Genomic DNA, 230,686 nt, shown 5'->3' on the forward strand with positions numbered 1-230,686 from the left:
GGTAACCCCGGGCTTGCCGACGGCTTCACTCCCGGCGACCATGCCAGGCGGTCAGCAATGATGGCCTGGCAAAGTGTTTGTCCTGAAGATGTGCTCATGTCCATTAAAGCGGCGCATCCTTCGTGGCGTCCGGTGATAGAGGCTGGATTGCAACAGGTGTATGCAGCACAGCCAAATTATTTGCCAGGCTTGAAGAACTCAGTCTACCTGCCAAATCAGGCAAGGTTGTTTGCTGCCTTTTCCATGCCCATGGATGATGTGCGTTACATCCTGATGGGAGAGGGGCCATATCCGCGCTCTGACAGTGCGACTGGTTATTGCTTCATGGATGGTGCAGTTAAAAGCTTGTGGTCGGATGATGCAGATGGTGGCCTGTCCAAAAAAGTGAATCGCGCTACTTCTTTGCGCAATTTCATGAAGATGCTATTGGTGGCATCAGGGCACTTGCATCAAGAGGCAACTGCCGGGCAAGCCATGGCGGATGTGGCAAGCCAGGCGCGTCAGCCTGATAGTGCGTTTATACAAACTCTGGATGATTTGCAAGGCAATCTCATCGCGCAAGGATTTTTGCTCTTGAATGCCAGCCTGATTTTTCGTGAAGATACTGCGCCAGTAAAAGACGCGAAAGCCTGGCAACCATTTTTGCAAACTGTCTTGTCCGCTTTGCATCAATATCAACAAGAGCGCAGTCTGCCCGCCACAGTGCTGGTTTTGTGGGGGAAAATAGCGGAGCAATTGCGTGCGATGTCAGAAGCTGTGGCATATCAACAAATTTGCGCCGAGCATCCATATAATTTGAGTTTCATTGCCAATCAAGGCATGCAGGATTTTTTTCGTCCCATGAATTTGTTGAAAAAATTGCCCGAAGGAAAAACTTTGTAAGATACTGTTTTTAACTCTGGCTTGCTGAGCAGCTTTGTAGAATAATCGGTGTGCCGACCTTTAAAATCAGGTCGCCTTATTCATAACCACTTTCTGCCTATGTTGAAGAAAATTGAAATCACTCAGCTGAGGGTTGGTATGTATGTGCAGGAACTGTGCAGTTCCTGGATAGACACACCTTTCTGGCAAAAGTCTTTCATGTTGTCAGAAGCGGAAGAGTTAAAAAAGATACAAGCAACCCGTATTCGCCACGCCTGGATTGATGTCAGCAAGGGCCTGGATGTATTGCGTGAAGTTGAAGTCAAACCCCAGGCCGAACCAGAGCCTGAACCTGAGCCAGTCTCCGAGGCTGTCCCCGAACCGGCGCCAGCACCTGCACCACGTCAAATTGCGGCTGTTTCCATGGATGATGAGCTGGGGCGCGCCTCTGCCATTGTCAGCAAATCCAAGCAAGCCGTGTTTTCCATGTTTAACGAAGCGCGCATGGGCAAGGCAGTTGACGTCGGCAATGCACAAACCATGGTGGAAGAAATTGCTGACTCCGTCATGCGCAACCCCGGGGCATTGATCGGCCTTGCCAGACTCAAAACCAAGGATGACTACACTTACATGCACTCGGTTGCTGTTTGTGCCTTGATGGTGGCGCTGGCAAAACAGCTTGGCTTGACTGAAGAAGAAACCAGGGAAGCTGGTCTGGCAGGCTTGTTGCATGACATAGGCAAGATGATGGTAGATGCTGACATCTTGAATAAGCCGGGCAAACTGACCGATGCTGAATTTGTTTCAGTGAAAGAGCATCCCGTAGCTGGTTATAAAATGCTTAAAGAAGCCAAAGGCGTCAGCGCTGCGGCCCTGGATGTTTGTCTGCATCATCATGAGAAAATAGATGGATCTGGTTATCCCAGACGTTTAAAGGGCGATGAAATCAGTCTGTTCGCTCGCATGGGGGCGGTGTGTGATGTCTATGATGCGATTACTTCTGACCGTCCCTACAAGCAGGGCTGGTGTCCAGCTGAGTCTTTGCGCAAGATGGCAGAGTGGAGTAGTGGCCATTTCGACGAAAAAGTATTCCAGGCCTTTGTGAAAAGCATAGGCATTTTCCCTGTTGGTACCCTGGTCAAACTGGAATCTGGTCGACTGGCTGTCGTGGTTGAGCAACAAGTTGGCAAGTCCCTGTTGCTGCCCAAGGTAAGGGTGTTCTTTTCTGTCAAGGCGATGGCTTATATTGCGCCTGAGTTGATAGACTTATCCAGGCCAGGCATGAATGACAAGATAGCTTCGCGTGAAGATGCGGCCAAATGGGGTATCAAGGACGTCAACCGGTATTGGCTGGGTGAAGCAGCCAACAATCGCTAACCGCGCTGGCATCCTTTTCAATAAAACCGGAGGGGCCTCAAAATGACGAGGCCCTTTTTGTTATTCGATTATCTTTCTGGCTGTATCACGATTTTACCTGTGACCTTGCGTGCTGCCAGGTCATTCAATGCTGCCGGTGTTTCACTGAGCGCGTAACGCCCTGAGATATGTGGCTTGATTTTCCCTTCATGCAGCCAGCCCATCAATTCGCGCATGGCAGCCAGATTGGCTTTCGGTTCGCGTTTGGCGAACTCGCCCCAGAACACGCCCACCAGCGAAGCACCTTTGAGTAAAGTCAGATTGAGTGGCAGCTTTGGTATTTCGCCATTGGCAAAACCAACTACCAGATAGCGCCCACGCCAGCCTATGGAGCGAAAGGCTGGTTCAGCATAAATCCCGCCTACCGGATCATAGATAACATCCGGGCCTTTGCCATCAGTTGCTGCCTTGATGGCTTCGCGCAAATCTTGATTGCTGTAATTGATGGTGGCATCGGCACCGTGCTGTTTGCAAATCTCCAGCTTTTCATCGGTAGACGCTGCTGCAATCACACGCGCACCCAGGGCTTTGCCAATTTCTATGGCTGCCAGGCCTACGCCACCCGCGGCACCCAGCACCAGCAAGGTTTCTCCAGCTTTTAATTGAGCACGGTCAACAACGGCGTGATGGGATGTGCCATAGGTCAGTGTGATCGCTGCGGCTGTATCAAAGTCCATGCCTGGCGGCATGGGCATGACAGCATTGGCTGGAGCGACAACCTGTTGCGCAAATGCACCATGGCCAATAAAGGCAATTACCTGGTCGCCGGCTTTGACATGGCTGACGCCTTCACCGACGGCATAGACTATTCCCGACAATTCACTGCCGGGCGTAAATGGCAATTCAGGTTTGAACTGGTACTTGTTTTGTATGATCAATACGTCGGGGAAGTTGACGCCAGCTGCCTTGACATTGATGGCAACCTGGCCTGGTGCTGGCACCAGATCTGGCAAGTCCACTATCGCCAAAGTGTCTGGCAATCCCCATTCCTTGCAAACAACAGCTTTCATTTTGATGTCTCCGTAAAATAGTACGACCGTTTGATTTTGTGATTATGCCGTAAAAATCTGTTCTCTGTAGAAATTTATATTTCAGCATCAGGTAGAATACAAAGCATGAAAATTCTGATCAGTAATGATGATGGTTATCTGGCTCCTGGCATCGTGGTGCTGGCTGAGGCCATGGCGTCGATTGCGGAGGTGACGGTGGTGGCGCCCGATAGCAATCGCTCGGGTGCATCCAATGCTTTGACGCTGGACCGGCCATTGAGCGTGCAACGTGCCAGTAATGGTTTTTACTTCGTCAATGGTACACCTTCTGACTGCGTACATATTGCCTTGACGGCTATCATGAAAGACCGGCCTGACCTGATTGTCTCTGGCATTAACCAGGGTCAGAATATGGGTGACGATACCCTGTATTCAGGTACTGTAGCGGCTGCCACTGAAGGTTTTCTGTTTGGCGTACCAGCGATTGCATTTTCACAAACAGAAAAAGGCTGGGCGCATCTTGATGCAGCTGCCCGTATTGCGCTGGAAATGGTGCAGCGTGGCTTTGCCGGACTTGCCAGCCCATTTTTGTTGAACGTGAATATCCCGAATTTACCCTTTGAAGAAATCCAGGGTGTACGCAAGGCTCGTCTAGGCAAGCGTCATACTTCTGAGCCTGTTATCCATATGATAGACCCGCATGGCAGGGATATCTACTGGATAGGCCCACCAGGCGCTGCCAGTGATGCCAGTGCAGGAACAGATTTTGATACGACGAACAGGCGTTTTGTTTCAGTGACTCCCTTGCAGATAGATTTGACTAACACCCGACAGTTGGCTGATCTGGATATGGATTTTGCATGACGGCCAAAGACAAGCGCTTTCCCTTATCATTGTCTTCTGTCGTCAATCAAAAAGACAAAGCAAGCAGTGGAACCAACAGGCATACAGCCATGCCGCAAACAGCCATGCGCAATGCTGCGCATCACATGAGTGGTGTCGCTGCGGCGAAGCTGGCAAAATCACAGGAAATGCATTTGCCACAGGGTGCGGTGTCAGGCAGTCTGTCGCCATCCCTGTTGTCTGGCCCGCTGGTGTCAGACGGCGTAAGGCGGGCAATGGTGGCGCGTGTGGCGCAACAGGGTGTCAAGGATGCTACAGTGCTGGCTGCCTTGCAGGCTGTGCCTCGCCACCTTTTTCTGGAGTCTGGCATGGCCAGCCAGGCCTATGTAGATGCGTCCCTGCCTATCGGGCATCATCAGACCATTTCGCAGCCATATATTGTTGCCCGCATGATAGAAATTATGTGTAATGGTAGCAAGCTTGAGCGCGTACTTGAAATCGGCACAGGTTGCGGTTATCAGGCGGCTGTACTCTCAGTCATGGTCAAAGAGGTGTATTCCATAGAGCGTATCAAGGCCTTGCATGAGCTGGCAAAAAGCAATTTGCGCCCCATGCGCATCGCCAATATCAGGCTGCATTACGGTGATGGCATGCTTGGTTTGCCTGCTCAGGCACCGTTTGACGGTATCATACTGGCTGCAGCAGGAATAGAAGTACCGCAAACCTTGCTGAAACAATTACGGGTGGGTGGCAGGCTGGTTGCGCCAGTTGGTGGGCGTAATCAGGTTTTGCAACTGATTGAGCGGGTGTCGACCTATGAATGGAATAGTTCGGTACTGGAGCCTTGCCATTTTGTTCCTTTGCATTCTGGCGTAATTTAAGTTTATTCTCGATGACAATGAGCTTAATGGATTAAAAAGAGAAATGAAGAAAATGCAGCATATATTAAAAACAGGTTTTGCACTAACTGTACTGGCAGGCCTGACAGCATGTACTACTACAAATTTGCAGAACAAGGCACCTGTCGTAGAGCGCGGGATTGAGTCTCGTCCTGCTGAAATTCCGGCACCTGAAATCGTTAAACCTGTTGTCAAGGCGCCAGATAATACGCGTGGCACTTATGTCGTCAAGCGTGGTGACGGCTTGTACAGGATTGCGCTTGACCATGGTCAGAGCTACAGCGACCTTGTGGCCTGGAATGATTTGAAAAACCCGAATGACATCAAGGTCGGTCAGATTTTGCGTGTCGCACCGCCAGAAGGTAGTTCGGCCACGCCAGGTTCGGGCATCGTATCCAGTCCAGGGGTGGAAGTACGGCCATTGCCAGTTAATCCGGCAAACAATAAAACGATGCCACGTGGTGACAAGCGTCCTTATTCTGAAGCTAATCTGGCTGAGTTGCAAAAAGGCGATACTGTAGTGGCAGCGGTCGTACCAGTGACCAAGGCAGAAGTCATCACGCCAGTTAAAGTAGCGGAGTCGGCACCTGCAGAGTCCGATAATGTGGAGTGGATGTGGCCAGTCGACGGTAAAGTCCTGGCGACATTTGATGATGTCAAGAATAAAGGCTTCGACATTGGTGGTAAGCTGGGGCAGGATGTACTGGCAGCCGGCTCGGGTAAGGTCATGTATGCGGGTAGCGGTATCCGTGGTTATGGTAATCTGGTGATTATCAAGCACACCAGCAATTTGTTGTCAGCTTATGCACACAATAAATCCATTCTGGTCAAGGAAGGGCAGGCGATCAGCAAGGGGCAGAAAATTGCAGAAATGGGTAATTCGGATAGTGATACTGTGAAATTGCATTTTGAAATCCGGGTCCAAGGTAAGCCAGTTGACCCTGCAAGATATTTGCCGGCACGTTAATTCGCCTGATGAAGTTGTCGTTGTAATGTGGAATCCGGCGTGTATTGTTGTGCTGGTGCTTTAGAGGTAAAAGTGGTATTGGTGAATTGATATTGACGTTTTCAAAAACAATTTGTTCAGCTTGCAATAAATACTGGACTCGTGAATTAAGCTCAGATCATGCACAACAATTTAAGCACCTATAAGCTGGAAAACTCTGCCACCAACGATGAGTCGGACATGCCTGCCGATGCATCAGATGAGGATGTGCGTTCGACTCCTGAGCTTGGGGATGCGGTTGACTCGGCTGATGATGTCGGTGACCTGGCTCAGGAGGGACAGGATGAGCAAGGTGAAGATCCGGCGGCTCTGATTGTCGCACCTATAGATGAGTTGAAAAATGTATTGGCGGCCGAACTATCGACCGATACCACGCAGTATTACCTGAACCAGATAGGTACACGCCCTTTGTTTGCCTCTGCTGAGGAATTGCATTACGCCACTTTGGCCAAGCAAGGTAACTTTGAGGCCCGGCAAAAAATGATAGAGCACAACCTGCGTCTGGTTGTCTCTATTGCCAAACACTATATCAATCGTGGAGTTGCCTTGCTCGATATGATAGAAGAGGGCAATCTGGGCTTGATGCATGCCATAGACAAATTCGAACCTGAGCGCGGCTTTCGCTTCTCGACGTATGCCACCTGGTGGATACGTCAAAGCATAGAGCGCGCCATTATGAACCAGGCCAGGACCATACGGCTGCCAGTGCATATGGTGCGCGAGCTGAATCAGATCTTGCGGGCCAAGTACCATCTGGAATCGCAAAGGCGTGATGGCCGGGATGCTGCACTTGAGGATATCGCCTTGCTGGTCGACCGGCCGGTGGATGAGGTTCAGGATATTCTGACTTTATCCGAGCATGCAACCTCACTGGATACGCCACTGGACAATGATCCTCAGTCCAGTCTCATGGATATGTTGCCTGGCGATAGTGACGATGCACCAGATATTCGCGCTGAACAGCATGAAATGACGATACTGGTCAGGGATTGGCTATCAAAGTTGCCAGATAAGCAACGTATTGTTATCGTGCGGCGCTTTGGTCTGGATAATGACGATCCTGCAACACTGGAAACTCTCGCTGATGAAATGGGTATCACCCGTGAGCGTGTGCGTCAGATACAGCAAGAAGCCTTGATCAAGTTAAAACGCTCTTTTGCCTCGCGTGGCGTAGGGCGTGATTCCGTACTTTAATTCACATTCGCTGAGCAATTTGCATATTTCTTGAGGTGCGCGTCCGCGCATCTCTTATAATTCCGTCTTTTAAATCTCACTTCCTTCCGGCGTGGCATGTATCGCGCCGCCAATTTCCATGAATACAATAGAAATCCGCTCTTTAGATATGGACGCGCGTGGCGTCGGCAACTTGCAAAATGAAGATGGCACCACAGGCAAGGTGGTCTTTGTTGATGGTGCGCTGCCGGGTGAATTGGTGGAGTTCAGCACTTACAAGAAAAAAGCCAGTTGGGAAGCGGCGACCATGATGAGTATGGTACGCGAGTCCTCCCAGCGCGTTGACCCTAAATGTGAATTTTTTGGCACTTGCGGCGGTTGTTCCATGCAGCATCTGGATGCCAATGCGCAAGTGGCAATCAAGCAGCGTGTGCTGGAAGATAATCTCTGGCATATCAGTAAGATTAAATCCGATATCATGCTGCGCCCCATAATTGGTCCAACCTGGGGTTATCGCTATCGTGCACGTCTGTCAGTGCGTCATGTGATAAAAAAAGGCACGGTACTGGTCGGTTTTCATGAAAAAAAATCACGCTATGTCGCCAATATGGAAACCTGCGAGATTCTCCCGGCGCATGTCTCTGCCATGCTCATGCCTTTGCGTGGTCTGGTGGCTTCGCTCTCTATTGTTGAGGCATTGCCGCAAATCGAGCTGGCGATAGGTGAGGGTGTTACCGCCATGGTATTGCGCATCATGGCACCTTTAACCAAGGATGATGAAGTAAAGTTAAAGGCATTTGCTGATCAATATCAGGTGCAGTGGTGGTTGCAAACCAAGGGACCGGAAACTGCAGAGCCTTACTATCCTGCAAGCAGTGAATTGCATTATTTGCTGCCAGAATTTGGTGTGAAAATGCCTTTCAAGCCTACCGACTTTACTCAGGTTAATCATCAAATCAACCGTGTTCTGGTGGCGCGCGCCTTGCGCATGCTGGATGTGCAAAAAGATGAGCGCATTGCCGATTTGTTTTGTGGTCTTGGTAATTTCACCTTGCCTATCGCTACTCTGGCGAAAGAGGTGGTGGGTATCGAGGGTAGTGATGCCTTGACTGAACGTGCTTTGGAAAATGCCAGGCACAATGGGCTGGAAGGTAAAACATCGTTCAGTACACGCAACCTGTTTGAGATAACAGCGCAAGATTTCGTGAAGCTGGGCAAGTTTGATCGCTTTTTGATTGATCCCCCACGTGACGGTGCTATGGCTGTCTGTCAGGCTTTGATTGATTTGGGTGAGATTGCTCCTGAATTAAAGCCCAGGCGCCTCGTCTATGTTTCTTGCAGCCCATCAACCCTTGCCAGGGACGCTGGCATGCTGGTGAATCAGGCTGGCTATCGTCTGAGTAGCGCGGGCGTCGTCAATATGTTCCCGCATACCTCTCATGTGGAATCCATGGCAGTTTTTGATCTGATCTAGATTTTGCAAGAACAAATCCCCTGTCATTGTTGGTGATGGGCTGAGGATTTGCCTTAATGCAATGAAATTCTTATTTCAGATAATAAAAGCATAATTGATAAAGTCTGCAATCAATTGTATTTCTTGAAAGACATATCTGGGATGATGGTTTCATGGTAAAATCTAAGGTTAGATGAATTCTTGAAATTTTTCTTAACCCTTTCTTTTTATTGGAGTTTTTAGATGGCTATCGAACGTACATTGTCTATTATTAAGCCTGATGCAGTTGCAAAAAACGTCATCGGTCAAATTTACAGCCGCTTTGAAGGCGCTGGCCTGAAAGTAGTTGCTGCTCGTATGGCGCAATTGTCCCGTGCTGAAGCTGAAGGTTTCTACGCTGTTCACAGCGCACGTCCTTTCTTCAAGGATCTGGTTGATTTCATGATCTCCGGTCCAGTGATGATCCAGGTTCTGGAAGGCGAAGGCGCAATTTTGAAAAACCGTGACCTGATGGGCGCGACAGATCCTAAGAAAGCAGACGCAGGCACAATCCGCGCTGATTTCGCTGATTCTATCGATGCAAACGCTGTTCACGGTTCTGATGCTCCAGAAACAGCTGCTGTGGAAATCGCTTACTACTTCCCAGCGTTGAACGTTTATTCCCGTTAATTCAGACTTTGTCTGCATGTAACAGAATAAAGAATTAAGATATACGCCTCATACGGTCTGGTGCTGTATGAGGTGTGAAAGAGAAGATCATGACGGTACTCACAAATTTATTGGATCTGGATCCAGCGCAGCTCGTCGCATATTGCGGTGACTTGGGTGAGAAGCCGTTTCGTGCCAAGCAATTGCAACGCTGGATACACCAGTTTGGTGCCAGTTCGTTTGATGAAATGACAGATCTCGCGAAATCCCTGCGCGAGAAGCTCGCTACGCGAGCGATGATTGCCGCTCCCGCCGTAATCAGTGACCATACTTCCACAGATGGCACCAGAAAATGGCTGGTCGATGTCGGCCAGGGTAATGCTGTAGAAACCGTATTTATCCCTGAAGAAAATCGCGGCACCCTGTGTATTTCTACCCAGGCAGGCTGTGCTGTGAATTGCCGTTTTTGTTCTACTGGCAAGCAGGGGTTTAACCGCAACCTGAGCGTAGGCGAAATCATAGGCCAGCTCTGGATGGCAGAATTTGAATTGCGCAAGACCAAAGGTATTGCTCCCGGCCCCAAGGGCGAGCGTCAGATCACCAATGTGGTCATGATGGGTATGGGCGAGCCTTTGTTGAATTTTGAACCAACTGTGACTGCTTTGCGTCTCATGCTCGATGATAATGCTTATGGTTTGTCGCGTCGTCGTGTGACGCTGTCTACCAGCGGTGTTGTGCCTATGATAGACAAGTTGTCGCAAGAATGTCCGGTTGCACTGGCTGTGTCACTGCATGCGTCGAACGATGCTTTGCGCGACAGCCTGATACCGCTGAACAAAAAGCATCCTTTAAAAGAATTGATGGCAGCCTGCAAGCGCTACCTGGAGTTTGCGCCGCGCGACTTTGTGACATTTGAATATTGCATGCTCGATGGTGTCAATGACACTGATGCGCATGCGAGGGAGTTGATAGAGCTGGTGCGTGATGTGCCGTGCAAGTTTAATTTGATTCCTTTTAATCCTTTTCCGGAGTCTGGACTGAAGCGATCGGCCAATCCGCGCATTAAGGCCTTTGCACAGATTTTGCTGGATGCGGGCTTGGTAACAACGACGCGTAAAACCCGTGGCGATGATATTGATGCCGCTTGTGGACAGTTGGCTGGTGAAGTGCAAGACAGGACGCGTGTGCAAGAGCGCATGCAAAAGATGGCGGAATATCAAAAGAAGTTTGGCGAAAATTTTGGCAAGATCGTGGAGATCACTCAGTGAAAATTTCTCAAATGCGTCAATACTGTTTGCAGGGTGTGGTGCTAGCATTGGCCCTGGGCCTTACTGCTTGTGCAAACAAGCGCCTGGAAGGCGAGAGGCAAGAGGAAAATATTTCGGTAGAAAAGCAGGAAGCTCAAAAGCGTGCGGGTATACGCATGCAACTGGCGATAGGTTATTACCAGCAAGGTCAGCCCAAAGTCGCGCTGGAAGAAATTCGCCAGGCTTTGCTGATTTCCTCAAATCTGGTTGATGCATATAGTCTGCGCGCACTGATTTTCATGGATATGGGAGAGAAGCAACTGGCAGAAGATAATTTCCTGCATGCCTTGAAACTTTCGCCAGGCAATAATGATATTGGAAATAATTACGGCTGGTTCCTGTGTTTGAATGGACGTGAAAGCCAGGGTCTGGCTTATCTTGAGAAGGCGATCAAGGATCCGAATTATGCTGCGCCAGGTAAGGCCTTGAATAATGCAGGTCTGTGTAGTTTGCGCATGAAGGATGCAGTTGGTGCTGAGCGGTATTTTATGCAGGGTCTGCGGGAAGAGCCTGCCAATCCTGCTATTAATGCCAATCTCGCAAAGATACTCTATGATCGTGGTGAATATAAGCAAGCGCGGTTTTATATAGGTCGCGTGCTGAAGTTTGATGTGTTGGCTGCTGACGTTCTGTGGCTTGCTATAAAAATTGACAAAAAATTGGGTGACGATGCCTCTGTGAGTAACCTGGGTACTCAATTGCGCCGCCGTCATCCTAATTCCAAAGAATTGTCTCAGTATCAACGTGGAGTTTTTGATGAGTGAAGCGGGAGCGAATTTGCCTGTTGACCCTTTGTCTCAGGAAATGTCCGAGCACAAGACGGTATTATCTGTAGTGCAGACTGCAGGTTCACAATTATCTGCTGCCCGTATTCAGTTGGGCTTAAGCTTGCAGCAAGTTGCTGATCAGCTCAAGTTATCTCAACGTCAGATAGTCTCACTGGAGAATAATCAGTTTGATGATTTGCCCAAGATGGTAATCGTGCGTGGTTTTGTGCGTTCTTACGCAAAACTTCTCAAGCTTGACCCTGCGCCAATTATCGCTTGCTTGCCTGTAGAAGCGGGCGTGACAGGCTTGGTGACGGATTTGCGTCCAACGCTGGCTACACCGTTTATGGAATCACGTACGCCATTTCTTGGCCGGCAAGATAGTAATAATCGAAAATACCTGATTGGCGCTGGCTTGCTGGCGGCATGCGCCCTGATTTTCCTTGGCGTGCAAAAGCTTGAAAAAAGCGATTATTTTAAGAGCCTGATTTCTTCTGAGTCTACTAAAAAGCCTGTGGAAGTGGTGCCGGAAAAAGTGGCTGAGAGTATTGAGCCTGCGCCAGTTGTAACGCAAGTGATACCAAAACCTGCTACTCCTGCTGTGCCTACTGTGCTTGCAACAGTTAATGAGAATAAACCTGAATCTCAGGATCAGGTTGCCAGTCAGGCACAAGTTGTGCCGGATGAGCGACCAGCATCGAATGCCGCTGTTACTCCTCCTCAGACTGTAGTGCCTCTGGTCCCTGCAGTAACGTCGGCTGTGGATTCTGGTAATAATCAGCTTAAATTAAAGTTCAGGCAAGATTCGTGGATACAGGTCAAGCGTGAAAATGGCACAATCGTGACATCTCATCTGGCCAAAGCGGGTACTGAAGAGGTGTTTGACATGAAAGAAGCCTTGCAACTCAGGATAGGCAACGCTGCTGGTGTAGATGGCTGGTTGCGTGGCAAATCTATGGGAATTGCACCGGGCAAGGATAGTAATGTCATTAATATGAGTGTGAAGTAAAGATGACGGATTTTTTATCAGAAATCGGTTCCGGTCCCAAGCTTAGACGCGCATCCCGTTCTGCCAAGGTGGTATATGGCACCCGTGAAGTTCTTGTGGGTGGCGGTGCCCCTGTAGTCGTGCAGTCCATGACGAATACTGACACGGCAGATGCAATCGGTACGGCGATTCAAATCAAGGAATTGGCGAGAGCCGGTTCTGAGCTGGTGCGTATCACAGTCAATAATGCAGAAGCTGCCGCCGCAGTGCCAGCCATACGCGAGCAGCTGGACAGGATGGGCATAGATGTGCCACTGGTAGGTGATTTTCACTACAACGGCCATACGCTGCTGAATGATTTTCCCGATTGCGCCAAAGCTTTATCCAAATACAGGATTAATCCTGGCAATGTGGGGAAAGGCGCCAAACGCGATACCCAGTTTGCCCAGATGATAGAAATGGCTTGCCGCTACGATAAGCCAGTACGCATAGGCGTTAACTGGGGTAGCCTGGATCAGGCTTTGCTGGCCCGCATCATGGATGATAATGCCAAGCGTCCTGAGCCATGGAGTGTGCAGGCTGTCATGTATCAGGCACTGATCACCTCTGCCATTGAAAGTGCGCAAAAAGCTGAAGAGCTGGGCCTGGCTGGTGACAAGATTATCTTGTCCTGCAAAGTATCTGGTGTACAGGATTTGATCGCGGTTTATCGTGAGTTAGCTGCGCGCTGCGATTATCCCTTGCATCTTGGCCTGACAGAGGCGGGTATGGGTAGCAAAGGCATCGTTGCATCTACCGCTGCGTTGTCAGTGTTGATGCAGGAAGGTATAGGCGACACCATACGCATATCCCTGACGCCGGAGCCAGGTGGTGACCGCTGCAAGGAAGTCATTGTCGGCCAGGAAATTTTGCAAACCATGGGCTTGCGAAAATTTACTCCCATGGTCATCGCTTGCCCTGGTTGTGGCAGAACTACCTCAACGGTGTTTCAGGAACTGGCTGACGATATCCAGAGTTTCCTACGGAATCAGATGCCGGTCTGGAAAAGCCAGTATCCAGGTGTAGAGAATATGAATGTCGCCGTCATGGGTTGCATCGTTAATGGCCCGGGTGAATCCAAGCATGCCAATATTGGTATCAGTTTGCCAGGTACGGGCGAATCACCCGCTGCCCCTGTCTTTATCGATGGTGCCAAGGCGCTCACCTTGCGTGGCGACCGTATCGCAGAAGAGTTCCAGGAAATTGTGCTGGACTATGTCAAGAGTCACTATGCCCCGGTGCATGGCGTAACAAATAATTAAATCAGGTAGCAAGCATGTCGGAAATAAAAAAAGCAGAAAAAATCGCTGGTGTGAAAGGGATGAATGACCTTTTGCCGGATGACTCTCCATTGTGGGAGTTATTTGAAAATACCGTGCAATCCGTATTGAAGAGTTATGGCTTCCAGCAAGTCCGTACCCCTATCGTTGAGCCCACCAATTTGTTCGCACGTGGTTTGGGTGAGGTTACTGACGTCGTTGAAAAGGAAATGTATTCCTTTGAAGATTCCATGAACGGTGACAAGCTGACTTTGCGCCCGGAAGGCACTGCTGGTGTGGTGCGTTCTGCGATTGAACATAATCTCATTTATGATGGTCCAAGGCGCTTGTGGTACACCGGCCCTATGTTCCGTCATGAGAAACCGCAACGTGGCCGTTATCGCCAGTTCCATCAGGTGGGGGCGGAAGCGCTGGGCTTCACTGGTCCGGATATTGACGCCGAACTGATCATGATGTGCCAGCGTTTCTGGGATGATCTGGGCCTGGACAATGTGCGCCTGGAATTGAATTCCATCGGTGATGCAGAAGAGAGAAACCAGCACAAGGCTGCGCTCATTGCTTATTTTGAGCAGCATCAGGATATTCTTGATGCAGAAGCGAAACGACGCCTGCTGACAAATCCTTTGCGTATTCTGGACACAAAAAATCCGGCCATGCAAGAAATGGTCAATGCAGCGCCTAAATTGCTGGACTATCTGGGTGCTGAGTCTCTGGCGCACTTTGAAGGTGTGCAAAAGATTTTGCGTCACAATAGTATCCCGTTCACTATTAATACCCGTCTGGTGCGCGGTCTCGATTATTACAATCGTACCGTGTTTGAATGGGTTACTGATGATCTGGGTTCTCAGGGGACGGTATGTGCTGGTGGTCGCTATGATGCTCTGTTTGGTATTTTTGGCGGCAAGCCAACGCCAGCCTGTGGTTTTGCCATGGGTATAGAGCGCTTGCTGGAATTGATGAAAGCCAAGGGTGACGTGCATCAGCCTGCAATGTGCGATGTATATCTTGTGCATCAGGGGGCTGAAGCGCAAATGCAGGCCATGGTATTAAGTGAGCGTTTGCGAGATGCGGGTCTGGATGTTGTGTTACATTGCGCAACTGCCAATGGTGTGGGTAGCTTCAAGTCGCAGATGAAGAAGGCTGACGGCAGTGGGGCTGCTTATGCAGTCATCATCGGTGAAGATGAGGCAAATAATAATACGGTGAGCGTCAAAGAGTTGCGTGCAGGCGACGCTGAAAATAATCAGGTTAATGTGCCCTTTGATACAGCGGTGGATTACCTGGTTGATCAAATCGCCGGTAGTGCAGACGGGGATTGTTGTGATGACCCAAATCATCACCATGTGCATCATTGATCTGCACGGGTCACATTAATAGTATCGATAACATTAATAACATAGATAAGCGAAGACGCTATGGCATACGATTTAGAAGAGCAAGAGCAGTTAGATAATCTCAAGGCACTCTGGAAAAAATACGGCAATCTGGCAACCTGGGGTTTGATCATCATCCTGGCAGGCTATGCAGGCTGGACTGCATGGACAGCGCGCCAGGCCGGGCAAACCTTACATGCATCGCAGTTGTATGAAGAAATGCAAAAGTTTGTTGTTGCAAAAGACAATGCCAAAGTGCAAGCTGTAGCAGATGATTTGAAGAGCAAGTTTTCAGGTACATCTTATGCGCATATGGCTGCCCTGGTCGCTGCCAAAAGTGCTTTCGATGCGAATGACCTCAAGTTGGCCAAGACACAGCTGCAATGGGTAGCTGATAACTCCAAGCTGGAAGAATATAAGGCGCTGGCAAAAATTCGCCTCGCAGGTATCGCACTCGATGAAAAAGCTTACGATGATGGACTGAAACACCTGGCCGGTACATTTCCAGCGCAATTCGATGCGGATGTGCTCGATGCCAAGGGTGACATTTATGTAGCCCAGAATAAAATCGAAGATGCGCGTACCGCTTACAAGGCAGCTTTGGAGAAAATGTCGGAAAAAAGTCCAGGTCGTCAGGCTTTGCAAATGAAGCTGGATGTCATTGGCGGCGCGACAGATACTAAAGTTGTTAGTAAATAAGGGGAATCATACATGCAATTTTCTGCCAAGCTGCTCGTCGTATCGTCTGCATTTCTGGCTTTGACCGGTTGTTCTACGCTGTCGTCATTAAATCCTTTTTCTTCTAAAGCTGACGCAAAAAATCAACCCTCAGTCCTGAGTGAAATCAAGGCGACAATGGCGATCAAGCCTAGCTGGACTGTCCCAATCGGTACTGCAGGCAATTATGTGTTTTCGCCTGCTGCCTATGGTCCGAATGTCTATGTGGCTGCGGCTGATGGTGCACTGGCGCGGATAGAAGTGGCGACAGGCCGTACTGTATGGCGTATTAATGCAGGCATGCGTCTGACGGCTGGCGTTGGGGTAGATGCGACATCTGTGGTCGTTGCAGGAGAAAAAGGCCAGGTTCTAGCCTTTGATCTGGACGGAAAATTGCGTTGGAAAGCACAGAGCACGAATGAAATTCTGTCTGCGCCTGCAGTCGGCCAGGGTTTGGTTGTCGTTCGCAGCATAGACAACAAGGTCAGTGCTTATGATTTGAAAAATGGCGAGCGTAAATGGTCGATAGAGCGTCCATTGCCACCTTTGACTTTGCGTCTGGCACCAGGCATCGTCATGAATGGTCAGCAGGCGATCGTAGCTTTGCCTGGTGGTCGTATGTCTGCCCTGGCTTTGAATAATGGCGGTTTGCGCTGGGAAGCAACAGTTGGTGAGCCTAAGGGCGCAACTGAGCTGGAGCGCGTTGCCGACGTTTCAGGCGCGCCTGTCATCATGGGTAGCGACATATGTGCAAGCTCTTATCAGGGCAGGGTTGCCTGTTTTGATGTGGGTACGGGAGCTTTGCGCTGGGGTAAGGCGCTGTCCAGTGAGGTTGGCGTCAGTGTTGATGAGCGCTTTGTCTTTGCTGCAGATGTGGCCGGTGCTGTTAATGCATATGCCCGCAATGGCGGTGCAAGTGCCTGGCGCAATGATAAACTCAGCTATCGTCGCCTTTCCGCACCAATTTCATATGATCGTGCAGTAGCGGTCGGTGATTTCGCAGGTTATGTCCACTTCCTCTCCAGGGAAGATGGTTCTTTTATCGGACGTATTGCTACCGATGGTAGTCAGATTTTAGCAGCGCCTTTGGTGGTCGATGCTAAACTGATCGTTCAAACAAAATCAGGATCAGTGGTTGCTCTTGCAACCGAGTAATAATAATGAAGCCGGTTATCGCACTTATAGGCCGACCTAATGTCGGCAAATCCACGCTGTTCAATCGGCTCACTCGTTCACGCGATGCTTTGGTCGCAGATTTACCTGGCTTGACCAGGGACAGGCACTACGGCGAAGGTCGTGTGGGTGAACGTCCTTTTCTGGTGATTGATACAGGCGGTTTCGAGCCTGTTGCCAAAGAAGGCATCATGCATGAAATGGCCAAACAGACCAAACAGGCTGTGGCTGAGGCAGATGTTGTTGTATTTATCGTTGATGGCCGTCAGGGCCTGACACCGCATGACAAAACCATCACAGACTTCCTGCGCAAATCAGGCCGCTCCGTGATGCTGGTGGTTAACAAGGCTGAGGGTATGAAGTACACCTCGGTCACCGCAGACTTTTACGAACTGGGCATGGGTGATCCTTATGTGATCTCCGCAGCCCATGGTGATGGCGTAGCGGATCTGGTCGAAGAAATGGTTGATATTGCCTTCGCTCAACGTCCAGCTGAAGTGGAAGAGCCAGAATCCAATGTCAGAGGCATCAAGATTGCCATCGTTGGTCGCCCGAACGTCGGCAAGTCGACTTTGGTGAATACCTTGCTGGGTGAAGAAAGGGTGATCGCCTTTGATATGCCTGGCACTACCCGTGACTCCATAGAAATACCCTTCGAGCGCGATGGTGTGCATTACTCATTGATTGATACTGCTGGTATCCGTCGTCGTGGCAAGGTGTTTGAGGCAATAGAAAAGTTTTCTGTTGTTAAAACCCTGCAGTCAGTTTCCGAAGCCAATGTTGTATTGTTGCTGCTGGATGCTCAGCAAGATATTTCTGAGCAAGATGCACACATCGCCGGGTTTATTCTGGAATCTGGCCGTGCTCTGGTAGTCGGCGTCAATAAATGGGATGGTTTGCAAAGCGACAGGCGCGATGAGATCAAGCTGGATATCGAGCGCAAACTGAATTTCCTGACTTTTGCCAAATTCCATTTCATTTCGGCGCTGAAGTCGACTGGTATAGCCCCTTTGATGAAGTCTATCGACGCCGCTTATGCAGCAGCGATGGTGAACTTGTCGACGCCAAAACTGACGCGTGCACTGATTGAAGCGGTTGAACATCAGCAACCCAAACGCAAGGGCTCAATCCGTCCCAAGCTGCGTTATGCCCATCAGGGTGGGCAAAATCCACCTATCATTGTTATCCATGGCAACGCACTGGAAGCCGTGGGCGACGTTTACAAGCGTTATCTGGAAAAACATTTCCGTGAGACTTTCTCGCTGACAGGCACTCCACTCAGAATTGAGATGCGTTCAGGCAAGAATCCGTTTGACAAGACCTCCAAGTAAATTTGCAGGCAAGCATCAAAATGTAAAAAAACAGCTTGGTGCATATTCTTTTGCGGTGAAATTTAAGCAGGAATATGCACTTAAAGTAAAAATAGATTACATTACTTTGTAATCAACTTCTGGGAATACTTGTATTTTGATAAGTAGTCCCCAACTCCTAATCACAACAACACAATGGAGCTGTTATGAGCAATAAAGGGCAATTATTACAAGACCCATTTCTGAACGCACTGCGTAAAGAACATATTCCTGTATCGATTTATCTGGTTAATGGCATCAAGTTACAAGGACATATTGAATCTTTTGATCAATATGTGGTTTTGCTGCGCAATACCGTGACGCAAATGGTATATAAGCATGCAATTTCCACTGTCGTTCCAGCACGTGCAGTTAGCATCAACACTGAGACTGAGGCTGAGTAATTTTTGAGTACTGAATCAAAGAAGTCGTCTATGCGCGCCGCTCTGGTCGGTGTTGATTTCGGCAAGGACGACTTTGCCGCCAGTCTGGAAGAATTATCTTTGCTCTCGCAATCTGCGGGAGCTGAGCCTGTTACAACCATCACCTGTAAGCGATCCAGTCCTGATGCCGCTTTTTTTGTCGGTAGTGGCAAGGCGGACGAGATTGCTAATGCTGTAGCAGATAATGCGCTGGAAATTGTCATATTTAACCATGCACTTTCTCCGGCGCAACAAAGAAATCTTGAGCGTCATCTGAAGGTCAGGGTAGTTGACCGTACCAGTCTGATCTTGGATATTTTTGCACAACGCGCTCATAGTCACGAGGGTAAGGTGCAAGTTGAGCTTGCTCAATTGCAACATCTGGCGACGCGCCTGATACGCGGCTGGACGCATCTGGAAAGACAAAAAGGCGGTATTGGCTTGCGTGGTCCTGGTGAGACGCAACTGGAGACCGATCGTCGTTTATTGGGCGAGCGGGTAAAAATGCTCAAACAAAAGCTGGAGAAATTGCATAAGCAGCGTGAAACTCAACGACGTTCACGTGGCCGTAGCAATACCTTGTCTGTTTCTCTGGTTGGCTACACCAATGCTGGCAAGTCCAGTTTGTTCAATGCCATGACCAAAGCCGGGGCTTATGCCGCCGACCAGTTATTTGCAACATTGGATACGACGTCACGCCGCTTGTATCTTGGCGATGCTGGAAATGTAGTGATTTCTGATACAGTTGGTTTTATTCGTGAATTGCCACATCAACTGGTTGCGGCTTTCAGGGCAACTCTGGAAGAAACCATCCATGCAGACTTGTTATTGCACGTTGTGGACGCAAGTAGTCCAGTGCGGTTTGATCAGATTCAACAAGTCAACCATGTATTGAAAGAAATTGGTGCAGACCATATTCCACAGATACTGGTGTGGAATAAGATCGATTTGGCTGGCCTGGAACCATCGGTCGAGCTCGACGAGTATGATAAAATCCAAAGGGTTTTTTTGAGTGCTCGCACCGGAGCAGGTATAAGTTTATTACGCGAATCCATAGCAGAATTCGCTTTGGCAAAGATGTCTGGTATAGCGCCTGCAATACCAGAAGTGATTGATGCCCGCTTTGATCTTCAGTAGTCCAACCCACTATTCATTGGATAGCGACAGAATGCTTGTTTCACTTCTCAAAAGAATTGGTTTGACCATGTCCATGAACGACCCGCAATGGGGGCGTGGCTCGCAGAATAATAACCAAAACAACAATAACAAACCTGATAATAATAAAAAACCTCCTGAAGGCCCACCTGATCTTGATCAGTTGTGGAAGGATTTCACTCAAAAATTGTCACGCATGTTTGGTCAGCAGGGCGGCGGTGACAGTGGTGGTAATTTCTCTCCTGACTCTTCTGGCGCAAAAATTGGTGCATCCCTGATTATTGCGGTAATCACCCTGATCTGGCTGTCCAGTGGCTTCTTCATAGTACAAGAGGGTCAAACCGCCGTTATCACCACTTTTGGTAAATTCAGCCATCAGACTACTGCTGGCTTTAACTGGCGCTGGCCTTACCCTATACAAGGGCATGAGATCGTCAATCTGTCTCAAGTCAGGACAGTAGAAATCGGATATAAAAAAGGTAGCAGAGAGCGCGAATCCCTGATGTTGACCGACGATGAAAATATCGTCGATATCCAATTCGCAGTTCAATATAAATTGAATAATGCTGCTGACTGGTTGTACAACAATCGCGATCAGGAAGAAACGATACGCCAGGTAGCTGAAGCTGTCGTGCGTGAGATCGTTGGTAAAAGTACCATGGACTTTGTCTTGTATGAAGGTCGTGAAAAGATAGCTCTTGATGTCAACGCTGGCATGCAAAAGATTTTGGATGCTTATGGTTCAGGTGTGCAAGTGGCGCAAGTAACCATGCAAAATGTGCAGGCGCCTGAGCAAGTCCAGGCTGTATTTGAAGATGCGCAAAAAGCCAAGCAAGACAAGGAACGCCTGAAGAATGAAGGTATTGCCTATGCTAACGATGTGATTCCAAAGGCACGTGGTGAGGCTTCACGTTTGATACAGGAAGCAGAAGGTTATAAGGCCAGTATTGTTGCCACTGCCCAGGGTAATGCATCACGCTTCCAGCAAGTGTTGGCGGAATATCAAAAAGCGCCAGCGATCACCAGGGACCGCATCTATCTGGAAACCATGCAGCAAATATTTGCCAATACCAGCAAATTGATGATGGATACCAAGGCAGGCAATAACATGATTTATTTGCCCCTGGATAAAATGATTAATCAAGCTGATCAATCTGCAGCAAAGCCTGCTGCTCCGGCGGCAGCGGCGATACCTGCAGCAGAACAGATTCCTACAGTGGAAATGCGTTATGGTAAAGATGGCAGATCAAAAGATAATCGGGACACGCGTGAGAGGGAGGGCAGATAATGAATAAATTAGCCACTTTCATCATTGCGCTGTGCGCCGCAATCCTGGTTGCTTACTCGACTATTTTTGTTGTTGATCAACGTTCCCACGCCATTGTATTCGCCTTGGGTGAAGTCAAGTCCGTGATCAGCGAGCCAGGTTTGCATTTCAAGTTGCCGCCACCATTCCAGAACGTCTTGTTCCTGGATAAGCGCATCTTGACCATAGACACCAATTCAGCAGATCGCTTCGTGACTTCTGAAAAGAAAAATATCCTGGTTGATTCTTTTGTAAAATGGCGCATCAAGGATCCACGCCTGTACTTTGTCAGCTTCAATGGCGAAGAGCGCAGGGCGCAAGACAGGATGTCGCAAATCATCAAGGCGGCCTTGAATGACGAGATTACCAAGCGTAAAGTGGGTGAAGTAATTTCTACTCAGCGTGGCAAGGTGATGGATGCCATCAAGAAAAAAGTTTCTGACGAAACCAAGCACATAGGTGTGGAAATTGTTGACGTACGTCTCAAGCGCGTTGATTATGTCGAGCAGATCAATAATTCGGTTTATGATCGTATGAAGGCAGAGCGTACCCGCGAGGCAAATGGCTTGCGTTCTACTGGTGCGGCCGAGTCTGAAGAGATTCGTGCAGATGCTGACAAGCAAAGACTGGTCATCAAGGCTGAAGCCAACCGTGATGCACAAAAGATCCGTGGTGCGGGTGATGCTGAGGCGTCTCAGATTTATGCCCAGGCCTTTAGTCAGAGTCCAGAGTTCTACAAGTTCTATCGTAGTATGGAAGCGTATTCTGCCTCATTCAAGAGTAAGAATGACATTTTGGTTGTAGACCCAAATTCTGAATTCTTTAAGTATTTCAAGAGCCCGTCTTCAATAGGTGGTAATGCTCCTGCGGTAAAGACCAAGTAATAATATTAATTCTCCACTACATGTAGTGATTGTAGTGACCGACAGCGATCTGCACAAATTTTGTGCAGATCGCTGTTTCTCGGATAGACTAAACCAAATTCTTGTTTTTTTGATTGTTCTTCATGCCTAATTGGCTTTTACCTGAAAATATTGCTGATATCTTGCCCTCGGAAGCACGCAAGATAGAAGAGCTGCGCCGCGTCTTGCTGGACAATTTCAGATTGTATGGCTACGAGCTGGTCATGCCACCCATGCTGGAATACATAGAATCCTTGTTGACCGGTGCCGGTCAGGACATGGATTTGCGTACCTTCAAGCTGGTGGATCAAATCTCTGGCCGTACCATGGGCTTGCGTGCTGATATGACCACGCAAGTTGCCCGTATTGATGCGCATTTGTTGAATCGCCACACGGTTACCCGCCTGTGCTATGCGGGTAGTGTCTTGCATACCAAGCCATCTGGCTTGCATGCAACGCGCGAGCCCTTGCAAATCGGCGCTGAAATTTATGGCCATGCAGGCCTGGAGGCAGATGCAGAGATCCAGGAGCTGGTACTGGCTTGCCTGGCTTTGGCACATGTCAAAGATGTAAGGCTGGATATGTGCCATGTGGGCGTGTTGCGCGCCTTGCTGGCAGCAGACCCTCTGGCAAAAGCGCAGGAAAATACCTTGTATGCCTTGCTGGAAGCGAAAGACTTGCCTAGCATAGACAAGTTGAGCCAGAATTTTTCGCCCGAAGTGCGTGCAGCATTGATGGCTTTGCCTGGTCTGTATGGTGATATCTCGGTTATTCAAAAGGCGCGCGCTGTATTGCCAGCATTTGCAGGCATACAAACCGCACTGGATGAGCTTGAGCATTTGGTGCGCCTGACAGGTACAGCTCATGTCACGATAGATCTCGCTGATTTGCGTGGCTACCACTATCATAGTGGTGTGATGTTCAATGTGTTTGTTCCTGGCTTGCCAAATGCAGTGGCACGTGGCGGGCGCTATGACCACGTAGGTGAGGCTTTTGGCCGTTCGCGTCCGGCAACTGGTTTTTCTCTGGATTTGCGTGAACTGGCCCGTCTTTTACCGATTGCAGAGAGAAAAGGCGCAATTCGCGCGCCGTGGGGAAGTGACCCGGCTTTGCGTGAAAAAATTGTGGCCTTGCGTGGTGAAGGCGAGATCGTGATCCAAAGCCTGCCAGGACACGAGGACGAACAAGACGAATTTGATTGCAATCGCGCACTCATTTTCGATGCAGGTAAATGGATTCTTCAAAATGTAGGTTGAGTGATGACACAAACTAAAATTGCAAAAAACGTAGTCGTAATCGGTACCCAGTGGGGCGATGAAGGCAAAGGAAAAATCGTTGACTGGTTGACGGACCACGCCCAGGGTGTAGTGCGTTTTCAGGGTGGACATAATGCTGGCCATACACTGGTAATCGGCGGCCAGAAAACTGCCTTGCAACTGATACCTTCAGGCATCATGCGCGCAGGCACGGCTTGCTATATCGGTAATGGCGTCGTGTTGTCTGTACCTGACCTCTTGCGCGAAATCGACAAGCTGCAGGCGAACGGTGTGGAAGTCGCTTCTCGCCTGAAGATTTCCGAAGCTTGCCCGGTTATCTTGCCGTATCACACAGCACTCGATGCTGCCCGTGAAATTGCCCGTGGTGCTGCCAAGATCGGTACTACTGGTAAAGGCATAGGCCCGGCTTATGAAGACAAGGTTGCTCGTCGTGCGATACGTGTAGCAGATTTGCTCAATGAAGAGCGTTTTGCTGAAAAACTGCGCGAAAATCTGGATTACCACAATTTTGTGCTGACCAATTACCTCAAAGCGCCTGCAGTCGAGTTCCAGAAAACTCTGGATGACACACTGGCCAATGTGCCACGCATCCGTCCTATGGTGGCTGACGTTTCCAGTGCCTTGTATGCAGCGCATAAAGCGGGTGCCAGCCTCTTGTTTGAAGGCGCGCAGGGTAGTTTGCTGGACGTCGACCATGGTACTTATCCATTTGTTACCTCCAGCAATTGCGTGGCCGGTAATGCGGCGGCGGGTTCTGGCGTTGGCCCGAACATGTTGCATTACATCCTGGGTATCACCAAGGCGTACACGACACGTGTAGGCTCCGGTCCGTTCCCATCTGAATTGCCAACCGATGCAGGTGTGGGCAAGCATCTGGCCAGCGTTGGTCACGAGTTTGGTACAGTCACTGGCCGCGCCCGCCGTTGTGGCTGGTTTGATGCCGCCTTGTTGAAACGTTCCGTGCAAATCAATGGCGTGTCTGGCATGTGCCTGACCAAGCTTGATGTACTGGATGGCCTGGAAACACTGAAGCTGTGCACAGGTTACAAGATTGATGGCAAAGTCGTTGATATTTTCCCGGTGGGCGCTGAAGAAGCTGCACGTTGTGAAGCTATTTATGAAGAAATGCCAGGCTGGTCTGAAACGACAGTTGGCGCGCAAAGCATGGATGCTCTGCCAGTCAATGCCCGCAATTACATCATGCGTATTCAGGAACTGGTTGGTGTTCCTGTCGATATGGTCTCTACCGGACCAGATCGCGAAGAAACCATCGTGTTAAGGCACCCGTTTATTTAAGAAGGAAAAATAAAAATATGAATATGCCTGCATCTACAGACAAGGACTTGTGGGTCTCCTGGGAGGCTTATCATCGTTCCATCGAGCAGCTTGCACTGAAAGTGCATGAGTCTGGCTGGAAGTTTGATCAAGTTTTGTGTCTCGCCCGTGGTGGCTTGCGCCCTGGCGATATTTTCTCCAGAATTTTTGATGTGCCTCTGGCGATTTTGTCGACCAGTTCATATCGCGAAGAGTCAGGCACAGTGCAGGGTACTCTGGACATAGGAAAGTATATTTCCATGACCAAGGGCGCACTGCAAGGTAAGGTGCTGGTGGTGGACGATCTGGTTGATTCTGGCGTTACTCTCGAAAAAGTGCTCGTGCATTTGCGCGAGAATTTTCCGGCCGTGACTGAAGTAAAATCAGCTGTGATCTGGTACAAGGCATGTTCATCAGTGGCTCCGGATTATTATCTGGACTATCTGGCGAACAATCCCTGGATCCATCAGCCTTTTGAAGAGTATGACAGTATCAGGCCGCATCAGTTGAATGCCTGGTTGAAAAAGGGCGCAGCTTAATTGGTAGTCATGGAAACGGAAGCAATTTGCTTCCGTTTTTTTATGTCGACGCTATGCAATTATCCAGTGCATTATTGCGATGCATTTCTCGCGTTTCACTGAGGGGGCTTATTGGTTTCTGTCAGACTTTGCCTGATTTAGATGATACGGATAGAGGGGGCGAATATGATGCAGTTTGCGCAAATGGGAAAAGCAAATCTGGAATTGAAAAAGCCCGCTGATTTTCATCAGCGGGCTCTCAAAACTGTGGTGCCCACGGAGGGACTCGAACCCCCACATCCGAAGACACATGGACCTGAACCATGCGCGTCTACCAATTCCGCCACGTGGGCAACGGAAGGCATTATTATAGAGCATTTGCCTGGTTTTGGGGAAATATTTTTCGTGGATAATGTGACTGGCAATTTGCGCGCTAATATTGGCATGTTGACGAGCAATTAAACTGGCATCTGTACAGACTCTTGTTATGTATGAGCAGATAATGATATGACAGTCTGGAGTGGGATAGGACTAACTTGCAGGGTGGGCGAGATTGTTTGAGCGTCAGGTTGATGTGGCAAGGGGATTGAAAGCAGAAGGCATAATTGAAAAAGCCCGCTGATTTTCATCAGCGGGCTCTCAAATTGTGGTGCCCACGGAGGGACTCGAACCCCCACACCCGAAGGCACATGGACCTGAACCATGCGCGTCTACCAATTCCGCCACGTGGGCAGCGAAGACAAACATTATAAATTGTTTGAGGCATTTGTCAAGATGAGCTAGTCCGGCAATACAAGTATTGTTAGGCGAAAGAGGTTTGCTACAGTAAACTATGGCCTGATAAGATTTTGGCGTAAGCCAAATTAACTTTTTTACGAAAAAATACAAAATTTGAACAAGCATTCATACCCCATCCCCAGTCGCGAAGAGATACTGGGTGTTCTACGTACTAACACGGCCAAAATGACAGCTACTGCAATTGCAGTAGCGCTGTCAGTAAAACCTGAGGAGTTAGATGGCATGACACGACGTTTAAGCGCGATGGAAAGAGATGGGCAAGTCAAAGTAGATAAAGGTGGAAATTATTCCATCGCCAATCACGATAATTTCATCAGCGGTAAAGTCAGCAGTCATCGCGAAGGATATGGTTTCCTGATCCCCGATGACGGCAGCGAAGACCTGTTTCTGCCTGAGCGCGAAATGCAAAAGGTCTTGCATGGCGACCGTGTCATGGCGCGTGTCGTTGGCACAGACAGACGTGGCCGGCTGGAAGGCGGCATACTCGAGATACTGGACAGGGCCAATACCCATGTCATTGGACGGCTGTTAAATGAAAACGGCGTCTGGATAGTCGCGCCTGAAGACAAACGTTTCAGCCAGGATATTTTACTGAGCGGCGCACCAGGCAAAGCCAAGGCTGGCCAGGTTGTCAGCGTTGAGTTGACCGAGCAGCCGACCCGTTATGCGCAGCCAGTCGGCAAGATAGTCGAAATACTGGGTGATGTCGATGATCCGGGCATGGAAATCGAAATCGCTGTCCGTAAATTTGGTGTTCCTCATGAGTTTTCTGAGGCGGTTAAAAAAGCGGCTGCCAAATTGCCTTCAGAAGTCAGGGACAGTGATCTCACAGACCGTGTTGATCTGCGCGATATTCCGCTGGTAACGATAGATGGCGAAGACGCTCGCGATTTTGATGATGCCGTGTACTGTGAACCAGTCAAGATAGGCCGCAGCAAAGCTCACCGCTTGATTGTCGCTATTGCCGACGTCAGTCACTATGTCCAGCCTAATGATGTGCTGGATGAAGAAGCTTTGTTGCGCAGTACCTCGGTATACTTCCCGCGTCGCGTGATCCCCATGTTGCCGGAGCGCCTGTCAAATGGCCTGTGCTCGCTTAACCCGGATGTTGATCGCCTGACGCTGGTGTGCGATATGGTGATTACCCAGGATGGTGAGGTCACGGCTTACCAGTTTTACCCTGCGGTTATCCATTCTGCTGCACGCTTCACTTATACCGAAGTGGCGGCCATACTTGGTAATACCAAAGGGCCGGAAGCAGCCAAGCGTCTGACCCTGGTGCCGCATCTTTTGCATTTGTATGAAGTCTTCCAGTCTCTATTGAAAGCCCGCCAAGCGCGCGGCGCCATCGATTTTGAAACGACGGAAACCTATATCGTCTGCAATCCTTCAGGCAAGATAGAAAAGATACTGCCACGCACACGCAATGATGCTCACAAGCTGATTGAAGAATGCATGCTGGCAGCCAATGTCTGTGCTGCGAACTTGCTGGAAACCTATAAACACCCAGGTACTTATCGTATCCATGCAGGCCCGACCAAAGAGAAGCTGACCCAGGTCAGGAATTTCCTGAAGCAGGTAGGTCTGTTCCTCAATGGTGGCGATAAGCCGTCGGCGTCGGATTATGCCGAGTTGATGAACAAGATCAAAGGGCGGCCAGATGCGCCACTTTTGCAAACCATGTTGCTGCGGTCCATGCAGCAAGCCGTATATAGCCCGGATAATATCGGCCACTTTGGTTTGTCTTATGACGCCTACGCGCATTTCACCAGCCCGATACGCCGCTATCCTGACTTGTTGACGCACAGGGCCATCAAGGCGATTTTGCTGGGGCGCAAGTATGAACCCAAAGGCATAGACCTGACGCTGTTGAATACCACGGTATCAAATGCCACCAGAAAACAGCAAATCGCTGACAAGGCTGCTGGCAAGAAGAAGGAAGAAAAAGAGCAGACTATCTGGGATGCACTTGGCGTCCATTGCTCGGCCAACGAGCGTCGTGCTGACGAGGCTTCGCGTGATGTCGAAGCTTGGCTCAAGTGCTACTTCATCCGTAACAAGATAGGTGAAGAATTCACCGGCATGATCACGGGCGTGACTCAGTTTGGTATCTTTGTCCAGCTTGATGAGATTTTCATCGAAGGTCTGGTACATGTGACTGAATTGGGTGCAGATTACTTCCAGTTCGACGAAGCGCGCCACGAGTTGCGCGGCGAACGCACTGGCAAGCGTTATCAGTTGACCGACAAAGTCACGGTACAAGTTAGCCGCGTTGATCTGGACGCGCGCAAGATAGACCTGAGCATAGTCCAGGCTGTTTCGCCGCGCTCGGCAGGTTTGATAGACCCGCGCGGTGCTGCTGCGAATGAAAAAAATCGCAAGGGAGCAGCACCCAAGAAAGCCTTGCTTGCACCTGAAGAAAAAATCGCTGCAAATTATGGCAGAGCTGGTAAAGCTGCTCCCGCCAAGAAAGTAAAAGAAGAAAGTTTTTCTGGTGGACGTCGCCAGAAATCCTCGCCTGCTGCAGCCAGCGCCAAGAAAAAAGCACCTGTCGCTGGCAAATCAGCAAAGAAAAGACGTTAGTACCTTAAAGAAATGCATGTAAAGAAAAGAATGAAATGAAAAGTAAAATGATTTTTGGTTTCCATGCGGTGACCTCCCGGATCCGTCATGAAGCTTCTTCCGTTGAAGAAATCTATGTGGATTCTTCCCGCGTTGATGGCCGCATGAAAGACCTGTTGCAAACGGCAAAAGCTGCTGGTGTTCGCATCATCCCGGCGGATGATCAGCGCCTCAGCAATATCGTCGGTACGCGCCGCCACCAGGGTGTAGTGGCCAAGGCCAGTGAATTGTCACTGGCACGCAATCTCGATGAATTGCTCGATGCGATCGATGGCCCGCCATTACTTCTGGTGCTGGATGGCATCACCGACCCACATAACCTGGGTGCCTGCCTGCGTGTGGCTGACGGCGCGGGTGCGCATGCAGTTATCGCTCCCAAGGACAGGGCAGTGGGCTTGAATGCCACTGCAGCCAAGGTCGCCAGTGGTGCTGCTGAAACAGTACCTTACATCACCGTCACCAATCTGGCGCGCACCCTGCGTGACCTGAAAGACCGTGATATCTGGCTGGTTGGTACCTCAGATGAAGTCGAAAAAAATATCTACGATGTGGATTTCAAAGTCGGTAGCGCCATCGTCATGGGCTCTGAAGGTGAGGGCATGCGCCGTCTGACACGCGAAACCTGCGATATGCTGGTCAGTGTCCCCATGTTTGGTTCTGTAGAAAGCCTGAATGTCTCCGTGGCTTCAGGCGTTTGTCTGTACGAAGCCCGCCGCCAGCGTCTGTAAGAATATCTCGCCTGGCATCCTGGATTTTGGGTGCCGGGCGCAGCTTTTGCAGAAATACGCTACTATCTTATTCCCTTCCGTCATATCCATAGAAATTTCATGTTTAACAGCTTGAGAGAAGATATTGCCAGCATCATCAAGAAAGATCCTGCCGCCCGTAATGCCTGGGAGGTGATCACTTGTTATCCTGGTTTTCAAGCGATACTCATGCATGGCTGGGCGCAATGGTGCTGGAAGAGAGGCCTGAAATGGCTGGGTCGTTTTATTTCGCACATTGCCCGCGTACTGACGGGTATAGAAATCCACCCTGGTGCAACGATAGGCCGCAGGGTATTTATAGACCATGGTTTTGGTGTGGTCATTGGTGAAACGGCAGAAATCGGTGATGACTGCACGATCTACCAGGGCGTGACGCTGGGCGGTACGTCCCTGTCTCGCGGTGCCAAGCGCCACCCGACTCTGGAAGCGGGCGTTATCGTCGGTGCCGGTGCCAAGGTGCTAGGTGGTTTTACCATCGGTGCGGGTGCCAAGATAGGTTCAAATTCTGTGGTGCTTAAACCTGTGCCTGCCGGTGGTACGGCAGTTGGTAATCCTGCCCACGTCATCAAGAAAGAAGTGGCCTCGGCAGATTCAGAAACCGCGCATTTGTTCACGGCTTACGGCGTGACACAAAACAGTGATGACCCGATTTCCAAAGTCTTGCATAAGCTGATTGATCACGCCGCGGCACAGCAAGAGCAGATAGAAAAATTGTCTGCTGCTTTGGCGCAATCGGGCATCGCCTGCGATGCCCGGTCTGAAGTCGGCAAGCTGATACCTGAGCAGATTAATAGCCTGGTTGACTGATGCTTAGAGTCTGCCGTCGGTTTTAGAATGATAGGCCAGTTTATTAATATGAAGCCTGATCTCTGGCAATAACTCGCTGGCGCTAAGGCCTATCGGCCCCAACCCGCGCATCACCAGTTCATCGGCAGCATGACCATGTACCCAGGCTGCCATTCGTGCTGCATCCATGCTGTTACCAAGCTGCGCCAGTAAAGCACCTGCCACGCCTGCCAGCACATCACCAGTCCCACCGCTGGCCAGTGCCGGGTTGCCAGTCGTATTGATAAACAGCTTGCCATCCGGATCGCAAATAATACTGCCGGAACCCTTGAGTATCGCTACTGCATTAAATTGCCGTGCCAGTTCTCGTGCTGCAAGCAGGCGATTATTCTGTATGTCGGCGGCGCTCTGGTTCAACAGTCTCGCCGCTTCAAGCGGGTGTGGCGTGATGATGCATGGGGTATTTCTATTGTGTAATAAGACCCGCAATTTGCTATCTACAGCGATCAGGTTCAGGGCATCTGCATCAATGACCAGTGCCTGTGCCGTTAGTATCGCCTTGCTGAGCAAGGCATGAGCAAGGTTTGATGTGCCCAGGCCAGGGCCTATGACCACAGTTGTTCCTGGGAGGCTTATTTCACCAACCTTGCGAAACATGATTTCTGGGTGCAGGCTGTCGTAAGCGGGTGCTCCTGCCAGCATACTGCAATAAATCCGTCCCGCACCGGCAAATTGTGCAGCCCGCGCGGCGAGTATTGCCGCACCTGCCATACCTTTGGCACCACCCAGTACCACGATGTCGCCAAAACTGCCTTTATGGCTGTTTTGTTTGCGAGGCTTGAGAAGTGGAAAGAGAGAAGTGCGTTGATTCAAATAACTGTGGCATTCAGGAAAAAAATCCTCAGCAATATCGAGTGTACTGATGCTGACCTGGCCAGCGTAGTCTTTGCCTGATCCCGTGTGCAAGCCACTTTTATTGGCGATAAAGCTGATGGTATGGCTGGCTTGAATAACGGCACTGTCCTGGCTTGTAGCTTGTCCTGTATCGGCATTCAAGCCACTGGGAACATCAATCGCCAATACCGGTATTGATTTTTCAATGCTTAGTTGATTGACGAACTCTATCAGCCTGGCAATTCCAGCTTCAGGTGAACGTTTCAAGCCTATGCCAAACAAGCCGTCTATGATCAGGCTCCAGCGTTGTTGAGGCGCATTGAGCAATTCATCCAGTTCTGCAAACTCCAGGCCAGCAGCCCTGGCTCTTTGCAGCGCTGCTTGTGCATCCCGAGAATAGTTTTCAATTTTCCCGCAGATGACAAAAACAACTTTACAACCCAGCTTGGATAGTTGATATCCAGCCTCATAAGCATCTCCACCATTATTGCCCGGGCCTGCCAGTATCAGTACTGGTGCGTGTTTGTCAGCACCTATCTTCATCGCCAGTTCAGCCGTGGCCAAACCCGCTTTTTGCATGAGCGACATGTCACCCTGATGGGCAGCCAGTGCACGGTTTTCTATTTCACGTATCTGTTCTACGCTATACAGTCTGGCTTCATGGGTAAATGCCTGGTGCAACATGATTTATCTCTTTACTGGCAAAGGCAAAGGTGCTGTTTGCCCCAGTGACTGCATCATTTCTATGGCACTCTGGAACAGGTTCTGTATTGGTAATAGCAGGTACGGCATGATCAGGGCCACCATTAAAAATCCTACCCCTATGGTAATCGGGAAGCCGATACCAAACAAATTCAGCTGAGGTGCTGCGCGGGTCAATATACCCAGGGCGACGTTGGCGACCAGCAGGGCGGCAACGATGGGCAGTGACAGATGCATGCCGACACTAAAAATTTGCTCTCCCCATATCGCCAGTTTCTGGTAATTAAGGCCAGATTGATAGGTGGTGGCAATCGGTATGGTATGGAAACTTTCGACCAAAGCCGCCAGCATCGTGAGATGCACATTCATTGTCAGCATCAGCAAGGTCGACGTCAGCACCAGGAATTGCGCAATGGCAGAAGAACGCCCCTGAGTTTGCGGATCAAAAAAGGTGGCAAAACCCAGGCCCATGGTCAGCCCGGAAACCTCACCCGCCAGTTCTATGCTGGAAAAAACCACGCGCATCACGAAGCCCATGCCCACACCTATGATGAGCTGCTGCGCCAGCACCAGAATACCGTTCAGGGAAATCGGATCGAGATTCGAGATGGTGGGCAGGGTGGGGGTCACTATCAGCGCCAGAACCACACCCAGGCTGATTTTGATTTGTACCGGGACGGTATTATTTCCAAATGGCGGTGCCACTGCAATCAATCCCAAAATTCTGGTCAGCGGCCAGATGAAGGAATTGATCAGGGCAATCAGCTCATTGCTGGAAAAAGAAATCATTGATAGACGATGGCATGCAAATCAGGCTGCCATGGTGGCGATGCTGGAAAACATTTGACGCATGTAGTCCATCAGGATGGATAACATCCACGGCCCGGCGATGATGAGGGTGACGAAGATGCCTATCAGCTTGGGAATAAAGGACAAGGTTGTTTCATTGATCTGCGTCGCTGCCTGAAAAATACTGACGACAAGACCTATGCCCAGTGCCACCAGTAATAAAGGGGCGGATACCATCAGGGTGACTTCCATGGCCTGGCGGCCCAATGTCATTACGCTATCGGGTGTCATGGGTCGTCCTTAGTAAAAACTTTGTGCGAGTGAGCCTATGATCAATTGCCAGCCATCCACCAGCACAAATAACATGAGCTTGAAAGGGAGCGACACAATCGCAGGTGAAACCATCATCATACCCATGGACATCAGCACACTGGCGACCACCATATCAATGATGAGAAAAGGAATAAAAATGGCGAAACTGATTTGAAAGGCAGTTTTCAGTTCACTGGTAATAAATGCTGGTATCAAAATTCGCAGGGACACTTCTTCTGGTCCCTGCAATTGAGGTGAATTCGATAATTTTACATACAAGGCCAGGTCAGTTTGCCTCGTCTGTTTCATCATGAACTGCTTCAGAGGTGTAGCACCTTTGTCCATGGCGTCTTGCATGGTGATCTTGTTTTCAGTAAATGGCTGATAGGCATCGACATAAATCTTGTCAAATACCGGCCCCATGACAAACAAGGTCAGGAACAGGGACAAACCCACCATCACCTGATTTGGTGGCGCAGATTGCGTACCAAGAGCTTGCCTGAGCAGGGACAGGACAATAATAATGCGGGTAAAACTGGTCATCATCAGCAAAGCTGCTGGCAAGAAGCTCAGCGCTGTCAGAAATAACAGCGTTTGTATGCTGAGGGAATAATTTTGCCCGCCGCCAGGCGCTGGCGTGCTGGTAATGGCCTGCAAACCACCATTGGCTTGCGCCATGGCCGCTTCTGGCAGGACCAACCCGCACAGCAAAAGGGCAAGCCAGATCAATGGCATAGGAGAGCGCAAAATTTTCATGCAAGGTCTTAGCTGTTTTCAGATCCGTTATCAGATTACTCTGTGGTCGTGTTTTGTTTGTTCGATGCGCGTTTGTCCAGCGTACGCTTTAGCCAGGCAGAAAATGGATCATTGGCCATTGTCTGAGCTGCCTGATTCAGTAATTCTTCCTGTTTGGGCATGCTGCCCAGGTTATTGATATTATTGGCGGTCACTCCCAGTATCAGCCACTGGTCACCGACTTCAACCACCATCACCCGTTCACGATTACCGACATTGATGCCACCTATGACTTTGACAGGGATTTTATTCCCGACTGTCATGGGACCCAGGCGACGCATGAGCCAGGCCGCCATGAGAACCAGTCCCAGTACGAAAAGCAGTGCGGTGACAATCTGCAGTAAACCGCCACTGGGCGAGGGTGACACGGGGGCTGCTTCGGCTGCCAGTGCAGCCTCACTTAATAATGTCAATGCGGCCAATGCTGCCATTCTCGCCAATACAAAATGCCTCATCATTTGTTGAGCTTGCGTATACGTTCTGCAGGCGTGACGATATCGGTCAGGCGAATACCAAACTTATCGTTAACCACCACCACCTCGCCTTGTGCAATCAGGCAGCCATTGACAAGTACGTCCATAGGTTCACCCGCCAGACCGTCCAGTTCAACCACAGAACCTTGCGCCAGTTGCAGCAGGTTTTTAATGGCAATCTTGGTGCGGCCCAGTTCTACCGTCAGTTGTACCGGAATATCCAGAATGAAGTCGATGTCATTATGGGTTTCAGTAGCTGTACCCTTGCCGCTGAACTCTTTGAAAATGGCAGCACTGGCTGGTGGTGCTTCAGCTTTTTCAGCTGCGGCAGCTTCAGCTCTTTCCTGCTCTGCAATCGCAGCACCCCAATCATCTTCACTGATGGGGGATTCGCCGTTGTCATCCATGATTTTCTCCTTGTGCTACTTCCTGTACGCTGGAGCTGATTAATTTCTCCACGCGCAAGGCATACTGTCCGTTAAATACACCGTATTTGCACTCCATGACAGGAGTGCCGTCAACTTTTGCAGAAATAATTTCTGGTATCGAAAGGGGAATGATATCGCCTTCTTTCATATTCAGTATATCGCCCAGGGTGACACGTGTGGTCCCCAGATCGGCAACGATTTCGACTTCTGCTATCTGTATCTGTTGCGTCATGAGACGCACCCAGCGTTTATCCACTTCCAGGGTTTCACCCTGCAGACTACTTGTGAGGATGTCGCGTATGGGTTCTATCGTGGAATAGGGCATGCATAAATGCATTTCACCACTGACTGGCCCCAGTTCTATCGTGAACGTGGTCGATACCACCACCTCGTTCGGTGTCGCAATATTGGCGAACTGGGTATTCATCTCAGAACGTATATATTCAAATTCGATTGGGTAAACCGGCTCCCATGATTTGGAATAAGTCTCGAAAATGATTTCCAGAATCCTGTGAATGATACGCTGCTCAGTCTGGGTGAAATCACGACCCTCAACACGGGTATGAAAACGACCATCGCCACCAAACAGATTATCCACCAGCAAAAACACGAGACCAGGATCAAGCACGATCAATGAGGTGCCACGTAAAGGCTTCATGTGCACCAGGTTCAAATTCGTCGGTACCACCAGATTACGGATGAATTCGCTGTATTTCGATACCCTGACCGTGCCCACTGATACCTCGGCACTGCGACGCAGGAAATTGAACAAGCCTATGCGCAGCAGGCGGGCAAAACGCTCATTGATAATTTCCAGTGTCGGCATGCGACCACGGACGATACGCTCTTGCGTGGCAAGATTGTATGGCCGGACACCGGAGGTATCCTCCAGTGATTGTGAGTCGTCCTGATCTCCCGTGACGCCCTTCAAAAGGGCATCAACTTCTTCCTGGGAGAGAAAATTATCTGACATGGTCTTATTGAACTACAAAGGAGGTGAAGAAAACGCCACTGACTTTTTGCGGTTCGCCTTTGGCCGTGAATGGCAGGGCAACTTTTTCTATGATGTCATTCACCAGTTTTTCTTTACCTTCAGATGACAAAATTTCAGTCGAATCCTTGCTTGACAACAGCAACAGCAGGCGACTACGAACCTGGGGCATATTGGCCTTGATAAGATTGACCTGTTCTTCATCCTGAACTTGCAGTGTCATAGTGATTTGCAGGTATTTGTCGCCATTGTCTGATTGCAGATTGACCGTAAACGGCTCAAGAGCCAGGAAGACGGGCGCTTTTGCAGGTTCAGTTTTATGTTCTTTATCTTTCGGTGCAGCATTCTTTTTAGATAAAAAGAATGCTGCACCACCGCCAACAGCAACCAGTAAAAATACGACGGCGGCAATAATGATCAAGAGTTTTTTCTTTGATTTTCCTGCAGGTGGTGCATCACCTGCGTCCGCTGCTTTGGCTGGTGCTTTCGCCATGGTTTCCTCTCTTTAGGCACTGAATGCCATGATTTTTACGTATTATCCTTGATCGCAGGCTTTTAATATCCAAGAAAAAGAGGGCGTATTGCAGCTTATCTCTATTGTTTGCAAAGCACTGTGAACTTGCTTTGCTGTATGGATCAGCCTTTCATGATCATTCTACATGCATGTGCAGGCTTTTTTCCAGAGAGTGGAGTCCTATCATGCTTGCGATAGGTAAATGTTGTGTGTCAGATAGTGAAATCGGCAGATGCGTCAGATCTGATAATCGCGACCATGCAGTGGCATGGTCGCGATTGCCGCTTGCTAGAGGGGGCTCTTGATGCAGGCAGGATTGGTGTTCGCCTCATGCGAAAGTATCTACCAGTCCGTTATTTGTCTGTATCCTGGCGGGACTTGTCGTGACTGGTGCAACGCTGTTGTCAGCGATGTCCCTGCTGCTGCGGGAGGGGGTAACATCCCGCGCTTGTTGTTGCGTGAAATTCTGCCCCTGGCCGGGAGCCTGTGAGTTCACAGAAAAGCCTGACAATTGAACGCCTGCATCACTGAGCATTTGTTTTAAGCGCGGCAAGGCGGCTTCCAGGGCTTCCCTGACTTCTGGCTGGGCTGAACTAAAACGGGCGCTGGCTTGGTCATTGGTAACGCTAAGCACCACTTGCAATGGCCCCAGGTCGGGCGGGTTCAGCGTCAATTCTGCGGATTGCAAACCTTCACCAACCATCCATACCACTTTTTGGCCAACTGCCTTGTCCCAGCCATTCGTACCCACGCGTGGTGCAATTTGTTCGGATGCAAGTATTGCTGCATTAAATTGTGTGCTGTTGACGGCATTTGCTGCGATTGCGGGAGGGGCAATGACTTGCTGACCATCTTTGCCTGCAGGAGAGGCTTTTATTTCAGCCATGCGCTCAGCCAGACCATCTTTGGCCAGGGCAATATCACTTGCAAATGCTTTAGGTGTGTCAGCAGCCGCCGCTATAGGCTTGCTATCGCTGACTTTTTCACTAAATGTTTTACCTGGTTCGATATTGCCAAGTTTGACGCCAATCGTTGCCTCTTCAGTTGTATCAGCTTTGGCCGTGCCCGTGCTGGCAGTAGTGGTGGCTGTAGCGCCCTTTGTCAGACTTGGACTGAATTGTGCCAGTATGGCTGGAGGTGGGGCGATGATATCGTTTTCACCAGCCTGTTTGGCGCTGATTGCAGCTGCCGCTGCATTCAGACCGTTTTCTGGCAATTTCTCTGCCGATTTGCCGTCAGCCTTGTTTCCCATGATCTGGGCAGCGATAGCTGCCACGTCCTGCTTACTGGTGTCTTCAGGTTTGCCTGCTTGAGCCTCTGGTTTGAACTGGTTTGCTGCTTGTGCGGTCGCTTTGTCCAGAGCTGCGGCATCAGCCTGTGCTGCTGATGCAAGTGCTGCATCAGCTTGCAGACTGCTGACTGCGCTTGCATTGACATCTATACCGTTGAGGCTGGCAGTTTTACTTGCATCCAGAGCGGTCGTTGCAACTGGTTTGCCTGCTTCGGCATTTACCGGCGGAGGGGCAAGATTGCCTACCAGAGCCAGGATTTGCTCACTGAGGGTAACTTCCTTGCTGGTATCTGTTTCTTCTTCTTTGATCGCAGTACCATCGGTGCTGGCTGTATCAGTTTTTTCTGTTTTTACCGGTGCAGGTGCGGACGCCGCATTGTCATTGTTGGCCAGCTTGTTGTTTGAGTTTGCGTTGTTATTGTTGTTATTAACGTTGTTGTTATTTTTTGCAGGGGCTGGCGCTTTATTGACTGGGCGGGCTGTATCCATCTCTGGTTTTTTCGCACTGGAGATTTCTTTATTGAGCATTTGGTTGAAGCTGACTTCAGGGGTAGCCGATGAATTGCTTTTACCTGACTTGGCACTGGCGCCTTGTTTGTCTAACTTGTCTGTCGCCGTCAGTATGTTATTTGCTTGCATTTGAGGTACCTGTCGATAAATTAGCGCTTATAGAAAAGGGCGCGTGCAGCCATTTCATCAGTTTGCTTTTGATCCCGTTTCGCTTCCTTCTTTAACTGAGCCGTTTGTGCGCGGTTTTGCAAAGTATTGTAGGAAAGGCGTTTTTTTTCACTGGCTTGCCATTCGGTCCTTGCCATGACGATACGATGTTCAGCATCCATGACGACTTGTTTTTGCCCATCGATGGCAGAATCGAGCTTACCCAGAAATGACAAAAAATTCGTGTACTGCGAGACACTCAGGCCTCTTGCCGCGCCATCCTGCAATCTCTGTGCATAATCGTCGCGGTATTGTTGCAATAACTGTAGTTTCTTTTCAGTATCTTCATGTGCACGTATGGCTTTACCCAGAAGTTTGGCGGCATCGTCAACTTCTTTCTCCGTCATTTCTATCAGTGTAGTAATTGGTGATTTCAACGCCATGATGATTTAAGTATAGTCGCTGCCAGGCTTTTCTATCCGTTGAATAGAGCCTGAAGTTGCCCCAAGCTTTCAGGTATGCTGCATTTTTCAGTGATATCCTGTTGTAGGAATGCAATGATTCTTCCATGCAAGCGAATTGCTTCATCGAGCAAAGGATCAGATCCTGGCGAATATGCGCCTACACTGATCAAGTCGCGGCTGCGTTCATAACGGGAATACAATTGCTTGAGCTTTCTGGCCAGTGCCTGGTGTTCTGGCGTGGTAATGCCGTGCATTGCGCGGCTGATCGATTGTTCTATGTCGATGGCTGGGTAGTGACCACTCTCTGCCAAGGTTCGGTTCAAGACGATATGGCCATCCAGAATGGCCCTGGCTGAATCTGCAATCGGGTCTTGTTGATCATCGCCTTCGGTCAATACGGTATAAAAGGCAGTAATCGAGCCACCTCCCGATTTGCCATTGCCAGCCCGCTCCACCAGTACCGGCAGCTTGGCAAAAACAGAAGGGGGGTAGCCCTTGGTTGCAGGTGGCTCGCCGATGGCCAGCGCAATTTCCCTTTGTGCCATTGCATAGCGGGTCAGTGAATCCATGATCAACAAGACGCTACGACCCTGGTCCCTGAAATACTCGGCAATCGTTGTCGCATAGGCTGCGCCTTGCAGGCGCATCAGGGGAGGGGCATCTGCGGGAGCCGCTACTACGACAGAACGCGCCAGGCCTTCTGCTCCCAGAATCTGCTCGATGAATTCCTTGACCTCACGACCCCGTTCGCCAATCAGGCCCACCACGATAATATCCGCGGCAGTGTAGCGTGCCATCATGCCCAGCAATACGCTTTTACCTACGCCTGAACCGGCAAACAGGCCCAGCCGCTGGCCTTTACCTACACTCAACATGCTGTTGATGGCGCGCACCCCGACATCCAGCGTCTCCACGATAGGAGCGCGCTCAAGCGGGTTGTAGATGCGCGCACCGAGAGGGGCTGACTCATGCGTGCCTAGTGGGCCCAGGGTATCAAGAGGGCGTCCATTGCCATCCAGCACACGACCCAGTAATTCATAGCCTACCGGTAAATGGCGGCTTCTGTCGCTGGGGCGGCGGCGCGGATGATTGACTATTTCATGCGCCTCAGGCTCTGCCGGAAAGACAGGGGCCCCTGGTGTCACACCATCCAGATCGCTATGTGGCATCAGAAATAGTCTGTCACCATCAAAACCAACGACCTCAGCCTCAATTTTTGCACCGCTTTGCAAGTGAATGGTGCAGGCACTTCCTACGGGCAAGCGCAAACCAACTGCCTCCATCACCAGGCCTGTCACCCTGGTGACACGGCCAGACATGGTGGTTGTCTGGACATGAGGAATTTGCTCGCGGCTTAGATTAAGCTTGGATTTCCAGTCATTGAGGAAACTGTCCTGCATGGTTTTACCTATTTGGGCGAGCTGATTTGCATATGGTCAAGCAGTTTTTGCCAGCGTGTGGAATAAGTGGCATCGACCAGATTATGCAGAGTCTCAAGTTTGCATCCCCCACGCTCCATATGAGCATCGGGGATGATGCGCCAGCCATCTTCGCTCAGGGTCTCGCCCAACTGTTCCTTGACGATTGCAGCATCCTCAGGGTTGAGGTGTATGTGCGCCGGTTGTTGCACGGTGGCCAATTGCGCTATCGCGTCTTCGACTATCGGTAAGATGACTGCCGGATCGGCGCCTATCTTCGCTTTCAACATGGTTTGTGCCAAGTCCAGCGCGAGCTGCATTAACTCATTACCCATGTGATGAGATGCCGAGTTCAATTGCTCAGAAAAAGCCTGTGCCATATGTTGCAGAGACTGTATCTCAATCTGCACTTGCTCCATGGTTTCTGCATAGGCAGTTTCCTGACCATCTTTCAGGCCACGCTCATAGGCTTCTTTATAGCCGGCGGCAAATCCTTCTTGCTTTGCCGCTTCCCTGGCTCTTTCAGCTTCCACGCGCTGCTGGGTTGCGATCTGTGCATTGGCGACCCTGACTTCTTCCACCTGGGCGGGGCGACTATCGCCAAAAGAAGCCATTTCCCAGCGCTGGAATGCTGTCATGTCTCCAGAGCGCACAGAATTAGACATAAGCGTCCTCGCCTTTTGCACCCAACATGATCTGGCCTTCATCAGCCAGACGTCTGACGATCAGCAGGATTTGTTTTTGCTGTGCTTCAACTTCGGACAAGCGTACCGGCCCTTTGGATTCCAGATCTTCGCGCATCATTTCTGCGGCACGTTGTGACATATTCTTGAAGATTTTTTCACGCATATCCTGATTCGCACCTTTCAGCGCAACGATCAGGGAGTCAGACTGTACTTCTCTCAGCAGCAACTGTATGCCCTTGTCGTCAATCTCAAGGATGTTGTCGAAGACGAACATTTCATCCATGATTTTTTCAGCCATGTCGCCATCATATTTGCGCAGATTATCCATGACTGAAGCTTCATTTTCACCACTCATGAAGTTCAGAATCTCTGCCGCAGCACGTACACCACCTATGGATTTTTTCTTCAGGCTTTCATTACCGGTCAGGAGTTTGGTCAGTACATCATTCAGTTCACGCAGGGCGGTAGGCTGGATACCATCAAGCGTGGCGATACGCAAGACGATGTCATTGCGCAGGCGCTCAGTAAATTGATTCAAAATTTCGCAAGCCTGGTCACTTTCCAGATGCACCAGGATGGTCGCAATAATTTGCGGATGTTCATTCTTGATCAGTTCTGCAACGGAGGGGGAGTCCATCCATTTCAGGCTTTCTATGCCACTGGCATCCTTGCCACCCAAAATCCGGTTCAATAGCGAGGCAGCTTTGTCATCACCCAAAGCTTTGGTCAGCACGTTACGGATGTATTCATCCGAATCCAGGCCTACCGACGAACTGAGGTCGGCCGCTGACTTGAATTCTTCCAGAACCTTGGCAATTGCCTCGTGCGGGATGGCACCGATGGCAGCCATGGCTGCACCGATTTTTTGCACTTCACGCGGGCCAAGATATTTCATGACCTCGGCAGCCCCATCTTCACCCAGAGCCAACATCAGGGTGGCGGCTTTTTGGACTCCATCTTCACTCATTGCTGACCCATGCCTTTACTACGTTAGCCACAATACGTGGATCGTCTTTTGCCAGTTGTTTCGCCATTTCCAGATTTGTTTCATAGCTGGAACCGTGGCGGGTGTTTTGCAATTCTGCCTCTCTCGACAGATTAACTACGGCTGCTTCTTCTTCCTCTTTTTCTGCTTCTTCTTGCGCCAGCTTTTCAGCTTCTATTGCTTCCAGGGTTTCTTTGTCTTTACCCATTATTTTAAGTAACATGGGTTTGAGGAAGCCAAAAAACAAGTAGGCAAGGACGATGGCAACGCCTATGTATTTGGCGATTTCCTTAGCCATTTGCAATACATCTGGTTGTTTCCACAGTGGTAAGTCCACTATAGGCTCTTTTTCAGGGCTGGCAAAGGGGCTGTTGACGACGTTCAGGGTATCACCCCTGTCCTTGTTGAAACCCATGGCTTCTCGTGTCAGGTCAGTAATCTGGGTTTTTTCTATGTCTGTCAAAGGACGTGTCGTGGTTTTGCCATTTTTGTCTGTTTCTGTTTTGTAATTGATGACGACGGCGACAGACAGGCGTTTGACACCGCCCATAGGCTGTTGGGTATAGCGTATGGTCTTGTCGACTTCAAAATTCATGGTCGAATCTTTTTGCATCAGACCAGCATTTGAAGCCGCACTTGGTGTATTTGCGGTACTACTGGCAACGATGGGCGCGGTGGCGGGCACTGGCGGTTGATTGCTCAGGGCACCTGGCACGCCGGACGGATTGGCACCTTTGTTGTACGACTCGCTGGTTTGCTGGCTGCGAATGGCAGATGCCTCTGGCGGCGAGTTAGGTTTGTACGTTTCTGCCGCCTGCTCAGTACGCGAAAAGTCGATATCTGCGGTTGCTTCAGCGCGAACGTTGTTGGCACCAACGATAGGTGAAATAATCGACTCTATGCGCTTGATGATGTTTTGCTGATATTCCTGCACGTATTTAAGCTGTGAAGGATCAAGCATGTTGTTTGCCATTTGCTTGGTCGGATCTGACAGCAAATTACCGTTCTGATCAACGATGGTGACGTTTTTTGCCGACAACTCAGGAACACTGCTTGCCACCAGATGGATGATGGCGCTGACCTGTTGCTGATCAAGCACACGGCTGGGATACAGGTTCAACAAGACGGAAGCTGTGGGCTTTTGCTGGTCGCGAATGAAGACTTGTGATTTAGGTATAGCCAGATGCACACGTGCAGTCTGTACGGCTGACACGGCCTGTATGGAGCGTGCCAGTTCACCTTCCAAGGCACGCTGGAAGTTGACTTGTTCCAGAAACTGTGAAATGCCCAGCTTTTGATTTTCCATGAGTTCAAAGCCAACATTGCCGCCCTTGGGCAATCCCTGAGCCGCCAGTTTCAGGCGTACATCATGCACCTGATTGCCAGGAACCAGGATGGCGCTGCCGCCATCAGAATATTTGTAAGGGATGTTTAATTGTTGCAGTGATGCAACGATGGCACCGCCATCCCTGTCGTTGAAGTTTGAGAACAGGACTTTGTAATCAGGTGTCTGGCTCCATAACCACACGCCGACCATGATGGCAATTGTGATGGCAGCCCCGACCGCCAGCACGATGTTGCGGGTGACGGGGGTTTGCTGCAAGCCGAATAAATTCGGGAGTGCTGGTCCGGGTGGGGCAAGTGCTGTGGTTTCTGCGGTTGCCATAATGTCAGCCTGTACGAAGTAATGTGTCTGCGGATTGCATGCTTGCTATTCCAGATATGGTTTTTTCCTTGTAGCGATTGTCCACTGAAATAGCGAAATCAAACCTGGGAAAAACGATGTTTTTACTGCTCTTTTCGGGGCTCCAATTTGCTTTGCAACTGTTACTGTAGCAAATGTGAAAGTCCACATTAAAGGTGATCAGATGAAAATGGGAGGCATAGACGCAAGTCGCATTGAGGCCATGGTTGCGCAGTTAAAGGCGACCGCGGCTAAAATGGAGGCAAGTGCTGGCCTGGGCGTGAGCCAGACAGAAAATCCGGCCCCAGGCAGGCTGGATTTTGCAGAAGCCCTGAAGGCTTCTCTGGATAGTGTGAATCAGGCACAAACCAAATCACAGCAACTTGGACAGCAATTTGCCATGGGGGATGATAAGGTCAGTCTGTCTGATGTGATGATTTCCATGCAAAAATCCAGTATCTCATTCCAGACGGCAGTACAGGTGAGAAACAAGCTGGTATCGGCCTATCATGACATCATGAATATGCAGATATAAGTAGTCGTGCTTTTGGGCCCTGATAGCCTTGGTTGGGGTTAAAAACGCACCGTATCAAAACAAAAGCCCGATTATCTGGAATCGGGCTTTTGTTTTTTAGCGTATGCCAGTCAGTTTGGCATTGCGCTCTCGCTCCAGTTTCATGATGTAGCGTTGTATGCTGGCCAGTACACTATTCGACATATTGATGAACTGGCATCCAAGGCGGCGATTTGACTTGCCGTTCAATAACACCAGGTCTTGTGAGTTTCTGACCTGTAAGACCACGTCGACCAGGCCTATGGTCGGCAGTTCCATTTTGCAATGTTCATAGATGACGCCTATGGTGCTGTCCAGCACTTTTCTTTCATCCAGAATGGCGATGCCGCCACAGCTGATGTCAACCAGGGCCAGCTTCAAGGTTTCGTGCCGGTCTTCCAGCTGGACCGGGATCATTGCCCGTATGGGGTTTGATAATGGCGTATTGATGCGATAATATTCCCGCCTTTGCAGACGTATCATATTGGTCGGTATCGCAAACTGAAGAGCGGGGCGGTCTTCAAAGATGATGCGTTCCAGGTTTGACGATGAAAACTGTATGCTGATTTTGTCCAGCAAGCCCTCAAACGACACTCTGGGTGCCTCAATGATGCGTTGATTGGCCAGTTGACCCGGCGCACTGTCAATAATGACCAGATCAGTGCTGTCATCAACGTCAAGGATGGACGTGATAAAGACTTCTGAGCCGCTATTGATCAGCATGCTGATCAATTGTTTGCTCTCTTTCAGGCCGCGCAATAATCCGATGATTTCCCTGCGGGAATCAACTTGAAAGGGGCTTTGATTCTCTGTACCCAGACTCGGAGGTGAGGATGGCATATTTTTATAATCACATTCAAAAATGAGGGCTGTTTAACTTATTCTGGCCCTGGAGTCTCCGAAATTGTCCCAGACTTTTCCGTATCAATATGGTAAAGCCAAGCGAGTAGTTCTGCAACTGCCCGATACAGGGCCGGAGGAATATCCCGGTCAAGATCGACTTTCATCAGCAATGAAACCAGTTCTTTGGACTGATGGACATGTACTCCGTGTTCTTTAGCTCTGGCAATGATCTCTTCTGCAATCAGGCCTTTGCCTTTGGCAACCACTTTGGGCGCAGAATCTCCGGTCTGATAGGCCAATGCAACTGCATTTTGTACTGGTTTGACAGGAGGATCAACTGCGCTCATTTTTATTCACCGCAAAAGACATTAGCGGCGAACCGGCCACTTGCATGGCTGCAGCCAGTTCGCTGGCATGATCCTTCAGGGCAGATACGGTATTACTTTGCTCAGCCCGCAGGGACAGGCCCAGATTATTCGATTGCAGATTGATGATGGCAGTAACCAGCCCTAAATTGGGTAAATCAAAACGTACAACCGATTGCCAGCTTGTAGCATCCTCCATTTCTTGTGGATTGTGCTTGCTCTGGGTTTCTTTTTTTATTTCCCATTCTATTTTTTGTCCGGGAAAAAGCTCTCCTTGCCATCGTACAATATTTTGTTCCAGAACATTTAATTGCTGGTGAATTATTTGTCCCATTTCCTTGTTGATGGTCGTGAGTGTCGTACTTTGAATGCCAGAGCTGCTATCTGTCTGACTGCTGGCGCCAATTTGTGACTGTGGCTCAGCTTTGATGTCGGCGATGGGGCGCTTGCCTTGTGCCCATTCTGCAACATGTGATTCATAAAACAGGCCGCTGGTGCTGATTTGTTGTTGTAGTTTGATAGCGGTGCTTGCCGTATCTTTTAATTCGACCGAGGCAGCCACGATAGGAGTCGGGCTGGCGATATTGGTTTTATCAGCTTGGGCTGGCGCAGCTTGCAGAATTTGCGTGATGAGTCTGCCGGTATTGCTTAAAGAGGTGGGTGTGCTACTCAGCGGGTCCAGCAAGGTGTCGGCAGCATTGGTATTGGCAAGATTATTTTTTGCCGTGATTTCGGCAGGCCGGGCCGTAGCAATTTGTTGCGCGCCAGCTTTGCCCGGGCTCAGACCTACTTCGTCAGTATTTGGCTGGCTCGGGTCCTGCGTTGATAAATTGACGATGCTTGAAGCATTGGCTTGCTTGTTGCCCTCAACCAAAAGCCTGGCCGAGCCGGGCATGGTTTGGCTAGGGGTGGCAATTTCCTCTGAAACAGAGCCAAGATAAGTGCTTAAGCTGGGTGACTGGCGCCTGTCTGTGCCAGCAGCATAATTTTGTGGCAGAGGGGCAGGGAAGTGAGCATCTCCATCATGCTCTAGCAAGAAAGTGGGGCGTGGTTCGGTAGCAATCAGGCGTAAAGGGATCTGGTCCCCTGTTTTACTACCTTCTGGCAACATCATTTTAGCGGTGATGCCTGCCACCCTGACGGTGAAACTGCCATCCATCAATTTAGACAGGATTTCACCTTTCAGCAATTGCCCGGTAACAAGCTGGGCAAGTTTTGGTGTGATGTCCTGTCTGGTTTCGCTAATGCCAATGGCAGCAGCTGGTGCCTCGATATTGGCAACTGGTTTGGGCAGTATATCGAGCCGGGTAGCCATAAAAATCAGGCTGTATTACCTGCACCATAAGCATTGGATAATTTTCTATTGGTGCTGGAGCTTTTCATCAAATCAGATAACTCTGTCATCCAGGGTTCGGTGATGTCGCGGATTTCCTTGTCATCTGCCAGGATTTTTTTGATGATGCGTACTTTCTTGTCCCGCATTTCTGCAGGCAGGTCGAAAGGGATTTCACTTTCACGTATGGTTTGTACACGACTGGAACAATCGTTTTCCAGTTGTTCCAGTAATTCCCAGTTGCCTGAGCGTGCGGCTTCCAGCATGTTGCTCGTGATGGTGGCAACATTTTCGTACAATGAGATCAGTTCCAGACTATTCATCTTGATTCAAGCCTCAACAAAGTTGGCAGGACGAGGTGATAATGGGTCAATATTTGCTTTGGGGATTTCATTGACGACTTCTTTCGTGGGCGAGATGGCTTCCCAGGAAGTTTTTAAATCACGTAATAAATTCTGTACTTCGGTGAGCATGACCGCACTATTTTCCAGATTTGCCTGCAGTAACCTGGCAGTCATGTACTCATACAATGAGTCCAGGCTGACGGCGATTTCACCCCCGGCTTTTTTATCCAGGCTGGCACGCAAGCCGTTTTCTATGATGGCAATGGCTTTTGATATGGCTTGCCCTTTGGATGCAACTTCGCCAGTGCCCAGGTGGTGCACGGCATTTGAAATGGCAACAATTGCCCCGTCAAACAGCATGACTATCAATTTGTGTGGGCTGGCGGCGACAACGCCAGTCTCAATACCAACCTTTGCATAGGCATTGGCGCCGCGTGCTTGTGAAGAGCCAAACATAATCTCGTTTCCTTATATTCTCTTGCATGCTTAACAAATTATTGGATTACTTGCTGCCTGTTAATGCTGCCAATTGCTGTGTTAAGAAGGTACTGGTGTTATTGAGTCCGCTTACTATCCTGTCGAGAGCAGTAAATTGAGCTCTGTAACGTGCCTCCACATCAAATAAGCGACTATTTAAGGTAGTACGTTGCTTGCCGATTTCTTTGATGCTGGCAGTGACGCCAGAGGTGGTGCTGGTGATGGTGCCTGAACTGCCTGTGAAACCACTGATCAGGCTGCTTAACTGTGTTGCATAACCAACTGAGAAATTGACGTTGCCACGCGCGCCGGTTGATCCACCGGCGATGAGGAGTTTGAGTCCTTCAGAAGGGCTGCCTGCAGCTCCCGTCAGTATCTGGCCATTGCCAGTGCCTGTGATGCCGTTGAGGGAGCCGGCAACATCCTTGCCTGCGGTGCCAGCTACTACCGTACCTGTAAGCGATGCGACACCAGTTCCGGTACTGTTGGCAATGTTAATGGCAGAGGTGGAGCCATATTTATTGGATTCCAGAACCAGGACACCGCCAACAACACTGGCTTTTGCAGATGCACCTACAGCACTAAAAGCAGTCGTGCTGTTAATCGACGATTGAATCAGGGTTGCCAGTTCAGTGGCCGTATAATTGCCCGCCGCCAGGCTGACATCGGCAACAACTCCATCCAGTGTTACGCTGATTTTGGTGCTTGGGTCTATCGTAGTTGACGGTGGCAGGGTCAGATCACCCGTGAGGCTGGATTTGGTGGCGATTTGAGTAATCGATAGTGCATAACTGCCAGCCTTGGTGGCAGTGGACGAGCCAGTCAAGCTAACCAGACTATCTGTTGCAGAACCTAAAGAAGCAAACAAGCCACCGACGTCACTGAATTTGGTCGCGAGGGCGCTGGATAATTTGGATGCATCCAGCGAAATGGAGCCATCTTTCTGGAAGCTGACACCAATTTGTGACAGCGTAGTCAGACCACCACCCAGGCCATTCACAGAAGAAGATAAAGTCTTCCTGATCTGGTTTTGTATACTTTGTGTCGTCGAGTCACCTAATAGCAAGCCAGCTTTATTGGTGGTGGCATCGTAAGATGTCAGGCTTTTTATGGTCGTATTGAGATCATTGTAGGCTTTGACGAAACTATTGACGCCCGCCGTGATGCCAGTGGTATTTGCAGAGACTGAAATAGAGGTCGTGCCAACTTTGGATACCGTCAGCGATACCCCTTGTATTGCACCCAGAACCGTATTGGAAGCACTGGAAATCGCAATGCCATTCACGCTCAGACTGGCATTCTGTGCTGTGCTGACTTCAGTAAAATTTTGCGTGCTGGCCGGATCGTAAGCCAGTAGAGATGTCACTGCAGCATCTTCACCTGAAGAAGTAATCTTGAGGCTGGATGCAGCGCCGGTTTTGCTGGAATTAAGTACCAGATGGTAAGGTGTGGCACTACCGTCGCCGACGATGGATGCGGAAACACCTATATTGGACGCATTGATCGCATCACGAATGCCCTGCAGGGAATTATTCGTGCTATTAATTTTTACCGTACCGACAGTTTGATTCGCATCTTGCTGGAATGTGCTGCCCGGTGGATAAATGCCGTTAACAGCAGTGCCGGTAATAGTGCCGAAAGTAAAGCTGATGGTGGTTTCTGTACCCGTGCCTATTGCGTTGGTTGAGCTTACCTGGCCCGCACTTGACAAGCCCTGCGCTTGCGCCAGCTTGGTGACAGCAACGCTATAGCTACCGGCTGTCGCCGCGCTATTGGCTGTTGCAAAGGCGACGGTGGAATCACCTGCACTTGCATTCAGTGATTGAAAAGTGGATGGATTGTTGAGTGACGTCAATGCATTTTGAAAGGCACTGACCGCACCATTCAGGGTGCCATACGCTGATAACTTGGCCTGGAAGCTCGCCTCTTTTTTTGCAAGCGATGTCAATGGCTGGCTCTCCACCTGCATAAGCTTGGAGACGATATCGTTCACATTAAGATTTGAACCTATGCCTGTTGATTGAATTCCTGCCACGTGATTCCCCTTTGGTTAGTGGTACTTTACTTTATTAACGGCAAGGGTAAATCAGACTTTAGAAGGGAATTTACCTGCTTGTTTTCAATATAGACATAAATTTCATCTTAGGCAGTCTGTTTTATCAGCAAACCTTGTAATTTATCCAGTGACTTGGCAATCTCTAATGCTTCTTCAGTAGGAATTTGTCTGATGACCTGCTTGGTTTGCTGGTCGACAATCTTGACTACCACTTCCTTGGCGTCATTATCAACACTGAATTCCAGGTTTTGAGAGCTCACCTGTATGGATTTATTAATCTCGGCAACCGCCTTATTAATATCGTCGGCAGAGGCTGCCTTGGCGCTTTGGCCAGCGGACCTGACCGGATTGGCAGTCTGTAGAGGCGCGGCGCTTTGCGCGATCTGTGGAGCGGGTGCTGCATTGCTCAATCGATCTGAAACAGGTGCTCCTGGCGATGAACTGGTAATCGATAGGACGTCCATGATGTTTCCTTAAAGTAAAATTCCCCTGATCATAAAATTGACCAGGGGACCACTCATTTTCAATGAAAAACGACTTTTATTTCATTGATTAGCCACGCAGCAGAGCCAAGACGCCTTGTGGTAATGCGTTCGCCTGAGCCAAGATTGCGGTACCAGCTTGTTGCAATACTTGACCACGTGTCAATGTTGCTGTTTCTTGAGCGAAGTCAGCATCACGGATACGGCTACGGGAAGCTGTCAAGTTCTCAGAAGTTGTGTTCAAGCTGTTGACTGCTGAGGAGAAACGGTTTTGGTAAGCACCCAAAGAAGCACGTGAACTATTGACAGAAGCCAGAGCTGCGTCAATGGTTGTCAAGGCCGATGTAGCGCCAGCAGCTGTTGTCAGGTCAAGAGACGAAACACCCGCACCAACTGTTGCTGTTGCTGCAGTCGCGCCAGCTGTCAGGCCAGCGGCTGTTGCACCGGCACCTGCTACTGTTGTCGTACCAACTGCCAGACCAGAATTTGCCAGAGTCGCTGTACCTTTCAAAGTAAAGGTATAGCCAGCATTTTGCGAACTTGTCAGTGTGATAACGCCTGCAGTGTTAGTTGCAGTTACGCCAGTGTCTTTGGTTTTTTGGTTGATTGCATCGCGAATTGCATCGCCTTGCAATGTAGCCGTTGCACCACCAGTGATTGCGCCGATATCTACACCATTGATCTGGATGTCGCCAGCAGCAATATTGGAGTTAGTACCAGTGATAGTTGTACCTGCAGTTGCGGCACCAGCCCCACCGTTTGCCAATACGATACCAGCAGAGTTGGTAGATGTCAGTTTGACAGTACCTGCTGTAGTTGTCGTTGCAGCTGCTGTACCGACTGCTGTTGCAGCACCAGTAGTTGCGCTACCCAGGCCAGTCACTGTTGCAGCCAGACCAGAGGAAGCATTGGTTTTGGAAACAGTGATGTTTCTGCCGTCAGCTGCTGTCAGAGCTACTGCACCTGTCGTAGTGTCAAATGCTGCTGTAACACCTGTTTGTGAAGATTTTGCATTGATCGCAGCAGTAACTTGAGCGCCACGTTCAGCAGCTGTACCAGCAGCAGCCAGTGCACCGATATCAACACCATTGATCAGAACATCGCCAGAAGCGATGGCTGTTGCGAAGCCAGTTGCTGCTGTACCGCTGGTAGTTGTAGCTTGAGCAGTTGCTGTAACGCCAGTAGAGCCATTTGCTGCATTGATGGCTGCAGCTTTTGCAATCGCACTACCTTTGCTGTCAGCATAAGATACGCCGTCGCCAGATGTTGCGCCGATATTGAAACCGTTGATGACCAGGTCGCCAGACTGGAAGCCACCGACGCCATTCACGCCACCAGAAACGTTGGTGGAGTAGCTGGAGCTGGCACCAACACCCAGGCTGGATGATTTGGCACTGGCGATGGAAGTGATGGAAATTTGATCGTTCGATGTTGCATTTGCACCAACTTGGAAAGTTTGTGCTGTGAAGCTACCGTCCAGCAGATTAACGCCGTTAAAGTTGGATGAGCTGGCAACACGGTTGATCTCAGAGATCAGTTGTGATGCTTCGTTATTCAGAGCGGCACGGTCACTGGCACTATTGGAGCCGTTGGCTGCTTGAACTGCCAGGTCACGGATACGTTGCAAGTTGGAACCGATTTGTGTCAAATCGCCCTCAGCTGTTTGCGCAAGAGAGATACCGTCATTTGCATTACGGACAGCTTGGTTCAAACCACCGATTTGTGAAGACAGACGTTCGGAAATCGCCAGACCCGCAGCATCGTCTTTTGCGCTATTGATACGCAGACCAGAAGACAAACGTTGCAAAGAAGTGTTCAGCGAAGACTGAGATGTAGTCAGATTGCGTTGAGCATTCAATGACGAGATATTGGTATTAATAAATGAAGCCATGTTAATTCTCCTTACCCAAGTTATGTAAATATGGCCGGTGGCCTTAAACTTTGGTCTGTGCTACCAATATGTTGGACCGCCGTTGCAATCAGGTATCGGACGCTTATTTTAAAAGTTTAATGGGTTGCTCAAAGTAAATATTTTATTTTGAGGGTAAAGTTGCTCTTAATATTCCGCTAAACGGCAGCATTTCAAAATACTTGAGACCATTTATACGTTTATTTTCGGCTTGAAGTTAACATTTATTTGCTATTGTCGACCATGAAAAGTCCTCTTTTTTAAGACAATCATCATTAGCAGGGCGCAGCGCCTGGCCCTTTTTATTAAGGTTTTGCTATGAGTCAACATGTTTCTCCCGCCAGCCCTGATGGAAAAATTGCTGAAATAACAGCAGGGGAGGCGCTTGAGCAGGCTATCCAGCAGTTATTGCAACTGGCGCAGGCGGCAATTGTTGCCGGAAACCTGCCACATGCGATAGCGCACTACAAATTGATTTTGGAAAATATCCCGGGGCGGCCTGATGCCAATTATGAATTGGGTAAGTTGCTGGCCTCCTCAGGTTCGGCTGATGAATCGCTGGTCTACCTTGAAGCTGCAATTCAGGGCGATCCACAGCGTACTGAATATTGGGATACCTATATAGAAGTACTGAATTTGTTTGGCGATGCTGAAATAGTCCGTCAGGCGATGGATTTGCGTGCTTCCGTATTTCAGGGGGAGCAAGCGGCAGAAGCTGGCAATTTGCAGCCAGAACCTGCATTGCCAGTGACGGAAAGCCCGGCTCCTGTTAACGCTAGTTCACCAAAACATATTGCAGGGAACGCTGCAGAATTAAATAAATTATCTTTATTGTATGAACAAGCCAATTTCAAGGAAGTAGAGCGGCATGCGCGCAAACTGATACAAAAGAATGCCCGCGATGGCATAGCCTGGCGATTTTTAGGCCTCGTTCTGTTGAGCTCAGCTCGCCTGGAAGAGGCAGAACAAGCCTTGTGGAAGTCGCTGGAATTATTACCAGATGATGCAGTGGCCCACTTTAACTACGCCCTGGCGTCAGTAAAAAACAAGAAGTTGGACATTGCGGAGGCGCATTACAGGAAAGCCCTTGATCTCGATAACAAGATGCTCGCCGCTTATAATAATCTGGCAAATTTGCTGAGAGCTACAGGCAAATTGGCAGAAGCAGAGGCTTGCCTGCGCAAGTTATTGATGCAGGCACCAGATTTTGCCGTGGCGAGTTTCAATTTGGTGGGGATATTACGGGAAAGAAAAATGTTCCCACAGGCTCTGGAGCTTGCGCAGCAAGCCCTCACAAAATTTCCGGCCATGGCTGAGGCGCATCATGCGCTGGGCTCAGTTTTGTCATTGATGGACAGGGATGATGAAGCCTTGCCTTACTTGCAGCGTGCTATAGAGTTAAACCCAAAATTGGCCGATGCCTATAATAATATAGGCAGTATTTATCTGGATAAAAAAGACTTTACGACAGCGCGACCTTATTTTGAAAAAGCGCTGGAAATCGATCCCAAATTAAGCAATGCCCATCGTTGTCTGGGGCAGATCTGCATATCGCTGGATTCTGATATCGACATGGCTGAGCAACATTTTCGCCGCGCCATCCGGTTTGGGAAGAATGAAACCGAGGCCAATACCTGCCTTTTGTTTTGTTTAAGTGAAACCGGCAAGCTTGATTCACAGGAGCTTTTTCAAGAGCATTTGAATTACAGCGCAAGATATGAATTGCCCTTAAAACCGCACTGGCCCACGCATCAGAATAGCAAAGTTAAAGACCGTGTTTTGCGAGTTGGCTTTGTGTCAGGGGATTTTCATAATCACGCAGTGGCTACATTTGCCATCCCTGTCCTTGATTATTTATCCCGTATCGCTACGCTTGAATTGTATGCCTACGATAATAATGAGGTGGAAGATGAAGTCACCAGAGAGATGCGTGGCTATTTCAAGTATTGGCGAAAAATTAATAAGATCGACGATACGACGGTAGTTGAACAAATATTGGCAGATCAGGTAGATATTCTCTGTGATTTATCCGGGCATACTGCAAAAAACCGGCTCATGGTGTTTGCTCACAAGCCTGCTCCCATACAATTTAGCTGGATAGGTTATCCGGGAACAACGGGTTTGCAAGCCATGGATTATTTTATTGGTGACCCTTTTTATTTGCCCCAAGGGCAATTTGATCATTTATTTACTGAGAAAATCGCCAGTCTGCCTTGCGCAGCCCCATTCTTGCCCAGCCCACTGGCACCGTCAGTAGAAGCATTGCCTGCATTGAGTAATGGTTATATCAGTTTCGGCAGCTTCAACCGCTTAAGTAAAGTCAATGCAGTGACCATACAGGCTTGGTCACATTTATTGAATGAGGTCAAGGATTCAAGAATTTTGATGGGGGCTATGCCGTCTGGCTTTGATAAGTCAACGCTGGCTGCGGCTTTTGCCGCAAATGGCATATCTCCTGAGCGTATCAGTTATTACGGAAGAACCAATGTAGAAGACTATCTGGCTCTCTATAATAAGATAGATATCTGCCTGGATTCATTCCCGTTTAATGGTGGCACAACGACACATCATGGCCTGTGGATGGGCGTACCGACTTTATCTATAGATGGAAGTTTGCTAGCATCCAGAAGTGCCGCTGCAATTTTGGGCCAGGTTGGCATGCAGGGTTTTCTGGCACGTGATCTGGATGATTTTGTGGTCAGGGGCAAATACTGGTGTGACAATCTGGAAAGCTTGTCTGCAATCAGAATGTCACTGAGGTCAATTTGTGAAAGTTCCATTAAGTGCAAGCCCGAATTAATTGCTGAGGCATTGGATCAGGCCATGCGAAAAATGTGGAGTGGCTGGTGTGATGGAAGAGCGCCTGAAGCTTTCTCCATAGATAAGTCTCAACTTAAAATTTCAAATTCGTGAAAATGAGATAAAAAGTAATGAAGTTCTGATGCATCCATCTGGAAAAGAATATGAAAAAAGCGGACGGCAATTCATCTATCTATGTCACTCAACCAGTGTTGCCACCACTGGAAGAGTTCATGCCTTATCTGGAAAAGATCTGGGCGAACAAGATTTTGACGAATAGTGGTCCATTTCATCATGAGCTGGAACAGGCGCTCTGTGATTACCTGGGAGTAAAGCATCTCTGCCTGTTTGCCAATGCCACCATCGCCCTGATCACGGCCCTGCAATCCCTGCGCATCAATGGCGAGGTGATTACCACGCCATATTCTTTTGTAGCGACTGCGCATTCGCTCTTATGGAATGGCATCAAACCGGTCTTTGTCGATATTGATCCGCTTACTTTTAATCTCGACCCAGGAAAAATTGAAGCTGCCATTACACCGCAAACATCAGCCATCATGCCTGTGCATTGCTATGGCAGGCCATGTGATGTCGACCGCATACAAAAAATTGCTGACAATTATGGTTTGAAGCTGATCTACGATGCGGCGCATGCCTTTGGTGTGCAGTATCGTGGAGACAGCCTGCTCAATTGTGGCGATATGTCCATACTCAGTTTTCATGCAACCAAGGTTTTCAATACCTTTGAGGGTGGGGCGATTGTGTGCCCGGATCTGAAAACCAAGCAGCATATAGATCATCTCAAGAATTTTGGTTTTGTTGATGAAGTCACGGTAGTTGCCCCAGGCATTAATGGCAAAATGAGTGAATTCAATGCTGCACTGGGTCTGCTGCAATTGAAGGAAATTGATGCAGTGCTGGAAGCAAGGCAAAAAATCGCTACCCAGTACAGGCAAAAGCTGGAAAATGTCAGCGGTATTACTTGTATTCATGATATTGCTGACACCAAGCCCAATAATTCCTATTTTCCCATCCTGGTAGAGGCAGATTATGTGATGTCGCGTGATGCCTTGTTCCAGAAGTTGCGTGAGCATGAAATTTATGCGCGACGTTATTTCTACCCCCTGATCAGCGATTTTCCCATGTATCGGGGACTGGTTTCGGCTGCGCATAGCAATTTGCCTGTCGCCAGAGAGATTGCCAGCAAGGTGATTTGCTTACCTATTTATCCCGGATTAAGCGAAGAAGAACTCGATAGAGTGATAGATTTAATCGTCTGTTGAATGAAAAATCTTTGAAAGATAAATGGTGGTAACAAGTGAGTTGATCAATGCCATTTTGGGGATGAAGGATATGCCAGTTCAGAAAAAAGTGGCAATCATGCAGCCTTACTTTTGTCCTTACGTCGCCTATTTTCAGTTAATTTCATCGGTCGATGTCTTTGTTATTTACGATAATATCAAATACACCAAAAAAGGCTGGATCAACCGAAACCGTATCTTGCAGGATGGTAGCGACAAACTGATTTCTTTACCGTTGAAGACAGCATCTGATTATCTGGACGTTGTTGACAGAGAGCTGGCGGATAATTTTGATGCAAAAAAACTGCTCAATCAAATCAGGGCTGCGTATTTGCATGCGCCATATTTCAAGCAGATTTATCCCTTGCTCGAATCGATAGTGCGCTATCCGGAGCGTAATCTGTTTGAGTTTTTGTATCATTCAGTAGTGAAAATTTGCACCCATCTGCATATATCAACAAAAATAATTAAGTCATCCAGTCTGGATATTGATCACAGCTTAAAAAACCAGGACAAAGTGTTGGCAATATGCCAGAGCTTAGGGGCTACACAGTATGTGAATGCGCTCGGTGGTCAGGATTTGTATTCCAAAGCAGATTTTTTATCCCGCAATATTGCCTTGAATTTTATTCAGTCAGAGTTACGCGAATACCAGCAATTTGGAGCCAAATTCGTGCCCTGGCTGTCCATCATTGATCTCATGATGTTCAATTCTGACGATGAGATCAGTGACTACCTGAAAAACGGCTACACCTTGCTATGAAAGCAGCCATTGCATGATGAAATGGGAAAAACTGGGGCAAATTTTTGATCCCACCGGGCATCAACTGCCAAATGACTGTCAGTCATTTGCGCAAGCGCCGCAAGTGCTATTGTTTGACACTTTTGCCCGCATTTTTTTTTCTACACGCAGTCTGGATGCCAGCAATGGCAAATACCTTAGTCATATCGCTTACGTGGATATGGCTTTGAATTTCAAGGATATCCTTGCTGTTTCCGCGCATGAAGTGATTTCATTGGGAAAGCCTGGCTGTTTTGACGAACATGGTATTTTCCCTTTGAATGTCATGCGCCATGCAGGTCAGATCTATGGCTATATAGGTGGTGTCAACCGACGCAGTTCGGTGCCGGTTGATAGCGCCATAGGCATAGCACTCAGCCAGGATGAGGGCAGGACCTTCCAGCGACTGGGGGATGGTCCGGTATTGTCAGCTTCTTTACATGAACCCTGCCTGATAGCCGATCCCTTCGTGCAGGTATATGGCGGGCATTTTCATATGTGGTATATCTTCGGCAAAGGCTGGCAGCATTTTGATGCGCAAGCCGAGCATGACAGGGTGTACAAGATAGGCCATGCAGTTTCTGCAAATGGCATAGACTGGAAAAAGAATGACGGACAAGAGATTATCGCCTCCAGACTGGGGCCAGATGAATGCCAGGCATTGCCAACAGTCATAGAAATAGCTGGCACGTATCACATGTTTTTTTGTTATCGTGAAGCCAGTGATTTTCGTCATAATCGCGAACGCTCTTATCGCATAGGTCATGCCAGTTCTAGAGATCTGCAGAACTGGCAACGTGATGATAATGAACTGAGTCTGGGCTTATCAGATGCTGGCTGGGATTCGGGCATGGCTTGCTACCCGCATGTGTTTGCCTGCCAGGGCCAGATTTACATGCTCTATAACGGCAATGAATTTGGCCGTCATGGCTTTGGATTAGCCAGACTACTGATGTAGATCAAAAACACCATACATGATTAACATCATGGACATGTAATTACGCTGCCGCAGATATAGCTTCATATCAGGCGCAATTTCCTTGAGCAAGATGGGCAGGCGGTAAAAGTCTTCTTTCTTGTGTAACCGGACGACGATATTTGGCCTGTACTTGTTAATGCTCAGGCGTGCGCCGCTCAATGCATTGTATTCAGCCCCATTAATGTCGAGTTTGATGAGGCTGACGGCGCTGCCTGATTGCTGCAATATCGCATCTATAGTGTCCACCTGGATTTCACTAGCTCCCGTCTCACTGATTTCATTATCAATGTGCATGGCTTTGGTCGTGAAGCGCAATACGGTTTTCTCATGCCAGGCACCGAGCTTGATGGCGGTGATTCTGGGGATATGCAGTTCAGCTACGGTTTGTTGTAATTCCAGGAAATTCTTGTCACCCGGTTCCAGTGAGATGATTTTGTCGTAACCGCCATGTTTGATCTCGTGAAATTCCTTGATGGTGTCACCAGTAAAACCGCCCACATCAAGAAAACTTTCATGATCGCCAGGTGAAAATTCCGAGCTGGGGAAATAAAGATTGTCCAGCCTGACACAGGGAGCAATATGGGCCAGATTTTCACTGATCTTGGTATTGATCGCTGCGACATAGGTTTGCCGGGATAATTCATCTTCGAATAAACCATATGCCTGATCAAAATTACCGCTATTTTGTATGACAAATTGCCTGTCCATGAAAGCGTGAGGCATGTTCAAATAGTCAGGGATATCAATCACATGGACATCATTGGCACCTAGTCGCCTGAGTTTCTCAAGCATGGGCGGGTAATTGGTAATGCCGACGATGATGTGGCAATTTTCTAATTGTCCTGTGTAATCCTCAGTGCTGACGACGGGCAGATCGGTAAATGCCTGTTGCACAAGATATTCTGCATCCACCATTGCTGCCTGGATTTTGATGCCATTCAATTCCAGAAAACGTTTCAGTACATACGCATAGACACCTGCGCCATAGATGATGACGGGCTTGCTGCTGGCTTTTAACTGAGCCAGTAATATTCTTTGCTGATTGGGTTCATCCAGCAATTGCTCAATGATAGTCATTGTTCATCTTCCGAAATCAGTTCTGCAACACCAAAGCCTTCCTTGCCAAAGGAATTGCCGCAATAGAACATGAAAATGCGGCCATCGATTTCCTTGATATTTGGGTAACAAATCATTTGTGCGTCCCAGCCGCTGTCCGAAGTGGATATACCAGCTTGTGCATCGTCCCTTATCCAGGTTTTCAGATCGGTCGATGATGCATAACCCATGCGGTAAGCACCGCCCGTAGTGGAGGGATGGCGCCAGGCGAAAACAGCATGCCATTTACCATTCATGAAAAAGGGCGAAAAAATATCCTGGCACTCATCTTCACTGAGGCGTGGAACCACGGGCTGGCCATCATGCTGCCAGTTGATGCCATCTGAGGATATTGCCAGGGCCACCTGATAGACAGGTTCATGCTTTCCTTCGGCAAATAACCATTTCTTGCCACTCAGATACCACATATACCACGCATCCCCGACTTTCAAGACACTGGGGCCGGTGACAAAGTAGGCTTCTTTCAAGCTTAATCCCAAGACGGGGCCCTGGCCCAGCTTGGCAAAGCTGCTGCCACCATCTGTGCTGGTCGCCAGGCCAATAGCCAGTGTGTAAGGGACAGAAGACATCCGCGTCCAGCCTGTGTAATAGGCATGAATGCTATTACCCGTTTCGATAAAGCTGCTGGGCATGATGCCAAATTCGTCGAATGCGCCAGAGCCGCCCAAAGCCAGTAATGGGGATTCTGCAATCGCCACCACTTTTGACAAATCATGACGGTCCAGATCGACATAACCGGGATAGGACACATATTTCAGATCAGAATCAGGCTTGGGTCGGGATGCAATAAAAACCCGGACGGTGTTTTCATTCAAAATGAATGCGGTCGGACATTGTGCATATTCCTGCATCCATGGACGGGGCTGGCTGGTACAGGGGTTAAATATCTGACCCAGTTTTTTCCATTTCAGCATGCCATTAATCCTTTTTCTGTCCGTTGCCCATGGCTGGCAAGGATGTCATTCTGAGGAAGGTGGGGCTGTCCAGCCTGAATTTTTCTGTGCCCGCAGCGACGAATACACTTTTGTCAGCGGTGCTTTTTAGTATCAGGCTGGCCCCGCCTAGCAGGTTATCGGCACCAACCGTGATTTCGCCACCTAAAGTCGCATTCAGGCCGACGAAGCAGCGCTCTCCCAGTGTCGTGCTGCCGCCTATGGTGACACCGGCGGCAATCCAGCAATCGTCCTTGATGGTGGAGTGATGACCAATCAGCGAATTGTTCCAGATAAAGACATTATTACCTATGCTGGCACCAGGCTGTATGCCCACGCCGTCAAGAATGACGCAATTTTCACCCATATTCAACCAGTGTCCATAGTCTGCTTTGGGGCTGACATAACTGACCAGATGGTAACCACGGGCTTTAGCTTCAGCACACTTTTGCAGACGGCTGGCATTCAGATTTTGATAGCCCATGGCGATAATCAAGTCTACCGACTCTGGCGGATAGGTCTTTTCCAGGTCTTCAAATGCGATAACAGGCAAGCCCTGATGCGTGCCCTTGCCTATAGTCGCCTGGTCCAGCCACTGCCTGTCGCAAGTAAATGCCAGGACCTGGAAGCTCTGATCACGCACTATGTGTTGATAGACGACATCAGAAATTTTGCCTAAACCAAAAATCACTATAGGTTTCATGTTTTTCATATGAGGGCCTGCTTGTCTTCAAGTCGATTTCGAGAGATTTTCTCACTATACTGTATAAGCTTTTTATTATCTTTTGATTGCATAAAAGAATGATTTGAAATTGCGCTATTTTTTGCTCAAGCTGGCTATTTCCCCCAAAATCGTTGTTATAAAACATCTGGATAGGCTTGCAGCGCTTCATTATGAGAAATAAGTGGGTCTTCCCCTTGAATTCGGGGCTAAGAAATTGCTTAAATGCACATACACTATGGCATAAGCCTATTTAACATTACACCTGGAGCGAACATGCGTTTTGGCGAAGAGAATTTCTATGTTGATCCCATCACACTGGAACCCCTGGTTTTGTCAAATGAGGTTAAGGATGAGAACGGAATAGTGTCGGGCACACTCAGCAGCGCATCGGGCAATCGTTTTGATATCGTCAAGGGTGTTCCCAATTTTGTTTACCCTTTTGAATTGCCTGTGGCAGATCAAAAAGCCTTGCAACAATATGAAGACAGGGCAGATGCCTATGACCGTTTTTTACCCCTGACTTTCAGTACTTATGGCGAAGACGAGCAAGTCGTACGTAATGCCATGGTCGACAAGCTCAATCTCACTCCAGGCAGTATCGTGCTGGAAACCGGCGCAGGTACTGGAAGGGATTCAGAGATCATCGCCAAAAGGCTGGGGCCGGATGGCAAATTGTATATTCAGGATCTGTCGCCCTCATTCTTGAACAAAAACCTGGAGCGCATGCATGGCGTGGATACCCATGTCGAACCTGCGCTCGCCAATGGCTATTATCTGCCGTTTGCCGATAACAGCTTTGATGCTTGTTTCCATTTTGGTGGTATCAATGCATTTGGTGATATCAAGCGCGCCTTTTCTGAAATGGCCAGAGTCACGAAACCGGGTGGCAAAGTCGTTGTAGGCGATGAGAGCATGCCACCGTGGCTAAGAGAAACCGAGTTTGGCAAGATATTGATGAATTCAAACCCTGAATTTGTCTACACACTGCCGCTGGACAAGTTGCCAGTCGAAGCGCGCAAAACCCGCCTCGAATGGATCATAGGCGGGGTATTCTATTTGATCGACTTTGTGGTGGGAGAAGGGGAGCCAGGCGCCGACCTTGATTTCGACATACCAGGTGCGCGTGGCGGCACTCACAGAACCCGTCTGTATGGGCAACTCGAAGGCGTCAGTGCAGAAGCCAAGCGTTTGGCCTATGAGGCGCGCGCAAAAACTGGCAAAAGCATGCATCAATGGCTGGATGAAGTAGTGCGCGAAGCAGCTCAGCGTGACATAGGTCAGAAAGACTGAACGGACTCCGGCCATGGACAATGCTAAACAAGGCAACGTGACCCTGATATTCCCGGCAGTAGACCAGTCGGCACTGGATTATCTGACTGCAGCACAGCACCGTGCAGAAAACACCTTGTGTGCAGCCTCGGTAAAGAGTGATCTGCTGGCCAGCAATGGCGCTGAGGTATTGCATTTGCCCTCAATTTATGCCGAGGACTTTAGTCATCACTTCCTGAGTTTGCTGCAAACTTATCCTGTGCGGAGGTTGTATAGCCCAGTGTCCAGTGTCTATGACTTCATGCAGCGGTTTATCAATACGCATCAACTGCAAATAGAAATGGTCGGGCAATCACCGATACGGCAACAGGTGCAGCAGCACCGGCAGTTGATGGCAAGGGCCAGTCGTTTATTGGAATTTGTCGAATTGTGCGCCGCTGGAAATCAGGCTTTATCTTTAATCGAAGTGGCTGGGGTGCTGCGGCAGGTGAGTCTGATTTATGGCGAATCCAATGACGACAAGCTGGCCGCACTGATGGGTATTGCCTCTGCCGTTGTGGATGGCGATGTCGTAGAGATAGGCTCCCTGATGGGGCGCTCTGCTTTTGTCTTGTCTTACCTGGCAATGAAATACAATATAGGTCCGCTTTTGACGGTGGACCCGTGGGGGCGGGAACAGGCCATACAAACTGACTCGACAACTTCATTCCAGGCGCTGGTAGATGACTGGGATTTCAAGGTCTTGAGTGAGGGCTTTTATGTCAACATGGTGCCATTCAATCGCGGGCAGCATGCGCATTTGCAATTACCATCGGTTGCCGCGTTTACAGAATATGCGAACAAGAGAGATTTTTCATCACCGTCCAATGCGTCGGTCAATTTTTCAGGACAAATTTCACTGATACATATAGACGGTAACCATGACTTTGCGCGAGTACAAGAGGACTGCGTGCACTGGCTGACTTTATTAAAGCCTGGTGCATGGCTGATACTTGATGATTACATCTGGGCACACGGTGATGGCCCTTACCGTATTGGCAACCAGTTATTGCTGGATAGGGCAAAAGACATCGCTTTATCCTTCGTCTGTGGCAAGGCTTTATTTGTACAATTTAATTAATGCCTTCCGTGGTATTAAATTTCGCAGCAAAAGTAAAAATAGATATGACGATAGAAAAAATATTCTCTGAAGTGTTCGGTTTGCCAGAATCCAGCATTATCGATACCTTGATATTGACCGAGATAGGCAGTTGGGACTCCCTCGCGCACATGATTTTGATCACTCGCCTGGAAGACACTTACCAGATCCAGTTTAACGGTGACCAGATCGCTGATATGAAGTCAGTTGGTGATGCGCGTAAAGCCTTGCTGGCGCAAGGTGCAAATATATGAAGCTCACAGGCACCAATGTACTTGTCACCGGCGGTGGGCGTGGTATCGGCCGGTATCTGGTTGAACAGCTTGATGAGGCAGGTGCCAATGTATTTGTACTTGAGTATGATGAAAACCTATGTGAGGAATTGAATCAGCTTGCTTCTGCTCGTGTTCGCGCCGTGCAGTGTGATGTGGCGAATGCTGATGCCGTTGATATCGCCATACAGACAGTGACAGAAGCGGGCTTTGATATTGATGTCCTCATCAATAATGCAGGCATTATTCATAGCGAACCTTTGGTGAATATGCTGTCGCGGACCGAACGTGCGCACTCAAGAGATAATTGGCGCAAAGTAATGGCGACAGATCTTGATTCTGTATTTTTTGTGACTAGCCGTGTCGTCGACCACATGCTGGCCAAACGCAAAAAAGGCGTGGTGATTTCCATTAGTTCTATTGCTGCCAATGGCAATGCTGGCCAATCTGCCTATTCTGCTGCCAAGGCAGGGGTCAACGCACTGACGCATACCTGGGCCAAGGAATTGGGCCCGCTGGGCCTGCGCTTTATCGCGATTGCTCCCGGATTTATCGATACGCCGTCCACCCGTGCAGCATTAAGCGAAACCATGCTGGCGAAATTGCAACAGCAAGTGCCTTTGCGGCGTCTTGGTGCTATGCAAGCTGTTTCTCAAGCAGTCCACTACGCAATAGAAAACGATTACCTGACAGGCAGCATTCTTGAAGTAGATGGTGGCCTGGTGCTTTAATTTGTCCTTGCTTGGCATATGACTTATATCTCAAATCTGGCTCTGGCTTTTAATGAAATAGCCTGTCGTTTTGCTGACAGGCGGGCACTGTATTATCCGGCCGCTGACGAGGCCATCAGCTATCGCGACCTGAGCGACAGAGCGGAACAACTGGCGCGTGCTCTGCATGCGCAAGGCTTGAGGCAGGGGCAGGTAGTAGCCTTATTCAATGACAAGTCAGCCGATGCATTCGCCTGCATGCTGGCCTGTTTACGACTGGGTTTGATTTATACCAATCTTGACCCCGCCAGCCCCTGGGAACGTTTGCGCAAAATCCTGCGCACCTGCGAACCAGCACTGTTAGTCAACAGTTTTTCGGATTTGCCATTCACTGATCCGCAATTTGAGGAAGTAAACGTCAGGCATATAAGCATGGCTGAATTGCAGGCGTCTGCCAGGGATGTCGAGTTGCCAGATTGCCGGACAGTGTCCGGCAGCTCTCCTGCTTATATCATGTTCACTTCTGGTTCCACCGGTTCGCCCAAAGGCGCGGTGATGTCTCACGCAAATCTGTTGTGGTTCATACAGTGGGCGCGGGACAGGTTTAGTGTGACTGAGCACGACGTGCTGACCAATGTGAATCCCAGTTATTTTGATAATTCCGTTTTCGATTTTTATATCGCTTTGTTTTCCGGTGCGACTTTGTTGCCATTCACGGTAAAGCAAGTGCATGACACCCGTGCACTGGTTCGCTTGCTGAATCAGGCTGCCTGTACTATCTGGTTTTCTGTGCCATCCATGCTGGTGTATTTATTGACGACGCGTGCTTTGAGCAAAACTGATTTGCCCAATATACGAAAAATCATTTTCGGTGGAGAGGGTTTCCCAAAAACCAAACTCAAGCAATTATTTGATTTGTTTGCCGACCGTGCCGAGCTGGAAAATGTGTATGGCCCGACGGAATGTACCTGCATCTGTTCTGCTTATCAGGTCCAGGCTGCAGATTTCGACGATATGAACAGTCTGGCCCCTTTGGGCAAGCTGGCCCAAAATTTTGATTACGAGATATTGGCGCTGGATGAGCAAAATCCAGACAAAGGCGAATTGTTCTTGCGCGGGCCTCAAGTCGGTCTGGCTTATTACAATGATGTCCAGCGTAGCGAATTAGCCTTCGTGCAAAACCCTTTGCATACACGTTATACCGATGTGGGTTACCGTACCGGTGACATCGTCATGCGCGATGCCGAAGCTAATCTGCATTTCCAGGGCAGGGCAGATTTCCAGATCAAGCACATGGGGTATCGCATAGAGTTGGAGGAGATTGAAGCTGCCATCAATACTCTGGGTGAGGTGACTGAATGTGCAGTAATTTACAAAAAATTTGATAACGGCCTGGGTCAGATCATTGCCTATGCCGCCGTCAATGTAGAGAGCCAGTCAGCGTATCTGCTAGCCAGGGTTGCCGCTATTGTGCCTGCCTACATGGTGCCCAGGCATCTGTGCTTTCTGGATAGCTTGCCAAAAAATGCCAATGGCAAAATTGACAGAGTAAAGTTGAGTGAAATTGAAATCAAAAATTGAGATTCTTGCGTCCTTACGGGGTCTGGCGCAGACCTGTCGTAAAATGTCGGAAATTTACAGTAAGGAGCAATACGCATGAAAGCGGTAATTCTGGCTGGTGGACTGGGAACGCGGATTTCTGAAGAAACCCATCTCAAGCCCAAGCCCATGGTAGAAATAGGCGGACGCCCCATACTCTGGCACATCATGAAGTCATATTCAGCTCACGGAGTGAATGATTTTGTGATTTGTTGTGGCTATAAGGGATATCTGATTAAGGAGTATTTCGCCAACTATTTCTTGCATATGTCGGACGTCACCATAGACATGCAAAAAAACCATATGGAAGTCCATGAACGCCATGCAGAACCATGGAAAGTCACCCTGGTAGATACGGGTGAAGAAACCATGACGGGTGGACGCCTCAAAAGAGTCGCGCCTTATATCCAGGACGAGGAAGCATTTTGTTTTACCTATGGCGATGGTGTATCAGATCTTGATATTACAGCATCGATCAATTTTCACCGTAATCATGGCAAGCTTGCTACTGTCACAGCTGTCTTGCCGCCGGGGCGCTATGGTGTATTGCAGCGTAACGGCGACCAAGTGTTGGGTTTCGTTGAAAAACCGCGGGGTGATGGCGGCTGGATCAACGGTGGATTTTTTGTCTTGTCACCCAAGGTGCTAAATCTTATTGAAAATGATGGCATCACCTGGGAGCAAGGGCCCCTGACTGAACTGGCGGGCGCGCAGCAATTAATGGCATTTGAACATGCTGGATTCTGGCAACCCATGGATACCCTGCGTGAAAAAAACCTGCTCGAAGAATTGTGGCAGTCAGGCAGTGCACCGTGGCGGAAATGGTAAGCCGTATGCAACTGGATAAAGAGTTTTGGCGCGGCCGCAGAGTATTACTGACAGGGCATACTGGTTTTAAAGGTGCATGGTTAGCCTTCTTGCTCAAAAAACTTGGGGCAGAGCTGACTGGATTATCGCTGGCTCCAAATACTACCCCTAGCCTGTTTACGGCTTTAAAATTGGATCAGGGCATGCACAGCCATATTGGCGATATCAGGGATGCTGCATTGGTCAAACAGGTCGTGCAAGATTGTCAGCCTGAGGTGGTTTTACATCTTGCTGCACAAGCTTTGGTCAGACCCAGTTATCGAGAGCCGCTGGCAACATTTGCGACCAACATCATGGGCAGCGCTCATGTGCTGGAAGCTTTGCGCGGCCAGGAGAGTGCAAGAGTCGCCGTGATGGTGACGACAGATAAAGTCTATCGCAATCTTGAACAGATACATCCCTATCCTGAAACGGCTGAACTTGGCGGGCATGACCCCTATAGCGCCAGCAAGGCTGCTTCTGAATTATTGATTTCCAGCTACCGCGATTCATTTTTGGCGGAGCAAGGATTGACGGTTGCCGTTGCCCGCGCCGGTAACGTAATTGGTGGTGGTGACTGGTCTGAAGACAGGCTGCTGCCAGATGCGATACGGGCATGGGAAAATGGTCAGACTTTGCAGGTGCGCCGACCAGAATCGGTGCGCCCATGGCAGCATGTGCTGGAGCCTTTGGCAGCTTATTTGTCGCTGGCCCAGGTTGGGTATCAACATGCCAGCCTTGCACAGGCCTGGAATTTTGGCCCTGACGGTGCAGCAACAGTGCGCGAAGTAGTGGAGTTGGCCAGACAGGAGTTTGGCCGCGGCGATGTTGATTTTGCAGTCAATCTAGCAGGCGTGCATGAGGCTGGCTTATTATCACTCGATGCCAGCAAGGCCAGGGAGCAATTGGCGATAGCACCGCGCTGGGATTTATCGGTGGCGGTATCGCGCACTGTGCGCTGGTATGCAGATTTTTTAGCTGGTGCTTCTGCACAAGAACTATGTCAGCGCGATATTGATGCCTACTTTTAAGGCTGTTATGAAGAAAATTGCTAGGGATTGCCATGTCTGATCGCTTCGATTTGATACCTACGCCACTGGCAGGCCTGCACCTCTTGAAGCGCAAACCTTTGGGTGATGAGCGTGGTTATCTGGAGCGCATGTTTTGCGCCGATGAGCTGGCATCATTCGGCTGGCAGCAGCCCATCAGCCAGATTAATCGGACATTGACTGTTAAAAAAGGCACATTCAGGGGTTTGCATATGCAGCGCCCGCCCTATACCGAGATGAAGCTGATTACCTGCCTGAAAGGCGAGGTGTGGGATGTGGCTGTCGACGTCAGAAGAGATTCACCGACTTTCCTGCAGTGGCATGCCGTCATCTTGTCGGCAGAAAATAAATGTAGTTACTTATTGCCTGAAGGCTTTGCACATGGATTTCAAACCCTCACTGATGAGGTGGAAATGATGTACTGCCACAGTCAACGCTATATGCCCACGCATGAACTGGGCTTGAACATATTGGATGAAAAATTGGGAATCAACCTGCCTTTGGCAATATCTGAAATATCCGGGAAAGATCGTGTTTTTCCTATGCTGAACAATGAATTTAGTGGAGTAAGCGTATGAAATGCCGGCATTGTGATCACGAGTTGACGAAACCATTTCTCGATCTGGGTAGTGCACCACCCTCAAATGCGTATCTGCGTGCCGATACACTGGAAAATCCGGAAATCTGGCTGCCTTTGAAGCTGATGGTTTGTGATTCCTGCTGGCTGGCTCAGACTCTGGATTTTACTGGCCGCGAAAATCTGTTTGATGCTGATTATGCTTACTTCAGTTCTTGTTCCGCGAGCTGGTTGAAGCACGCAGAGCAATTCGTCACGACGATGCGACAAGAATTGGCTTTGGATGAAAATAGCCTGGTCGTAGAGGTTGCTGCCAATGATGGTTACTTACTGCAGTATGTGAAAGCAGCAGGCATTCCTTGCCTGGGAATAGAACCAACGACCAGCACCGCCAATGCAGCGCGTGACCGAGGTATTCCTGTTATAGAAAAATTCTTTGGCACTGAACTTGCACAAGAGTTGAAGACAAATCAGCAGTCTGCTGATCTCACGGTTGCCAATAATGTGCTGGCGCATGTGCCTGACATCAATGATTTTGTTGCTGGCTTTGCTGCCTTGCTTAAACCTCAGGGAGTGGCGAGTTTTGAATTTCCACATTTGCTGAATATGGTGCAGGAAAATCAGTTCGATACGGCCTACCACGAGCATTATTCTTACTTGTCTTTGCACGCAGTGCAGGCAATTTTTGAAAAAAATGGTTTGCAGGTTTTTGATGTGCAGGAATGGCCTACCCATGGCGGCAGCTTGCGTGTACTTGCGCAGCGTCATGATACTGGGCAGCGCGATCAGCGCGACAGCGTCGCTGGCATGCTGGAGAAGGAAAGAGCAGCAGGAATCGCCGATGTGGCTTTCTATCAAAATGCACAGAAACAGGCCGAGAAAGCCAAGTTTGAACTGCTGGGATTTTTATTGAACTGTAAGAAGGATGGTAAAAAAGTAGCGGCCTATGGTGCTGCAGCAAAGGGCAATACTTTGCTCAATTTTTCCGGTGTCAGACCCGATCTCTTATCCTATGTTGTCGATATCAATATACATAAGCAAGGCAAATACTTGCCAGGCAGCCGAATACCAATTTTGACTGAAGTGGAACTGACTGCCGACAAGCCGGATTATGTTCTGATCCTGCCATGGAATTTGCGTCAGGAAATCGAGGGGCAGTTAAGCTATATCCGCGCATGGGGTGGTAAATTTGTGACTGCCATCCCCACGCTCACTATTTTTTAGTTGTAAAGGGTGGTGGAATTGGATTGGTTACAGATGAGTCTAAATTTACTTAAAAAAATATGAATATATGAATAATAATTATTTTGCGTTGGGTTTCTATGCTCTTGAGAATGGTCAGAAATTTATCGATGGGCTTCAGCAATCTATTGAGCAATTGACAATCAGGGAGGGTATATTTGCTGCTGACAATTTATTTACTTATAACCGTAATTTGAGTTTCTTGAGCGATGAGAAATTTATGGGTGCCTTTAATAAGAGCGCGACGGGAGCAACGGAGCAATCAATTATTTGGCGAAATTACATTCTTTGTTGGGCGGCCAGGAATGCATTGCGACTTGATGGCGATTTTGTTGAGGCCGCTTGCTATAAGGGAACAACAGCCAAAATTATTTGGGATTATGTAAATTCTGTTACCCCTACATCTAAACATTATTATCTCTACGATTTGTTCCAGCACGATGATCAGATGTCTCATCATGCTATGCCAGATCACGGTAATACACTGTTTGAGGAGGTGAAGGCGAAATTTGCAGATTCTCCCAATGTCCATGTGATACAAGGAAAAGTGCCTGACAGTTTTGCAATCGCAGTGCCAGAAAAAATTTCATTGATACATTTGGATATGAATAATGCTGAAGCTGAAATTGGTGCCTTGGAAGTATTATTTGATCGTTTGGTACCAGGAGGAATATTAATACTGGATGATTATGGATGGCTATACTATCGTGATCAGAAATCTGCCGAAGATGATTGGCTGGGAAAGCGTGGATATCAGGTATTGGAATTGCCAACTGGTCAAGGGATGGTTATAAAAGTCGCTTAAATCCAATACGTATGAAATTTCAAATCAACAAGATGATCAGGCAGCTTTGATGACCCGGTTTTTCCCGGATTGCTTGGCTTCGTACATGGCTTTATCTGCGCGTTTAATGGTGGCATCCTGAGCTTCGCGCGGATTGCGCAGGGCGACACCGGCACTAAAGGTGATAAACAGCCTTTGCTCGTTTGCGGTAAAGAAATGCTTGGTTAATTCTCGCTGTACCCGCATCATGGCCTGGGCTGCTTCATCAAGTTGCGTCTCAGGCATGATAATGACAAATTCCTCACCGCCATAACGGGCCACTACGTCGATGGACCTCAGGGTTTGCTTGACGATGCGCACCAGATGTACCAGAGCTTCGTCGCCTGCCGCATGACCATGGGTATCATTGAGTTTCTTGAAATTATCCAGATCCAGCAGAGCGACGCATAGCGGTGTATTGCGACGGTCGGCACGGTCAGCCTCACGTTCAAATACATCGTCCATACCACGGCGGTTCAAGCTGCCGGTGAGTTGGTCTTCTCTTACCAGTTCGCTCATATGGGCAAGCTTGTTTTCCAGTTCCTTGATGCGTGCTTCGGCTTCGCTGACTTCTTTTTGTGCAGCGACTATCATGTCGCGCGAGCGCAAGGTTTCAGATTGCACTTCCTTGGTTTCGCTGAGTATGCTGGCAATCAGGCCGCTGACTTCGGCAACATCCTTGGCTGAACTCAGTTGCTCTGAATACGCCCCCATCTTGTTCTGGTAAGCACCAGTGCTGTCTGCCATGGCATTCAACCTGTCGATAAACGCTGTCATCATGTTCTTGACAGAAGTTTTTGACTCGGCAATGCTGTTTTTCAGTACACCTTGCTTGTAGATGACGTCTTTCAGGCTGCGTGTGGCTTCCTGCAATGCGCGGTGATCGATAGGGCCTGCGATCAGATTTTGTACGACTTCTATCTGACCACGCAGCCAGTTATCATTGTCCAGCAAGTCATGGATATTGGTCAGCAGCAGATCAAACAAGCGCAACAGCAATTCCTGTTGTTCTGCACTGTCACCACTTTGCAATTCAATTTGAAAACACAGTTGCTTGAGACGACCAGCAATCTGATTGAGTTCGCCTTCATTGACTGCCGTTTTCACCGACATGCCCAAACTTTCGGATTCTCCAGCAAGCTGTGGCGTTGGCTTCAGTAAAGAGGTGAGGGCAAGGGTCAGGGTGCGGTAGAGTAAATCCTTGAGTATGCGCAGACGCGGATCTTCAACCGGACCATCGTCTACCAGGGAGATATTTTTGCTTGCGGCAGGCGCTGGAAGAGGGTCATCCACCAAGCTGATATTGCTTGATGTGCTCGGTGGTGCAGTGATGCGTTCAGCTAATTGCACGAGTCCTCTGCCATAATCCTGCCAGTTGCCTGTCTTGATTGCACGGCTAAAGCGCTGTCCATAGGTAGCCATTTCACCGGTAGATATTTGCAGGCTATTGGCGAAGTTGGCCAGCAAAATTTCTGCTTCCGAGATTTCGGGAGGAGCTTCTGCCTGAGGTTCTGGCGCAGGATCTGGCGTATCTGGTACGCCGGCGATGTCATTGTAAAGCTTGCGATAAGCTTCGGGCGTTGGCGCAATTCTTTGTATCGCCAATTGTCTGAATGTCTCGCGCGCAATATCGGTGGGGCTTTTGAATTGCGAATTATTTGGAGTTTTTGACATTTTGCTTTGCCAATGACCTTGCTAACAAGAGTATTGCTGACGACATCAATATTGCCGTTTAATCTACAAGCTGATTTTTAATGGCATAGTGCGTTAATTCAGCATTGTGCCGCAATTTCATCTTCAATAGAATTCTGGAGCGGTATTCGCTGATGGTTTTTACAGAAAGTGACAATTCTTTTGCAATATCGCTGACAGACTTGCCGGACGCAATCAGGGTCATGGTCTGGAACTCGCGGTCAGACAAGGTTTTGTGCAATGCATCTTCATGTTCCTGGTTCAGGTTATTGGCCAGTTCTTGTGCCAGTTGCGTACTGACGTATTTCAAGCCACGCGCAACCTGACGGATGGCGTCCAGTATCTGCGTGCCGCTGCATTGCTTGTTAAGGAATCCTGATGCACCTGCCTTCAAGGCGCGAACCGCATACTGGTCTTCGCGGTGTATCGAAAACATGAGTACTGCAATGCCAGGTTTCTCAGACTTGATTTGCTTTAATACTTCTATGCCATTCCTGTCTGGCAAGACGATATCCAGCAACATGACCTCAAAATCGAGTTGACGGCTTAAACGTATGGCTTCCAGTCCGGCTTCTGCCTCTGCAATGACGGCAATATCTGTTGTGGTTGAGATAATGCTTTTTACCCCCTCCCTGACCACGGCATGATCATCGACGATGAGTACATTGATTGCTGCTTTTTCTGTCATGCAAAATCCATTTCCTTAGTCTGGCAAGCTGGCATTACCAGGCATCCTGTTGGAAGCACTATTGAATGGTAACGACAAGCAAAGTATTCTTCTATTTTATAAGCTAAGTGTGGGCTTTCGGTGTTGCAAAGAAAATTATTTTGGTCAAGTCCGCTACAATGAGCATATGAGCAAAGCATTTATCAAAGAAGCCGATCCGGACGACGAAGAAGAATTCGGCGCACCAGCCATTCCTGCTGGCATAAAAAACTATATGACGCCACAAGGGCATCAGCGCATGAAGGATGAGTTTTTGCATCTCATGGATGTTGAGCGGCCTGAGATTGTCAATATCGTACACTGGGCGGCTTCCAACGGTGACCGCTCGGAGAATGGCGACTATATCTATGGCAAAAAACGTTTGCGTGAGATAGACCGGCGCATACGCTTTTTGACCAAACGCCTCGATATTGCCGAAGTATTTGACCCTCGCATCCACCATGGGTCCGACCAGATCTATTTTGGCGCGACCGTCACCTACGAAAACCAGAATGGTGAAGCACACACTGTGACCATTGTTGGCGTGGATGAGTTTGACCCCCTGCAAGGCAAGATCAGCTGGATTTCCCCTGTGGCCAGAGCACTTATCAAGGCCAGGGTTGACGATACAGTGACGCTGCGTACACCAGGCGGGATAGAGGAGTTGACCATTTTAGAGGTCGATTACCCGGCATAAATTTTCTATGTTTTGATGATCTTCCCATGTCCATCGCCTACTCCAAACTCAATCATCCCCTGCGCATACCTTTGGCGGCTGAATTTCATTCCCGCCCATCATTGCGTTTGCATGCCCCCGAGACGCTGACGCACCTGGCAATTTTCACCCGCAACGGTGCTCACCTGGGTGGCGACAATCTATTGACCCAGCAAGTGATACTTGGTGATTTTTGCCGTCACTTTGCGGTTGCCAGCCCGGCTGGCAATGCCAAGTATTTTTTTCACGATTTTGGGCGTTTTCGCTTGAAATGGGAATGTCATACAGAGTTTGCTACCTATACCTTTGTTGAAAACACTGCAGAGCAGCCAGAAACGCCAGCACAAGACACGGAGCTGGCACAGGTATTTGCGAATGTGCCTTTACGTCATTTGCCGCAGCAATGGTTGTTTGAGTTGCAAGAAAAGGTCATGGTCGCCACACATGTGGCGCTGATACCCGCCAATCAGGAATTTAAGCCACCTGTGCCAGTCAAACAGATATTTGAGGGCGGGGTGGTAGTGGGGAGCGAGGTTCTGAGTCGTGGCGAAGTGTGGACGGATTTTGTGATCCAGGCCGATGGCTTCAGTCGTTTTGTCGTCAAGGATAATGGTTTTCTGGATCAGCAAGCTGGCCGTACTGTGCAACGCTTGCTGGAAATTGAAACATACAGAATGATGGCCTTGCTGGGTTTGCCGCATGCGCAAAGTGCATCGTCAGTCTTGAATGACATAGAGAGTGAACTGGTTTCCCTGACCGCAGCCATGACCATGGCTGGCAATGGCCAGGGCGAGGCAAGTTCGACTGATGCAGAGCAAAGCTTGCTGCGGAAAATTATTGACCTGGCTGCCCGCACAGAAAAACTGGTGCTGGAAAACAGTTATCGCTTTGCTGCATCCAAGGCTTATTTCAAGCTGGTGCAGTCACGCATAGCCGAGCTGCGTGAATTCAGGATAGAAGGCGTGCCCACCATAGGTGAATTCATGGACAGGCGCCTGGCACCAGCGATGAATACCTGTGAAGCCATCGTGCGGCGCCAGGAAACACTGGCAGAGCGTATTGCCAACACCAATGATCTGTTACGGACGAGAGTTGGCATAGTGCAGGAGCAGCAAAACCGCAGGATACTGCAAAGCATGAATGCCAGGGCAGGCCAGCAATTGCGTTTGCAACAGGCGGTAGAAGGTCTATCTGTCGTGGCGATCAGTTATTACATGACTGGCCTGGTCTATTATGCAGGCAAGGGCCTGAAGGCGATCGGTTTGCCCATCAATCCAGACTTGCTGGCAGGTTTATCGTTGCCGGTAATTGCAGGCGTGGTCTGGTGGGGTTTGCGTAAAATGCACAAGACCATGCACTGAAGTGCTTTTAGCCGTGTTCCCGGACTATGCGGCTAACACCATTCAAATGCTTGATGTTGCGCATAATTCTTGCGAGATGGGTGCGGTCTTCTATCTGTATCGTGAAGTGAATATTGGTCATGTCATTGGCATCACCATCTTCCATATTGACATGGCTGATGTTTGCATCTGACTCACCGATTTCAGCAGCGATGCGGGCAAGGGCACCGCGCTCATTCGTTACCGTCACCGCAATACGGCAATCAAAACGACGGTTCAGGTCTTCACCCCAATTCACATCTATCCAGCGGTCAGGCTCCTTGATGTGCAAGCGTTTGGCGTGTTCGCAATCATCGGTGTGCACCACCAGGCCCTGATCGCGCTTGAGTTGGCCAACGATGCCGTCGCCAGGTATGGGCAGGCAGCAGGCGGCCAATTGCACCGACAGGCCTTCGCTGCCATAGATGATGACAGGGTCGCGCTTGTTGCTGATCTTGTCGCCATATTGCTGGAAAGGGATGGACGGCGAATCATCTTCCACCAGATCCAGAATATGTCTGGCCACCAGCGCCGCCATACGTTTACCTATGCCAATGTCAGTATGGATTTCATCCAGGGACTTGGCGCTGGATTCATTGAGCAATTTATCGATCAGGCTGTCCGGCAGGTCCGGATTCAGATTCACCGACACCAAAGCTTGCGCCAGCAATTGTTTGCCCAGTTCAGTAGACTCATTGAGGTTAATCGTACGCAGATAATGGCGTATGGCCGAGCGGGCCTTGCCTGTGCGTACATAAGTCAGCCAGTTTGGCGTAGGGCGCGAATTGGGTGAGGTGATAATCTCGACGATATCGCCATTCTTCAACTCTGAGCGTAGTGGCACAGGCTCATGATTGATGCGGGTGGCAATAGCCTGGTCACCAATGTCGGTATGGATATTGTAAGCAAAGTCCAAAGCTGTTGCTCCGCGCGGCAGGGCAATAATTTTGGATTTTGGAGTGAAGACATAGACAGAATCAGGGAATAAGTCGATTTTGACGTGTTCCAGAAATTCGGCAGAGTCACCGGTCTGTTTTTGTATGTCCAGCAAAGACTGCAGCCAGGCGTGTGTACGCTGTTGCAAGTCAGTCAGGCTACCTTCTTCATTTTTGTACAGCCAATGCGCAGCGACGCCAGACTCTGCCACATGGTGCATATCGCGCGTGCGTATCTGGAACTCGACTGGTGTACCATAAGGGCCGATCAGCGTCGTGTGCAGGGATTGATAGCCATTGGTCTTGGGTATGGCAATATAATCCTTGAACTTGCCCGGCATCGGCTTGTACAGGGCATGCAAACTACCCAGGGCATAATAACTGTCACGGAAGTCGCTGACGACGATACGGAAGCCATATACATCCAGTACCTGGGAAAAACTCAGGTGCTTGTCATGCATCTTGCGGTAAATGCCGTACAGGGTTTTTTCGCGGCCATACACTTCAGCCTTCAGGCCAGCTTCAGTCAGGGCAGTTTTTACCGCGTCCATGATCTTGTTGACGACTTCACGACGATTGCCACGGGCCGCCTTGACTGCCTTGGACAAGGTGCGGTAACGCATAGGGTAAAGATGCGAAAACGCCAGATCCTGCAATTCGCGATAGATATTATTCAGGCCCAGTCTGTGCGCGATAGGCACATACACATCCATGGTTTCGCGAGAAATGCGACGTTTTTTTTCCGCAGACATGAAGTCCAGGGTGCGCATATTGTGCAGGCGGTCTGCCAGTTTCACGAGGATAACGCGCACGTCTCTCGCCATGGCGAGCAGCATCTTGCGGAAGTTCTCCGCCTGGGCTTCAATCTGACTCTGGAATTCTATCTTTTCCAGCTTGGAGAGACCGTCAACCAGAGTTGCGACTGGTGCACCAAAGCGTTCGATCAATTCGTCTTTTTTAACGTCCTGATCTTCCATCACATCGTGCAGGAGGGCAGCCATGATGGCTTGCACATCAAGCTTCCACTCAGCACAGATTTCTGCCACAGCGATGGGGTGAGAGATATACGGCTCGCCAGACTTGCGTACCTGGCCCAGATGCATTTCATCAGAGAAGCGATAGGCTTCCTTGACCAGTTTTAATTCACTGGCCGACATATATTCGCTGATGCGGTTGGTTAATGCAGTAATGGATGCAACACCGGTATTCGCCGACGATGCGCGAACACTGTCTATATCATCCAGATGGGACGTGTGTTTGTTGATATGACTGGCAGAGCTAATGCTTGCCACGGGACTGCGCATGGCAGTCAGCGCGACTGAAGCTGTATCGGCCGGTTTGCTTTCCAGAGATGAATGACTGTCATTGAGGTTCATTCTGTGATTCCCGGCCGGATAAAAGGCTTTAAGAAGGAGCGGCTAAGAATGCAGGTGCAGCGGCTTATACCGGCACTTTTTTGAGCATTTCTATGCCAACTTTACCTTCAGCGATTTCACGCAGTGCGATAACGGTAGGTTTGTCCTTGGAGTCAACCTTAGGTGTGTGGCCTTGCAACAATTGGCGAGCGCGATAAGTGGCGCACAGTGTCAACTGGAAGCGGTTAGGGATTTGTTTCAATGCGTCTTCAATGGTAATACGTGCCATGTTTTTTCCTCAATACAAACTAGATAACTAAATTGGGTTTGCGAATCAATTCGCGTTGGCGTGAATGCCAAGCTGGGCAAACAGCTCATAATGACGTGTTGCCTGTTGTGCAAATCGGCAGCGTGTTGCCTTCACGATTGCATTCAATTCTGACAAGGCTGTTGCAAAGTCTTGATTAATAATAACATATTCGAACTCTGGGGAGTGCGCCATTTCACCGCCAGCCGCCAAAATGCGCTTGGTGATGACATGCGGTTCGTCCTGTCCGCGTTTCTTTAGGCGTTCTTCCAGTGCCGGAATGGAGGGGGGCAGGATAAATATGCCAACAGCACCAGGGAATTGTTTTCTGACCTGTTGCGCACCTTGCCAGTCTATCTCCAGCAAGACATCGGTGCCTGAGCGCATCTGGTCTTCAATGATGATGCGCGAAGTGCCATAGTAATTGCCATGTACTTCAGCCGACTCCAAAAATTCACCCTGAGCTTTGCGCGCCAGAAAATCTTCTGGCGTCGTGAAATGGTATTCACGGCCATCCTGCTCCCCCGGACGTGGCGGGCGAGTTGTGTAGGAAATCGATAATTTGATCGCCGGTTCTTGTGCCAGCAAGGCGTTGACCAGCGTGGACTTGCCAGCACCAGAGGGGGCGGCCACCACAAAAAGACTGCCAGCAGTCGAATTATTGGTTTGCATGAGATTCCTCCGGTGTGGTTGTTGAGTTCATCTACAAGATTACGTGAGGCGATTTCGACTTTTGGCCTTTTTGGCCTTTTTCGTCTATATCCCGCCCCTGATCTTGAAACTTTCCCAAGAAAAAGAGTGCGGGAGTATAAGCAAATGCGACTGTTTATTCAAGGTTTTGTACTTGTTCGCGCATCTGTTCTATGAATAATTTCAATTCCATGGACGCGTCGGACAATTCCTTGGATGCTGCTTTAGAGCCCAGGGTATTCGCTTCACGATTCAATTCCTGCATCATGAAGTCCAGTCTCTTGCCAACCTGGCCACCTTTTTTCAGGATATGTCTGGTTTCTGTCAGATGGGCAGAAAGACGTGCCAGTTCTTCAGCGACATCCACACGTATGCCATACATGGTCACTTCCTGGCGTATACGATCTAAAGCCTCTTCGCGAGTGATGGTTTGGCCGGCATTGCTGCCGCTGGATTGCAGGGCCAGTCCCAGTGCTTCTTCCAGTCTGGTCGTGGCTTTTTGCTGGAATTGCTGGACAATTTGCGGCATCAAAGGCGTGATGCGGGTGACGATTTCTTCCATGGCCGTGATACGGCTCAGCAGTACTTGCTCCAGTGCTGCACCTTCACGTTCACGGCTGACAACAAATGCTTCCAGTGTCTTGTTGATAGTGTCGTTAATGGCAGTCTGCAAGAATTCAGCATTGATTTCGCTTTCTTCGATGACGCCTGGCCAGCGCAGGATTTCATTCGTGCTCAGCGGCGCTGCATCAGGAAACTGCTGCTTGAGGCCCGCCTGGAAGCTGGAAAGCTGTTCAAGCAAAGTGGTATTCAAGCTCTTATTGTGTGTTTCTGTCAGTTTTTTGCCAAAGCTGAAGCGACACTCCACTTTGCCGCGTGCCAGCTTGCGTGTGATGGCTTCGCGAAATTGCGACTCAACTGAACGAAACTCGTCATTAATACGAAATTGCAGGTCCAAAAAGCGAGAATTGACGCTTTTGATCTCAATTGTGATGGTGCCAGCATCGGTTTCGTTAGTGCTGGTGGCATAACCTGTCATGCTAAAAATGCTCAAGGTATTTCCTTAAAAAGCGTGAACTGTGGATTAGATTGGCAAAATTGCGCATTAGACACTAGGATATTCTTTACAAATACCGCAATAATCAACACAATCCGTTTTGTATAGTGAATTGGACGATTGATGGCCGCACAAAATAACGCACCACTGCCAGATGGACTGGAAATTGCCGGATACCGCATTGTAAAGAAAATTGCGTCCGGTGGCTTTAGTATTGTATATCTGGCTTCTGATGAAGATGGCAACGCAGTTGCAATTAAAGAGTATTTACCAAGTTCCCTGGCTTTACGCCAACAGGGTGAGCTGGTTCCGGCTATTTCCAATGAAAACCTGCCGATTTATCGCATAGGTTTGAAGTGTTTCTTTGAAGAGGGCCGTGCGCTGGCACGTATCTCTCACCCCAATGTGGTCAGTGTTATCAATTTCTTCAGGGCCAATGAAACCGTCTACATGGTCATGGCGTATGAATCTGGCCGTTCACTGCAAGAGCATATCCTGCGCCGCCGCGACAAGGGGGAAAAACCCCTGGTTTCAGAGCGTTTCATCCGTCGTATGTTCAACCAGGTCATGAATGGTTTGCGTGAAGTGCATACCAATAAATTGCTGCATCTGGACCTGAAGCCAGCCAATATCTATTTGCGCCTGGACGGTACGCCGATTTTGCTGGACTTTGGCGCAGCCCGCCAAACCCTGAAAACCGACATACCCAAGCTCTACCCAATGTATACTCCCGGTTTTGCCGCGCCAGAGTTGTACCTGAAAAACGGCAATCTTGGTCCCTGGACTGATATATATAGCATTGGTGCTTCCATTTTTGCCTGCATGGTCGGCGCACCACCACAGCCATCAGACCAGCGCAAGACCAGTGACAAGATGGAAGGGCATTATCGCAAGCTCGAGGGCTTATACTCGACAGAATTGATTGAGGTTGTGCGCTGGTGCTTGCAGCTCGACCCGCTGGAACGGCCGCAAAGTGTATTTGCTTTGCAAAAAGCCCTGGCTATCCAGGCACAGCCGCAGCGCGAATTGACTTTCATGGAAAAAATGACATTGAAATTCAAAAACCTGATTGGCAGTGGCAAAAGAAAGAAAGTAGAAAGCGACCATACGACGATACAGGAAAGTACCCTGAATTGAATGCCGCTTCTGGCCAAAACCCTGGATAAGCCATGATGGTTTATCCTTTGTTTTGTTTCTATTAATAGTTATCATAAGTTTTTAAAATCTCATGCGTTTTTCCGTTTATCAAGAAAGTCATATTGGTGGCCGCAAGGTTAACCAGGATCGAATGGGGTATAGCTTTACCCGCGATTCGATTTTGCTTTTGCTGGCGGACGGCATGGGTGGTCATATCATGGGTGAAATGGCAGCTGCCATTGCCATGCAAACCATAGGCAATCTGTTCCAGCAGCAAGCGCACCCCATGATAGGACGGCCAGAGCGCTTCATGGAAGACAGCTTCCTGGCGGCCCATCAAGAAATACATCGTTACCGCGCCATCAATAATCTGCCAGAAACCCCGCGCACCACCATCGTTGCCTGCCTGATACAAAATGGCTATGCCTATTGGGCGCACTGCGGTGATTCACGTCTGTACTGGATGCGTCAGGGGCAGATTCTCTTGCGCACCAAGGATCACTCCCGTCTTGAAACCCTGATTGCTCAGGGCAAGGTTGATCCGGCAGAAAGACATACTCACCCTGACCGCAACAAGTTGTTCAACTGCCTGGGTGCACCGAACGCACCTATCGTTGAGTTGTCACGCCGTGCTGTTTTGCAGCCTGGCGATTTGCTCTTGCTGTGCTCAGATGGTTTATGGTCAGTTTTACCTGATCATATGCTGGCTCAGCGTCTGCACGACCATACCATCGTGCGTGCCGTGCCTGAGTTGATACGTTCAGCCGTCGATATCGCTGGCAAGCAAAGCGATAATGTCACAGCCCTGGCCATGATGTGGGAAGGTGATGACCGCATGGATAACTCCACTATCATCTCTACCAATACTTTACCTATAGGCTCGGTGACTACCACCATACAGGCACCTGTCGACGCTGAAATGGAAGTCACAGATGGCGATGTTTTCAATGATGCAGAAATTGAAAAAGCCATAGCAGAAATTCGCAACGCGATACACAAATCATCACGCATCACCTCCAAGAACTAAATATCATGTCAAATTCATTTCGCCCTAGCGGGCGCGCACCGGACGCATTGCGTCCGGTGGTTATCAGCCGTCATTTCACCAAGCATGCAGAAGGTTCAGTCCTCATCGAATTTGGTGACACCAGAGTCATATGTACAGCCAGTATCGAAGATAAAGTCCCCGGTTTTCTGAAGGGTAAAGGGCAGGGCTGGATGACTGCAGAATATGGCATGTTGCCACGTTCCACCCATAGTCGTATGGACAGGGAAGCTGCCAAGGGCAAGCAATCTGGCCGCACGCAAGAAATCCAGCGTCTGATAGGTCGCTCTCTGCGTTCTGCTTTTGATCTCGAAGCCTTTGGTGAACGTACCTTGCATATTGATTGCGACGTCATTCAGGCTGATGGCGGTACGCGTACCGCATCCATCACCGGTGCCATGGTTGCAGCTTATGATGCGTTTTCCAAACTGGTAGAGCGTGAACTCATCCTACGCGTACCACTCAGGCATTTTGTGGCGGCGATTTCAGTTGGTGTGTATCAGTCGCATCCTGTGCTGGATCTTGATTATCCTGAAGATTCACAGTGTGATACCGATATGAATGTCGTCATGACAGAGCACGGTCATTTCGTAGAAGTGCAGGGCACGGCAGAAGGTGAAGCATTTGACCGCATGACCATGAACACCTTGCTCAATCTGGCGCATGATGGCATCACTGACTTGATCGCCTTGCAAAAAGAAGTATTGGGTCTGCAAGTAAGTTGATTGGATGGATGAGTATGAGCACAAACCAGAAAATAGTCCTGGCCTCGAATAATCAAGGCAAGCTCAAAGAGTTTTATCAGATATTGTCACCTCTGGGTATAGACCTCAGAGCGCAATCTGAGTTTGAGGTGCCTGAAGCTGAGGAACCTTATCCCAGTTTCGTCGAAAATGCCCTGACCAAGGCCAGACATGCCTCTCGCCTGACTGGTTTACCAGCACTGGCAGATGATTCCGGCATCTGCGTTAACGCTTTGCAAGGTGCTCCTGGCGTGCTGTCTGCCCGTTTTGCTGGTGAACCCAAGTCTGATGCGCGCAATAACCAAAAACTCATTGCTGATTTGTCTGGCGTAGCAGACAAGTCAGCCTATTATTATTGTGTGCTGGTGTTCGTGCGTTCAGAATTTGATCCTCAGCCTGTGATTGCTGATGGCGTCTGGGCAGGTGAGATTATTGCAGATGCCCGCGGTGAAAATGGTTTTGGCTATGATCCGCATTTTTTCATCCCCGCTTTGAACAAGACCGTAGCCGAACTCGCAGCAGCAGAAAAAAATCAATTGTCGCATCGTGGGCAAGCTTTGCGCGCCCTTGTTGAAAAACTGAAATGATACCCATCAAGCCCATAGCGGCAAGCCAGCCAGTACAAAAAAAATCACCGGATTTATCGACTATACCCGGTGATGTGGCCAGCCAGTATCTTGCGCCAGGTAGTTTAAATCTGACGCAATTGCCACCGCTGTCTTTGTACATCCATTTTCCCTGGTGTGTACGCAAATGCCCTTATTGCGATTTCAATTCGCATGAAGTCAAAGGCAGTTTTGACGAGTCCGCTTACCTGGATGCCATGCGCGCCGATCTTGAGGCTGCCTTGCCATTGATCTGGGGTCGCAAGATTTACACCATCTTCATCGGTGGTGGCACACCCAGCCTGATGTCAGCAGCAGGCCTGGACAGATTGCTTTCTGACGTGCGTACACTGCTGCCACTGGATGGCAATGCAGAAATCACCATGGAAGCCAATCCCGGCACTTTTGAAGCAGAGAAATTTCGCTCTTATCGTCAAAGCGGCATCAATCGTTTATCGATAGGCATACAAAGCTTCAACTCCAAACACCTGGCAGCTTTGGGGCGTATCCATGATGGCGATGAGGCGCGTCGCGCCATAGACATTGCTCAGGCGAATTTTGATAACTTCAATCTCGACCTGATGTTTGCCTTGCCCGGCCAGACTCTGGATGAAGTCAGGGAGGACGTGGAAACTGCGATTTCTTTTGCACCACCGCATCTGTCGCTATATCACCTGACGCTGGAACCAAATACTTATTTCGCCAAGTTTCCACCTGCCATACCCGATGATGACCTCAGCGCAGAAATGCAAGACATCATCCATGGCCGTATGGCTGCAGCAGGCTATGGTAATTATGAAGTCTCTGCCTACGCACAAGTGGGCAGGGCGTCAAAGCATAATCTGAATTACTGGAACTTTGGCGATTATCTTGGCATAGGTGCCGGTGCACATTCAAAAATATCCTTTCCACATCGGGTGATACGCCAGGCACGTTACAAGCAACCCAGGGCTTATATGGATGCCATGGCTGCTGGTAATTGTGTGCAAGAATCGCTTGAAATTCCCACCGATGAAATGGGTTTTGAATTCATGTTGAATGCTCTGCGCTTACAGCAGGGCTTCAAGGTCAACCTGTTTCAAGAGCGCACTGGCATGTTGCTCAACACCATAGAAAAAGAACTCTTGATTGCAGAGAATAAAGGCTTGCTGTATCGCGATCATGAAATCATTTGCCCTACGCCTCTGGGTAAACAATTCTTGAATGACCTGCAACAGATTTTCCTTGGTGGCGACTGATTCAAACACTTAGTCAAACACTTAGTCAAACACTTCGTCAAACACCTCGTTCGCCAATAAACATGGCATATTTGCCACAGACCTTATTGGTGAAATCTAAAATATCTTCTATGCTGATAGCTGGGTAACGGCATTCGCAAGACCTGCTGCAAAATCAACAGCGCTGTAATGCTGCGGTCACAGTTCGTCGATTTTGCGCCCAGTTTCTGGCAATTGTGTCAGATACTCCTAAAAAGTATCAAAAAACCTCACCTGCCGCTTTAAATTGTGTTGCAATTGGTTAATTCCCAAACTAATATCTCTACCAATTTTTGTAACAATTGAAGTCTGTTTTCTATGACACTGGCCCGTGGAATTGGCACTTTTTTGCCTGTAATGAATAGCAAGCAACAATTGCTTGCCTTGCAAGCTGATTTTGGCGCCTTGCCTGTCAGTGAAGTAATTGGCGTACTCCAGTTTTTGCAAGAAAAAGAAATTTTCTCCAGGCTTACCGGCATTTCCGTTTTGATCCGGGCTGCAGACCCCGTTCTCATTCCGGCAGACATCGACACGCGCCTGCCATTGGCACGCCTGCTTTTATCCATATCCGCCAAGTCGGCAGAAGATAAAGAAGTGCAAACCAGGCTTAAGCATTTCAGCTCTCACGGTGCACGCATCGTTATTGATGATATTGAGGCCTACGACAATGCTATTTGGGAAGGTGCAAAAAAAATCAGCGCAGACTGTAGCAAAGATATTCCAGCGCATGCCAAACCCTTGATGATACGTCTGCACGGTGGCAATCACATCGCGCAAAACCTGCCAAATGCCGCCTTGCAAGAACAAGCCAATGAAGCCGGTTTTAAATGGTTCTCTGGCGATTATGCATTCCACCCACCCGTCAATAACAAGGCTGCAGATGCCACAGCCAGAACGCGCCTGCTCAAGTTGTTGGGCCTGGTTGCACGCGATGCTGAATCGCGAGAGCTGGAAGAACTATTCAAGCAGGATGCGACACTCTCCTTCATGCTCTTCAAACTCGTCAGTTCTGCTGCCTTTGCACAAACCGTGCGGGTATCCAGCTTTGGCCAGGCCATCAATTTGCTGGGGCGCAGGCAATTGCAGAGATGGTTGCAATTATTGTTGTACGCCCGTCAGCAAGATCATCATGGTGGTTTAAATCCTCTGATGCCACGCGCTGCTTTCCGCGCCGCCCTGATGGAAGCAATTTGTCTTAAACGCGGCGGCAATAAAGATGAACTGGATTGTGCCTTCATGGTCGGCATGTTTTCCTTGCTGGACAAATTGTTTGGCAATCCTCTCATTGAAGTCTTGCAGCCACTGAACCTGAATTCTGACGTGCTGAATGCCTTGCTGCAAAAGTCAGGCACTCTGGGAAAGAGTCTGGACCTGGTGGAAAGGGCAGACCGGCCATTCAAGGATTTTAATCCTGGCCTGATAGAAGAACTGGGCCTGAGCGCCGACGATTATTATGAATGCGTGATCACCGCCTATGCGTGGGTCAATCAGGTTTGTCAGGACATGTAGAGATGACCAGACTGCCTGCGATAGATGAACTTGAAGTCGGTGCTAGTCTTGGCGAGGCAGTCTTATGCCTGCGGGGCGAAGAACTGGATGCGGCTTTAAATCGCATCGTCAAGGACGTTTTTCGTGATGCCAATGCCGCATTCAAGCGCGGCAAGATTGATGCGCAAAAGGCGCATGCAGATGTGCTATGCATGGCATCACCTGAAACCTATTACATCTTGTCCAGCAAAAAAGGGCAGATCAATGAAGCCGATCTGGCAAAATTAAATACACTCGCCAGCCTGACAGCAAAGTTGTTTTCAAGACGCGCCAAACTTGATCAGGAAATGCAGGCATCTGCCCAGGCCCAATGGCAGCAAACGCAGATCATTGATCAAATCCATGAGTCCGTCGTCACAATGGACTTGGCAGGCTTTATCCTGAGCTGGAACCGTGGCGCAGAAAAATTGTTTGGCTATGCTGCGCAAGAAGTCATCGGCAAGAACATCCTGTTTCTGTACGACGGCGAAGATGAAACCGGCATGCAAATGTATGACAGTTTCCTGGAGCATGGCGGTCGTGAAATGGAAGTGCGTCGCAAGAAAAAATCTGGCGAAGTTTTTTGGGCCAGTCTCAATCTTTCTCCCTTGTGTGACGCCCAGGGCCTGCCCATAGGCATCATAGGCTATCTCAGCGACATCACTGCGCGCAAAGAAGCAGAACAAAAGATTAATCACCTAGCTTATTACGACGGCCTGACCAACCTGCCCAACCGCAGCCTGTTCCGCCAACTCGTTGATAATGCACTCTTGCATTCACAAAGAAATAACACCAGCGCCGCCATCATTTTTCTTGACCTGAACCGCTTCAAGCTCATCAATGACACCCTGGGGCACGACATAGGCAATGAATTGCTGCGCCAGGTCGCTGCCAGGTTTTTGCTGACCCTGCGCGAGAACGATATCGTCGCCCGTTTAGGTAGTGATGAATTCGCCATCGCCGTACTCGACATTAACCAGCATTTTCATGCCAGCCTGGTCGTGCAAAAACTCTTGCATGCCCTGAATGATGCCTTCATCGTCTCCGGCCATGAACTGCGCGTCGGTGCCAGCATAGGTATCAGCGTCTTCCCGCAAGATGGCAATGACGCCAATGCCTTGCTGCAAAAAGCCGATATCGCCATGTACAAGGCCAAGCGTAGTGCAGGCAATGTATCCGGCAGCTTTGTTTTTTACAGCGACAGCATGAACCAAAGCATCGCTGGCAGGCTGTATCTTGAATCCAGCATGCGCAAGGCGCTGGAAAACCAGGAATTCTATTTACAGTACCAACCCAAGGTCGACATACAAAGCGGCAAAATCATAGGCGCAGAAGCCTTGCTGCGCTGGCAGCATCCCGAGAAAGGCTTGATCTCCCCCGCAGAGTTCATCCCCGTCGCAGAAGAAACCGGACTCATCCTGCAAATCGACGCCTGGGTACTCGAAACCGCCTGCGCCCAGGCCAGAGAATGGCAAGACAGCGGCATAGCGCCATTCCGCATCGCAGTTAATGTCACAGCGAGGGAATTCACCAACAGCCTGCCACTGCGCGTTAAAGAGGCCCTGCAACGCTACCAGATTTCCCCACTATGGCTGGAGCTGGAAATCACTGAAAGCATGCTCATGCACAGCACAGAAAGCGTGATCGCCATCATGGAGCAAATCACCGCCCAGAACGTCATCCTGGCGCTGGATGATTTTGGCACCGGCTATTCCAGCCTGTCCTACCTCAAGCGTTTCCCGATAGACACGCTAAAAATAGACCGCTCCTTCATCCTCAACATCCCCACAGACCAGAATGACTGCGCCATCGCCAGCGCCATCATCATGATGGCCAAGCAACTCAACCACAAAGTCATCGCCGAAGGCGTAGAAACCCGCGAACAACTGGCTTTTCTCATCAACGCCGGTTGCGACGAAGTGCAGGGCTATCTCTATTCACGCCCCGTAAGTCCCCAGCAATTGCTTGCTCTGCTGGATAAAAACTTCCATTTCGACATTTGAGCCTTGCTCAAGCCCCTCACTCCGGTTATACTATCAGGCTCGGAAGCTTGGCAGAGCGGTTGAATGCACCAGTCTTGAAAACTGGCGAGGTGTTATAGCCTTCGTGAGTTCGAATCTCACAGCTTCCGCCAACGAATACGAAAAAGCCCTTGATGAAAATCAAGGGCTTTTTTTGTGTATTATATTGACTTTATAGTAAGAAATCATTGAGAACGGCAGAAATCATAGGTGCAGGGGGGGCTTTTGCTAATTGAAAAGTGGCAAAAAAACTTTGCCCCAGTTTACCGGCAAATTTGCATTTGCTATTTTTTTGTTCGAATACTTTGAGTTATTAGCGCCCTCGCGGATTACTCTCTATTGAAAAGCAGAGCAGCAAATCGTTGGCGATATTATCTGACCAAGGTTACTCAACCTAATAGAAAAAAAGTCAAAAAAGTAGATGCTGACAACAGCCAAGCAACAGCCATAGTAGCAAGTGTTGGCTAGGCACTCTTAGGCCGTCTAAACGAAGCACTAAGATTAACACCTACATCCACATCAACGTTGGCTCAAAAAACGAAACAACAAACTGCAAATGCAGACAGAAAACGAAAGGGCGGGTCTCATAGTCACCGAGCGCCTCGCGATACACGACACTATTTGCCACAAACGATCAGAGCCAGAATGTACACAATGCCAGGCACATGCTCAGAGACAAAACAGGCTCAAACGATACGCCACTTGCCTGGTAATAGGCACGTCACTGGCCCTATGCGCAGCGATGGCCACAATAGTGTTGCCAGCCACATCAAAACACGATGAGCAAAGACAGACGCAAGACCATTGCTACAACGACGGCAATCAATATTCAGTCGGCAGTATCGAGAAAATGGATGATGGGCAGTTTAGAGAATGTGTGGCAGTGCCGAGTCAGGCACCGCAGTGGCGGGCGGTGAGTAGGGACAACCTGCGTTAATTACAAAGTAGATATCCGTTAATTAGGCCGTTAGGAGCGATTCAAAACATGCACGCAGACTTTAAGAAATGGCTGATACAAGCGGGGATATGCAAAGAAAATGAAATTAAAGGCGTCGCCGAAGCGGAGATTAAGTCGCTCGAAGCGACGTTTTCTGTAACTTTACCGGGGTCATATAAAGATTTTTTACGGCAATGTGGAGTTTCTGCAGGAGTATTTTGCCAGGATGTGGACTTTTTCTACGATGAAATTGTGCGATTAAAGGATGATTTTACTGATGCGCTTGACGAGTGGAATAAAACGTTTCGCCCACCTGAAAAAGCTTTCGTTTTCTCTGCATATCAAGGAGGGTCATACCATTATTTTGTTTGCGATGGAAATGACAATCCTCCGATTTACGTATTCTACGAAGAAAATTTGGAACCAGTAATTGTTGCCGCTGAATTTATCGAATATATGAAAAAATACATTTCAGCACATCAGGGTCAGCGGGGTCAGGTCTGACATTCATAAATTTCCAACCCGGCGAGCGATAATTCGCCGCTAATCACCCATTTGCGCTGAAATCATTTATGAAAAATAAAAATTCAAAAGACGATATGCTCTACACAGTGGAAATTTTTTTAGATTGCATTGGGCCTGAGGCGAGCTTAGGGAAGGCGGCATGGGACGATATCGCCAGTTTGGATCTTACTAAGTTAAATGAAATTCATTATTTAGTTAAACAGTATGTACTGCCAGAATATTTAGCTCATTCAGAGTCGTTCAAAATACAATATTTAAAATACCTTGAGCAACTACTAGCAGATGATAGTGTTGCATGGGAGACCATACACATGGATGAATATTCATGCATTGAGAATGTGCCGCCGAGATTGTTTTTTTCTATATTTCATGACGAGATAAAAAAGAGTCTGGAATAGGAGGCGCGCACGGACAAGAAGCGGGGCGGTTACGGGGCGCGGGGTCAGGTCTGACATTCATACATTTTCGACACTGGATAAAGTAATAAATGCCCAGAATAAATGGGTTGAAATAGCGAAAGGCATAAAACGATGAAAACGAGTGATTTTGAAATCTCAATCTCGGAAAAAATGCTGACTGCGTGCAGGGCATGCATTCCACTCATAAAGGAAGAATTAGTTCAAGAATCAATTTATGCGTTTACGATTTTTTGCGATTCAGGATTTACCCGTATGGGTATTGCCGTATCAACTAGGGAAAGTGTTACTCGGAAAATTAAGAGCAATGTTGATGTAGGAGTTCCAGATAATGTGTTTCTAATGAATGCTTCAGAATGGGATTATTTGGCAATTCATAATGAATTATTTGAAGAAGTTGGTGTTTTGATAGATGAGTTTTATGATCGATATTACGACCAGGATTTTGATGATGCGCAGTTTTTAGGTAAGGGTTCTGATTTTATCGATCAATTCGCATGTGAGTTATTTATGCGGATAATAGTAGATGTAATTAAGCATTTGAAAGCTGCTAGTGATTTAAGCGATAGTCCTTTTGAGTCAGATTTGTTGTTAGGTATTCAATTTACTGATCCGGAAATGGATGAACTCGATTTTATTAAGTCTGTCTCACATGAAGTTAATTCACGTAGTTGGCATGACCAAGTCGAAAATAATTACAAATATTTTGAGGATTTAACAGCGGCGAGAGAGGCAAGGGGGCGGTTCTGACATTCATAGATTTCCAACCCGGCGGATGTTCCACGCGAAGCGACAAAAGTTCGACTTCGAGACGCGTCAAGTGTGGGGGCAAGGGGTCAGGTCTAACATTCATACATTTTTATCCTTTCGCACGATTCCCTTCCGTTAAATGTCGATACACTGTCTACTAAATTGGAGTGGCATGAATGATTTTTAGAGAACAACTCGCCTATGCAGAGTTACCAATCCAATTGTCTGGACTGTTTGACGAATCTGATTTTTTAACAGCCTATGACTGCGCTGAAAACGGTTCAGTGTTGGTTTGGATTATAAATAGAGAATTGGGCAAGCAACAAGAAATTGAGTACTCATTATCCTTGTCTCGTGTCTTATCGGTGGACGAGCGTGAAAAAGCACTTCCCACGTCAGAAGAGGTGTTTGTTGAAGGCGTGCCGTATAGAGTAATCAAAAGCGCTATTCTTGAACAAGGCACTAATGTGCGTTACGAGGTCTACAGTGTTTTCTCGACAGATCTAAATGAGAAAATCGTTGAGTGCGACCAAATGTTTGCTTCACCCACATTAGAAGACGTTGCTGACATTGTGCGTCCTGCTGTTGAGCGTGAATTGTTGCCAAGTTTGTACGCGAAATGGCCATTGGACGAGCGTGTCAATTATTGGGTTGCGATATTGTATCGCCTCAGGCATCAAACGGCAGAGACAGGTGCTTTAGAGGACGATATTTTTGGGACAGGCTTGATCAATAAAATGAAGAAAATTGATACAGATGTAAGGTCAATACTCCCGCTCATATTAAAAAGACTTGCAATAATGGAGTCGATTAGCCCAGTCGTATTAATCAATTCATTTAACAGTAGAACTGGTCTCAGTATTTCGCCTTATAAGAAAGTAAGATTTCTCTAAGGGCCTGGGGTCAGGTCTGACATTCATACATTTCCAACCCGGCGGGCGATTACGCGCTAATTTCCGCTGCCTTCAGACTCGTTAAAAATTCATCAAAACTGTTTGCGACGTGTTGATAACAGGGGTTTCCTCTTGCTGCGGCATCGTGATTCCATAAAACGATTGATGGTACCCCGCCTTTCTGGAAATCAAAACACAGGAAGTCACCAGCAAATAGCGCCGCAAAGGGGCATACGCCTTCTTCCAACCGATCTTCAATCTGACTCCATACAACCTCAATGTCATAGAGGCCCAATTCATCGTTTTTGTAGTCCTCAACAAAAGATAAAAATCTTTCAATCACTTTCTCATTGCTACCTATTGAAAAAAACTGCTTGATTGGTTTTCCACCATTTGCATGCTTCATAAAATCAATATAAGCAAGTGGAAACTTGATGCCAATTTCACTTTCAACTTCCATGACATAGTCGTCACTAAACGGCCGTCCAATGCTTCCAATTTCAAATTTAATAGTTTGCATTTTTGTTCCTTTGGCCCGCATTCTGAAGCCTGCGAGGTCTCGGTGGCAGGTCTGACATTCATACATTTCCAACCCAGCAGGCGATTACGCACTAATCGAAAATAACACCGAAAACTTCCGCCTTAGTTTTAAAATCATCTCTTTCCGCTTCCGAAGCAAACTGCAAAGCTACCGATTCTCCAGATAATAATCGATCAACTTCAAATTTAGCTTTAATGAGTGAACCTGTTGAATACTGTTTCACAGCCTGAACTAATGAAACCGTTTGCAGTCCCATTTTCCATGACTTCATTGCTAGTGTTATCATAATCCTGTTGAAATAACTATAAGGGCGAGGGGGCAGGTCTGACATTCATACATTTTCAAACCAGCGGTCGATTACGCGCCGCTAATCTTCAATAGGAGTAGGGTAACTGAGCTTCTCTGTGTCCCACCCGTTAATTTCTTTGCTTCGCCAAGTCAGTTGCCCTATCAGTCCGCCCTCGCTGTCATATAAGCGAATATTGGCCGCGCTACGCACTCCAGGGCCTGGTCCGTTATATCCGCCAATACGATACCAGCCTTGTATGAAACCAAACTCGCATTCGGCATGTTTGATCAAGGGTTGCTCAACGTCGAGATATTGAAAGTTCGTACCTCCACAACAGAGTACCCGTGGCGCATGACGACGTGTCATTCTCCAGCGGAGGTAATGGCCGACTTCGCTTGCCACGAATTGGGCGTCCATATATTCTGACCAAACAGGATATTCTATCTCTTTGCCTGCACGTGCTGCCCCATAGGCGTTTTCAAAGTCCCGTAATGGAAGTATGTCTTCGGCAGCGCACAAGCCCGCACAATCCTTGCACCAGGCAGGACGAAGCGGTATTTTAAGTAGCTGACTATCCTCCACTTGCTGTCCCATGGCTGCTGAACCCAAATAGTAATAAGCCTCGCGAAACGGGGCTCGAAAAGCTGTCTGGCAACTGGTACAGCGATATTCAGTAGGAAACGAAAATGTACTCACGAGTATTTGCTTGATCGTCATCTATAGGGAGGATTAATTAGCCGGATTAACTTGCAGGGCTATTGGTCGTTTAGCTTATCATTATTGCTCTGACTCTTCTACAGCCCCCGCGTCCTTTTCCTCTTGCCCCTTCCTTGTCTCCATCTCCAATTGCGTAGTAAATCCCTGCGCCGTGACGCTGTGGGTGGTTTTGACGATGATCCAGTCAGTATCACCGATAGGTGCTTTTAAGCTGGGGATGCGTACGCCCATCATGGGGGTAATGTCTGGTCTGCCCAGCGCCAGGGTAAATTGCAGGGTGGCCTTGCCACGCTTTACCCGGTTCATTTCTGCTTTTGCTGCTTGCTCTGCCGCCTCTTGATTGGGGTAGGTATGCCGCAGGCGTTTTGGGTTGTCGTCTTCGCCTATCAGTTCGCTTTTTTCTTTCGCGTCGTTGGGGTCATGCCATTGGGCGCGCACGCCGCTGTAGGCGTCGCGGCTGGCGGTGTGGTAGCGGTGTTTGTCGCCGTCGCGGCGTTCCAGGGTGATGGTGGGCAGGCTTTCGCCTATGCTGTTGCTGGCCTCATCGATGGGCAAGAAGAGTAGGGCGTCTTTTTGACGGTGGTTACCGCATCAAAGCGTTTGCCCGGCTGGTTTAAAAAATTAATGTCTGACTAATTGGTCTGGTCTTTGTGATCTATGACTTTGTCTCGAAGGCTTTGGCTGACCTTGAGCATCAGGTCATTTAAATAAGCCGTTCAACTATTTCATGCAATTTGATTTTTCCGCGCTGTATTCACGCCAAACAAATAAGTAATTTGTTTCATGTCTTTTTGCTGTATCAATCTTACTCCTGCGGCCAGCATGATCACGCCTGTCACCAGGAAGCAGATGTCCCAATAAATTGAATACGCAATAGCTACTGATCCTTCGGCATGGTGAGCGTTCAGGAGATAGTGGCCCATGATGCCTTCTATCATATTAAAAGTGCCCCATCCGGTGAGCAGGCTTCCTTTCAATAATGGTGAAGAGGGTTGCAGGCTATATGTTCTGCTTGCCTGCCAGAACAGGATGAATGCAGTGATGAAGAAGACGCAGGTGAGGGTATATGTAAAGCTAGCTGTCATGCTACCTGTAAAGTTGCTGGTGACGAGGTTTTTAATGGATGTGATAGGGAGCGCATTGCTTGGTGTGTTGTGCCAGTTGATGATGCGGGGGAGTATTACTGTGTCCACCAGGCCGCCAAGGCCCAAACCAAAGAAGATGCCTGCTGCGGTAGGGAAGCTGCTTTCTTTGTTGGTAAAAATATTTCTGGACGTAGACATTTTTTTGATTTTCTTAAAATTCAAATGGAGATATTGACGGCAAAGCGAAATGCACATGAAGGAGGAATTTCCTGCCCTTACGGCGCTTATTACCGTGTTTTTATTTTCAAAGCCGTGCTTTAGAAATCTGACAGGGATGATCTGGTCATGCCATCAAAGATCATGGCATCAGATAAACGCAGGTCGTCCTGATATTCCTCATCCATAAACTCAAACAGTTCGTCGTCATCAAATTCTTCTCTTGATTTTTTCGCTTCTTTTTTTGTTGCATTGCGTGTGAGGCTCGCGGTTAATTTTGTGGAGCTCTCAAGAAAATCATGTTCTTCGTCAGCAAATATGCCATTCCTTTGGATGTCGTCATTGAAAGATGACTGCGCTCTTTTGTTGGCAGCATCTTGAATGACGGCGTTGATGGTCGTATTCATGATGGACGCAAAGCGTTTGGAAGAGGCTTGGCTGTTGCTGATGGAATTTGATGACATTATTTTCTCCTCAATAGATTTGACCCAGGGTCGTCAATTTGTCGTGTGGTTTGACGCTGTGGCTTGAAATAACCTGTAGCGCCATCTTAAATAGATGTGTCATTGGGTTCAGTCAGTGGGGATGTAGGCGTTCTGTCAGACAACACGCAGTGCTGTATGGCATCCATACTTACAAGGCTTACAACGCAAGATTTGCCGATACGCCATCAAGCCACAGCTGCTTAACGAGGTAAGCAGCAACCGGTAAGGACGTCAGACTACATAGGGTTTGATGACATTGCTGCTAAAAATGGCAGCATGCGATGGCAGACTGTCAGGAACACGGGCAGTAAAAAACCAAAGAAGGCCCATTGTCGGGCGATGAAGCATGCATCTGTCCAGTCGCAACTCCACACCGGGATCGCTGCCCCATCAATGGGTATGGACATGACTGTACAAGTTGTCCTGATGAGCGCCTTTGATGACTTCGTAAAACTGCAATTGAAACTAATTGCAAAATTTATCGAAAAAACAACAAATTTGTGTTTGTGACAAAGCAAGTCTGTTGCAGAATACATATCAATTTTATAAACTGAGTTGGTAAAAAATAAATCCTCGGAAAGCTGGTTTTGCCAGCCAGCCAAATCACGTTCTCCATACGCGAGCATTGGGCCTGGCAACATCACCTCATGAAAGAAACCGGCGACTAACTTTATATATCCACTTGTTTTCAAGAACTCCTTCATTAACGTCGACGCCACACTCAAATTTGAGAGCATCTTATGCACATACACCTGAAGCAAATGCGTCTGCTTGCCGGTACCGCCGCCATGACTGGTGCCAGCCTGTTTTGTCATGCAGTACTGGCGCAGGAAGCCAAAACCAAAGAAGCGCCGCAGGCACCACCATTGGCGAGCCAGATTGCAGACAGGGACATAGCGGCAGATCTGATTAAGCCCGCTGCCAATCTGCTGAGTGCCGGGCAGCGCAAGATGGTGGAAAGATCGGGTCGCGAAATTCGCTACTTCCTGCCCATACAAATGACACCGGGATTTATCTACAATCCTTCGACAGGCGAATATGACCAGGTATCCTTGCGCTCATATGGCCGTAATGTTTCTGGTGCCCCCAATCTGCTGCGCCCCGACTTTGTTGCCCCTACGGTAGTCATGAAACCTGGGCAGACAGTGCGCTTTGATCTCAGTAACCGCCTCGACAAGGAGCCGGGTTGTGAGCTGGTTGCGAAAGACAATATCAATACACCGCATTGCTACAATACGACCAATCTGCATTCACATGGCTTGTGGATTTCACCTTCAGGCAATAGCGACAATGTGCTGCTGGCGATCAAGCCCAAGGTGAATTTTGAATATGAATACAATGTACCGGCAGATCACCCGGCAGGCACTTTCTGGTATCACCCGCATGTGCATGGCTCAACTGCCATGCAAGTTGGTAGCGGTATGGCCGGTGCCCTGATCGTCAAGGGTGACAGGCAGCCTACTGTGCTGAGTAATGGTGATCTTGATACTCTGCTCAATCCTTTCAAGCCGGCAGCGGGTAACTATGGTGAAGTGATGTTGATGCAGCAGATTCCCTACGCCTGCTTCATCAAGGGACCTGACCCCAAGAACCCAGGTAAAGAGATAGACGTGATACAGACCAATCCGGATGGAACCTGGCTGTGCAAGAAAGGGGATACTGGTCTGGTGCAGGATTTTGCTGCACAATTTGCCCCCGGGGCCTGGACTACTTCTGGCCGCCATACTTTGATCAATGGTTTTGCACGTAACCCTGCCAAGCCTTTGGTGATGGAAGCTGGCAAACTCTACCGCTGGCGTCTGGTTGATGCCGGTGTACGTGAGCCTATTGCCTTGCGTATCCGCAAAATTGGTGATGTCAGCAAATTGACGCCCAAAGCCGCCACGCCAGAAGCATTGCAAGCGGAAGTAAAAAACGCCTGTGACGGTATTGACGTTCTGCAGTTTGAAGTAGCGACCGACGGCCTGACCCGGCCAAACGCTTTCGCCAAGGTGACCAATACCCTGCAACCTGGCTATCGCAGTGACATCCTGTTCAGCCTGCCGGAAAAAGGTGATTACTGCGTCTATAGTGACTCTGGTGCGACTGGCTCTATCTCGTCCCTGCCAGACAATGCCAAGGTGATGACGGTGATTCATGCTGTTGGCAATAAAACCAGTGGTGATCAAACCCAGTTTGTCACAAAAGAACTGGTGCGTGCAGCGGGCTTGTTGTCGAAAGGTGTGCGCGACACCATCATCAGGGATTTGAAGGATGGCTTGAAACTGACTAAATTTGTGCCGCACAAGGCGATTCCAGAATCTGAACTCACCGATCCGCAAAAGCCGGTAGAGCTGACGCTGGGTATTGACTTCCGTGGTGATAAACCAAGCTTTGATGTCAATGGCGCGCCCTATAAACCAGGCGACGTCCAGCAGACCCTGATTTTAGGCCAGGTACAGGAATGGCATATCAAATCCTATAACCCGACCAAGGATGGGGAAAGAAGTGTGCAGCATCCTTTCCATATCCACGTCAATCCATACCAGATTATCAGTATCACCGACAAAAACGGCGTGGATGTCAGCGCACTGACGGATACGAAAGCGCCAACAATCGGGCAATACGCCGGTATGCAGGGAGTCTGGAAAGACACCATCATGGCGACACCAGGCTATACCGTCAAAACCCGCACCCGCTATCAGCGCTATATCGGCGAATATGTCTTGCATTGCCATATTCTCGATCATGAAGACCAGGGCATGATGCAAAACGTCAAGGTCGTGCTGCCGGATGGGAATGGCGGTGCCTCTGTCGGTGGTCACGGGGCGCATGGTTCACATTGACGCACGCACTGATCCTTATTTTCGGTAGCAAGCAAATTTCCTGAATTCACAGTGTGGCTGCAAACCGGTAATCCGGCAGCCACACTGCTGCATTTGCCAGCCAGGCCTGCGCAACAAGAGTTAAAGGGTACAAAATGAATATCTCAAAATGCCGCTTGCTGGTCGGTTTGCTGCTTGCAAGCTGCTTCAGCATCAATGTCTGCGCGCAAATTGCAGCACCACGGGAAGTGAAATATCGCAAAAACATTGATGAGCTCAGCGCAGATGAACTGGCCGCCTTCGAGCATGCAGTGAAGATGATGAAAGTCAAAAGTGCAAAGAACATTTATGACAGAACGGGCTTTTTATGGCAGGCCTGGGTCCACAATTGCACCTCGGTTGCAGTGAATGACAAGCGGCAATATGCGCTCGGTAGTGGTGACAACAAGCAATTGTATGAAGTCATCAAGGGGCAATTAAATATGGGTAACGACATCAATGATACGATGGCCAATCCCTTCAATACCTGCAGCTTCGAAACACAGGTGAGAGGCACAGGCAACGTCATCTATGAAAATCCAGGCATGTGTGAACACAGGAAAGACACTTTTTTCCAGTGGCACAGAGCCGAGTTTTACTTTTATGAAAAAGCCCTGCAGGATGCTGACCCTGAAGGCCTGTCTGGCCCCAGCACGAAAAACGTTACCGTCCCTTACTGGAACTTCACCAAGCCACCCACTGGCATCCGTTACCCCAAAGCCTTTGAAGATGCTACATCGCCATTGTGGTTCAAGCACAGGCTGGAAAATCCCGCAGGCAGTAAGCCTGCCATGCCCAGCTACACTTCGCCTTATCTGATGGCCTACCTGATTTACAAGCAGGACTGGCAATCCTTTGGTGGCTATTCTCTAGGTGGTGCCGGTAACTCGGGCTCATTTGAATCGCAAATCCACGACACCATGCACGATGAGTATGTGCATGGATACTTGCGTAACCCCGCTACTGCCGGGCTTGACCCTCTGTTTTATTCCTTCCATGCCTTCATTGACTATGCGCTCGAAAAATGGATAGAAGAACACGGCAGCGAGACCATTACAGGTGGCAACTGGTTCATGCGCGGCGAACAGGATGCACGTCTGCAATTGCCTGTCGGCTTTGAAGAAGGCAGTGGCAAAAAGCGCGAACCCTTCAGCAATTACAGCAAAAACATGGGGCGGGCAGAGCTGTATTACGATACTAAAAAACAGGGGTTTGCCTATCAGTCTGGTGCCTTTGGCGAGTTTGTTCCAAAAAGCCAGATCGACGCCATCGTTGCCAAGCATAACTTGCCCGGTGCCACTCTGGGTGACAACCCGCAAAGCCTGTTCAGCGAATTGATGAGCTATGGCGCACATGGCCCGGTAGCGCGCCCGAATGCGATCGTTCAGGGCAAGGTCAAAATCCAGTCACTGGATGGCAGCAAAGCCCTGATCGACATCGTGCGCGATGCAGGCAGCGATGATTATAGCTACCAGGTGGATGTTTATTTCCATCCGCAAGATGTCGCTGCTGATATCGGCAATAAAGATTTTCGCATGCGTTATCTGGTATTGACTGCCAGCTATTGGGCCTTGTCCGGACATCACCACCATCATCATGATGATGCAGGCAGCAGTGTGCCGTTGAGACTGACGCAGGATATCAGCAAGGATATCAACAACCTGCGCCTTGGTGGCAAGGACGGGCAGGAATGGACAGTCACGCTGGGGATCAGCTCACGCAATAATCCATCGGGCAAATTTGCCTTCAGCGCCCCCGTCATCAATTACAGTAAATAAAATCAGGAGTGCATGATGGTTTCGTTTAACAGTGATATCAAACCAATTTTTGCCCGCTACACCGCCTGTATGAAAAGGGTGGTGTTAGGCGATACACAAGGCACTGCCAACCTTGAGCTTGACGACTATGAATGTGTAAAACGTTTTTATTATCAGGTACAGGTGGCGATTCATGGTTATGACGAGGCGGTTGGCGCGCCACCCCTACTGGTGAAAGACGGCCCCGACAAGGGTAAGCCCGTCAAAGCCTCACACCCCATGCCACCTGGAGGAGAAAAAAGCCGTATGGATCAAAAGAAAATTGATTTATATGACCAATGGGTAAAAGAGGGAATGCATCCCTGACCGGGCTTACGGAATTTTCCGCTGGAGTCATCCGCAAATTTCAAGAAATATAAGCGTTTAAGCTTTGCAAATTGCAAATTGCGCGGGGTAGGTCTGACATTCATGCATTTCCAATGCAGCGGGCGATTAAGTACTGCTAATCACCCCTGGAGTGTTTACTGCGCTATTCAACCAAAAACATTCTCCCACGTCTGGTAAATCACGAACGACAAAGCCGTGTCTTTCCAGTACGCGGCGTAATTTCAGGTTGGGTTTGGCGCAATGTACGGCGTGCACACGCCATTCCAGAAACTGCAAACCTTCGCGTTGTGCATAGCGCTTGGCCAGTGATGCGAGGGCGGGTAGGGCGCCTTCGCCACCGCCATCGACGTGCGCCAGTTCCATAATCAATGTGTCGCCAGAAACGCAAAAGCGGCCCAGCATATTGGCTGACCCGGCCTTGAAGACCAGAGCTTCGTCGCTGAGTATGATGGATTGCATCAGTTCAGCAGGAAGGTTCAGGATTTCGTCAGTGGTGTAGCCTTCCAGCAGTATGTTGGACATGGGTTTGATGGATGATCAATATTGATCATTGATCATAACAAAATTCAGCCTGTCTCGGTCAGTCGCGGTGCAATACCAGGAGCGAGGGGCAGTCAGACATTCATAAATCTCCAAGCTTGTGGGCGATTACGTGCTGTTCGTCCCCTTGCACTGGAACTGTTGGTCGTTGAACCGAGCGAGAATTATCCAGGCTTCCGCTTTTGTTGTTGAACTGCTTGACTGCCAAGGACTTGTGAGCTTCCTTGGCAGTAAGATTTGCATTTTATTTGTCAGATGCAATCGCTGGCAATGCTTTGATGATTGTATTTTGAAATTTTTCTGGTTCATCCTGATGAATTTGATGTCCGGAATTCTCAAATAAAAATAAGTCTTTCTTTGGTGCTTTCAATTGTTCAAAATATTCTTTGGTGATGTGAGTCGCTGTCTGGATATCGTTTTTGCCTACGAAAAAATAAATTGGGCAGTCGATTTTCTTTAATGTCTTTGGTAAGTCTATGCTCATTACTTCATTCCAAACAGGCGACCAGTTTTTTGACCATTGAAGAAAGCCGTTTTTGAAGTCATTGCTTGTGACCTGCTGTTTTCCCTCTTTGTAAAAAAGCCATTTTCTTAAATAGAAAAGGTCTTCGTCAACTTTAAAGGGCATGTTTACGCTATCAAGCTCTTGAGTTGCGACAGCATTTTCTTTGAAATGGGCTTTCAAAATGTTGAGCAGTTCTTTCTCGCTCTCCAACTGGCTGATGACTGGATTAGATGCGAAATACGCATGTAGCAATTCTGGATGATTTTTGACGATATAAAAGCCCAGGACGTTGCCAAAGGAACTTCCCAGCAAATATATTTTTTCCTGATGTAGTTCTTTTCTTATAAATTCTATGACTTGATAGGTGTCCTTTTGCATTTGCTCAACGGAGGGGCGTGTCGGAGACGGATTCAATTTCAGGGTTTTCCCTGCATCTCTTTGATCCCATTGCACTATCGTAAACTTACTTTTTAAAATACCTGTAAAAGATGCCGCACTATTCATCATGGAACTGCCAGGTCCTCCGGATAAGAATAGCAGGACTGGCTTGTTTGCATCATCCGTTTTAATTTCAATGACCTGTTTTATTCCACCAATTTCAGGGGTAAAAATTTGGTCCATTTTTGTTGCCATACTTTGCGGCCTGGATTCTTTTATATCTTGTGCTTTACTTGAGGAAAATGGAATCAAGACTGCAAGCAGAGCTACTAATATGCTTTTATTTATCATGGTTTATGGTCAGGTTAATTATTGGCAAAGCGCATACCTTAAGATGGCGCAGCAAGCTTATCATTAATGCATAGATTTTGTGATAATGCCCGATGACGTTTTATCTTGGCACCATTTCAACCTGGATGAACCGTAAACGCTGGTCTGGCTGTGGACTTGCTACCGCCAGGTGCGTATCTTCATGGATCAAATGGAAGACATGCCAAGTGGCATCTGACCTTGTGCAGATGTAGTTGTCGCTTCCCCCCGGACTTAACCGCAGGGAAGGGAAATCGATGGATAGCCCCTCGCCTGAGCATTTTGCGACTGCTTCTTTCATGCTCCAGCTCGCGAGAAATTGTTGTTCCTTTCTTGAGTCACACAGAGGGAGTGTGTCTTGTGGATGGGCGATTTGTGTGAGTAGACTTTTGTAATCGAGGTCTCTGGCTTGTTCTATGTCTATGCCTATGGGCCGATCAGCACTGAAGGCCAGAGCTACCCAGTTGCCACTATGGGATATGTTGAAATGCACTTCTTCACTGGCCAGGCAGGGCTTGCCTCCATGGCCAGTGTGGAATTTGAGGCTGGCGGGAGTTTTACTCGTCAGGCAGGCAAGGATTTGTCGCTTCAGGCTGTGGGCTAGCAAGTGGCGTTGACGGTCTGCTTCAAAAACGTAGGCATGATACCTGGCCAGTTCTGCCTGATCCAGCATGTCCAGAGAGCATGTCTCTGCCATATGACGGCGCGCCAGGATAACGAGTATCTCATTCTTTGCCAGCTTGAGAGTGGTAGCAAGCTGGCTTGTTGCACATACAGTTATTGGCAAAGCACGGTCTCGCTGATTTCGCTTTCGCTAGCCCTTAATGCATCTGCCAGCCAGCCTAATAATTCCAGGCGGCGTTTGCGCAAGAAAAAATGGCCGCCATCTACCATGCGCCATTCAAACCCGGCGGCAGTATGTCGTCCCCAGCGGCGGGCTTCTTCTACGGTGACGAGATGATCGTCGCTGGCTGCTACCATGACGATGGGGGTATTGATCTTGTCATCGGGGGATGCGGTATAGCCTTCAGCGAGTGCGCTGTCATTGCGTAGTATGGGAATGATGGTACGCATCATTTCAGGATCTGCCATGATCTCTGCTGGCGTGCCACCGAGGTGTCTTACTTCGCCAGCGAAGTCGTGATCGTTGTATCTGGATACGCGGCGCTTTAACGGCAGGCTGGGGGCGGGGCAGGCCATGAGGAAGAGTAATGCAGGTTTTTTTCCCATATGCTCAAAGCGTCGAGCTACTTCAAAGGCAATTTTGCAACCCAGGCTGCATCCCATTAAAGCCCATGGCAAGTGTGCATAGGGGGCAATGGCTGCGGTAATCTGGTCCACCATGATATCCATATCGCTGATCGCAGCTTCTGTCAGGCGACTTTCGCGGCCAGGTAATTGCAAGGGGCATACACGCCAGCTTGCCTGTGCATCGCGAGAGGTCAGTTGCCACTGGCGATATACGGACGCGCCGCCGCCAGCGTAGGGAAGGGCGAATACGTTATAGCCCTTGCTTGCGTCAGGGGTTGTGAACGGAAACCAGGCGGATTCTACTGGAGCAGCAATTACCGGATTTTCGAGTTGATCAAGTCTGGCAGAACGCCCGTTCAGTTGCGCCGCAATCTCTTGGCTTACTCTTCCTGCGGGCACGTCAGTACGGCGTAAATGAAAAATGTGATAATCAGCTCGACCATCTTGCAATGCATGGAACAGGCCGGATTCAGGCTGGGCCAGATAGCGTTCGAGTTCTGCGCGCAAGCCGGGTTTGTCGAGGGCATTGAGTGCCTTGTCCAGCCTTGTCCATAGACCGGCCGGGCTGGCAGTTCTGGCAGCACATACTTGTCTGCTGACAGAGCGTTCACGCTCCAGCACGAAGCCGCTTTGTAGCAATGCCTGGCGTATGGGTTCAAACGTATCGGCTGCTATCACGTCGGCATAGCAAAAGCGGCCACCCGGTTTAAGCACGCGATAAGCATGGGCAAAAAAGGCGGGCAGGTCGGGGTAAGCACCTGAGGATTCCAGATTTAATAAGACATCGACACTCTGGTCTGCGTATGGCAGACGGCAGGCATCGGCTAACTGGAAACGTAAACGGGCGTGCTGGTGGCGTTTGCGGCAGTAAGCAATATTGGCGGCACTGAGGTCGGCACCAGCCAGACTGGCATCCGGATATAAGCGTGCCAGTAAGGCCAGTGCACCGCCACGACCGCAACCTACGTCCAGCACGCGTTTGCCTGCCAATTGGGTGTCACCGAGCACTTCCAGTATCAGACGCGCTTGTGCCATGCCCGTCTCTCCCGCTGGTAAGGCACAGGATGCCCAGTCTGCCAAGCCAGTTTGCGGCGCATAACCCCAGTTCAGATAAAGCGCATGCTCTGCCAGACCAGCGTTCTCCAGCACCTCTGCCAGGCCTGCATAAGCCTGGCGATTGCGCTCCAATGTGGTAGTTGCTGTTGATTGGGGTTGCATTGCAGTTTGGCTCATGACTGGTACTCCTTTGCATAGCTAACAGGGTTGGGATAGGGTGGCTGTGGTGGTGAGCAACTGGTCATCTGCGCTGGACCAACTGCACGCATGATGCCCAGCCATGCGTCACCGTGAGCTTGCCACCACAGATCTTGATGAACCGGCGCGTCAGCTTGCATCAACTCATCAAGCGCGGCATGTATCGCCAGGGGGAAATCATGTGCGGCAGCTTCTGTCAGGCTGGGGCCGTGTGGCTTGCCAAATATGGTTGCCGTAGGCTGGCGGTTGAAACGGCTTTCTGCAAACTGATCTGCAGCCAGCAAATAAGAAGACTGGGCATCATCGCGCTCATAATCTGGTGCGTAGATAGGGTGACTCCAGACTACTGGCCCATAACTATTGGCCAGCAAGACATTGCCTTCAGGGCCACCTATGGCAATTTTATGCATCACAAGGCTATGGTGGTCGGGATCTTGCGGGTCCAGCCAGGTTTGCAGGTTCAGCGAAAACGGTACGCCACCTATCAAACCCTGTATGGCCCGGAAGGGCCACGGGGATGCGTAGTCAGCAAGCGCGCCCTGCAGTGCCAGTGGTTCTGAACAAATAAAGGGTGTGGCTTTGCCCAGGGCGCGGCAAACAATATCCAGGCTTGAATACAGCAACTGCAAGCTCGTGGTTATTTCTATGAAAGCTGGTGGGCGTTCAGCAGCACTGCGCCGTGCATAGTCAATGAAGCGCTTGCCAGCAGGCAGATGTGGATAAAAGGTGTTGACGTGATAACGCTGGCCATATTGTGCCGCAAGAGCACGCAGGCGTACGATATCAGTCGGGTGCACAGGATGTTCCTGCAATACATGTATACCCTTTGACAGCAGCGCGCGTGCCAGTGAGGAACCGTCACCACCGACGATGGCGCTGCGCACCACCACGCAGGCCATATCTATATTGCCGGGTAATTGCGCAACGTCGGTATACAGCGGCACCGCCAGCTTGTCAGCCAGTGCCTTTGAGCGGGCACTGCCTCTTGCTACGATGCCAGCCAGACGATAACGAGGCAGGTGTGCAGGCCGGGCAGACCACAGACGTTCGGCACAATTAAGCGCCGCCAGATAGTGCTCACCAAAGCGGGTGCCGCAGACAACCACATTGAGGATATCAGCCATGCGTCACCTCTTTAGCTGTTTGCAGCAAGCTTTGCGGCTTAGTGTTCCACGCGGCTGGCGATGTTGCCAATGTCTGCAGGATAATGCCGAGATGGCGCATCAGCGTATCACCCAGTTCTCTGGGTAGCATGCCCGAGTGCAAGTCTATGTTATACAGCAGCGCGCTTTCTTCTTCCAATACCTGGAAGTGCAACGCCGTACCAGGCTGCATTGCTATTTCATAGGTCGGCATTCCCAGCAAGGGGTCTGACGTTTCTGGGATCGCATAGGTGGTACGCACACCCAGCAGGCTGGTCATGGCAACGGCGGGCAAGGCTGGGCGATCCGGGCCTGCTTTCTGATAGGCAGCCAACACTGTGGCTCCGTCCAGCAAATCAACTGCCAGCCTTTGCTGTACGGCTTCAGCGCATGCATGTGCCAGGCTCATGAAACTGGCGACATTGGTATGGCAGCCTATGACAGCAGTATCACTGGCATCCAGCATGACATTGCCTATCTGTGCATGCAAAGGCTTGCGGTCTGGGTAATCGAGTCGCAGACTGAAGTTGGGGTGCTCTGAGGATGCGGCAATGGCTGTGGCATAGGCCGCCAGCATGACGGCAGTGCCGGTCAGACCTGCTTGGGCCGCAGTTGCCTTCAATGCCAGCCAACTGGCGCGTGGCAGGGCTTCACGCCAGACTTTGATTTTCCCGCCTGATGCCTCAATCGCGCCAGCTTTTACCAGAGATGGCGCAGGCGGTAGCTGGGCAAGTTGTTTGCCGTATGTCGCCAATTGTTTTGCATGAACCGTGGTCGTAGTTAAAGCCTGTTCGCACGCATAATAATCAATGGCGCTAAATTGCAAGGCGGGCAGGTGTCGCAGCGGATCAAGCACCCATAAATGTAGCTCACGCAGCATGATGCGGAAGCTTTCTATGTCTGTCAGCGTAGTATCTATGCGCAAATGTATGCTTAGGATATCCTGGCTTTCCAAGCTGATTTTGCTGGCGCGCCAGTCAAAATGTGGCCAATCTTGAAGATCACTGACTGCATCCGTCATTTCACGGCGTAGTGCCGCCAGTGCTACATCTCTTTGTGAAGCTGCCAGTCCACGCAAGTCACTTGTTTGTACCGGGTAATGTGGAGCTTTTGCTATGACATGCAGATTCGCCTGTGCATCAACAGTTGTGCGTAGTGCAGAGTGTCGTTCCAATAGTAACTGCCATGCGTGTTCAAAACCAGCAAGGTCAAAAGTGCCTGGTTTGTCGAATTCTACATACAACTGCTGCGGCAAGTCTTTGCTGCGCAATTGCCAGCGTAGTTTGCGCAAGCCTGTCAGCGCTTGTGCCTTGTTGCCTGGTCTTGGCAATACATCACCATTGCTGGCCAGCCAGCCGCCTTCGCGCTGCTCCAGCTCCATCAATGCCTGGCGTAAGCCTGATATTGCCGGGGCTTTGCTTGCTGTATCCAGTTCCGGGTGCAGTGCATTCACCAGTATCTTTGCCAGGGCCAATATGCTGCCACCCTGGAATGCGACTTCGGCAGACAGTTTGAAGCCCAGCTCCTGCTGTATGGTTTCACTCAACTCCAGAAACAGCAAGGAATCCAGTCCCATCTCGACCAGTTTGCTATCTTCACTCATATCTGCTTCAGCACATTGCAGGAGATTACTAAGGCGGCTGCGCAAATAACGCTGCGCCGCAGGCAGAGCTGAGGCAATGTCTGCCTGTAGCAAGGCTGCGACTGGGTCGGCTTGCCCAGCCATTTGTAGTTGTAATGCCGCAGCCAGTGTTTTTGGCGTATCGGCATTGAACAGGGTTTCAGCTGACACGGTCAGGCCATATTTTTGCTTCAGTTGTTCGGCCAGATCCAGCATCAGCAATGAATCCAGGCCCATCTGTACCAGTTTGCTGTTTTCATTCACCTGATCAACTGGGCAGCCAAGTACACCAGCGATATGCTGACGCAATTGATGTAACAGAGGCATAGTTGAATGATCTGCGGATGCTGATGCCGGTCTCGGTATACTTGTGGCAGGTAATACCGTATTCCAGCATGCGCCAAAGCGTGCTTGCTGCGCTGGCGTCGCTTGTGCTGCAAAGCGTTTCCAGTCCACATTATATGGCAGATAAACCGACGCATTACCGCCTATGGCACTGGCCAGCAAGGCCCAGCCCTGGGCGCTTGACATACCCAGCATGCCGCGTTCAGCCAGATAAGCTGCCAGACCCTGTCGCTTGTCACTCTCTATCTCGCGCCAGAAGCCCCAGGCCAGTGCCACGGTGTCGTAGCCAGTGCGGCTACGGTGCTCTGCCAGTGCTTCCAGTGTGGCATTCGCCAGAGCATGGGCGCCTTGGCCAACAGGACCAAAGGCACTGGCTGCGGAAGAAAAGTAGACTGTCAGAGCAGGCTGCAATTGCGCTTCCAGCGCATTCAGGCGCAAGGCAGCACGCAATTTTGTTGTCAGGCTGGCTTCCCAGTCCTGCGCTCTTATGGCGCTCAATGGCGCATCATTGATCAGGCCTGCGAGATGAAAGACAATGCCCAGCGCTGGCCCTTCGGCCAGTCTTTGTAGTGCTGCTGTGAACGCTTTTGTGTCGGTTACATCGGCATGAGCATCAACGTGGATCGTCACACCCTGGCTGCGCAGTATATCCAGCACTTGCTTTTCTTTACCATCAGGTGCACGTCGTGTGAGCCAGACCAGGTCACGTGCGCCACCGGCAACCAGCCAGTGGGCCAGTTCCAGCCCCAGTTCACATAAACCGCCTATGAGGACATGACGGCCCTGGGGCAAAGGGGCTGCTGCTGGCAAGGTCGCTGGTGTCAATTGCTGGCGATATAAAACTTCATCCCGCATCGCGAGCACAGGGGCATGTTTTAATTGACTATCCCTGAGTAATTGCAAGATCACTTGCACCTGCTCCTGTGCATTGGCATTTGCAGTATCTAGCTGCGTGCAATGCAGGGCTGGCATTTCCTGACGCGCTACTGCCAATAATCCACTCGTACCAGCTGCTGGCCAGGAAGTGCATAGGTCCATTTCTGTGACTGCATAGGCATTTGGAGTGAGGATGAACAGAGGCGGCACGGTAGGTGGCGTCGTCAATGCAGACATCAGGTTCACCAGTGGTGTTACACCCATGGCCTCAAATAATAATGCAGCATCATCGAGAGTCTTGATCGGAGAGGGTTTGTACACCACGGCATCAAACGACGCATCTGAGCACAGTAGTGTCGTCAGTGCCTGTTTATCCTGCATAAGTTCAGTTACAGATAACATGCGGCAATCGACGCCAGCATTGTTGAGTGCCTGGCTGAATTCAGTTTGATTATCATGACTGATATACAGCACACGTCTTGGCAATGGTAGCGACTGGTTTGTCGCAGCTACTTTCTGCCATTGCCAGCCAAACAATTCTGCATCGCTTTTGTCAGACCATAAAAATGGCAAAGCGGCAGGGCGACGTAACAAATCTATTCCGCGCAAGTCGAGCTGTACCTGACCTGTGGCATCAGTCACCACAGCGCCATTTTCGGTGAGATGCAGGCGCAGACTTTGCACATTGTCAGTGGATGTTGGCAAATACAGGCTGCCTATGCCAGCAAACAGGGATGCATCGTCATTCAAAGCTCCGATCACACGATCAAGCAATGTATGGTCAGACGGGTCCAGATGAATAGCTTCTGCGACCTGTCTGTTCTGCTTGCGCAATGCGCGAGGATGCGAGACTGTGGCGGTCAACAAGGTTTGCTGGATGTCTCGTGTGTCTGCTACCGTTGCATGCAAGCGGTCACCACTATAAGACAATGCCAGTCGCAAGGGAGAAGGCGCATTGCTGATGTCCAGATGCCAGCGCAGGCTTTCCAAATGACATTTGCCAGATTGCGGTAGCCAGGCATAAACGGCTGCGATGATTTTGCCGATAGTTGGTTCTGATATTGTCAGCACATGGGTTGTATCGGGCTTGGCAACAACCGTACTTATTGACGTGCTGTCCTTGATCATGCCTGGCCAGCGGGCCAGTATTATCTGTTCACCCAGTGCGTGGGTGGGCAAGTCTTCCGCTGGCATGGCATCTGTCTGTACAAAACCGGCATCAGTCAGTGCCTGCTGCCAGTACAGGCGGCTGGCAAACAATTCTCCATCACGTTGATTACTGTCAGTTAGTGCAGGTACCAAGGGGCCAAAGACAAAGTCGAACAGTTTTTTCGGCGTGGTGATTTCACGCATCATCAGTACGCCGTCCGGAGCCAGCACCGTAGCCAGGTTGGCCAGCATGACGCGCAGGTCAGGTGCATTGTGCAGTACGTTGGCGGCGACGATCAGGTCATAACTGCCAGCTTTCAAGCCTTGTGCAATAGCCGGGCCATTCATGTCAAAACTCTGGTATTGCATGAAAGGATAGGCTGCGAATTTCTTGCGTGCTTTTTGCAGGAATAGAGTCCCCAGGTCAGTGAAAGTATACAACTCACAAGCACCAGCAGGCAATTGCGCAAGTATGTCACGCGTCGTACCACCAGTACCGCCACCCACTTCAAGTATGCGCAGTGGTCGTCCATGCGCTTTCGCCAAACCTGCGACAGTAGCGGCGGCGATGCTGTTCAAGTAGACAGAGTAGGGCTGGTCCTGATACATGTGCTCAACATCATTTGTGGCAGCACCAGGAAAGACTATACTGACTGCATCCACTTTTTCAGCCAGCATCTCGGCCAGGCGCGGGCCTGTACGTTCAACCAGGTCAGCCAGGTGCTGATAACCCAGTTCACGCATCAACAGCAGCCAGGGGGCTGGGTCTGGCAACTTGGCGCGCAGGCTGCGATAACTGAGATGCTCACTTTCACCGCGCGTTTCCAGTAAACCAGCATTTGCATGGTCGCGTAAAAGGCGTGCAAATAATTGATGGAAACGGGCGGGTGCGCCCGCGGCTTGCAGGCAGGCTTTTACATCCATCCATTCGTCATTATTAAATATACCGAGTGCGGTAAATGCCTGGCCGACATAGGCGGCATGCAAGGCATCGACACCTTCGTTTTCACGTGGCAGGGCTGATAAATCCAGGTCGGCTGCCAATGCGGTTGCACTTTGATGACCCGCATTGCGCATGGCTTGCCATGACTGATGATCGTCTTTGCCTATAACCGCCGGATCAAAGCCAGGTTTGCTATACCAGCACCGTTCACCTTCAAAAGGGCAAGTTGGCAGCAAGGCGCGTGCAACAGGGCGGACAGCACTAACAGGATGCTGCTCCCATGACGGGTGTTCAGCACTGGCCTGTGCTGCTACAAAATCAAGCAAGCTTTGCTTGCCAGCATCAATAGCTAGTGCATCAGCTATCCATGCATGGGTCTGCTGATTTTGAAGCTTTTTGCTTTTTGTATCGTCACCATCGATAAATGCGTACAGTAAATTGATAAGACTGTCGGCATCATTCGCCAGCAGTGCCAGACGATAAGGGTAAATGCTGCGGTGATGGACGCTGGTTGCGCAATAATCCGCCAATGACTGATCGACAGTCCATTCACACAAACGCCATGCATGGCGCTGTGCCAGCGTCTTCAAGGCAGCTTCGCTGCGAGCGCTGAGCAGCAAGAATACTGGAGCGCCGTTGGCAGGCTCCAATGTGGCTCGTGCCGGGGCTTGTTCCAGTATCGCGTGACAATTGGTGCCCCCTATGGCGAAGGCACTGACTGCAGCCCGGCGTGGGCCTTGATCCAGGGGCCACGGCAATAACATCTGCGGGACAAAGAAAGGGCTGTTTTCAAAATCTATGGCAGGATTGGCTTGTTCATAGTGGAGACTGGGCGGCACCTGGCCAAAGTGCAAGGCCATCGCAGCTTTGACGAAACTGGCGACACCCGCAGCAGTGTCCAGATGACCCAGATTTGATTTGACAGAGCCCAATGCACAATACTGGTTGCTGCTGGTGTGCTTGCGCCAGGCCCGGGTCAGTGCTTCCACTTCTATAGGGTCGCCTAGCGGAGTGGCTGTACCATGTGCCTCTACCAGACCTATGCTGACTGGATCTACTTCTGCCATGAGCAGGGCCTCGCTGATAACACGGGCCTGGCCTTCTGGTGACGGTGCGGTATAACCTGCCTTGCCAGCACCATCATTATTGACGGCAGAACCACGGACGATGGCCAGTACCGGGTCACCGTCAGCCAGGGCGCGATCCAGTGACTTCAATAAGACGACGGCGACGCCATTACCTATCGTCGTACCGCCTGCTTCTGCATCAAACGGGCGGCAATGACCATCTTTGGAAAAAATCATGCCTTCGCGGTGTACATAACCTGATTCTTGTGGGAAGCCTATGCCAGCACCACCCGCCAATACCATATCGCATTCACCACTGGCAATCTGTTCGCAAGCCAGATGTATCGCCACCAGTGAACTGGAACAAGCCGTCTGCACTGTCATGCTGGGGCCGGTCAACCCTAGCTTGTAGGATACGCGGGTGGCAAGATAGTCCTTGTCGTTGCCTATCAGGCGGGCAAAGGTGGATGGTGAAGCGATTTCTTCCATTTTGTCGAAAGAAGCAGCGGGGTAACTACTCATCTTGCAGGCGCCGATGACGCCTATCTTCAATTCATCGCCCTTGGCGGCCAGTTCGGCGGGAGCATGTCCAGCCATTTCCAGTGCTTCCCAGGCGCACATCAGGAATAGTCTTTGCTGCGGGTCTATGGATTCTGCTTCATGGCGTGAATAGCCAAAGAAACCCCAGTCAAAACGGTCTGCATTTGCCACCACAGCTGCTGCTGGCACGTAGCCAGGGCGTTGCAACAGCGCGGGGTTGACACCGGCAGCAGCCAGTTGCTCTGCATCGAAAAAGCTGATGAGCTCTTCACCATCTGCCAGTCTGCGCCAATATTCAAAAATATCATCAGCGCGTGGCATGCGGCAGCCAGCGCCGATGATGGCGACGGGCATGCTGTCGCCATAGTCCGGTGTTGTCGCTGAATTGATTTGCTTGCTTGTATTCATAAATATCCTTGTATATTTTATTTTTGTGATTTTTTATTGTGATTTTTAGTCATCAGGCTTTGGATTGCTGGCCACGTTTGCGACGGCGGTCATTGTCCAGACGCTGGCGCTTGCGGGCTTGACCAGCTTCATCACTGGAAATATCTTCGCTTTCCAGTGACTGATCACGACTGCGCAAATGCGCGGCCAGAGCAGCTATGCTGGTATGCTGGAATACTTCAGTAATGCTGAGCACCAAACCGGTATCCGCCTGCAGTTGCTGGCGCAGCCGTATCAAATCCAGTGAGGTTGCACCCAATTCAAAGAAATTGGTCTGTGGCGCAAGTTCATCATGACCAAGCAGCGCAGCAAGACGGTTGCTGACCATGCGCAACAATTTGTCGTCGATGACAGGGCTGGTATTTGGCAATGTGGCTGTTGAAACATCACCCACGGATTTGAACGTTGAGGCAGGCCAGCGATTCACTGGCATAGCCACTCTGCTTTGCCAGGCATCACTGTCCTGCGCCAGATTCAATAGCAAGCCGTGGTATGCCTGGAACATTTCATCCAGCAAGCCTTCAGGGAAAAGAGCATCGACAGAATCCCAGTTGAATACCATGGCACCATCACGTTCAACGACCTGCTGGTCTATCCATACCTGTGGAGTCTGGCTGATGCCATAGACAAATTCACCCAGCCAGTCAAGTTCTGCAGCGCCGTCGCTGGCTACGCCTAGGCCACTGGTAAACACTATAGGCATGGCAACCTGGTTCAGGCGACGGTTGCGGCGTGCTGCTTCGCGCAATACTCGGACTGCCGATACCTGCATGTGTTCCAGATCAGCCCAGATCTGGCGCTGCATGGAAAATGCACGTTCAGCAAAACTGGCTGTTATACCGGCATCAAAACCTAGCAACACCAGCGAAGTGAAATCACCAACCAGTGCATCGATTTCTTGATGCACAGGCGGGCGGTTGAACAGGGTCAGGTTCAAGGTAAAGCGCGGTATTGCAGACCAGTTCGCAAGCACTTCACCATAAGCTGCCAGCAATACGGCATTGACAGTGACACCATGTGCTGCCGCCTGCGCCTGCAAGGCTAAGGTATCTTGTGCTGTCAGGCTGGCCTCACGGCGGGTGAAGTGAGGCGGGGACACATCTTCTGGCGCATACTGCGTCAGCGGCAGAGCTGGGGCAGGTGCCAGGGTACTCAGCTTGTCATGCCAATAGGCCAGTGAGCGCTGGTAAGATGGCAGCAACTCGATTTGCTGGGTCAGCATCACATAGTCGCGGAAACTTGCCGTCAGTGGCGGCAATTGCAAAGCAGGATTACGCGCGAATTGCGACCATTCTGCCAGCAGGGTACGCATGGAACGACCATCGCACACCAGATTATCGAGACTGACAAACAAGCGCACACGGCTATCTGTCATCTGTGCGGCACGCACGGTAAATAGGGGCCAGCGGGCGGTGTCGAACACTTCATGCGACAGTTCCAGCCGTGTGATTTCCAGCCACTCGGATACCTCAGAGGCACTGGCAGCGCGCAAATCATGGCTGGCAAGATGGTAAGCTGGTAAATCCTGCACGACCTGTTGCATACCATCGGCATTGATGACTGCACGCAGCATGTCATGGCGTGTTACTACCTGTTGCCAGCCTCGCTCCAGATCAGCAAGAGCAAGGTTTTCAACTTCAATCTCGGCATACAGATGCGTGGAGACGCCGCCCAGCTCGAAACTTTCATCACGTCCTATCCAGTAGGCTTGCTGTACGTCCGTCAACGGGAAGGGTGCATAACGTGCAGCTACATCAGGTAGCAGTGGTGGCAGGCTGTCTTCATATGGTGATGCCTTTGCCACTCTTTCTGCAAATGCGGACAGGCTGGACGCATCAAACAAATCTGACAAGGCGACATGTGCATTCATGCCGTGACGTACTCTTTCTATCAGACGTACGGCGATCAAGCTATCACCCCCCAGATCAAAGAAGTCATCATCGCCATGCAGATCCGCAACACCCAGCAATTCTTGCCATATCCTGACCAGATCGTTTGCTGGTGGCATCGCATCATTGCCAGCTTGGCGACTAATGCGGCGGGAGCCTCCCATTTCAGGACGTGGCAATTGCTGACGCATGACTTTGCCAGTGGCAGACAGCGGCAAGGCATCCAGTTCAAGAATAGTCTGCGGCACCATGTATGCTGGTAACAGGGTCGTCAGATGTTCTACCAGGCGACGCGGGGCAAAGCGCAATACCGTATCTTTCTGGCGTGCTGCCAGCAGATGCATTCCAGCATTGCTACCTATGCCGGACTCAGCACTGGCTACAAAACCTGCCTGCACCAATTCATCCAGCCACGCATCTGCTGCCAAAAGCGCATTCCCATTTAATTTCCTGCGGTCTTCAAACTGGGTATAACCACCTTCGAGCAAGGCGACGGTCGCCAGCTGGAAATCGCTGTTACGCGTGATTTCTGGAGCAATCAGCATGCCGCCCGCATTCAACAGGCTACGCAGACGATGCAACAAGGCAGGAATATTGCGGCTGCGATGCAGGGCATTGAAGGCAATCAGCAAATCGAATTCATATTCCGGCACGCCTTGTGTTGCTGCTGCCCGTTCATGCTCAAATACACGGCAATGGATGCTGTGCAAGGGATTGCTGTCTTGTATGGCAAATGCTTGTTCAGCTTGCTCGACCAGGCTGCGTGCCGGATCGGTCAGGGTATAGTCAATCGCGCAATCGCTTAACTGCGCCAGCAAATCACGTGTAGCTGCACCACTGCGCGCACCAATTTCCAGTATGCGCAAAGGCCGCCCCAGATGCTGGGTAAGGCTGCGTATGGCGGCAGCCAGCGCTGATGTACAGAGACTGGACAGCGGATTCATGCGCGTCATTTGCTCCGGAGCCAGAGTGTCATCCGCGCCATAAAACACTTCCAGCGCGCTGACCTGGCCGCGCAACACTTCCAGCCTTTGAGTCGCACCTGAGCGCAGACGTTGCAAGACCGCACGTGATAAACCGAAGTCCAGTGCTGTGGGCGTCAGGTTATTCCATGCAGATTCGCTGTCATATTGCGCATTCAGATCCAGTGTGTTTAACCAGCGTTGTGCCAGCACGACCAAGTCCGGTGCGGGTGCCAGCATCTGTAGTATTTGGCCATGATCGCCGGAGGTCGCACCAGCAGCCAGCAAGGTATCACGCATCATGCATAGACCGATGTGGTCCATCAGGCTCCAGAACTGTTCCAGTCTCTCAGTTTGTTGCGTACTGTATGTCTGGGCAAAAGTTTGACTGCCAGCCTGCTCAACAGCGACCCAGCGGTCGTTGTTTAAGACAGGGTTACCAGAAAATGCATCATACAGACTGGTATCGGCTGCATTTGGTACTACCCATGCCGCCAAACGCTTGTTGCCACGTGCCGGGCCAACAGCATCGGCAACCGCCTCACGAACACCAGGATGGCTCAAGAGCGCGCTTTCAATTTCACCCAGCTCTATGCGGTTGCCAGCAATTTTGACCTGGAAGTCACGCCTTCCCAAAAATTCCAGTGTGCCATCACACCAGTAACGGGCCAGGTCGCCGGTACGGTAGAGGCGTTCGCCATGTACGGGATGGGTGATAAAGCTGGCAGCAGTTTTGGCAGCATCATTTTCATACGCGATGGCCAGGCCTGTGCCACCTATATACAAATCACCGCTGACATGGTCAGGGCAATCGCGCAGACGCGTATCCAGCACACGGTAATGCTGGTTGGCAAGTGGATAACCATAGGGGATGGAACGCCATTGTGTTGGCAGTACTTCTGGCACGATAAACCAGTTGGACCAGATCGATGCCTCGGTTGCGCCACCCATGGCCACCAGTCTTGCCTGCGGTGCCTGCGTGCGCAGTCGTGCTGGCAAGCCAAGTGCTATCCAGTCACCGCTCAGGAATACCTGGCGCAGGCCAGCCAGTGATGCACCTGCGGCCTCTGCTTCATCAAGTAAGAGTTCCAGCAAGGCCGGTACAGAATTCCAGACTGTGACGCGATGACGCAACAGCAAATCCAGCCAATGCGCGGGGTCGCGTGTGCCACTTGCGGCTGGCAACACCAGTGCAGCACCAGCCGCAAATATGCCGAAAAGGTCATACACGGATAAATCGAAATACAGCGAGGACAAACCCAGCACCCGATCAGTATGACCAATATCGAAGCGGCGATTGATATCCAGTACAGTATTCACCGCACCACGATGATCAATCAATACCCCTTTTGGAATGCCGGTTGAACCAGAGGTGTAGATGACATAAGCATGATCTGGTACAGCCCGTTCAACTTGCTGCAGACTGGCGGGCCAGGTTTGTGTCGCAGCCTGGCTGGCATCCAGCACAGTCACTTCGCGACCAGCACACATTTCTTGCACGATGGGCAGGCAATCAGCTTGTGTCAACACCAGTTTTATATGGCTGCCATCAAGTATTGCTTGCAGACGTGCGGCAGGTACATCGGCATCTACCGGTACATACACGCAACTGGCCGCCAGGATACCCAGGCAAGCTGCGATCTGTTCCGGCCCCTTGCGCATGACGACAGCAACGCGGTCGCTGCGTTTTGCGCCATATTGTAACAAGGCGTTTGTCAGACGCAAGGACCAGTCTGCCAGTTCTGCATATGACCATTGCTGTTCATGGGCGATCATGGCGATGGCTTGCGGACTGCTTTGTGCCTGCTCAAAAAACAGCTGATCAAGGCAAAAGTCAGACATAGGCGCGGCACTGGCATTGACCTGGGCGCGTATCGCTTGCTGGCTTGGTGGCAGCAATACTGGTAACGCCTCTTGCCAGGACTGCGGCTGTGTCGCCAACTTTTCCAGCAAGCCATGATAGGCATTAAACATGGCATCCAGCGTGCCGGGCTGGAACAAGGCATCGACAGCATCCCAGTTATAAATCAGTGCACCATCAAGCTCACATGCCTGGTGATCCAGCCACACTTGCGGGGTCTGGCTGATGCCGTAGACCACATTGCCCAGTGCACTATCTGGCGCTGCTCCCTTGGTCGGATCATTCATACCCAACTGGCTGGTGAATACAACGGGCATGGCAATTGCGTCCTGACGTTCGCGGCCACGGTTCCATTCACGCATTACGTCAACGGCGCTGAAAGCACGATGCTGCAAATGTTCAAGCACTGTGCCATTGACGGCAGCAGCACGCTGGCCAAACGGCAGTGCCTCACTGCAATCCAGTGGCAGCAAAGTGACGGCAGTAAAGTCGCCCAGCAGACGTGGTACATCGGCATGCCATGGCAGGCGGTCAAATATAGTGAGGTTGAGCGTGAATTGCGGTTCTGCACTCCAGGCTGCCAGCACTTCGGCGAACACAGTGATCAGCAATGACGCTGGTGTACAACCAGCCTGGGCCGCCTGGTCGCGCAAGCTTTGCCATAAGGGCGCTGCCAGTTGCTGTTGCCTGCGCGAGAATGTCGGGCTGGTCTGGCGCAAGGCTTCCGCCCGCAAAGGCAGTTGTGGTGCTGGTGGCAGGACAGGGATGCGTTCCAGCCAGAATGCCTTGGCAGATTCGCGCTCAGTATGGCGCTGCTTGCTATGGACGTATTTAGCCAGCACATAATCACGGAAGCTGATCTGGAAGGGCAATAAGCCGGCAAGCTGCATATCCGCTTTGGCCTGGTACAGCGCAGCCAGTTCTTCCCAGATGATCTGGCCACTGGTGGCGTCATTGATCAGCATGTCGATACCGATGTGCAGCCTGACTGCACCTCCTGGCAGGCGGCTGGCGCGCAGGTCAAACAAGGGCCATTGCGCCGCATCCATCACCTGATGCGACATGGTTTCACGCCATGCAGTGCAATGTGCATCAGCCGTGGTTTGGTCAGCATCAGTCAGGTCAGCCACACGCAAGACATAGTCCGGCACTTTCGGTAATACACGTTGCTGGCCATCTTCAGCGATGACCAGACGCAGCGCCCCGTGACGGGCGACCAGCATATTCCAGCAGCGTTCCAGCAAATCCAGGTCCAGGCCTTTGGGCGCATCTGCTTCCAGATAGGCATGGCAAGCTACGCCGCCAAGTCCATAGTGGCTGTGACGACCTATCCAATACGCATGCTGCAGCTCAGTCAGCGGGAAGGGGGTGTTGGCATTGGCTGGGTCGGCAATGATTTGCTCAGCCTCTTTCTGGGGTTGGCTATCCGGCAGTTGTTTGCCCAGTTGCTCCAGCAGGTAATCAGTCAGGCCTTGCGGAGTGTTGCGCTCGAAAATAGCTTTCAACTCACATTTGACACCCAGGCCAGCTTCACAACGGCGTGAGAAATCCATGACCAGGATGGAATCCATGCCTAGCTTCAGCAACTGTATATCTGGCGTCAGTTGTGCAGGCGTGACGCGCAGAGTGCGCGCCAGTTCTGCAATCACAAAAGCATGCACTGCAGCCTGGCGTGCTTGTTCATCCAGATCATGCAAGGCGCTCGGGGTATCTGCAGTGGCCGATACGGCAATTGTATTTGCCTGGCTGGCACTCAGGCAACGCTCGAAAGTATTGGCCGGGTTGTACAAGGCGTACAGGGGAACGAATTGTTGCCAGTCTACATCGACGGCGACGCAGGTGCCGTTGTCCGTGATGTATTCGCCACTCAGCAGTTTATCCAGCGTGGCAAGATAACGGGCGGGTGCCAGCCGCCTTATTCCCGCTGCCCGCAATAATTGCAGCAGGTCTTCATCTACTTCCGACATGCCAGCACCGCCGCCCCAGGGCCCCCAGGCAATCGCCAGTGCAGGCAAGCCCTGGTGACGACGCATGCGCGCCAGTGCATCCTGGTAGGCATTCGCTGCACCATAAGGAATTTGCAAACGCGAACCCCAGATGCCGGAAATTGAAGTAAAGCAGACAAAGTAATCCAGTTCACGGCTGCGCGTATGTTCATGCAACAGCCATGCACCCTGTATCTTGGCGCGACTGACTGTCTGGTAATCTTCATTCGTGATCGTTGCCAGGTCATTGAAACGGCTGGTACCTGCACAATGGAAGACACCAGCCAGACTCAGGCCGCTATCCTGTTCCATGGAGGTGATGTTCGCGAATACTCGCGCCATGTCATCTGCATCTGCCACGTCGGCATCAATATGGGTGATCTGTATGCCCTGGGCTTTCAATAAGTCCATTCGAGCCTGCCAGCCAGAAGGCGCAGAGCGACGTGCCAGTAACACCAGATGACGAGCGCCGCGGCTTGCCAGCCAGTCCGTGGCATGGCGTCCCAGTGCACCATATGCTCCGGCCACGAGGTAGATACCGTCCCGTTTCAAGGCTGGCGGTTCTGCTACTTCATGGGCTTGTGCACTGACAGGTTCAAGGCGCGGGTGTAACCACAGTCCATTGCGCAAGGCGACGGCTTCTTCATTGCCAAATAAGGGCAGCAAGGCTGGCAGGGCAGATGCGAACGGCAATAGACCCGCATCGCTGTCCGCCATCAGCCAGCGTGGGCCTGGATATTCAAGTGCCAATGCCCGTGCCGCACCCCATAAAGAAGCCTGCAAAGGATTGCCTGAAGTGCCTGCAATTGCCTGGCCCGCATTGGTAGGTAGCAGGATGCGTGGTTTCTTTTGCAGGTGCTGCAGTACCTTGACGAATTCAGTCAACTGCCAGCCTTGCTGATCTGCCAGTGCCGCACACTCAACTTGCGCATGCCAGCCATCAAGGTAAATGACGACATCACTATCTTCCAGTTGCGTTGCTGTCAATGGCCATTCACCTGCAGTCAATGAATAGGTGCTGGCGCCAGTGGCTGCCAATCCGGCAGCAAGGGTGGCTGTATGTGTAAGGTCTCCACCCAGCAGGAAATAGCGCGACGCATGTGTACCATTTTCTGCCAGCGTAAAGCTCTCCCACTGCATGATGTAGAGATCAACAGGTTTTGCCGCTGCGCGTTCTGGCTGCGGTTGCAGCTGCAAAGGCAGGCGCGGTGCATCATCGTCATAATCGAGCCAATAGCTTTGGCGTTCAAACGGGTAACGCGGCAAGATTCGTGGAGATGGCAGGCTGCCAGCAAATACATGATCCCAGTGAAAATCCTGACCGGCAACATACAATGCTGCGCAGGCGTCGCCTATGGCAACAAGATCGCTGCCGCCACGGCGCAGGCTTGCCAGGCAATTGACAGCATGTGGCCAGTCCTGCGCAGCTTGATTGCGCTGAGCTACCGCACTCAGAATGGCGTTAGGACCTATTTCCAAAAGAATGTCGCAGGCGCTGGCTGCATTTTGCAAGGCCTGGTCAAAACGTACCGGCTGGCGGGCATGATTTTTCCAATAGCTCGCATCTGGTGCCTGCGTCAACAATTCACCTGTCAGACTGGAACAGACTGCAATACGAGGTGCTTGCATCACGTACCTTGCACACTCACTTTCCCATGCAGCCAGCATAGGATCAAGCAGGGGTGAGTGGAAGGCGTGTGACACCTGTAAAGGACGTGCATACAATTGCTGCGCAGTCAGCAAGGCTTGTACGGCCTCTATAGCGGCCACAGAGCCAGAAAACACCACATCTTGCGGACCATTAAAGGCTGCGATGGCAATCTCATCGCCATGGTCAGCCTGCAATTCAGCCAATACAGCAAGCGCCTGCTCTGGTGTTGAACGTGCCGCCAGCATGGCACCACCTGCCGGTAGTGCCTGCATCAATGCGCCACGTTTGACGATTAAACGCGCAGCCTGTTCCAGTGTCAGCGAACCGGCAATGACCATTGCGGCGAACTCACCTATGGAGTGACCAAGCACGATAATTGGCTGCACACCAAAAGCCTGCCACATTTTTGCCAGTGCATAGCCTAGTGCAAATAGCGCTGGCTGGGCAAATGCAGTTTGTTGCAGGCGTTCATTTTGTGCATCGTCATGCATCAGCGTGATGACAGACATACCGAGATCAGCAGCGAGCGCAGCGTCAACAGCATCCAGCGCCTGCCGGAAATCACGCTGCTGCGCATACAGTTCACGTGCCATGCCGCTATATTGTGAGCCCTGTCCGGTAAACAAAAAGCCTATGCGTGGATTGCGGATTGCTTCTGTCGCTGTATATCCGGGTGCTATCAACTGCTGCAAACCACTAGCCAGTTCTTCAAAACTGGATGCCAGCACAGCTGCGCGCAGGTTGTGGTGCTCACGCTGGCGTGCCATGCCGCGCGCCAGTGCAGGCAAGTTATCGCAGCCCGCTAAATTTTCTGCATGGCTCGATGCCAGCATGCGCAGTGATTCTGCCGAACGTGCAGACAAAAGGAAAAGCTGTGGTGCAGTGATTTTTTCTGATGTTTTGCCGCTAGCCATTACAGGTGCCTGTTCCAGCAAGACATGGGCTATGGTTCCGGCGAAACCATATGAAGTCACACCCGCACGACGCAGAGCCTGACGCATGGGCCAGTTGATGGTTTGAGCTGGCACACGCGCAGGAATGATATCCAGATCAATTAAAGGATTAACTTCTTGCAATTCAACCGCAGGTGGCAATTTGCCGTGTTCAATGGCGAGTATGGTCTTGACAAGGCCTGCAGCACCAGCGGCAGCTTCAAGGTGACCGATATTGGTCTTGACTGAACCCAGCCATAAAGGGTCATCCAGGTCGCGTCCACGGAAGACGTCGGCGACGGATTGATATTCTATCGGGTCGCCCAGGCGGGTGCCGGTGCCATGCAATTCTATATAGTCGATATCGGTTGGCGTTAGCCCCGCTTTTTTCAGTGCCAGGCTTAACAGGCGTTGCTGGGCCGCGCCATTGGGTGCTGACAGGCTGCTACCTGCACCATCCTGACGTACCATCGTGTCGCGGATGACGGCACGTATGACATCACCATCGGCCAGGGCATCGGACAAACGTTTCAGCACCAGCACCACGCATCCCTCGCCACGTACATAACCATCAGCGCGTGCATCCAGTGTCTTGCAACGACCATCAAGGGCCAGCATGCCAGCCTTATGCAATACCAGATCAACTTCCGGCAGTAACTGTAATTTGACACCGGCAGCCAGTGACAAGCCAGATTCACGCGCACGCAGGCTTTGCACCGCCAGATGCAGGGCACTATGCGAAGCGGAGCACGCGGTATCCACCGCCATGGATGGGCCTTCCCAGCCAAAACTGAAAGACAGGCGACCGCAGGCAGCGGCAAATGAAGTGCCAGTACCCCAGTAAGCATCAAAATGCGAAGGCTCACCACTGATGAAGGGCAGATGTCCATAATCGCCGGTGCCTATGCCGACAAATACGCCGGTGTCGCTGCCACGCAGGGCTGCAGGGCGTTGACCAGCATCTTCCAGCGCATGCCATGCCACTTCCAGCAACAAGCGTTGCTGGGGATCTGTATTCATCGCTTCACGCGGTGACATGCCGAAAAAGGCAGCGTCAAACTGATCAACATGGTTCAGGTAAGCACCAAAACCGGGTATATCTTCACGGGTGCGGAAACGTTCTGAGGGAGCAGGGCGTATGGCACAGCCGCCTTGCTCCAGCATGTCCCAGAATGTTTCATCGCTATTGGCATCTTGCCCATCCTGTCCTGGCAGGCGAAACGCCATGCCGATGACGGCGATGGCTTCTTTGTCTGTCGAAGCGGGAACTGCTTTTCCCGTATCGCGGTCCGGCGTGGCCGAAACTGACGACGAATTATCGGCAGCGAGTGGCAAGCGAGCCTGGGTCACCAGGACAGTTTGTAAATGCACTGCCAGTTCAGTCAGGCTGGGGTGATCGAATATCACATTGTCCGGCAAACTCATACCCAGAGATTTGGCTGCGCTTGCTACCATGCGCGCTGCAGACATGGAGTCCAGTCCATAATTAAAAAGACTGGCTTCGGGATGTATTGCTCTTGCTGTGACTGTACCCAGTATCGTGGCAGCTTCGTTTGCCAGCCAGTTGCGTAAATGCTGGTGGCGTTGTGCCAGTGACAGCGGGCGCAATGTATCCAGTAAAGCAGTATCCGCTGGCGCTTCAGTGATCTGCTGTGCATCCAGCACATGCTGGTGCAGGACTGGCAAGCTGCCGTCAAGATAAGCCTGGCGCACTGTGGCACGTCTCACCTTGCCACTGGTGGTGCGCGGTAAAGTGCCTTTACGTATCAATACGATGGCATGACTGCTTAGTTGATGCTCCTCTGCCACCGATGCGCGTATGGTATCGACGATATGCTGATAGCTGCCACCAGTTTGCTTCAGGACTTCCTGCACAATGACCAGATGCTCTGTTTGCTCATCGCGCAGCGTGATAGAAAATGCCGCACCGCTTTCTGGCACGGCTGCTGCATGGCTGCGGCCGCTGGTGACTTCTATATCATTCGGGTAATGGCACTGTCCACGAAACAGCAGCATGTCCTTCAGCCTGCCCGTGACAAACAAATGTCCTTCATGCATGAAACCCATGTCGCCAGTACGCAGATAGGGCTTGCAGTCTTCTTCATTGATGTTAATGCTGGCTATGCAGGCACTAAAGATATCCCGGTTCAGTTCTGGTTTATTCCAGTAACCGCCTGCAACGGCAGGGCCATTGATCCAGATTTCACCAACCTGATCTTCAGCCAGGGCTGCGTGAGTGTCGGGATCAACGATGCGTACATCCTGGCCACCAAAATCATTGCCATTGCTGGTGTAGCGGCGCATGCCTGTGTTCGTATTTTCATTATGGGCTGGGTTGACGACAGCATATCCACGTTCCAGTTTCGCCTTGTCCACATCAATGAAATAAGGATCGTGGTCGTCGACGTGGGCAGTCACCAGTAAGGTTGCCTCTGCCAGGCCATAGGCAGGCTTGATGGCCGTACGGCGCAAGCCATTTGCAGCAAATGTCGTATAAAAACTCTCTATCTGAGCGGGCAGTACGGGCTCTGCCGCTGGCATCAGGCAAGTTACGGATGCGAGGTTGATGTCCTTCAGTCTTAACGCTGCTGTTTTGGCTTCATCAGTGCACAGGCGCAAAGCAAATGATGGACAAGGCAGGGCAGTTGCACGCTCACGTGTCGCCAGCTCCAGCCAGCGCAGCGGGTCAGCAGCAAAGGCCATTGGTGCCATGTAGACAGCGCGGCCACCATAGGCCAGCGGCAGCAGTATGCCCATGATCAAACCCAGATCATGAAATAGCGGCAACCAGCTGGCAATAACGGTGTCACTGGCCTGGCGTGTGTTGACTGCAGTCAGTCGCCCCAGAAATTCCAGATTATGCAGCAAAGGGCCGTGACGGTTGATTACCCCTTTTGGTTGACCCGTAGAACCTGAGGTGTATTGCAGGAAGGCCAGTGCAGCACCGTTTATCACAGGACGTTGCCAGGTTTGCGAATTTTCTTCCTGCATCTCTTCCAGTTGCAGCAAGCGCAAACCATGCTCATTCGCAAAAGCTTGCAAGTCACTGCCACTGGCATCAGTCACTTGCTGGTTACTGATGATGAGGGCAGGGCTGCAATCGCGTGTGATGTCGCCCAGTTTTGGTAATACGCGTTTAACCCTGGCAGCACCTGGTAAATTTACCGGGACCCCGGTGACGCCCGCATAAAAACAGGCCAGCAAGGCAACAACATAATCTATGCCAGATGGGAAGAGTATCAGCGCACTGTCACCAGGATTTGTGCATGCCTGCAGGCTGGCAGCACAGTTCCTTACTCGCCTGGACAAGGCCGCATAAGTCAGTCGCACATCGGCACTGGTATCTGTGCTACCTGTGCGTTGGCCGATAAAACACAGGGCTTCGGCATCAGGCTGGTGCTGTGCATGGTGTTCTATCCAGTCAACCAGGGTAGGGTGCTGGCTCAAAGAGATGGCAGGTGTATTGGTCATCGTTTCTCTCAATATCAGTTGGCATGGCGGAAACTGGCCTTGTTTGCCGGTTCGCTTATAGGCTTTCCGCATTAGCATATGAATATCTTCCAAATGAGAATGATTATCAATTAAAAGTACCGATCACGATATTTTTTGCACCGATCACGGTAGTGCGCTGCGGAATTGCCGTGGATACTTCGGCCACTGATCAAAGAGGAGTGGAAATGAAGTTGAGTTATTTGCGGAGTGTTTTACTGGCCAGTGGTGCACTGGGTGCAAGCAGTATGATGAGCGGGGCGATGGCGCAACAGCGCGAAGACTATGTATTGCCAGAACTGGTGGTCACTTCCACCAAACTTGATGCGACTGGTTTGACACCAGATGTTGCCAGTTCAGTCGCTACATCAGCGCGCCTGAATGCCGCTGGTGTTGTCCGTACCGATGAGTTGGGTAAAATATTTCCAGAACTGACGGTCATGCCGCGCAGTACCCGCGTTTACTCACTGTTCAGCATGCGCGGCGCTCCCGCAATTGACTTTTATAATCCTGCGGTAACGGTTTATGTCGATGGCATACCTCAGGACATGTCTTACTTTACCCAGCCGCTGACTGGTGTAGCGCAAATCGAATTACTGAAAGGGCCGCAAGGCAGCCTGTATGGCCGTTCGGCTCAGGGTGGTGTCATTAATATCATCACCAGCAAGCCAAACAACACCAGCAAGGCAAACCTGACTCTGGATATCAGCAATATGACGCGTCGCCTTGATGTCATGGCCAGCGGTGCCCTGATCAAAGACAGTCTGTATGGTGACGTCAATGTCTATGCTGACGAATATCCTGGCCGCCTGCGCGCTGCTAATGGTGCCGATGACCTGGGTTCCAGTCGCGAAGCTTTGGGACGGGCGCGTTTGCGCTGGGCACCTATGGGCGGCAATCTGGATGCCATGCTGACGGTCAGTCGCGATCGATATAGCGCACATGATGAATATTTCCAGTCTTTCCCCTTGAAAGAGCGCCGTGCCATTGCCGGCACGCCATTTGATTTTGCTGAGCCAGTATTGACCCGCACGGTCAGCCAGGCAGGTCTTGGTGTTGATTACTTCGTCAATGACTGGAAACTGACATCCAGCAGTTCTTACCAGGACAGGAAGTTTGACCGCGTTATTACGACTGGCAATGCTGACCCGGAAAACCAGAAGACTTATTATCAGGAATTGCGCCTGGCAACCAGCGGTGGCAAGCGTGCAGTAGATGGCGTGTTTGGTCTGTATTATGAAAAACAGGACTTTGAGCGCTTGCGTGGTGTGGCAGTGCCGACAGTGCCAGCCTTCCTGTTCCCTGGCCCTAGCAAAAGTGCATCGACGATCACATCCACAGCAATCTTCGGCGAGGCGGTCTGGCATCTGAATGAACGCCTGGATTTGACGGGTGGCTTGCGCTATAGCGTAGATAAAGCAGATATTGATTTTAAACGCACAGGCCCGGCTGCTTTGTCTTTTGTTGCGGACAAGCGTTTCAGCCATGTCAGCCCTAAACTGTCACTGGGTTATCAATTGTCACCTGAATGGCGTGTATATGGTTTGATCAGTGAAGGCTATAAGGCTGGTGGCTATAATCGCGTTGCAGAAAACACGGTGGGTAGCATTCCTTATGAGGCAGAAACCATACGCAACCTGGAAGCTGGTTTCAAGGCTGATCTGATGGGTCATCGCTTGCAACTGGATGGCACGATTTTCCATAGCAATACGCGTGATTTGCAGGCACCGGTGCAATCTGGACCATTCCAGATGCTGACTAATGTAGGTGATGCCAAAACCAATGGCCTGGAAATCAATGCAGCATTTGCTGCCACAGCAGATTTGAGTTTGCGTGGTGGTGCCAGCTGGACACATAGCACCATAGAAAACTTCCATGCACCAGCGGGTAATGCGGATTTGAATGGCAAGCGTGTCCCTTATGTTGCTCCCCTCAGCCTGCGCGCAGGTACGGAATACCGATTTCAATTAGGCGGAGCAGGTACGTTGCGCTGGAATACCGGCCTGACTTACTCAGGTGATTTGTGGTTCGATACAGCCAATACCTTGCGCCAGCCGACTTATACCCTGATTGATACCTCGCTTAACTGGGAAATCAATAAGCGTCTCAACCTGACGGCCTATGTTGATAATCTCAGTGACCGTGTTGTGCCTAACTATGCGTTTTCATTCGGGCCACTGGGTAATTTCGGACAATACAATCGTGGACGCACGGTGGGTTTACGCCTGCAAGCACAATTATGACAAAGAAAATTGGCGCACCTATGGCGGCAGGCGGCCTGCTTACTGTATTGGGCGGTTTGTATGCCACGCAGGGATTACTGAGCGGGCTGGTGCACGAAGGCTTGCCGGTGCTCTTGCGGGCGCGCGGCATAGGCCTGGACAAGATAGGCTTGCTGTCGCTGCTGTTCCTGCCTAGTGCACTGAAATTTTTATGGGCTTCGCGCATAGACCGCCTGACTCAAGGGCAGGCTGATCAAAGCCTGCGCTGGGCTGGGAATTTTCAGTTATTCCTGCTGCTAGGTGTGCTGGTGTTGACTTTGCTACCGCTGGAATCTGCGCTGACAGGCATCATGATTTTGTTGCTGGTACTGATGGTGGCATCGGTAACGCAAGATATCGTCACTGATGGCATGGCGGTGCAGGCTTTGCCTTCTGCGCAGCGCAGCCTTGGCAACAGCATGCAGATAGGTGGCAGCTATCTGGGCTATATACTGGGTGGTGGTCTGCTGGTAACGGCGGTTGGTTATCTGGGTTGGGAAACCGGCATACGTTGCCTGGCAGCGCTGCTTGCGCTGTGTGGCTTGCCCGCATTATGGCTGCGCAGGCGTCGCATAGCAGTGGTCGCGCCTGTCATCAACGCGGCGCCCAGCCTTAAGGCAGCATGGCGTCGTCCCACCATACGCTGGGGAATGGCAACCATCATCAGTTGCCAGGCGTCTTTGCGCTGGTTCAGTACCATCATGCTGACTTATCTGGTAGACCGCGGCTTTGCTGTGGTCGAAATTGGTGTCTTGTCTGGTGCGGGTGTTGCTATTGCTGGCGTGGTTGGTGCCTTGCTTGGTGGTTTGCTGCTTAAACGTTTTCAGCGCCTGACTATGTTAAAGGCCAGTCTGGTAGCTTATCTGGTATTGCAGCTTGCTTATCTCCTTATTGAAAGCCAGGCCTGGCATGCAAAACCTTTACTGGCGAGCGTGTTCCTGCTGTTTTGCACGACGATGTCGCTAGGTTTCGTGGTCTTGTACACCATCATGATGGATTGGGCATCACCAGCGCAGGCGGGTACTGATTATTCCTTGCTGCAATGTACGGACGCATTTTGTGCGCTGGTATTTGGTCTCAGCGCAGGCTGGGTCACATCCAGGCTGGGTTATGGTGCGACTTTCATCATTACCAGTGGACTGGCATTTGCAGGTTTGCTTATTGCACCTCGTTTGTACGCGAGGGCCGTTGGCAACGGTGAACCTGATGCGACAGCAGAAGCTCCTGCAACGACTATGCTGGCAGAGGTCAGGTCATGACGGAGGCAAAGTTGCAAGCGCAGGAAGCAACTGGCTTGACCCGTCTCGTATATGCACGTCTGAATGACCTGGTGACGGTACTGGACGCCGGGCAGCGCTTTGAATTCATGAATCGTGGCTATGCAGAAGCGGGAAGCAAACAGTCTTTACGCGACATGCAAGAGCGCCTTTTGTGGGAAATTATTGGCGACACCACGCTGGATGGCTGTCATATTCTTGACGCAGGCTGTGGTCGCGGCGGTACACTGGCAGCCATTGCACGCAAGCAGACACCTGCCAGTTTGACTGGTGTCGATTTGTCGCCCGAACAAATTGAGGCCTGCCGCAGTCGTTTTGGTCGATTAAAAGTACGCTGGCAGGTGGCCGACGCAGCCAGTCTGCCTCAGGTTGTTGCCAGCCAGGATGTGATACTGGCCATAGAGTTGCTGAAGGAATTGCATGCGCCATCTGCTTTTGTGCTCAGTGCAGCGCGCACACTGAAAACAGGTGCTTGTCTGCTGATAGCTGATTTGCTCGATGAAGCTGCCTGGCAAATGTTCAGCAGGCAGCTTGTGGATAGTGGTTTCAAGCTGGATTCCTGTCGTGACCTCAGCGCAGGCGTACTCGCTGCGGCCAATTGCAGGCAGATGCAGTATCAAAAAGATGATGGTAGCAATGACACTACCAGCGATGAAGAAAATTTTCTGAGAACCGTGCTCAGTGAAGAGCTTGCAGCACAACAGGAAGCGCTGGCAACGGCCAATTTACGCTATAAAACCTTGCGCTTTATTCGGGACGACAGGCCAGTCAATGACAATCTGTCAGATTGGCAACTGCCTGTAACCAGAGTAATGGCAAGGGTAACAGAGGTTGCAGCAGCTGCACCAGCAGCTGTCGACGAGGTCTTTCTTTATGGTGCGCCTGGCAATGATGCGCGCCTGCCTGTCTTTGCTTTTCCTTTTGCTGGTGGTGGTGCCTCGGTTTTTCGCGGCTGGCATCAAACGCTGGCGAACGATATGCAATTTTGCCCGGTACAGTTACCTGGTCGCGAAGGTTTTTTGATGGATGCCCCTTTGCAATCCATGGAGCAGTGGGTGGCCTGGGCTATGGCGCAAATTCTGCCACACATTAACGCCATGGACGGCGAGCGCCCGTTTGCGCTCTTTGGTCATTGTCTCGGCGGTTTGCTGGCATATGAACTGGCGCTGGCTTTGACCGAGGCTGGCAGGCCACCAGCTGCGCTCTGGTTGACCGCAACCAATCCACCGCATTTGCCCTTGTCTTCCATGCTGATTAATTTATTACAGATAGCGCCGTTCGATCATGCTGACCTGGCAGTGGTACTTAAGGTATTGGGAGGCACGCCACCAGACGTGCTGGCGGCATCAACCATGATGCGAGCAGTACAAAAAACCATGCAGGCAGATTTTGCCGTCGGTGCGCGCTACCAGCGTTTTGACCGTCGAAGCCTGCCTTGCCCCATCTATACCATGGCAGGTTCGCGCGACAAACTGGTCACGCCATCACATATGCGGGGCTGGCAAGCTTATAGCGCGACACCGCTTACAGGTAAGACCATTGATGCAGAACATTTTTTCCTGCGCGAATTCCGTGTAGAAGTGCAGGCCATGCTGCGCACGCATGCTGCGGCCATAACAGGGAAAGCAGGACATATCGCATGAGTAGTAAAAGTATCTTGATATCTGGTGCTGGTATTGGTGGTTTGTGTGCAGCATGGTGGTTAAGCCGCAGCGGATATGCAGTCACTATTGTCGAGCAGGCAGCCACATTGCGTGAAGACGGCTATATGCTGAGTGTCTCTGGTGCTGGTCTGCGGGTAATAGAAGAAATGGGTTTGCTGCCACAACTCCGCCAGGCAGGCTTGTCCATGGGACGTCATCTTTATCTGGATGCACGCGGGCGCACCATCATGCAATTCAATCATGGCAAGCTGATGGCACAACTCGCTCATGAAACGGTTCTGCGCACTGATCTTGCCGACATCTTGTACCAAAGTCTGAATGACGCAGTGAGTTTGCAATTGGGAGCAAGGATTTCCTCGCTGCAGCAAGACGAGCAGGGTGTAGACGTGCAACTTAATAATGGTCATGCCCAGCGCTTTGATTATGTGATTGGCGCCGATGGTTTTCGTTCAGCGACACGGCGGATGGTATTTGGGCCAGATGTTGGATTTTGTCAACATCTGGGCATGCAGGCAGCAGCGTACTGGATAGACGCCAATACGCAGCTGGAAGACGATATGGTGGCCATTGCCGAGCCACGCCGCATGAGCATGTATTACCGGCTCGGCGATAAAGGCATCACGGCACTGCACATCTGGAAATCTGACCAGGCTACGCCAGTTGCGCAAGATTCACGCAAAGATCAGTTGTCAGCTCAATTTGCAGGCAGTCATGCGCGTGTCACTGATGCTATTGCCAGTTTACCTTCTACATGCTCCATCTATATGGATGCCCTGATGCAGGTACACCTGCCTGACTGGAGTCGCGGCAGGGTAGTCTTGCTGGGCGATGCTGCACATTGCCTGAGTCTGGCAAACGGCCAGGGTGCCAGTATGGCCCTGGCTGGTGCCTGTTGTCTCGCACAAGAGCTGGCGGCAGATTCAAGCCCGGCAGCCTTGCAGCGCTACCAGCAAAGCATGCGTCCCGGCGTACATGCCCTGCAAATACGCGGTCGCAAAGCTGCCAGCCTGTATCTGCCTGATAGTGCATGGTCTTTTCGCATGCGTAACTGGATCATGAGTGCCATGCCTAAGTCCATGTTGCTTAATTATTTTCTCAAAAGCGCGCAAGAAGAAATTCATCTGGCAGAGCATATACAGCTACGACAGCTAAGCAAGCAGGCAGCATAATGAGCGATCAATCAAAAACAACTACCAATCGCAAACGTGGTCTGGGGGCATTGCTGGCACTGGCTGGTACACGCAAGTCCAGCCTAATCTGGGCTGGTATATTCAGCGCGCTCAGCAGCGTCTTGTCACTGGCACCACTAATTGTTATTTATCTGGTGTTATTGCAACTTGCACATACTGAACAAAACACAGCACTTGCCGGACTCTGGCCCATATTAGGCTGGGGTGCGCTGGCAATGGGCTTGCGCTGGTTGTTGCAAGTCAGTGGCGGGATACTGGCGCACCTGGCGGCTTTTAATATCCTGTTCGACTTGCGTCTGGCCGTGGCAGATAAACTCAGACGTGTACCGATGGGATGGATCACGGCACGCAGTGCAGAATCTATCAATAAAATACTGCGTGACGACGTCGACAGGCTGGAACTATTCATTGCCCATCACCTGAATGACAGCGCTGCAGCCTTGACTTTGCCCCTGGTCAGCGCCATTGCCCTGTTTTATCTGGACTGGCGTATGGCCCTGGTGACCTTGATAACTGTGCCATTGGCAGTTTTAGTTCAACTGTTGCTGTGGAAAAAAGTACCCGAAGTCATGCGTGAATATAATGAAGTCAATGCCCGCCTGGCCAGCCAGGTCGTGCAATATGTGCAGGGTATTGCTGTCATCAAGACCTACCATCGTGGTACTGCCATTGCCAGCACTGGCAGTACAGTAGCCTTGCCACAGTTAGTTGCCGCCTATTTTGACGTTATCGTGCGTATGGTGAAGCTGACAGTGCCGGCATGGTCAGCTTTTACCGTGGTTATTGGTGCCAATATGCTTTGCATATTACCTTTTGGCGGCTATTGGTATTTGCAGGGCAGTTTGCCGCTGGAATTATTTGTTCTTTGCCTACTGTTGGGTCTGGGCATTACCCGGCCACTGTTTCAACTGGCATTTTTCGGCAGCCTGATGCGCCTGATACAGGATGGTTATGGACGTATACAGGACTTGATGGAAGCTCCTGAATTGGCAGATGTTGCGGGCACACTGGCACCGGCCGACAATAGCGTGGAATTTGTCAGCGCAGGCTTTGCTTACGATGAGGTGAATGTCTTGCAGGACATCAGTTTCAAGATGGCGGCAGGCAGTTTGACCGCGATCGTTGGTCCCAGCGGTGCTGGCAAATCGACGCTGGCACAATTACTCGTGCGCTTTTGGGATGTGCAGCAAGGTGCGGTCAACATTGGTGGCGTCGATGTGCGTGAACTGCCTCTGGCAAATATGCATGCCCAGGTCGCCTATGTGATGCAGGATGTCTTCCTTTTCTACGATACGGTGCTGGAAAATATACGCCTTGGCCGTGAAGATATCAGTGAAGAGCAGGTCATCGCAGCGGCAATTGCGGCCCAGGCCCACGACTTCATCAGCCGCTTGCCTCAAGGCTATCGCACTGTATTAGGTGAGCGCGGTGCGCGTCTGTCTGGTGGCGAAAAACAACGCTTGTCCATTGCCAGGGCATTGGTCAAGGATGCGCCCATCATTGTCCTTGATGAAGCTACGGCATTTTCTGATCCCATCAACGAAGCGCAATTATTGCAAGCCTTGGGTACATTGACGCGTGACAAAACTGTCATGGTCATCGCCCATCGCCTGTCGACCATCATTGATGCTGACCAGATCGTGGTGCTGGACGCAGGCTGCGTCGTCGCTTGTGGTAAACATGCTCAATTGCTAGAAGACTGTGTTTTATACCGCCAGCTATGGCAATTGCAAAACGATAGCGCCAGCTGGAAAATCAAGACTGCACCAGCAGATGAACAACTTGCACTTGCTGATACTGCTGTCAAAGGAGCTGCATCATGCAGATGATATTTGGATTAATGCGCATTGTTAGCGATGGCAGTCCTGCCAATAATACGAAGCGTTTCAAACGCAGCATTGCCTGGAGGGTGGCAGAATCACTGTTTGCGACCATCCCCTATGTCGTCCTGTTTGCTGCATTGAATGCCATGTTTGGCGGCTATTTTGATATGGCCCTGATGATCAGGTTGACGCTAATACTGGTCGCCAGTTTGCTACTGCAGTTAGTGTGCAGCGTCGCATCCAATGTGGATGGCTTTATTGGCGGTACTGGCATGATGTGTGATTTGCGCCTGCAGATTGCTGAGCATCTGCGACGTCTGCCACTGGGGTTTTATACGCGTCGGCAGACTGGTGAGTTGACAGCTGTCATGACAGAAAACCTGCTTCATGTAGAGGAAGCCTTTACCCATCTGGCCGGTGAATTATGTGGCAGGCTGGCTATTGCCGGTTTAACGGGGGCATTGCTGCTCTACATAGACTGGCGTTTGGGAATACTGGCCATGGCCAGTGTCGCGACAGGCTTATTATTGTTCCGCATCGTCAAGGACGCAGCAAACAGGATCAGCCGCGCCAAAGTTACTCAAAAAGCGGCGACCAATAGTCGCCTGCTGGAATTCGTGCAAGGCATCAAGGTCATTCGTGCTTTTGGCTTATCGGCACGTGGTTATGACAAGGTATTGAATGCACTGCAAAACCTGCGTGCATTGTCGATACGCGTGGAAATCATTGCAGGTATTGCTGCAATTGGCTTTTCCATCTTGCTGGAGATCGGTTTTTTACTGGTGCTGGCGCGTGCTTTTCAATTAAACCTGGATGGCAAGCTGGCGCACGCCACACTCGTCATGTTTCTGGTAATGAGCCATCGTTTTTATGCCATGATGAATGAATCTGCCTTGTTGATGGCACAACTGGCATTTTATGGGAAAAGTTTTGAAAGGATAGTCGCCTTGCTGGATGAGAAAAGCTTGCCCGAACCAACTCTGGCTGTAGTACCTGATCGTCACGATATAGAATTTTGCAACGTCAGCTACAGTGCCGAGCCTGGTGCGCAAACCTTGAGTAACATTTCATTCAGTGCACAACCAGGCACAGTAACTGCTCTGGTAGGACCCAGTGGCGCTGGCAAGACCACCATCGTGCATTTGCTGGCCCGTTTTCATGATGTGGGGAGCGGGAAAATTCTGATAGGCGGCGTCGATATACGTCATATGCATCAGGATGAGCTCATGGACAGGCTGGCGATCGTGTTACAGGAGAGTTACCTTTTTAATGACACCATAGAAAACAATTTGCGCATAGCCAGGCCAGATGCAACTCAAGAGGAACTGATTGCCGCTGCACGTGCCGCCTGTTGTCATGACTTCATCGCAGAATTGCCCCATGCTTATCAGACCATGATAGGCGAGGGCGGTAGTAACCTGTCTGGCGGTGAAAGACAACGCATCTCAATTGCGCGCGCTATTTTGAAGGATGCGCCTATCATTTTGCTTGATGAAGCTACCGCATCCATAGATGCTGGCAATGAAAATGCAATACGCCAGGCCATGGCGGCGCTGGTGCGTGGCAAGACTGTGCTGATGATTGCGCATCGCTTGCATACCATCGCTGATGCTGATCAGATACTGGTGCTGGAGCAGGGCAAGCTTGTAGAGCAAGGTCGGCATGCTGATTTGATGCAGCAGGCTGGTTTGTATGCACGTTTCTGGGAGCAACAGGAAAACAGCCGCCATTGGCGCTTTCGCCAGGCGGCTTGATATTTAAAAAACTCAGGCAGATGTTTTCAACTGGGTAAATTCACGTGGCGACATGCCAAAATGTCGTCGGAATAACTTGGAGAAATGGCTGGGATTGGCATAGCCGGTTTGCATCACCACTTCAGTGATACTTAGTTCAGTACAACTGAGCAGGTGCGCAGCCGCCTGCATGCGTTTTTCCTGCAAATAGGCATGCACTGAATTGCCAAACAAAGCCTTGAAACCTTCCTTTAGCTTACGCTCATTCAGGTTGGATGCATGGGCCAGCTCTGCCAGCGACCAGTTGTGGTCCAGTCTGGCCAGCAGACATTCACGTGCGCGATCCAGTTTTTTGTGGTCACGTTTTTGCATGGCAGGCTTATCCACGCTTTGCGGAGCAGCCAGGATGGATAACAAGGCTTCCACCATCAAGGATAATAATTCCAGTGCCTTGCTATGCAAGAAAAGCTGCTGCACTCCTTCTGGCGTACGCTGACGGAATATCTGTTCCGCAATTGCGCGTATCGCTGCCGAGGCAGGGAATTGGTAGAGGAAGCTATCTTCCCCAGCCGGACGCAAGCTCGCATTGGCTGCAAGGCGTTGCAGCATGGGCTGGATTTGCATGCCCCTTATTTGTTCCAGGGTTTGTGCAGTGAAATGGATTTCAATTGCCCGCAGACGCTGATGACCAGGCAGGTTGGTTTCCGAGCAGCTATTGCTAGGCGAAGCAAACAGCAAGGCCTGATCTGGCGCAAAATGAATGCGCGAACGGTCAGCAAGTATCGATTCACCACTGCCTTCCAAAAATACGCATAGTGCCAGACAGGGTGGCGATTCTGATTTGACACTGCGATACTGCTGCGGCGTGTAATCGATATGAGAAATTTTTACACCCGGGCCAGTGCTGATCTGTAGCCGGGTTTCTTCAAACTGTGTTGACATCGGTCGCAAACCGTTCATAAACGCTCATTACAAAGTACGGTTGAACAAATGTAGCCTGCGGGGAATAGGCAAAGAATCAGAGTGTCACGCAGGCAACAAGTTGATTGTAAATGAGAATCACTATCATTGCCAAGTATTTTATTGCCTTTTTGAGTATTCACTCAAAATCAGGTTTGCATTGAAAGGCATCTCAGGCGACTGCCTTGTAATTCTGATATTTTTGTGCCTGAAATTAGCACATCCAAATCAAGGTTTCGTTTCATGTCTGTCTTTATCCCGACTGGCGTGTTTTCTTACACGCACTGGGCGTTCCTGCCTACTTTCTACGCAGATGGACTTATTTATTATTCTCTCTGTTGAGAGTAAATATATAAATGGAGCCGGGCATGAGTATTTCAGACAAAAATCCACAACTGCCGCAAACAAGCATCATTCCTCAAATTGACGAGGTCAATGACGCACCAGGCCGATCTTTGGATCATCCATCAAAAGAGAAATATGAATTTGTGATTGAAGATGATTCTTATCCCAACTCACGCGTGCTTGAGCATGCTGAACAAGAGAATAAAAGAAATCAGGAAGGTGATATAGAGCGCCCTGATAAAGATACTGAGCAAGAGCGAAACTAATAACTCACCTCATTATTTCTTGATGAGGCAGATGTATTACTGCTGAGTGACATTGAGCAAGATGCATATTTGAAAATGAACCGGGTATGGAGGATGTATGGGCTTGATTTTTTGGGTTTTTGTTGGAGGTATCGTGGGTTGGATTATTTTGACTACTTCTACAGGTGACCATCAGAATATTTATCTGAATATTCTTGTCGGCATTGCAGGTGGTTTGATCATAGGATGCCTGATGCCATCTTACTTAAATGTTGCGACTTCAGAGAATAGTGGCTTTGACTTTCAGGCGCTGGGCAGTTTGATAGTCGGTGCACTTGCCATATTGAGTATTGCTACCTTGCTTACCCAGCGAGACTGATTTCCGTTTTAAAAAAAAGACGGACAAGCCCTTGTAGATCAAGGGCTTGTTTGTTTTCAAGGCACGGATTGACTTGAGTTGCTTTGCCCTTGCGTAGTTGCACACGTTACTGGCGGGAGTCCGAAGAGCGACAGGTAAGTGCTTTGTACATGCTGGGAGGCGACTTGATCGAACCACTGGTCTATCAAGGGCTTGTTGGTATCGACTGGGATCAGGGTTTTGGAGGTGTTCAGCGCGATGCTGCCGCTGGCTTGATTGGTTTGTGCGTAGACAGAGCCGTTCGCAGCTTCAGATACATCGATAGAATCCGCAATAAGTCCTATCCCTTCCTTGAGAGTGACCGTGACAGATTTGTAGGTGGTTTCTATACTGCTGGCCTCTGGTGCCGGGGAGTATAGTTCTTGCGCGGAACGCAGCGAATCAGAAGCCATAGGTACGAGATCAATCTCATTGTAGTAGCGCCATGAGTTGGGGAAGCTCTTGTCGTACGCGGCAGCAAAAGCCGTATTACCAGCAGTGGGGGCGGCGAAAGTCAGTACGGGGAAAAGCGCAGGTGGCGCGATATTGTCTTGCTGGAACTGATACAACAGCCAGGGCGCAAATACCGTAGCGAGATTACCGCCCAGACTGTGTCCAACTACACCTATGGAGATATTGCTGCCTGTCGCATTGGCTGCCAGATACTGGTAAATCGTTTGTCCGGAGGTGTCGACAAGCTGGATCAGATCATTGAGACCGTCAGAAGAACCTCGCGAGACCATGGGCTGAGATGAGCTGGCGGGATAAGTCCAGGCGGTTTGCTCATAGACATTGAGATCTTGCTTGAACCAGTTATCAAAGGCTTGCCAGCTAAAGTTCAGTAATGAGCCGCGTATGGCCACCACATATTGCGAGCTGCCATTGTAGGCAATGAAGGCAATATTGCCATTGATATCCGTAGTCGCTACCCAGACCGCGCTCCAGCCATTGCCCATATTACTCAGTGTCGTTGTCGGGTCTGTGCAGTATGCTGTTGCCGCAAGCGTCATTGCCAGGCCAGGATTGGGGGATGATGGATCACCTATGCTGTTACTCATACTGTTTTTTCCTGGAAATGTGAATCGGATTGCTTCGCATGCGTTCGTTGGGTACGCAAATCACTATTGCTATTCAAGCAAAACTAAAATTTCAATTTGACAATTTAGTCGACAATGATTAAAAAGACAAACTTATTTGAATATTTGCATTTGGTTTTTTGCTGTCAATGACAGGCAAGTCGTACGCCTATAGCCACACTATGAGATAGTGTGGAACCTCTGCAATAATTAATAGTCTAATAAGCTTGTAGTTGGATTTTCTGCGAGATGTAGGGCAGTGAATTCGAAATTTTCTAGGACTTACACAAAATTGTCCCAGCAAGGCGTCAGCGACGGCGACAGTACTTTAAGTACCGAATCTTGCCAAATGCAGGCGCTGCAACGCAGCTGGGGCGGTTTTGTGTAGGTCCATCAGTGAATCATGGAGTCTGGATGTTGAATATACCCCCGATAAAAAATGCCTTTTTTGGCGCTTCGATCTGGGCAACGATGTTTTTGTCAGGCTGTGCTACTTTGCACATTGACGAAAGAAATCCTCATATAAACCTTAAGGCAAGCAGCGCAGATACCAGCGTGCCGCGTGCGAATTACCCTTCCAGGCTGGGGTGTGCGAGCACTACAGTGGCGGAAAATGACCCTTGTCTTCATCCCATGTTTGTTGGCGTGGCGATCTCTGGTGGTGGATTGCGGGCGGCAAATTTTGGTTTGGGGGTGATTGCGCAGTTACGCAATTTTGGTTTGTTTGATGAAGTCACGGCTTTGTCTTCAGTATCGGGCGGTTCACTGGCTGCGGCTGCAGTCAGCTTGAAGCCGCTGGAAAATGAAGCGGATTTTGACCTGATGTCAGCCCAGCTTCGCAAGGATTATTTAAGCTCATGGGTATACCGTTCAGCCAATCCTATGAATTTTGTGCCAACGCTGACCTCCGGCAAAAATGCCACCCGTATCCTGGCAGATGTATTTGATGCCGGAATTTATAAAGGGGCTGTCTATGGCGATTTGGGTGAACGCAAGCCAGGCAGGCCTTCCCTGTATATCAATAGTTCTCATGCGCACCGCTTTGTCGGTGCGGATACCCTGACAACCAGAGGGCTTAATTCTTCTGAAGCGAGTTTGCAGGGCTTTACCTTTACTGATGCCGCTTTTAAAGAAATTGGCTCTGATTTGAATCAGTTACGTGTCGCAGACGCAGTGGCAGCTTCTGCTGCCTACCCGGGTTTGTTTGTACCGCTGGCCCTGAAAAACTTCAATGCGGACAACGAGCTTTATCATCATTCGAGCCCCAAGTTTTTGCATTTGTACGATGCCGGTTCGTCTGATAATTTGGGTGTGGATGCCCTGATCCGGGCTTATTCAGAAATCCTGGTGGGTACGCAGGACCTGTCCTGTCTGCTGATACTGGTTGATGCGCATGTTAACGACAGGGGAGATTTGAGCGGTTCTCTGGCCGATACCCGTAGCAGCATGATTGACTATGTCATCAGCCCATCCATTTACCGCGCATTTGATTCTTTGCTGGAGCAGCGCCGGGAAGGTCAACTGGATGTACTCGGTGTGCCATTGGCCAGTGACCAGTCATACAGATTCAATCCCAATGTCAATATCCCTTTAAAGAATTATGCTTATTCTGGCGTCGCGAAATCCGCGGCCGACGCGCGCCAGTTTGCTTCTGATGAAATTCCTGCCATTACAGTAGGCCGTTCCATCAATCACGCGAACTGTGCCGTCTGGCATATAGGTCTGGATCGCTTGCTGGAATTGACAAGGAAGGGCAGCCCGCGCAAGCGCAATGCGTTCTTGCAGAAAAATGGCGCTGACGAGTACAGGGATGAATCTCATCGCGACAACCAGCTCATTAAACTGGACAGATTTGTCAATTCCATCCAGACAAATTACAAGCTGGCCGTGAATGGGCCGGGGCGTTGTGAAGAGGCTCCCATACAAAATTCTCTTTTTGAATCAGCCCGTGTCTTGATGACGATGGATACAGATTCGAATAATAAACTGGTGACATGGCTGAAAGATCATCACCGGGAAAAGTTATCGCAAGATATCAGTAATTTACTGGCATCCAAAGCAGCGCAGGATCAGGAGAGTGTGATTAAAGTGCCGCGCTATTCTGTGCAAGAACCGACTTCCTCACATCCTTTGGCGTCGTGGATTAATTGCGGTAAATAGCTGAAATGGATTTTTGAGGGCGGTTTACATGAAAAGACCTGAGCTGGCTCAGGTCTTTGCATATGGTGAATCATATCGATGATCGCCTTGATGTAGTTTGCAAAATCATGCGGCAATCTTGTGTTCGGCCCAGTGATAATCTATCGCCGCACTTGGCACACCGACAGAATTGGTATTTTCTGACGACATGCTGATGTGGCGTATATATTCTCCTGCGGCCTGTCTTTGTCTCAGATTGTCAGCGAATTTGAGGGCGGCAACCATGTCGCCGGTATCAAATTCCCTGCAGTGAGACATTTTTATTTGCTTGTGGATTTCTATCCAGAATACAGCAAACATGTTTACCTCCCTTCCTTGGAATAAAAAATAGCTGGGGATTTTCCCCTGGCTTTTGCGCATCTTTGTATTTGGATACGCATGATCAAATTAAGCTTGTGTACTGGCTTACTGGTGTTTCCGTGACCTTGTTGCTGGCCACGACCGCTTGCGCGGGTTTCACTACTGGGTCTGTGCTTATCATTGATAAAGCGACAGATGATTAAACAAAAAGCCCGGAGCTTTTCAGGGCATCCGGGCTTTTCAGCTTGAGGTGGGGAGGAGCTGTTCTTAATTTGCTCCTGCTACCTGAAGGGCTGACCTTCGGATGCGGTGATTGTGTTGAGGGTTAAACGTAAAATTAACTGTATTGGACTGCTCGTTACGGGTGTTCACATGTTTTGCGACTGTGCGAATAATGCCATCGCTATCATTGCGTTTGGATATCGTGCCAGCTACCGTTGCCAGTTTTGCTAGTGCATCACGATAGCCCAGTCCCGCCACTGCCTTGGCCGACAATGCTGACAGCAAGCCCTGTGCTGTTAAGCACATGTCTTGTTGTAGTTGTGGGAGCCAGGTAGTTTTCACGTATCGTCCTAAATAAAAAATGTCTAAAAGTCTTGCCAAAATCGATGAATTGATCTTGCCACAGCTTTTAAAAAAAATCCAGCATGGCGTGAAGAAAATTCTATATTTCATGTTGTTTTTATGCGGCGACCGCAAAAATTGCTTATATCCTGTATCATCGCAGCCGTTGCTTGATGTTCATTCATCTCTATTAAAACCCCAGTAATATTAATTTCCCCATGTCCGGACATAAAATAAAAGCCGAGCTCAGAATTCGTGAGTTGATGGTTGAAAACAAGATTCGTTCGGTTTCTGCCTTGCACCGTCTGCTGATCGCCAGGCGAGTGACAGTTTCGCATTCTCAATTATTACGTATCGTCGATAACAAGGCAGAACACTGGAAAGTGGAATTTATCGAAGCCTTTGCTGAATTGTTTAATTGTTCTGTGCAAGAGCTGTTTCGTTTTGAAAGCGTGCCTGTCACTGACGTTGTACCTGAGGCTGCAACTGCTACGCCCGCTGCGGAATGACAGCTTGATTGCAGGTTTGATATAGCTCAAGCAGCAGTTCATGCAGCCGTCATAATTTTGCGCTATAGTATGTCTAGCTGCTGTACATACAACCGATATGTATGACGGTAGTGAGGTGTGCCTGGTTTGCATTCAAGCGAACTGGCCACCGTCCAGAATTAAGAAATGCGGGTGCTGTGCAAACAGTGCCCGCATTTTTATTTGTGCAGATGTTTTTCGCGGTATGCGCCTGGGCTGACGCCTGTCCATTCCTTGAATGCATGATTGAAGGCGCTTTGCTCCTGATAGCCTAACAGGAAGGCGATATCTGCCAGGCTGAAACCTGTTTGCTGCAAATAATCAATGGCCATGTCTTTCCGGGTTTGATCCAGAATTTGCTGGAAGCTGATGCCTGCTTCGCTCAATTTACGTTGCAGAGTCCGCTGGCTCAGCAATAACTCTTGTGCGATCAAAGGCAATCTGGCCTGGTCTTGCGCCAAAGTATTACTGATAGCAGCCCTGACCTGGGCGACGATACCGCCATCTTGCTCGGCCTGCTGTTTTTGTTTGAGTAATTGTTCGGCATGATGTTGCAAGACAGGGTACATGCTGACATCGGCATTGGGCACAGGCCAGCTTAGCAAGGCTGTGGGGAAACGGGCGCAGTTGACCGTTGCATCGAAATGCACCTCCATACCAAAAAGGCGATGATGTTCGCTCAAATCATCTGGAGCCGCATGTCTGAAGTAAACCGGCGCATCAGGTAGTGTAGTGCCAGCAAACCAGTTGCCAAACACGCGTATGCCTGCGAATACGCTTTCAGCCAGATGCCTGCTGGCTTGTGGGAAATGACTATGCCACTGATATTCGGTCATCGCATCATCAACTACCAATACAGAGCGGCCAAGGTCATGCGCCAGACCTTCATAGCGCATGGTTTGCTGGAAGGCCTGTTCAAAGTCCTTGCAGCTCATCAGTATCATGCCATACACATTGTAGGTGCCAAGTTTGACTCTTTCGCCTACATGCAAGCCAAAGTGCGGGTCTATGCTCAGTTCTGCGCCTGCATCAAGCAGGCTTATATAGTCCGCAGCAGCTATGCTTTCCTGCAGCCTGCTCAGGGTATCTTCAGCCATGCCAGCCATGATCGCCAGCGTGCGCAAATTCAAACTACGTTCATTCGCCAGTTCAAGCAAAGGTTGCAGGTAGGCGGTAGCCACCCGCCCAGTGCTGTGCTTGCCTGCGACTGATCCTGTATGTGAATTTGGCATATTAAAACAAGAACCTTGTCATGAAAGCGCAATACCTGAAGGTGACACTTGATTAAGCTAGAAGTTAATTATTGAGTATACCAAGCTCAGGCTTAATTCAGGGATAGAAAAATGCGACGTTGGAATGGTTGGGGTGACGACAGTATTCATTATGCGATCAATGCAGATGCTCTGAGTTTTTTGCAGGCACGCATAGGCCAGGGCTTGCCGCAGGCAGATGCAGCATTGGATCATGTATGCCAGCAAGTGCCAGAGAGCCGCTTGCCAGTACATCCTCTGGTGGATACAGATGCATTGGGGCGTGTCAGGCATACTCTGGGGCAAAGCCTGCCAGACTGGCTCAAAATGCGCTTTGGCAAGATCAGTCATTTCCCCGATGGTGTGGCTTACCCAGAAAGTGCTGGCGACGTGCGCAGCTTGCTGGATTACGCCACTTTGCATAATATCGCCCTGATACCTTATGGCGGTGGTACCAGCGTGGTTGGGCATCTGGCCGTCACCGGGAGTGAGCAGCCTGTCTTGTCTGTCGATATGTCACGCATGTCGCAATTACTGAATCTGGACAAGGAAGCGCAACTGGCGACTTTTGGTGCGGGTGTCTTTGGCCCGGACCTGGAAGCGCAATTACGGGCCCACGGCTATACGCTGGGGCATTTTCCGCAGTCTTTTGAATATTCGACGCTGGGTGGCTGGGTGGTTACCCGTTCATCTGGTCAGCAGTCATTGCGCTATGGGCGTATAGAGCAATTACTGGCTGGTGCCAGGGTAGAGACACCTGCGGGGAGGCTGGACATCCAGACTTTCCCGGCATCAGCTGCCGGGCTGGACTTGCGGGAGATGCTGCTGGGTTCAGAAGGGCGCATGGGCATAGTGACTGAAGTGACCGTACGCATTACGGCTTTACCTGCATGTGAAGAATTTCATGCCGTGTTCTTTCCTGACTGGGATGCAGCGCAAACTGCTGTGAGGTCTATCGCCCAGGGCAAGCTCGGTTTATCGATGTTGCGACTTTCAAATGCCACTGAAACCCTGACCAGCCTGACGCTGGCAGGCCACAATAAGTTGATAGGCTTGCTGGAATCCTATTTGCGCCTGCGTGGCTGTGATGAGGGTAAATGCGTATTGCTCATCGGTGCCAGCGGCGAAAAATCCCAGGTGCGCCATGCCGTCAAATCTGCCTTGAAGATGACAGGCCAGCATCAAGGTGTGCACATAGGTAAAACCATGGGCGAAAAATGGAAGCAGGGGCGTTTCAGGAATGTGTACTTGCGCAATAGTGCCTGGCAGCAGGGTTATGCGATAGATACCGTAGAAACTGCCTGCGACTGGCCCAAAGTGAAGACCATGATGCTGAGCATGGAACAGGCTGGCCAGAATGCCATGGCAACAGAAAATGAACAGGTGCATGCGTATACGCATTTGTCTCATTTATATGGACAGGGGGCCAGCGTTTACTCAACCTTTGTCTATCGCCTGACTGGTGATTATGAACATGATTATGCACGCTGGCGCAGGCTCAAATCTGCAGTTTCTGCTGCCATCGTCGCCAATGGCGGCACCATAAGCCACCAGCATGGCGTGGGCAGTGACCATGCGCCTTATCTGGAAGCTGAAAAAGGCAGCCTGGGAATATCAGGCATGCGTCATTTGTTCAAACACTTCGACCCGCAAGGCATCATGAATCCGGGCAAGCTGTTGCCTGTAGAAGATGTAAAGCAATGAAAACAAGCAAATCACGTGCCGACTTGCTCAAGACGATTGCCGATGATGAGCAAGACTGGGACATCATCGTCATCGGCGGCGGGATCACTGGCGCAGGTATATTGCTGGAAGCTGCAAGACGCGGCTTAAGGGTTTTGCTGGTCGAACAAAAAGATTTCGCCTGGGGTACATCCAGCCGTTCATCCAAACTTGTGCACGGCGGCCTGCGCTATATAAAAGAGGGTAAATTTCTCCTGACGCGGGATTCTGTACGCGAAAGGCAGCAATTGATGCAAGCTGCGGCGGGTCTGGTAGAGCCGCAGAGTTTTGCCTTTGCCGATTATCAGGGTCGCAAGCCCGGGCGCTGGATGTTTGCGATGGGTTTGGTCATCTATGACTTTCTCGCTGGTTTGCGTGGCAAGCATTATTTTTCTGCGCAAGACTTCCAGATGCTGGCACCGCATATACCTGCGACTGATTTGAAGGGCGGTTCCTGCTACCTGGATGCCAAGACTGATGATGCCCGTCTGGTGCTCAGAGTCTTGCAGGAGGCCAGTGCTGCTGGAGCCACTGCATTGAATTATCTTGCTGTAAAAAGTGTCACGTATGAAAACGAGCAGGCCAATGGCGTAGTTTTGCAAGACGCAGTAAGTATGCAGGAATACCAGGTCAAGGCCAAAGTCATCATCAGTGCAACGGGAGTCTGGGCTGACGGTCTGCGTCAGCAGCAAGGAGCAAGTGCAAGATTGCGCCCCCTGCGCGGCAGCCATTTGTTATTGCCGGCCTGGCGCTTGCCGGTGGCGCAGGCAGTGAGCCTGATGCACCCACGTGATGGCCGCCCTGTCTTTGTCTACCCTTGGGAGGGTGTCAGCCTTGTAGGGACGACAGATGTGGATCATGGCTCTGACCTGCAACAGGAAACTGCAATCACAGCAGATGAAGTCGCTTATCTGATGGAAGCGATGGACTTCCAGTTCCCGCAATTACAACTCAGGCTCGATGACATCATCGCCAGCTATGCAGGCATACGGCCTGTGATTGATACCGGCAAGGCCGATCCATCCAAGGAAGGACGTGATCATGCCATCTGGCTGGAAAAAGGCTTATTGACAGTCACAGGCGGCAAGTTGACGACTTTCAGATTGATTGCGCAAGATGCGTTAAAACACATTGCTCATTTATTTCCTGGTCATCAAGCTGATCGTCAAGCGCGCAGCTTGTTTACTCCGGCTTCACATTTACAGGAAAAACAGCTTAATCATGCGCAAGCTTTGCGGCTGCAAGGCCACTACGGTGAGTTTGCTACTGAGCTCGTAAAGATAGCCCAGACCGGTGAACTAGATACCATACCAGGCACATTAACCATGTGGGTAGAACTGCGCTGGGCAGCACGGCATGAAGCGGTAGAGCACCTGCAAGACTTGATGCTGCGCAGGACACGCCTCGGCTTACTGCTAAAGCAGGGAGGTTTAGCCTTGTTACCTCGCATACGGATAATTTGTCAGTCTGAATTGGCATGGGATAACGAGCGATGGGAAAATGAACAGTCTGCCTATCTGCAATTGTGGAACAGGTATTATGCTTTGCCAGGCAAGAGTAGTATTCCTGAGTGGCGAAATCAGCGACAGCCTAGATAAGATCAAAAATCATGTCCAAACAATATATCCTTTCCATAGACAACGGCACTCAAAGCGTCAGGGCTATCCTGTTTGATTTGCGTGGCAATATCGTCGCCAAGTCCCAGGTACATCTCGAAGCTTATTTTTCAGATCAACCTGGCTGGGCAGAGCATCATCCTGAAGATTACTGGCAGGCAGTATGTACAGCCTGCCAGCGGCTGTGGAATGAACACGGAGTTTCACCATCGAGCGTACACGGTGTCGCCGTGACCACCCAGCGCGGCACCATGATCAACCTGGACAAGCATGGCCAACCCTTAAGGCCTGCGATTACCTGGCTAGATCAAAGGCGCACCGATGTGGTACCACCCGTCAACTCTTTGTGGATGACAGCCTTCAAGCTGGCAGGCGTTGCCAGCACTATCAATTTCTTTCGCGGTGAAGCAGAAGCCAACTGGATCAAGGCGCATCAGCCTGATATCTGGGACAAGACGGATAAATACCTGATGTTGTCTGGCTACCTGAATTATCGCTTGTGCGGCAATTTCATTGATTCCATAGGTTCGCAAGTCGGTTATCTGCCATTTGACTACAAGGGTTTGAAATGGGCAGGCAAGCTGGATTGGAAATGGCAGGCATTGGCGGTAAGGGCTGAAAGCTTGCCTGAGCTGGTGCCGCCCGGCACGGTCATGGGACACATCAATCAGGCGGCTGAGGCAGCAACCGGCATACTGGCTGGCACACCTTTGCTGGCTGCAGCAGCGGACAAGGCTTGTGAAGTGATAGGCGCTGGTTGCCAGCAGCCTAATATCGGTTGTCTCAGTTATGGCACGACGGCCACCATCAATACCACCAGCAAAAAATATCTGGAAGTAACGCCCTTCATACCGCCATACCCAGCAGCGATACCCAATTCATATAGTACCGAAGTACAGATATTCCGTGGTTACTGGATGGTGAACTGGTTCAAGGAACAATTTGGCCATCATGAAAAACTGCAAGCGGCAGAGCAGGGTGTCTTGCCAGAGGCCTTGTTTGATGAACTGGTGAATGCCGTGCCGCCAGGCTCCATGGGCCTGATGTTGCAACCCTACTGGACGCCTGGCATCAAGGTGCCGGGTGCGGAGGCCAAAGGGGCCATCATCGGCTTCGGTGATGTGCATACGCGAGCACATATGTACCGCGCTATTCTTGAGGGCCTGGCTTATGCCTTACGAGAAGGTAAAGAACGCATAGAAAAGCGTAGCGGTGTAGCGATCACTGAATTGCGTATCTCAGGCGGCGGCTCGCAAAGTGATGCTGCCATGCAATTGACGGCCGATATCTTTGGCTTGCCTACTTCACGCCCGCATATCTACGAGACATCCGGCCTGGGTGCTGCAATTGATGCGACCGTTGGACTGGGCTTGCATCCCAGTTTTGATGTGGCCATCAAGGAGATGACACGTATAGGCAAAACCTTTGAGCCTATCGCCCATCATCACCAGATCTACAATGAGCTGTATCACCGCGTCTACCAAAAAATGTATGCCCGTCTCCAGCCCTTATATAAAGAGATACAGCAAATTACGGGATACCCCAAAATGCATTGAGGCTGCATGGTAGTGCCTGGCCTGCTATGATTGCCAGCATGATGACTATCGTTCTTTTGCCTGGCATGGATGGCACAGGCACACTCTACGCGCCTTTGCATGCGGCATTGAATGGTGAATGCAAGTTACTGATGCTGACATATCCGGTAGATCAGGCGCTGAGCTATGCAGAGCTGGAAGCATTGGTTCAGACGCAACTGCCACAGGATGAAGACTATATTTTGCTGGGAGAATCGTTCTCAGGGCCGATTGCCATCTCCATCGCCGCCACGCAACCAGTGCGGCTAAAAGCATTAATACTTTGTGCGACTTTTGCCAGCAATCCTCGTCCCTTGCTGGCTGCGTCCAGGTATGCCCTGCCTTATTTGCCAACCAGGCTGGCACCTTTAAGTGTATTCAGTCATTTGCTGCTGGGTCGATTTTCCAGTAAAGAATTGCGCAGGCAACTGGCCTATGCTTTGGCGCAAGTCAAACCATCCAGCTTAAAGGCAAGGCTACGCGCGGTACTGTGTTGTGATGTCAAAGAAAAACTCAAACTCCTCAAAGTACCGGTAATTTATCTGCAAGCTAGCAGGGACAAGCTGGTACCTGCATCCGCTCATGCTGACATCAGCAGGCAATTGCATGACATGGAAACTTATAGATACGATGCACCCCACTTTTTACTGCAAACGAAAGCAGATGAAGTTGCGAAAGACATTTTGAAGTTCATTTCAAGAATTGAAGCTCATGAGGAAAAGCAGCTTTGATGCATAATATTAAGCATGAAAGCGCTCCCTACATCCCAATCTCAAGTTAATGCCAAGGTCAATGCTCATGTCCATGTCTATCAGGCGGAATACGCAAGACGCCTGAATCGTGTCCTTGATTATATAGATCAGCACCTGGACTCTTCTCTTGAGCTGGAACAACTGGCTGAAATAGCACATTTTTCGCGCTTCCATTTTCATCGGGTATTTGCCGCCTGGATGGGGGAGACCCTGGGTGATTATGCGCGCAGGCGACGCCTGGAAACTGCGGCCTGGCGTTTGTCCTGTGATCTTCAGGCATCAATACTGGATATTGCGCTGGCATGCGGATTTGCTTCTGGCGAAGCATTTGCGCGCGCATTCAAGCTGCGGTTTGATTGTACTCCCACTCAATGGCGTGCCGGTAGCCATAAGCGCAGGTTGGAGCAGGTGCGTGCTATTTATGAAAAAAGGCTACTGCAAGACAGCAATCTGAGTCAGGTACTCAGCAATCCTGATCAGGTAAGCCAGGGTGGTATTTGCGAAGATGGTGACTCTTATCAACCACTTCGAAAGTATCATATGGAAGTAAAAATTGTTCAGTTACCAGCAGTACGCGTTGCTTACCATCGCTATATAGGTCCATATGGCCCTGGTGTTACATCGTTCTGGCGCAGCAAAGTAGCGCCCTGGATGCAAGTGCACGGTTTGCAGGATCAATTATGCTATGGCATAGGTCATGATGATCCCAGTGTCACGGCAGCCGACAAATGCCGTTACGATGCATGTGTCACCGTACCAGATGTTTTTGCATCTGACACTCAGGTAAATATCAAGACTCTGCCAGGCGGTGCTTACGCTGTGGCCAAGTTCAATGGACCTGTGACCAGTGTCAATGATGCCTGGATGGAGTTGATGCGTGAATATTTGCCAGCCAGCGGCATGCAATGTGATGACAGGCCCTGTTTTGAGCAGTTCTCAGCGAATTCTGCGCTGGACTCGCAGACGGGGATGTTTTCTTGTTCACTGTGCATACCTGTCAACGCACTTTAAGAATGATAAAAAGAGATGGTGATGCTCGCAGTTTTCATTTGCGATTGTCGTAAGCTGATTTAATGCACCCTTACCGGGCCATGCGGACATTTCTTTACTTTGCTGTGTCATGGTCCGGTTTCTCCCATCACTCCAAATCATGTTTCCAGGAAAAGTACCGGTTTTGCACAGTTTCAGCGCACACATGCACCGAAAAGTAGAATTGCCATATTTGTCAGGCATTTTTCTCATGTTTTACTGTGATTACGCACTGACTTAGTCATTAAACCAAGTTCCTTGGTGTTTAGGCTTGCAAGGCATTCACCTTCATTTGCCATATAAGCGCTCACCAAGAGAAATCTGAATGCAGTTTTTGTTTTTATCAGCTGGCACGTTATCTGCTATCTGTCCTGATGGAAGTTCGGTTTTTCTTTCCATGACCTCACCACTATCAGGAGAAAACATGTCACGTCGTACTGTTTTGAAAGCAACTGCTGTCGCCGCAATGACCCTGGCCGCTACCGGTTGGATGTCGCAGGCACAGGCCGCCGATACTATCAAGGTCGGCATTCTGCATTCCCTGTCTGGCACTATGGCAATCTCGGAGACATCTCTCAAAGATGTGGCCCTGATGACGATAGATGAAATCAATGCCAAGGGTGGTGTCATGGGTAAAAAACTGGAAGCGGTGATCGTTGATCCTGCCTCCAACTGGCCGCTGTTTGCAGAAAAAGCCCGCCAACTCGTGTCGCAAGACAAGGTATCCGTCGTGTTTGGCTGCTGGACGTCGGTATCACGTAAATCAGTATTGCCAGTCTTCAAGGAACTCAATAGCCTGCTGTTTTATCCGGTACAGTATGAAGGTGAAGAGCTGGAGAAAAACGTTTTCTACACAGGTGCTGCGCCTAACCAGCAAGCCATTCCTGCGACAGAATACCTGATGTCAAAAGAGGGGGGCGGTGCCAAGCGCTTTGTCTTGCTGGGTACTGATTATGTGTACCCACGCACTACCAACAAAATCCTGCGCGCCTTCTTGCATAGCAAGGGTGTCAAAGATACTGATATCGATGAAGTGTATACCCCATTCGGCCACTCTGATTACCAGACCATCGTCGCTAACATAAAGAAATTTGCTGCGGGTGGTAAGACGGCAGTTATCTCCACCATCAATGGTGACTCCAATGTCCCATTCTATAAAGAACTCGGCAATGCTGGCTTGAAGGCCACGGATGTACCTGTCGTCGCCTTCTCAGTCGGTGAAGAAGAATTGCGCGGTGTAGATACCAAGCCATTGGTGGGTCATCTGGCCGCCTGGAATTATTTCCAGTCCGTGAAAAACCCGGTGAATACTGAATTCATCAAGAAATGGAAAGACTATGCAGTTGCCAAAAAACTGCCTAATGCCGCAACAGTGGTGACCAATGATCCTATGGAAGCGACTTATGTAGGTATATATATGTGGAAGCAGGCTGTTGAAAAAGCCAAATCCACAGATACCGACAAAGTCATCGCTACCATGGGCGGGCAGACTTTCAAGGCACCTTCCGGTTTTGAGCTGACGATGGACAAAACCAATCATCACCTGCACAAGCCAGTCATGATAGGTGAGATCAAGGCTGACGGTCAGTTCAGCGTTGTCTATAAAACCAAGACACCTATCCGTGCGCAACCATGGAGCCCTTTCATCCCGGGCAATGAAGGCAAGCAGAAGCTGTAATTCAATAAATGTTTAAGGATTGACGCAGACACTCAGGGCTCTCACATCGATTGCCCTGAGTGCTGTTCCGGATTCTCCATCCCTGACCTGGTTGCCTATGATATTTCGTAAAATCTGCGCGAGCATAGTCTTGCTCGTGTTCAGCCTGACAGCGCACGCGGCCATCGATGGCAAGCTCTTGCAGGCGCTGGCGGGTGATGATCCGGATGCGCGTATTACTGCCGTCAATACCATTGCAGCCCTGGGTAATGAAGAGGCTGTGGAAGTATTGACTGCACTCAAAAATGAACAATTGTTTGCCAGGGACGTCGCCGTTTATCTGGTCGACGGTGAGCAGGCAAAAGACCTTGGCACCGGAAAAATGCAAAAGCTGCCGGATGATGCCGAGGCAATCACCATCAATAACCGCCTGCGTGCGGCGCTGGATAGTGCGCTGTCAGGCCTGAGATTATTTTCACCGGATAAAAATGTCCGTCTGGTCGCTGCCACTGCGCTGGAAAAAGAAGCCACGCCAGAACAATTGCCCTTGCTGAACAAAGCTTATCTGAAAGAAAACGATAGCGAAATCAAGTCCCGACTGCAAATGCTGATTGCTACCGCCAATTTGCAGGCCAGTGACCCGGTTGTACGCAAGGCTGCCGTCAAGGCTTTGCTGGATAGCCCCAATCCCAATTTAAAACCTGTGCTGCAAAAGATGCTGGCACAAAATCCCGATGGTAGTTACAACGAAGCCGATGCCAGCATACGCCTGGAGGCTGCCAATACCCTGAATGCCATCGATGGCCGGCTGGCGCGCATGGAATTTGTCGGCAATCTGTTTTATGGAGTATCGCTGGGTAGTGTGCTGTTACTGGCTGCGCTGGGTCTGGCAATCACCTTTGGCCTGATGGGTATCATCAATATGGCGCATGGTGAATTGCTGATGATAGGCGCATACACCACCTATGTCTGCCAGATGCTGTTCCGTAAATTCATGCCTGATGCTGTCGATGCCTATTTATTGCTGGCTTTGCCTGCCGCCTTCCTGGTTTCTGCCGCCGTTGGTATTTTGCTGGAGAGAACGGTCATACGCTGGTTATATGGTCGCCCGCTGGAGACACTGTTATGCACCTGGGGCATCAGCCTGATCTTAATGCAAGCGGTGCGCTCAATTTTTGGTGCGCAAAATGTCGAGGTCGCCAATCCTTCCTGGATGTCGGGTGGTATTACGGTGCTGGGTTCGCTGGTGCTGTCTTATAACCGAATCATCATTATCTTCTTTGCCTTGTTCGTCGTGCTGGCTGTCTGGCTGATCCTGAACAAAACACGCCTGGGTTTGTTTGTGCGTGCTGTGACACAGAATCGCCGCATGGCTGATTGCGTAGGTGTGGCAACTGGCAAGATAGACATGCTGACTTTTGGACTGGGCTCGGGCATTGCAGGTCTGGGTGGTGTGGCTTTGTCGCAGTTGGGTAATGTTGGCCCTGACCTTGGGCAAAACTATATCGTCGATTCTTTCATGGTCGTGGTGTTGGGCGGGGTAGGGCAACTGGCGGGCACAGTGATTGCGGCTTTTGGCCTGGGTGAAGTGAATAAATTTCTGGAGCCAGTGGCTGGTGCCGTCATGGCCAAGATCGTCATCCTGGTATTCATCATCATTTTCATACAACGCAGACCGCAAGGCTTGTTTGCGCTCAAAGGCAGGAGTGTGGAATGAGTGCTACTACGACATTTGCAATGGCAAAAGGACTGTTTTCCAAACCGGCATGGACAGGCATATTGGTGTGCGCGGTGATAGCCGTATTGCTGCCCATTCTTAATCTGAGCTTTCCTGTTGGTCATGCCCTGCATATTTCCAGCTACACGATAGCCTTGGTTGGCAAGTTCATGTGCTATGCCCTGGCTGCGCTGGCGCTTGATCTGGTCTGGGGTTATACCGGCATTTTATCTTTGGGACATGGCGTATTTTTTGCGCTAGGTGCCTATGCGCATGGCATGTATCTGATGCGTGCTATTGGCCGTGACGGTGTTTATCAAAGCAATCTGCCTGACTTCATGGTTTTCCTGGACTGGAAAACTTATCCCTGGTATTGGGCGATGACCGACAGCTTCTGGTATTGCATGGCACTGGTGATACTGGTGCCTGGTGTGCTGGCCTTTATCTTTGGATTCTTTGCCTTTCGCTCACGCATCAAGGGTGTGTATTTCTCTATCATCACCCAAGCAATGACATTTGCCTTCATGCTGCTGTTCTTCCGTAATAACACTGGCTTTGGCGGCAATAATGGTTTTACTGATTTCAAACGCATTCTGGGTTTTACCATCACAGCACCTGGCACCAAGGCAGCGCTGTATCTGATCACCTTGCTGATTTTGCTGTCAGCCTTGTTCCTGTGCCGCTGGATAGTCACTTCCAAGCTGGGGCGCGTGCTACAGGCTGTGCGTGATTCAGAATCGCGACTGATGTTCATCGGTTACAACCCCTTGTGGTTCAAGCTGTTTGTCTGGACGCTGTCTGCCATACTATGCGGTATTGCCGGTGCCCTGTATGTACCGCAAGTTGGTATCATCAATCCGTCTGAAATGTCACCAGCAAACTCCATAGAAATGGTGATCTGGGCGGCAGTCGGTGGGCGCGGTACATTGCTGGGGCCTATCATCGGTGCTTTTACTGTCAATGGCTTGAAGAGCTGGTTCACTGCGGCTTTCCCGGATTTGTGGTTGTACGCTCTGGGTTTGTTGTTTATTTTGGTCACACTGTTCATGCAACAAGGCGTATTGGGCCTGGTGAGCAAGTTCAAAAAACAGCGGGAGCCTGCATGACTTCTTATATGATGAGCGGCGTCTTGCGACCAGGTCAGCAATACGAGGGTGCTACCGGTGATCAGGGTGTGTCTTATGGTCGCATCAAACAGGAAGGGGTAGATACCACCCACGGCGCTATCCTTTACCTGGAAGATATCGTGGTGTCATTTGATGGTTTCAAGGCCATCAATAATCTGAACCTGGATATCTCTGTGGGTGAGCTGCGTTGCATCATCGGCCCCAATGGCGCTGGCAAAACCACGATGATGGATGTGATCACCGGCAAAACCCGGCCCACATCCGGCACTGCATTCTTTGGTCAGACTATGGATCTGACTCGCATGAGCGAAGTGGATATTGCCCATGCCGGCATAGGCCGCAAATTCCAGCGACCGACAGTATTCGAGCAGCACAGTGTATTTGAGAATCTTGAGCTGGCCATGAAAATGGACAAGCGCGTCAAGACCACCCTGTTTGCCCGCTTGAACAGCGAACAAAAAGACAAGATCGCCGCCATCCTGCAATTGATACGCCTGGATGGGCAAGAGCAAAGGCAAGCTGGCCTGCTGTCGCATGGCCAAAAGCAGTGGCTGGAGATAGGCATGCTGCTGATACAGGAACCGCAACTGATCTTGCTCGATGAGCCGGTAGCTGGCATGTCAGATGCAGAGACCGCACGCACTGCTGAATTGCTCAATGAACTGCGTGGCAAGCATTCCATCATGGTGGTCGAGCATGATATGGGTTTCGTCACTGAAATTGCGCAACAGGGCAAAGTCACGGTATTGCATGAGGGATCTGTACTTGCCGATGGCACGATGGCGCAGGTGCAGGCTGATGAACGTGTGATTGAAGTCTATCTGGGACGCTAATGAAAGCCAAGCATGCTTGAAGTCAAACAACTGCACCAGCATTACGGTTCCAGCCACACCTTGCGTGGTATTTCACTGTCACTGAAAAAAGGTGAATGCATGGCCTTGCTGGGCCGTAATGGCGTCGGCAAAACCAGTTTACTTAAATGCCTGATGGGCGTCTTGCCTGTTACTGAAGGTACTGTCAGTTTTGAAGGCCGCGACATCAACAAGCTCTCGCCGCATGACAGGGCCAGGGCTGGGATAGCTTATGTGCCACAAGGCCGTGAGATTTTTGCCCGCCTTACCGTCGAAGAAAACCTGCTCATGGGCATGGCCAGCCTGCCTGCACGCAAGGCAGGCAAAATCAAGGATGAGGTATATCAGCTGTTCCCTGTCTTGAAAGAAATGCTGCACAGGCGTGGTGGTGATTTATCGGGTGGTCAGCAGCAACAGCTTGCTATCGCCCGCGCCTTGCTGGCTGAGCCCAGGCTCATCATCCTCGATGAACCTACTGAAGGCATACAACCATCCATCATCAAGGATATAGGTCGTGTGATTCGCTTGCTTCGTGAGCGAGGTGATATCGGCATCTTGTTATGTGAGCAGTATTTCGATTTCGCCCGTGAACTGGCAGATCATTTTGTCGTGCTGTCGCGCGGTGAAGTGGTTGCCTATGGTGGTCAGGAGTTGATGGATGGTGATGACGTCAAGCGGCATCTGGCGGTATAGTGCAGTCTTTACCTTTTTCCCTCTCACTAGCTGAATATGGATGTCTGCAGTCCGGCATTACCTTCAAGTGCCACAAAATCACACTGGCAAGCCAGCCTGCAACTGGGCTTTAGCAAGGATGGTGATGTCACGCGCCTGACAGAACGCAAACACAATGGCCCCCTGCGTGTGCAAAAGCCTTTGTATCCTGAAGGGGATGAGGTTTGCCATGCCATCATCATCCACCCTCCAGGTGGGGTAGTCGGTGGCGATCAGTTAAAGGTCGATGTGAAGTTGGCAGCTGATACCCATGCACTGGTAACTACACCGGGTGCGGCGAAATGGTATCGCAGTAATGGCTACCTATCCGCACAACATATTAATCTGAAACTGGATGCAGGTGCCAGGCTGGAATGGCTGCCGCAAGAAACCATCTTTTTTGACGATGCCTGTGTCGATTTGCACCAGACCATATATCTGGCGGCAGATGCGAGGCTGATTGCGGCTGATATTTTTTGCTTTGGCCGCACTGCCTCTGGCGAAACCTATAACAGTGGCCGGATCAAACAGCATTGCAGCATCTATCGTGAAGACAAGATGATCTGGCATGAACAGGGCAGTTTGCAAGGTGGCAGCCCTACTATGCAAAGTCCTTTGGGTTTGAATGGCAAATCTGTGTCGGCGATGGTGCTGGCTTCTGGTGCCATGCTGTCTGGCGAACAATTGCAGGTATTGCGTGAACAAACATCGGCCTTGTTGTCTGCGCGTGAAGCGGACGCCATGTGTGGCGTCACGCAAATGAAGTCTGTTATTGTTGCACGCTATCTGGGCAACTCCAGTGAAGTTGCCCGGCTTTGGTTGCAGCTGGTGTGGCTACATTTACGCCCTGTCGTGATTGGGTGTGATGCCAAAATTCCGCGCATCTGGAACACTTGATTCATAGCCAGCATTACGCTTGATGCAACCCAGACCTGCCAGGCTGGAACGAACTGCCACATCCAGTGGTGTACGTGGTTCTTCACCCAAAAAGTCTACCAAAGCCTGGTTCGACATTTTGACTTCATTGCGCCACAGGTAACGCATTTCCAGCATTTCCTTGAAGGTTTGCTTGAAAGGTGCCAGCAATGTGAACACTGGCCATGGGAACCAGCTTGCCTTCAATGTTGGCTGGGCAGTGACGCGGCCAATTGCGGCGACCATTTGTTTGCCATCATGATCCCAATGGCCTTCCATATGGAAGCGGGCAAAATTACCGAGTTCTTTTTCACGTTCCAGCAAACGCACCATGGTTTCCGCTACGTCAGGCAAGTAAGCCCATTGATGACCAACACCAGTACTGCCGGGGTAGCGCACGATACTCACTGGCTTGCCCGGTGTTACCAGACCTTGTGAAAACCAGTTGTTGGCAGCCTTGGGGCCAAAGAAATCACCGGCTCTGACGACGAGAGACTTGATACCCTTGCTGGCAGCCAGACGCAGACGGTGTTCCATTTCTACCCGGATTTTCCCTTTTTTAGTGATAGGGAACTGTGACGCGTTTTCTGCGATCAGGGGGAATGCGTCCGGACCAAAATTATAAACCGTGCCTGGCAGCAGTATGCGTGCGCCACTGGCCTGGGCCGCTGCGATGGTATTGTCTATCATAGGCAGTACCAGTTTTTCCCAGTCACGGTAGCCAGGTGGGTTGACAGCGTGGACGATGACAGACTTTCCTGCCGCAGCTTGCACCACATCGTCCTGCACCATGACGTCACCTTTCATCCAGATATGCGCTGCTGTTTTATCTTTCACTTGATCAGGATTGCGGTGCAGGGTAGTGACCTGCCAGCCGCGTTGCATCAGCAAGCGCGCTACTTCACCACCTACGCCACCAGTTGCACCCAATACCAGGGCTTGTTTATTAGCTTGAGTGTTGTTTTGGATGTTGCTGGAAGTTTGCTGGTTCATTTTGTTACTCCTTAATGTTTGGTTGATGTAGTCATTGTGTATCTTTGCCAAGCTATATACAATTCTCTAAAACTGCATAGGTGATATACATTTCTGTATGGATGACAAGAATATCCACTGGGATTACTACCGCACTGCCCTGGCCGTGCTGGAAGAAGGTTCGCTATCAGGCGCTGCCCGCGCCCTGGGCTTGACCCAACCTACCGTAGGGCGGCATATCGAGGCACTTGAAAATGCCTTAGGTACGAGTCTGTTTGTGCGCAACCAATCTGGCCTGTCGCCTACTATTGCCGCGCTGGCCATGAAGCCTTATGCAGAAAGCTTGCGGGCAACTGAAAGTGCCTTGTTGCGCAGTGTGTCAGCAGAGGCAAATGAGGTAAGGGGTACAGTACGCGTTACCGCGTCAGAAGTCATGGGAGTAGAGATATTGCCGGGCATGTTGACAGGTTTGCGGCAAGATTATCCTGAACTGAGCATAGAACTACAGATATCCAACCACACTCAGGATTTGCTCAAGCGTGATGCAGACATTGCCATACGCAATACCGAGCCCTTGCAGGACGCATTGATCGCGCGCCGTGCAGGTACGATCAGTCTTGGTTTTTTTGCCCATGCAGATTATCTGACACGTCACGGTATGCCAGCTGACATGGACGCGTTGAAAGACCATAGCCTGATAGGCTTTGACCAGGAATTTCCTTATATCAGGGCTTTGCAAAAACGTTATCCACAGATCCAGCGCGCAGCCTTTGCCTTGCGTGCTGATAGTGATCTGGTGCAGTTTTCTGCCATACGCCAGGGCTATGGCATAGGCATTTGCCAGCTTGGCTTAGCTACGCAGCACACCTACTTACAGCGCGTGCTAGCAGATGAATTTCAAATTGATTTCCCGGTATGGGTAGTCATGCATGAAGATTTGCGGTCCAGCCAGCGTTACCGGATTACCTTTGATCATCTGGTCAAGGAACTGCAAGCCTTGTTGCAAAAGGGATGATTTGCTCAGGCTTTGACCAGCAAATGCGGGTGCTGGGCAGACAATTCTTGCCAGGCATCAAAACCACCTGAAAATGGCCTGACATCCTTAAATCCCAACTGTCTCAAAGTATGCGCTGCATGTACTGCGCCTGCATCACCAGGGCAGGCGCAGATGGTGATGATCATTTCATTCGGTGACCAGTGCCTGGCCGCATTGCCAACCTGCTTGACCTCGCTGACCATGGCATGGGGTATGGTGCCAGTTTCTGCAATCAGCGCCGGGCTGCGCAAATCGATGATATGGGGCAGGGTGTTGGTTTTGAGTGTATCTGACATTTCAGTCGCACTGAAATGAGGGATGGACGCGAGTTTTTCAAAGCGTTTCTTTTGCCAGAATTTCCAGGCCAGCCAGCTCAATACCAGGGCAATGAAAATTGCCGCGATACGTATACCCTGTGCCGACAAAAACACCAGACCAGCTTCAATTTGCACCTGCAAGGCAAAACCAGCCAACAGAGCCAAGCCCGCCCATAAAGCGGCACCTGCAGCAGAAGCCAGCATGAAAGAGGTGCGCGGCATACCCAAAGCACCCGCCACTGGTGGTGCCACGGTAGAAAAGCCAGGGATAAATTTACCCACCACCAGCGACCACACACCCCAACGATGAAACCTTGCTTCGGTCTGGTTCACGCATGACCCTGGGTTGATCGACATCTTGCATAAAAACTTCAGCACGCTGTAGCCAAATTTCTTGCCTGCCTGGTACCAGATCAGGTCAGCAATCAATGAAGCGCCTACCGCTGCCATCAACAACACCAGCAATTGCCCGGATTGTGTGGCCTGGCTGGCATTGAACATCATGGTCGGCACTGCAGGCACAGGCAAGCCCAGTTGCTGCAGCAAGACATTGACAAACACCATCAAACTATCGTTTTGACGAAAAAATTCTGTCAGCCAGCCTTGTTGCATATGCAATTCCGTTAGTAATCATGAGTAATCATGCTGTGAGCAGGCATAGAACAGTAAAAGTAAAATCCGTCTATGTTTATGCCTGAGTGAACCCCTATTGTAGGGCATTGCAAGGCTTTGCATATCACGCATGTGATGCCTGTTGCAAACTGAACAGCTGCTTCAGGCGGCCAGTCCATGCGCTGATGATCCCGCCCTGGCAAGCAATTCAGCATATCTGGCTGGGTCTACATTGGAGCCACAGACAATTACCGCCACCCGTTTGCCCGCAAGCCTTTGACGCAAAGGGCCAAACAAGCCTGCAGTGGCAACCGCTGCCGCAGGTTCAGCCACCAGCTTGACGTCATGATACAAATCCGACATCGCAGTACAGATTTCATCATCACTGACCCTGACAACTTCGTCCACAAAACGCTGGCATACCCTAAAACTGTAATCCATGGCATATGGTGCGCACAGGCTGTCGGCTATGCTATCGACCTCCTTTAATTTCTCTGGCTGGCCAGACTGAAAGCTGCGGTACATGGCATCTGCACCATAGGGTTCAACTCCATAGACGGCACAATGGGGTGCCAGTTGTTTGACAGCAGAAGCAATGCCGCCACATAGACCGCCACCACCGATAGGTACGATCACGGCATCCAGTTGCACCACCTGCTGCATTAGTTCCAGACCTACCGTTGCTGTGCCCAGTGCGGTCAACGGTCCATCATAAGGGTGGATCATGGTGCGCTGCTCTTCTTCCATAATGCGCTGTCCCAGTGTGAATGCCTTGTGCATGTCCGCTTCCAGTATCACTTCCGCACCATCTTGCCGACAAGCCTTGATGCGGGTAGGGCTGGCATGGCGTGGCAACACCACTTTGCAAGACACGCCTGCCAGCTTGGCCGCATAGGCTACCGCCATTGCATGATTGCCCGCGCTGACAGCGACCACGCCACGCTCACGTGCATCTGCATCCAGCGCAGATATGCAATTCAAAGCCCCGCGTAATTTGAACGTACCGGTTTTTTGGAACAACTCCAGCTTCAGCCAGACTTCAGTATCAGACTCCAGTTTGTCTAGCGCAGACCCGGTTTGCCAGTGCCAGACAGGGGTATGCAAAACCTGTTGCGATAAGCTGGCCGCAGTCTTGCGGATATCTGCAAGCGAAGGATAAGGAAAACCAGCAATCAATAATTTGGATGATAAGGACGTAGGGGTGTGCACAGGCCTGTCTGTAGCGACGTGGGACATAAAAACTCCAGAATAAAAATCAGCAGAAAAAATCGAAGAAGGCGTGGGCGCGATGGTGACAACAATAAGTGACAATAATAAGTAACAGCAATAGCGCTCAGGACATCAAAACAGGATGAGCTGAAGGGCCGCCAGGCACCGGCATACGCCGTAGCTTAACGACCCGGAATAATTCGAATAATGGAAATGTCGCAGATGGAAACAACAGGCAGCGCAATCGCGTGCACGACAACAGATGCGGCATTAATTGCGCATAAGTTCGTGTTCAGCAGGGGATGGGTAATTGCGTGCATGGAAAAACTATAACCAATCCCGGGAATATTGGCAAGCAACTTTAAAAAAGAGTGACAGGGCAGGTCGGGAATCCTGGCCCTGTCCACTCACAAGCCCTGCAAAAACGGCCCGGCTGGCCAGAGGGATCAGGGTTTCTTTTCTTCGCGTCTTTCCACGATGATTTTTGGTGTCGCAGGTATTTCTTTCACTGTATACCCTTCAGGGATAGCAAATAAATTCGCCGCAGGTTCTGTGCGTTTCAAATTATTAAGCTTGTAATTCCATTCACCAGTACGTGGATCAGTTTGTTTTGCATAGACAGTCATTTGCAGTTCTGGTGAATACCAGCTTTCTGAGCTGACGCTAATCGGATTTTTATTGCCGACTTCGCCAGCAGGAATTTGGTAGGAACGCATTTTGCCTTCTGCGCGTACACCGTCAATGTCACGGCTACCCAGGTCTTTAGTGTTTCCTTTTGCTGTCCAGCGGTTATCCACGAATGCCATCGACATGGGGCTCAGGGCCATGAGACTGGTGAAATTGCCTGATGTTGAACTCAGGCTGGTGTGCAGGGCAGGCATGTCGCTGGCGTTGCCTGCACGGATGACCCTGACCTGGACTTCTTCTCGCACGTCTTTACTGCCTTCTGCCTTGTCACCGCTGGTTTTGCGTTCTATACGCTTGACGATGACTTCGTCACCATTGCGCGTAGTTTCTACGCTGACTGTTTTTCCTTCCTGTTTGAGCTTGTCCAGCTTTTCTTTGGCTGCATCAATTTTTTCTTTGGCACTCGCCATTTTTTCATCAAGGTCTTTACCCATGTGCATTTTGGTTGCCGTCTTTTTTTCTGGCATGAGGATGTAGCGCAGGTTTTCAACCGGGTCAACGATGACGATGTGCTGGACATTGCCTTTGCTGTCGCGCATTTCCTGACGGGTGCGGCCAGCAGCATCCCTGTAGTTCAAACTGGTGGTTTTATTGCTGATCTGGTTGCCATCGGCCAGGGTCTGGGTTTTTTCTGTGACGATTTCTGCGCTGTAAGGCGCATTTTTAATTGGCCGGATGCTATGCATGCCTTGCATGCTGACAAATGCCTGGCTCATGGCGTCGGAGACTATCCTGCTGACGTTTTTTGTGTCGGGTATGTCTGCAAGTGCAAGCATTGGGGGCATTGGTGGCATCGATGGAATGGGCGGCAGCGGTGGTACTGCAGGCACTTGTATGATTTCCACATGCCGACGCACAGGTTTTTCTTCGCCAGGGCTTGCAGTGTCACCGTCTGTATTGGCATTTGCCATGGCCAATGCAGAGCTTAACAATATGAAGAGTGGCAGTTTGGTTTTCATGATGCGTCCTTTTCTGTGGTTCATTTTTTTCGATGCTGCTTAGTTATTGGGTAGCGTTATTGAGTAGCTAATCGCTTATTTCAGGAGTCGCATGGCTAATGGCTCACCATCTGCAGCGACCAGCATTTGCGCCTGTACCATGTCACCAGCTATTTCTGGCGAGACTGGCATGCCCAGGCTGGCGAGCCAGGCTGCCGGGACTTCTGCTTCCAGCATGCTTGGCGTTTCGTTATTCAGGCGCTCCAGCGGCACCAAGGCGACGAAAGGGGGAAGCTCTGTACTTGAAACAGTGGCGCTGTCCGGCGTTAATTGATGCTGCGATGCTGGAAACATGACCGTCAGCATGAGCAGGCCAAAGCTGCCACTCAGCGTCAGCAAACCTGCCAGCCATGGGCGCAGGCGTTTGCTGCGCGCCTGTTTTTTATCATTGGCCTGTTGCTTGGCAAACGCTTGCAATAAAGTCTGCTCAATCGCAGTTGGCGTATTCATCTCCTGCAAATCTTTGCGCAAAAGACTGAACTGCTGGTCCAGCACGGCATCTGCATTACTGGCGTCCTGTGGGGTATTCATAAGATCTTTCATCTTTGTGTTCCGGTTTTTGCTACAGCATCGGGGCGCCAGCCCAGTCTTTCGCTGTATTGCAATATCGCGGCTCGCGCCCGTGACAGGCGTGAGCGCACTGTGCCTATGTCTATATCGCAAATCACGGCTATCTCTGCGTATGATAGTTCCTGCAATTCATACAAAATAATCACGTCACGATAATGAGGGCGCAATACCGCGACTGCTTGCCGCACGTGTTCAGTCATTTGCTGATGGAAGATGACATCCGCCGGTTCTGTCGTTTCACTCATCAAGACTTCTTCTCCATCTTCTTCGCTATAACCTGGTAATGGCTGGTGGCGGCGTTCTGCCTGGTCCTGTTTCAACAATAGATTCCTGGCTACGCCAAACAGAAAATTTTGCAAATTGCCCAGGCCTGCGTCATAGCGGTAAGACTTGCTCAATAAGCCCATGAAAACATCCTGCACGACATCAGCTGCCAGAGCACTCTGACCACAACGCATCAGGGCATAGCGATAAATAGGCCCCTGATGGCGCTGGTACAGACGTTGAAATGCGGCAACATCACCGTTGCGCATTTGTGTCAGCAAGCTGGAATCTGTCTCTTGGTTATCCACGTTTATTTGTAGGTTGTTTTAAGGTATTGCCTTGAGAGACTTTGAAAGTTCCAATTATTTTCGCGCTATCTGCATTTATATGAAATGCACTAACTTGGTGAGATCTTGCCTTTGTTTGGTGCGTATTTTTGTAATTCAGGCTATTTGCCCTTGGTTCGAAACTTGCTGTGTTGCTTTTTATAATGTTTTTAGATTTCTGGCCTCTCACCCATCTGCACTTGCTTGTTATTTTGCAAATGACGATAAATAATAAGTTTGGTGATAGCAAAGACAATAAGCGAAAGAAGATATGGATCTGACACCCAGAGAAAAAGATAAGTTGCTGATATTTACCGCCGCCTTGCTGGCAGAGCGGCGCAAGGCGCGTGGCCTGAAACTGAATTACCCAGAAGCAGTCGCCCTGATTACCGCCGCCATCATGGAAGGCGCGCGTGATGGCCGCACGGTGGCTGAACTGATGTCAGAGGGCACGCAAATACTCAGTCGTGCCGATGTCATGGAAGGCGTGCCGGAAATGATTCCTGATATCCAGGTTGAAGCGACTTTCCCGGACGGCAGCAAGCTGGTTACCGTCCATCACCCCATCCCTTAGGAGAAAACCATGATACCAGGCGAAACCCTGATAGAGGATGGGGACATAGAACTGAATGTCGGTCGTGCCATTGTTAGCATTACTGTAGCCAATAGTGGTGACAGGCCAATACAGGTGGGCTCACATTTTCATTTTTATGAAACCAATCCGTCCCTGCAATTTGAGCGCCAGCTTGCTTATGGCATGCGTCTCAATATTGCCGCTGGCACGGCCATCCGTTTTGAGCCAGGGCAGCAACGCAGCATAGAGCTGGTGGCTTTGGCGGGCGATAGAAAAGTCTATGGTTTCAGCGGTAAAGTGATGGGGGCACTATGAAAATTTCACGTCATGCCTATGCTGAAATGTTTGGGCCGACCACGGGTGACCGTATCCGTCTGGCAGATACCAATCTATTCATAGAAATCGAGAAAGACTTTGCCATCTATGGCGAAGAAGTAAAATTTGGTGGCGGCAAAGTGATACGTGATGGCATGGGTCAGTCGCAAAGGCCACATGCTGAAGTCATGGATACCGTCATCACCAATGCAGTCATTATTGATCACTGGGGTATCGTCAAAGCAGACATAGGCATTAAAAATGGTTTGATTGCCTGCATAGGCAAGGCGGGTAACCCAGACATACAGTCTGGCGTTGACATGGCAATCGGTGGCGCGACCGAGATCATTGCCGGTGAAGGCAAGATTGTGACCGCCGGCGGCATCGATTCACACATCCATTTCATTTGTCCGCAGCAGATAGAAGAAGCTTTGATGAGCGGCGTCACCACCATGCTGGGCGGCGGTACTGGCCCTGCAACTGGCACGGCAGCCACCACCTGTACCCCGGGCCCCTGGCATTTGTATTCCATGCTAATGGCTGCAGATGCGTTTCCCATGAACTTGGGCTTTATGGGCAAGGGCAATGTCAGCCTGCCTTTGCCGCTGGAAGAGCAGATCAGGGCAGGTGCCATAGGTTTGAAGCTGCATGAAGACTGGGGCACGACGCCACGAGCCATCGATAACTGCCTGACCGTGGCAGACGCTATGGATGTGCAGGTTGCCATTCATAGCGATACGCTCAACGAAGGTGGCTTCCTGGAGCACACCCTGGCAGCATTCAAGGACAGGACTATCCACACCTTCCATACCGAAGGTGCGGGTGGTGGCCATGCGCCGGATATTATTGCGGCAGTTGGCGAGGCAAATGTACTGCCATCATCCACCAATCCTACCCGTCCTTACACAGTCAATACTTTGGACGAGCATCTCGACATGCTCATGGTCTGTCACCATCTTGACCCGGCTATTGCCGAAGACATTGCCTTTGCCGAATCACGCATACGGCGCGAAACCATCGCTGCTGAAGATATCTTGCATGATATTGGCGCCATCTCCATGATGTCTTCCGATTCCCAGGCCATGGGCCGTGTAGGCGAAGTCATTATGCGTACCTGGCAAACGGCAGACAAGATGAAGCAGCAGCGCGGCTCGCTGGCAGAAGATAATGCGCGTCACGATAACTTCCGTGTCAAACGCTATATCGCCAAATATACGATCAACCCGGCCCTGACACATGGCATTGCCCATGCAGTTGGCTCGCTGGAAGTGGGCAAGATTGCCGACATCGTTTTGTGGAAGCCTGCCTTCTTTGGTGTGAAACCATCGATGATCATCAAGGGTGGCATGATAGCCGCAGCCCAGATGGGTGATCCGAATGCATCGATACCAACACCACAGCCTGTGCATTACCGCATGATGTTTGGTGCCTTTGGCGGTGGCCTGAAAAAGTCGTTTACCTTTGTCTCGCAGGCAGGGCTGGATGCTGGGCTGGCAGAACAGTTGAAGCTGAACAAGACCCTGATTGCTGTCAGGAATACGCGCCATGTTCGCAAGAAGGACATGATACACAATAGCCTGACGCCAAAAATGGAAGTCGATTCCGAAACCTATGAAGTCCGTGCCAATGGTGAACTGCTGGTGTGTGAACCGGCAAAAATCCTGCCCATGGCCCAACGTTATTTTTTATTTTAAACAATGCTGACATTGCAAACAAAAATCGAGACTGCCGACAGCATAGCCGGGCAACTGGTTTTGCCGTATGAATTGCGTGAAAAAAGCCGTTTGCGTGCCACCCTTGCCAGCGGTGAAGATGTGGCCGTGTTCACCGTGCGCGGCACAGTCATGCGCCATGGTGACCTGATGCTGGGCAATGATGGCCGCGTGATTGAAGTCATTGCTGCTGCTGAACCGACGTATAAGGTGGAATGTGATACCGCCTTTAACTTATTGCGCTGCGCCTTTCATCTGGGTAACCGGCATACCCAGGCACAGGTCAGCGACGGTTTTTTGCGCATACGCAAAGACCCGGTGCTGAAGGAAATGCTGCAAGGGCTGGGCGCAGTCGTCACTGAAGAGCAGGCCAGTTTTGAGCCGGAATCAGGTGCTTATGGCGGTGGTCACCATCATGGCGGCGATGATGGACATCCGCATAATCCACTGGCACCGATACCTTTACGCCAGCGCATACATCGTCCTTCAGACAGCAAGGCTTGAGCATGCAGTCTGCAGCCTTACTCCATCTCCTGCAACTGGCCAGCCCGTCCTTGCCTATCGGTGCCTATAGCTATTCGCAAGGGATGGAAGCAGCGATAGAAAAAGGTCTGGTGCGCAATGAAGCCACAGCCCGGGAATGGATTATCAATTGCCTGCTTGAAGTGGTGGCCCGTTTTGAGGCGCCAGTTTTGTGGCGCTTGTTGCGGGCTTTTGAGTGCAGGGATTTGGTCGCCGTATCGCACTGGACCAGCTTGTTCATTGCCGCCAGGGACACGGCAGAATTTCGGGCGGAGAGCATACAAATGGGTTATTCGCTGGGCAAGCTGGTGAATGACTTGAAGATTGCTGATGCTGAGTTACTGGCGATATTGCTGGCACAACATGAATTGCCTTTGCCTACGGCCTTGGCAGCAGCGGCAGTTGCCTTGCAGGTGCCGCCGGAATCGGTCTTGCTGGGCATGCTGTTTTCATGGGCAGAAAACCAGGTGCTGGTGGGCGTGAAATCCATCCCCCTGGGCCAGGTGTCAGGACAACGCTTGCTGCTATCGCTGCGACCCGAACTGGAAAAAGCAGCAACACTGGCGCAAGAACTGGAAGACGATCAGTTATCGAACTGGGCACCAGGTTTGTCTTTGCTGTCCATGCAGCATGAGGTGCAGTACAGCCGTCTGTACAGATCATAAAAATTAAAAACAGGAAAAAATACATGAACACTCCAAATTTAGGATCACCAGAACCAAATCCCTTACGCGTAGGCATAGGCGGCCCGGTCGGTTCCGGTAAAACTGCACTCTGCGAAATGCTGTGCAAAAGCATGCGTGACCATTATGAAATGGCAGTAATCACCAATGATATCTACACCAAGGAAGACATGGAAATCCTGCTGCGTGCAGATGCCTTGCCTGCCGAGCGTTTGATGGGGGTGGAAACCGGTGGCTGTCCGCACACGGCTATACGCGAAGATGCCTCCATCAACCTGGAAGCGATAGCCCGCATGAGTGCAGACTTTCCAGATCTTGATTTGATACTGGTCGAATCTGGTGGTGACAACCTGGCAGCGACCTTTAGCCCGGAACTCTCAGATCTGACCATTTACGTCATCGATGTAGCCGGTGGCGAAAAAATCCCGCGCAAGGGCGGGCCTGGAATCACTCGTTCAGACTTGTTGATCATCAATAAAACCGATCTTGCACCACACGTTGGTGCCAATCTCGACATCATGGCACAAGACGCCAAGCGCATGCGTGGCGAACGCCCCTTTGTATTTACCAATCTGCGTACTGGTGACGGGCTGGAGGCAGTCGTCAGTTTCATTCGCCAGCAAGGCATGCTGGATGAGGTCAAATAATGAAGTCAAAAACTAATTTTCAATCCGGAGATGATTATGAAGCTTAATAAATTGCGCAGCCTGTATGTTGTCGCTGTCCTGGGCAGTGCCATGATTTCATTGCCAGCCCAGGCGCATGACAGTGTGCTGCATTCCATGAATGCTTTGCAGGACGGCTTTCTCCATCCATTCACCGGGCTTGACCATTTGCTGGCCATGCTGGCAATAGGTATCTGGGCGGCGCAACAAAAACATGCGCGTGCATGGTTGATACCAGCCAGTTTCCCCTTGATGATGGTCGTTGGTGGCGCACTGGCTCTTGCTGGTATAGCCTTGCCGGGCGTGGAACACGGTATCGCAGCATCAGTGCTTGTTCTTGGTTTGTTGATCAGTTTCGCGGTCAAATTGCCTGTTAGTGCGGGAGTGGCTTTGGTATCTGTATTTGCCATGGTGCATGGCTATGCACATGGGCAGGAAATGCCAGTGAATGAATCCGCAGTGTTGTATGGTGCTGGTTTTGTGCTGGCAACAGCACTGATTCATGCCGCTGGCTGGTTTGCCAGCAATGCGGCTCAAAAGACGCTGACCATTACATTGCCACGGTATGCAGGAGTGATGATCACTTTGGCAGGTGCTTTTTTCCTTTCAGCACTTGCTTGATACGCAATAGTAGTTAATTAAATTTCATCTGCCAGGCAAGGAAAGGTAGTTTCTCCTTGCTTGCTGGCCCCAGCTTGCCCTTGTCGCACAGTAATAATCGACTGTGCCGATTTCGTCTTTCAAAATGCATACAAACATCAAGACTGGGCCTCTTTGCGGGCTTACACTTAGTCATGTTCGAATCTGGCAGCGCGTGAAATAAGTTTGCAAATAGCTTATATTTACTGTGATCGATTTCTTCGCGATTTGTCAGCATCAGGTTCTTTGATTGATTTTCAAAAATTGACCGGTTTTATCCGGAGACAAGGCAAATATCATGTGGCAAGGCGTCATTCCCGCAGTTACAACAAAATTCAACCAGGACGATACGCTGGACTTCAAAGAAATGGAGCGCTGCTTCCGTTATTTGATGGATGCCGGTTGTGATGGTCTGATCGCTTGCGGTTCTCTGGGCGAAGGCCCTTTGTTATCCCATGCCGAGCGTATTGATGTGCTGAAATTGACGAAAGAAGTGACAGGCAACAAGCCTGCCATTCTGACCGTCGCCGAGGCAGCAACTCGTGATGCCTGTGCCCTGGCTGAAAAAGCCGCCAAAGCTGGTGCCGATGGCTTGATGGTTGTTCCAAGTACGATCTATCACACCAATCACCGTGAAACCGTAGCAACCCTGCGCAGCATCGCCGCTGCCGGTGATTTACCTGTCATGATTTACTCCAACCGTCTGGCCTATCGCGTTGATGTGACGACAGACATGTTGGAAGAGCTGGCTGACGATGCCCGTTTTGTGGCAGTAAAAGAATCTTCTGATGATATCCGCCGCACTACAGAAATCATCAACCGCCTGGGTAGCCGTTATGACTTGTTCACTGGCGTAGACAACCTGGCATTTGAAGCCTTGACTGCAGGTGCAACTGGCTGGGTAGCTGGTCTGGTTGTGGCTTTCCCGCATGAGACAGTCGCCATTTACCGCCTCATCAAGGCTGGCCGCTATAACGAGGCGCTGGATATCTACCGCTGGTTCCGTCCTTTGCTGGACCTGGATGTCTCTACTTATCTGGTACAGAACATCAAACTGGTAGAAGCCTTAGCCATTGATTCCAATGACCGCGTGCGTGCACCTCGTCTGCCGCTGGAAGGTGCTTTGCGTACCCGTGTAGAGCAAGTGGTCAGCACTTCCCTGGCCAATCGCCCGGTTTTGCCAGCATTTAACTGATTTTTTATTTAATGTGGTCAGTGTGAAGGTGCAGGGGACATGCCTATGAATACGACAGTGTGTGTCATTGGTGCCGGTATAGTAGGCACCACCTGCGCCTTGAAGATGCAGGAAGAGGGCTATCAGGTCAGCTTGATTGAGGCTGCTTCCCCCGGCTGCGGCGTGACCGCAGTGGGGATGGGGCATCTGGTTGCGCTGGATGAAACCGAACAAGAGCTGGACTTGTGCCTGCTTTCTTTGCGGATGTGGAAAGACTTCTTTACTGAATTTCCTGGTATAGGAGAAGTCAGCCAGTGTGGCACCTTGTGGGTGGCAGAGAACGAAGATCAGCTGGTGGAGGCGCATCATAGGGCACAAGGCTTGAATGCACGACTATGGCGTGCTGAAGCGCTGACTGGTGAACAGGTGCAAAAACTGGAACCAGCTTTGCGCCCCGGCCTTGCTGGCGGCGTCAGGGTATTTGGCGATAGTGTGGTGTATCCACCCAAACTGGCGCATTTCATGGCCCAGCTTCTGGTGAAACGAGGCGGCGACCTGATCTTGCGCAAGCGTGTTGTGCAGCTTGGCGCCAGGCAATTGAGTTTTGAGGATGGTAGCAAGCTCAATGCCGATATCATTATTGTTGCTGCCGGGCTCGAAGTAGCCAAGCTCTTGCCTGAAATTGCCGTGTTTGGCCGCAAAGGCCATCTGGCGATTACTGATCGTTATCCCGGTCGTCTTTCACATCAGATTGTCAGCATGAATTATGGACAGGCCGCGGTTTCTGCCGATGCACTGGCCGTAGCTGCCAATGTGCAGCCACGTAGTAATGGACAATGGCTGATTGGTTCCTGCAGGCAGGATCAGCAGACAGATAATAGCCTTGACCCCAAGGCGCTGGGGGCAGTCTTGCAATCCGCCATGACGCTATTGCCTTGCCTGGCCGATATGCAAATCATACGCGCCTGGGCGGGCATGCGTCCTGCATCACCTGACGGTCATCCGATTATAGGGCCTCATCCAGAATTGCCAGGTGTGTGGCTGGCAGCTGGGCATGAAGGACTGGGTGTGACGACAGCCATGGCGACAGCAAAAATGCTGACAGACCAGATTGCCGGACGGGCAGGAGAAATAGATTATCAGCATTATTCGCCTGAACGTTTTTTTCCTGTGCAGGAGTTGAAATATGCGTGAGCACAGTCCTGACACAAAAATAATCGCAAAAATCTGGATTAATGGCTCTCCCTTTGAGGCAACAACAGAGATGAGTGTAGCTGCGGCCCTGATGCGGTATGACAATATGCAGACGCGCCAGTCAGTTTCTGGTCAGCCGCGTTTTGCCGTTTGTGGCATGGGCGTATGCCAGGAATGCCGGGTACGCATCAATGGTCAGCCGCATAAACTAGCTTGCCAGGAATACTGTCGCTCAGGCATGGTGATCAATACAGGAACCAATGGTCTTGGAGTGTGACGATGGTAGCGGCAATTCTCCCGTTTTCGACGGACATACTTATCATAGGTGCAGGCCCTGCGGGCCTGGCAGCGGCGCTGGCTGCCGCTGAACTATCATCCACTGTCACGGTGATCGATGAAAATCCCGCACCTGGCGGGCAAATCTGGCGCGGTGGTCCAGCAACATGGCGCGACCGGCGGGCGCATGATTTGTGGCAGGCATTGGCAAATTGCCTGAATGTACGCATGGTGTATGGCGTGCGTATTGTCGCTGCCCCTGCTGAGAAAGAATTTTTGCTGGAGACAGCAGATGGCGCACAAAAATTAAGCTGGAATAAGCTGATTATCTGTAGCGGTGCTCGTGAGTTGCTTTTGCCTTTCCCCGGTTGGACTTTGCCAGGCGTCACCGGTGCAGGTGGCTTGCAAGCTTTGATCAAGGGCGGTATGCCAGTCGAAGGTAAACGTGTCGCCGTTGCAGGTAGTGGCCCCTTGCTGCTGGCAGTGGCGGAAACAGTCATACGTGCTGGCGGCCAGGTCGTCAGTATCATAGAAACAAAAAGCAGTAAAAATTTACGTCAATTTTTCTGGGCCTTGCTTAAGTCCCACCGCGGCAAGTTGTTGCAGGCACTGAAATTGTTCTGGCAACTTAAGTTTGTGCATTACCGCCATGATGCCAGAGTGGTCAAGGCACATGGCGAGCAACGCCTGCTTGGCATCAGCCTGCAGCATGGCGACAAGAAAATTGACCTGAGCTGTGATTTGCTGGCCTGTGGATTTGGTTTATTACCCAATCTGGAAATTGGCACCCTGCTGGGATGCCAGATCAGGGATGGCAGTATAGTGGTCGACGCGAATCAGGCCACTACCCGTGCCGATGTCTGGGTGGCAGGAGAAGCTTGCGGCATAGGCGGTGTTGACAAGGCTTTGGCCGAAGGGCACATTGCTGGTCTGGCTGCGATTGGGCAGACGGCTGAACAAGATGATATTGCGCGCCGCACCCATGCCAGGCAATTTGCGGATTTACTCAGACAGAGTTTTGCCACCGACGACAGTCTGCGCAAGTTATGCAAGTCAGACACGCTGGTGTGTCGCTGTGAAGATGTCAGTGCAAGGCAATTGCGTGAACATGACGACTGGCGCACCGCAAAGCTGATGACCAGGGCAGGTATGGGCGCATGTCAGGGGCGTATTTGTGGTGCGGCTTGCCAGTTCATGTTTGGTTGGGAGGCGCCGGGGCTGAGACAACCGGTTTTCCCGACAAAAACATCAACTCTTGCTGTCCTGAGTGGTACAGCGAGTAATATCGAATAATCACCCTGCACAAAAAGACTGAACAATTAATCTGAACAATAAGGAAAAATAAAGATGAAACAACTGTATATCAATGGTAGCTGGCATGATGGCGCAAACGTGACTGTCACACACAGCCCCTCTGATTTGAGTGAGGTCGTGGGCGAATACGCGAGTGCAGGCAATGAACAGGTGGAACTGGCAATTACAGCCGCTCGTGATGCTGCAGAAGGCTGGCGCAACTCAGGTGTACAGCAAAGGGCAGATGCGCTCGACAAGATAGGGACAGAAATCAATGAACGCAAAGCCGAACTCGGCAGCCTGCTGGCACGGGAAGAAGGCAAAACCCTGCCTGAAGCAATAGGTGAAGTTGGTCGCGCAGCCGCCATCTTTAAATTCTTTGCCCAGGAAGCCTTGCGCATACGCGGCGACAAACTGGCGTCAGTACGCCCGGGTGTAGATGTCGATGTCACCCGTGAGCCGGTAGGCGTCGTTGGTATCATCGCCCCCTGGAATTTTCCCATCGCTATTCCAGCCTGGAAAGCGGCGCCAGCGCTGGCTTATGGCAACACCGTGATCTTGAAACCGGCAGAGCTGGTTCCAGGCTGCTCATGGGCCATGGCAGAAATCATCAGCCGTTCTGGCTTGCCTGCAGGCGTATTCAATCTCTTGTCTGGTCCTGGCCGGATTGTTGGCGAAGCCTTGAGCAAAGACAGCAGGGTGGATGCCATCAGCTTTACCGGTTCCGTCGGCACTGGTAGCCGTGTACTGGCCGCTTGCGCCGCACGCCGGGCCAAGGTGCAACTGGAAATGGGTGGCAAGAACCCGCTGGTGATTTTGGCAGATGCTGACCTGGATGTGGCAGTCAATGCGGCAATCCAGGGCTCTTATTTTTCGACTGGCCAGCGTTGTACGGCATCTTCTCGTCTCATCGTTGAAGAAAAAATCTACCCGGCATTTGTCGCTGCGATGATCGATAAATTGAAGAGCCTGAAAGTAGGGCATGCTTTGCAGGCAGGTATAGATATAGGCCCGGTTGTCGACAAGTCTCAACTGGACCAGGACTTGCGCTACATACAGATAGCCAAAGATGAAGGCGCCAAACTGGCTTTTGGTGGTGAACGCCTGTCACGCGACACCGATGGTTATTTCCTTAATCCGGCCCTGTTCGTCGATTGCGACCCTGCCATGCAGCATACCAGGGAAGAGATTTTTGGCCCGGTAGCATCCGTTATTCCCGCCAAAAACTATGAGCACGCGCTGCAACTGGCAAACGATACTGAATTTGGCCTGACAGCAGGGATTTGCACGACCTCATTGAAATACGCGACTCACTTCAAGCGTCATGCCCGTGCAGGCATGGTCATGGTCAACCTGCCTACGGCGGGGGTCGATTACCATGTTCCTTTTGGTGGCAGCAAGGCTTCCAGCTATGGTGCCCGTGAACAGGGTAGTGCAGCCGTGGAATTCTTTACTACGATGAAGACCAGTTATACCGGTAGCTGATTTTGTATTCGCTCTGTAGCAGGCAAAAAAGCAGCTAACGGCTGCTTTTTTGCTTTTTTTGTGTTTGTTTTATCCCATTCCTCCCTTCCTATCACAGTTCAAACCATGAATTTTGCATTCTGTCACAAGTCCATGGAAGTTCAGGCTGCTCTTTTATAAGATGCTTCCATCGAATCACAAAACAAAAGAAATCATCAAATTCACACTTGAGCTAATGGGAGCCCATCATGAAATCCGAAATGACAAAAAATGCTGCAGAAAATACTACAACAAACATGACATCGAATATGACATCAAACAAGCGCCTTGCCATCATTCTCTTGTCCATCCTGGTATTTGTCATGATAGCCATGTCATCCTTCCACGGCATGGACGTACAGATCGATAATGACGATATGGATGGCATAGGTGGCTTCTTCGGCATCGTGCTTGGTTGCGGGATTGCAGTTGCAGCAGTGGTTTTTGCCCTTAGCCTGACAGGCATGGTGCTGGCCAGTGTGGCGGTATTGTTATGCGTGATTTTTGCTGTGGTGGTGGGTTCTCTGGCACTGGCATTGCTGCCCTTGCTCCTCCCCATCTTGCTGGTGGTAGGTCTGGTAGCCTTGTTTTCTCGCAAAACTACTTGAGTAAGCGCTGGTATAGCTACATGACTAACTATTGAGGTTTGGTACGTAAAATAAATTGTATGGCCTGCTCCGCAAGTTCATCAATACTGATACCGGAACCGCGTCTATACCATTGCGCAGTCCAGTTCAGCGTACCAAACATCAGCAATTTGTCGATATGGGTTGGCATGGTCCAGTCTCCCGAGGCATGCAGGGCAATGATGACTTGTTCCCACGCTGCTTCATACCTGTCTTTGAGTGCAATGATGCGTGCACGAGCTGGTTTGTCCAGCGCACGCCATTCATACAGCAGTACAGCAATAAAATCATGCTCAGGCGCCAGCAAGGTGTTCAGATGCACTTGCACCAGGTGCTGAAAGGCAAGCCGTGGCGGTAAATCTGCCAAAGCCAGCTTCTCTATTTCTTCCAGTGATTTTTGCATGCCTTGTTCCATCACAGCGACCAGAATATCCTGCTTAGTCTTGAAGTGATAAAACCAGCTGCCAGATTGTATCCCTACGGCGGCAGCAATATCGCGCACCGTGGTGTTGTCGTAACCCTTTTTCCTGAACAGTTGTGCTGATTTCCTGATCAGATCCTGGCGTATGCTCTCAGTGTCATCCAGCACCGGGCGACCGCGTTTTTTTGTGGTTTCTACGCCTGGCAATGCTTGCCCTGTCGTGTCTGTGATAATTTCTTTAGGCATTGCTATTGAGGATAGTCTTCTAAAAAATGGGATGGCGTGCTTTTATGATAGCTCTTGATGGTAACCTTAAACATGGATGCCATCAATCAGACCATAAAAAATCAGGCACAAAAGCCTGAGACCATAATAAAGGAGACACTAATTATGCAAATCAAACCAAGCTGGATGACACCCGAGCTGGAAACTTTTCGAGATGCAGTACGTCGTTTTGTCGATACAGAAGTCACTCCGCACCAGGAACACTGGAGAAAACAGCAGCACGTAGACCGCGATGTCTGGGACAAGGGTGGTGCCATGGGCATCCTGCTGGCTGACATACCTGAAGAATATGGTGGCTCCGGCGGCAGCTTTGCTCATCAATCCATTGTATTTGAAGAACTGACTTATGCTGGTGACATGGCCTTTGGCATACATGTGCATGCCATCGTCGCGCACTACATTTTGAACCAGGGTACGGAAGAGCAAAAACTAAAGTATCTGCCCAAGCTGGCTACTGGTGAAATGATTGCCGCCATCGCCATGTCCGAACCCGGAGCCGGGTCTGATCTCAAAGGCATACGCACCACCGCCAGGCGTGATGGCGACAGCTATATTATCAATGGTTCCAAGACTTTTATCTCCAATGGCTATATGGCCGATCTGGTGGTGGTCGTGACCAAGACCGATCCTGAGGCTGGTGCCAAGGGCGTGTCGCTGATCATGGTAGAAACCAGAGAATGTCCAGGTTACAGGGTAGGGCGCATACTGGAAAAAATAGGGCAAAAAGGCCAGGACACTTGCGAACTGTTCTTTGATGACGTGCGCGTGCCGCTGGACAGGGTACTCGGCGGTGTCGAAGGCAAGGGTTTTACCCAGTTGATGACGGAACTGCCTTATGAACGCACGATACTAGGCGTGTCTGGCGTTGCCGCCATAGAGCGCGCACTGGATTTGACGATTACCCATACCCGTGAACGCAAAGCCTTTGGCCAGGCCCTGATAGAGATGCAAAATACTCGGTTTGTACTGGCAGAGATCAAGACCGAGGCGACAATTGCCCGTACCTTTATCGACCGCTGCATAGTCGATATGATGGAAGGGCGCATGGATACTGAACTGGCTTCAATGGCCAAATACTGGATATCCGATTTGCAGTGCAAGGTCATCGACCAGTGCCTGCAATTATTTGGCGGTTATGGCTATATGCTGGAATACCCAATAGCACAAATGTATGTCGACGCGCGGGTACAGCGCATCTATGGCGGTGCCAATGAAATCATGAAAGAAATCATTTCACGTAATTTATAAGCCAGAATCGGAGAATCAAAACATGGCTGGACCTTTACAAGGTATTCGTGTCATCGAAATGGTGGGCTTGGGGCCATGCCCTTTTGCTGCCATGATGCTGGCTGACATGGGGGCAGAAGTCATACGCATAGACCGCAAGCTGGCTCCTGGCGCGAATAATCCCTTCCCCATGCTCGGCACCAAATACGATGTCATGGCAAGGGGGCGCCGTTCACTGGCGCTGGACTTGAAGCAGGCAGAAGCCAAAGCGGTATTGCTGGACCTGATGGGTAGCGCAGATATTCTGCTTGAGGGTTTTCGCCCTGGTGTCATGGAAAGACTGGGCCTGAGCCCGGAAGTCTGCCAGCAACGTAATCCACGTCTGGTATATGGCCGTATCACCGGCTGGGGGCAGGATGGCCCGCTGGCGCAGGCGGCAGGGCATGACCTGAATTACATCGCCCTCAGCGGCATGTTACATGCCATGGGGCGGGCAGATACCCCGCCGGCACCACCCTTGAATCTGATCGGTGATTTTGGTGGCGGTGCCATGATGCTGGCTTTTGGTGTGGTTTGTGCGGCGCTGGAAGCACGTAGTTCTGGCAAGGGGCAGGTGGTGGACGCAGCCATGGTCGATGGTTCTGCCTTATTGGGGGCGATGATTTATGGTTTCCGTGCCTTTGGTGCATGGTCAGACCAGCGTGGAGCGAATATGCTGGATGGAGGCGCGCATTTTTATGATACTTATGCCTGCGCCGACGGTAAATTCATTTCCATAGGCGCGATAGAACCACAGTTTTACGCCTTGTTGCTGGAACGTGCAGCTATTACTGACCCTGCATTCACTGCGCAAATGGATAGCCGGGAATGGCCAGAACTGAAAGAAAAATGTACGGCGCTGTTCAAGACCAAAACCCGTCAGCAATGGTGTGACTTGATGGAAGGAACAGACATTTGTTTCGCCCCTGTACTGGATATGAAAGAAGCGCCTGAACATCCACACAATCAGGCCAGGGCCAATTTCACGGATATTGAAGGCATAGTGCAGCCAGCACCTGCGCCACGTTTCAGCAGGACCTCACCAGAAATCAGCAGACCACCAGCATCTCCTGGTCAGCATAGTGCAGAGATTTTGCATGACTGGGGGATGAGTGAAGAGCGTATCGCTGCTTTAAAAGAAAACCAGGTGATTTGAGGCTGCTATTGCTGCTCTATGAGTTTTGCGGCAGCTTCAAATTCAAACTGATGCATGAAATGCCTGAGCTGTATCATGGCATCCTGGCTGAACTGGGTGGCAATGGCAGTTTCATTCTCTTCAAACAGACTTTGCGCATCTGCATCCGAGGCTGCGAGCAGAATGCGCAGTTCCGTCACAATGTTTTTTGCCTCGGCTTCATCGACGATGACTTCTTCATGCTGGGGTAGAATACCTGGCAACACCGCTTTTAACTCATCCAGCACGGCATTGAGCGACTCAGCAAGTGGTTCCAGGCTTTCCAGAATGAATTCCCGGTTTTCTTCCTTGCTAAGCTTGTATTCGAGTTCTGCCGCTATTTTCTGCAGTTTTGTGGCGCCTATACTGCCTGCCAGGCCTTTGAGTGTATGACTCAGTCGCTCTGCATGAGCATATTCGCCAATTTGTACCAGTCTGTTCAATTCATGCAAAGTATCAGCCTGGCTTTGCTCAAACCTGTGCAGCATATTGATATAAAACTCGTGACGCCCTCCCATGTAATGCAGGCCCAGGCTGGTGTCAAGCTCATTGAATTGCGGGAAGCCGGCATCTTCATCATCAAACACCGTACTGGTGATGAGGCTGCCAGGCACCGGCAATTCATGTTCGGTATCCATCCAGTGTGAGACTATGCTGAACAAGGCATCAGGCTGTATGGGTTTGGTCAGGTAATCCTGCATGCCTTCGCGCATGCAGCGTTCACGGATATCGCCCACAGCATGCGCGGTCAGGGCGATGATGGGTGTGTCATTCATGCGCACGTCCTGCCTGATTTTTGCGGCCGCCTCATGGCCATCCATGATAGGCATTTGCAGGTCCATGAATATCATGGCGTAATACCCGGGCTCATTTGCCATGATCAGGCGCACGGCCTCTTCACCATTGTCGGCAACATCTGCGTTAATGCCTACCATGCTCAGCAATTCGATGGCAATTTGCTGATTGACAGGATTGTCTTCCGCCAGCAAGACACGTCGACCAGCGTGGTTTTGTGCAGCAATATTGGCGCTATGGGCAACACGTGATTCTGTATGTGAATCTGATTCGCCATGCAAGCTGAAGTCTATTTCCAGCGGCAAGGTGAAGGCAAATGTTGAACCTTGATTTTCCTGACTGTAGACAGCAATTTGTCCACCCATCAATTCCACCAGTCGACGCGAGATTGATAAACCCAGGCCAGTACCCCCATATTTGCGGGTGGTTGAACCATCTGCCTGGGTAAAGGGCTGGAACAGATTTTTTTGCTGCTCGACAGACATGCCTATGCCCGTATCTCGTACTGAGAATGTCAGGTCAGTTGTTGCTGAAGGGGTTGGCAACCTTTTGACACTGAGTTCAATTTCGCCACCGCTGGGGGTGAATTTGACAGCATTATTGACCAGATTGGTCAGTATCTGGCCCAGTCTCAAGGGGTCGCCACGCAGACGTGACGGTACTTCTTCAGCAATTTGCACGATGTAGACTATTTGTTTTTCTATGGCTTTCTGACTGGTCAGGGTGGATACGCTATTGAGCACATCCTTGATGGAAAAAGGAATTTTCTCCACATCCAGCATGCCAGCTTCTATCTTGGAAAAATCCAGTATGTCATTGATGATGCCCAGTAGCGATTCACCAGCATGATGGATTTTACTCACGTAGTCATACTGCTTGGGTGTCAGCCTGGTTTGCAGCGCAAGATGGGCCAGGCCGATGACGGCATTCATGGGGGTACGGATTTCATGGCTCATATTTGCCAGAAATTCACTTTTCAGCCTTGTCGCATCTTCAGCTTTCTTGCGTGCCTGCCTCTCTGTCATGCTGGCAGCTTCCAGCTGTTGCTGGGTCTGTCGCAGTTCGCGGTAGGCGTTGGCATTGTCGAGTGCAATCGCACCATAAGAGCACAGGCTGCGAAAGATCAGGCATTCTCTTTCTCCATACGCATATTCACGTGGAGTCTGTATGCTCATGACACCCAGAATACGCTCACCTATGCTGAGAGGTGCGAATAGCAGGCTCAGGGTTTCCAGCGTATCTGGGACAACCGGGAAATCATTATCAGGCCGCAATTCCAGCTTGACTTCGCGCCTTTCGCGTACACATCGCGCACTGGAGGCGCGTTCATCAGTCAGCGCGACTTCATGATAAGGGTGTGGCAGGTTTTCTTCTATACCAAAAGCCTGCGTCAGCTTTTGCCCATCTGGCGACAGCATATAAATAATGAAAGTGGTTGCGTCCAGCAAATCCTTCAAATGAAAATGTATGGCTTCAAATACGGCTTCAGGATCAAGGTTTGATGTGATTTCCTGGCCTATTCTGCCCAGCCGTTCAAGCGTCGCTCCTGCCTCCTGCAAGGTGGCAGCACGACGGGCTTCAGAAACAGCAATCAATCTTTGTTGTTCTGCTTCGGCCCTGATCAACTCAGTCTCATGCCTGACCTGTGCCATGGCGGTACGGTTATTTGCCTGTTTTTTACTTTCGCGTTGCTCTGCAGCAATAGCCATTCGCGCATACAGTAAAGCTTTAGCATTGTCCCCTGCGTTTGCCCATGCATCGCTCAAGGCCATCAGTAACTCTGTGCTGGCTTGCCATCCCTTCGTCAATTCACCTGCTTGCAGGGATTCTTGCAGATAATGGATGATGGCATTCGGCGCTTCCATTTTCTCAGGGTTGCTAATGAGATGACGGGCATGTATTTCAGCGAGCGTCTGATTGAGGGTGACACCCAGGGCCGTGAACTGGTGCTGGTCTATAAAGGACTTTGCTTCGGCGATAGTCGTTAATGCAGCATCTGCCTGGTTTGATGCTGACAATGCTCTTGCATAGCGTATCAAGGCTTGCGGCAAATCATCCATGGAGTGCGCAGCGCGAAATAGCGTGATTGCTTCATTAAAGCAAGCCAGGGCCCTGTTAGTATCGCCCTGGACGAGCAGGCATTCTGCCAATTCGGCATGAACTATCGCCTTATTGATTCCGCCGGGCGTTTTGGAAAAGCTGTTCAAGGCTTCTTCCAGTATTTTCTGACTACGTTCATACTGACCCAATTGCCTCAGCAGACTACCCAAATGCGCCATGGCATTGCCTATCAATGCTGGCCATTCAGTTTTGCGGGCACGCTCCACAGCCCAGTCAAAAACGCCAGCCGCACCTTCCAGATCACCGACAGTCTGCATGGATTCGCCAGAATTGCCGGCAGAAACAATCGCCAGCCTGACCATACCAGTCTGGCGGGCCAGTTCGCTGGACTGGAGATAATAAACAGATGCCCTGGCTGGCTCCCGACGACCATGAATCACACCAGAGGCCGCTGCAATATGGGCCGCAACTGCAGGGTGCTCATGATGTAAATACTGATTGTTGAAATCTGCATAGCGAAGCGAGGCTGCCTGCGGATCATAAAAAGCCAGCTCGTAGATTGCCCAGGATTCAGCAATTGCCAGCCTCAATGGGTCATTTGCCTTGATGTACCAGGTCTTTGCTGCCGCACACGAACGTGCCTCTCTGGCTGCATCGCCTTGCTCCAGTGCCAGACTCGCGCTGGTCAGACTGGCATCTCCCAGACCTGTGTCATCGTTCAACTCATGGAATAGGGTGATTGCTTCTGCCAGTAAATGCTCTGCAATGCTCAGATCACAAAACAGCGCTGCGATTTCAGCCTTGATCAGGCAAAGCCGGGCGTGAAACTGATTTTTCAGTTTTTGGGGAACATTTGCATATGTAAGACCGGTTTTGACGGCAGTCACCAATTCTGTCGCGCCTTGACTGTCCCTTTGCCGAAGATACCAGGCCAGTGTCAGTTGACTGTTTAGTTTTTCCAGTCCCTGCGCCGAAGCCAGCCCATTGGCAAGCTGCGTCACTTCCTCTTCAGTGGCAAATAGATTCATGGTCGCAGGCGATATAGAATTGATCAAATAATACCTTATGACAAGCGGCTATATGGATTAAGAAATGCGCTTTGTTGCAAACCAGGCAGGGGCGGCGTTTCGTTGTTTGCAAAACAGGAACTTTTTAGCTGTCTATGTATCTCATTCACTTGCTTGATATTCTATTGATATATTATCGCAGTCACATTTATGTGAGTGAATGCGGATGTATGCAAATCAAGTCAGAAAATGGCAAATTAAATAATAAACCAAAGGGGGAATTTATGCGTGTGTCAAAACTGTTGCCGCTGGCCTGGGCTGTCATGCTGTGCTTGCCTGCGCTGGCCGCTGAGCCAGCCACCAAGCCGGATGCAGAAAAAAAGAAATGGGATGTCAATCATCCACCAGGTGAAAGCAAAACAGTCAATATTGACACTCGCACTGGTACCTGGATGAGTGTGGACGTTAGCCCAGATGGCAAACAACTCGTGTTTGACCTGCTCGGCGATTTATATACGTTACCCATCGCAGGCGGTGAAGCCAAGGCCCTGACACACTCCATCGCCTGGGAAATGCAGGCGCGTTTCTCACCGGATGGCAAACAGATCGCCTATATGTCTGATGCGGGTGGGGGCGATAATGTCTGGGTCATGAATGTCGACGGCAGCAATGCGCATGCAGTCAGCAAAGAAGACTTCCGCCTCTTGAATAATCCCGTCTGGCACCCGAATGGCCAGTACATCGCCGCACGCAAGCACTATACCGGCACTCGCTCACTGGGTTCTGGTGAAATCTGGCTGTACCACCAGATCGGTGGCACAGGCGTGCAATTAAATGAAAAGCCAAACTGGCAAAAAGACCTGGGTGAACCGGCATTTTCGCCAGATGGCCGTTATGTCTATTATTCGCAAGACACAACGCCAGGCACGTCCTTTGAATACAATAAAAATTCCAACGGACAGATTTATCAGATTTTCCGCCGTGACCTGCAAGATGGCAAGGTCAAAGCCTTCGTCAGTGGCCCTGGTGGGGCAGTACGTCCAGTACCTTCTCCAGATGGCAAATACCTGGCTTTCGTGCGTCGCATCCGCAACCAGTCAGCCTTGTTTCTGAAAAATTTGCAGACTGGTGAAGAAACAGCAGCATGGCCAGAGCTGGAGCGTGACATGCAAGAGGCCTGGGCTATACAAGGCGTGTATCCAGCCTTTGCCTGGATGCCTGGCAGCAAAGAAATTGTGGTCTGGGCCAAGGGCAAACTATGGCGTCTTGACCCATTCAGCCGCAAGGCGGTAGATATCCCCTTCCATGTGCAAGACACCAGGGAAGTTCGCAGCGCCTTGCGCTTCCCGCAAGAAGTCGCGCCGGATCAGTTCGAGGTTCATCAGTTACGCTGGGTGAATGTCGCACCGCAGGGGGATAAAGTCGTCTACTCGGCGTTGGGGCATATTTATGTCAAGGACCTGCCAAATGGCACGCCACGCCGTTTGACTACGCAAAGCACACATTTTGAATTCTTCCCCAGCTTTTCACGCGATGGCAAATCTGTGGTGTTCAGTAGCTGGAATGATGAAAAACTCGGCGCTGTCAGAACAGTAGATCTTGCCAGCGGCAAGGAAACCATAGTGACCAAGGCACCTGGCAAATACCTGCAGGCGCGTTTTTCACCTGACGGCAAGCAAGTCGCTTATGTCAAAGCCAAGGGTGGTTACCTCACTACGCCCTGGCATGGCATGGAAACTGGCGTATTCCTGGCAAATGCAGATGGTAAATCCGAACCGCGCCTGTTGACGGAGGAGGGCGGTTCGCCGCAATTTGGCAAGGATGGTCAGGCAGTGTACGTCACCCGTACACAATATACCGGTGAAGTTGACTGGACTACTTCACTGGTACGAGTGCCTCTGGACGGCAAGCCTGAGCAGCCAGTCGCAAAAAGTGAATTTGCCGGTGAATTTGCGATTTCGCCAGATGGTGAATGGCTGGCTTTTGGCGAACGATATCACGCCTATGTGACTCCATTGCCGCTGGCTGGCAAGGCAGTCACCATAGGACAGAAAATGGATGCGCTGCCTGTCAAACAACTGGACGTGAATGCCGGTCAATACCTGCACTGGTCTGGCGACAGCAAACGTATCAACTTCTCTCTGGGCGATGAATTATTCAGCCGTGAATTGAAAGATGCTTTTGCTTTCGTGCCGGGCGCACCTGCTGAGTTACCTAAACCGGTAGAGCAGGGGCAAAAGATAGGCTTCCGCCAGGCGGCTGACAAACCGAATGGCTATACAGTCATATCCGGTGCCAGAATCGTCACCATGAAAGGCGAAGAAGTCATAGAAGATGGTCGTATCGTCGTCAAGGATAACCGCATCGTCAGCGTCGGTAAATCTGCCGATGTGGCGATACCTAAAGGTGCAAGCCAGATTGATGCCAAAGGCAAAACCATTTTGCCCGGCCTGGTTGATGTGCACTGGCATGGCAGCATGGGTGAGAGTGGTATCATCCCGCAGCAAAGCTGGGTGAATTATGCTTCGCTGGCTTTTGGTGTGACGACCATCCATGATCCATCGAATGATACTGGCGAAATCTTCACGCAAAGTGAATTGCAAAGAGCAGGACAAGTGCTGGGCCCACGCATCTACTCTACCGGCACTATCCTCTACGGTGCCAAAGGCAATTTCGCCGCTATCGTGAATAATCTCGATGATGCCTTGACGCATTTGAAACGCCTCAAAGCAGCGGGCGCGATTTCAGTCAAGAGCTACAACCAGCCAAGGCGTGAGCAACGCCAGCAAGTGCTGGAGGCGGCACGCCAGACGCAAATGATGGTGGTGCCAGAAGGTGGTTCGCTGTTCCAGACCAATATGAGCATGGTAGTCGATGGCCACACTGGCGTAGAGCATGCCTTGCCAGTTGAAAAAGTGTACGACGACGTCAAACAACTCTGGTCTCAAACGCAGGTCGGTTATACCCCGACGCTGGGGGTCGCCTACGGTGGCCTTGATGGTGAGCATTACTGGTATGCCCGCACGGATGTCTGGAAACATCCTCTGCTGAGTAAATATGTGCCACGTTCCATCTTGGAGCCACGTAGTGTCAGGCGTGAAACCGCGCCGGAAGAAGACTTCAATGTCATCAAGGTGGCGCAGACGGCAACGGCCTTGCAACGTGCTGGTGTTCCCGTCAATCTGGGCGCACATGGCCAGCGTGAAGGCTTGGCAGCTCACTGGGAATTGTGGACCCTGGTCAAAGGCGGCATGACACCGATGGAAGCGATACGCAGCGGTACCATCAATGGTGCGCGTTATCTGGGCATGGATAAGGACATAGGTTCTCTGGAAGTCGGCAAACTGGCGGACCTGATGATTATTGATGGTGATGTCCTCAAAGACATACGGCAATCAGATAAGCTCAGCCATGTCATGCTGAACGGGCGCTTGTATGAATCTGCTACTTTGAATGAAGTGGGTAAAACCAAAAAAGTGCGTAAGGCTTTCTTTTTTGAAGGCAAGGGCGGTGGTGAAATGCCAATAGAGGCCGATGAGCATGCACACGGCCACTAATGCCTGAATAAGCTACTCAGGGTAATGAAGAATGCAGCTATTGAAAAATAGCTGCATTTTTTACATCTTCTCACAGTCAAGATATACAGTTTCTTATAACGATTAAAGCGACCTGTATCCTAAGTTACTGGTGGCATGTGTCACAATAGAGGCTTGACGCATTAGTCTGGTGCATTTTATATTGCTTTAATGATATTTAATTGCCAGCTTTGCAGCCTTGATTCTATGTCCAACCATCTGGAGTTCTATCATGTTTCAGCACGTCGAAGCCTATCCTGGCGATCCTATCTTGTCTTTGAACGAGGCCTTTGGTAAAGACCCTCGCACCAACAAGATCAATTTGTCTATCGGTATTTATTTTGACGATGCTGGCAAGATTCCCATGTTGCCATCGGTACGCGCAGCGGAACACAAGGTTGTAGCAGATGCAGGCGCACGTCCTTATCTGCCGATGGAGGGCGCAGCAAATTTCCGCACAGCAGTGCAGGAGCTTTTGTTTGGTGCAGACAGCGCAGCAGTTAAAGCTGGCCGCGTCGTCACTATCCAGGCTGTCGGTTCCAGCGGTGGCCTCAAGGTTGGCGGTGATTTCATCAAGCGTTATTTCCCGACATCGACCATGCTGGTCAGCGATCCTACCTGGGATAACCATAAGGCTGTGTTCGAAGGTTGCGGTCTGACTGTCAAAACCTATCCTTACTATGATGCTGCAACTGGTGGCTTGCGTTTTGATGCCATGATAGAAGCATTGAAATCCGCAGAAAAGAAAAGCATTGTCCTGCTGCATGCCTGCTGCCACAACCCTACAGGTGTAGATCTGACGCAAGAGCAGTGGCAACAACTGGTGCCGGTATTGAAAGAACGTGAACTGATCGCTTTCCTTGATCTGGCTTACCAGGGCTATGGCGACGGTATCGTGGAAGATGCTTACGCAGTACGCCTGCTGGCTGACCAGGGTTTGAGCTTCTTTGTTGCCAACTCCTTCTCCAAGAGCATGAGCCTGTACGGCGAACGTTGCGGTGCTCTGAGTGTGGTTTGCCCTGACGCAGCACAGGCAGTCAATGTACTGGGCCAGATGAAGGCAACGATACGCCGCAACTACTCCAATCCACCGCTGCATGGTGGTCAGTTAGTAGCCCGCGTACTGAGCGACCCTGAACTCCGCCCTATGTGGGAAGCAGAAGTCGTTGCCATGCGCGACCGAATCCAGTTGATGCGCCGTAAATTGCATGATGTGCTGGCTGCAAAATTGCCAGGCCGTGATTTCAGCTATTTCCTGACGCAACGCGGCATGTTCAGCTACACGGGTTTGACTGCTGAGCAGTGTGATCGCCTGAAAGAAGAGTTCGGCGTTTATCTGGTCCGTTCTGGTCGTATGTGTATCGCCGGTTTGAATACTGGCAATGTTGAAGCAACTGCGAATGCAATCGCGGCTGTTTTAGGCTGATTGTCATTGTCCCTGCCAGCATACCTTGCGGGCAGGGACTTTCATCGTTGTGGTTTTATATGAAAAATAGCTGTCTGTTATCTTTGCTGGTATTTTTTAGCGCAAATGTTTCTTCTGCTGAGCTGGTTTATAAAACCTATGTGAATGGACGATATGGTTTTTCTATAGATTATCCAGATTACCTTATCCCGCAAGGTGAAGCTGCTAATGGTGACGGACAGGTATTTTTGTCCAAAGATGGCGAGGCTGAATTGCGCGTTTATGCCAGAGCCTGCATAGATGACTGGGATACAACGCCCGCAGAATTTCTTAAAAAAGCTGAAACAGAAAAAGTGAAAGAAGGCAGGGTAATTTCTTATCGCGCCAAAGGAAAAGGCTTTGCCGTTGTCTCCGGCACCAAAGGTAAGCAGATTTTCTACGATAAATTACTGACGACTGGTAACTGGTGTACTTTCTTTCAATGGAATTACGCAGCCAGCAATAAAGAAAAATACGATGAAGCAACCAGACTCATCGCAAATTCTTTCAAACCCTGATTTTTCTATGATGTAGTCGCAGCTCTTTTGTGTGCTGCAATTTGCCGGGCGACCAATCTTGTGTCGCCCATTCATGTCAGAAGTTCTTAACTTGCCTTACTGATGCTAACAAAGGCAAGCTGCATGCATTTTGATTGCATCCCGTAGTTTGTGCAGTTTTTTCCTTATCCATAATGACGGGCGTTTCTGTCGCGACCGTTTCTGCCACCAACTGACCCAGCATGCTGCCCAATTTAAGATCATCAATGTGACCAAAGTGATGAAATCTGATACGCCCCTGCCGGTCTATGAGTAACACGCTTGGTGTGCCGCGCAAGCCATATTTCTGCATGCTTAAAGGTATTCCATTGACAGGATCTGGCATGTCGATAGCAATCGGGAAGCGCAAACGATATTCGTGGATAAAAGCTTTTAAGGCTTCCTTACCCATCGCATGATGATGCTCAAATACGGTGTGCAATCCTATAACAGCAAGATCTTGTTGCGAAAATGCATTCCTTACTGCGCTTGCCTGCGGTAAGCCATGTGTGACGCAGGCAGGGCATAGCATTTGAAAACTATGCAGAAATACGACCTTGCCGCGTAAAGACTGTAAGCTGATAGCTGTATCAGTATTGAGCCAATCTGAAGTAATGAGTTCAGGTGCGACGCTGTTGATCATGGACATCTCCATTTTCCTTTTTATTTGAATTTATCTGAGCAGGGTGCGGAGTTATCCGCACCTTGAAAAAACGGATTAATTCTTGTTGGCTGCGTTCAGTTTGATTTTGGGGAAATCAACCGGCACGTCCAGTGCCACATTGATATAGTTGGTGTACAGATTGAGAGCAATGTGGGCCATGATTTCAACGATGTGTTCATCGTCATAACCATGTGACCGCAAGGCTTCCACATCATCTTTATTGATTTGCGCCCGCTGGGTAACTACCTTCAGTGCAAATTTCAATGCTGCATCAGTTTTCGCATCATCTGAATTGCCTGACTGTGCTGCTGCCATTTCTGCGCTGCTGGCACCTGCTTTTTGTCCCAATAGGGTATGTGCTGCCAGGCAGTATTCGCATTGATTCTGGTTTGCTATGGCAACTGCAATTTGTTCTCCCAGTTTTGCTGGAATGACGCCGTTACCGAGCGCCGCAAATGCAGACCACATGCTGTTAAGAGCTGCAGTAGAGTTCGCGACAGCGCGGAACATATTTGGCGTAGCGCCAAAGGCAGTATTGATGTCATTCAAAATGGCGTGACGTGTACCTGATGTTTCTTTGAAATTGATGAGTTGAACATGAGACATGGTGATTCCTTTCGGGTTTGCGATGCTGGATTACTGATTGAATTTACCTGGCAGGCTTAGATTGCCTGAGGCGACTTTGAAAACATTGGAGACGCAAAGTAACGGAGCATGGACACTGGCATTGACACGCAGGGCAGCAGTGACGCCATCAAAACCAGCAGATTGAATGCTGGCTATATCATCAAAGGGCACGCGCACTTCCAGTGTCTTGCCTTTGAAAGTCGGGCTCCAGCCAGGGCTGTCTATGAGTATCGGCAAGCCTGGCCAGGTTTTGGGCAAACGGGGTTTGCTACCCTCTGGTATATCAACCACCTTCAGCGCATCTTTGCCGCAGGCCTGGTCGGGCTGCAAGACTACCCAGTGTGAGTGCCAGACATTGCCATCATTATTGGGATTACCATCGCCGTTTTCATCAAACAACGGGGTGTCGTCAAAGTCAGGGTGGGAGGTGACAGCAAAAGCCAGGATGCCACTTTTAGGCTCGAAACCGACTACGGATGGGTCCAGGGTGGTTGGCCACACATAAGAGAAAACAGAGCTGCCCGCCAGCTTGCCTGATTTGGCTGGCCTGGTCTTGCCAGCCTTGCCTGAGACGGCAATATGAAAAATTGCGACATTGCCTTCAGTTGTGATCTTAGTATGGAAAATATCAAAGTCGGGTTTGATCTTGCTGCTGGCTTCAGTTTGTATGCCACCATGATGTGCGTGATCATGAGCTGCTGCCCATTGCGTTGCGCTTCCCATGGTCAGGCTGACGCCAAGACCAAGATTGAGGCAGAGTTTTTTGTATCTGTGTTTCATGTTTATCTTTCAAATGTCATGTGACGGTTCTGTTTATTGCCGCGCATTGCCAGGCTAATTTTTATGCGCGTACTACTCAAATCCGATGCAAGAACCACAGCATCAAATATTATTGATAGGAGTCCTAATTAAATAAGTTAAAAAAATAGGCAATCTGCCTTGGCTAACTCATCTTCAACTATTCCATTCTTATTTATTTCGGTTTTTATTTCATTTCTATTTTTTTCCAGTTACTGCGAATGGTGTTGCTTGCCGTTTGTTGATGTTCTGGACAATCCAGACGCAATTGCTCTTTGCGTAAAGGGGCATTCACCAGCGCACAATGGTGGGGTGCCAGTGCATCGTCGTGTCTATCCGGCATGAAGTGCGCACAAGTGACACAGGCGCGTATATCCGGGAAATGCTCGGCTTGCTGCAATTTGCCTATCAGGTTTAGCAGGCTGGTAAAAGTTTTCTCTTGTGCTGCAGGTGACAATTGCGCTATGGCCTCGCTGGCAAAACCGGTTGCACCAGCTATTTTTTTGACCAGTGCATGACCATCAGCAGTGAGCCTCAAGGCGATAGCGCGACCATCGTCTGGTGCACGGGCTTTTTCTACCAAGCCTTTGGCAGTCAATGAACTTACCGAGTCACTGGCGCTGGCCGTGCTGACGCCCAATTGCTCGGCTATCCATGACAGCCTGACAGCATCCTTGCGAGCAGCCAGCATGTCTATGATATCGACTTGGGTAGGGTTCAAACCTTCAGATGTGGCGAATTGCCAGGTGCCCGAGCGTAATACGCCAGCAATTTTGGCAATCGCATCCAGTATGCGTTCACTGGTTGCTGGCGTTTCTTCCCAAGGATGGCTGGCTGGCTTTTTCATGTGGGCATTATGGCGCAATAAAATAGATATGTAAAGGAGTCCTAATTAAATTGTTTATGCTTAGTTTTATTGTAGATTTACCTGCTTCTATGATTGGGTTTTATCAGTGCAGTTGAAGCAGGACGAAGCCGGTGCTGAAATCAGTTGCTGAAGGTGGAGACACTTAATTTGTCTTCTGGTATGTCAATCCATTGCGTGCAGGCGAGTTTCAGCTTTTCTGGACTGCCGTTGGTGTAAGCATTAATGCGGGGAATATCACTACTGGTATTTACCAGATCGTGCTCAACCAGCAAACGTTGCATTTGGGATGCAACGGCTTTTCCAGTATCAATGAGTGTGATGGGTTCACCGCCAGGAATATGCGCAGATGTGAGTTCCTGTATGAGCCTGGCTACAAAAGGGTAATGGGTGCAACCCAGCACCAGGGTATCGACTTGTGCGGTTAGCAAAGGGTTCAGATATTTTGCCAGCAAAAGCCGGGTTTGATCTGCACTTGCTTCTGCTTTTTCTATTTGATCGACCAGGCCTACGCAGGCTTGAGGAATAAATTCCACGCCAGTGTCTGCACTTAACTTTGTGCTCAAGTGCTGATATTTTTCGCTTTGTATTGTGGAGAGGGTGGCCAGTACGCCGACTTTCTTTGTCTTGCTGAGCAGGCTGGCCGGTTTCAACCCAGGTTCCATGCCAACAATGATAAGGTCTGGATAGTACTGTCGCAGGTGTTTGATTGCCGCAGCAGTGGCAGTATTGCAGGCAACTACCAGTGCCTTGATGTTCTTGCTCAACAAAAAATCTGTAACGGCGATGCTGCGTTCCAGAATCTCTGCACTGGTCTTGTCGCCATAGGGGGCAAAACTTGAATCTGCCACATACAGCAATGCTTCATGTGGCAGGGTTTGCCGTATATGCTGCAATACTGACAGGCCACCAAGACCAGAATCAAATACCCCAATTGGAGCAGAGCGTGCAAATTCCTCTGATGCCATCGGGGTATTTATTCCTGTTTCAGCCAGTAATATTCAACAATAATCAGAATGCGATCGAGACGTGATCAGGATGCGCTGACAGGGATAATGCCTATCTTCGCTTGCCATTCTTTAGGGCCAGTATTGTGTACAGACGTGCCACTGGAATCAACTGCAACCGTGACTGGCATATCGACGACATCAAACTCATAAATCGCTTCCATGCCCAAGTCGGCGAAGCCTACTACCGTAGCTGATTTGATCGCTTTGGAAACCAGGTAAGCTGCACCGCCAACAGCCATCAAATATGCTGACTGGTGTTTGCGTATGGATTCGATGGCGACCGGGCCGCGTTCTGCCTTGCCTATCATCGAGATCAGACCGGTTTTCTCCAGCATCATGTCGGTAAATTTATCCATGCGGGTGGCAGTAGTCGGGCCAGCTGGACCAACTGCTTCATCACGTACAGGATCAACCGGGCCTACGTAGTAAATCACGCGGTTGGTGAAATCGACAGGCAATGCCTCGCCCTTGGCCAGCATGTCCTGAATGCGCTTGTGGGCTGCATCGCGGCCAGTCAGCATTTTGCCGTTCAAGAGCAAGGTCTGGCCTGGCTTCCAGGAAGCGACTTCTTCTTTGGTCAGATTGTTCAGATCGACGCGCTTGGATTTTTCTGTATCAGGTGCCCAGCTTACATCTGGCCAGTCCGACAGTTTTGGTGGCTCTATATAGCTGGGGCCAGAACCATCGAGCACAAAATGCGCATGACGTGTGGCTGCGCAGTTAGGGATCATGGCAACCGGCTTGGATGCCGCATGGGTAGGGTACATATTGATCTTGACGTCGAGTACTGTCGTCAAGCCACCTAGGCCTTGTGCGCCTATGCCCAGTGCATTGATCTTGTCGCACAGTTCTATGCGCAATTCCTCAGTCTTGTTTTGTGGGCCGCGTTGCTTGAGTTCATACATGTCGATGTCATCCATCAAGGATTCTTTCGCCATCAGCATGGCTTTTTCTGCAGTACCACCTATGCCTATACCGAGCATGCCTGGTGGGCACCAGCCCGCACCCATGGTCGGTACAGTTTTCATGACCCAATCGATCAGGGAGTCGGACGGGTTCAGCATGACGAACTTGGTTTTGTTCTCAGAGCCACCGCCTTTTGCTGCGACTTTGACATCGACTGTATCGCCAGGAACCAGCTCCATGTGCACTACAGCAGGTGTGTTGTCCTTGGTGTTTTTGCGTTCAAAGTGTGGGTCTGCGACGATGGAGGCGCGCAGTTTATTGTCGGGGTCGTTATAACCACGACGCACACCTTCATTGACTGCATCAATGATGGAGCCGCTGAAACCTTCAAAGCGCACACTCATGCCGATTTTCAGGAATACATTCACGATACCTGTGTCCTGGCAGATAGGACGGCGGCCTTCTGCGCACATGCGCGAGTTGGTCAGGATTTGTGCAATCGCATCTTTTGCTGCCGGGCTTTGCTCGGCTTCATAAGCGCGTGCAAGATGGGCGATATAGTCGGCTGGATGATAGTAACTGATGTACTGCAGCGCGGCGGCTACTGATTCGATCAGATCGTCTTGCTTGATGACTGTCATGATTTGGCTCTTGGCTGGGTGAAGAAAAACTTTATAGCTGATTACTTTGTATGCTTGCGAATATTTTATGGATTAATGCTTACTGCCTGCTTGCGCAGTTCTTGTCATGATCTGGTCGCAATGTGCAATGGCCAGGGCTGAAAGCAAGAACACAACGTGAATGCCGGTTTGTGCCAGCACTACTTTGGAATCATAGTTGGCTGCGTTGATGAAGGTTTTCAATAAATGAATGGATGAAATGCCGATGATCGCCATCGCCAGTTTCACCTTGAGTACAGATGCATTGACATGGGACAGCCACTCTGGCTGATCAGGGTGGCCATCAAGTCCCAGGCGTGAAACAAAGGTCTCATAGCCGCCGATGATCACCATGATGAGCAGGTTGGAAATCATGACGACGTCTATCAGGCCGAGGACAACCAGCATGATGGTGGTTTCAGTCAGTTTTGTTGGCCTGATGCCTCCACTGGCTACGGCATCAAGAATATGTTGGAGGGCGGCTTCATGGCCCATTGCCGCACCGATCAAATCAATCAGCTCTACCCAAAAGTGAAATACATATACGCATTGCGCAAGTATTAATCCGAGATAAAGTGGTAGTTGCAACCAACGACTAAAGAAAATCAGGCTGGCAAGTGGAGAGAGTTTTCCTGAGGATACTGGTTTGGTCATGTTGGCAATCGTTGGTGAAAAGGCTTTGGTTTAAGGCAAACGCATATTTTACATGGGCAAAGCCTGCTCGTGTAGAGTGAACTAGATACCAAGGTATGTAGTGGTGATGCAATGGTATCTTTGTGGTATCATTTTCTAAAAGAGCAAGCGTAAGGCTTAAGTAAGTCTGCAAGTTTAAGGTTTGCGCTGTGTTTGACTGCCACAATAAATGCCACAATCTGGTGCAATGCCAGCTTGCAGGTATAGCTGTATTGAAGATTTAATCTAACGATAACAAGCTGGAGATAACAATGTCTGACCTCAACGCCGCGCAAACAGAAGCTAAAACAGAATCCCGCGTTTTTTACCCACCGGCAGCATTTGTTGCCAATGCAGCCATCCCTAGCATGGATGCTTATAATGCACTCTGCAAAGAAGCCGAGCAAGATTATGAAGGCTTCTGGGCGCGCCTGGCCCGTGAAAACCTGCATTGGCATAAAGATTTCAGCACCACGCTGGATGAGACGACAGCGCCCATGTACAAATGGTTTGAAGATGGCTTGCTGAATGTGTCTTACAACTGCCTGGATGTAAATCTGCAAAATGGCAATGCGGATAAAGTGGCGGTGATTTTTGAGGCTGACGGTGGTGATGTTACCAGGGTGACTTACCAGGAACTGCACGCAAAAGTCTGTCAGTTTGCCAACGGCCTGAAGTCTCTCGGCATTAATAAAGGTGACCGTGTCGTGATTTACATGCCCATGTCGGTTGAGGGCATCGTCGCCATGCAGGCTTGCGCACGCATAGGTGCAACACATTCTGTGGTATTTGGCGGTTTTTCTGCCAAATCCTTGCAAGAGCGTATTGTTGATGTGGGTGCGGTTGCCGTCATCACGGCTGATGAGCAGGTTCGTGGTGGCAAGCATTTGCCTTTGAAATCCATCGTCGATGAAGCACTGGCGCTGGGTGACTGTGAAAAAGTAAAAAGTGTCGTTATCTATAAACGCACTGGCGGCAATATCAATGTGGCAGATGGTCGTGATGTGTGGATGCATGATCTGATTGCAACGCAGTCGGCAGTATGTGAGCCAGAATGGGTGAGTGCAGAACATCCATTATTCATCCTGTATACATCGGGTTCTACAGGCAAGCCAAAAGGTGTGCAGCATTCGTCGGGTGGGTATTTGCTGTGGGCCATTTTGACGATGAAATGGACCTTTGATATCAAGCCATCAGACGTTTTCTGGTGCACGGCTGATATAGGCTGGGTGACTGGCCATACCTATATTACCTATGGGCCTCTGGCTGCCGGCGCGACTGAAATCGTGTTTGAAGGTGTGCCTACTTTCCCGAATGCCGGGCGTTTCTGGAGCATGATAGAAAAACACAAGGCCACTATTTTCTATACCGCACCGACAGCGATACGCTCCCTGATCAAGGCTGCCGATGGTGACGCCAATATCCACCCCAATAAATTCGATTTGTCGTCCCTGCGTTTGTTGGGCTCGGTAGGCGAGCCTATCAATCCTGAAGCCTGGATGTGGTACTACAATAATATTGGTCGCAGCAATTGTCCTATTGTTGATACTTTCTGGCAGACAGAAACCGGCGGCCACATGATGACACCATTGCCAGGTGCCACTCCTATGGTGCCTGGTTCGTGCACCTTGCCTTTGCCGGGCATCATGTCGGCCATCGTGGATGAGACTGGCCACGATTTGCCTAATGGGCAGGGTGGCATTCTTGTAGTGAAACGTCCATGGCCTTCCATGATACGTACGATCTGGGGTGATCCTGAACGCTTCAAGAAAAGCTACTTCCCTGAAGAGTTCGGTGGCAAAGTCTATCTGGCTGGCGATGGTGCGATACGCAATAAAGATACCGGCTATTTCACTATCACTGGCCGTATCGACGATGTGTTGAATGTCTCTGGTCACCGCATGGGTACAATGGAAATTGAATCTGCCCTGGTGGCCAATCCCCTGGTGGCAGAAGCCGCTGTGGTTGGCAAGCCTGATGACACCACAGGTGAAGCGATTTGTGCTTTTGTTGTATTGAAGCGTACACGTCCAACTGGAGATGAAGCAAAGCAAATTGCGACGGAATTGCGTAACTGGGTGGCAAAAGAAATTGGCCCTATCGCCAAACCAAAAGAAATTCGTTTCGGCGATAACTTGCCCAAGACACGTTCCGGCAAGATCATGCGACGCCTGTTGCGTGTATTGGCCAAGGGAGAAGAAATTACCCAGGATATTTCAACACTGGAAAACCCGGCTATTCTGGAGCAGTTGAAACAAGCACAATAAATTGAACTTGTCATCAATAAGCTAAAAAAATGGCGCTGCAATGCAGCGCCATTTTTCATGGTATCTCGCTTAGCGGTTGGTGCGCGACATGTATACCAGACGCTCAAACAGATGCACGTCCTGCTCATTTTTCAGTAAGGCACCATGCAGGGGAGGGACGATGGCCTTATTGTCCTTGCTGCGCATGGCTTCTACAGGAATATCTTCTGCCAGTAAGAGTTTCAGCCAGTCTATGAATTCAGAGGTAGATGGTTTTTTCTTGAGACCTGCAACATTACGGATTTCATAAAAGGTTTGCAATGCCTGTGCCAGCAAATCAGACTTCAATTTTGGGAAATGCACGTCAACGATCTTTTGCATCGTTTCCTTGTCAGGGAATTTGATGTAATGGAAGAAGCAGCGACGCAAAAAGGCATCAGGCAATTCTTTTTCATTGTTTGAAGTGATGATGACCAGCGGGCGGTGTTTGGCACGTACCATTTCACGGGTTTCATAAACATAAAATTCCATGCGGTCAAGTTCACGCAGCAAGTCATTGGGGAATTCTATATCTGCCTTGTCGATTTCATCGATGAGTAAAACCACAGGTTCATCAGCAGTAAAGGCTTGCCACAACACGCCTTTGATAATGTAGTTATGAATATCCTTGACACGTTCATCGCCCAGTTGTGAATCGCGCAGGCGCGAAACTGCATCATATTCATAGAGGCCTTGTTGCGCCTTGGTGGTTGATTTGATATGCCACTGCATCAAGGGCATATTCAGGGCGGCAGCAACTTCTTCAGCCAGCATGGTTTTGCCCGTGCCTGGCTCACCCTTGATCAATAATGGCCGCTGCAGGCTCAGGGCAGCATTGACTGCCAGTTTCAAGTCATCTGTGGCGACATAATTGTCAGCGCCATCAAAGCGCAAGGTATTTGGAGCTTGTGTCATGGGTATGGGCTCAGCGTATTTGGTTACATAAGGTGTGAAGAGTATAAGCGAGAACCTGCACTCTTGTGAACGGCTGTTCTTTTTTACTCTTAATCGACATGGGTAGACATTAAATTTTACATTCGCAATTGCATAAATGCAGCATTTTTGCCCCTTGACAAGGCGCTGGCGCCAGGTTTCTTGCGCAAATTTGATTGTAATCAGCTAAAATGCTGAGTTATATCAAAACACTGAATTTATTGATCTGCCTGCTAATTAATAATCGCTCATATGAAAAAATTGTTTGCACTTCTCGCTATGGCGAGCCTCGCTCAAGCTGCTACTGCAGCAGATCCGGTTGGCAATCCTAAAGATGCCGCTGAAAAGAAAATTGCGATGTGTATCGGTTGCCATGCCATTCCTGGCTATAAAGCGACTTTCCCTGAGGTATATCAGGTGCCGTTGATTGGCGGGCAATCTGCCAAATACATAGAGAGCGCATTGAAAGCCTATCAAAAAGGTGATCGCAAGCATCCTTCCATGCGTGGTATTGCAGGTAGCCTGACTGATCAGGATATCGCAGATCTGGCAGCATATTACTCTCAACAAAAATAAGAATAGGATAGGATCATGAAGAAAACTCTGTTGATGGCAACTTTGTTGTCCAGCCTGTCTTTCGCAGCGTATGCTGGCGGCGATATTGAAGCAGGTAAAGAAGCGGCAAAAAAATTCAATTGCGCATCTTGCCATGGTGAAAACTATTCCAAACCTCTGGACCCCGCTTATCCAAAGCTGGCTGGTCAGCATGCAGATTACCTGGCTCAGGCTTTGCACGCGTATCAACGTGGCGGCGACGGTGCATATGGCCGCTCTAACCCAACCATGGTTACCCAGGCCAAAGCCTTGTCAAACAAGGATATACAAAATATTGCAGCCTACCTGCACAGTCTGCCAAGTGAGTTGGTGTTGAAGAAATAAGTTTTACCTGAAAATGAAAGCCACGAATTATCGTGGCTTTTTTTATATCTGCGACTTCTTAAGCGCTTCTTGATGAAGCTTTGATCTTATGTAGATTTGCTTTAATTTATTGCGGCGAAAAAAAACCGACCTGAAGGTCGGTTTTTCTTAAGTAATTAAAAATTACTTGGAAGCAGATGCGGAAGCTGCTGCTGGAGCGGAAGCCGCTGCAGATGCTGCTGGAGCTGCGCCAGAAGCTGCTGCTGCGTCAGATGCTGGAGCTGGTGCTGGAGCAGCTGCTGGAGCTTCTACTGCAGATGCTGGAGCTGGTGCTGCTACGGATGCTGATGCTGAAGCGGATGCTTCAGGAGCTTTTTTCTCGCCGCAAGCAGCCAGAGTCAATGCCAACAGGGAAACGAGCAAGAGTGATTTTTTCATGTTTGTACTTTCAATAAATAGATCAAAAAAGAAGATCAAAACTTTGCGATGAATAATTACCGGTAATTATCGCTCTATAGGTTAATTCGCGAGCTTCTCGCCAAAACGACATTCGGCCCCTACGAAAGTTTCCTAACCCGGAATTATAATGATTTTTCCATTAATGGAATAGGCATAGATGCATTTTTGCACTCAAATCGGCCATTATTTCTAGACAAGATGCCATTTTTAGTAGGAATTTTCTGCTTTTCATTGAAAATAGACTACTTGCATTAAGAAAATTTTCTTTCATATTTTAAATGGCATGCCGCGTTGCAGCATCCCTTATCGTATTTCCAGCCAGCCATCCTCATACCAAAGGCAAAATGTTTCTAACGCATCTGCGGAAATTTTCTCCAGATCTGCTCCATCTACTTCCCTTTGATTTGCCAGCTTATTAAGGCAAATTTTGTCTTCCTTGCCAACTGCAAAAGACTCGCCGTTGATGAAGACATGTTTGCCTTTGTATAACATCAAGGATTTGCGCGATAGCTTCAAACCATTTTTCAAGGCAGTCTGATGAAAACGTTTTGGTGCCAATGGTTTTTCAGGGCCATTGAAAAATACGCTGGGCTTGGGTTCGGTCAGATGTTCGCCCAGGAAAATGAGCACGTCATCATCAGTAAATTGAATTTTGGCAATCTTTTCAGCAACCTGTTCCAGCATTTCATTGCTGATTTCTGCCGGTTTGGTGCTGACTTTCAGGTCTGGGTCTGCGTATCTTCCTGGCAAGTCTATCGAGTCAGACATGAAGTGCAGGAAAGACTCGCCCAGCTCCTGGTAAGACGGTGCGCGGAAACCTATGGAGTAAGTCATGCATTCACCGATGGCTACGCCATCATGCGCATATTTTGGTGGCAAATACAGCATGTCGCCCGGCTCCAGCACGAATTCTTGCTCAGCCTTGAAGTTGCGTAAAATCTTGAGAGGCATGCCATCAATAAGCGTCAAGTCTTTTTGTGCGCCTATACGCCATTTGCGCTGGCCATGTGCTTGCATCAGGAATACATCATAAGAATCAAAATGAGGGCCAACGCCACCGCCATCAGCAGCAAAGCTGATCATCAGGTCATCAAGACGGCTATCAGGTATGAAGCGAAATTGCCTGAGCAGGGCATCAGCCTTGTCATCGTGCAAATTAACGCCTTGCACCAGCAGCGTCCAGTCTTTCTTTTCCTTGACTGGTATATTGGCTTGCGGGCCAGACTTCATTTCCCAGTGCTTGTTGAAGAAACTGATCAGCCTGGATTCAACATCTTCACGGCCAGCCATGTCAAACAGCTCAGCCTTAGGGATAAGAGGTTGAAAGTCAGGGATAGCCTGACGTATCAGCAGGGGCTTTTTGTGCCAGTATTCGCTGAGAAACTCTTCTGCTGTAATGCCGCCCAGCAGGGGCAGGGGAATGGTATTTTTTTTCATGCCCGCATTATAGGCTGAGGCAAACGACTCGACTAGACGGGTATAATCTTAGGGCAAATAAATTTTTAAGGAATTGCTATGAAGATAGGCAAAAATTCAGTTGTTACTGCAGTCTATACCTTGAAAGACGCACAAGACAATCTGATAGAAGAAGGTCAGGAGCCTATGGTTTACCTGCATGGCGGGTATGACAATGTGTTTCCCAAGATAGAAGAAGCCCTGGAAGGCAAGGAAAAAGGCTTCAGCACCATTATCCAGCTCAATCCTGAAGATGCTTTTGGCGATTACGATGCCGCCCTGGTGAAAGTGGAACCGCGTGACCGCTTCCCATCACCACTGGAAGTCGGTATGCAGTTCGAAGGCATGCCAGAAGAATCCGATGATGATGCCGACGAAGATAATGCGCATATTTTTACCGTCACGGATATTGCTGACGATAAAGTTGTACTTGACGGCAATCACCCACTGGCAGGCATTGCCTTGCGGTTTAGCCTGACGGTAGAAGATGTGCGTGCTGCTTCTGATGAAGAAGTCGCTCACGGTCACGTGCATGGTGCCCATGGCCACCACCATGATGAAGATGATGAGGATGACGAAGGTATGGGCGATGAATATCGCAGCCATCCTTTGCACTAAGCTTTACACTAAGCAGGAATGAAAAAATGCCGCTGATTGATGTCAGCGGCATTTTTTATTTGAAAGGGCTTGTTTAAGGAAAGGACTTGTTTAAATCAGGCCTACTTTGCCAGGTTTTTTAATTCATACAAGGCTGCCAATGCTTCCCTGGGCGTCATGCTATCCGGGTCCATGGTATCAAGCGTATCCATCAATTCGGTATTGACTGGTGCCTGTTCCACGACTTCTGCTTCTGGTGCAGAAGCTGCTGAAGAGAATAAATCAAACTGTGGCGTCGATTGCAGTGATTGCGCTTCCAGGTCTGCCAGATGCTTACGTGCAGAGCGGATAACTGCCTGAGGTATGCCTGCCAGTTGCGCCACCTGCAAACCATAGCTTTGAGAGGCAGGGCCAGCTTGCACTGCATGCAGGAAGACGATGTTTTCCTTATGCTCCACTGCCGATAAATGCACGTTTTCTGCAGACGGGTGTACCTCAGGCAATTGCGTCAGTTCAAAATAATGGGTGGCAAACAGGGTATAGCTCTTGGATACCTGTATCAGATGCTTGGCAATGGCCCAGGCCAGAGCAAGGCCATCGAATGTAGACGTGCCGCGGCCCACTTCATCCATCAGTACCAGCGAATGATCAGTCGCCCCATTCAGGATGGCGGCAGATTCTGTCATTTCCACCATGAAGGTAGAACGACCGCCCGCCAGATCATCTGCTGCTCCTATACGCGTGAAGATGCGGTCTATAGGGCCTATCGTCACTTCAGTAGCAGGTACATAACTGCCTACATAGGCAAGCAGGGTGATCAGAGCAACCTGGCGCATGAAGGTCGATTTACCGCCCATGTTGGGGCCGGTGATCAGCAATAATTTACGCTCGGCAGAAAAATCACAATCATTGGCGATAAAACGTTCTATCTGGTTTTCGACTACGGGATGGCGACCCTGGACGATATGCAGGGTAGGTTCATCTACCAGTTGTGGTGCGCACCAGCTATTCTTGGTGGCATGTTCAGCCAGGCTGACCAAAGTATCAAGTTGAGCGATTGCATTCGCCACTCTTTGCAGCAAGGGTACTTGTGGCAACAAATCCTGGAGCAGACGTTCATACAGCATCTTCTCGCGCACCAGCGCACGTTCTTGGGCCGACAATGCCTTGTCTTCAAAGGCTTTCAATTCTGGCGTGATGTAGCGCTCGGCATTTTTCAGGGTCTGGCGTCGGCGGTAATTGTCCGGCACTTTATCGCTTTGCCCATTCGTGACTTCAATATAGAAACCATGTACACGGTTGTATTCAACGCGCAGATTGGCGATGCCAGTGCGCTCGCGCTCAGATACTTCCAGATCTATCAGGAATTGTCCGGCATTTTCTGACAAGGCACGCAATTCATCGAGTTCTGCATCAAAGCCAGTCGCAATGACGCCGCCGTCCCTTACCATGGTCGCTGGTTGCAGCATCAGGCCGCGTTCCAGTAAATCCAGGCATTCAGTTGGTGTATCCAGGTCAGACAAGAACTTGGTCAGCAAACTGGTTTGATTGTCGGCGATGCACAGGCTTACATAGTTGCGCAAGCCTGGCAGGTTTTGCATACCATCTCGTAGCGCAGATAAATCACGCGGGCGTGCAGATTGCAGAGCAATACGTGTAGTGATGCGTTCTATGTCAGGAATGGCTTTTAAAGTGGTGGCCAGGCCATCAGTGGAGTCAGCCTGTATCAGCGCCTTGATGGCATCGTGACGTGCTCTGGCGACTGACTGATCACGGCGTGCATGATGTAGCCAGTGACGCAGCAGGCGTGAGCCCATGGCAGTCCGGCAATGATCAAGCAAGGAAAACAGGGTGGGGGACTCTTGTCCGCGCAGGGTTTCTGTCAATTCCAGATTGCGACGCGTGGCGGTATCCAGCCCTATGAATTCATGTTCGCTCTCGACATTGAGGGTATTGACATGCTTTAAGCCACGGCCTTGCGTGCTTTCAGCATAGCGCAGTAATGCACCAGCGGCGCCCAGTGCCGCGCTTAGGTTCTCTACACCAAAGCCGGTCAATGTGGCGGTACCCAATTGATCCTGCAAGGCTTTTTGCCCTTGCTTGACATCAAAATGCCAGTCGGGCAACTCAGAGAATTTGCCCGGAAGCTGAGCGTAGTGCTCATCCAGCAAAAGCGTACCAGCAGACAGCAGTACTTCGGCAGGGCTGATGCGTTCCAGCTCTTGTTGCAGGCGTTGTGGTAAAGATTTTTCGTCTGTGGATACTTCCATCAACTTCAAGGCACCACTGGCCAGTGACAGCCAGGCCAGGCCTATGCTGACAGTTTTTCTTTGTTGCAGCATACATAGCGAGAGCAATGGCCGGTCAGATTTCTCTGGCAACAAATCGGTATCTGTCAGTGTACCTGGGGTGATGACGCGCATGACTTTGCGCTCGACGGGGCCCTTGCTTGTCGCCGGATCACCTATTTGTTCACAAATGGCGGCAGATTCACCTATCTTGACCAATTTGGCCAGATAAGGCTCCAGAGAATGGAAGGGCACACCCGCCATCTTGATAGGTTCGCCGCCAGAACTGCCGCGTTGGGTCAGCGTGATACCCAGCAAACGCGAGACTTTTTCGGCATCGCCAAAAAACAGTTCATAAAAATCGCCCATGCGATAAAACACCAGTGTTTCTGGATAGTCTGCTTTGATGCGTAAATACTGCTGCATCATCGGCGTATGTTGATTTTCTTTTGCTGTCATAAGGCTTTGATTTTATTCGTTTTATTTTCTTGATTATGCTTGTTGATGTGCCGGAATTTACATCCGGACATATCAAATTGGTGCGCACCTTATCATAGACGATTGCTATGGTCTATGGTTGCCAGGCTTTATCGTTGATTTTGCAGTATGAAAGCCAAGCACGTAAGGGTGATCTGCAGCTAAAGCTCGTGCTCTTCATCAGGCTTAAATGAAAGCCTTCGGAGCAATTGCTGCTGCATTGCGTGTTAATAAAAGGAAATCGCATAAGCTAATGCGAGAGTGAAAATATTTTCTTGTAAATGGTAATGAGAACTATTATCATTCAATGATTGCATTATTACTACATGTTCTGGATTGCACACTAGTGCACTAACTGGCATGTGCCGGCAGCGGTTATGCAGCATAACCTGCTTAAAAGATCATAAAATGGAAAAGAAAACCAGACTTAATTCTATGAATTCCGATGAAACGCCGCGACTTGCAGAGCAGTTGCAGCGGGCGGGCTTGCGGCCGACGGTAGGTCGGATAGGTATGTTGGCCGCAATTATGCAAATTGGCGAGGGATACCACTACCCTGAAGATATTTTGAGGGAATTGTTAAGGCAGGGCAGGCTGGGTAGTATCACAACTATTTACCGGGTGCTGGCCGATCTGACTGCCATTAATTTCTTGCAGCGTTCTTTTGATGCAGACGGTAAAGCCAAATACCGTTTGACCCATGCAAGCAAGTCGGCAGATGAGATATGCCTGGTGTGTGAACAATCTGGCCGTCGCATCACGGTGCAGGACAGGGAGTTAAGATCGCAGTTAGATCACCTTGCACGTGTACATGGTATGGAAACCTCTTCCTTGCCCCTGCTGATACAAGTGAATGTTGTGTCACAGCTTGAAAGTGCTGAATATCAAAAGATGACTGAAGCGCAAAGTAAAAAGTAAAAGTACAAAGGGCCACGAATGGCCCTTTGTACTTTTTACTGATTTGTTGCTGGCTTAATTTGATTTAGCCGTTACCGCGACTGCCAGACCTGCGGGGTGCAGACTGTTTTACTGCAGGCCTGGGGCCAGCTGGACGAGGCTTTGCTGCCTGTGGTGTAGCTGCCTTGCCTGGTGTACGGGCTTGCTGTCCGCGACCGTCACCGGCAGGGCGCTGTCCACGGCCTGAGGGCTGACCTCTGCCGCCTCCGCCACGATGGTCAAAGCTGCGCAACTGTATAGGTTCGGCTTTGGCATGTGGGTCAGGGATGAAGCCATCGATGATTTCTTGTGGTATCTGACGCTTGATGAGTTTCTCTATGTCAGCCAGCAATTTGAATTCATCGACGCAAACCAGGGATACGGCTTCGCCAGTGGCACCGGCACGACCAGTGCGGCCTATGCGATGCACGTAATCTTCCGGCACATTCGGCAAGTCATAATTGACGACGTGAGGCAATTGATCAATATCAATACCACGAGCAGCAATGTCAGTGGCAACCAGTACAGTCAGGCTTGCATCCTTGAATTCGGCAAGTGCCTTGGTACGCGCGGACTGGCTCTTGTTGCCGTGGATAGCCATGGCAGCTATGCCATCTTTGCCCAGCTGCTCTACCAGTTTATTGGCACCGTGCTTGGTACGGGTAAATACCAGCACTTGTGACCATTGGTGCGTCTTGATCAGATGTGCCAGCAATGGGTGCTTCTTGTCGCGGTCAACCGGATGCACTTTTTGTGCAATGACTTCAACCGTGGAATTGCGGCGCGCCACTTCTATCATCGCCGGATTGTTCAACAGACGGTCGGCCAGTGCCTTTATGTCGTCGGAAAACGTAGCTGAGAACAGCAAATTCTGGCGTTTGGCAGGCAAGATCGCCAGTACTTTTTTAATGTCGTGGATAAAACCCATGTCCAGCATGCGGTCAGCTTCATCCAATACCAGTATTTCAATATTGCGCAGGTCTATCGTGCCTTGCTGATGATGGTCAAGCAGGCGGCCCGGTGTCGCCACCAGAATATCCACACCTTGCTTCAATAATTTGATTTGCGGGTTGATGCCAACGCCACCAAAAATCACGCCAGAATTCAACGGCACATATTTACCGTAAGTGTTGACGCTTTCTTCAACCTGGGCTGCCAGTTCGCGGGTAGGTGTCAGTACCAGGGCGCGGATAGGACGTCTGCTGGTTTTATCTTTTGGTGCATTGGCCGACGTCGACAGGCGCTGCAAGATAGGCAGGGTGAAGCCAGCGGTTTTGCCTGTACCGGTTTGTGCGCCAGCCAGCAGGTCACCGCCTTTGATAACAGCAGGAATGGCTTGCTGTTGTATCGGGGTTGGAGAGGTGTAGCCTTGTTCAGTTACTGCGCGAACAATGTTCTCGGATAAGCCGAGTTCGTTGAATGATGCCATGTGGTTTTACTGTGTTTCTTTATGATCGGACTGATTTACACCAGTCCGAAGAGAGAGGCGTCCCGCTCAAATGAGCGGGACGTGAGAATTTACTTTTTAGCGGAAAACGGTTGCAATGCATTGACCATCTGGGCGAATACTTTTGGTGTACCCGCCAATACATCGCCTTTATGCAGGTAATCAGAGTCACCGGAGAAGTTGCCAACGATGCCGCCAGCTTCGGTAATGACGAGGGAGCCAGCAGCGATATCCCAAGGGGCCAGGCCTTTTTCAAAGAAGCCATCCAGGCGACCACATGCGACATAAGCCAGATCCAGAGCGGCAGATCCAGGCCTTCTCAAGCCCTGACATTTGCTGGTCATGACCTTGAACATGGCGAGGTATTCATCCAGGCCAGACAGGTCACGTGATGGGAAGCCAGTACCGATCAATGAATCAGCCAGTTTGTCGCAACGGGTAACACGTATACGTTTGTCGTTCAGGAAAGCGCCGCCACCCTTGCTTGCTGTGAACATTTCGTTGCGGGTTGGGTCGTAAATGACAGCCTGTGTAATCACGCCGCGCTGTTGCAGGGCGATGGAAACGCAGTATTGTGGAAAGCCATGGATAAAGTTGGTCGTGCCATCGAGAGGATCAATGATCCACACATTATCATTTTCGTCGTGCAAATTAGCGGATGCACCCGATTCTTCAGCCAGAATGGCATGGTCAGGGTAGGCAGAAGTCAATACTTCAATGATGGCAGCTTCAGCAGCCTGATCGACTTCAGTCACGAAATCATTGAATTGTTTTTCTGTGACCTGGACTCGATCAAGGTCAAAAGATGCGCGATTGATAATAGTCGCGCCACGACGAGCAGCTTTTACTGCCGTATTCAGCATTGGGTGCATAAAGTTTCCGATAAAATGACAGCATGCAAACGACGACCACTCACAAAGAGTAGGGATGCCGTTACTATGCTAGACAAAAATGATAAAGAGCGGGCGCAATTCTCTTCTTGCTGTTATCCGTCCGGTAAATACATGCACAAATATGTACAAGTAATACGTATAAGCCAGACAACAACCGAATAAAAAATTAACGCGTGATACCTCTATTTTAAATGAACTTGCTAAAAACTGACACATCTCTTTTTCAGCGCCTGCGCTTTATCCTGGTTGAAACCAGTCATCCCGGCAATATAGGCTCCGCAGCCAGGGCCATTAAAACCATGGGTTTTGGTGAGTTAATCCTGGTCAATCCGCGCTTTGCAGATGCATTGCAGCACCCGGAGGCGATCGCTCTCGCCAGTGGCGCGCAAGACGTACTCGATAACGCCCGTGTGGTGAATCATATTGATGAGGCATTGCAGGGTTGTGAATATGTGGCGGCCGTGAGCGCCAGATTGCGCGAGTTTTCGCCACCCATCCTTAATCCAAGGGTATTTGCTGAAACCATGGTACAAAGCCAGCATGCCAGGATAGCTCTGATTTTTGGTAATGAGCGATTTGGGCTGCCGAATGAGATCGTCATGAATTGTCATGCCTTGATCAATATCCCTGCAAATCCTGCTTATTCGTCCTTGAATCTGGCGCAAGCGATACAACTTTTGTCATATGAATGCCGGATGGCTACTGATTCTGCAGTGTCAGTCACTGGCAATGTCGGTTTTCAGGGGCAATTGGCAGCAGTTGATGAAATCGACGGCATGTACAAGCATCTGGAGCAGGCGCTGGTTGCCATTGAGTTTTTGCATCCGGACAATCCCAAGAAATTAATGCCGCGTTTAAAGCGCATGTTATCGCGTACGCAACTGGAAGTTGAAGAGGTGAATATCCTGCGCGGCATTGCCAGGAAAATCCTGGAGGCGAGTAAAAAATAGGCTACGCATGAAAAATATTGGGATTTCTGCTTTAATAAGAATAAATAATTTGAACTTTGTGTCTTTTTAGCAAACTTGAGTTTCATGCCATGTTTTGATTTCAGCACGGCATTCATTCGTAGTTTTACTTCAAATGCGTAGAAAATACATTAAGAAATTGATGTATGCTGAATGAAACAGCATTATGTGGATGTTGTTGCAAATGATAAATATGTTGAAATCGACAAACATTCTTACCTTTGTTTGCGTTTTACATTTGGTAACGTCTTCAAGGATTGTTATAAAGCCAGTAAGATTGCAGTTAATATACATTCAGGAATAACAATTGATTTTCTGAAGTAACGCACTTTCTTTCTGAGGTCATTATTATTTTTGTCCCATTCCGCCGATCTACGCTATATCTGCTTTGCCTTGGTGCATTCGCATCTGGAGCAACAGGGAATTCTTATGCTTTGGGGTTCAGCAATTTAACCGTGCAGTCTGGTCTGGGTCAGCAATTACGTGCACAGCTAGAATTGACGGGGAATGATGCTGCCGAGATTGAGCAGTCATGCTTCAAGGCCAAGGTGGAAAGTGCTGATGGTATTTTGCTGGCACCGGCGAATGTCACGCTGATCCAAAAAGGGAATGCTCGTTTTCTCACCCTGGTGACCAGAAAAGACCTGCTGGAGCCAGCTGTCAAGATCATGGTAGACATGGGATGCGAAATTCAATTGCATCGTGAATTTCTGATCTTGCTCGACCCCCCTCAGTTCACGTCTGTTGTGCCTCCTGCTCTTGCCAGTGCACCTAAGACGGTAATCAGTAATAAAGAGAATGCAGCAACCGGGCAGCCGTCGGTGCCAGCGGTCGAAAAAAGCAGTCGCAGGAAAGTGAAACGCAATCCTGAGGCAAGTGAAATTGTTGCCGCTACCGTTGAAGTGCCAGTAGCAAAAAAAAAGCCATCCAGGCAAACAGAAAATAAAACCAATACCAACCCTCCGCAACAAATTGCCGAGCCTAAAGATACATTGAAACTATCCGATGACCTGCCTATTTTGTCGCAGGGTCTGCGCCTTAGTGATCAGCTCTCAACCAGGGAAGCACAATCCAATATTGAAGAATTGCGGGCAGCGCAAGCTCAGCTCGCTGCCATGTTGCGCGATGAAAAACATGCCCCGGTAGCTCAAGAAAAATTGCAGGGCGAGCAGCAAAAAATTCTCAGCCTGCAGCAGGAAGCACAACAGCTAAAACGCCAGAGTCAGCAGGATAAGGCTGCCTTGGAAGAGGCCAGGGAAAATAGCTTTTCGCGTAACTGGATGATGGGCCTGGGCGCGTTCATTGTGGCAGGATTGGCGATTATTGCCTTGTTGTTGCTGTACGTCAGTCGTATGCGCAAGAAAATGCATGCAAGCTGGTGGCAACAAAAAGAACCGGCAGCTGAACCGGAGTCTAAAAAGAACATTGAAGAGATCGTTGACAGTATACAGGCATCTTATGGCCCTACAACCACGAGTGCCCTGTACCAGGTCCATGATGATGAAGACGACAAGCCAGGGAATAGTCGCCCAGTGACTGGGCCGAAGAAAAAAGCAGGGACAGATACTGGTCTTGGCAAGCTGGATACACCGTCAGTGTTTAGCAAGGCCTATGTCCCTACGCTGGAGGACAGTAATAGCAGTACCTTCAATTTCTTTTCTACCAAAGGCCAATCGGTGAAAGTGGAAGAGATTTCTGATGTGACCCAGGAAGCGGAATTCTGGATTTCTGTCAATGACCCACAAAGGGCAATAGAAATTCTTGAGCCTCAGGCCGATGTAGATCAGCCTGAGTCACCAGTGCCATGGCTATATTTGCTGGACTTGTACCGAGTTACCGCCAGCAAAGAAAAATATGATGCCTTACGTGACCGTTTCATCGTCTTTTTCAATGCCAATATTCCAGAGTTTGAAACTGACCCGGCAACTTTGCCAAGCAGACAGCTGGAAGATTTTGAGCATTTGATGAATCGTATTTGCCAGATGTGGAGCAGTCACGATATTCTGCCTTTTCTTGAGAGTTTACTGGTCGATGACAGGGACGGCAAGCGCATGGGTTTTGAACTGCCAGTTTACCGCGATATCCTGCTATTGATTTCTGTGGCCAATGAGCTGGAGAAAACGAACGCGTTTTCGGGGGCGGAAAGAAATCGTGGCTGGGCTAATGTCCCGGGTTTGCCAGTAGATGATGAGGCGCCGTCCGCTAAAGAGAACGAAGCAGATTCGAACTTGATTAACTTCGAGACTATCGATTTTCCCAGGGAAAAATAAAGCAGCAATCTGCAAAAAAACTGGTCGCTTCCCTCCATGGGATGTGACCAGGCTAATTACAAAGGTGGAGACATATGATCAAGTTGTGCGGTTTTGCCGTCAGTAACTATTACAATAAAGTGAAATTGGCGTTGCTGGAAAAGGGAATTCCTTTTGAAGAACAACTGGTGTGGACAGACAGGTCGCCGACGCTTCTGGCGCATTCTCCCTTGGGAAAGGTGCCGTATATCGAGACTGAACATGGTTCTTTATGTGAGTCCCAGGCAATTATCGATTATATAGAACATCGTTTTCCTGAACATTCACTGATGCCGGTTGATCCATATGCGGCAGCAAAATTGCGCGAATTAATTACTTTCATTGAACTGCACCTCGAGTTGCCAGCCCGTGAATTGTATGCAGAAGCTTTCTTTGGCGGCAAAGTTAGCGACGAAGTCAAAGCCAAAGTAGAGAAACAGTTAGGGCGCAGTATTCCGGCGTTCGCCAGTCTGGCAAAATTTGATCCCTTTGTTGGCGGTAAAGAATTCACTTTGGCTGATTGTGCCGCGGTCGTGCATTTTCCTCTCGTGTCTATGGCGACCAAGATTATTTACGGCAGGGACTTTCTCGCGGAATTGCCTACGCGTGAATATGTGAAACACATATCCGAGCGACCAGCGATGCAAAAGGTCAACGCTGACCGTAAGGCAAATCAGGAACTGATGGCAACTCGCGGGAAATAAGCGACACTGCCAGGTCAAAAACTGCTGGCGCAACATGCCGTAGATATCGCGAATATCGAGTACATTGCGCCAGTCTGCTCAGGCTTATACCGCTCTGCGCATTTTTTGTACCGTATAAGTTTTTGCCTGGGTAGGTGGATCAACCAGCTTGACGATGGCGAAGGTGCAATTGTCACCGCGACCACTGGCCCTGTCCCTTGCTTTCCGGATCAAAAATTCTGAAGCCTGACGCGGGCTGTTGGCCGCCACCGCAGCTGAAAGTTCATGATCTTCAAAATAATGCCAGAGACCATCTGAACATAGCAAAAAGCTGTCGTGCGCCTTTAGTGGTGCATGTTCACCAAACGTGATGTACGGTGCTGCCGTGCTTGAACCAAGCACATTGACAAGGATATTCGATAGCCTGTGAGTTTTGGCTTCTTCAGCAGTAATCTTGCCTTCATCGACCAATTTTTCTACATAGGAGTGGTCTTTGGTTTTTTCGGCGTAGTTCGGCCCATCAAAGCGGTACAGGCGCGAGTCGCCTACGTAGGCCCAGATGGCCTCTTGTTGCGGGGTAATAACTAATGCTACAACCGTGCTGTGTGGTTCTTTCTCAGAGGATACACCAGACAATTTAATGACGGTGTGTGCTTCATTAACGATATTTTCCAGCAGGCTACGAACATCGTTTCCCGGGTAAAATTCATCAAATAATTGTTTTGCCGTGCGCACGACTTGCTCTGCGGCAAGTGCGCCACCGCTTTTGCCGCCCATACCATCTGCAATCACGGCCATAACATATCCTGGCGCGTGTGGAGCTGCAAAAAGTGCTGTGCGGTCTTGTTGTTCCTGTCTGTCGCCGATATGTTGTCCGGTTCCAGCTTCGATCTTATATTGGCTCATACGTCTTGGTAGATTAAACTAACGGGATAAACCCAAAAATGGTCTTTCCTTAATTAAACTTTATTTTACTGCAACCAGAAGACTATGAGCCACCCAGAACAAATACTACAACGCATTATCGAGCTCGAGGTTGAACATAGAGACCTGGATGTGGTAATCGAGACCCTGATTAAAGATCCCTGCCACGATGAACTGCAACTGCGTCGTCTGAAAAAACGAAAACTACAGTTAAAAGATCATATTACTTTGTTAAGAATGCAGCTGACGCCAGATGTCCCTGCCTAATTATCCACTTTTTCCACGTCTTTGTAGTTAGTTTCTGATTGCCTCATTTTGACTGAATCACTTGCCACACCGAATGCAACAGGCATTCATGACACTGAAGTAGAACATATTTTTGGCTTGACCGGACCGTTAAGTGCATCGATAAAGGGGTACCGCCCTCGTCAAGCGCAAACAGAAATGGCTAAAGCCATTGCCGATGCCATTGCCGGGCAAAAGACTTTGCTGGCAGAGGCAGGCACGGGCACAGGCAAAACATATGCCTATCTTACTCCCGCATTATTGTGGGGTGGTAAGGTCATCGTTTCTACTGGCACCAAAAATTTGCAGGATCAATTGTTTTTGCGCGATATACCAACGATACGCAAGGTATTGAAGGCGCCGGTGTCAATTGCCTTGCTCAAAGGCAGGGCAAATTACCTCTGCCACTATCATCTTGAGAGAACAATACAAAATGGCCGGCTCAGTTCTCGTGAAGATGTGGGATATTTGCGCGATATAGGCCGTTTCATTAAAACAACAATGACTGGCGACAAGGCAGAACTGTCACGTGTGCCAGAGAATGCCTCGGTATGGAGCCTGGTGACTTCGACCAAGGATACCTGCATGGGATCGGAGTGCCAGTATTACCAGGACTGTTTTGTCATGAAGGCGCGTAAAGAGGCGCAGCAGGCCGACGTGGTCGTGGTCAACCACCATTTGTTTTTTGCCGATGTCGCCTTGAAAGATACTGGTATAGCGGAGCTTTTGCCATCTGCCAATACAGTGATCTTTGATGAGGCGCATCAGTTGCCAGAAACAGCTACGCTGTTTTTTGGCGACACGGTATCTACCTCGCAAGTACTGGAGCTGTGTCGCGACGTACAGGCAGAAGGTTTATCGCATGCCCGCGATGGGGCAGAGTGGTCCAAGCTGGTTGCACCTGTCGAGCGGGCTGCACGTGATTTGCGCCTGGCCTTCCCGCAAGATATTGTTCGCTATTCCATAGATCAGATTGCCCCTTCCAGTCCTTTCTTTGAAGCTCTGGACGCCTTGAAGGCCAGCATGGACGATATGATTGCCGTGCTGGAGAAACAGGCTGAACGTGCCGAGACACTGGAGCAGTGCCGCGCTCGCGCCATTTTGCTGGCGGAGCAGTATGAAAAATGGAATGCCACCGATGACGGTAAATCTGGCGACTATGTATTGTGGGTAGAGGCGTTCTCCACTTCTTTGCAATTGCATCGCACACCATTGTCGATTGCCCCCATTTTTAACAAGCAACGTGAAGGCGTGCCGCGCACCTGGATTTTTACATCGGCCACGATGGCGGTGAAAAATGACTTCAGCCATTATGTCTCACAGATGGGCTTGTGGGATCAGCCAGCACGCACCTGGCCCAGCCCTTTCAATTATCAGGAGCAGGGTTTCCTTTACGTGCCAAATGGCATGCCGCAACCAAACTCCTTTGGATATATGGACGCAGTCATCGATGCGGCCTTACCCGTCATCGAAGCCGCCGGTGGCAAGACCTTCCTGTTGTGTACGACTTTAAAAGCGGTAAAGCATAGTGCTGAACGTTTGCGTGATGAATTCCAGAAGCGCGGCCTGGATTTCCCCTTGTTCGTGCATGGCGATGCGGGCAGAACTGAATTGCTGGACCGCTTTCGCGCAGCAGGCAATGGCGTGTTGATTGGCAGTCAAAGTTTTTGGGAAGGTGTGGACGTGCGTGGTGATGCCTTATCCCTCGTCATCATCGACAAACTGCCATTTGCCCCACCAGATGATCCGGTATTGTCCGCACGCATCGCAGCCATGGAAAAAAAAGGTTTGAATGGTTTTGTCCATCATCAGTTGCCGGAAGCGATTATCAATCTAAAACAGGGGGCTGGCCGCCTGATACGTGACGAGGGCGATAAAGGTGTATTGATGATTTGTGATCCACGCCTGATTTCAAAACCCTATGGCAAGCGCATCTGGCAAAGTCTGCCCAGTTTTGCACGCACGAGAGAGCTGGCAGATGTACAGGCGTTTTTTCAGAAAATAAAAACACCGCCTGAATCTGCTTAAGTCGGTATCCGTTGTAGTGGTAACCAGAGTGTGAAGCGCGTGCCAGCCGGATTCGAATTCCAGCTAACCCTGCCATCCAGTGCTCTGGCACGCCGTTGCTGGTTGTGCAAACCGCGGCCAGCAACGGCATCAAGGGCTTTGGCAACATCAAAGCCCTTGCCGTTGTCTGCGACAGTAACTTCCACACCATTTGCCATACCATCACTTACCACTGCCGTGCTCAGTCTGACTTCGCTGGCCTGCGAGTGGCGCAATATATTTGCGATGCTTTCCTGCACGATACGCAGTATATGCAGGGCGCTTGATGGATCTAGCCAGGTCAGGGTCGGCAACTCCTGTACTTCCCATAAGAGTACGATGCCCGTGCCCTCCAGACGCGGCTCCAGCCGGAAGCGTAGCGTTGCCAGCAATAGCAGCAAGTCTGCGGCGACTGGCTCCAGGGAATCTATCGTCAGTTTCAGATCATCCAGGCAGTCTTTCAGAATCTGAGACACCTTGCTATTGCTGATGTCATGCCGGTCCACAGATCGTATGGCACTGATCAGTGACGACCCCAGGCCATCGTGCATGTCCTGCATCAGGCGTTGGCGTTCATCGCTGATTTGCTGCTGCAATTCAATCTCACGTAAGCGCTGATAACTTAATTCCAGCTCGGCTTCACGAACTTGCAAACGATGAGCCAGACTGGCATTCAATAATTCGACTTCCAGTATGGCATCGAGATAGCGTCGATACATCACAATACCGAAGATAGTGCAGGCGACAGCATTGGCATACGAACCAAGATACAAAGCCTCAGGGCTGATGAAATTATTTTGCAATAACCAGTCGGTAACGCCAAACAAAGTGCATATCCCTACGCCGATAGCGACTAATTGCCCATCCTGCGAGCGACGCCAGACATTTAGCCCGCCAATTAGTGCTACCGCTGCCCCCATCATTGCCGCAATCACATAGATCAGGGGAGTGACTTTCGGTGTATTTGGCAGCACGGCAAGTGCCGGGAGCGTCAATATGGCTATCAATACCGTCAAGCCAGTCAGGATGCGACTGAGCCAGATCAGTGGGTTGCCGTGCAGCAGTCGCAGATAAAAATGCACAGTAATGACCAGCCAGAACAGGGAGTTGACAGTAAGCCAGGCAAACCAGTTGTTCGCGATCGGAAAACTCACGTAAAAGTGCAAGCCACGTAAAAAAGACGCAGCAGCGAGGCTGAAAAAAAGCAGGTAAGCAATATCATGTCTGCGCCTGAACCATACAAAAAGCGCGAATATGCCGACTGCAAGAAAGGCAGCGCTCAGCATGGCAGGCAATTCTTGTTGCAGCCATTGACGCACACTGTAGCGGCTACGCAATGCGTCAACGCTACCTACCCACACGGATGACATTGCTACCTGGCTTTTTGCTGAATGTTCAAGTCGTATCAGTATTTCTTTGGGTGAGGAGCCAGCGCTATCTTTCTCCAGAACTATCCATAGGGGAGTGCGGGTACTATTCCATAGCGGACCTTGTTGCTGCGCCCTGTGTATCAAATGTCCATCGGCATAGACGGCGATGCTGCCATCGGTTTTGATACGGCTGGCATATATTGCTAGCGGAGCAGCCTGATCATGCAAGTCAGCAAGTGAAAGTCTGAGCCATGTAATTGAGGTGTCCGCATTACTGACTGTGCCAGATTTAGCCTGGCGCAATAGGGCAATGGGAAGTGCCAGTGGCAATGCCACTGTCTGCCAGGCAGTTGGCAGACTCTTGCTGTCTATGATAGGCGATGGGGGCGTCATGCCCGACCCATTTGTAAGCTGCCACTGTGCTTGCGTCAGATGTAAGGCTGATGCTGGTTTCTGCACGGTATCTGCTGACGCATACCAGACTGCTGCGACCATTAATAAACTGAGCAAAACGGTGAGCTGTATCTTCGCCGAAGAAAAACGGTCACTTCGCATCATAAAGAGATAAAAGCAAAGTATACAGAATAGAATTTTGGGTGGTTGGACTTGGATGCATATATCTCAGTCAAGTGACAAGCCAAGAGCCCTTGCTTCGTAGATAGCCTCAGTCCTGGATTTGACCTTGAGCTTGCTATATATCCGCCGCACAAATGCACGTATCGTAAAAGGGGATAATTGCATTAGCTTGGCAATTTCATTGGCTGTAAAACCTTTGGTGATGAAGTCCAGCACTTCTTTTTCCCGCACGGATAGCAGACGTGAGGATTCAGTTGCTGGTTCTTGCATGCGGAAGTTTTCATTGCCGTCATTGCTGTTATGTCTGAAATGGGCCAGAACCTGTCTGGCGATGATAGGGCTTATGGGGCTGCCACCATTGGCCAGGCTGCGTATTTCTATCGCCATTTTTGCGGGTGAGCTGTCTTTAAGCAGATAACCGGCGGCACCTGCTTCAATCGAGCGCATGACATGTGTTTCATCACCAAAATTAGTGCTGACCATGATGTTGCAGCTTGGCCAGCATGTACTTGCTGCTTTGATGATGTCTATACCAGAGCCATCCGGCAGGCCCAAATCAACAAGAAGTACATCGGCAGGTGGCCCTTCCAGCATGGCAAGACCAGCCAGACGCGTGCCAGCAATACCAACCAGGCGCATATCCTCAGCTTCCAGAACGGCCTGACTCAGAGCACTACAAAAATCGTGATCATCTTCGACGATCGCGACATGAATGGGGCCTGTTTCTGGACTGATACTTGTTGATTGCATATGTGACATTGTACGACGTAAATGCACTACGTAGCTGTAGCACATTTGTTCTACATATAAGATTTGTTTGCATAATTACACTGAACTCAGTTTAAAAACTGAGTTCAGGATTTATTCAGGATCCATGAATATCAGATACATGGGGAAAAACAAATGCCTCGCAGCGAAAGCCTGACAGTCAAATCATTATTAGATCAACCCCATAAAGCCTAATGCAAAAAGCCAGCACTGTTTCCAGTGCTGGCTTTTTTACTTAATGCGGACTTAAAGAGTGGCAATGATTACCAGATGCTGACGCGTTCAGCTGGTGACAGGAACATCTTGTCACCTTCCTTGAGTTTGTAGGCATCGTAGAAGCCAGGCATATTACGCAGGGTGCCGTTCGCACGGATTTCACCAGGAGAGTGCGGGTCAGTCTTCAGGCGCGCAATCATCGCCTGATCACGCATTTTGCCACGCCATACCTGAGCAAAGCCCATGAAGAAGCGTTGATCGCCAGTCAGGCCACCAACTACCGGCGCTGGTTTGCCACCCAGTGACAGTTTATATGCCTTATAAGCAATTGCCAGACCGGAGTTGTCTGCAATATTTTCACCCAGCGTCAATTCACCATTGACGTTATAACCTGGGATGGGGCTGAATGCGCTGTACTGTTTGATCAGCACGGCAGTCTTGGCGGCAAACTTGGCGTGATCTTCTTTAGTCCACCAGTCACGCAGATTGCCCACGCCGTCATATTGCGCACCCTGGTCATCAAAACCATGGCTGATTTCGTGGCCGATTACCGCGCCTATGCCACCGTAGTTAACGGCATCATCCGCTTTTGCATTGAAGAATGGTGGTTGCAGTATCGCTGCCGGGAAGACGATTTCGTTGAGTTCCGGATTGTAATAAGCGTTGACGGTTTGTGGCGTCATACCCCATTCATCACGGTCTACCGGTTTACCCAGTTTGTTCAGTTCAAATTGTGCAGCATATAAGCGTGCATTGCGCAAATTACCAACGGCATCACCTTTGGTGATCGTCAGACCAGAGTAATCGCGCCATTTGTTAGGGTAACCAATCTTGGGCATGAAAGTCGCCAGTTTTGCCTGGGCTTCTTTCTTGGTTTCCGGGCTCATCCAGTCCAGAGTGTCTATGCTTTGCTTGTAGGCCAGCAGCAGATTGCCAACCAGCTTTTCCATTCTTGCTTTGCTTTGAGCAGGGAAGTGCTTGGCGACATACAGTTTGCCCAGGCTTTCACCAAGAGCAGAGTCAGCCAGGCGCACACCACGTTTCCAGCGTGCTTCCTGAGCTGGAACACCTAACAGTGTCGTGGAGTTAAAGGCAAAATTTTCATCGCTGAATTTTGTCGGGAGTTGTCCTGCGGCAGAGCGCAGGATATGCCATTTGAAATAGGTTTTCAGATTGTCGAGAGACGTATCTTGCAAAATCTTGCTCAGGCCTGTCAGGTAGCTAGGCTGGCTGACGATGATGTAATCTATCTTGCCTTTTGCACCCATTTCACCCAGATAGGAATTCCAGTCGTAGCCAGGTGTCAACGCATCGAGTTTGCTGATCTCAATTTTATTGTAAGCCTTGACCGGGTCACGCAATTCAACCTTGGTCCATTGTATTTTAGCCAGTTCTGTTTCCAGTGCGAGAATGTCTGCAGCATGTTTGCCTGCGTCTTTATCGCCGGCCAGTGTCAGCATTTTTTCTATATGCGTCAGATACTTGGCACGGAATTCTTTTAATTTTGCATCATCATTGTTCAGATAATAGTCACGATCTGGCAAGCCAAGACCTGATTGAGTGATGTCCAGAACGTATTTGGTGGAGTCCTTATTATCCTGATGAATCTGGAAGTCATAAGGTGCGCTTATGCTGGCGCGGTTCAGCCAGGCCATCAGACCAGGGATTTGCTTTTTATCTGTCATGCCATCTACTTTGGCAAATTCAGCTTGCAAAGGTTTCAATCCCAGAGAGTCAATGTGGGCTGTATCCATATAACTGGCATACATGTCCGCAATTTTTTGTGCGTCCGTACCAGGTTTGTTTTTTGCCTTGGCCAGGCTTTCAATAATGGAATGCAGATGCGGAATAGTCGCTTCGCGCAAATCCATGAAAGCACCGGCAGAAGATCTGTCAGAAGGGATTTCTGTATTTTTTAACCAGCTACCATTCACGTGGCGGAAGAAGTCATCCTGGGCACGCACTGCGGCATCATTATGTTTGGATTCTATGCCGGACAATAAGACCGATGTTGCAGATGCTGTTTTCGCTGGTTCTGCGGCGGTCGCGAGTTGACTGCCAACTGTACCGGCGATCATCAGCGCGATAGCGCTAAGTACTTGTGCTTTCACTTGGGGGTCTCCTGGGAGTGAAGGTTGGGTTAAAAATAAGGCAAGCTTTACGCTTGCCCTGGATGTTGCCACAAAAACAAATTTAGTATCTGCAGCAATCCCTGAGTCTGATTGAGACTGCGAGAGTTTAACGAAGTTCGCCAGATTTAGTAAAAGTTTTAGATAATTTCTTCCACTCTGTGGCAGGCGACGAGCCGGTTGTCAAATGGGCGCAATAGAGGTATTTCTTGACGACATCTTTCATTGGCATGCGGGCAGCGATTATTGAAGGCGCATCCGGGTGGTGGGGCTAGCGGCGAGGGCAATTCGCCGTCCAGCATCATTTTTTGCTGGCGCTGCGCCGGATCTATACGTGGAGTTGATGCCAGCAAAGCCTTGGTATAAGGGTGCAGCGGGCACTGGAAAATGCTTTGCTTGTCGCCATGTTCTACGGTTTTCCCAAGGTACATGACCAGAACATCGTCGGCTATATGCTCAACTACTGACAGGTTATGTGAGATGAACAGGTAGGCGACACCATTTTGTTGTTGCAAATCCATTAACAAGTTCAAGACTTGTGCCTGGATTGATACATCCAGTGCCGAGACTGGTTCATCGGCGACGATGACTTCAGGATCAAGCATGAGTGCCCTGGCGATAGCTATGCGCTGCCTTTGTCCACCTGAAAACATATGGGGATAGCGCCCATAATGCTCAGGCCGCAAGCCTACTTTTGCCATCATGGCACGCGCTTTTTCTTCACGTTCGGCAGATGGCAGGCGAGTGTTGATGATCAAGGGCTCTTCCAGCATGGCTCCCACTTTTTTGCGGGGGTTCAGACTGGCATAGGGGTTCTGGAAAACCATTTGGACTAGCGGACGCACTTGCTTGAGGGTGAGCTTGTCAGCATGGGCTATGTTTTTGCCGCCCATCCATAGTTCGCCGCTGCTCGGCGTTTCTATCATGGTAATCTGGCGGGCGAGGGTAGACTTGCCGCAACCTGATTCACCAACCACGGCCAGGGTTTTGCCAGCAGTCAGCTGGAACGAGACACCGTCCAGCGCTTTTGCCATTGCTTTGGGTTTGAGAAAGCCTTGTGACACAGCGTAATGCTTGGCCAGGTTTTTTGCTTCCAGTAAAACAGGGGTAGTGGGGGTATTTTGCATCATGCTGCCTGATCAGTTTGTGTAGCTTGCCAACCGTTACCTGGCACACCTCGCGCATCCAGCGGGAAATGGCAACGCACCCGGGCATTTGCCTGTCCCTGCAATTGCGGCCTTTCAGTTTGACAGCGCCCAGTAGCATAACTGCAGCGCGGTGAGAGCAGGCAGCCTGTCGGCCGGTCATGCAGGCCGGGCACTACGCCAGGTATGGTTTGCAGACGTGCTTTACCCAAATTATGTTCGGGCAAGGCTGCCAGTAAAGCCTGGGTATATGGATGTTTTGGGGTGTCGAATATTTCTGGCACGGTACCAGTTTCCAGTACCTGGCCAGCATACATCACGACAACACGCTTGGCAGTCTGGGCAACTACCGCCAGGTCATGGGTGATCAGCATCAGGGCCATGCCACGTTCACGCTGCAATTGCAGTAATAATTCCAGCATTTGCGCTTGTACGGTAACGTCCAGAGCAGTAGTCGGTTCATCAGCTATCAGCAGGCGTGGGTTGCAGGCGATGGCGATAGCCACCATCACACGCTGGCTCATACCGCCTGAGAGTTGGTGGGGATAGGCATCCATGCGCCTTTCCGGATCGGGGATGTCGACTTGTTTTAATAAAGCCAGCGCCTTGGCGCGCAAGTCTTTTTCCTTGCCGCCCTGATGCAGGCGCAGGGTTTCCATCAACTGAAAAGCGACTGTATAACAGGGATTCAGGCTGGTCATAGGATCTTGAAAGATCATGGCGATATCCTTGCCCAGCAATTGCCGTCTTTCCTTGTCCTTCATCTTCAGCAGATCGCGGCCATCAAATTCCATTTGATCTGCGCGTACACGTCCAGGAAAATCGATCAGGCCCATCAAGGCCAGCGAGGTCACACTTTTGCCTGAACCTGATTCACCGACGATGCCAACCACTTCACCTTGTTCTATGAACAGATCAAGACCATCAACTGCCTTGAATGGCTGAGCTTCCGAGCCAAATTCAACGCGTAAATTTTTAATATCCAATAATGGTTTCATGTCGAATCTTTTGTTCAGCGTTTTAACTTGGGATCGAGTGCATCGCGCAAGCCATCACCCATGAGGTTAAAGGCCAGTACGGAAATCAAAATCGCCAGACCAGGGAAGGTGACTACCCACCAGGCGCTTTGTATGAATTCCATGGCGCTGGCCAGCATAGAGCCCCATTCTGGTGTTGGCGGCTGTGCGCCAAGACCCAGGAAACCCAGTGCTGCCGCGTCCAGTATCGCCGTAGAAAATCCCAGCGTAGCCTGCACAATGATAGGGGCCGCGCAGTTAGGCAGCACGCAATTAAACATCAAACGCAAATTACCAGCACCCGCTATGCGGGAGGCATTGACGTAATCCTTGTTCAGTTCACCACTGACTGCTGCGCGTGTCAGCCTGGCATACGAAGGCATGAGGACGATGGCAATAGCATACATGGCATTCATCAGGCCAGGGCCGAGTATCGCTACGACTGCGATTGCCAGCAACAGGCTGGGCAGGGCTTGCAGGATATCCATGAAACGTACGATGATCGTTTCCAGCATGCGGGCAAAGCGCCCGGTCCAACTGCGGGAAAAACCTGCAATCAGACCCAGGGTCACACCCACACCCATGGACAGGGTAACGGAAACCAGACCGATGAACAGCGACAGCCGTGAGCCGTGAATGAGGCGGGACAAAATATCGCGGCCAACTGGATCAGTGCCGAGTATGAATTTACTGCTGCCAGTTGCTGTCCATGCGGGTGGTACCAGCGTGGATTCGCGAAATTGTTCTATGGCAGAGTGCGGCGCTATCCATTCCGCGAACAGAGCACATAAACTCATTATGCCAACCAGCACCAGGCCGATGACCGCACCGCGGTTTTGCTTGAAGTAATGCCAGAACTCAATCAGGGGATGAGGTGGCGACAAGTTTGCAGTAGCAGCTACCGCATTGGCAGGTAAATTGGTATTGCTCATAATTCTGCGATCAAATCTTTTAAATGATGAGTGAAATTGGGCATCACATTAATGGCGTATGCGCGGATTGATCACACCGTACAGCACGTCAACAATGAGGTTGACGGTGATGACGATCGTGGCGATCAGCAATATCCCGCCTTGCACGGTTGGGTAATCACGCCTTTGTATCGCTTCAATCAACCACTTGCCTATGCCTGGCCAGGAAAAGATGGTTTCAGTCAGGATGGCACCAGCCAGCAGCGTACCGACTTGCATGCCGATGACGGTGACGACAGGTATCAACGCGTTGCGCAAGGCATGCACCCAGACTACCCGCATCCATGACATGCCTTTGGCACGTGCGGTACGCACATAATCTTCTTTAAGCACTTCCAGCATCGCAGAGCGGGTCATACGTGCAATCACAGCCAGTGGAATAGTGCCAAGTGCAATCGCTGGCAAGATCAAATGCATGACTGCTGATTTGAAGGCACCTTCTTCACCTGACAGCAGGGTGTCAACCAGCATCAGACCAGTCACATGCGGCAAATCAAACAGGATGTCGATGCGACCAGACACCGGCGTCCAGCCCAGGGTCACTGAAAACATCAGGATGAGCAAGAGCGCCCACCAGAAAATAGGCATGGAGTATCCAGTCAGGGACGCACCCATGACGGAATAATCAAGAAAAGTATTACGCTTCAAGGCAGCCAATATACCAGCTGGCAGGCCAAGCACAACGGCAAAAATAATTGCGCATAGCGATAGTTCCAGCGTTGCCGGAAACAGGGTGAAAAATTCTTTGCTGACCAGTTCCTGCGTGATGATGGAACGCCCCAGGTCGCCTTGCAGGACTTTGCCCAGATAAGAAAAATATTGCTGGTATAAAGGCTGATCCAGCCCATACAAATGCATGAGACTGGCATACCGTTCGGCGTCCATGCCGCGCTCGCCTGTCATGGCTTCGACAACATTACCGGGTATCAGATGTATCAAAGAAAAAACCAACAGTGTGATGCCAAGGAAAGTTGGGATGACTACACCCAGGCGTCGGAGAATAAAACCCAGCATCGAAAAACCTTTTTTAAGACAAGCTTATGAACAACGTCATAAAGACTGAAAAAGCAACAAGCAGATACAACGATGGCACCAAATTGCAGGTGTTCAGCAAAATTGGTGCCACGTGTTGTTCACCAGTAAGCAGTACTTATTTATCCAAATCTACTTTTTTAAAGTAATGATGTGCAGTGGAGTCCATTTTGAAACCAATCACATTCTTGCGTACTGGTGTGTAACGCAAAGAGTGTGCCAACAGAAGTAAAGGTGCTTCTTCGCGCACTATTTCCTGGGCTTTTTCGTAAAGCTTGGCTCTTTCAGCCTGTTTTGGTGTCAATTTGGCTTTTTGGATCAGGTCTTCATAATCCTTATTGCACCATCTTGGAATATTGCCGCCGCCTTTGACAGCTTCACATCCCAAAATTGGCTCAAAGAAATTATCCGGGTCGCCATTGTCGCCAGACCAGCCAAACATCATGGCATGCTGCTCGCCCGTTTTGCTGCGTTTTTTATACTCTGTCCATTCGTAAGTGGTCAGCTTGGTTTTGACGCCCACTTTTGCCCAGTCTGCCTGTATCAACTCAGCCATGCGCTTGCCGTCTGGATTGTAGGGGCGGGATACTGGCAAATACCAGAGTTCAACTTCCAGGCCATTTGCATAACCCGCCTTGGCCAGCAATTCTTTGGCCTGAGCGACATCGTAAGGATATTCCTTGATCTTGTCGTTATACGACCACATGGTAGGAGGGATAACGTTCTTGGCGACCTGGCCTGTGCCTGCATACACAGACTTTAATATCGATGCGCGATCAACAGCCAGATTCAAAGCCTGACGCACCAGCTTGTTATCAAAAGGCTTTTTCTCCACATTGAAGCCGACATAGCCAATATTTAAACCCTGTTGCGACAACAGTTTGATATTTGGATCGCTCTTCATCAACTCCACATCTGCTGGTTTTGGCAAAGCCATGACATGGCATTCGCCCGCCTTGAGTTTGGCATAACGTACCGACGCATCCGGGGTAATTGCGTAAATCAGATTATCGATTTTTGGACGGCCATCCCAATAGCCATCATGTGCCTTGTAGCGGATGATGGCATCTTTTTGGTAAGAGACGAACTGGAAGGCACCTGTGCCTATGATTTCTTTGTCGATCAGTTCTGGCGTGCCTGCCGCCTTCATTTTCTGCGCATATTCAGCAGAATGGACAGACATGAAATCCATGGTCAGTGTGGCGAGAAATGGCGCTTCCTGACGTTTGAGTTTAAAGCGCACTGTCAGGTCATCAACTTTTTCCAGCTTGTCGACGATCTTGGCTATGCCCAGATCCTGGAAATAGGCATAAGTTTGACCGGGCGTATTTTTATTGAAGGGATGATTTTCATCCGCCATGCGATAAAAACTGAAAAGAATATCGTCAGCATTCAGGTCGCGGCTGGGTTTGAATTTGGCATTGCTGTGGAATTTGACACCCTTGCGCAGCTTGAAGGTATAGGTCAGTCCATCTGCAGAAATATCCCAGGATTCTGCCAGGGCAGGGGTAATATTGGTAGTGCCGGTCTCCATTTCCACCAGACGGTTATACATGGGCACTGAGCCCGCATCTGCTGTCGTGCCGGTAGTAAAGAACTGCGGATTAAAACCTTCCGGACTACCTTCAGAGCAATATACCAAAGTCTTGGCGGCCATCGCCGCGCCAGCGTGCAAACCTGCAAAAGCGCCAATGACAACCAAAGCGCCAGTCTTCAACAGCCAATTACCTTTTTTCATCCAGACTCTCCACAGTGAATAAGTACCAGTAAAAACGACAAATCGATTGTGCCATAGCCGACTGCACAGGTTTTTGTATTGTGCAGTAATTCGATAAGATTTGTATTATTTTGTTACAAGGCCGAAGAAAATTTTGAAAATTAAACTGACAAACCTGAATGACGCTATTCGATGGATTCTCTTGCAAAGAAGATTTGTCTGGTGTTGCAAATATGATGCACGAGCATGTTGTATCTCGTTCCTCATAGCCACGGAACCAAAAGATATGCTATGCCGTCATATTGCTATGTAAGTCCAACGCATAAGCAAGAACAAATATCATCATTATTTAAACGTATGCATTCCATTACCGAAAACATTATCAGGCCTGATGGCAGGATGCTGGAGATAATTGCAGAGTTTCCTGCAGGAACCGGACCTTTCCCGGCATTGATGCTGGCTCCGGGCCTTCGTTATGACATGCATAGGCCAGTCATTGCGCAAACTGCCAATTACTTGTTGGCGGGAGGCTTTGCAGTATTCAGGTTTAACTGGTCGTTTTACACGGCTGATACTGAGCACGGTCAGCCAAGTGAGGATTTGAATACGGAGTTGCAAGACTTGCGCATGGTATTAAATCTGGCAAAAAACGACAAACGCATACAGCAGCAGCAAATTTCGGTTGCTGGTAAATCTTTTGGTTCCATCGTGGCGTGGCGTGTTTTCCGGGAAGAGGCTGGGCTAAAAAGTTGTGCCTTGCTGACACCGCTGTGCGTGGCCGATAAATCGGGAAATCATGTGCTGAGTCTGGTCGAAAAAAATTATCCAGATGCGGCATCAGAGAACAGACCTGTCCTCATGCTTGCCGGCAATGCAGATCCTTATTGTGAGCTGACTACCCTCCATCAATTTGTGGCGAGTACATCATCGACAAATTTACATATTGTCGCGATGGAAGGTAATCACAGCTTGGAGATACAAGATGCCGATGCGACTGTGGCCGCCAGCAAATTTGCGCATAACCTGCTATTGCTGGGCGACCATATACTGCATTTTTTGCAGGAATAAAAGGCAGGGCAACATCAATCTATGTGCTCGACCAGTAACTGTACTCTGGTGACACCATTATATTCATTGGCATCCAGCCTGAAAGCGACATGTACGTTTTCAGGGAGGCTGTCGGTGTGACCGAACCATATAGCATCATAACGCAGCTTGTTTTTTTCCAGCACCAGCTTTAAATGACGCTCTTTTAATATCCTCTGTGATATCAGTTTAAAGTCATCGCAAAATATGGGGGGGGGAAAGCCTTGCCCCCATACTTGCGTATCCAGCAGGCGAATAAAGTCCGTCGAGTAATAGGCATCTTCCAGTGGACCATCTGTTTCCACGACACGCTCTAGCTGATGAGCCTGTAACCAGCTTTTTCCTACAGATTCAAAAGCTTGCTGGAATGCTGGAAAGTCTTCAGCTCGCAAGGTCAGACCCGCTGCCATCGCATGGCCGCCAAATTTTTGTATCAGACTCGGCGCATGCTTGGACACCAGATCAAGTGCATCGCGCAAATGAAAGCCAGGTATGGAGCGACCTGAACCTTTGATCAATCCCTCGCCGCCAGGTGCAAAGGTGATGGTAGGACGATAAAACTTGTCTTTCAGGCGAGAGGCGACGATGCCAATGACACCCTGATGCCAGCTCTCATCAAACACTGTAATAGTATTGCTGTCTTGCGGTTGAAAATCGTCCAGGTGCAGCAGGGCCACATCCTGCATTTCGCGTTCTATGTCTTTGCGATCAGCATTGATGCTATTTAATTCCTGGGCGATTTGCCAGGCGCGGCCTTCGTCATCGGTAGTCAGGCATTCTATGCCCAGCGCCATGTCAGCCAGCCGGCCAGCGGCGTTGAGCCTGGGGCCAAGAGCAAAACCAAGATCAAAAGGGCTGGCATTGCGCGGTTCACGGCCAGCTACGCGGAACAAGGCAGCGATGCCTGCACACATACGTCCAGCGCGCATACGCTTTAAGCCTTGCGCCACCAGGATGCGGTTATTGGCATCCAGTTTAACCACGTCAGCAACCGTACCCAACGCAACCAAATCCAGCAAGGCATCGAGCTTGGGTTGATTTTGCTGATCGAATACGCCGCGTTGGCGCAATTCTGCCCGTAAAGCCAGCAGTACGTAAAACATGACGCCGACACCGGCCAGGTTTTTGCTGGGGAAGCCACATTCAGGCTGGTTAGGATTGACGATGACAGCGGCATCCGGCAAATGGTCGCCTGGCAAATGGTGATCGGTGACGACCACGGCAATGCCCTGGGCATTTGCCGCTGCAACGCCATCCACACTGGCAATGCCGTTATCGACGGTGACGATGACGTCTGGCGACTTTTCTTTTTGTGTTAGTGCAACGATTTCTGGCGTCAGGCCATAGCCATATTCAAAACGGTTCGGCACGATGTAATCGACATTTGCCCCCAGCATGCGCAGGCCGCGCAAGCCTACCGCACAGGCAGTCGCACCATCGCAGTCATAATCGGCAACGATAACGAGTTTTTTGTTTTGTGCAATTGCGTCAGCTAAAAATGTTGCTGCCTGGCCTATGTGTAAAAGCCCGGCAGGGGGCAGCATGGCATTCAACTCGGTGCTGAGTTCTTTTTCGCCTGTTGCACCGCGTGATGCATATAGGCGTGCCAGCACAGGATGCAAGCCATTCTGGCGCAACATTTCAGATTCACGGAAAGGGCAGGGGCGTACTGTAATGCGTGTCATGAAATCGAAAATAAATGATGTAATGAGGGCTTGACCCAAAATTTACGCAAGGACCAGGGCGTCAGGTCAAATCTGGCGATCTTGTGCGCATCGCTGAAATTGAGTTTCAGGCTGGTGACTTGCTTATTCTGCAGACCTGCCACCAGAGGGGAAAACCAGTTTTTATCCAGTTCGTGCATATTGTCCAGCCACAGCGCCCAGTCGTTATTGATGGCAGCTTCGCATAGATTGTTGAGTAATCCTGGTACTTGTCCTTGTGACTGAGACAGATGCTGGGCGTAATTGTTAGCGGTACTGACTTGCTTCAGCGCTGGCTCAAGATTTTGCGCGCCACCAGATATCCAGACAGAATTGATGACTTTGGCACCGCGCATCTCACGCTGGGCATTAATGTCATGGGTGAACCACTGCATCTGTATTTCATTTTGCAATTTGCGCCAGGGACGCTCAAACTCGCCTTTTGGCATCCATATATCAATATTGTGACCGCAAGCAGCATCTACAGTGGCTGTTTGCAAGCCTGCCCATTCATCGGCACGTAAAAACCAGGTTTGTGCATCGCCAAACAAGATTTGCAAGCCCATTTCTTCGCAACTTGCTTTAGCCATTTCAAACAATGAACGGGATTCGGTTTCACTAATGTTTAATTGCCGCTGATCTGTCAGCACCAGATGATCACGGGCAATATGGATGTGGACAGGCTGCAAGACGTACCAATTTCCGGCTTCAGGCCTCAGGCCATATGCTTGCATGCGGTTCCAGGCTATTGCCGGGCTATTTGCTTTATCTGCGGGAGGAAACTGGCCTGCAAGCCAGTATTCATGGCTGAGTGCGCGCGAGAAATCGTCTGTCGTCTGCGTCCGGGCACTGCCTGCGCAAGCGATTAGCCTGGCTAAACCTGGGGTCTGCATTTCTTTTAACAGGTCTTTGGCAAGGCTTGCTGGTGGAATCCCGAAGGGGATTATCAATTCTAAATGGTTCATAGTGCTGTATTGTATGGCAAACGTGTGGCAAACTGCTGGCTGCCTTCACAACAAGTGTAAATGCAGTGAAAAATCTCTCTTTTGAATGGCTGGTTGGCTTGCGTTATACGCGTGCTGGCCGGCGTAGTGGTCGTAATGGTTTTATTTCCTTTATCTCGCTGATTTCCATGGCAGGTATAGGACTGGGTGTGGCAGCCATGATTGTTGTCATTTCAGTCATGAATGGTTTCCAGAAAGAAGTGCGGGACCGCATGTTGTCCGTACTGGCTCACGTCGAAGTCTTTGATGCCAGCGGAGCCTTACCTGACTGGCGCTCAACTGCGCTGGAAGTGCAAAAAAATCCTGCAGTCACTGGGACAGCTCCCTATGTCGATGGTCAGGCCATGATTATCCGTGAAGATGTCATGCGCGGCGTAATCTTGCGCGGCATCCTGCCGGAAGAAGAGCCCAAGGTTTCTGACGTTGCCAGCAAAATCAAGTATGGTAAATGGGCTGACCTCAAGCCAGGCGAATTCAATATCGTGCTGGGTTCAGCATTGGCCAGCAGCTTGCGCGTCCGCATAGGTGAAAAAATCACCCTCGCTGCACCTGAAGGGCAAATGACACCTGCAGGTGTCGTGCCCCGTCTGAAAGCCTTTAATGTGGTGGGTATATTTGAAGCCGGTCACTATGAGTATGATTCAGGCATGGCGTTCATGCACATAGAAGACGCACAAAAATTCTTCCGTCTGAGCTCCCCCTCTGGCCTGCGTTTGCGTATCAAGGAAATGCTCAAGGCCCCACAAGTGGCGCTGGAACTGTCGCGCACCCTCTCTGGAGATTTGCTGATACGTGACTGGTCACAACAGAACAAAGTGTATTTCGCTGCGGTAAAAGCAGAAAAAACCATGATGTTCATCATCCTGACGCTGATTATCGCTGTGGCTGCCTTCAATCTGGTGTCAACCCTGGTCATGACGGTGACTGACAAACAGGCTGATATTGCCATCTTGCGCACCCTGGGGGCGGCACCGTCGTCCATCATGAAAATATTCGTGATACAGGGCACTATCGTCGGTTGCCTGGGGACCTTGTCAGGTGTGGGCCTGGGTTTGTTGATCTCCCTGAATATTGACGTGATTGTGCCTTTTATAGAGAGCATATTGGGCATACAACTGCTTTCCAAAGAGGTGTATGTCATCAGCAAATTGCCATCCGATGTGCAGTTATCTGACGTACTGACTATCGGCAGTGTTGCCTTAATCCTGGCCATGCTGGCTACCATTTACCCTAGCTGGCGTGCTTCACGCGTGAAACCTGCGGAGGCATTGCGTTATGAGTGATCAAGTATTGAATAAAGAACAGAACAAGCAAAGTAATGAGCAAGAAGCGGTTTTATCTTGCAGTGATCTGGGCAAGACATTTTCGCAAGGGCTGGATTCTGTCAATGTATTGAAAGAAATTAACCTCAGTGTTTTCAGAGGCGAACGGGTTGCCATCATAGGCGCTTCTGGCTGCGGCAAGTCCACCTTGCTGCATTTGCTGGGTGGTCTGGATACACCAAGCAAAGGCACGGTAACCCTGCAAGGCAAGGATTTTGCCAGTTTGAATGAAAAAGCACGCGGCGAATTGCGTAATCATGCCCTGGGATTTGTGTATCAGTTCCATCATTTATTGCCCGAATTTTCAGCACTGGATAATGTCGCCATGCCGCTCATTATCCGCCGCATGGCAAGGGCAGAAGCGCAGAAAATAGCGCAAGCCACTTTGGAAAAAGTCGGGCTTGGCCATAGACTTAAACATGTACCTGGTGAGTTATCCGGTGGCGAAAGACAGCGCGTGGCTTTGGCGCGTGCGCTGGTCACCCAGCCAGCCTGCGTGCTGGCAGATGAACCTACCGGTAATCTTGACGGTAGTACGGCGCAACAGGTATTTGCCCTGATGCTGGAATTGTCGCGCACGCTGGGTACTGCTTTTGTTATAGTTACCCATGATGCAGAATTGGCCGGACGCTGTGACCGTGTTTTCCGTTTAACTGATCGTGGACTGCAACAACAATAGAATGGCATGCAAAAGACCAGCAAAATGAAACTCAGGAGGCATCATCGTATGTTCTCCATAGCTCATTTTTCTACCCAGCCAGGTAGCTGGCTGGTGTCTGGCCTGTTATTTGCGCTGAGCCCATCTATATATGCGGCAGATACGGTGGAGTTGGTATTGCAACTGGAAACTTCACTGACCAGTGACAGCAATCCCTTTCGTTTTTACGAACAAACGGCCAAACCTGTTCAGCCCGATCAGGGCGATCAGACTGAACAGCCTGTTCTTGGGCCCGATAAGCAATTCCGCAACCGCGACAGTGTGACCGGCACGGACGTACGTGCCGGTGCCATCATCCCTATTTTATCTGACCGCACCCGCCTGATATTGACTGGTTCACTCGGTAACCGGCATTATAAAAACTATAAAGAACTCAATCATCACCTTACTGCTGCCGATGCCACCCTACAATGGGCAGCTGGGAAAATTGTGAATGGCCAAATCACTGCCGGTAAAGAAGACAGGTTGTTTCAATATATTAACGGCAGCCTGACGGATAAAGATATCTCTCATCAAAAACGTGCTGCTGCTAACGTCAACTTTAAACTGACGGATGAATGGTCCTTGAATGTCAGTCTGGACAGAGCGGGACTAAATTACGATTTGCCCTTGAATCAGTTATATAACTTTGACGAGCGCGGCAGGCAATTGAGTGGCCGCTACTATTCGCCAACCGGGTCAAGCGTTGAAATTGGAACGCGTTTGTCTGAAACCAATTTCCCAGACCGCAATGAGCGGGATATTGCAGACCTCGATAAGGCATATAAAGAGTCAGAGGTATTTCTCGATGCTGAGTGGCGCTACAGTAGCAAGTCTGTCACCAGTGCGCATCTGGGCGTGATCAAGCGCAAGTATGATGTGCTGACTGAGCGCGATACCAATTTGTCGAATATTCTGCTGCGCGGCACTTATCATCACTCACCTAAAGTACGTCTTGATTTGCAGCTATGGGACCGGCCTTTTACGATAGTCGACCGTACCGTGGTCTATGTGCTGAGCAAGGCTGTACGCTTCGATGCGCAATGGAAGTACTCAGATAAATCGCAAATGAATTTCTCCACACTTTTTCAAAATAGCGATAATGTCCTGGTGCCGCGCCTGGCAACTCTTGCTGATGGTACTTCGCGCAAGGAGAAATTGATACGTGTGGGCTTGGGTGGCGCTTATGAGTTTGAGCGAGGATTTCGCCTGGTGCTGGATAGTTTTTATGAAAAAGTCCAGCGTGAATCAGATGGTGTGAATTTGAAACAGGCGGTGGTCAAGTTTGGGCTGGAGTACACGTATGAAAATTTACCGGGGAGTAATTCGCGTATGGGCTTGAAACGCTATCAACATTCCCTGAGTGCCTCGGATAGTTTGCGCTGATCATGGGGCTGACACAAAAATTAAGCCGCTTCGCGGCACGCCACACAGCAAATCGCTGGTTGCCATTGAATAAGGGCAGGGGCGTAGTCAGTTTCAGTTTTGATGATGTGCCAGCCAGTGCCTGCCATCAGGGGGCCATGCTGCTGGAGTTATACCAGGCACGAGGTACTTTCTATATTTGCGGCAGTCTGACCGATGGCGTTGAGCAAAACCAGCCATGCCATAGCGTAGAAGATTTGCGGCGATTACTGGAAAACGAGCATGAAATTGGTTGTCACACCTATTCGCATACCAA

The 230,686-nt window shown here is 50.0% G+C and carries 197 protein-coding genes and 3 tRNA genes (2 of these 200 running past the window's edge); 115 read left to right on the plus strand and 85 right to left on the minus strand.

The genetic code is table 11. The features are described 5' to 3' along the window. The 3 genes from DFR42_RS01350 to DFR42_RS01360 all read left to right on the plus strand — a co-directional run. Positions 1–61, plus strand: the final stretch of a protein-coding gene (locus DFR42_RS01350; RefSeq protein WP_110253154.1) for a type II secretion system protein N. Its footprint begins 539 nt before the window's first position; the window shows 61 of its 600 coding nt (coding positions 540–600); the start codon falls outside the window, past its left edge; the stop codon is at positions 59–61. Between the two features lie 35 nt (positions 62–96). Next, positions 97–882 carry a uracil-DNA glycosylase family protein gene (locus tag DFR42_RS01355; protein WP_245936787.1) on the plus strand — a complete coding sequence of 262 codons (786 nt, stop codon included), beginning with the start codon at positions 97–99 and terminating at the stop codon, positions 880–882. A 99-nt stretch (positions 883–981) separates the two neighbouring features. After that, on the plus strand, positions 982–2,238 hold the full coding sequence (locus DFR42_RS01360; RefSeq protein ID WP_110253155.1) for a cyclic di-GMP phosphodiesterase: 1,257 nt from the start codon (positions 982–984) through the stop codon (positions 2,236–2,238). Positions 2,239–2,306: 68 nt separating this feature from the next. On the opposite strand, the gene DFR42_RS01365 is transcribed toward DFR42_RS01360, so the two are convergent. Then, positions 2,307–3,287 carry an NADPH:quinone oxidoreductase family protein gene (locus tag DFR42_RS01365; RefSeq protein ID WP_110253156.1) on the minus strand — a complete coding sequence of 327 codons (981 nt, stop codon included), beginning with the start codon at positions 3,285–3,287 and terminating at the stop codon, positions 2,307–2,309. Between the two features lie 105 nt (positions 3,288–3,392). On the opposite strand from DFR42_RS01365, the gene surE reads away from it, so the two are divergent. The 21 genes from surE (at position 3,393) to DFR42_RS01470 (ending at position 25,196) form a co-directional block, all read left to right on the plus strand. After that, entirely contained in the window at positions 3,393–4,130 is a 738-nt protein-coding gene (gene surE / locus DFR42_RS01370) for a 5'/3'-nucleotidase SurE (protein ID WP_110253157.1), read from the plus strand. Then, positions 4,127–4,990 (plus strand): protein-L-isoaspartate(D-aspartate) O-methyltransferase, encoded by an 864-nt coding sequence (locus DFR42_RS01375; RefSeq protein WP_110253158.1) that lies wholly within the window; start codon positions 4,127–4,129, stop codon positions 4,988–4,990. The genes surE and DFR42_RS01375 overlap by 4 nt, the downstream gene beginning before the upstream one ends. 43 nt (positions 4,991–5,033) lie before the next feature. After that, positions 5,034–5,975, plus strand: coding sequence for a peptidoglycan DD-metalloendopeptidase family protein (locus tag DFR42_RS01380; protein ID WP_110253159.1), 942 nt, complete (start codon positions 5,034–5,036; stop codon positions 5,973–5,975). Between the two features lie 219 nt (positions 5,976–6,194). Next, positions 6,195–7,208 (plus strand): RNA polymerase sigma factor RpoS, encoded by a 1,014-nt coding sequence (gene rpoS, locus DFR42_RS01385; protein ID WP_110254184.1) that lies wholly within the window; start codon positions 6,195–6,197, stop codon positions 7,206–7,208. 118 nt (positions 7,209–7,326) lie between these two features. Beyond that, the gene (rlmD, locus tag DFR42_RS01390) at positions 7,327–8,661 is read left to right on the plus strand and encodes a 23S rRNA (uracil(1939)-C(5))-methyltransferase RlmD (RefSeq protein WP_110253160.1); all 1,335 of its coding nucleotides are present in this window, start codon (positions 7,327–7,329) and stop codon (positions 8,659–8,661) included. Between the two features lie 222 nt (positions 8,662–8,883). Beyond that, positions 8,884–9,309, plus strand: coding sequence for a nucleoside-diphosphate kinase (gene ndk, locus DFR42_RS01395; protein ID WP_110253161.1), 426 nt, complete (start codon positions 8,884–8,886; stop codon positions 9,307–9,309). An 86-nt stretch (positions 9,310–9,395) separates the two neighbouring features. Continuing rightward, positions 9,396–10,556 carry a dual-specificity RNA methyltransferase RlmN gene (rlmN, locus tag DFR42_RS01400; RefSeq protein WP_110254185.1) on the plus strand — a complete coding sequence of 387 codons (1,161 nt, stop codon included), beginning with the start codon at positions 9,396–9,398 and terminating at the stop codon, positions 10,554–10,556. Continuing rightward, positions 10,553–11,359: a type IV pilus biogenesis/stability protein PilW gene (pilW, locus tag DFR42_RS01405; protein WP_245936788.1), complete on the plus strand. Its 807-nt coding sequence runs from the start codon at positions 10,553–10,555 to the stop codon at positions 11,357–11,359. Before rlmN ends, pilW begins: the two co-directional genes overlap by 4 nt. After that, a complete protein-coding gene (locus tag DFR42_RS01410; RefSeq protein WP_110253163.1) occupies positions 11,352–12,371 on the plus strand; it encodes a RodZ domain-containing protein in 1,020 nt (339 codons plus the stop codon). Before pilW ends, DFR42_RS01410 begins: the two co-directional genes overlap by 8 nt. Positions 12,372–12,373: 2 nt before the next feature. Then, positions 12,374–13,651 carry a flavodoxin-dependent (E)-4-hydroxy-3-methylbut-2-enyl-diphosphate synthase gene (ispG, locus tag DFR42_RS01415; protein ID WP_110253164.1) on the plus strand — a complete coding sequence of 426 codons (1,278 nt, stop codon included), beginning with the start codon at positions 12,374–12,376 and terminating at the stop codon, positions 13,649–13,651. Positions 13,652–13,665: 14 nt separating this feature from the next. Next, on the plus strand, positions 13,666–15,024 hold the full coding sequence (gene hisS / locus DFR42_RS01420; protein WP_110253165.1) for a histidine--tRNA ligase: 1,359 nt from the start codon (positions 13,666–13,668) through the stop codon (positions 15,022–15,024). A 60-nt stretch (positions 15,025–15,084) separates the two neighbouring features. Next, positions 15,085–15,741 carry a YfgM family protein gene (locus tag DFR42_RS01425; protein ID WP_110253166.1) on the plus strand — a complete coding sequence of 219 codons (657 nt, stop codon included), beginning with the start codon at positions 15,085–15,087 and terminating at the stop codon, positions 15,739–15,741. Positions 15,742–15,753: 12 nt separating this feature from the next. Then, positions 15,754–16,914, plus strand: a complete 1,161-nt coding sequence (gene bamB, locus DFR42_RS01430; RefSeq protein ID WP_110253167.1) for an outer membrane protein assembly factor BamB — start codon at positions 15,754–15,756, stop codon at positions 16,912–16,914. A 5-nt stretch (positions 16,915–16,919) separates the two neighbouring features. Further along, positions 16,920–18,263, plus strand: a complete 1,344-nt coding sequence (der, locus tag DFR42_RS01435) for a ribosome biogenesis GTPase Der (protein ID WP_110253168.1) — start codon at positions 16,920–16,922, stop codon at positions 18,261–18,263. Between the two features lie 185 nt (positions 18,264–18,448). Continuing rightward, positions 18,449–18,685, plus strand: a complete 237-nt coding sequence (gene hfq / locus DFR42_RS01440; RefSeq protein ID WP_110253169.1) for an RNA chaperone Hfq — start codon at positions 18,449–18,451, stop codon at positions 18,683–18,685. Between the two features lie 30 nt (positions 18,686–18,715). Next, positions 18,716–19,840, plus strand: coding sequence for a GTPase HflX (hflX, locus tag DFR42_RS01445; protein WP_110253170.1), 1,125 nt, complete (start codon positions 18,716–18,718; stop codon positions 19,838–19,840). A 31-nt stretch (positions 19,841–19,871) separates the two neighbouring features. Next, complete coding sequence (hflK, locus tag DFR42_RS01450; protein ID WP_110253171.1) at positions 19,872–21,146, plus strand: FtsH protease activity modulator HflK; 1,275 nt, start codon at positions 19,872–19,874, stop codon at positions 21,144–21,146. Then, positions 21,146–22,048: a protease modulator HflC gene (gene hflC, locus DFR42_RS01455; protein WP_110253172.1), complete on the plus strand. Its 903-nt coding sequence runs from the start codon at positions 21,146–21,148 to the stop codon at positions 22,046–22,048. Before hflK ends, hflC begins: the two co-directional genes overlap by 1 nt. Positions 22,049–22,170: 122 nt before the next feature. Next, complete coding sequence (locus DFR42_RS01460; protein ID WP_110253173.1) at positions 22,171–23,322, plus strand: ATP phosphoribosyltransferase regulatory subunit; 1,152 nt, start codon at positions 22,171–22,173, stop codon at positions 23,320–23,322. A gap of 3 nt (positions 23,323–23,325) precedes the next feature. Next, positions 23,326–24,639, plus strand: coding sequence for an adenylosuccinate synthase (locus tag DFR42_RS01465; protein ID WP_110253174.1), 1,314 nt, complete (start codon positions 23,326–23,328; stop codon positions 24,637–24,639). A 23-nt stretch (positions 24,640–24,662) separates the two neighbouring features. After that, entirely contained in the window at positions 24,663–25,196 is a 534-nt protein-coding gene (locus DFR42_RS01470) for a phosphoribosyltransferase (protein ID WP_110254186.1), read from the plus strand. Positions 25,197–25,443: 247 nt separating this feature from the next. Here DFR42_RS01470 and DFR42_RS01475 read toward each other — a convergent pair. Together DFR42_RS01475 and DFR42_RS01480 are read right to left on the minus strand one after the other, a co-directional pair. Further along, positions 25,444–25,528, minus strand: a tRNA-Leu gene (locus DFR42_RS01475). Positions 25,529–25,822: 294 nt separating this feature from the next. After that, a tRNA-Leu gene (locus tag DFR42_RS01480) sits at positions 25,823–25,907 on the minus strand. A 159-nt stretch (positions 25,908–26,066) separates the two neighbouring features. Here DFR42_RS01480 and rnr point away from each other — a divergent pair. The 3 genes from rnr (at position 26,067) to cysE (ending at position 30,169) form a co-directional block, all read left to right on the plus strand. Further along, on the plus strand, positions 26,067–28,556 hold the full coding sequence (gene rnr, locus DFR42_RS01485) for a ribonuclease R (RefSeq protein ID WP_110253175.1): 2,490 nt from the start codon (positions 26,067–26,069) through the stop codon (positions 28,554–28,556). 35 nt (positions 28,557–28,591) lie between these two features. Continuing rightward, positions 28,592–29,323: a 23S rRNA (guanosine(2251)-2'-O)-methyltransferase RlmB gene (gene rlmB / locus DFR42_RS01490; protein WP_110253176.1), complete on the plus strand. Its 732-nt coding sequence runs from the start codon at positions 28,592–28,594 to the stop codon at positions 29,321–29,323. A gap of 99 nt (positions 29,324–29,422) precedes the next feature. Then, positions 29,423–30,169, plus strand: coding sequence for a serine O-acetyltransferase (gene cysE / locus DFR42_RS01495; RefSeq protein WP_110253177.1), 747 nt, complete (start codon positions 29,423–29,425; stop codon positions 30,167–30,169). Between the two features lie 3 nt (positions 30,170–30,172). On the opposite strand, the gene DFR42_RS01500 is transcribed toward cysE, so the two are convergent. The 14 genes from DFR42_RS01500 to fliF form a co-directional block, all read right to left on the minus strand. Then, complete coding sequence (locus DFR42_RS01500) at positions 30,173–31,726, minus strand: NAD(P)H-hydrate dehydratase (RefSeq protein ID WP_110253178.1); 1,554 nt, start codon at positions 31,724–31,726, stop codon at positions 30,173–30,175. 3 nt (positions 31,727–31,729) lie between these two features. Beyond that, complete coding sequence (gene fliR / locus DFR42_RS01505) at positions 31,730–32,533, minus strand: flagellar biosynthetic protein FliR (RefSeq protein ID WP_110253179.1); 804 nt, start codon at positions 32,531–32,533, stop codon at positions 31,730–31,732. 21 nt (positions 32,534–32,554) lie between these two features. Continuing rightward, positions 32,555–32,824 carry a flagellar biosynthesis protein FliQ gene (gene fliQ, locus DFR42_RS01510; protein ID WP_110253180.1) on the minus strand — a complete coding sequence of 90 codons (270 nt, stop codon included), beginning with the start codon at positions 32,822–32,824 and terminating at the stop codon, positions 32,555–32,557. Positions 32,825–32,833: 9 nt separating this feature from the next. Next, on the minus strand, positions 32,834–33,601 hold the full coding sequence (fliP, locus tag DFR42_RS01515) for a flagellar type III secretion system pore protein FliP (RefSeq protein ID WP_425450857.1): 768 nt from the start codon (positions 33,599–33,601) through the stop codon (positions 32,834–32,836). Positions 33,602–33,636: 35 nt separating this feature from the next. Further along, complete coding sequence (fliO, locus tag DFR42_RS01520) at positions 33,637–34,098, minus strand: flagellar biosynthetic protein FliO (protein WP_110253182.1); 462 nt, start codon at positions 34,096–34,098, stop codon at positions 33,637–33,639. Further along, positions 34,095–34,520, minus strand: a complete 426-nt coding sequence (gene fliN / locus DFR42_RS01525; RefSeq protein WP_110253183.1) for a flagellar motor switch protein FliN — start codon at positions 34,518–34,520, stop codon at positions 34,095–34,097. The genes fliO and fliN overlap by 4 nt, the downstream gene beginning before the upstream one ends. After that, on the minus strand, positions 34,513–35,514 hold the full coding sequence (fliM, locus tag DFR42_RS01530) for a flagellar motor switch protein FliM (protein ID WP_110253184.1): 1,002 nt from the start codon (positions 35,512–35,514) through the stop codon (positions 34,513–34,515). The genes fliN and fliM overlap by 8 nt, the downstream gene beginning before the upstream one ends. Before the next feature lie 4 nt (positions 35,515–35,518). Next, on the minus strand, positions 35,519–36,025 hold the full coding sequence (fliL, locus tag DFR42_RS01535) for a flagellar basal body-associated protein FliL (protein WP_110253185.1): 507 nt from the start codon (positions 36,023–36,025) through the stop codon (positions 35,519–35,521). Positions 36,026–36,374: 349 nt separating this feature from the next. After that, on the minus strand, positions 36,375–37,976 hold the full coding sequence (locus DFR42_RS01540) for a flagellar hook-length control protein FliK (RefSeq protein WP_110253186.1): 1,602 nt from the start codon (positions 37,974–37,976) through the stop codon (positions 36,375–36,377). 20 nt (positions 37,977–37,996) lie between these two features. Beyond that, the gene (fliJ, locus tag DFR42_RS01545; protein ID WP_110253187.1) at positions 37,997–38,437 is read right to left on the minus strand and encodes a flagellar export protein FliJ; all 441 of its coding nucleotides are present in this window, start codon (positions 38,435–38,437) and stop codon (positions 37,997–37,999) included. Between the two features lie 32 nt (positions 38,438–38,469). Beyond that, entirely contained in the window at positions 38,470–39,858 is a 1,389-nt protein-coding gene (fliI, locus tag DFR42_RS01550) for a flagellar protein export ATPase FliI (RefSeq protein WP_110253188.1), read from the minus strand. Between the two features lie 8 nt (positions 39,859–39,866). Beyond that, a complete protein-coding gene (locus DFR42_RS01555) occupies positions 39,867–40,541 on the minus strand; it encodes a flagellar assembly protein FliH (RefSeq protein ID WP_170133383.1) in 675 nt (224 codons plus the stop codon). Beyond that, positions 40,534–41,529, minus strand: coding sequence for a flagellar motor switch protein FliG (fliG, locus tag DFR42_RS01560; RefSeq protein ID WP_110253190.1), 996 nt, complete (start codon positions 41,527–41,529; stop codon positions 40,534–40,536). The genes DFR42_RS01555 and fliG overlap by 8 nt, the downstream gene beginning before the upstream one ends. After that, entirely contained in the window at positions 41,522–43,213 is a 1,692-nt protein-coding gene (gene fliF / locus DFR42_RS01565) for a flagellar basal-body MS-ring/collar protein FliF (protein ID WP_110253191.1), read from the minus strand. Before fliF ends, fliG begins: the two co-directional genes overlap by 8 nt. A 202-nt stretch (positions 43,214–43,415) precedes the next feature. Between fliF and fliE the strand changes: the two genes are divergently transcribed. Continuing rightward, a complete protein-coding gene (fliE, locus tag DFR42_RS01570) occupies positions 43,416–43,766 on the plus strand; it encodes a flagellar hook-basal body complex protein FliE (protein ID WP_110253192.1) in 351 nt (116 codons plus the stop codon). Between the two features lie 96 nt (positions 43,767–43,862). Here fliE and DFR42_RS01575 read toward each other — a convergent pair whose 3' ends face one another. The 8 genes from DFR42_RS01575 to DFR42_RS01610 form a co-directional block, all read right to left on the minus strand. Beyond that, positions 43,863–44,624 (minus strand): flagellar brake protein, encoded by a 762-nt coding sequence (locus tag DFR42_RS01575; RefSeq protein ID WP_110253193.1) that lies wholly within the window; start codon positions 44,622–44,624, stop codon positions 43,863–43,865. 38 nt (positions 44,625–44,662) lie between these two features. Further along, entirely contained in the window at positions 44,663–44,974 is a 312-nt protein-coding gene (locus DFR42_RS01580; protein ID WP_110253194.1) for an EscU/YscU/HrcU family type III secretion system export apparatus switch protein, read from the minus strand. After that, positions 44,961–46,307 (minus strand): flagellar hook-length control protein FliK, encoded by a 1,347-nt coding sequence (gene fliK / locus DFR42_RS01585; RefSeq protein ID WP_110253195.1) that lies wholly within the window; start codon positions 46,305–46,307, stop codon positions 44,961–44,963. Before fliK ends, DFR42_RS01580 begins: the two co-directional genes overlap by 14 nt. Before the next feature lie 5 nt (positions 46,308–46,312). Next, complete coding sequence (locus DFR42_RS01590) at positions 46,313–46,648, minus strand: flagellar protein FliT (protein ID WP_110253196.1); 336 nt, start codon at positions 46,646–46,648, stop codon at positions 46,313–46,315. A gap of 6 nt (positions 46,649–46,654) precedes the next feature. Further along, positions 46,655–47,125: a flagellar export chaperone FliS gene (gene fliS / locus DFR42_RS01595; protein WP_110253197.1), complete on the minus strand. Its 471-nt coding sequence runs from the start codon at positions 47,123–47,125 to the stop codon at positions 46,655–46,657. Positions 47,126–47,171: 46 nt separating this feature from the next. Beyond that, positions 47,172–49,181 (minus strand): flagellar filament capping protein FliD, encoded by a 2,010-nt coding sequence (gene fliD, locus DFR42_RS01600; protein WP_245936789.1) that lies wholly within the window; start codon positions 49,179–49,181, stop codon positions 47,172–47,174. A 107-nt stretch (positions 49,182–49,288) separates the two neighbouring features. Next, on the minus strand, positions 49,289–49,666 hold the full coding sequence (locus DFR42_RS01605; RefSeq protein WP_110253199.1) for a flagellar protein FlaG: 378 nt from the start codon (positions 49,664–49,666) through the stop codon (positions 49,289–49,291). 88 nt (positions 49,667–49,754) lie between these two features. Next, positions 49,755–51,575 carry a flagellin N-terminal helical domain-containing protein gene (locus DFR42_RS01610; RefSeq protein ID WP_110253200.1) on the minus strand — a complete coding sequence of 607 codons (1,821 nt, stop codon included), beginning with the start codon at positions 51,573–51,575 and terminating at the stop codon, positions 49,755–49,757. Positions 51,576–51,911: 336 nt separating this feature from the next. On the opposite strand from DFR42_RS01610, the gene DFR42_RS01615 reads away from it, so the two are divergent. The 4 genes from DFR42_RS01615 to DFR42_RS01630 all read left to right on the plus strand — a co-directional run bounded on the left by DFR42_RS01615 (position 51,912) and on the right by DFR42_RS01630 (position 57,432). Further along, positions 51,912–54,506 carry a tetratricopeptide repeat protein gene (locus tag DFR42_RS01615; RefSeq protein ID WP_110253201.1) on the plus strand — a complete coding sequence of 865 codons (2,595 nt, stop codon included), beginning with the start codon at positions 51,912–51,914 and terminating at the stop codon, positions 54,504–54,506. Positions 54,507–54,556: 50 nt separating this feature from the next. Further along, complete coding sequence (locus DFR42_RS01620; protein WP_110253202.1) at positions 54,557–55,675, plus strand: DegT/DnrJ/EryC1/StrS family aminotransferase; 1,119 nt, start codon at positions 54,557–54,559, stop codon at positions 55,673–55,675. A gap of 70 nt (positions 55,676–55,745) precedes the next feature. After that, positions 55,746–56,456 carry a WbqC family protein gene (locus DFR42_RS01625; protein WP_211324104.1) on the plus strand — a complete coding sequence of 237 codons (711 nt, stop codon included), beginning with the start codon at positions 55,746–55,748 and terminating at the stop codon, positions 56,454–56,456. Positions 56,457–56,469: 13 nt separating this feature from the next. After that, the gene (locus DFR42_RS01630; RefSeq protein WP_110253203.1) at positions 56,470–57,432 is read left to right on the plus strand and encodes a glycoside hydrolase family protein; all 963 of its coding nucleotides are present in this window, start codon (positions 56,470–56,472) and stop codon (positions 57,430–57,432) included. Here DFR42_RS01630 and DFR42_RS01635 read toward each other — a convergent pair. From DFR42_RS01635 to DFR42_RS01645, 3 genes are read right to left on the minus strand one after another with little or no spacing between them, the layout of a single operon-like run. Further along, positions 57,421–58,530 carry an FkbM family methyltransferase gene (locus DFR42_RS01635; protein WP_110253204.1) on the minus strand — a complete coding sequence of 370 codons (1,110 nt, stop codon included), beginning with the start codon at positions 58,528–58,530 and terminating at the stop codon, positions 57,421–57,423. The genes DFR42_RS01630 and DFR42_RS01635 overlap by 12 nt on opposite strands. Beyond that, the gene (locus tag DFR42_RS01640) at positions 58,527–59,483 is read right to left on the minus strand and encodes a glycoside hydrolase family 32 protein (RefSeq protein ID WP_211324106.1); all 957 of its coding nucleotides are present in this window, start codon (positions 59,481–59,483) and stop codon (positions 58,527–58,529) included. The genes DFR42_RS01635 and DFR42_RS01640 overlap by 4 nt, the downstream gene beginning before the upstream one ends. Positions 59,484–59,487: 4 nt before the next feature. Next, complete coding sequence (locus tag DFR42_RS01645) at positions 59,488–60,213, minus strand: LbetaH domain-containing protein (RefSeq protein ID WP_110253206.1); 726 nt, start codon at positions 60,211–60,213, stop codon at positions 59,488–59,490. A gap of 285 nt (positions 60,214–60,498) precedes the next feature. On the opposite strand from DFR42_RS01645, the gene DFR42_RS01650 reads away from it, so the two are divergent. The 10 genes from DFR42_RS01650 to DFR42_RS01695 all read left to right on the plus strand — a co-directional run bounded on the left by DFR42_RS01650 (position 60,499) and on the right by DFR42_RS01695 (position 69,732). After that, on the plus strand, positions 60,499–61,515 hold the full coding sequence (locus DFR42_RS01650) for a class I SAM-dependent methyltransferase (RefSeq protein ID WP_170133384.1): 1,017 nt from the start codon (positions 60,499–60,501) through the stop codon (positions 61,513–61,515). Between the two features lie 13 nt (positions 61,516–61,528). Next, positions 61,529–62,614 (plus strand): class I SAM-dependent methyltransferase, encoded by a 1,086-nt coding sequence (locus DFR42_RS01655; protein WP_110253208.1) that lies wholly within the window; start codon positions 61,529–61,531, stop codon positions 62,612–62,614. A gap of 44 nt (positions 62,615–62,658) precedes the next feature. Next, positions 62,659–62,886, plus strand: coding sequence for an acyl carrier protein (locus DFR42_RS01660; protein WP_170133385.1), 228 nt, complete (start codon positions 62,659–62,661; stop codon positions 62,884–62,886). Next, positions 62,883–63,635, plus strand: a complete 753-nt coding sequence (locus DFR42_RS01665) for an SDR family NAD(P)-dependent oxidoreductase (RefSeq protein ID WP_110253210.1) — start codon at positions 62,883–62,885, stop codon at positions 63,633–63,635. Before DFR42_RS01660 ends, DFR42_RS01665 begins: the two co-directional genes overlap by 4 nt. Before the next feature lie 18 nt (positions 63,636–63,653). Next, positions 63,654–65,195, plus strand: a complete 1,542-nt coding sequence (locus DFR42_RS01670; protein ID WP_110253211.1) for an amino acid adenylation domain-containing protein — start codon at positions 63,654–63,656, stop codon at positions 65,193–65,195. Between the two features lie 75 nt (positions 65,196–65,270). Next, positions 65,271–66,041, plus strand: coding sequence for a glucose-1-phosphate cytidylyltransferase (gene rfbF, locus DFR42_RS01675; protein ID WP_110253212.1), 771 nt, complete (start codon positions 65,271–65,273; stop codon positions 66,039–66,041). Further along, on the plus strand, positions 66,035–67,090 hold the full coding sequence (gene rfbG / locus DFR42_RS01680; protein ID WP_245936856.1) for a CDP-glucose 4,6-dehydratase: 1,056 nt from the start codon (positions 66,035–66,037) through the stop codon (positions 67,088–67,090). The genes rfbF and rfbG overlap by 7 nt, the downstream gene beginning before the upstream one ends. A gap of 32 nt (positions 67,091–67,122) precedes the next feature. Then, positions 67,123–67,686, plus strand: a complete 564-nt coding sequence (locus DFR42_RS01685) for a dTDP-4-dehydrorhamnose 3,5-epimerase family protein (protein WP_110253213.1) — start codon at positions 67,123–67,125, stop codon at positions 67,684–67,686. After that, positions 67,683–68,909, plus strand: coding sequence for a class I SAM-dependent methyltransferase (locus DFR42_RS01690; RefSeq protein ID WP_110253214.1), 1,227 nt, complete (start codon positions 67,683–67,685; stop codon positions 68,907–68,909). The genes DFR42_RS01685 and DFR42_RS01690 overlap by 4 nt, the downstream gene beginning before the upstream one ends. Before the next feature lie 67 nt (positions 68,910–68,976). After that, complete coding sequence (locus DFR42_RS01695) at positions 68,977–69,732, plus strand: TylF/MycF/NovP-related O-methyltransferase (protein ID WP_110253215.1); 756 nt, start codon at positions 68,977–68,979, stop codon at positions 69,730–69,732. A gap of 36 nt (positions 69,733–69,768) precedes the next feature. On the opposite strand, the gene DFR42_RS01700 is transcribed toward DFR42_RS01695, so the two are convergent. Then, a complete protein-coding gene (locus DFR42_RS01700; protein WP_110253216.1) occupies positions 69,769–71,424 on the minus strand; it encodes a GGDEF domain-containing protein in 1,656 nt (551 codons plus the stop codon). A gap of 58 nt (positions 71,425–71,482) precedes the next feature. After that, positions 71,483–72,130, minus strand: a complete 648-nt coding sequence (locus DFR42_RS01705; protein WP_110253217.1) for a response regulator — start codon at positions 72,128–72,130, stop codon at positions 71,483–71,485. 166 nt (positions 72,131–72,296) lie between these two features. On the opposite strand from DFR42_RS01705, the gene greB reads away from it, so the two are divergent. Next, complete coding sequence (gene greB / locus DFR42_RS01710) at positions 72,297–72,845, plus strand: transcription elongation factor GreB (RefSeq protein ID WP_110253218.1); 549 nt, start codon at positions 72,297–72,299, stop codon at positions 72,843–72,845. A 26-nt stretch (positions 72,846–72,871) separates the two neighbouring features. After that, positions 72,872–74,224, plus strand: a complete 1,353-nt coding sequence (locus DFR42_RS01715) for a DUF3422 family protein (RefSeq protein WP_110253219.1) — start codon at positions 72,872–72,874, stop codon at positions 74,222–74,224. 7 nt (positions 74,225–74,231) lie between these two features. On the opposite strand, the gene DFR42_RS01720 is transcribed toward DFR42_RS01715, so the two are convergent. From DFR42_RS01720 to DFR42_RS01735, 4 genes are all read right to left on the minus strand, one after another. Beyond that, a complete protein-coding gene (locus DFR42_RS01720) occupies positions 74,232–76,553 on the minus strand; it encodes a RelA/SpoT family protein (RefSeq protein ID WP_110253220.1) in 2,322 nt (773 codons plus the stop codon). 64 nt (positions 76,554–76,617) lie between these two features. Beyond that, positions 76,618–76,821 (minus strand): DNA-directed RNA polymerase subunit omega, encoded by a 204-nt coding sequence (gene rpoZ / locus DFR42_RS01725; protein WP_110253221.1) that lies wholly within the window; start codon positions 76,819–76,821, stop codon positions 76,618–76,620. 45 nt (positions 76,822–76,866) lie between these two features. Next, on the minus strand, positions 76,867–77,511 hold the full coding sequence (gmk, locus tag DFR42_RS01730) for a guanylate kinase (RefSeq protein WP_110253222.1): 645 nt from the start codon (positions 77,509–77,511) through the stop codon (positions 76,867–76,869). 154 nt (positions 77,512–77,665) lie between these two features. After that, positions 77,666–78,568: a YicC/YloC family endoribonuclease gene (locus DFR42_RS01735; protein ID WP_110253223.1), complete on the minus strand. Its 903-nt coding sequence runs from the start codon at positions 78,566–78,568 to the stop codon at positions 77,666–77,668. A gap of 141 nt (positions 78,569–78,709) precedes the next feature. Here DFR42_RS01735 and DFR42_RS01740 point away from each other — a divergent pair, with 141 nt between their 5' ends. The 12 genes from DFR42_RS01740 (at position 78,710) to DFR42_RS01800 (ending at position 90,441) form a co-directional block, all read left to right on the plus strand. Next, positions 78,710–79,723, plus strand: a complete 1,014-nt coding sequence (locus tag DFR42_RS01740) for a serine/threonine protein kinase (protein ID WP_110253224.1) — start codon at positions 78,710–78,712, stop codon at positions 79,721–79,723. 91 nt (positions 79,724–79,814) lie between these two features. Then, entirely contained in the window at positions 79,815–80,750 is a 936-nt protein-coding gene (locus tag DFR42_RS01745; RefSeq protein WP_110253225.1) for a PP2C family protein-serine/threonine phosphatase, read from the plus strand. A 5-nt stretch (positions 80,751–80,755) separates the two neighbouring features. Further along, positions 80,756–81,493 (plus strand): ribonuclease PH, encoded by a 738-nt coding sequence (gene rph, locus DFR42_RS01750; RefSeq protein ID WP_110253226.1) that lies wholly within the window; start codon positions 80,756–80,758, stop codon positions 81,491–81,493. A gap of 14 nt (positions 81,494–81,507) precedes the next feature. Next, positions 81,508–82,098: an RdgB/HAM1 family non-canonical purine NTP pyrophosphatase gene (gene rdgB / locus DFR42_RS01755; RefSeq protein WP_110253227.1), complete on the plus strand. Its 591-nt coding sequence runs from the start codon at positions 81,508–81,510 to the stop codon at positions 82,096–82,098. Then, complete coding sequence (hemW, locus tag DFR42_RS01760) at positions 82,095–83,354, plus strand: radical SAM family heme chaperone HemW (protein ID WP_110253228.1); 1,260 nt, start codon at positions 82,095–82,097, stop codon at positions 83,352–83,354. The genes rdgB and hemW overlap by 4 nt, the downstream gene beginning before the upstream one ends. A 375-nt stretch (positions 83,355–83,729) precedes the next feature. Beyond that, positions 83,730–84,881, plus strand: coding sequence for an EAL and HDOD domain-containing protein (locus tag DFR42_RS01765; protein WP_245936790.1), 1,152 nt, complete (start codon positions 83,730–83,732; stop codon positions 84,879–84,881). A gap of 2 nt (positions 84,882–84,883) precedes the next feature. After that, the gene (locus DFR42_RS01770; RefSeq protein ID WP_110253230.1) at positions 84,884–86,902 is read left to right on the plus strand and encodes a putative bifunctional diguanylate cyclase/phosphodiesterase; all 2,019 of its coding nucleotides are present in this window, start codon (positions 84,884–84,886) and stop codon (positions 86,900–86,902) included. A gap of 41 nt (positions 86,903–86,943) precedes the next feature. Continuing rightward, a tRNA-Ser gene (locus tag DFR42_RS01775) sits at positions 86,944–87,033 on the plus strand. Between the two features lie 872 nt (positions 87,034–87,905). Continuing rightward, positions 87,906–88,361, plus strand: coding sequence for an SMI1/KNR4 family protein (locus DFR42_RS01785; protein ID WP_110253232.1), 456 nt, complete (start codon positions 87,906–87,908; stop codon positions 88,359–88,361). Between the two features lie 68 nt (positions 88,362–88,429). After that, positions 88,430–88,780 carry a hypothetical protein gene (locus tag DFR42_RS01790; RefSeq protein WP_110253233.1) on the plus strand — a complete coding sequence of 117 codons (351 nt, stop codon included), beginning with the start codon at positions 88,430–88,432 and terminating at the stop codon, positions 88,778–88,780. Between the two features lie 132 nt (positions 88,781–88,912). Continuing rightward, positions 88,913–89,548, plus strand: a complete 636-nt coding sequence (locus DFR42_RS01795) for a DUF4303 domain-containing protein (RefSeq protein ID WP_110253234.1) — start codon at positions 88,913–88,915, stop codon at positions 89,546–89,548. A 176-nt stretch (positions 89,549–89,724) separates the two neighbouring features. Beyond that, complete coding sequence (locus tag DFR42_RS01800) at positions 89,725–90,441, plus strand: hypothetical protein (protein WP_110253235.1); 717 nt, start codon at positions 89,725–89,727, stop codon at positions 90,439–90,441. Between the two features lie 49 nt (positions 90,442–90,490). On the opposite strand, the gene DFR42_RS01805 is transcribed toward DFR42_RS01800, so the two are convergent. The 7 genes from DFR42_RS01805 to DFR42_RS01835 all read right to left on the minus strand — a co-directional run bounded on the left by DFR42_RS01805 (position 90,491) and on the right by DFR42_RS01835 (position 94,466). Continuing rightward, positions 90,491–90,961, minus strand: a complete 471-nt coding sequence (locus tag DFR42_RS01805) for an SMI1/KNR4 family protein (RefSeq protein ID WP_170133386.1) — start codon at positions 90,959–90,961, stop codon at positions 90,491–90,493. 91 nt (positions 90,962–91,052) lie between these two features. Continuing rightward, positions 91,053–91,253 carry a hypothetical protein gene (locus tag DFR42_RS01810; RefSeq protein WP_170133387.1) on the minus strand — a complete coding sequence of 67 codons (201 nt, stop codon included), beginning with the start codon at positions 91,251–91,253 and terminating at the stop codon, positions 91,053–91,055. Between the two features lie 96 nt (positions 91,254–91,349). Further along, complete coding sequence (locus tag DFR42_RS01815) at positions 91,350–91,988, minus strand: hypothetical protein (RefSeq protein ID WP_110253238.1); 639 nt, start codon at positions 91,986–91,988, stop codon at positions 91,350–91,352. A gap of 60 nt (positions 91,989–92,048) precedes the next feature. Continuing rightward, positions 92,049–92,543, minus strand: a complete 495-nt coding sequence (locus tag DFR42_RS01820) for a hypothetical protein (protein WP_110253239.1) — start codon at positions 92,541–92,543, stop codon at positions 92,049–92,051. A 170-nt stretch (positions 92,544–92,713) separates the two neighbouring features. After that, on the minus strand, positions 92,714–93,328 hold the full coding sequence (locus DFR42_RS01825) for a DUF2243 domain-containing protein (RefSeq protein ID WP_110253240.1): 615 nt from the start codon (positions 93,326–93,328) through the stop codon (positions 92,714–92,716). A 62-nt stretch (positions 93,329–93,390) separates the two neighbouring features. Further along, positions 93,391–93,753 (minus strand): hypothetical protein, encoded by a 363-nt coding sequence (locus DFR42_RS01830; protein ID WP_110253241.1) that lies wholly within the window; start codon positions 93,751–93,753, stop codon positions 93,391–93,393. Between the two features lie 257 nt (positions 93,754–94,010). Further along, complete coding sequence (locus DFR42_RS01835) at positions 94,011–94,466, minus strand: hypothetical protein (RefSeq protein WP_146218767.1); 456 nt, start codon at positions 94,464–94,466, stop codon at positions 94,011–94,013. Positions 94,467–94,514: 48 nt separating this feature from the next. On the opposite strand from DFR42_RS01835, the gene DFR42_RS01840 reads away from it, so the two are divergent. From DFR42_RS01840 to DFR42_RS01850, 3 genes are all read left to right on the plus strand, one after another. After that, positions 94,515–96,599 carry a multicopper oxidase family protein gene (locus tag DFR42_RS01840; RefSeq protein ID WP_110253243.1) on the plus strand — a complete coding sequence of 695 codons (2,085 nt, stop codon included), beginning with the start codon at positions 94,515–94,517 and terminating at the stop codon, positions 96,597–96,599. 134 nt (positions 96,600–96,733) lie between these two features. Then, positions 96,734–98,395: a tyrosinase family protein gene (locus DFR42_RS01845; protein ID WP_110253244.1), complete on the plus strand. Its 1,662-nt coding sequence runs from the start codon at positions 96,734–96,736 to the stop codon at positions 98,393–98,395. A 15-nt stretch (positions 98,396–98,410) separates the two neighbouring features. After that, on the plus strand, positions 98,411–98,740 hold the full coding sequence (locus DFR42_RS01850) for a hypothetical protein (protein WP_110253245.1): 330 nt from the start codon (positions 98,411–98,413) through the stop codon (positions 98,738–98,740). 126 nt (positions 98,741–98,866) lie between these two features. Here DFR42_RS01850 and DFR42_RS01855 read toward each other — a convergent pair whose 3' ends face one another. The 7 genes from DFR42_RS01855 to DFR42_RS01880 form a co-directional block, all read right to left on the minus strand. Beyond that, positions 98,867–99,283 (minus strand): hypothetical protein, encoded by a 417-nt coding sequence (locus tag DFR42_RS01855; protein ID WP_110253246.1) that lies wholly within the window; start codon positions 99,281–99,283, stop codon positions 98,867–98,869. Positions 99,284–99,545: 262 nt separating this feature from the next. Beyond that, on the minus strand, positions 99,546–100,535 hold the full coding sequence (locus DFR42_RS01860; protein ID WP_170133388.1) for an alpha/beta fold hydrolase: 990 nt from the start codon (positions 100,533–100,535) through the stop codon (positions 99,546–99,548). 100 nt (positions 100,536–100,635) lie between these two features. After that, positions 100,636–101,340, minus strand: coding sequence for a 4'-phosphopantetheinyl transferase family protein (locus DFR42_RS29610; RefSeq protein WP_245936791.1), 705 nt, complete (start codon positions 101,338–101,340; stop codon positions 100,636–100,638). Continuing rightward, the gene (locus tag DFR42_RS01865; RefSeq protein ID WP_245936792.1) at positions 101,331–103,037 is read right to left on the minus strand and encodes a thioesterase domain-containing protein; all 1,707 of its coding nucleotides are present in this window, start codon (positions 103,035–103,037) and stop codon (positions 101,331–101,333) included. The genes DFR42_RS29610 and DFR42_RS01865 overlap by 10 nt, the downstream gene beginning before the upstream one ends. Continuing rightward, positions 103,034–104,182, minus strand: a complete 1,149-nt coding sequence (locus DFR42_RS01870) for a Gfo/Idh/MocA family oxidoreductase (RefSeq protein WP_110253247.1) — start codon at positions 104,180–104,182, stop codon at positions 103,034–103,036. Before DFR42_RS01870 ends, DFR42_RS01865 begins: the two co-directional genes overlap by 4 nt. Continuing rightward, positions 104,175–111,149, minus strand: a complete 6,975-nt coding sequence (locus DFR42_RS01875; RefSeq protein ID WP_110253248.1) for a beta-ketoacyl synthase N-terminal-like domain-containing protein — start codon at positions 111,147–111,149, stop codon at positions 104,175–104,177. The genes DFR42_RS01870 and DFR42_RS01875 overlap by 8 nt, the downstream gene beginning before the upstream one ends. Before the next feature lie 52 nt (positions 111,150–111,201). Beyond that, positions 111,202–123,939: a non-ribosomal peptide synthetase/type I polyketide synthase gene (locus DFR42_RS01880; protein ID WP_110253249.1), complete on the minus strand. Its 12,738-nt coding sequence runs from the start codon at positions 123,937–123,939 to the stop codon at positions 111,202–111,204. Positions 123,940–124,145: 206 nt separating this feature from the next. Here DFR42_RS01880 and DFR42_RS01885 point away from each other — a divergent pair, with 206 nt between their 5' ends. Genes DFR42_RS01885 through DFR42_RS01910 form a run of 6 tightly spaced genes read left to right on the plus strand, consistent with a single transcriptional unit; the run spans position 124,146 to position 133,926 of the window. Then, positions 124,146–126,200, plus strand: coding sequence for a TonB-dependent receptor (locus DFR42_RS01885; RefSeq protein WP_110253250.1), 2,055 nt, complete (start codon positions 124,146–124,148; stop codon positions 126,198–126,200). Beyond that, entirely contained in the window at positions 126,197–127,477 is a 1,281-nt protein-coding gene (locus tag DFR42_RS01890; protein WP_110253251.1) for an MFS transporter, read from the plus strand. The genes DFR42_RS01885 and DFR42_RS01890 overlap by 4 nt, the downstream gene beginning before the upstream one ends. Further along, a complete protein-coding gene (locus tag DFR42_RS01895; RefSeq protein WP_110253252.1) occupies positions 127,474–129,138 on the plus strand; it encodes a thioesterase domain-containing protein in 1,665 nt (554 codons plus the stop codon). The genes DFR42_RS01890 and DFR42_RS01895 overlap by 4 nt, the downstream gene beginning before the upstream one ends. Next, complete coding sequence (locus tag DFR42_RS01900; RefSeq protein WP_110253253.1) at positions 129,135–130,328, plus strand: FAD-dependent monooxygenase; 1,194 nt, start codon at positions 129,135–129,137, stop codon at positions 130,326–130,328. The genes DFR42_RS01895 and DFR42_RS01900 overlap by 4 nt, the downstream gene beginning before the upstream one ends. Continuing rightward, positions 130,328–132,178, plus strand: coding sequence for an ABC transporter ATP-binding protein (locus tag DFR42_RS01905; protein WP_110253254.1), 1,851 nt, complete (start codon positions 130,328–130,330; stop codon positions 132,176–132,178). Before DFR42_RS01900 ends, DFR42_RS01905 begins: the two co-directional genes overlap by 1 nt. Further along, complete coding sequence (locus DFR42_RS01910; RefSeq protein ID WP_245936793.1) at positions 132,169–133,926, plus strand: ABC transporter ATP-binding protein; 1,758 nt, start codon at positions 132,169–132,171, stop codon at positions 133,924–133,926. Before DFR42_RS01905 ends, DFR42_RS01910 begins: the two co-directional genes overlap by 10 nt. Before the next feature lie 12 nt (positions 133,927–133,938). On the opposite strand, the gene DFR42_RS01915 is transcribed toward DFR42_RS01910, so the two are convergent. Next, on the minus strand, positions 133,939–134,865 hold the full coding sequence (locus DFR42_RS01915) for an AraC family transcriptional regulator (RefSeq protein ID WP_110253255.1): 927 nt from the start codon (positions 134,863–134,865) through the stop codon (positions 133,939–133,941). A gap of 368 nt (positions 134,866–135,233) precedes the next feature. Here DFR42_RS01915 and DFR42_RS01920 point away from each other — a divergent pair, with 368 nt between their 5' ends. Both DFR42_RS01920 and DFR42_RS01925 read left to right on the plus strand, forming a co-directional pair. After that, positions 135,234–135,476 (plus strand): hypothetical protein, encoded by a 243-nt coding sequence (locus DFR42_RS01920; RefSeq protein WP_110253256.1) that lies wholly within the window; start codon positions 135,234–135,236, stop codon positions 135,474–135,476. Between the two features lie 97 nt (positions 135,477–135,573). After that, entirely contained in the window at positions 135,574–135,834 is a 261-nt protein-coding gene (locus tag DFR42_RS01925) for a GlsB/YeaQ/YmgE family stress response membrane protein (RefSeq protein WP_110253257.1), read from the plus strand. Positions 135,835–135,890: 56 nt separating this feature from the next. On the opposite strand, the gene DFR42_RS01930 is transcribed toward DFR42_RS01925, so the two are convergent. Further along, a complete protein-coding gene (locus tag DFR42_RS01930) occupies positions 135,891–136,910 on the minus strand; it encodes a lipase family protein (protein ID WP_110253258.1) in 1,020 nt (339 codons plus the stop codon). A 432-nt stretch (positions 136,911–137,342) separates the two neighbouring features. Here DFR42_RS01930 and DFR42_RS01935 point away from each other — a divergent pair, with 432 nt between their 5' ends. Next, positions 137,343–139,088 carry a patatin-like phospholipase family protein gene (locus DFR42_RS01935; RefSeq protein ID WP_110253259.1) on the plus strand — a complete coding sequence of 582 codons (1,746 nt, stop codon included), beginning with the start codon at positions 137,343–137,345 and terminating at the stop codon, positions 139,086–139,088. A gap of 105 nt (positions 139,089–139,193) precedes the next feature. Here the strand turns inward: DFR42_RS01935 and DFR42_RS01940 are convergent, their stop codons facing one another. Both DFR42_RS01940 and DFR42_RS01945 read right to left on the minus strand, forming a co-directional pair. Beyond that, positions 139,194–139,427, minus strand: a complete 234-nt coding sequence (locus tag DFR42_RS01940) for a hypothetical protein (protein WP_110253260.1) — start codon at positions 139,425–139,427, stop codon at positions 139,194–139,196. A gap of 267 nt (positions 139,428–139,694) precedes the next feature. Further along, a complete protein-coding gene (locus tag DFR42_RS01945) occupies positions 139,695–140,102 on the minus strand; it encodes a hypothetical protein (RefSeq protein ID WP_110253261.1) in 408 nt (135 codons plus the stop codon). A 107-nt stretch (positions 140,103–140,209) separates the two neighbouring features. On the opposite strand from DFR42_RS01945, the gene DFR42_RS01950 reads away from it, so the two are divergent. After that, positions 140,210–140,500, plus strand: coding sequence for a helix-turn-helix domain-containing protein (locus DFR42_RS01950; RefSeq protein ID WP_110253262.1), 291 nt, complete (start codon positions 140,210–140,212; stop codon positions 140,498–140,500). A 197-nt stretch (positions 140,501–140,697) separates the two neighbouring features. Here the strand turns inward: DFR42_RS01950 and DFR42_RS01955 are convergent, their stop codons facing one another. After that, positions 140,698–141,750: an AraC family transcriptional regulator gene (locus tag DFR42_RS01955; protein WP_110253263.1), complete on the minus strand. Its 1,053-nt coding sequence runs from the start codon at positions 141,748–141,750 to the stop codon at positions 140,698–140,700. Between the two features lie 111 nt (positions 141,751–141,861). On the opposite strand from DFR42_RS01955, the gene DFR42_RS01960 reads away from it, so the two are divergent. The 5 genes from DFR42_RS01960 to DFR42_RS01980 are packed head-to-tail and all read left to right on the plus strand — an operon-like array spanning position 141,862 to position 148,443. Continuing rightward, complete coding sequence (locus DFR42_RS01960; RefSeq protein WP_110253264.1) at positions 141,862–143,472, plus strand: FAD-binding oxidoreductase; 1,611 nt, start codon at positions 141,862–141,864, stop codon at positions 143,470–143,472. Next, positions 143,469–145,088 (plus strand): glycerol-3-phosphate dehydrogenase/oxidase, encoded by a 1,620-nt coding sequence (locus DFR42_RS01965; protein WP_110253265.1) that lies wholly within the window; start codon positions 143,469–143,471, stop codon positions 145,086–145,088. Before DFR42_RS01960 ends, DFR42_RS01965 begins: the two co-directional genes overlap by 4 nt. 11 nt (positions 145,089–145,099) lie before the next feature. Beyond that, complete coding sequence (locus DFR42_RS01970) at positions 145,100–146,662, plus strand: FGGY-family carbohydrate kinase (RefSeq protein ID WP_110253266.1); 1,563 nt, start codon at positions 145,100–145,102, stop codon at positions 146,660–146,662. A 38-nt stretch (positions 146,663–146,700) separates the two neighbouring features. Further along, positions 146,701–147,411 carry an alpha/beta fold hydrolase gene (locus DFR42_RS01975; protein ID WP_110254191.1) on the plus strand — a complete coding sequence of 237 codons (711 nt, stop codon included), beginning with the start codon at positions 146,701–146,703 and terminating at the stop codon, positions 147,409–147,411. Positions 147,412–147,426: 15 nt separating this feature from the next. After that, positions 147,427–148,443, plus strand: coding sequence for an AraC family transcriptional regulator (locus tag DFR42_RS01980; protein ID WP_110253267.1), 1,017 nt, complete (start codon positions 147,427–147,429; stop codon positions 148,441–148,443). Positions 148,444–148,749: 306 nt separating this feature from the next. Here the strand turns inward: DFR42_RS01980 and DFR42_RS29080 are convergent, their stop codons facing one another. Next, a complete protein-coding gene (locus DFR42_RS29080; RefSeq protein WP_170133389.1) occupies positions 148,750–148,887 on the minus strand; it encodes a hypothetical protein in 138 nt (45 codons plus the stop codon). Between DFR42_RS29080 and urtA the strand changes: the two genes are divergently transcribed. The 6 genes from urtA to DFR42_RS02010 all read left to right on the plus strand — a co-directional run bounded on the left by urtA (position 148,886) and on the right by DFR42_RS02010 (position 155,421). Further along, on the plus strand, positions 148,886–150,139 hold the full coding sequence (gene urtA / locus DFR42_RS01985) for an urea ABC transporter substrate-binding protein (protein WP_110253268.1): 1,254 nt from the start codon (positions 148,886–148,888) through the stop codon (positions 150,137–150,139). The genes DFR42_RS29080 and urtA overlap by 2 nt on opposite strands. A 97-nt stretch (positions 150,140–150,236) precedes the next feature. Continuing rightward, a complete protein-coding gene (gene urtB / locus DFR42_RS01990) occupies positions 150,237–151,835 on the plus strand; it encodes an urea ABC transporter permease subunit UrtB (RefSeq protein WP_110253269.1) in 1,599 nt (532 codons plus the stop codon). After that, complete coding sequence (gene urtC, locus DFR42_RS01995; protein WP_425450858.1) at positions 151,832–152,941, plus strand: urea ABC transporter permease subunit UrtC; 1,110 nt, start codon at positions 151,832–151,834, stop codon at positions 152,939–152,941. The genes urtB and urtC overlap by 4 nt, the downstream gene beginning before the upstream one ends. Before the next feature lie 11 nt (positions 152,942–152,952). Continuing rightward, a complete protein-coding gene (urtD, locus tag DFR42_RS02000) occupies positions 152,953–153,795 on the plus strand; it encodes an urea ABC transporter ATP-binding protein UrtD (protein ID WP_211324169.1) in 843 nt (280 codons plus the stop codon). 12 nt (positions 153,796–153,807) lie between these two features. After that, positions 153,808–154,506, plus strand: coding sequence for an urea ABC transporter ATP-binding subunit UrtE (urtE, locus tag DFR42_RS02005; protein WP_110253270.1), 699 nt, complete (start codon positions 153,808–153,810; stop codon positions 154,504–154,506). Positions 154,507–154,542: 36 nt separating this feature from the next. Further along, positions 154,543–155,421, plus strand: a complete 879-nt coding sequence (locus DFR42_RS02010) for an urease accessory protein UreD (RefSeq protein ID WP_110253271.1) — start codon at positions 154,543–154,545, stop codon at positions 155,419–155,421. Here the strand turns inward: DFR42_RS02010 and DFR42_RS02015 are convergent. Beyond that, complete coding sequence (locus DFR42_RS02015; RefSeq protein WP_110253272.1) at positions 155,365–156,432, minus strand: NAD(P)H-binding protein; 1,068 nt, start codon at positions 156,430–156,432, stop codon at positions 155,365–155,367. The two genes, DFR42_RS02010 and DFR42_RS02015, sit on opposite strands and share 57 nt — an antisense overlap. 97 nt (positions 156,433–156,529) lie before the next feature. Here DFR42_RS02015 and DFR42_RS02020 point away from each other — a divergent pair, with 97 nt between their 5' ends. After that, entirely contained in the window at positions 156,530–157,426 is an 897-nt protein-coding gene (locus tag DFR42_RS02020; protein ID WP_110253273.1) for a LysR family transcriptional regulator, read from the plus strand. 5 nt (positions 157,427–157,431) lie between these two features. Here DFR42_RS02020 and DFR42_RS02025 read toward each other — a convergent pair whose 3' ends face one another. The 5 genes from DFR42_RS02025 to DFR42_RS02045 form a co-directional block, all read right to left on the minus strand. Beyond that, positions 157,432–158,376 (minus strand): VTT domain-containing protein, encoded by a 945-nt coding sequence (locus DFR42_RS02025; RefSeq protein ID WP_110253274.1) that lies wholly within the window; start codon positions 158,374–158,376, stop codon positions 157,432–157,434. A gap of 162 nt (positions 158,377–158,538) precedes the next feature. Beyond that, complete coding sequence (locus DFR42_RS02030) at positions 158,539–159,612, minus strand: threonine ammonia-lyase (protein ID WP_110253275.1); 1,074 nt, start codon at positions 159,610–159,612, stop codon at positions 158,539–158,541. Positions 159,613–160,031: 419 nt separating this feature from the next. After that, positions 160,032–161,231: a hypothetical protein gene (locus DFR42_RS02035; protein WP_146218769.1), complete on the minus strand. Its 1,200-nt coding sequence runs from the start codon at positions 161,229–161,231 to the stop codon at positions 160,032–160,034. A gap of 75 nt (positions 161,232–161,306) precedes the next feature. After that, positions 161,307–161,801 (minus strand): hypothetical protein, encoded by a 495-nt coding sequence (locus DFR42_RS02040; RefSeq protein WP_146218770.1) that lies wholly within the window; start codon positions 161,799–161,801, stop codon positions 161,307–161,309. A gap of 8 nt (positions 161,802–161,809) precedes the next feature. Beyond that, positions 161,810–162,412 (minus strand): RNA polymerase sigma factor, encoded by a 603-nt coding sequence (locus tag DFR42_RS02045; protein ID WP_245936794.1) that lies wholly within the window; start codon positions 162,410–162,412, stop codon positions 161,810–161,812. 289 nt (positions 162,413–162,701) lie between these two features. Between DFR42_RS02045 and DFR42_RS02050 the strand changes: the two genes are divergently transcribed. From DFR42_RS02050 to DFR42_RS02115, 13 genes are all read left to right on the plus strand, one after another. Next, positions 162,702–163,004 (plus strand): urease subunit gamma, encoded by a 303-nt coding sequence (locus DFR42_RS02050; RefSeq protein ID WP_110253278.1) that lies wholly within the window; start codon positions 162,702–162,704, stop codon positions 163,002–163,004. Between the two features lie 9 nt (positions 163,005–163,013). Next, positions 163,014–163,319, plus strand: a complete 306-nt coding sequence (locus DFR42_RS02055) for an urease subunit beta (protein WP_110253279.1) — start codon at positions 163,014–163,016, stop codon at positions 163,317–163,319. Next, positions 163,316–165,013, plus strand: a complete 1,698-nt coding sequence (ureC, locus tag DFR42_RS02060; protein ID WP_110253280.1) for an urease subunit alpha — start codon at positions 163,316–163,318, stop codon at positions 165,011–165,013. The genes DFR42_RS02055 and ureC overlap by 4 nt, the downstream gene beginning before the upstream one ends. Before the next feature lie 3 nt (positions 165,014–165,016). Continuing rightward, positions 165,017–165,535 carry an urease accessory protein UreE gene (gene ureE, locus DFR42_RS02065; protein ID WP_110253281.1) on the plus strand — a complete coding sequence of 173 codons (519 nt, stop codon included), beginning with the start codon at positions 165,017–165,019 and terminating at the stop codon, positions 165,533–165,535. A 2-nt stretch (positions 165,536–165,537) separates the two neighbouring features. After that, entirely contained in the window at positions 165,538–166,218 is a 681-nt protein-coding gene (locus DFR42_RS02070) for an urease accessory protein UreF (protein ID WP_110253282.1), read from the plus strand. A gap of 23 nt (positions 166,219–166,241) precedes the next feature. Next, positions 166,242–166,883: an urease accessory protein UreG gene (gene ureG / locus DFR42_RS02075; RefSeq protein WP_110253283.1), complete on the plus strand. Its 642-nt coding sequence runs from the start codon at positions 166,242–166,244 to the stop codon at positions 166,881–166,883. 36 nt (positions 166,884–166,919) lie between these two features. Then, positions 166,920–167,522, plus strand: a complete 603-nt coding sequence (locus DFR42_RS02080; RefSeq protein WP_245936795.1) for a HupE/UreJ family protein — start codon at positions 166,920–166,922, stop codon at positions 167,520–167,522. A gap of 316 nt (positions 167,523–167,838) precedes the next feature. Continuing rightward, positions 167,839–168,735, plus strand: coding sequence for a dihydrodipicolinate synthase family protein (locus DFR42_RS02090; protein ID WP_110253286.1), 897 nt, complete (start codon positions 167,839–167,841; stop codon positions 168,733–168,735). A 45-nt stretch (positions 168,736–168,780) separates the two neighbouring features. Further along, positions 168,781–169,908 carry an NAD(P)/FAD-dependent oxidoreductase gene (locus DFR42_RS02095; protein ID WP_170133390.1) on the plus strand — a complete coding sequence of 376 codons (1,128 nt, stop codon included), beginning with the start codon at positions 168,781–168,783 and terminating at the stop codon, positions 169,906–169,908. Beyond that, a complete protein-coding gene (locus DFR42_RS02100; RefSeq protein ID WP_110253288.1) occupies positions 169,901–170,185 on the plus strand; it encodes a 2Fe-2S iron-sulfur cluster-binding protein in 285 nt (94 codons plus the stop codon). The genes DFR42_RS02095 and DFR42_RS02100 overlap by 8 nt, the downstream gene beginning before the upstream one ends. Positions 170,186–170,187: 2 nt before the next feature. Further along, entirely contained in the window at positions 170,188–171,477 is a 1,290-nt protein-coding gene (locus DFR42_RS02105; RefSeq protein WP_110253289.1) for an NAD(P)/FAD-dependent oxidoreductase, read from the plus strand. A gap of 54 nt (positions 171,478–171,531) precedes the next feature. Beyond that, the gene (locus tag DFR42_RS02110) at positions 171,532–172,962 is read left to right on the plus strand and encodes an aldehyde dehydrogenase family protein (RefSeq protein WP_110253290.1); all 1,431 of its coding nucleotides are present in this window, start codon (positions 171,532–171,534) and stop codon (positions 172,960–172,962) included. A 227-nt stretch (positions 172,963–173,189) separates the two neighbouring features. Beyond that, positions 173,190–173,588 (plus strand): hypothetical protein, encoded by a 399-nt coding sequence (locus DFR42_RS02115; RefSeq protein ID WP_110253291.1) that lies wholly within the window; start codon positions 173,190–173,192, stop codon positions 173,586–173,588. Positions 173,589–173,616: 28 nt separating this feature from the next. On the opposite strand, the gene DFR42_RS02120 is transcribed toward DFR42_RS02115, so the two are convergent. Continuing rightward, positions 173,617–174,273: a TetR/AcrR family transcriptional regulator gene (locus DFR42_RS02120; RefSeq protein ID WP_110253292.1), complete on the minus strand. Its 657-nt coding sequence runs from the start codon at positions 174,271–174,273 to the stop codon at positions 173,617–173,619. 144 nt (positions 174,274–174,417) lie between these two features. On the opposite strand from DFR42_RS02120, the gene DFR42_RS02125 reads away from it, so the two are divergent. Beyond that, positions 174,418–175,560, plus strand: coding sequence for an acyl-CoA dehydrogenase family protein (locus DFR42_RS02125; RefSeq protein WP_245936796.1), 1,143 nt, complete (start codon positions 174,418–174,420; stop codon positions 175,558–175,560). Between the two features lie 22 nt (positions 175,561–175,582). After that, entirely contained in the window at positions 175,583–176,734 is a 1,152-nt protein-coding gene (locus DFR42_RS02130) for a CaiB/BaiF CoA transferase family protein (RefSeq protein ID WP_110253293.1), read from the plus strand. 5 nt (positions 176,735–176,739) lie between these two features. Here the strand turns inward: DFR42_RS02130 and DFR42_RS02135 are convergent, their stop codons facing one another. Then, positions 176,740–180,636, minus strand: coding sequence for an ATP-binding protein (locus DFR42_RS02135; RefSeq protein WP_110253294.1), 3,897 nt, complete (start codon positions 180,634–180,636; stop codon positions 176,740–176,742). A 263-nt stretch (positions 180,637–180,899) separates the two neighbouring features. On the opposite strand from DFR42_RS02135, the gene DFR42_RS02140 reads away from it, so the two are divergent. The 3 genes from DFR42_RS02140 (at position 180,900) to DFR42_RS02150 (ending at position 186,152) form a co-directional block, all read left to right on the plus strand. Next, positions 180,900–184,172, plus strand: a complete 3,273-nt coding sequence (locus DFR42_RS02140) for an amidohydrolase family protein (protein ID WP_211324108.1) — start codon at positions 180,900–180,902, stop codon at positions 184,170–184,172. A 250-nt stretch (positions 184,173–184,422) separates the two neighbouring features. Next, positions 184,423–185,616, plus strand: a complete 1,194-nt coding sequence (locus DFR42_RS02145) for an amino acid aminotransferase (RefSeq protein WP_110253295.1) — start codon at positions 184,423–184,425, stop codon at positions 185,614–185,616. A gap of 59 nt (positions 185,617–185,675) precedes the next feature. After that, the gene (locus DFR42_RS02150; protein WP_110253296.1) at positions 185,676–186,152 is read left to right on the plus strand and encodes a hypothetical protein; all 477 of its coding nucleotides are present in this window, start codon (positions 185,676–185,678) and stop codon (positions 186,150–186,152) included. A gap of 76 nt (positions 186,153–186,228) precedes the next feature. On the opposite strand, the gene DFR42_RS02155 is transcribed toward DFR42_RS02150, so the two are convergent. From DFR42_RS02155 to DFR42_RS02185, 7 genes are all read right to left on the minus strand, one after another. After that, complete coding sequence (locus DFR42_RS02155; RefSeq protein WP_245936797.1) at positions 186,229–186,813, minus strand: redoxin domain-containing protein; 585 nt, start codon at positions 186,811–186,813, stop codon at positions 186,229–186,231. A 75-nt stretch (positions 186,814–186,888) separates the two neighbouring features. Beyond that, entirely contained in the window at positions 186,889–187,440 is a 552-nt protein-coding gene (locus DFR42_RS02160; protein ID WP_110253298.1) for a carboxymuconolactone decarboxylase family protein, read from the minus strand. A gap of 30 nt (positions 187,441–187,470) precedes the next feature. Continuing rightward, the gene (locus DFR42_RS02165; protein ID WP_110253299.1) at positions 187,471–188,241 is read right to left on the minus strand and encodes a hypothetical protein; all 771 of its coding nucleotides are present in this window, start codon (positions 188,239–188,241) and stop codon (positions 187,471–187,473) included. Positions 188,242–188,446: 205 nt separating this feature from the next. Beyond that, a complete protein-coding gene (locus DFR42_RS02170) occupies positions 188,447–189,106 on the minus strand; it encodes a MarR family winged helix-turn-helix transcriptional regulator (RefSeq protein ID WP_110253300.1) in 660 nt (219 codons plus the stop codon). Between the two features lie 140 nt (positions 189,107–189,246). Then, the gene (gene murI / locus DFR42_RS02175) at positions 189,247–190,092 is read right to left on the minus strand and encodes a glutamate racemase (RefSeq protein ID WP_110253301.1); all 846 of its coding nucleotides are present in this window, start codon (positions 190,090–190,092) and stop codon (positions 189,247–189,249) included. Between the two features lie 65 nt (positions 190,093–190,157). After that, entirely contained in the window at positions 190,158–191,681 is a 1,524-nt protein-coding gene (locus DFR42_RS02180) for a fumarate hydratase (protein WP_110253302.1), read from the minus strand. Positions 191,682–191,753: 72 nt separating this feature from the next. After that, positions 191,754–192,353, minus strand: coding sequence for a TIGR00645 family protein (locus DFR42_RS02185; protein WP_110253303.1), 600 nt, complete (start codon positions 192,351–192,353; stop codon positions 191,754–191,756). Between the two features lie 290 nt (positions 192,354–192,643). On the opposite strand from DFR42_RS02185, the gene acs reads away from it, so the two are divergent. Next, entirely contained in the window at positions 192,644–194,638 is a 1,995-nt protein-coding gene (acs, locus tag DFR42_RS02190) for an acetate--CoA ligase (protein WP_110253304.1), read from the plus strand. A 69-nt stretch (positions 194,639–194,707) separates the two neighbouring features. On the opposite strand, the gene DFR42_RS02195 is transcribed toward acs, so the two are convergent. Beyond that, positions 194,708–195,571 (minus strand): AAA family ATPase, encoded by an 864-nt coding sequence (locus DFR42_RS02195; protein WP_110253305.1) that lies wholly within the window; start codon positions 195,569–195,571, stop codon positions 194,708–194,710. Positions 195,572–195,841: 270 nt separating this feature from the next. Here DFR42_RS02195 and DFR42_RS02200 point away from each other — a divergent pair, with 270 nt between their 5' ends. The 3 genes from DFR42_RS02200 to DFR42_RS29085 all read left to right on the plus strand — a co-directional run bounded on the left by DFR42_RS02200 (position 195,842) and on the right by DFR42_RS29085 (position 196,962). Beyond that, on the plus strand, positions 195,842–196,165 hold the full coding sequence (locus DFR42_RS02200; RefSeq protein ID WP_110253306.1) for a c-type cytochrome: 324 nt from the start codon (positions 195,842–195,844) through the stop codon (positions 196,163–196,165). Positions 196,166–196,180: 15 nt separating this feature from the next. After that, complete coding sequence (locus DFR42_RS02205) at positions 196,181–196,528, plus strand: c-type cytochrome (protein ID WP_110253307.1); 348 nt, start codon at positions 196,181–196,183, stop codon at positions 196,526–196,528. Between the two features lie 176 nt (positions 196,529–196,704). Beyond that, positions 196,705–196,962 carry a hypothetical protein gene (locus DFR42_RS29085; RefSeq protein ID WP_170133391.1) on the plus strand — a complete coding sequence of 86 codons (258 nt, stop codon included), beginning with the start codon at positions 196,705–196,707 and terminating at the stop codon, positions 196,960–196,962. Positions 196,963–197,269: 307 nt separating this feature from the next. Here DFR42_RS29085 and DFR42_RS02215 read toward each other — a convergent pair whose 3' ends face one another. Next, positions 197,270–198,403, minus strand: coding sequence for a cupin domain-containing protein (locus DFR42_RS02215; protein ID WP_110253309.1), 1,134 nt, complete (start codon positions 198,401–198,403; stop codon positions 197,270–197,272). Positions 198,404–198,481: 78 nt separating this feature from the next. On the opposite strand from DFR42_RS02215, the gene DFR42_RS02220 reads away from it, so the two are divergent. Beyond that, a complete protein-coding gene (locus DFR42_RS02220) occupies positions 198,482–199,039 on the plus strand; it encodes an FKBP-type peptidyl-prolyl cis-trans isomerase (protein WP_110253310.1) in 558 nt (185 codons plus the stop codon). Between the two features lie 101 nt (positions 199,040–199,140). On the opposite strand, the gene mutS is transcribed toward DFR42_RS02220, so the two are convergent. Beyond that, positions 199,141–201,765 (minus strand): DNA mismatch repair protein MutS, encoded by a 2,625-nt coding sequence (mutS, locus tag DFR42_RS02225; RefSeq protein WP_245936798.1) that lies wholly within the window; start codon positions 201,763–201,765, stop codon positions 199,141–199,143. Between the two features lie 453 nt (positions 201,766–202,218). On the opposite strand from mutS, the gene DFR42_RS02230 reads away from it, so the two are divergent. Further along, a complete protein-coding gene (locus DFR42_RS02230) occupies positions 202,219–202,701 on the plus strand; it encodes a Fur family transcriptional regulator (RefSeq protein WP_170133392.1) in 483 nt (160 codons plus the stop codon). Positions 202,702–202,765: 64 nt separating this feature from the next. On the opposite strand, the gene DFR42_RS02235 is transcribed toward DFR42_RS02230, so the two are convergent. Continuing rightward, positions 202,766–204,148: a DEAD/DEAH box helicase gene (locus DFR42_RS02235; RefSeq protein WP_110253312.1), complete on the minus strand. Its 1,383-nt coding sequence runs from the start codon at positions 204,146–204,148 to the stop codon at positions 202,766–202,768. An 89-nt stretch (positions 204,149–204,237) separates the two neighbouring features. Then, positions 204,238–205,038 (minus strand): inositol monophosphatase family protein, encoded by an 801-nt coding sequence (locus DFR42_RS02240; RefSeq protein ID WP_110253313.1) that lies wholly within the window; start codon positions 205,036–205,038, stop codon positions 204,238–204,240. A gap of 212 nt (positions 205,039–205,250) precedes the next feature. Here DFR42_RS02240 and DFR42_RS02245 point away from each other — a divergent pair, with 212 nt between their 5' ends. The 3 genes from DFR42_RS02245 (at position 205,251) to DFR42_RS02260 (ending at position 209,019) form a co-directional block, all read left to right on the plus strand. Then, positions 205,251–206,009: an RNA methyltransferase gene (locus tag DFR42_RS02245; protein WP_110253314.1), complete on the plus strand. Its 759-nt coding sequence runs from the start codon at positions 205,251–205,253 to the stop codon at positions 206,007–206,009. A gap of 452 nt (positions 206,010–206,461) precedes the next feature. Continuing rightward, complete coding sequence (locus DFR42_RS02255; RefSeq protein ID WP_484418239.1) at positions 206,462–208,297, plus strand: type IV pilus assembly protein FimV; 1,836 nt, start codon at positions 206,462–206,464, stop codon at positions 208,295–208,297. A 74-nt stretch (positions 208,298–208,371) separates the two neighbouring features. After that, on the plus strand, positions 208,372–209,019 hold the full coding sequence (locus tag DFR42_RS02260; RefSeq protein WP_110253317.1) for a glutathione S-transferase: 648 nt from the start codon (positions 208,372–208,374) through the stop codon (positions 209,017–209,019). A gap of 84 nt (positions 209,020–209,103) precedes the next feature. Here the strand turns inward: DFR42_RS02260 and DFR42_RS02265 are convergent, their stop codons facing one another. Continuing rightward, positions 209,104–209,904 (minus strand): PP2C family protein-serine/threonine phosphatase, encoded by an 801-nt coding sequence (locus tag DFR42_RS02265; RefSeq protein ID WP_110253318.1) that lies wholly within the window; start codon positions 209,902–209,904, stop codon positions 209,104–209,106. Between the two features lie 84 nt (positions 209,905–209,988). Here DFR42_RS02265 and DFR42_RS02270 point away from each other — a divergent pair, with 84 nt between their 5' ends. Beyond that, positions 209,989–210,189, plus strand: a complete 201-nt coding sequence (locus DFR42_RS02270; RefSeq protein ID WP_110253319.1) for a YdcH family protein — start codon at positions 209,989–209,991, stop codon at positions 210,187–210,189. Between the two features lie 45 nt (positions 210,190–210,234). Continuing rightward, positions 210,235–212,235 (plus strand): DNA repair helicase YoaA, encoded by a 2,001-nt coding sequence (gene yoaA, locus DFR42_RS02275; RefSeq protein ID WP_110253320.1) that lies wholly within the window; start codon positions 210,235–210,237, stop codon positions 212,233–212,235. On the opposite strand, the gene DFR42_RS02280 is transcribed toward yoaA, so the two are convergent. The 8 genes from DFR42_RS02280 to DFR42_RS02315 all read right to left on the minus strand — a co-directional run bounded on the left by DFR42_RS02280 (position 212,232) and on the right by DFR42_RS02315 (position 223,214). Continuing rightward, positions 212,232–214,181 (minus strand): sensor histidine kinase, encoded by a 1,950-nt coding sequence (locus DFR42_RS02280; RefSeq protein ID WP_425450859.1) that lies wholly within the window; start codon positions 214,179–214,181, stop codon positions 212,232–212,234. The two genes, yoaA and DFR42_RS02280, sit on opposite strands and share 4 nt — an antisense overlap. A gap of 63 nt (positions 214,182–214,244) precedes the next feature. Further along, positions 214,245–214,949: a response regulator gene (locus DFR42_RS02285; protein ID WP_110254198.1), complete on the minus strand. Its 705-nt coding sequence runs from the start codon at positions 214,947–214,949 to the stop codon at positions 214,245–214,247. A gap of 281 nt (positions 214,950–215,230) precedes the next feature. Then, complete coding sequence (locus DFR42_RS02290; RefSeq protein WP_245936799.1) at positions 215,231–217,294, minus strand: M13 family metallopeptidase; 2,064 nt, start codon at positions 217,292–217,294, stop codon at positions 215,231–215,233. A 158-nt stretch (positions 217,295–217,452) separates the two neighbouring features. Then, positions 217,453–218,439, minus strand: coding sequence for a peptide ABC transporter ATP-binding protein (locus DFR42_RS02295; RefSeq protein ID WP_110254200.1), 987 nt, complete (start codon positions 218,437–218,439; stop codon positions 217,453–217,455). Further along, complete coding sequence (locus tag DFR42_RS02300) at positions 218,439–219,455, minus strand: oligopeptide/dipeptide ABC transporter ATP-binding protein (protein WP_110253322.1); 1,017 nt, start codon at positions 219,453–219,455, stop codon at positions 218,439–218,441. Before DFR42_RS02300 ends, DFR42_RS02295 begins: the two co-directional genes overlap by 1 nt. Before the next feature lie 14 nt (positions 219,456–219,469). Beyond that, positions 219,470–220,405: an ABC transporter permease subunit gene (locus tag DFR42_RS02305; protein ID WP_110253323.1), complete on the minus strand. Its 936-nt coding sequence runs from the start codon at positions 220,403–220,405 to the stop codon at positions 219,470–219,472. 48 nt (positions 220,406–220,453) lie between these two features. After that, on the minus strand, positions 220,454–221,458 hold the full coding sequence (locus DFR42_RS02310; RefSeq protein WP_110253324.1) for an ABC transporter permease subunit: 1,005 nt from the start codon (positions 221,456–221,458) through the stop codon (positions 220,454–220,456). Between the two features lie 136 nt (positions 221,459–221,594). Continuing rightward, a complete protein-coding gene (locus DFR42_RS02315; protein ID WP_110253325.1) occupies positions 221,595–223,214 on the minus strand; it encodes an ABC transporter substrate-binding protein in 1,620 nt (539 codons plus the stop codon). A gap of 225 nt (positions 223,215–223,439) precedes the next feature. Between DFR42_RS02315 and DFR42_RS02320 the strand changes: the two genes are divergently transcribed. After that, the gene (locus DFR42_RS02320) at positions 223,440–224,261 is read left to right on the plus strand and encodes an alpha/beta family hydrolase (RefSeq protein WP_146218772.1); all 822 of its coding nucleotides are present in this window, start codon (positions 223,440–223,442) and stop codon (positions 224,259–224,261) included. A 14-nt stretch (positions 224,262–224,275) separates the two neighbouring features. On the opposite strand, the gene recJ is transcribed toward DFR42_RS02320, so the two are convergent. Both recJ and DFR42_RS02330 read right to left on the minus strand, forming a co-directional pair. Next, complete coding sequence (recJ, locus tag DFR42_RS02325) at positions 224,276–225,964, minus strand: single-stranded-DNA-specific exonuclease RecJ (protein ID WP_110253327.1); 1,689 nt, start codon at positions 225,962–225,964, stop codon at positions 224,276–224,278. Next, positions 225,961–226,947, minus strand: coding sequence for a hypothetical protein (locus tag DFR42_RS02330; RefSeq protein WP_245936800.1), 987 nt, complete (start codon positions 226,945–226,947; stop codon positions 225,961–225,963). Before DFR42_RS02330 ends, recJ begins: the two co-directional genes overlap by 4 nt. Positions 226,948–227,012: 65 nt before the next feature. Between DFR42_RS02330 and DFR42_RS02335 the strand changes: the two genes are divergently transcribed. The 4 genes in view from DFR42_RS02335 to DFR42_RS02350 are tightly spaced (at most 48 nt apart) and all read left to right on the plus strand, a layout consistent with a single transcriptional unit that may run on beyond the window. After that, the gene (locus tag DFR42_RS02335; RefSeq protein ID WP_245936801.1) at positions 227,013–228,269 is read left to right on the plus strand and encodes a lipoprotein-releasing ABC transporter permease subunit; all 1,257 of its coding nucleotides are present in this window, start codon (positions 227,013–227,015) and stop codon (positions 228,267–228,269) included. Then, positions 228,262–228,987 (plus strand): lipoprotein-releasing ABC transporter ATP-binding protein LolD, encoded by a 726-nt coding sequence (gene lolD, locus DFR42_RS02340; protein ID WP_110253330.1) that lies wholly within the window; start codon positions 228,262–228,264, stop codon positions 228,985–228,987. Before DFR42_RS02335 ends, lolD begins: the two co-directional genes overlap by 8 nt. 48 nt (positions 228,988–229,035) lie before the next feature. Then, positions 229,036–230,391: a hypothetical protein gene (locus tag DFR42_RS02345; RefSeq protein ID WP_110253331.1), complete on the plus strand. Its 1,356-nt coding sequence runs from the start codon at positions 229,036–229,038 to the stop codon at positions 230,389–230,391. Between the two features lie 2 nt (positions 230,392–230,393). Beyond that, positions 230,394–230,686, plus strand: the start of a protein-coding gene (locus DFR42_RS02350; protein WP_110253332.1) for a polysaccharide deacetylase family protein. Its footprint extends 439 nt past the window's final position; the window shows 293 of its 732 coding nt (coding positions 1–293); it begins with the start codon at positions 230,394–230,396; the stop codon falls past the right edge of the window.

This window comes from Undibacterium pigrum, assembly GCF_003201815.1.
Taxonomy (GTDB): domain Bacteria; phylum Pseudomonadota; class Gammaproteobacteria; order Burkholderiales; family Burkholderiaceae_D; genus Undibacterium; species Undibacterium pigrum.

Bases quoted from the DNA above. Each gene is read 5' to 3' on its own strand.
- DFR42_RS02310 (WP_110253324.1), bottom strand. From the start codon at position 221,458: ATGCTGGGTTTTATTCTCCGACGCCTGGGTGTAGTCATCCCAACTTTC.
- DFR42_RS01935 (WP_110253259.1), top strand. From the start codon at position 137,343: ATGTTGAATATACCCCCGATAAAAAATGCCTTTTTTGGCGCTTCGATC.
- DFR42_RS01980 (WP_110253267.1), top strand. From the start codon at position 147,427: ATGAAAGCGCTCCCTACATCCCAATCTCAAGTTAATGCCAAGGTCAAT.
- DFR42_RS02155 (WP_245936797.1), bottom strand. From the start codon at position 186,813: ATGATCAACAGCGTCGCACCTGAACTCATTACTTCAGATTGGCTCAAT.
- DFR42_RS01410 (WP_110253163.1), top strand. From the start codon at position 11,352: ATGAGTGAAGCGGGAGCGAATTTGCCTGTTGACCCTTTGTCTCAGGAA.
- urtA (WP_110253268.1), top strand. From the start codon at position 148,886: ATGTCACGTCGTACTGTTTTGAAAGCAACTGCTGTCGCCGCAATGACC.
- DFR42_RS02090 (WP_110253286.1), top strand. From the start codon at position 167,839: ATGTGGCAAGGCGTCATTCCCGCAGTTACAACAAAATTCAACCAGGAC.
- urtD (WP_211324169.1), top strand. From the start codon at position 152,953: ATGAGCGGCGTCTTGCGACCAGGTCAGCAATACGAGGGTGCTACCGGT.
- DFR42_RS02010 (WP_110253271.1), top strand. From the start codon at position 154,543: ATGGATGTCTGCAGTCCGGCATTACCTTCAAGTGCCACAAAATCACAC.
- DFR42_RS02115 (WP_110253291.1), top strand. From the start codon at position 173,190: ATGAAATCCGAAATGACAAAAAATGCTGCAGAAAATACTACAACAAAC.
- rpoS (WP_110254184.1), top strand. From the start codon at position 6,195: ATGCCTGCCGATGCATCAGATGAGGATGTGCGTTCGACTCCTGAGCTT.
- DFR42_RS02030 (WP_110253275.1), bottom strand. From the start codon at position 159,612: ATGTCCCACGTCGCTACAGACAGGCCTGTGCACACCCCTACGTCCTTA.
- urtB (WP_110253269.1), top strand. From the start codon at position 150,237: ATGATATTTCGTAAAATCTGCGCGAGCATAGTCTTGCTCGTGTTCAGC.
- fliN (WP_110253183.1), bottom strand. From the start codon at position 34,520: ATGGATGACAACGGCGAATCCCCCATCAGTGAAGATGATTGGGGTGCT.
- der (WP_110253168.1), top strand. From the start codon at position 16,920: ATGAAGCCGGTTATCGCACTTATAGGCCGACCTAATGTCGGCAAATCC.
- DFR42_RS02025 (WP_110253274.1), bottom strand. From the start codon at position 158,376: ATGCAACAAGGCTGGCTGACAGAATTTTTTCGTCAAAACGATAGTTTG.
- DFR42_RS02280 (WP_425450859.1), bottom strand. From the start codon at position 214,181: ATGATGCGAAGTGACCGTTTTTCTTCGGCGAAGATACAGCTCACCGTT.
- DFR42_RS01650 (WP_170133384.1), top strand. From the start codon at position 60,499: ATGCGTTTTGGCGAAGAGAATTTCTATGTTGATCCCATCACACTGGAA.
- DFR42_RS02120 (WP_110253292.1), bottom strand. From the start codon at position 174,273: ATGCCTAAAGAAATTATCACAGACACGACAGGGCAAGCATTGCCAGGC.
- hemW (WP_110253228.1), top strand. From the start codon at position 82,095: ATGATACCCATCAAGCCCATAGCGGCAAGCCAGCCAGTACAAAAAAAA.
- DFR42_RS01900 (WP_110253253.1), top strand. From the start codon at position 129,135: ATGAGTAGTAAAAGTATCTTGATATCTGGTGCTGGTATTGGTGGTTTG.
- fliM (WP_110253184.1), bottom strand. From the start codon at position 35,514: ATGTCAGATAATTTTCTCTCCCAGGAAGAAGTTGATGCCCTTTTGAAG.
- DFR42_RS01460 (WP_110253173.1), top strand. From the start codon at position 22,171: ATGCCTAATTGGCTTTTACCTGAAAATATTGCTGATATCTTGCCCTCG.
- DFR42_RS29085 (WP_170133391.1), top strand. From the start codon at position 196,705: ATGCGGAAGCTGCTGCTGGAGCGGAAGCCGCTGCAGATGCTGCTGGAG.
- hfq (WP_110253169.1), top strand. From the start codon at position 18,449: ATGAGCAATAAAGGGCAATTATTACAAGACCCATTTCTGAACGCACTG.
- DFR42_RS01825 (WP_110253240.1), bottom strand. From the start codon at position 93,328: ATGTGCATTTCGCTTTGCCGTCAATATCTCCATTTGAATTTTAAGAAA.
- DFR42_RS01765 (WP_245936790.1), top strand. From the start codon at position 83,730: ATGAATAGCAAGCAACAATTGCTTGCCTTGCAAGCTGATTTTGGCGCC.
- DFR42_RS01850 (WP_110253245.1), top strand. From the start codon at position 98,411: ATGGTTTCGTTTAACAGTGATATCAAACCAATTTTTGCCCGCTACACC.
- DFR42_RS02040 (WP_146218770.1), bottom strand. From the start codon at position 161,801: ATGAATACCCCACAGGACGCCAGTAATGCAGATGCCGTGCTGGACCAG.
- DFR42_RS01880 (WP_110253249.1), bottom strand. From the start codon at position 123,939: ATGACCAATACACCTGCCATCTCTTTGAGCCAGCACCCTACCCTGGTT.
- fliS (WP_110253197.1), bottom strand. From the start codon at position 47,125: ATGTTTGGCTCTTCACAAGCACGCGGCGCCAATGCCTATGCAAAGGTT.
- DFR42_RS02160 (WP_110253298.1), bottom strand. From the start codon at position 187,440: ATGTCTCATGTTCAACTCATCAATTTCAAAGAAACATCAGGTACACGT.
- DFR42_RS01955 (WP_110253263.1), bottom strand. From the start codon at position 141,750: ATGCCAAATTCACATACAGGATCAGTCGCAGGCAAGCACAGCACTGGG.
- DFR42_RS02320 (WP_146218772.1), top strand. From the start codon at position 223,440: ATGTTGTATCTCGTTCCTCATAGCCACGGAACCAAAAGATATGCTATG.
- DFR42_RS01975 (WP_110254191.1), top strand. From the start codon at position 146,701: ATGATGACTATCGTTCTTTTGCCTGGCATGGATGGCACAGGCACACTC.
- DFR42_RS02125 (WP_245936796.1), top strand. From the start codon at position 174,418: ATGCAAATCAAACCAAGCTGGATGACACCCGAGCTGGAAACTTTTCGA.
- DFR42_RS01660 (WP_170133385.1), top strand. From the start codon at position 62,659: ATGACGATAGAAAAAATATTCTCTGAAGTGTTCGGTTTGCCAGAATCC.
- DFR42_RS02135 (WP_110253294.1), bottom strand. From the start codon at position 180,636: ATGAATCTATTTGCCACTGAAGAGGAAGTGACGCAGCTTGCCAATGGG.
- ureG (WP_110253283.1), top strand. From the start codon at position 166,242: ATGAACACTCCAAATTTAGGATCACCAGAACCAAATCCCTTACGCGTA.
- DFR42_RS01815 (WP_110253238.1), bottom strand. From the start codon at position 91,988: ATGACGATCAAGCAAATACTCGTGAGTACATTTTCGTTTCCTACTGAA.
- ispG (WP_110253164.1), top strand. From the start codon at position 12,374: ATGACGGATTTTTTATCAGAAATCGGTTCCGGTCCCAAGCTTAGACGC.
- DFR42_RS02140 (WP_211324108.1), top strand. From the start codon at position 180,900: ATGCGTGTGTCAAAACTGTTGCCGCTGGCCTGGGCTGTCATGCTGTGC.
- DFR42_RS01795 (WP_110253234.1), top strand. From the start codon at position 88,913: ATGAAAACGAGTGATTTTGAAATCTCAATCTCGGAAAAAATGCTGACT.
- DFR42_RS01785 (WP_110253232.1), top strand. From the start codon at position 87,906: ATGCACGCAGACTTTAAGAAATGGCTGATACAAGCGGGGATATGCAAA.
- hflK (WP_110253171.1), top strand. From the start codon at position 19,872: ATGCTTGTTTCACTTCTCAAAAGAATTGGTTTGACCATGTCCATGAAC.
- DFR42_RS02345 (WP_110253331.1), top strand. From the start codon at position 229,036: ATGTTCTCCATAGCTCATTTTTCTACCCAGCCAGGTAGCTGGCTGGTG.
- DFR42_RS01965 (WP_110253265.1), top strand. From the start codon at position 143,469: ATGAAAACAAGCAAATCACGTGCCGACTTGCTCAAGACGATTGCCGAT.
- DFR42_RS01870 (WP_110253247.1), bottom strand. From the start codon at position 104,182: ATGGCTGATATCCTCAATGTGGTTGTCTGCGGCACCCGCTTTGGTGAG.
- DFR42_RS01720 (WP_110253220.1), bottom strand. From the start codon at position 76,553: ATGAACCTCAATGACAGTCATTCATCTCTGGAAAGCAAACCGGCCGAT.
- DFR42_RS02200 (WP_110253306.1), top strand. From the start codon at position 195,842: ATGAAAAAATTGTTTGCACTTCTCGCTATGGCGAGCCTCGCTCAAGCT.
- DFR42_RS01665 (WP_110253210.1), top strand. From the start codon at position 62,883: ATGAAGCTCACAGGCACCAATGTACTTGTCACCGGCGGTGGGCGTGGT.
- rfbG (WP_245936856.1), top strand. From the start codon at position 66,035: ATGGTAAGCCGTATGCAACTGGATAAAGAGTTTTGGCGCGGCCGCAGA.
- DFR42_RS01915 (WP_110253255.1), bottom strand. From the start codon at position 134,865: ATGAACGGTTTGCGACCGATGTCAACACAGTTTGAAGAAACCCGGCTA.
- rlmD (WP_110253160.1), top strand. From the start codon at position 7,327: ATGAATACAATAGAAATCCGCTCTTTAGATATGGACGCGCGTGGCGTC.
- lolD (WP_110253330.1), top strand. From the start codon at position 228,262: ATGAGTGATCAAGTATTGAATAAAGAACAGAACAAGCAAAGTAATGAG.
- DFR42_RS01685 (WP_110253213.1), top strand. From the start codon at position 67,123: ATGTCTGATCGCTTCGATTTGATACCTACGCCACTGGCAGGCCTGCAC.
- DFR42_RS01855 (WP_110253246.1), bottom strand. From the start codon at position 99,283: ATGTCCAACATACTGCTGGAAGGCTACACCACTGACGAAATCCTGAAC.
- DFR42_RS01745 (WP_110253225.1), top strand. From the start codon at position 79,815: ATGCGTTTTTCCGTTTATCAAGAAAGTCATATTGGTGGCCGCAAGGTT.
- DFR42_RS01670 (WP_110253211.1), top strand. From the start codon at position 63,654: ATGACTTATATCTCAAATCTGGCTCTGGCTTTTAATGAAATAGCCTGT.
- DFR42_RS01950 (WP_110253262.1), top strand. From the start codon at position 140,210: ATGTCCGGACATAAAATAAAAGCCGAGCTCAGAATTCGTGAGTTGATG.
- DFR42_RS02245 (WP_110253314.1), top strand. From the start codon at position 205,251: ATGAACTTGCTAAAAACTGACACATCTCTTTTTCAGCGCCTGCGCTTT.
- DFR42_RS01940 (WP_110253260.1), bottom strand. From the start codon at position 139,427: ATGTTTGCTGTATTCTGGATAGAAATCCACAAGCAAATAAAAATGTCT.
- DFR42_RS02230 (WP_170133392.1), top strand. From the start codon at position 202,219: ATGAATTCCGATGAAACGCCGCGACTTGCAGAGCAGTTGCAGCGGGCG.
- DFR42_RS02185 (WP_110253303.1), bottom strand. From the start codon at position 192,353: ATGACCAAACCAGTATCCTCAGGAAAACTCTCTCCACTTGCCAGCCTG.
- DFR42_RS01830 (WP_110253241.1), bottom strand. From the start codon at position 93,753: ATGTCATCAAATTCCATCAGCAACAGCCAAGCCTCTTCCAAACGCTTT.
- mutS (WP_245936798.1), bottom strand. From the start codon at position 201,765: ATGACAGCAAAAGAAAATCAACATACGCCGATGATGCAGCAGTATTTA.
- fliE (WP_110253192.1), top strand. From the start codon at position 43,416: ATGAAAATGGGAGGCATAGACGCAAGTCGCATTGAGGCCATGGTTGCG.
- DFR42_RS01960 (WP_110253264.1), top strand. From the start codon at position 141,862: ATGCGACGTTGGAATGGTTGGGGTGACGACAGTATTCATTATGCGATC.
- DFR42_RS29080 (WP_170133389.1), bottom strand. From the start codon at position 148,887: ATGTTTTCTCCTGATAGTGGTGAGGTCATGGAAAGAAAAACCGAACTT.
- fliQ (WP_110253180.1), bottom strand. From the start codon at position 32,824: ATGACACCCGATAGCGTAATGACATTGGGCCGCCAGGCCATGGAAGTC.
- DFR42_RS01885 (WP_110253250.1), top strand. From the start codon at position 124,146: ATGAAGTTGAGTTATTTGCGGAGTGTTTTACTGGCCAGTGGTGCACTG.
- DFR42_RS01540 (WP_110253186.1), bottom strand. From the start codon at position 37,976: ATGCAAGCAAATAACATACTGACGGCGACAGACAAGTTAGACAAACAA.
- fliK (WP_110253195.1), bottom strand. From the start codon at position 46,307: ATGGCTACCCGGCTCGATATACTGCCCAAACCAGTTGCCAATATCGAG.
- DFR42_RS01865 (WP_245936792.1), bottom strand. From the start codon at position 103,037: ATGAGCCAAACTGCAATGCAACCCCAATCAACAGCAACTACCACATTG.
- DFR42_RS02265 (WP_110253318.1), bottom strand. From the start codon at position 209,904: ATGAGCCAATATAAGATCGAAGCTGGAACCGGACAACATATCGGCGAC.
- DFR42_RS01655 (WP_110253208.1), top strand. From the start codon at position 61,529: ATGGACAATGCTAAACAAGGCAACGTGACCCTGATATTCCCGGCAGTA.
- DFR42_RS01615 (WP_110253201.1), top strand. From the start codon at position 51,912: ATGAGTCAACATGTTTCTCCCGCCAGCCCTGATGGAAAAATTGCTGAA.
- fliP (WP_425450857.1), bottom strand. From the start codon at position 33,601: ATGAAAATTTTGCGCTCTCCTATGCCATTGATCTGGCTTGCCCTTTTG.
- DFR42_RS02260 (WP_110253317.1), top strand. From the start codon at position 208,372: ATGATCAAGTTGTGCGGTTTTGCCGTCAGTAACTATTACAATAAAGTG.
- DFR42_RS01635 (WP_110253204.1), bottom strand. From the start codon at position 58,530: ATGACTATCATTGAGCAATTGCTGGATGAACCCAATCAGCAAAGAATA.
- fliI (WP_110253188.1), bottom strand. From the start codon at position 39,858: ATGCAGGACAGTTTCCTCAATGACTGGAAATCCAAGCTTAATCTAAGC.
- rfbF (WP_110253212.1), top strand. From the start codon at position 65,271: ATGAAAGCGGTAATTCTGGCTGGTGGACTGGGAACGCGGATTTCTGAA.
- DFR42_RS01630 (WP_110253203.1), top strand. From the start codon at position 56,470: ATGATGAAATGGGAAAAACTGGGGCAAATTTTTGATCCCACCGGGCAT.
- DFR42_RS02130 (WP_110253293.1), top strand. From the start codon at position 175,583: ATGGCTGGACCTTTACAAGGTATTCGTGTCATCGAAATGGTGGGCTTG.
- greB (WP_110253218.1), top strand. From the start codon at position 72,297: ATGAGCAAAGCATTTATCAAAGAAGCCGATCCGGACGACGAAGAAGAA.
- DFR42_RS01970 (WP_110253266.1), top strand. From the start codon at position 145,100: ATGTCCAAACAATATATCCTTTCCATAGACAACGGCACTCAAAGCGTC.
- DFR42_RS01375 (WP_110253158.1), top strand. From the start codon at position 4,127: ATGACGGCCAAAGACAAGCGCTTTCCCTTATCATTGTCTTCTGTCGTC.
- DFR42_RS02240 (WP_110253313.1), bottom strand. From the start codon at position 205,038: ATGCACCCAATGCTGAATACGGCAGTAAAAGCTGCTCGTCGTGGCGCG.
- murI (WP_110253301.1), bottom strand. From the start codon at position 190,092: ATGGCATCAGAGGAATTTGCACGCTCTGCTCCAATTGGGGTATTTGAT.
- DFR42_RS01925 (WP_110253257.1), top strand. From the start codon at position 135,574: ATGGGCTTGATTTTTTGGGTTTTTGTTGGAGGTATCGTGGGTTGGATT.
- DFR42_RS02285 (WP_110254198.1), bottom strand. From the start codon at position 214,949: ATGCAATCAACAAGTATCAGTCCAGAAACAGGCCCCATTCATGTCGCG.
- DFR42_RS01920 (WP_110253256.1), top strand. From the start codon at position 135,234: ATGAGTATTTCAGACAAAAATCCACAACTGCCGCAAACAAGCATCATT.
- DFR42_RS01500 (WP_110253178.1), bottom strand. From the start codon at position 31,726: ATGTTGCACCAGGCATTTACCCATGAAGCCAGACTGTATAGCGTAGAA.
- DFR42_RS01580 (WP_110253194.1), bottom strand. From the start codon at position 44,974: ATGAGCGCAGTTGATCCTCCTGTCAAACCAGTACAAAATGCAGTTGCA.
- DFR42_RS01840 (WP_110253243.1), top strand. From the start codon at position 94,515: ATGCACATACACCTGAAGCAAATGCGTCTGCTTGCCGGTACCGCCGCC.
- DFR42_RS01895 (WP_110253252.1), top strand. From the start codon at position 127,474: ATGACGGAGGCAAAGTTGCAAGCGCAGGAAGCAACTGGCTTGACCCGT.
- DFR42_RS01905 (WP_110253254.1), top strand. From the start codon at position 130,328: ATGAGCGATCAATCAAAAACAACTACCAATCGCAAACGTGGTCTGGGG.
- fliJ (WP_110253187.1), bottom strand. From the start codon at position 38,437: ATGGCGTTGAAATCACCAATTACTACACTGATAGAAATGACGGAGAAA.
- rdgB (WP_110253227.1), top strand. From the start codon at position 81,508: ATGAGCACAAACCAGAAAATAGTCCTGGCCTCGAATAATCAAGGCAAG.
- DFR42_RS01620 (WP_110253202.1), top strand. From the start codon at position 54,557: ATGAAAAAAGCGGACGGCAATTCATCTATCTATGTCACTCAACCAGTG.
- DFR42_RS01705 (WP_110253217.1), bottom strand. From the start codon at position 72,130: ATGACAGAAAAAGCAGCAATCAATGTACTCATCGTCGATGATCATGCC.
- DFR42_RS01930 (WP_110253258.1), bottom strand. From the start codon at position 136,910: ATGAGTAACAGCATAGGTGATCCATCATCCCCCAATCCTGGCCTGGCA.
- DFR42_RS02295 (WP_110254200.1), bottom strand. From the start codon at position 218,439: ATGCAAAATACCCCCACTACCCCTGTTTTACTGGAAGCAAAAAACCTG.
- DFR42_RS02020 (WP_110253273.1), top strand. From the start codon at position 156,530: ATGGATGACAAGAATATCCACTGGGATTACTACCGCACTGCCCTGGCC.
- DFR42_RS01790 (WP_110253233.1), top strand. From the start codon at position 88,430: ATGAAAAATAAAAATTCAAAAGACGATATGCTCTACACAGTGGAAATT.
- DFR42_RS01355 (WP_245936787.1), top strand. From the start codon at position 97: ATGTCCATTAAAGCGGCGCATCCTTCGTGGCGTCCGGTGATAGAGGCT.
- ureC (WP_110253280.1), top strand. From the start codon at position 163,316: ATGAAAATTTCACGTCATGCCTATGCTGAAATGTTTGGGCCGACCACG.
- DFR42_RS01700 (WP_110253216.1), bottom strand. From the start codon at position 71,424: ATGTCAAAAACTCCAAATAATTCGCAATTCAAAAGCCCCACCGATATT.
- acs (WP_110253304.1), top strand. From the start codon at position 192,644: ATGTCTGACCTCAACGCCGCGCAAACAGAAGCTAAAACAGAATCCCGC.
- DFR42_RS01890 (WP_110253251.1), top strand. From the start codon at position 126,197: ATGACAAAGAAAATTGGCGCACCTATGGCGGCAGGCGGCCTGCTTACT.
- DFR42_RS01555 (WP_170133383.1), bottom strand. From the start codon at position 40,541: ATGTCTAATTCTGTGCGCTCTGGAGACATGACAGCATTCCAGCGCTGG.
- fliO (WP_110253182.1), bottom strand. From the start codon at position 34,098: ATGATGAGGCATTTTGTATTGGCGAGAATGGCAGCATTGGCCGCATTG.
- DFR42_RS01470 (WP_110254186.1), top strand. From the start codon at position 24,663: ATGCCTGCATCTACAGACAAGGACTTGTGGGTCTCCTGGGAGGCTTAT.
- DFR42_RS01360 (WP_110253155.1), top strand. From the start codon at position 982: ATGTTGAAGAAAATTGAAATCACTCAGCTGAGGGTTGGTATGTATGTG.
- DFR42_RS01380 (WP_110253159.1), top strand. From the start codon at position 5,034: ATGAAGAAAATGCAGCATATATTAAAAACAGGTTTTGCACTAACTGTA.
- DFR42_RS01610 (WP_110253200.1), bottom strand. From the start codon at position 51,575: ATGGCTTCATTTATTAATACCAATATCTCGTCATTGAATGCTCAACGC.
- DFR42_RS01645 (WP_110253206.1), bottom strand. From the start codon at position 60,213: ATGAAAAACATGAAACCTATAGTGATTTTTGGTTTAGGCAAAATTTCT.
- DFR42_RS02095 (WP_170133390.1), top strand. From the start codon at position 168,781: ATGAATACGACAGTGTGTGTCATTGGTGCCGGTATAGTAGGCACCACC.
- fliR (WP_110253179.1), bottom strand. From the start codon at position 32,533: ATGATTTCTTTTTCCAGCAATGAGCTGATTGCCCTGATCAATTCCTTC.
- DFR42_RS02330 (WP_245936800.1), bottom strand. From the start codon at position 226,947: ATGAACCATTTAGAATTGATAATCCCCTTCGGGATTCCACCAGCAAGC.
- DFR42_RS01695 (WP_110253215.1), top strand. From the start codon at position 68,977: ATGAATAATAATTATTTTGCGTTGGGTTTCTATGCTCTTGAGAATGGT.
- urtE (WP_110253270.1), top strand. From the start codon at position 153,808: ATGCTTGAAGTCAAACAACTGCACCAGCATTACGGTTCCAGCCACACC.
- DFR42_RS01860 (WP_170133388.1), bottom strand. From the start codon at position 100,535: ATGATAAATAAAAGCATATTAGTAGCTCTGCTTGCAGTCTTGATTCCA.
- DFR42_RS01465 (WP_110253174.1), top strand. From the start codon at position 23,326: ATGACACAAACTAAAATTGCAAAAAACGTAGTCGTAATCGGTACCCAG.
- DFR42_RS02050 (WP_110253278.1), top strand. From the start codon at position 162,702: ATGGATCTGACACCCAGAGAAAAAGATAAGTTGCTGATATTTACCGCC.
- fliL (WP_110253185.1), bottom strand. From the start codon at position 36,025: ATGGCGAAAGCACCAGCCAAAGCAGCGGACGCAGGTGATGCACCACCT.
- DFR42_RS02315 (WP_110253325.1), bottom strand. From the start codon at position 223,214: ATGAAAAAAGGTAATTGGCTGTTGAAGACTGGCGCTTTGGTTGTCATT.
- DFR42_RS01800 (WP_110253235.1), top strand. From the start codon at position 89,725: ATGATTTTTAGAGAACAACTCGCCTATGCAGAGTTACCAATCCAATTG.
- DFR42_RS01910 (WP_245936793.1), top strand. From the start codon at position 132,169: ATGCAGATGATATTTGGATTAATGCGCATTGTTAGCGATGGCAGTCCT.
- DFR42_RS01810 (WP_170133387.1), bottom strand. From the start codon at position 91,253: ATGAAGTCATGGAAAATGGGACTGCAAACGGTTTCATTAGTTCAGGCT.
- DFR42_RS02105 (WP_110253289.1), top strand. From the start codon at position 170,188: ATGGTAGCGGCAATTCTCCCGTTTTCGACGGACATACTTATCATAGGT.
- DFR42_RS01690 (WP_110253214.1), top strand. From the start codon at position 67,683: ATGAAATGCCGGCATTGTGATCACGAGTTGACGAAACCATTTCTCGAT.
- gmk (WP_110253222.1), bottom strand. From the start codon at position 77,511: ATGCAAACCAATAATTCGACTGCTGGCAGTCTTTTTGTGGTGGCCGCC.
- DFR42_RS01715 (WP_110253219.1), top strand. From the start codon at position 72,872: ATGTCCATCGCCTACTCCAAACTCAATCATCCCCTGCGCATACCTTTG.
- cysE (WP_110253177.1), top strand. From the start codon at position 29,423: ATGTTTAACAGCTTGAGAGAAGATATTGCCAGCATCATCAAGAAAGAT.
- DFR42_RS01625 (WP_211324104.1), top strand. From the start codon at position 55,746: ATGCCAGTTCAGAAAAAAGTGGCAATCATGCAGCCTTACTTTTGTCCT.
- urtC (WP_425450858.1), top strand. From the start codon at position 151,832: ATGAGTGCTACTACGACATTTGCAATGGCAAAAGGACTGTTTTCCAAA.
- DFR42_RS02015 (WP_110253272.1), bottom strand. From the start codon at position 156,432: ATGAACCAGCAAACTTCCAGCAACATCCAAAACAACACTCAAGCTAAT.
- DFR42_RS01640 (WP_211324106.1), bottom strand. From the start codon at position 59,483: ATGCTGAAATGGAAAAAACTGGGTCAGATATTTAACCCCTGTACCAGC.
- DFR42_RS01605 (WP_110253199.1), bottom strand. From the start codon at position 49,666: ATGGACGTCCTATCGATTACCAGTTCATCGCCAGGAGCACCTGTTTCA.
- rlmB (WP_110253176.1), top strand. From the start codon at position 28,592: ATGAAAAGTAAAATGATTTTTGGTTTCCATGCGGTGACCTCCCGGATC.
- DFR42_RS02110 (WP_110253290.1), top strand. From the start codon at position 171,532: ATGAAACAACTGTATATCAATGGTAGCTGGCATGATGGCGCAAACGTG.
- DFR42_RS01945 (WP_110253261.1), bottom strand. From the start codon at position 140,102: ATGAAATATAGAATTTTCTTCACGCCATGCTGGATTTTTTTTAAAAGC.
- DFR42_RS02145 (WP_110253295.1), top strand. From the start codon at position 184,423: ATGTTTCAGCACGTCGAAGCCTATCCTGGCGATCCTATCTTGTCTTTG.
- DFR42_RS01575 (WP_110253193.1), bottom strand. From the start codon at position 44,624: ATGCCATCCTCACCTCCGAGTCTGGGTACAGAGAATCAAAGCCCCTTT.
- DFR42_RS01735 (WP_110253223.1), bottom strand. From the start codon at position 78,568: ATGACAGGTTATGCCACCAGCACTAACGAAACCGATGCTGGCACCATC.
- DFR42_RS01805 (WP_170133386.1), bottom strand. From the start codon at position 90,961: ATGCAAACTATTAAATTTGAAATTGGAAGCATTGGACGGCCGTTTAGT.
- rpoZ (WP_110253221.1), bottom strand. From the start codon at position 76,821: ATGGCACGTATTACCATTGAAGACGCATTGAAACAAATCCCTAACCGC.
- DFR42_RS01425 (WP_110253166.1), top strand. From the start codon at position 15,085: ATGGCATACGATTTAGAAGAGCAAGAGCAGTTAGATAATCTCAAGGCA.
- DFR42_RS01875 (WP_110253248.1), bottom strand. From the start codon at position 111,149: ATGAATACAAGCAAGCAAATCAATTCAGCGACAACACCGGACTATGGC.
- DFR42_RS02055 (WP_110253279.1), top strand. From the start codon at position 163,014: ATGATACCAGGCGAAACCCTGATAGAGGATGGGGACATAGAACTGAAT.
- hflC (WP_110253172.1), top strand. From the start codon at position 21,146: ATGAATAAATTAGCCACTTTCATCATTGCGCTGTGCGCCGCAATCCTG.
- DFR42_RS02170 (WP_110253300.1), bottom strand. From the start codon at position 189,106: ATGAAAAAGCCAGCCAGCCATCCTTGGGAAGAAACGCCAGCAACCAGT.
- DFR42_RS02080 (WP_245936795.1), top strand. From the start codon at position 166,920: ATGAAGCTTAATAAATTGCGCAGCCTGTATGTTGTCGCTGTCCTGGGC.
- DFR42_RS01845 (WP_110253244.1), top strand. From the start codon at position 96,734: ATGAATATCTCAAAATGCCGCTTGCTGGTCGGTTTGCTGCTTGCAAGC.
- DFR42_RS01365 (WP_110253156.1), bottom strand. From the start codon at position 3,287: ATGAAAGCTGTTGTTTGCAAGGAATGGGGATTGCCAGACACTTTGGCG.
- DFR42_RS02300 (WP_110253322.1), bottom strand. From the start codon at position 219,455: ATGAAACCATTATTGGATATTAAAAATTTACGCGTTGAATTTGGCTCG.
- DFR42_RS02305 (WP_110253323.1), bottom strand. From the start codon at position 220,405: ATGAGCAATACCAATTTACCTGCCAATGCGGTAGCTGCTACTGCAAAC.
- DFR42_RS02150 (WP_110253296.1), top strand. From the start codon at position 185,676: ATGAAAAATAGCTGTCTGTTATCTTTGCTGGTATTTTTTAGCGCAAAT.
- ndk (WP_110253161.1), top strand. From the start codon at position 8,884: ATGGCTATCGAACGTACATTGTCTATTATTAAGCCTGATGCAGTTGCA.
- DFR42_RS02100 (WP_110253288.1), top strand. From the start codon at position 169,901: ATGCGTGAGCACAGTCCTGACACAAAAATAATCGCAAAAATCTGGATT.
- DFR42_RS02235 (WP_110253312.1), bottom strand. From the start codon at position 204,148: ATGGCATCATTCAACGAACTCGGCTTATCCGAGAACATTGTTCGCGCA.
- DFR42_RS02205 (WP_110253307.1), top strand. From the start codon at position 196,181: ATGAAGAAAACTCTGTTGATGGCAACTTTGTTGTCCAGCCTGTCTTTC.
- rph (WP_110253226.1), top strand. From the start codon at position 80,756: ATGTCAAATTCATTTCGCCCTAGCGGGCGCGCACCGGACGCATTGCGT.
- DFR42_RS02215 (WP_110253309.1), bottom strand. From the start codon at position 198,403: ATGAAAAAAAATACCATTCCCCTGCCCCTGCTGGGCGGCATTACAGCA.
- DFR42_RS01740 (WP_110253224.1), top strand. From the start codon at position 78,710: ATGGCCGCACAAAATAACGCACCACTGCCAGATGGACTGGAAATTGCC.
- DFR42_RS02270 (WP_110253319.1), top strand. From the start codon at position 209,989: ATGAGCCACCCAGAACAAATACTACAACGCATTATCGAGCTCGAGGTT.
- DFR42_RS02220 (WP_110253310.1), top strand. From the start codon at position 198,482: ATGAAGATAGGCAAAAATTCAGTTGTTACTGCAGTCTATACCTTGAAA.
- DFR42_RS02070 (WP_110253282.1), top strand. From the start codon at position 165,538: ATGCAGTCTGCAGCCTTACTCCATCTCCTGCAACTGGCCAGCCCGTCC.
- hflX (WP_110253170.1), top strand. From the start codon at position 18,716: ATGCGCGCCGCTCTGGTCGGTGTTGATTTCGGCAAGGACGACTTTGCC.
- bamB (WP_110253167.1), top strand. From the start codon at position 15,754: ATGCAATTTTCTGCCAAGCTGCTCGTCGTATCGTCTGCATTTCTGGCT.
- ureE (WP_110253281.1), top strand. From the start codon at position 165,017: ATGCTGACATTGCAAACAAAAATCGAGACTGCCGACAGCATAGCCGGG.
- fliF (WP_110253191.1), bottom strand. From the start codon at position 43,213: ATGGCAACCGCAGAAACCACAGCACTTGCCCCACCCGGACCAGCACTC.
- DFR42_RS02165 (WP_110253299.1), bottom strand. From the start codon at position 188,241: ATGAAACACAGATACAAAAAACTCTGCCTCAATCTTGGTCTTGGCGTC.
- DFR42_RS02195 (WP_110253305.1), bottom strand. From the start codon at position 195,571: ATGACACAAGCTCCAAATACCTTGCGCTTTGATGGCGCTGACAATTAT.
- DFR42_RS02180 (WP_110253302.1), bottom strand. From the start codon at position 191,681: ATGACAGTCATCAAGCAAGACGATCTGATCGAATCAGTAGCCGCCGCG.
- DFR42_RS01770 (WP_110253230.1), top strand. From the start codon at position 84,884: ATGACCAGACTGCCTGCGATAGATGAACTTGAAGTCGGTGCTAGTCTT.
- DFR42_RS01590 (WP_110253196.1), bottom strand. From the start codon at position 46,648: ATGAATAGTCTGGAACTGATCTCATTGTACGAAAATGTTGCCACCATC.
- fliG (WP_110253190.1), bottom strand. From the start codon at position 41,529: ATGAGTGAAGATGGAGTCCAAAAAGCCGCCACCCTGATGTTGGCTCTG.
- recJ (WP_110253327.1), bottom strand. From the start codon at position 225,964: ATGACACGCATTACAGTACGCCCCTGCCCTTTCCGTGAATCTGAAATG.
- DFR42_RS02035 (WP_146218769.1), bottom strand. From the start codon at position 161,231: ATGAAAACCAAACTGCCACTCTTCATATTGTTAAGCTCTGCATTGGCC.
- surE (WP_110253157.1), top strand. From the start codon at position 3,393: ATGAAAATTCTGATCAGTAATGATGATGGTTATCTGGCTCCTGGCATC.
- hisS (WP_110253165.1), top strand. From the start codon at position 13,666: ATGTCGGAAATAAAAAAAGCAGAAAAAATCGCTGGTGTGAAAGGGATG.